Source organism: Pedobacter ginsengisoli (assembly GCF_002736205.1).
Taxonomy (GTDB): Bacteria; Bacteroidota; Bacteroidia; order Sphingobacteriales; family Sphingobacteriaceae; genus Pedobacter; species Pedobacter ginsengisoli_A.
Genome location: NZ_CP024091.1, coordinates 2,364,530 through 2,595,215, shown reverse-complemented (window position 1 = coordinate 2,595,215; position 230,686 = coordinate 2,364,530). Strand labels below are relative to the sequence as shown.

The 230,686-nt window shown below is 37.4% G+C and carries 182 protein-coding genes and 1 tRNA gene (1 of these 183 only partly in view); 106 read left to right on the top strand and 77 right to left on the bottom strand.

What is annotated here, in order from left to right; all coding sequences use genetic code 11:
* Window positions 1–31 precede the first annotated feature (31 nt).
* The 3 genes from CPT03_RS10685 to arsB are packed head-to-tail and all read left to right on the top strand — an operon-like array spanning window position 32 to window position 2,212.
* Window positions 32–499 (top strand): DUF6428 family protein, encoded by a 468-nt coding sequence (locus CPT03_RS10685; RefSeq protein WP_099438845.1) that lies wholly within the window; start codon window positions 32–34, stop codon window positions 497–499.
* Window positions 500–517: 18 nt separating this feature from the next.
* Entirely contained in the window at window positions 518–1,144 is a 627-nt protein-coding gene (locus CPT03_RS10680; protein ID WP_099438844.1) for a low molecular weight phosphatase family protein, read from the top strand.
* A gap of 6 nt (window positions 1,145–1,150) precedes the next feature.
* On the top strand, window positions 1,151–2,212 hold the full coding sequence (gene arsB / locus CPT03_RS10675) for an ACR3 family arsenite efflux transporter (protein WP_099438843.1): 1,062 nt from the start codon (window positions 1,151–1,153) through the stop codon (window positions 2,210–2,212).
* A gap of 322 nt (window positions 2,213–2,534) precedes the next feature.
* Here arsB and CPT03_RS10670 read toward each other — a convergent pair whose 3' ends face one another.
* The gene (locus CPT03_RS10670) at window positions 2,535–3,062 is read right to left on the bottom strand and encodes a hypothetical protein (protein ID WP_157766406.1); all 528 of its coding nucleotides are present in this window, start codon (window positions 3,060–3,062) and stop codon (window positions 2,535–2,537) included.
* A 105-nt stretch (window positions 3,063–3,167) separates the two neighbouring features.
* Between CPT03_RS10670 and CPT03_RS10665 the strand changes: the two genes are divergently transcribed.
* Together CPT03_RS10665 and CPT03_RS10660 are read left to right on the top strand one after the other, a co-directional pair.
* Complete coding sequence (locus CPT03_RS10665; RefSeq protein WP_099438841.1) at window positions 3,168–3,539, top strand: hypothetical protein; 372 nt, start codon at window positions 3,168–3,170, stop codon at window positions 3,537–3,539.
* Window positions 3,540–3,669: 130 nt separating this feature from the next.
* Window positions 3,670–4,350 carry a hypothetical protein gene (locus CPT03_RS10660; protein WP_099438840.1) on the top strand — a complete coding sequence of 227 codons (681 nt, stop codon included), beginning with the start codon at window positions 3,670–3,672 and terminating at the stop codon, window positions 4,348–4,350.
* Window positions 4,351–4,888: 538 nt separating this feature from the next.
* On the opposite strand, the gene CPT03_RS10655 is transcribed toward CPT03_RS10660, so the two are convergent.
* On the bottom strand, window positions 4,889–7,879 hold the full coding sequence (locus CPT03_RS10655) for a TOTE conflict system archaeo-eukaryotic primase domain-containing protein (protein ID WP_410522622.1): 2,991 nt from the start codon (window positions 7,877–7,879) through the stop codon (window positions 4,889–4,891).
* Between the two features lie 133 nt (window positions 7,880–8,012).
* Here CPT03_RS10655 and CPT03_RS10650 point away from each other — a divergent pair, with 133 nt between their 5' ends.
* Together CPT03_RS10650 and CPT03_RS10645 are read left to right on the top strand one after the other, a co-directional pair.
* Complete coding sequence (locus tag CPT03_RS10650; RefSeq protein WP_245870024.1) at window positions 8,013–8,240, top strand: UPF0175 family protein; 228 nt, start codon at window positions 8,013–8,015, stop codon at window positions 8,238–8,240.
* Complete coding sequence (locus CPT03_RS10645; protein ID WP_099438839.1) at window positions 8,224–8,688, top strand: DUF3368 domain-containing protein; 465 nt, start codon at window positions 8,224–8,226, stop codon at window positions 8,686–8,688. Before CPT03_RS10650 ends, CPT03_RS10645 begins: the two co-directional genes overlap by 17 nt.
* 452 nt (window positions 8,689–9,140) lie before the next feature.
* Here CPT03_RS10645 and CPT03_RS10635 read toward each other — a convergent pair whose 3' ends face one another.
* Both CPT03_RS10635 and CPT03_RS10630 read right to left on the bottom strand, forming a co-directional pair.
* On the bottom strand, window positions 9,141–9,695 hold the full coding sequence (locus CPT03_RS10635) for a TIR domain-containing protein (protein WP_099438837.1): 555 nt from the start codon (window positions 9,693–9,695) through the stop codon (window positions 9,141–9,143).
* Window positions 9,696–9,715: 20 nt separating this feature from the next.
* Complete coding sequence (locus CPT03_RS10630; protein WP_099438836.1) at window positions 9,716–10,591, bottom strand: macro domain-containing protein; 876 nt, start codon at window positions 10,589–10,591, stop codon at window positions 9,716–9,718.
* Window positions 10,592–10,986: 395 nt separating this feature from the next.
* Here CPT03_RS10630 and CPT03_RS10625 point away from each other — a divergent pair, with 395 nt between their 5' ends.
* The gene (locus CPT03_RS10625; RefSeq protein ID WP_099438835.1) at window positions 10,987–12,396 is read left to right on the top strand and encodes an AAA family ATPase; all 1,410 of its coding nucleotides are present in this window, start codon (window positions 10,987–10,989) and stop codon (window positions 12,394–12,396) included.
* 154 nt (window positions 12,397–12,550) lie between these two features.
* Here CPT03_RS10625 and CPT03_RS10620 read toward each other — a convergent pair whose 3' ends face one another.
* Window positions 12,551–15,793, bottom strand: coding sequence for a DEAD/DEAH box helicase (locus tag CPT03_RS10620; RefSeq protein WP_099438834.1), 3,243 nt, complete (start codon window positions 15,791–15,793; stop codon window positions 12,551–12,553).
* A 221-nt stretch (window positions 15,794–16,014) separates the two neighbouring features.
* On the opposite strand from CPT03_RS10620, the gene CPT03_RS10615 reads away from it, so the two are divergent.
* Window positions 16,015–17,481: a recombinase family protein gene (locus CPT03_RS10615; protein ID WP_099438833.1), complete on the top strand. Its 1,467-nt coding sequence runs from the start codon at window positions 16,015–16,017 to the stop codon at window positions 17,479–17,481.
* A 53-nt stretch (window positions 17,482–17,534) separates the two neighbouring features.
* Here the strand turns inward: CPT03_RS10615 and CPT03_RS10610 are convergent.
* Window positions 17,535–17,610, bottom strand: a tRNA-His gene (locus CPT03_RS10610).
* A gap of 176 nt (window positions 17,611–17,786) precedes the next feature.
* Between CPT03_RS10610 and rnhA the strand changes: the two genes are divergently transcribed.
* The 3 genes from rnhA to CPT03_RS10595 all read left to right on the top strand — a co-directional run bounded on the left by rnhA (window position 17,787) and on the right by CPT03_RS10595 (window position 21,994).
* On the top strand, window positions 17,787–18,251 hold the full coding sequence (gene rnhA / locus CPT03_RS10605) for a ribonuclease HI (RefSeq protein WP_099438832.1): 465 nt from the start codon (window positions 17,787–17,789) through the stop codon (window positions 18,249–18,251).
* A gap of 161 nt (window positions 18,252–18,412) precedes the next feature.
* Window positions 18,413–19,294 carry a sugar phosphate isomerase/epimerase family protein gene (locus CPT03_RS10600; RefSeq protein ID WP_099438831.1) on the top strand — a complete coding sequence of 294 codons (882 nt, stop codon included), beginning with the start codon at window positions 18,413–18,415 and terminating at the stop codon, window positions 19,292–19,294.
* 30 nt (window positions 19,295–19,324) lie between these two features.
* On the top strand, window positions 19,325–21,994 hold the full coding sequence (locus CPT03_RS10595; protein ID WP_172954163.1) for a PQQ-dependent sugar dehydrogenase: 2,670 nt from the start codon (window positions 19,325–19,327) through the stop codon (window positions 21,992–21,994).
* Between the two features lie 58 nt (window positions 21,995–22,052).
* On the opposite strand, the gene CPT03_RS10590 is transcribed toward CPT03_RS10595, so the two are convergent.
* From CPT03_RS10590 to sufB, 7 genes are read right to left on the bottom strand one after another with little or no spacing between them, the layout of a single operon-like run.
* The gene (locus CPT03_RS10590) at window positions 22,053–22,526 is read right to left on the bottom strand and encodes an RrF2 family transcriptional regulator (protein ID WP_099438829.1); all 474 of its coding nucleotides are present in this window, start codon (window positions 22,524–22,526) and stop codon (window positions 22,053–22,055) included.
* Window positions 22,527–22,538: 12 nt separating this feature from the next.
* Window positions 22,539–22,853 carry an iron-sulfur cluster assembly protein gene (locus CPT03_RS10585; protein WP_099438828.1) on the bottom strand — a complete coding sequence of 105 codons (315 nt, stop codon included), beginning with the start codon at window positions 22,851–22,853 and terminating at the stop codon, window positions 22,539–22,541.
* An 11-nt stretch (window positions 22,854–22,864) separates the two neighbouring features.
* Window positions 22,865–23,314 carry a SufE family protein gene (locus tag CPT03_RS10580; RefSeq protein ID WP_099438827.1) on the bottom strand — a complete coding sequence of 150 codons (450 nt, stop codon included), beginning with the start codon at window positions 23,312–23,314 and terminating at the stop codon, window positions 22,865–22,867.
* On the bottom strand, window positions 23,314–24,528 hold the full coding sequence (locus CPT03_RS10575) for a cysteine desulfurase (RefSeq protein WP_099438826.1): 1,215 nt from the start codon (window positions 24,526–24,528) through the stop codon (window positions 23,314–23,316). Before CPT03_RS10575 ends, CPT03_RS10580 begins: the two co-directional genes overlap by 1 nt.
* Before the next feature lies 1 nt (window position 24,529).
* Window positions 24,530–25,831 (bottom strand): Fe-S cluster assembly protein SufD, encoded by a 1,302-nt coding sequence (gene sufD, locus CPT03_RS10570; protein WP_099438825.1) that lies wholly within the window; start codon window positions 25,829–25,831, stop codon window positions 24,530–24,532.
* Between the two features lie 26 nt (window positions 25,832–25,857).
* Entirely contained in the window at window positions 25,858–26,619 is a 762-nt protein-coding gene (gene sufC, locus CPT03_RS10565) for a Fe-S cluster assembly ATPase SufC (RefSeq protein ID WP_099438824.1), read from the bottom strand.
* 18 nt (window positions 26,620–26,637) lie between these two features.
* Window positions 26,638–28,083 (bottom strand): Fe-S cluster assembly protein SufB, encoded by a 1,446-nt coding sequence (sufB, locus tag CPT03_RS10560; RefSeq protein WP_099438823.1) that lies wholly within the window; start codon window positions 28,081–28,083, stop codon window positions 26,638–26,640.
* A 171-nt stretch (window positions 28,084–28,254) separates the two neighbouring features.
* On the opposite strand from sufB, the gene CPT03_RS10555 reads away from it, so the two are divergent.
* The 3 genes from CPT03_RS10555 to CPT03_RS10545 all read left to right on the top strand — a co-directional run bounded on the left by CPT03_RS10555 (window position 28,255) and on the right by CPT03_RS10545 (window position 30,535).
* A complete protein-coding gene (locus CPT03_RS10555; RefSeq protein WP_099438822.1) occupies window positions 28,255–29,073 on the top strand; it encodes a helix-turn-helix domain-containing protein in 819 nt (272 codons plus the stop codon).
* 73 nt (window positions 29,074–29,146) lie between these two features.
* Window positions 29,147–29,998, top strand: coding sequence for an SDR family oxidoreductase (locus tag CPT03_RS10550; protein ID WP_099438821.1), 852 nt, complete (start codon window positions 29,147–29,149; stop codon window positions 29,996–29,998).
* 6 nt (window positions 29,999–30,004) lie between these two features.
* Window positions 30,005–30,535, top strand: a complete 531-nt coding sequence (locus CPT03_RS10545; protein WP_216641632.1) for a DUF1772 domain-containing protein — start codon at window positions 30,005–30,007, stop codon at window positions 30,533–30,535.
* Window positions 30,536–30,547: 12 nt separating this feature from the next.
* On the opposite strand, the gene CPT03_RS10540 is transcribed toward CPT03_RS10545, so the two are convergent.
* Window positions 30,548–32,077, bottom strand: coding sequence for a choice-of-anchor I family protein (locus CPT03_RS10540; protein WP_099438819.1), 1,530 nt, complete (start codon window positions 32,075–32,077; stop codon window positions 30,548–30,550).
* 153 nt (window positions 32,078–32,230) lie between these two features.
* On the opposite strand from CPT03_RS10540, the gene CPT03_RS10535 reads away from it, so the two are divergent.
* The gene (locus tag CPT03_RS10535) at window positions 32,231–37,810 is read left to right on the top strand and encodes a hypothetical protein (protein ID WP_099438818.1); all 5,580 of its coding nucleotides are present in this window, start codon (window positions 32,231–32,233) and stop codon (window positions 37,808–37,810) included.
* An 87-nt stretch (window positions 37,811–37,897) separates the two neighbouring features.
* A complete protein-coding gene (locus tag CPT03_RS10530) occupies window positions 37,898–40,627 on the top strand; it encodes a TonB-dependent receptor (protein ID WP_099438817.1) in 2,730 nt (909 codons plus the stop codon).
* On the opposite strand, the gene CPT03_RS10525 is transcribed toward CPT03_RS10530, so the two are convergent.
* On the bottom strand, window positions 40,620–41,369 hold the full coding sequence (locus CPT03_RS10525) for a DeoR/GlpR family DNA-binding transcription regulator (RefSeq protein WP_099438816.1): 750 nt from the start codon (window positions 41,367–41,369) through the stop codon (window positions 40,620–40,622). The two genes, CPT03_RS10530 and CPT03_RS10525, sit on opposite strands and share 8 nt — an antisense overlap.
* A gap of 94 nt (window positions 41,370–41,463) precedes the next feature.
* Here CPT03_RS10525 and CPT03_RS10520 point away from each other — a divergent pair, with 94 nt between their 5' ends.
* The 3 genes from CPT03_RS10520 (at window position 41,464) to uxaC (ending at window position 44,741) form a co-directional block, all read left to right on the top strand.
* Window positions 41,464–42,003 carry a 5' nucleotidase, NT5C type gene (locus tag CPT03_RS10520; RefSeq protein WP_099438815.1) on the top strand — a complete coding sequence of 180 codons (540 nt, stop codon included), beginning with the start codon at window positions 41,464–41,466 and terminating at the stop codon, window positions 42,001–42,003.
* 134 nt (window positions 42,004–42,137) lie between these two features.
* Window positions 42,138–43,322 (top strand): mannonate dehydratase, encoded by a 1,185-nt coding sequence (gene uxuA, locus CPT03_RS10515; RefSeq protein ID WP_245870023.1) that lies wholly within the window; start codon window positions 42,138–42,140, stop codon window positions 43,320–43,322.
* A 9-nt stretch (window positions 43,323–43,331) separates the two neighbouring features.
* Window positions 43,332–44,741 (top strand): glucuronate isomerase, encoded by a 1,410-nt coding sequence (uxaC, locus tag CPT03_RS10510; RefSeq protein WP_099438814.1) that lies wholly within the window; start codon window positions 43,332–43,334, stop codon window positions 44,739–44,741.
* 14 nt (window positions 44,742–44,755) lie between these two features.
* Here uxaC and CPT03_RS10505 read toward each other — a convergent pair whose 3' ends face one another.
* From CPT03_RS10505 to CPT03_RS10495, 3 genes are read right to left on the bottom strand one after another with little or no spacing between them, the layout of a single operon-like run.
* Window positions 44,756–45,340: a lactate utilization protein C gene (locus tag CPT03_RS10505; RefSeq protein WP_099438813.1), complete on the bottom strand. Its 585-nt coding sequence runs from the start codon at window positions 45,338–45,340 to the stop codon at window positions 44,756–44,758.
* Window positions 45,333–46,712: a lactate utilization protein B gene (locus CPT03_RS10500; RefSeq protein WP_099438812.1), complete on the bottom strand. Its 1,380-nt coding sequence runs from the start codon at window positions 46,710–46,712 to the stop codon at window positions 45,333–45,335. Before CPT03_RS10500 ends, CPT03_RS10505 begins: the two co-directional genes overlap by 8 nt.
* A 21-nt stretch (window positions 46,713–46,733) precedes the next feature.
* Window positions 46,734–47,474, bottom strand: a complete 741-nt coding sequence (locus CPT03_RS10495; RefSeq protein ID WP_099438811.1) for a (Fe-S)-binding protein — start codon at window positions 47,472–47,474, stop codon at window positions 46,734–46,736.
* Between the two features lie 345 nt (window positions 47,475–47,819).
* On the opposite strand from CPT03_RS10495, the gene CPT03_RS10490 reads away from it, so the two are divergent.
* The 7 genes from CPT03_RS10490 (at window position 47,820) to guaB (ending at window position 56,136) form a co-directional block, all read left to right on the top strand.
* Entirely contained in the window at window positions 47,820–48,854 is a 1,035-nt protein-coding gene (locus tag CPT03_RS10490) for a LacI family DNA-binding transcriptional regulator (protein WP_099438810.1), read from the top strand.
* Between the two features lie 24 nt (window positions 48,855–48,878).
* Entirely contained in the window at window positions 48,879–50,072 is a 1,194-nt protein-coding gene (locus CPT03_RS10485; RefSeq protein ID WP_099438809.1) for a glycoside hydrolase family 88 protein, read from the top strand.
* Window positions 50,073–50,094: 22 nt separating this feature from the next.
* Window positions 50,095–50,937: a 5-dehydro-4-deoxy-D-glucuronate isomerase gene (kduI, locus tag CPT03_RS10480; protein WP_099438808.1), complete on the top strand. Its 843-nt coding sequence runs from the start codon at window positions 50,095–50,097 to the stop codon at window positions 50,935–50,937.
* 10 nt (window positions 50,938–50,947) lie between these two features.
* Window positions 50,948–52,087, top strand: a complete 1,140-nt coding sequence (locus CPT03_RS10475) for a DUF4861 family protein (protein ID WP_099441076.1) — start codon at window positions 50,948–50,950, stop codon at window positions 52,085–52,087.
* A gap of 10 nt (window positions 52,088–52,097) precedes the next feature.
* Window positions 52,098–52,868: an SDR family oxidoreductase gene (locus CPT03_RS10470; RefSeq protein ID WP_099438807.1), complete on the top strand. Its 771-nt coding sequence runs from the start codon at window positions 52,098–52,100 to the stop codon at window positions 52,866–52,868.
* A 17-nt stretch (window positions 52,869–52,885) separates the two neighbouring features.
* Window positions 52,886–54,502 (top strand): beta-N-acetylhexosaminidase, encoded by a 1,617-nt coding sequence (locus CPT03_RS10465; protein WP_099438806.1) that lies wholly within the window; start codon window positions 52,886–52,888, stop codon window positions 54,500–54,502.
* 164 nt (window positions 54,503–54,666) lie between these two features.
* Entirely contained in the window at window positions 54,667–56,136 is a 1,470-nt protein-coding gene (gene guaB / locus CPT03_RS10460) for an IMP dehydrogenase (RefSeq protein ID WP_099438805.1), read from the top strand.
* Window positions 56,137–56,286: 150 nt separating this feature from the next.
* On the opposite strand, the gene CPT03_RS10455 is transcribed toward guaB, so the two are convergent.
* Both CPT03_RS10455 and CPT03_RS10450 read right to left on the bottom strand, forming a co-directional pair.
* The gene (locus CPT03_RS10455) at window positions 56,287–56,994 is read right to left on the bottom strand and encodes a hypothetical protein (protein ID WP_099438804.1); all 708 of its coding nucleotides are present in this window, start codon (window positions 56,992–56,994) and stop codon (window positions 56,287–56,289) included.
* Between the two features lie 112 nt (window positions 56,995–57,106).
* Window positions 57,107–57,418, bottom strand: coding sequence for a hypothetical protein (locus CPT03_RS10450; protein WP_099438803.1), 312 nt, complete (start codon window positions 57,416–57,418; stop codon window positions 57,107–57,109).
* A gap of 211 nt (window positions 57,419–57,629) precedes the next feature.
* Here CPT03_RS10450 and map point away from each other — a divergent pair, with 211 nt between their 5' ends.
* Window positions 57,630–58,394: a type I methionyl aminopeptidase gene (gene map / locus CPT03_RS10445; protein ID WP_099438802.1), complete on the top strand. Its 765-nt coding sequence runs from the start codon at window positions 57,630–57,632 to the stop codon at window positions 58,392–58,394.
* Window positions 58,395–58,449: 55 nt separating this feature from the next.
* On the opposite strand, the gene CPT03_RS10440 is transcribed toward map, so the two are convergent.
* Window positions 58,450–59,190, bottom strand: a complete 741-nt coding sequence (locus CPT03_RS10440; RefSeq protein ID WP_099438801.1) for an SDR family NAD(P)-dependent oxidoreductase — start codon at window positions 59,188–59,190, stop codon at window positions 58,450–58,452.
* Window positions 59,191–59,301: 111 nt separating this feature from the next.
* On the opposite strand from CPT03_RS10440, the gene CPT03_RS10435 reads away from it, so the two are divergent.
* On the top strand, window positions 59,302–59,658 hold the full coding sequence (locus tag CPT03_RS10435; RefSeq protein ID WP_099438800.1) for a winged helix-turn-helix transcriptional regulator: 357 nt from the start codon (window positions 59,302–59,304) through the stop codon (window positions 59,656–59,658).
* On the opposite strand, the gene CPT03_RS10430 is transcribed toward CPT03_RS10435, so the two are convergent.
* Window positions 59,645–60,622: a glycoside hydrolase family 43 protein gene (locus tag CPT03_RS10430; protein ID WP_099438799.1), complete on the bottom strand. Its 978-nt coding sequence runs from the start codon at window positions 60,620–60,622 to the stop codon at window positions 59,645–59,647. The two genes, CPT03_RS10435 and CPT03_RS10430, sit on opposite strands and share 14 nt — an antisense overlap.
* A gap of 401 nt (window positions 60,623–61,023) precedes the next feature.
* Between CPT03_RS10430 and CPT03_RS10425 the strand changes: the two genes are divergently transcribed.
* The 7 genes from CPT03_RS10425 to CPT03_RS10395 are packed head-to-tail and all read left to right on the top strand — an operon-like array spanning window position 61,024 to window position 72,129.
* Entirely contained in the window at window positions 61,024–64,179 is a 3,156-nt protein-coding gene (locus tag CPT03_RS10425) for a SusC/RagA family TonB-linked outer membrane protein (RefSeq protein ID WP_099438798.1), read from the top strand.
* A 10-nt stretch (window positions 64,180–64,189) separates the two neighbouring features.
* A complete protein-coding gene (locus CPT03_RS10420) occupies window positions 64,190–65,515 on the top strand; it encodes a RagB/SusD family nutrient uptake outer membrane protein (protein ID WP_099438797.1) in 1,326 nt (441 codons plus the stop codon).
* Window positions 65,516–65,543: 28 nt separating this feature from the next.
* Window positions 65,544–66,905 (top strand): hypothetical protein, encoded by a 1,362-nt coding sequence (locus CPT03_RS10415; RefSeq protein ID WP_099438796.1) that lies wholly within the window; start codon window positions 65,544–65,546, stop codon window positions 66,903–66,905.
* 22 nt (window positions 66,906–66,927) lie between these two features.
* Entirely contained in the window at window positions 66,928–68,448 is a 1,521-nt protein-coding gene (locus CPT03_RS10410) for a DoxX family protein (protein ID WP_099438795.1), read from the top strand.
* A 12-nt stretch (window positions 68,449–68,460) separates the two neighbouring features.
* Complete coding sequence (locus CPT03_RS10405; RefSeq protein WP_099438794.1) at window positions 68,461–69,393, top strand: TIGR01777 family oxidoreductase; 933 nt, start codon at window positions 68,461–68,463, stop codon at window positions 69,391–69,393.
* Window positions 69,394–69,399: 6 nt separating this feature from the next.
* Window positions 69,400–70,833 (top strand): phytoene desaturase family protein, encoded by a 1,434-nt coding sequence (locus tag CPT03_RS10400; RefSeq protein ID WP_099438793.1) that lies wholly within the window; start codon window positions 69,400–69,402, stop codon window positions 70,831–70,833.
* A 39-nt stretch (window positions 70,834–70,872) separates the two neighbouring features.
* Window positions 70,873–72,129 (top strand): YeiH family protein, encoded by a 1,257-nt coding sequence (locus CPT03_RS10395; RefSeq protein WP_099438792.1) that lies wholly within the window; start codon window positions 70,873–70,875, stop codon window positions 72,127–72,129.
* Window positions 72,130–72,195: 66 nt separating this feature from the next.
* Here CPT03_RS10395 and CPT03_RS10390 read toward each other — a convergent pair whose 3' ends face one another.
* On the bottom strand, window positions 72,196–76,185 hold the full coding sequence (locus tag CPT03_RS10390) for a hybrid sensor histidine kinase/response regulator transcription factor (RefSeq protein ID WP_099438791.1): 3,990 nt from the start codon (window positions 76,183–76,185) through the stop codon (window positions 72,196–72,198).
* Between the two features lie 206 nt (window positions 76,186–76,391).
* Here CPT03_RS10390 and CPT03_RS10385 point away from each other — a divergent pair, with 206 nt between their 5' ends.
* The 8 genes from CPT03_RS10385 (at window position 76,392) to CPT03_RS10345 (ending at window position 90,202) form a co-directional block, all read left to right on the top strand.
* Window positions 76,392–79,412, top strand: a complete 3,021-nt coding sequence (locus CPT03_RS10385; RefSeq protein WP_099438790.1) for a SusC/RagA family TonB-linked outer membrane protein — start codon at window positions 76,392–76,394, stop codon at window positions 79,410–79,412.
* Window positions 79,413–79,423: 11 nt separating this feature from the next.
* Window positions 79,424–80,953 (top strand): RagB/SusD family nutrient uptake outer membrane protein, encoded by a 1,530-nt coding sequence (locus tag CPT03_RS10380; RefSeq protein ID WP_099438789.1) that lies wholly within the window; start codon window positions 79,424–79,426, stop codon window positions 80,951–80,953.
* A 10-nt stretch (window positions 80,954–80,963) separates the two neighbouring features.
* Window positions 80,964–82,028, top strand: coding sequence for a family 43 glycosylhydrolase (locus CPT03_RS10375; protein WP_099438788.1), 1,065 nt, complete (start codon window positions 80,964–80,966; stop codon window positions 82,026–82,028).
* Complete coding sequence (locus CPT03_RS10370) at window positions 82,025–84,091, top strand: family 43 glycosylhydrolase (protein ID WP_099438787.1); 2,067 nt, start codon at window positions 82,025–82,027, stop codon at window positions 84,089–84,091. Before CPT03_RS10375 ends, CPT03_RS10370 begins: the two co-directional genes overlap by 4 nt.
* A 43-nt stretch (window positions 84,092–84,134) precedes the next feature.
* A complete protein-coding gene (locus CPT03_RS10365) occupies window positions 84,135–85,238 on the top strand; it encodes a glycoside hydrolase family 2 TIM barrel-domain containing protein (RefSeq protein WP_099438786.1) in 1,104 nt (367 codons plus the stop codon).
* A gap of 444 nt (window positions 85,239–85,682) precedes the next feature.
* Window positions 85,683–85,805 (top strand): hypothetical protein, encoded by a 123-nt coding sequence (locus CPT03_RS23370; protein ID WP_410522621.1) that lies wholly within the window; start codon window positions 85,683–85,685, stop codon window positions 85,803–85,805.
* 541 nt (window positions 85,806–86,346) lie between these two features.
* Window positions 86,347–88,719, top strand: a complete 2,373-nt coding sequence (locus CPT03_RS10350) for an ABC transporter permease (RefSeq protein WP_099438783.1) — start codon at window positions 86,347–86,349, stop codon at window positions 88,717–88,719.
* 130 nt (window positions 88,720–88,849) lie between these two features.
* Window positions 88,850–90,202 (top strand): alpha-L-fucosidase, encoded by a 1,353-nt coding sequence (locus CPT03_RS10345; RefSeq protein WP_099438782.1) that lies wholly within the window; start codon window positions 88,850–88,852, stop codon window positions 90,200–90,202.
* Window positions 90,203–90,431: 229 nt separating this feature from the next.
* Here the strand turns inward: CPT03_RS10345 and CPT03_RS10340 are convergent, their stop codons facing one another.
* Complete coding sequence (locus CPT03_RS10340; protein WP_157766405.1) at window positions 90,432–90,635, bottom strand: colicin immunity domain-containing protein; 204 nt, start codon at window positions 90,633–90,635, stop codon at window positions 90,432–90,434.
* Complete coding sequence (locus CPT03_RS10335) at window positions 90,628–91,086, bottom strand: hypothetical protein (RefSeq protein ID WP_099438780.1); 459 nt, start codon at window positions 91,084–91,086, stop codon at window positions 90,628–90,630. The genes CPT03_RS10340 and CPT03_RS10335 overlap by 8 nt, the downstream gene beginning before the upstream one ends.
* 854 nt (window positions 91,087–91,940) lie before the next feature.
* Between CPT03_RS10335 and CPT03_RS10330 the strand changes: the two genes are divergently transcribed.
* The 6 genes from CPT03_RS10330 to CPT03_RS10305 all read left to right on the top strand — a co-directional run bounded on the left by CPT03_RS10330 (window position 91,941) and on the right by CPT03_RS10305 (window position 100,238).
* The gene (locus CPT03_RS10330) at window positions 91,941–93,278 is read left to right on the top strand and encodes a MutS-related protein (RefSeq protein WP_099438779.1); all 1,338 of its coding nucleotides are present in this window, start codon (window positions 91,941–91,943) and stop codon (window positions 93,276–93,278) included.
* Window positions 93,279–93,376: 98 nt separating this feature from the next.
* Entirely contained in the window at window positions 93,377–94,633 is a 1,257-nt protein-coding gene (gene fabF / locus CPT03_RS10325) for a beta-ketoacyl-ACP synthase II (protein ID WP_099441075.1), read from the top strand.
* A 219-nt stretch (window positions 94,634–94,852) separates the two neighbouring features.
* Entirely contained in the window at window positions 94,853–96,481 is a 1,629-nt protein-coding gene (locus CPT03_RS10320; RefSeq protein ID WP_099438778.1) for an acyl-CoA carboxylase subunit beta, read from the top strand.
* Window positions 96,482–96,587: 106 nt separating this feature from the next.
* On the top strand, window positions 96,588–97,550 hold the full coding sequence (trxB, locus tag CPT03_RS10315; RefSeq protein WP_099438777.1) for a thioredoxin-disulfide reductase: 963 nt from the start codon (window positions 96,588–96,590) through the stop codon (window positions 97,548–97,550).
* Between the two features lie 116 nt (window positions 97,551–97,666).
* Window positions 97,667–99,574, top strand: coding sequence for a beta-N-acetylhexosaminidase (locus CPT03_RS10310; protein ID WP_099438776.1), 1,908 nt, complete (start codon window positions 97,667–97,669; stop codon window positions 99,572–99,574).
* 52 nt (window positions 99,575–99,626) lie between these two features.
* Window positions 99,627–100,238, top strand: a complete 612-nt coding sequence (locus CPT03_RS10305) for a hypothetical protein (protein WP_245870022.1) — start codon at window positions 99,627–99,629, stop codon at window positions 100,236–100,238.
* Window position 100,239: 1 nt separating this feature from the next.
* Here the strand turns inward: CPT03_RS10305 and CPT03_RS10300 are convergent, their stop codons facing one another.
* Both CPT03_RS10300 and CPT03_RS10295 read right to left on the bottom strand, forming a co-directional pair.
* Window positions 100,240–100,872 carry a response regulator gene (locus CPT03_RS10300; RefSeq protein WP_099438774.1) on the bottom strand — a complete coding sequence of 211 codons (633 nt, stop codon included), beginning with the start codon at window positions 100,870–100,872 and terminating at the stop codon, window positions 100,240–100,242.
* Entirely contained in the window at window positions 100,865–103,750 is a 2,886-nt protein-coding gene (locus CPT03_RS10295) for a two-component regulator propeller domain-containing protein (protein ID WP_245870021.1), read from the bottom strand. Before CPT03_RS10295 ends, CPT03_RS10300 begins: the two co-directional genes overlap by 8 nt.
* 167 nt (window positions 103,751–103,917) lie before the next feature.
* On the opposite strand from CPT03_RS10295, the gene CPT03_RS10290 reads away from it, so the two are divergent.
* Together CPT03_RS10290 and CPT03_RS10285 are read left to right on the top strand one after the other, a co-directional pair.
* A complete protein-coding gene (locus CPT03_RS10290; RefSeq protein ID WP_172954162.1) occupies window positions 103,918–104,772 on the top strand; it encodes a helix-turn-helix transcriptional regulator in 855 nt (284 codons plus the stop codon).
* A 63-nt stretch (window positions 104,773–104,835) separates the two neighbouring features.
* Window positions 104,836–105,270, top strand: coding sequence for a nuclear transport factor 2 family protein (locus CPT03_RS10285; RefSeq protein ID WP_099438772.1), 435 nt, complete (start codon window positions 104,836–104,838; stop codon window positions 105,268–105,270).
* A gap of 140 nt (window positions 105,271–105,410) precedes the next feature.
* On the opposite strand, the gene CPT03_RS10280 is transcribed toward CPT03_RS10285, so the two are convergent.
* Window positions 105,411–106,010 (bottom strand): hypothetical protein, encoded by a 600-nt coding sequence (locus tag CPT03_RS10280; protein WP_099438771.1) that lies wholly within the window; start codon window positions 106,008–106,010, stop codon window positions 105,411–105,413.
* Window positions 105,997–106,494, bottom strand: a complete 498-nt coding sequence (locus CPT03_RS10275; RefSeq protein ID WP_099438770.1) for an RNA polymerase sigma factor — start codon at window positions 106,492–106,494, stop codon at window positions 105,997–105,999. Before CPT03_RS10275 ends, CPT03_RS10280 begins: the two co-directional genes overlap by 14 nt.
* Window positions 106,495–106,623: 129 nt before the next feature.
* Here CPT03_RS10275 and CPT03_RS10270 point away from each other — a divergent pair, with 129 nt between their 5' ends.
* From CPT03_RS10270 to rpmA, 4 genes are all read left to right on the top strand, one after another.
* Window positions 106,624–108,051, top strand: a complete 1,428-nt coding sequence (locus CPT03_RS10270; protein WP_099438769.1) for a dicarboxylate/amino acid:cation symporter — start codon at window positions 106,624–106,626, stop codon at window positions 108,049–108,051.
* A gap of 87 nt (window positions 108,052–108,138) precedes the next feature.
* Window positions 108,139–108,567 (top strand): hypothetical protein, encoded by a 429-nt coding sequence (locus tag CPT03_RS10265; protein WP_245870020.1) that lies wholly within the window; start codon window positions 108,139–108,141, stop codon window positions 108,565–108,567.
* An 81-nt stretch (window positions 108,568–108,648) separates the two neighbouring features.
* Window positions 108,649–108,960: a 50S ribosomal protein L21 gene (gene rplU, locus CPT03_RS10260; RefSeq protein ID WP_008241463.1), complete on the top strand. Its 312-nt coding sequence runs from the start codon at window positions 108,649–108,651 to the stop codon at window positions 108,958–108,960.
* 57 nt (window positions 108,961–109,017) lie between these two features.
* Window positions 109,018–109,437, top strand: a complete 420-nt coding sequence (gene rpmA, locus CPT03_RS10255) for a 50S ribosomal protein L27 (protein WP_099438767.1) — start codon at window positions 109,018–109,020, stop codon at window positions 109,435–109,437.
* A gap of 84 nt (window positions 109,438–109,521) precedes the next feature.
* Here the strand turns inward: rpmA and CPT03_RS10250 are convergent, their stop codons facing one another.
* Window positions 109,522–109,884 carry a helix-turn-helix domain-containing protein gene (locus tag CPT03_RS10250; protein WP_099438766.1) on the bottom strand — a complete coding sequence of 121 codons (363 nt, stop codon included), beginning with the start codon at window positions 109,882–109,884 and terminating at the stop codon, window positions 109,522–109,524.
* Window positions 109,885–110,094: 210 nt separating this feature from the next.
* Here CPT03_RS10250 and CPT03_RS10245 point away from each other — a divergent pair, with 210 nt between their 5' ends.
* Window positions 110,095–111,057: a response regulator gene (locus tag CPT03_RS10245; protein ID WP_099438765.1), complete on the top strand. Its 963-nt coding sequence runs from the start codon at window positions 110,095–110,097 to the stop codon at window positions 111,055–111,057.
* Here the strand turns inward: CPT03_RS10245 and CPT03_RS10240 are convergent.
* From CPT03_RS10240 to CPT03_RS10230, 3 genes are read right to left on the bottom strand one after another with little or no spacing between them, the layout of a single operon-like run.
* The gene (locus CPT03_RS10240) at window positions 111,054–112,022 is read right to left on the bottom strand and encodes a polyprenyl synthetase family protein (RefSeq protein WP_099438764.1); all 969 of its coding nucleotides are present in this window, start codon (window positions 112,020–112,022) and stop codon (window positions 111,054–111,056) included. The two genes, CPT03_RS10245 and CPT03_RS10240, sit on opposite strands and share 4 nt — an antisense overlap.
* A gap of 17 nt (window positions 112,023–112,039) precedes the next feature.
* Window positions 112,040–114,172 (bottom strand): ribonuclease R, encoded by a 2,133-nt coding sequence (gene rnr, locus CPT03_RS10235; protein WP_099438763.1) that lies wholly within the window; start codon window positions 114,170–114,172, stop codon window positions 112,040–112,042.
* Window positions 114,173–114,227: 55 nt separating this feature from the next.
* Window positions 114,228–116,852 carry a hypothetical protein gene (locus tag CPT03_RS10230; RefSeq protein WP_099438762.1) on the bottom strand — a complete coding sequence of 875 codons (2,625 nt, stop codon included), beginning with the start codon at window positions 116,850–116,852 and terminating at the stop codon, window positions 114,228–114,230.
* Between the two features lie 187 nt (window positions 116,853–117,039).
* Between CPT03_RS10230 and CPT03_RS10225 the strand changes: the two genes are divergently transcribed.
* Window positions 117,040–117,960: a mechanosensitive ion channel family protein gene (locus CPT03_RS10225; RefSeq protein ID WP_099438761.1), complete on the top strand. Its 921-nt coding sequence runs from the start codon at window positions 117,040–117,042 to the stop codon at window positions 117,958–117,960.
* On the opposite strand, the gene CPT03_RS10220 is transcribed toward CPT03_RS10225, so the two are convergent.
* A complete protein-coding gene (locus CPT03_RS10220; RefSeq protein WP_099438760.1) occupies window positions 117,957–119,666 on the bottom strand; it encodes an ABC transporter ATP-binding protein in 1,710 nt (569 codons plus the stop codon). The genes CPT03_RS10225 and CPT03_RS10220 overlap by 4 nt on opposite strands.
* Before the next feature lie 127 nt (window positions 119,667–119,793).
* Between CPT03_RS10220 and CPT03_RS10215 the strand changes: the two genes are divergently transcribed.
* Window positions 119,794–121,104 (top strand): nicotinamide mononucleotide adenylyltransferase, encoded by a 1,311-nt coding sequence (locus CPT03_RS10215; protein ID WP_099438759.1) that lies wholly within the window; start codon window positions 119,794–119,796, stop codon window positions 121,102–121,104.
* Between the two features lie 9 nt (window positions 121,105–121,113).
* On the opposite strand, the gene CPT03_RS10210 is transcribed toward CPT03_RS10215, so the two are convergent.
* Both CPT03_RS10210 and CPT03_RS10205 read right to left on the bottom strand, forming a co-directional pair.
* A complete protein-coding gene (locus CPT03_RS10210) occupies window positions 121,114–121,554 on the bottom strand; it encodes a GNAT family N-acetyltransferase (RefSeq protein WP_099438758.1) in 441 nt (146 codons plus the stop codon).
* On the bottom strand, window positions 121,554–122,045 hold the full coding sequence (locus CPT03_RS10205; protein WP_099438757.1) for a YajQ family cyclic di-GMP-binding protein: 492 nt from the start codon (window positions 122,043–122,045) through the stop codon (window positions 121,554–121,556). Before CPT03_RS10205 ends, CPT03_RS10210 begins: the two co-directional genes overlap by 1 nt.
* 163 nt (window positions 122,046–122,208) lie before the next feature.
* Between CPT03_RS10205 and CPT03_RS10200 the strand changes: the two genes are divergently transcribed.
* The 3 genes from CPT03_RS10200 (at window position 122,209) to CPT03_RS10190 (ending at window position 125,840) form a co-directional block, all read left to right on the top strand.
* The gene (locus tag CPT03_RS10200) at window positions 122,209–122,790 is read left to right on the top strand and encodes a hypothetical protein (RefSeq protein WP_099438756.1); all 582 of its coding nucleotides are present in this window, start codon (window positions 122,209–122,211) and stop codon (window positions 122,788–122,790) included.
* A 112-nt stretch (window positions 122,791–122,902) separates the two neighbouring features.
* Window positions 122,903–124,957, top strand: a complete 2,055-nt coding sequence (gene ppk1, locus CPT03_RS10195) for a polyphosphate kinase 1 (protein WP_099438755.1) — start codon at window positions 122,903–122,905, stop codon at window positions 124,955–124,957.
* A gap of 4 nt (window positions 124,958–124,961) precedes the next feature.
* Entirely contained in the window at window positions 124,962–125,840 is an 879-nt protein-coding gene (locus tag CPT03_RS10190) for an exopolyphosphatase (RefSeq protein ID WP_099438754.1), read from the top strand.
* Here CPT03_RS10190 and CPT03_RS10185 read toward each other — a convergent pair.
* From CPT03_RS10185 to CPT03_RS10155, 7 genes are read right to left on the bottom strand one after another with little or no spacing between them, the layout of a single operon-like run.
* The gene (locus tag CPT03_RS10185) at window positions 125,835–126,299 is read right to left on the bottom strand and encodes a 4'-phosphopantetheinyl transferase superfamily protein (protein ID WP_099438753.1); all 465 of its coding nucleotides are present in this window, start codon (window positions 126,297–126,299) and stop codon (window positions 125,835–125,837) included. The genes CPT03_RS10190 and CPT03_RS10185 overlap by 6 nt on opposite strands.
* Window positions 126,296–126,550 carry a phosphopantetheine-binding protein gene (locus CPT03_RS10180; protein ID WP_099438752.1) on the bottom strand — a complete coding sequence of 85 codons (255 nt, stop codon included), beginning with the start codon at window positions 126,548–126,550 and terminating at the stop codon, window positions 126,296–126,298. Before CPT03_RS10180 ends, CPT03_RS10185 begins: the two co-directional genes overlap by 4 nt.
* 2 nt (window positions 126,551–126,552) lie before the next feature.
* Complete coding sequence (locus CPT03_RS10175; protein WP_099438751.1) at window positions 126,553–127,827, bottom strand: beta-ketoacyl-[acyl-carrier-protein] synthase family protein; 1,275 nt, start codon at window positions 127,825–127,827, stop codon at window positions 126,553–126,555.
* Complete coding sequence (locus CPT03_RS10170; RefSeq protein WP_099438750.1) at window positions 127,820–128,266, bottom strand: 3-hydroxyacyl-ACP dehydratase FabZ family protein; 447 nt, start codon at window positions 128,264–128,266, stop codon at window positions 127,820–127,822. Before CPT03_RS10170 ends, CPT03_RS10175 begins: the two co-directional genes overlap by 8 nt.
* Before the next feature lie 39 nt (window positions 128,267–128,305).
* A complete protein-coding gene (locus CPT03_RS10165; RefSeq protein WP_099438749.1) occupies window positions 128,306–129,358 on the bottom strand; it encodes a type III polyketide synthase in 1,053 nt (350 codons plus the stop codon).
* A gap of 15 nt (window positions 129,359–129,373) precedes the next feature.
* Window positions 129,374–130,102: a methyltransferase domain-containing protein gene (locus tag CPT03_RS10160; protein ID WP_099438748.1), complete on the bottom strand. Its 729-nt coding sequence runs from the start codon at window positions 130,100–130,102 to the stop codon at window positions 129,374–129,376.
* A complete protein-coding gene (locus CPT03_RS10155) occupies window positions 130,103–131,227 on the bottom strand; it encodes an NAD(P)/FAD-dependent oxidoreductase (RefSeq protein ID WP_099438747.1) in 1,125 nt (374 codons plus the stop codon). It lies immediately after the preceding gene.
* Window positions 131,228–131,325: 98 nt separating this feature from the next.
* Between CPT03_RS10155 and CPT03_RS10150 the strand changes: the two genes are divergently transcribed.
* Window positions 131,326–132,438: a Fic family protein gene (locus tag CPT03_RS10150; protein ID WP_099438746.1), complete on the top strand. Its 1,113-nt coding sequence runs from the start codon at window positions 131,326–131,328 to the stop codon at window positions 132,436–132,438.
* Here CPT03_RS10150 and CPT03_RS10145 read toward each other — a convergent pair.
* The 10 genes from CPT03_RS10145 to CPT03_RS10100 all read right to left on the bottom strand — a co-directional run bounded on the left by CPT03_RS10145 (window position 132,418) and on the right by CPT03_RS10100 (window position 142,476).
* Window positions 132,418–132,654, bottom strand: a complete 237-nt coding sequence (locus CPT03_RS10145) for a hypothetical protein (RefSeq protein WP_099438745.1) — start codon at window positions 132,652–132,654, stop codon at window positions 132,418–132,420. The two genes, CPT03_RS10150 and CPT03_RS10145, sit on opposite strands and share 21 nt — an antisense overlap.
* 110 nt (window positions 132,655–132,764) lie before the next feature.
* Entirely contained in the window at window positions 132,765–133,526 is a 762-nt protein-coding gene (locus CPT03_RS10140; protein ID WP_099438744.1) for a LytR/AlgR family response regulator transcription factor, read from the bottom strand.
* Entirely contained in the window at window positions 133,501–134,313 is an 813-nt protein-coding gene (locus CPT03_RS10135) for a sensor histidine kinase (RefSeq protein WP_157766404.1), read from the bottom strand. Before CPT03_RS10135 ends, CPT03_RS10140 begins: the two co-directional genes overlap by 26 nt.
* 413 nt (window positions 134,314–134,726) lie before the next feature.
* Window positions 134,727–135,716, bottom strand: coding sequence for a type IX secretion system membrane protein PorP/SprF (locus CPT03_RS10130; protein WP_099438742.1), 990 nt, complete (start codon window positions 135,714–135,716; stop codon window positions 134,727–134,729).
* Window positions 135,713–136,660: a gliding motility-associated C-terminal domain-containing protein gene (locus CPT03_RS10125; RefSeq protein WP_099438741.1), complete on the bottom strand. Its 948-nt coding sequence runs from the start codon at window positions 136,658–136,660 to the stop codon at window positions 135,713–135,715. Before CPT03_RS10125 ends, CPT03_RS10130 begins: the two co-directional genes overlap by 4 nt.
* Before the next feature lie 38 nt (window positions 136,661–136,698).
* Window positions 136,699–137,397: a hypothetical protein gene (locus tag CPT03_RS10120; protein WP_099438740.1), complete on the bottom strand. Its 699-nt coding sequence runs from the start codon at window positions 137,395–137,397 to the stop codon at window positions 136,699–136,701.
* A gap of 12 nt (window positions 137,398–137,409) precedes the next feature.
* Complete coding sequence (locus CPT03_RS10115; RefSeq protein WP_099438739.1) at window positions 137,410–139,473, bottom strand: Ig-like domain-containing protein; 2,064 nt, start codon at window positions 139,471–139,473, stop codon at window positions 137,410–137,412.
* 756 nt (window positions 139,474–140,229) lie between these two features.
* Complete coding sequence (locus CPT03_RS10110; RefSeq protein ID WP_245870019.1) at window positions 140,230–140,601, bottom strand: hypothetical protein; 372 nt, start codon at window positions 140,599–140,601, stop codon at window positions 140,230–140,232.
* Entirely contained in the window at window positions 140,591–141,232 is a 642-nt protein-coding gene (locus CPT03_RS10105) for a hypothetical protein (protein ID WP_099438738.1), read from the bottom strand. The genes CPT03_RS10110 and CPT03_RS10105 overlap by 11 nt, the downstream gene beginning before the upstream one ends.
* Window positions 141,233–141,351: 119 nt before the next feature.
* The gene (locus CPT03_RS10100; protein ID WP_099438737.1) at window positions 141,352–142,476 is read right to left on the bottom strand and encodes an ATP-binding protein; all 1,125 of its coding nucleotides are present in this window, start codon (window positions 142,474–142,476) and stop codon (window positions 141,352–141,354) included.
* Between the two features lie 163 nt (window positions 142,477–142,639).
* On the opposite strand from CPT03_RS10100, the gene CPT03_RS10095 reads away from it, so the two are divergent.
* Complete coding sequence (locus tag CPT03_RS10095) at window positions 142,640–143,209, top strand: DUF4833 domain-containing protein (protein WP_099438736.1); 570 nt, start codon at window positions 142,640–142,642, stop codon at window positions 143,207–143,209.
* 9 nt (window positions 143,210–143,218) lie between these two features.
* On the opposite strand, the gene CPT03_RS10090 is transcribed toward CPT03_RS10095, so the two are convergent.
* The 5 genes from CPT03_RS10090 to CPT03_RS10070 form a co-directional block, all read right to left on the bottom strand.
* Window positions 143,219–144,451, bottom strand: a complete 1,233-nt coding sequence (locus tag CPT03_RS10090; RefSeq protein WP_099438735.1) for a purple acid phosphatase family protein — start codon at window positions 144,449–144,451, stop codon at window positions 143,219–143,221.
* A gap of 152 nt (window positions 144,452–144,603) precedes the next feature.
* Entirely contained in the window at window positions 144,604–145,329 is a 726-nt protein-coding gene (pgl, locus tag CPT03_RS10085) for a 6-phosphogluconolactonase (protein ID WP_099438734.1), read from the bottom strand.
* Window positions 145,329–146,840 (bottom strand): glucose-6-phosphate dehydrogenase, encoded by a 1,512-nt coding sequence (gene zwf / locus CPT03_RS10080; RefSeq protein WP_099438733.1) that lies wholly within the window; start codon window positions 146,838–146,840, stop codon window positions 145,329–145,331. Before zwf ends, pgl begins: the two co-directional genes overlap by 1 nt.
* Before the next feature lie 35 nt (window positions 146,841–146,875).
* Window positions 146,876–148,288: an NADP-dependent phosphogluconate dehydrogenase gene (gene gndA, locus CPT03_RS10075; RefSeq protein ID WP_099438732.1), complete on the bottom strand. Its 1,413-nt coding sequence runs from the start codon at window positions 148,286–148,288 to the stop codon at window positions 146,876–146,878.
* Window positions 148,289–148,292: 4 nt separating this feature from the next.
* Window positions 148,293–149,057, bottom strand: coding sequence for an ROK family protein (locus CPT03_RS10070; protein ID WP_099438731.1), 765 nt, complete (start codon window positions 149,055–149,057; stop codon window positions 148,293–148,295).
* A 779-nt stretch (window positions 149,058–149,836) separates the two neighbouring features.
* Between CPT03_RS10070 and CPT03_RS10065 the strand changes: the two genes are divergently transcribed.
* The 11 genes from CPT03_RS10065 to CPT03_RS10015 all read left to right on the top strand — a co-directional run bounded on the left by CPT03_RS10065 (window position 149,837) and on the right by CPT03_RS10015 (window position 168,522).
* The gene (locus CPT03_RS10065) at window positions 149,837–152,734 is read left to right on the top strand and encodes a SusC/RagA family TonB-linked outer membrane protein (protein WP_245870018.1); all 2,898 of its coding nucleotides are present in this window, start codon (window positions 149,837–149,839) and stop codon (window positions 152,732–152,734) included.
* 52 nt (window positions 152,735–152,786) lie between these two features.
* On the top strand, window positions 152,787–154,328 hold the full coding sequence (locus tag CPT03_RS10060) for a RagB/SusD family nutrient uptake outer membrane protein (protein ID WP_099438729.1): 1,542 nt from the start codon (window positions 152,787–152,789) through the stop codon (window positions 154,326–154,328).
* 16 nt (window positions 154,329–154,344) lie between these two features.
* Window positions 154,345–155,544, top strand: coding sequence for a hypothetical protein (locus CPT03_RS10055; RefSeq protein WP_099438728.1), 1,200 nt, complete (start codon window positions 154,345–154,347; stop codon window positions 155,542–155,544).
* Between the two features lie 32 nt (window positions 155,545–155,576).
* Entirely contained in the window at window positions 155,577–156,680 is a 1,104-nt protein-coding gene (locus tag CPT03_RS10050; RefSeq protein WP_099441072.1) for a DUF5007 domain-containing protein, read from the top strand.
* A 26-nt stretch (window positions 156,681–156,706) separates the two neighbouring features.
* The gene (locus CPT03_RS10045) at window positions 156,707–159,880 is read left to right on the top strand and encodes a SusC/RagA family TonB-linked outer membrane protein (RefSeq protein WP_099441071.1); all 3,174 of its coding nucleotides are present in this window, start codon (window positions 156,707–156,709) and stop codon (window positions 159,878–159,880) included.
* Between the two features lie 24 nt (window positions 159,881–159,904).
* Entirely contained in the window at window positions 159,905–161,527 is a 1,623-nt protein-coding gene (locus CPT03_RS10040) for a RagB/SusD family nutrient uptake outer membrane protein (RefSeq protein WP_099438727.1), read from the top strand.
* 18 nt (window positions 161,528–161,545) lie between these two features.
* Complete coding sequence (locus CPT03_RS10035; RefSeq protein WP_099438726.1) at window positions 161,546–162,322, top strand: fasciclin domain-containing protein; 777 nt, start codon at window positions 161,546–161,548, stop codon at window positions 162,320–162,322.
* Window positions 162,323–162,368: 46 nt separating this feature from the next.
* Window positions 162,369–163,976, top strand: coding sequence for a DUF5008 domain-containing protein (locus CPT03_RS10030; protein WP_099438725.1), 1,608 nt, complete (start codon window positions 162,369–162,371; stop codon window positions 163,974–163,976).
* Window positions 163,977–164,030: 54 nt separating this feature from the next.
* A complete protein-coding gene (locus tag CPT03_RS10025) occupies window positions 164,031–165,821 on the top strand; it encodes a DUF4983 domain-containing protein (protein WP_157766403.1) in 1,791 nt (596 codons plus the stop codon).
* A 68-nt stretch (window positions 165,822–165,889) separates the two neighbouring features.
* Window positions 165,890–167,338 carry a DUF1735 domain-containing protein gene (locus CPT03_RS10020; protein WP_099438723.1) on the top strand — a complete coding sequence of 483 codons (1,449 nt, stop codon included), beginning with the start codon at window positions 165,890–165,892 and terminating at the stop codon, window positions 167,336–167,338.
* 74 nt (window positions 167,339–167,412) lie between these two features.
* Complete coding sequence (locus CPT03_RS10015; RefSeq protein WP_099438722.1) at window positions 167,413–168,522, top strand: DUF5013 domain-containing protein; 1,110 nt, start codon at window positions 167,413–167,415, stop codon at window positions 168,520–168,522.
* Window positions 168,523–168,575: 53 nt separating this feature from the next.
* Here the strand turns inward: CPT03_RS10015 and CPT03_RS10010 are convergent, their stop codons facing one another.
* Genes CPT03_RS10010 through CPT03_RS09995 form a run of 4 tightly spaced genes read right to left on the bottom strand, consistent with a single transcriptional unit; the run spans window position 168,576 to window position 171,186 of the window.
* Window positions 168,576–168,875, bottom strand: coding sequence for a hypothetical protein (locus CPT03_RS10010; RefSeq protein ID WP_157766402.1), 300 nt, complete (start codon window positions 168,873–168,875; stop codon window positions 168,576–168,578).
* Window positions 168,876–168,880: 5 nt separating this feature from the next.
* Window positions 168,881–169,597: a pirin family protein gene (locus CPT03_RS10005; protein WP_099438720.1), complete on the bottom strand. Its 717-nt coding sequence runs from the start codon at window positions 169,595–169,597 to the stop codon at window positions 168,881–168,883.
* 22 nt (window positions 169,598–169,619) lie between these two features.
* Window positions 169,620–170,249: an alpha/beta hydrolase gene (locus CPT03_RS10000; protein ID WP_099438719.1), complete on the bottom strand. Its 630-nt coding sequence runs from the start codon at window positions 170,247–170,249 to the stop codon at window positions 169,620–169,622.
* A gap of 1 nt (window position 170,250) precedes the next feature.
* Window positions 170,251–171,186, bottom strand: a complete 936-nt coding sequence (locus CPT03_RS09995; protein WP_099438718.1) for a ring-cleaving dioxygenase — start codon at window positions 171,184–171,186, stop codon at window positions 170,251–170,253.
* Window positions 171,187–171,310: 124 nt separating this feature from the next.
* Here CPT03_RS09995 and CPT03_RS09990 point away from each other — a divergent pair, with 124 nt between their 5' ends.
* The 9 genes from CPT03_RS09990 (at window position 171,311) to CPT03_RS09950 (ending at window position 184,665) form a co-directional block, all read left to right on the top strand.
* A complete protein-coding gene (locus tag CPT03_RS09990; protein ID WP_099438717.1) occupies window positions 171,311–173,845 on the top strand; it encodes a BamA/TamA family outer membrane protein in 2,535 nt (844 codons plus the stop codon).
* A gap of 102 nt (window positions 173,846–173,947) precedes the next feature.
* Window positions 173,948–174,550 (top strand): sterol desaturase family protein, encoded by a 603-nt coding sequence (locus tag CPT03_RS09985; RefSeq protein ID WP_099438716.1) that lies wholly within the window; start codon window positions 173,948–173,950, stop codon window positions 174,548–174,550.
* Window positions 174,551–174,699: 149 nt separating this feature from the next.
* Window positions 174,700–176,535, top strand: a complete 1,836-nt coding sequence (locus CPT03_RS09980; protein WP_099438715.1) for a beta-N-acetylhexosaminidase — start codon at window positions 174,700–174,702, stop codon at window positions 176,533–176,535.
* 1 nt (window position 176,536) lies between these two features.
* Entirely contained in the window at window positions 176,537–178,735 is a 2,199-nt protein-coding gene (locus CPT03_RS09975) for an alpha-galactosidase (RefSeq protein WP_216641630.1), read from the top strand.
* A gap of 142 nt (window positions 178,736–178,877) precedes the next feature.
* A complete protein-coding gene (locus CPT03_RS09970) occupies window positions 178,878–179,105 on the top strand; it encodes a hypothetical protein (protein ID WP_068891292.1) in 228 nt (75 codons plus the stop codon).
* Between the two features lie 22 nt (window positions 179,106–179,127).
* Complete coding sequence (locus tag CPT03_RS09965) at window positions 179,128–179,529, top strand: hypothetical protein (protein ID WP_157766401.1); 402 nt, start codon at window positions 179,128–179,130, stop codon at window positions 179,527–179,529.
* A gap of 113 nt (window positions 179,530–179,642) precedes the next feature.
* Entirely contained in the window at window positions 179,643–179,786 is a 144-nt protein-coding gene (locus tag CPT03_RS09960) for a hypothetical protein (RefSeq protein ID WP_157766400.1), read from the top strand.
* Window positions 179,787–179,820: 34 nt separating this feature from the next.
* Window positions 179,821–182,109 carry a glycosyl hydrolase family 95 catalytic domain-containing protein gene (locus CPT03_RS09955; protein ID WP_099438712.1) on the top strand — a complete coding sequence of 763 codons (2,289 nt, stop codon included), beginning with the start codon at window positions 179,821–179,823 and terminating at the stop codon, window positions 182,107–182,109.
* Window positions 182,110–182,211: 102 nt separating this feature from the next.
* Complete coding sequence (locus tag CPT03_RS09950; protein ID WP_099438711.1) at window positions 182,212–184,665, top strand: glycosyl hydrolase family 95 catalytic domain-containing protein; 2,454 nt, start codon at window positions 182,212–182,214, stop codon at window positions 184,663–184,665.
* Window positions 184,666–184,667: 2 nt separating this feature from the next.
* On the opposite strand, the gene CPT03_RS09945 is transcribed toward CPT03_RS09950, so the two are convergent.
* Window positions 184,668–184,976 carry a GNAT family N-acetyltransferase gene (locus CPT03_RS09945; RefSeq protein WP_099438710.1) on the bottom strand — a complete coding sequence of 103 codons (309 nt, stop codon included), beginning with the start codon at window positions 184,974–184,976 and terminating at the stop codon, window positions 184,668–184,670.
* A gap of 190 nt (window positions 184,977–185,166) precedes the next feature.
* Between CPT03_RS09945 and CPT03_RS09940 the strand changes: the two genes are divergently transcribed.
* Genes CPT03_RS09940 through CPT03_RS09925 form a run of 4 tightly spaced genes read left to right on the top strand, consistent with a single transcriptional unit; the run spans window position 185,167 to window position 192,115 of the window.
* Window positions 185,167–187,464 (top strand): PSD1 and planctomycete cytochrome C domain-containing protein, encoded by a 2,298-nt coding sequence (locus CPT03_RS09940; RefSeq protein WP_216641629.1) that lies wholly within the window; start codon window positions 185,167–185,169, stop codon window positions 187,462–187,464.
* A 2-nt stretch (window positions 187,465–187,466) separates the two neighbouring features.
* A complete protein-coding gene (locus CPT03_RS09935; RefSeq protein ID WP_099438708.1) occupies window positions 187,467–188,918 on the top strand; it encodes a DUF1501 domain-containing protein in 1,452 nt (483 codons plus the stop codon).
* A gap of 9 nt (window positions 188,919–188,927) precedes the next feature.
* A complete protein-coding gene (locus CPT03_RS09930) occupies window positions 188,928–189,953 on the top strand; it encodes a 6-bladed beta-propeller (RefSeq protein WP_099438707.1) in 1,026 nt (341 codons plus the stop codon).
* A gap of 5 nt (window positions 189,954–189,958) precedes the next feature.
* Window positions 189,959–192,115, top strand: a complete 2,157-nt coding sequence (locus CPT03_RS09925) for an FN3 associated domain-containing protein (protein ID WP_099438706.1) — start codon at window positions 189,959–189,961, stop codon at window positions 192,113–192,115.
* Here CPT03_RS09925 and CPT03_RS09920 read toward each other — a convergent pair.
* Together CPT03_RS09920 and CPT03_RS09915 are read right to left on the bottom strand one after the other, a co-directional pair.
* Window positions 192,090–192,887, bottom strand: coding sequence for a hypothetical protein (locus CPT03_RS09920; RefSeq protein WP_099438705.1), 798 nt, complete (start codon window positions 192,885–192,887; stop codon window positions 192,090–192,092). The two genes, CPT03_RS09925 and CPT03_RS09920, sit on opposite strands and share 26 nt — an antisense overlap.
* An 18-nt stretch (window positions 192,888–192,905) precedes the next feature.
* Window positions 192,906–194,279 carry a flavin monoamine oxidase family protein gene (locus CPT03_RS09915; RefSeq protein ID WP_099438704.1) on the bottom strand — a complete coding sequence of 458 codons (1,374 nt, stop codon included), beginning with the start codon at window positions 194,277–194,279 and terminating at the stop codon, window positions 192,906–192,908.
* A 168-nt stretch (window positions 194,280–194,447) separates the two neighbouring features.
* On the opposite strand from CPT03_RS09915, the gene CPT03_RS09910 reads away from it, so the two are divergent.
* Complete coding sequence (locus CPT03_RS09910; protein ID WP_099438703.1) at window positions 194,448–195,593, top strand: glycoside hydrolase family 105 protein; 1,146 nt, start codon at window positions 194,448–194,450, stop codon at window positions 195,591–195,593.
* Between the two features lie 28 nt (window positions 195,594–195,621).
* Here the strand turns inward: CPT03_RS09910 and CPT03_RS09905 are convergent, their stop codons facing one another.
* Window positions 195,622–196,194: a DUF4142 domain-containing protein gene (locus tag CPT03_RS09905; RefSeq protein WP_157766399.1), complete on the bottom strand. Its 573-nt coding sequence runs from the start codon at window positions 196,192–196,194 to the stop codon at window positions 195,622–195,624.
* A 179-nt stretch (window positions 196,195–196,373) separates the two neighbouring features.
* On the opposite strand from CPT03_RS09905, the gene CPT03_RS09900 reads away from it, so the two are divergent.
* Genes CPT03_RS09900 through CPT03_RS09890 form a run of 3 tightly spaced genes read left to right on the top strand, consistent with a single transcriptional unit; the run spans window position 196,374 to window position 198,534 of the window.
* A complete protein-coding gene (locus CPT03_RS09900; RefSeq protein WP_245870017.1) occupies window positions 196,374–197,006 on the top strand; it encodes a TetR/AcrR family transcriptional regulator in 633 nt (210 codons plus the stop codon).
* Window positions 197,007–197,013: 7 nt separating this feature from the next.
* Complete coding sequence (locus CPT03_RS09895; protein ID WP_099438700.1) at window positions 197,014–197,238, top strand: hypothetical protein; 225 nt, start codon at window positions 197,014–197,016, stop codon at window positions 197,236–197,238.
* Between the two features lie 12 nt (window positions 197,239–197,250).
* A complete protein-coding gene (locus CPT03_RS09890; protein WP_099438699.1) occupies window positions 197,251–198,534 on the top strand; it encodes an MFS transporter in 1,284 nt (427 codons plus the stop codon).
* Here the strand turns inward: CPT03_RS09890 and CPT03_RS09885 are convergent.
* Window positions 198,523–199,434 (bottom strand): S-adenosyl-l-methionine hydroxide adenosyltransferase family protein, encoded by a 912-nt coding sequence (locus tag CPT03_RS09885; RefSeq protein ID WP_099438698.1) that lies wholly within the window; start codon window positions 199,432–199,434, stop codon window positions 198,523–198,525. The two genes, CPT03_RS09890 and CPT03_RS09885, sit on opposite strands and share 12 nt — an antisense overlap.
* 154 nt (window positions 199,435–199,588) lie before the next feature.
* Here CPT03_RS09885 and CPT03_RS09880 point away from each other — a divergent pair, with 154 nt between their 5' ends.
* The 6 genes from CPT03_RS09880 to CPT03_RS09855 all read left to right on the top strand — a co-directional run bounded on the left by CPT03_RS09880 (window position 199,589) and on the right by CPT03_RS09855 (window position 206,820).
* Complete coding sequence (locus CPT03_RS09880; RefSeq protein WP_099438697.1) at window positions 199,589–200,608, top strand: hypothetical protein; 1,020 nt, start codon at window positions 199,589–199,591, stop codon at window positions 200,606–200,608.
* 122 nt (window positions 200,609–200,730) lie between these two features.
* Entirely contained in the window at window positions 200,731–201,639 is a 909-nt protein-coding gene (locus tag CPT03_RS09875; protein WP_099438696.1) for an NAD(P)/FAD-dependent oxidoreductase, read from the top strand.
* 112 nt (window positions 201,640–201,751) lie between these two features.
* Window positions 201,752–202,783, top strand: coding sequence for a methionine ABC transporter ATP-binding protein MetN (gene metN, locus CPT03_RS09870; protein WP_099438695.1), 1,032 nt, complete (start codon window positions 201,752–201,754; stop codon window positions 202,781–202,783).
* Window positions 202,776–203,432 carry a methionine ABC transporter permease MetI gene (locus CPT03_RS09865; protein WP_099438694.1) on the top strand — a complete coding sequence of 219 codons (657 nt, stop codon included), beginning with the start codon at window positions 202,776–202,778 and terminating at the stop codon, window positions 203,430–203,432. The genes metN and CPT03_RS09865 overlap by 8 nt, the downstream gene beginning before the upstream one ends.
* Window positions 203,433–203,441: 9 nt before the next feature.
* The gene (metQ, locus tag CPT03_RS09860; protein WP_099438693.1) at window positions 203,442–204,260 is read left to right on the top strand and encodes a methionine ABC transporter substrate-binding lipoprotein MetQ; all 819 of its coding nucleotides are present in this window, start codon (window positions 203,442–203,444) and stop codon (window positions 204,258–204,260) included.
* Between the two features lie 82 nt (window positions 204,261–204,342).
* The gene (locus tag CPT03_RS09855; RefSeq protein WP_099438692.1) at window positions 204,343–206,820 is read left to right on the top strand and encodes an alpha-L-rhamnosidase C-terminal domain-containing protein; all 2,478 of its coding nucleotides are present in this window, start codon (window positions 204,343–204,345) and stop codon (window positions 206,818–206,820) included.
* 27 nt (window positions 206,821–206,847) lie between these two features.
* Here CPT03_RS09855 and CPT03_RS09850 read toward each other — a convergent pair whose 3' ends face one another.
* The gene (locus tag CPT03_RS09850; protein WP_099441069.1) at window positions 206,848–207,729 is read right to left on the bottom strand and encodes an AraC family transcriptional regulator; all 882 of its coding nucleotides are present in this window, start codon (window positions 207,727–207,729) and stop codon (window positions 206,848–206,850) included.
* Between the two features lie 191 nt (window positions 207,730–207,920).
* On the opposite strand from CPT03_RS09850, the gene CPT03_RS09845 reads away from it, so the two are divergent.
* On the top strand, window positions 207,921–210,596 hold the full coding sequence (locus CPT03_RS09845) for a c-type cytochrome (RefSeq protein WP_099438691.1): 2,676 nt from the start codon (window positions 207,921–207,923) through the stop codon (window positions 210,594–210,596).
* A gap of 23 nt (window positions 210,597–210,619) precedes the next feature.
* Here the strand turns inward: CPT03_RS09845 and CPT03_RS09840 are convergent, their stop codons facing one another.
* The gene (locus CPT03_RS09840) at window positions 210,620–211,507 is read right to left on the bottom strand and encodes a DMT family transporter (protein ID WP_099438690.1); all 888 of its coding nucleotides are present in this window, start codon (window positions 211,505–211,507) and stop codon (window positions 210,620–210,622) included.
* Window positions 211,508–211,830: 323 nt separating this feature from the next.
* On the opposite strand from CPT03_RS09840, the gene CPT03_RS09835 reads away from it, so the two are divergent.
* From CPT03_RS09835 to CPT03_RS09815, 5 genes are all read left to right on the top strand, one after another.
* Window positions 211,831–212,280, top strand: a complete 450-nt coding sequence (locus CPT03_RS09835) for an META domain-containing protein (protein WP_099438689.1) — start codon at window positions 211,831–211,833, stop codon at window positions 212,278–212,280.
* Window positions 212,281–212,454: 174 nt separating this feature from the next.
* Complete coding sequence (locus tag CPT03_RS09830; protein ID WP_099438688.1) at window positions 212,455–213,003, top strand: RNA polymerase sigma-70 factor; 549 nt, start codon at window positions 212,455–212,457, stop codon at window positions 213,001–213,003.
* Window positions 213,004–213,066: 63 nt separating this feature from the next.
* The gene (locus CPT03_RS09825) at window positions 213,067–214,146 is read left to right on the top strand and encodes a FecR family protein (RefSeq protein WP_099438687.1); all 1,080 of its coding nucleotides are present in this window, start codon (window positions 213,067–213,069) and stop codon (window positions 214,144–214,146) included.
* 247 nt (window positions 214,147–214,393) lie between these two features.
* Window positions 214,394–217,687 (top strand): TonB-dependent receptor, encoded by a 3,294-nt coding sequence (locus CPT03_RS09820; RefSeq protein ID WP_099441068.1) that lies wholly within the window; start codon window positions 214,394–214,396, stop codon window positions 217,685–217,687.
* A 57-nt stretch (window positions 217,688–217,744) separates the two neighbouring features.
* The gene (locus CPT03_RS09815; protein ID WP_099441067.1) at window positions 217,745–219,271 is read left to right on the top strand and encodes a RagB/SusD family nutrient uptake outer membrane protein; all 1,527 of its coding nucleotides are present in this window, start codon (window positions 217,745–217,747) and stop codon (window positions 219,269–219,271) included.
* Between the two features lie 59 nt (window positions 219,272–219,330).
* On the opposite strand, the gene CPT03_RS09810 is transcribed toward CPT03_RS09815, so the two are convergent.
* On the bottom strand, window positions 219,331–219,720 hold the full coding sequence (locus CPT03_RS09810; protein WP_099438686.1) for a DUF1801 domain-containing protein: 390 nt from the start codon (window positions 219,718–219,720) through the stop codon (window positions 219,331–219,333).
* A 250-nt stretch (window positions 219,721–219,970) separates the two neighbouring features.
* Between CPT03_RS09810 and CPT03_RS09805 the strand changes: the two genes are divergently transcribed.
* Complete coding sequence (locus CPT03_RS09805; RefSeq protein ID WP_216641628.1) at window positions 219,971–223,276, top strand: patatin-like phospholipase family protein; 3,306 nt, start codon at window positions 219,971–219,973, stop codon at window positions 223,274–223,276.
* A gap of 9 nt (window positions 223,277–223,285) precedes the next feature.
* On the opposite strand, the gene CPT03_RS09800 is transcribed toward CPT03_RS09805, so the two are convergent.
* The 4 genes from CPT03_RS09800 to CPT03_RS09785 form a co-directional block, all read right to left on the bottom strand.
* Complete coding sequence (locus tag CPT03_RS09800; RefSeq protein WP_099438685.1) at window positions 223,286–225,130, bottom strand: cytochrome-c peroxidase; 1,845 nt, start codon at window positions 225,128–225,130, stop codon at window positions 223,286–223,288.
* Between the two features lie 32 nt (window positions 225,131–225,162).
* Window positions 225,163–226,509, bottom strand: a complete 1,347-nt coding sequence (locus CPT03_RS09795; RefSeq protein ID WP_099438684.1) for an alkaline phosphatase family protein — start codon at window positions 226,507–226,509, stop codon at window positions 225,163–225,165.
* 276 nt (window positions 226,510–226,785) lie between these two features.
* Window positions 226,786–227,127, bottom strand: a complete 342-nt coding sequence (locus tag CPT03_RS09790) for a hypothetical protein (RefSeq protein WP_099438683.1) — start codon at window positions 227,125–227,127, stop codon at window positions 226,786–226,788.
* 73 nt (window positions 227,128–227,200) lie between these two features.
* Entirely contained in the window at window positions 227,201–227,626 is a 426-nt protein-coding gene (locus CPT03_RS09785) for a DUF1801 domain-containing protein (protein WP_099438682.1), read from the bottom strand.
* A 116-nt stretch (window positions 227,627–227,742) separates the two neighbouring features.
* Between CPT03_RS09785 and CPT03_RS09780 the strand changes: the two genes are divergently transcribed.
* A complete protein-coding gene (locus CPT03_RS09780) occupies window positions 227,743–228,849 on the top strand; it encodes an acyltransferase family protein (RefSeq protein WP_099438681.1) in 1,107 nt (368 codons plus the stop codon).
* Window positions 228,850–228,866: 17 nt separating this feature from the next.
* Here CPT03_RS09780 and CPT03_RS09775 read toward each other — a convergent pair whose 3' ends face one another.
* From CPT03_RS09775 to CPT03_RS09765, 3 genes are all read right to left on the bottom strand, one after another.
* A complete protein-coding gene (locus CPT03_RS09775) occupies window positions 228,867–229,520 on the bottom strand; it encodes a response regulator transcription factor (protein ID WP_099438680.1) in 654 nt (217 codons plus the stop codon).
* Window positions 229,521–229,544: 24 nt separating this feature from the next.
* Entirely contained in the window at window positions 229,545–230,234 is a 690-nt protein-coding gene (locus CPT03_RS09770) for a sensor histidine kinase (RefSeq protein ID WP_172954161.1), read from the bottom strand.
* 83 nt (window positions 230,235–230,317) lie between these two features.
* Window positions 230,318–230,686, bottom strand: the 3' portion of a protein-coding gene (locus CPT03_RS09765; RefSeq protein WP_157766398.1) for a hypothetical protein. Its footprint extends 294 nt past the window's final position; the window shows 369 of its 663 coding nt (coding positions 295–663); its start codon lies beyond the right edge, outside the window; its stop codon occupies window positions 230,318–230,320.

Here is a 230,686-nt window from a genome sequence, read left to right as displayed (position 1 = left end):
TAAATTGCAATAATACATTAAATATAATATTATGAAACTATCAGAAATAAAAGAGATCCTGGCTACTTCCGACAGCGTAAATTTTAAACTGGAAAATGGCGCTTTGGTGCCAGAGCATTTCCACGTAACAGAAGTGGGTATCATCACCAAAGACTTCATTGACTGTGGTGGAACGGTACGTCATGAGAAAGTAGCAAACTTTCAGTTATGGGATGCCAATGATTTTGAGCACCGATTAAAAGCAGGAAAACTGCTGAGCATCATTGCACTTTCAGAAAAAGTACTGGGAATGGAAGATTCTGAAATCGAAGTGGAATACCAAGCCGAAACGATCGGTAAATATGACTTGGGTTATGATGGAGAAAACTTCCTTTTAATCGCTAAGAAGACCGCCTGTCTTGCACAGGACAAGTGTGGCACTTCGGTGGAAAAGCAAAAAATAGAATTGGTGAATCTGGCTTCAGGCACCTCTTGTACTCCAGGTGGAGGTTGCTGCTAATTTAATTACGCAGTAGATATGTCGACGAAAACAAAACTTTATCCTGAAATTGAAAGTAAAATCAGCAATTTCAAATTTGATTCCATCTCAGCAGATCGTAAATCAGTATTACAGCCTTTAATTGACTACGTCCAAGAAAAGCACAGCAATGGGAAGGAAATACGGCTCAATTTGATCTGTACGCACAATTCCCGTAGAAGTCACCTTTCACAGGTCTGGGCCCAGACAGCCGCTGCATATTACGGTATTAGAAATGTTTTTTGCTATTCGGGGGGAACGGAGGCCACCGCATTGTTCCCCGTAGTTACAGAAACATTGAGACAATCCGGATTTAAAGTCAAGGTTGTCAGTGAAGGGAATAATCCTATATATGCGATAAAATATAGTGATAACGAACATCCTGTCATTGGCTTTTCCAAAACCTATGATGATGAATTTAACCCTGCAAGCGAATTCGCCGCCATAATGACCTGCTCACAGGCAGATGGGGGCTGCCCATTCATAGTTGGTGCTGAAAAGCGTATTCCAATAACATTTGATGATCCGAAAACATTTGACAATACGCCTCAGCAGGCAGAAAAATACAAGGAAAGAAGTTTGCAAATCGCTACTGAAATGTTTTACATATTTTCACAAATCAAATAGCCATCCATGTCGGCAAATAATTGTGCACCAGCTGCAGAACGTAAGAAACTCAGCTTTTTAGACCAATACTTAACCTTGTGGATATTCCTGGCTATGGCTATTGGCGTAGGCGTGGGATATTTTATTCCTTTTTCAGTAGGTTTTATCAATTCATTTTCAAGAGGAACGACCAATGTTCCACTCGCTATTGGTCTGATCCTGATGATGTACCCACCACTTGCCAAGGTAAGATACGAGAAGATGGGAGAAGTCTTTCGCAAAACTAAAGTTCTCGGCATCTCGCTAGTCCTAAACTGGATTATTGGCCCTATTCTCATGTTTATACTAGCTATTGTTTTTTTACACGATTACCCTGAATACATGATTGGTCTGATCCTGATCGGCCTGGCCCGATGTATCGCAATGGTTGTGGTGTGGAATGAACTTGCAGAGGGAAATAGGGAATATGCAGCGGGTCTGATTGCCCTAAACAGCATCTTTCAGATATTACTGTATAGTGTGTATGCTTACCTGTTTATCACTGTGCTTCCACCACTGTTTGGTATTAGTGGCTTAGCAGTAAACATCACCATTGTAGAAATTGCAAAAAGCGTAGGCCTTTACCTGGGTGTACCCTTTGCTGCCGGGCTGATCAGTCGATATGTGCTGATCAAATTAAAAGGTGAACATTGGTTCCAACAGAAGTATATTTCATTTATTTCGCCCATAACCCTTATCGCACTATTGTTTACAATTGTAGTAATGTTCAGTTTGAAAGGCGAACTGATTGTGCAGATACCTTTTGATGTAATCCGTATCGCCGTTCCGCTGATCATCTATTTTGCCATCATGTTTATAATCAGCTTTTTTGCAGGAAAGAAAATGGGTGCAGATTATTCGCAAAGTTCCTCCATAGCTTTCACTGCTGCCGGAAATAACTTTGAGCTAGCGATAGCAGTAGCTATTGGAGTATTTGGTATCAATTCCGGTCAGGCATTTGTTGGAGTGGTTGGCCCATTAGTAGAAGTACCTGCGCTCATTGCACTGGTAAACCTCGCTTTCTGGTTCAGGAAAAAATATTACAGTTAAATAAAAGCACAAAATGACATCAACCTGGATATAAAACTCATCGCTGAAGAGACTGTAAACAATTTACGGTTATTGGACGAATTTTATGAAAAAGGGGATGTAGAGGCTAAAAGATACCTACTAGGGATGTTATAGGATCAAGGCACTCAGATAACAGAAGACAGAAAATGTCATAATTCCTGAACAAAGGTAAGTTAATCGAATACTGGATGTTTTTCCACTACCAAAAATCTCTACACCTACAGTTATAACTAAAGTAATAGCACTGACAATAAGAGCCGTGTCTATAATCTGATTCAATTTCATATTGATAAAGTAATTGTTATCCTGCTTTAGATTCAATATGCTCATTTGAAAGTAAGCCTTGGATTTCATCCCATTGTTCCCAAAAAGAGCTTAAAAAAAAGAAATGTTGTTTTGGGTTTTCGGTTGAAACTAAAGTGTAAGTGTCCTTAACATCATAGATGTTAAAGGATTTGTCTTTTTTGTTATGGATACCTTTTTCTAGTTTATATTCCTTTATGTTTAACAAATAAGAATATTCCTCTTTTCCGTATGTTCCGTATCCAGTAATGCTAATTATATCTCCATCAATTATAATTGATTTAGCGAGGTAAGGATGAAATTTTATTTTCCTTACAAATGCCAAAACTGGAGCTGCAAACATAAAGAGGTATGAGAGTATTAAAAACATTATATCCCTTTTTTCAATGGTGTCTATCCTTGAATAAAAAAGAACGCCACATATTATTGCTATAATACCAGTAACAATTAATGATCCAAGGCTCTTCTTAATTTGTTTTTTTATGAGGGTATCGCCCTCTAGTGAGATAGTATAAGAGTGATTCACGCTAATTTTAATTTGGTTAGAAACAATAATAATAAAATCTGCAAATAATAACAATTTTATGAAGTGCTTTATTTTGCTAAAAATATTAGTAATTTTGTTGGTGTTATGGGGCAACAAGATTTTGATTTCGAAGCAGCCATATTAATCCATCTTAAAAAATGGCTATATGGTAATAAGTATTTATTGGATGGTTTAAGGTATCCAGATGCTTTTTTTATTTGGGAGGGAGCCGAATTGAAGGTAAATCTGAATGTACTTAAAGAAGAGTATGTGAAGAAATTTATAGTGCAAGATTTGGATGCTTATTGCAATAGGATGGTAGATGTTATATCTAAACTGATATCACAATTTCTAGCTGAACATAAATTTCCTTCTATTAATCTTAATGTGTTATTCGTTTACTATGGCAAGCATAAAAGCAGTTTATTGAAAATAGAGCCTTTAAGACAGTTTCCAAAAATGAAGGTATACAGGTAAATAAATCGTGCATTTTTAATTATACCTATATTGTAGGGTGATTCAAGGTGATTGAGTAAGGTTTAAGGCTTGCTTCCTTCTTAATTAGTCTCACCAACAGATGGAGAAATGACGCTAAAAAGCTGTAATTATGGAAGAAGTAAATTTTGATTTGATATTTAGGTTTGGATGTGAAAAGTGGTTGAACAAATTACGTAATAAAGGTTCTATCCGATTAAACACTGTTAAGTTTTTTCAAGATTTGAAAATTAATAAGCAGGGAGATAGGAATGAAGGTATTTCTTCAATACAAACTATTTTATTCGACACTTTAAATTTGAAAAATGGTGATTTAGCAATCGAGTTGGAAAACGTATCTGGTAAGCTAAAGAAAAGAGATATAAAAGGCAATTTATATTGCGTGTATGGTGCAAGACAGGAAGACCTATGGAGTTTTTATGAAAAGAAAATAGAGAAGCTAGTTTCTGAAAGTGCTATTGAGTTCAGTACTCACTTTTTATGCATTCATAATGCTAAACAATTTAATCAAAGAATACAAAATGAATTAATTAGGCGTGGTTATGAATTCGATTTTAATATTGTTAGATATAATGACTATACAAAAGATCACAGAAAACTAGATATTTTTGATAAATCAGATGAATTTTCTGATCAGAAAGAACTTAGATATTGGTTGAAAACTGAGGGGACAAGCCACATTGATGTTGAAATAGGGTGTATAAAAGATATTTCATACAAAGTATTTACCCTTGATGAATTAAAGACGATACAATTAGGTTATACTGAATCAGATTTTAAAAAAATGTTATAAATCTTAAAGCGCACAATGCGCTTTTACTTATCGGATAGGAGGTGTGATAAATTGAAACTGGTCATTGCATTTGGTGTTGGCCAAGTAATCGACTTATATTCTGAGTAAATCATAGAGTAAATAGCCTAAAAATACCCTGAAAAATGAGTGTTTTCAATAGGTAAGATACTCAATCTATTCTGAAAAATAATAAAAAGCTACGTAGGAGTAGAATAAAAAAGGTTTTTATGTGATTTTACTCTGCCAAAAGTCTGCCAAATTCCCGAAAAATTCGCCCTTTTGGACATAAAAAAACCCCTTTAAAGCTATTTAAAGGGGTTTAAAACTATCTGGGTCATTTATGGTACAAATTTCAACTCGTTTTATTGCTGATTTGAAGCGGTTGGCAGATTTGAAAAGAAAAATGGATGAAATTGATGAGTTTGGAACGATGCTAAAAAGTTAAACTATTTTAGTCCACGAAAATGATTTTATATCGTCTGAAATTCATCACCACTGGGGATGTTGCAACATCCCTAGTAGTGATGAATTATTTTAATTAAGTCAGATATTGCTCTAAATCATCTTTCCAGATCACAAATCCATTTCGTTCATCCGAATAATCATGTAAAACGCGGCTGAAATTTATCGGTACTGATTGTAAAAATGCAAATCTCCCGTCATTTCGAATCTTATTAAGATCTTTATCAACATTATGAAGCGCATTTTTGAGCTCCGAAACTTCTTTTGAGGTATGCCATATATAAGTAGCCTCATCCGTATCCAGTGTCTCCATTACAATATGATATTGCTCCTTTCCAGCTAGAAGAAAAACAAAAGCAAACGGACTTAACACAAATCTTATTTTCAATACATTTCCAAGATGTAAGTCTGATAAATATCTTAGCTGTATTTTGTGCCGATAATTACCTCTAATCAATACATCCTTTAATAATTCTTCTCCGGACTCATATAATGTCTGGTTAGCATCACCGACGCTAAGCTGGAACATTTCAACATTCTTACCTAAAAGATTTCCTTTTTTAAATAGATTCTTTTCAGCAAAACGAAAACGCACGCTGTCTACAACTTCACGATTCAATTTTTTCATGTCCTCGCATGTTGCTGATTTTCCGACTATAATACCTTTCTCTATAACTATACAGATAGCTACCGTAATTGTTTTTGTATTCAAAAATTTCTCAAAGTACGACTTCAGCACATCGAATTCCGGGCGCATATGGAGATTCTCAATACCAAATGAAACCTCTTGTTCTATCTCCTTTATAAATTCACAAAAGACAACCCCGCCATATAAAAAGTCAAGTGATTCAATGGCAACTTTAATATTCCGTTCAATGATTTGATCTTTAAAAGAACTTGTTAAATCACCTACTGGTTCTACCTTTTCATCAACTTCGATAACATCGTCAAATAATGTTCTATGCCGTATCAGTTTTTTGTAGTAAACGTTTCTTTTAAGAAACATCGCATTTAAATAATCAATCTTAATATCCCTGTAGTCATAAATCACCGGAGTTAGTTCAGAACGCTGTACACGACCAATATATTGAATCAGTTTACCTTCGAAAGAAAATGGGTAGACTAAAAATAAACATTGGGCATTATGAAGATCGGATCCTTCTCCAAAAAATTGTCCAGTTGTAATAAGTGCCTGGTAATTACCCGTCTTCAAGATCTTCCATTTAGCATTACGACTGGATTCCGAATCGTCGCCACTTAATGCAACTGTTTCAAAAGATTGTTTTAGATATTGGTGTAAAGTTTCAATATGCTCTTTTCTCTCGGTGAGTATAACCACTCGTTTTCCCGTACTCAATTGAAAAGTTACGTCCTTTAAAATCAGCTTATTTCTTTCAGAATCATGAATAAGTACATTTGATAGTGTTTCAAAGCGATCTGTTTTGGCATTGTACGCTACATTCAATGTTGTATTTCTGATAATAATCTCAGGTTGTTCCGATGCTCCCTTGTCGCTAGATTTCATTTCTGAAATGACCTCTCCCAGATGTACAGAAATCAATCTGTCATCACTATTTTTCCGAAAAGGTGTTGCAGTAAGACCATATAAATAGTAAGAATGGAAAAGTGATACCGCATTTTTAAATGTTTCGGCAGCAATGTGGTGACACTCATCAACAATAATAATTCCAAAGGCACGAACCAGTTGGTCTGCTCCTGGCTTTTGTAATTCTTTGCCCAAGCTTTGTATCATCGCAATTGTGACCCGTTTCCCTATTTTTGTTTTACCTTGTCCTATCCTGCCAATATCCTGCTTTGGAATTCCCAGGAACGCTTCAATTCTTTCTGCCCATTGGTCTGCCAATTGATTACGATGTACGACAATTAGTGCAGGCTGCTGTTTATCCGCAATGATTTTAAGACCAACTACGGTCTTTCCAGAACCAGGTGGTGCGACTATTATACCTATGTCCTTTTTAGATGCAGCCTCTACCGCAGGCAACTGATATTCCCTTAAAGAAGCATGAAATGAAAAAACCGAAGGAGTAAGTAATTTCCGATTATCTTCCAGCTGATATTGAATATTATTTTTAATGCAATAAACCAATAACTTTCTAATAAAACCTTTTGGAATGATAGCGTATTCATTTACTTCCTCAATGAACTTAAAATATCTTTTTGTTCCAAACGTACTCCTGCCGCTATTCTTTTTAATGATAAAGTCTGCATTGAAAAAATTAAGTTCATCCTTCAGAAAAGACGCCAAGGCAGTACTTATTCCATTTCGATTGATTTCAATAGTATTTGACAACTTAATTACAAGCTTTCCAGGTTCAATAATGTTTAAACTTTTAGAACTGGTCAACGAAAGAAATATTTGGTCTAAGTCATTAATAGAAATTCGGCGAATGCTGCTTAAAAACTCCCATTGATTTCTATAAGGGAGGGCTGTTTCTGACTCAATGAAGCAACTGTTCCCAAGTTCCGATGCAGGTTTATACAAAGGTAAGGCAATCAGATTTCCAAATCCTTTGCCTGAATGTTTATCTTGATTGGGGAATAATCTGTCAAAACTAGAGTTTTTATCAAAAGTAGAGACTACTCCTGCGCGTTCTAATAAAGTAAGTACAATTATCCTGCTTTTGAAAGCAGGGTATGGTTGGTTGAAAAAGATCCAAACATGTCCACCTTTACCACTACGCGAACGTTCCAGATAAGCAGGGATATTGTAGTTTGCACATATAGCAATGAAACTTCTACAATCTTCCAACCAACTATTTTTATCAAAATCTGCCGCTATCAACCAAGACGTATTGTCTTGTAAAAGTGGATACAATCCTGTTAGCTGTCTACCTTCAAGATGCCTTTGAATCTGATCGTCAGTCAAAGGAAGATAATTTGCGGTCTCTGAACTATTGGGGTTTGTACTTTTTTTATAAACCTTGCTGATATAAGGATCATATAATTTAGCAGGCATGTAACCACTTTTAGTTCCTTTTGACCAATGAATAGCATAAACATCTTCGCGCCCTTTAAATAAAGACCTGTATAATAGTAGATTGTCCACTGTTGAAATTCTGAGATAGCAAATTAAACAAAAATAGAATGATTACCCTTTGTAATATATCAAAATCCATTCTATCATCAGCACCCATTTTGTTTTAAATTTTAATAATACGTATCTTTATATCATGACTACAATGACCATACAAGTTCCTGATGCTCTTGAGAGAGAGCATGATGAAACAACACGCCTTATTGCAGCCAAGCTATACGAAGCAGGTAAGCTTACTTTAAGACAAGCCGCTGAAATGTGCCAAATGAAAAAATGGGATTTTGCTGAAATCCTAATCAAATACGACGTGCACTACCTGGACGAAAGTGCAGCTGAAGATCTTGAAACATTTAGGCATGCTCATACAGGATAAAATTGTCATTACCGATGCCAGCTGTTTCATTACGCTGGACAAAATAGATGGTATGCATTTGCTCCAATCCTTGTACAAACAAGTAATAACAACTCCTGAGATAGCTGCTGAATTTGGTAAAAGACTACCTAATTGGGTTGATGTAAAAGCCGTGCAGAATCGTGATTTATTATATAATTATGCTGAAACTGTGGACATAGGTGAGGCCAGTGCGATGGCGCTTGCATCAGAAATCCATGCTGACCTACTCATTATAGATGATGCAGGAGCTAGGAGATTTGCTAAAAAGCTTGAACTTAACATCACCGGAACCGTTGGTGTTATACTTAACGCAAAACTTAACGGTATCATTCCTGCAGTTAAACCATACATTGTCAAAATACAACAAACTAATTTCCGGATTTCTGATTGGTTAACTACACAGATTATTAAAGACGCTGGAGAATGATCGCGATCTAAACCAAGGATCTCCTATTAAACTGATCCCTGATTTCATTTCCCCAACAATTCCGCTTAATCCCAACATTTGGGATTGATCCAACTTTTGGCATTTAAGGTTGCAGGACATTGTGTCCCTTTTTTGTGTCCCCGAAACGCCCGCAAACAAAAAAAGCAGCCTTTTCAGACTGCTTTTCAAAACTTGGGGTGGCCCCACTTACTTCTGTCGACGGATTTTATGTACGATTTAACGCGTCTAGCGAACCTAAAGGGGAAAATGATGGAGATTGATCCGCAACTTTCAGAGAGAAATTTGGCTCTTTAGTGTATTTTAGTCGCATGCGCATAACTTCAATCAATTTTATCTCTAGTAGAGAACTTTTAAAGTTCTCTACTAGAGACTTTTTCAATTAAAAAGTCTCTAGTAGTCTAGTAAGCTTTAATTTAAAATTATGATTTAGATTATTGAATTTTCCAAGAAGCGTATGCTTCATCATTATAACGCCCTAATCCACCACCATTAGGATAACTATTGTGCGAAAACTGGCTGCAAGCGGCATTAATCGGTTCTTTCTTAAAAGGAATATGTATTGCCTTAGCTGTGCCATTTTCAATTCTAGATTTGAGCGCCGATGGCCAAGTATTTGAAAAAGCATTCGGATTACGGATAGCCCCGTCATAATCAACATAAGCAATTATTAAAGGTATTTTACATACATCTACAGCATATTCTATTTCAAAGGGCACCCAATCAGTATCGTGTTTGGTTGTCTCACCAATAATTAAAAGCATATTTTTGCTATTATTAAGTCGCTCCTTTAAGCTTCGTCTTAATGTTTCTTTTGAGCTAGTGTCACGCACTGCTGCAGTTTTATCGTGACTGTTAACAATGCTGAAACAATCATCCCCTTTGCCGCACCAGGCTTTGATTAGATTATAATATTTGATATCGGAGTCGAAGGGTACATTTGTCCCATTTGCGTGAAATGCTATATACGTTCCGTTTCTGTAAGCCATTTTATTAAAGTCTAATTTGGTTAAGGTAAATAGTGATTTAATAGATCTTTAACTTCAAATAAATTGATATTAAAGTTTTCGGCATCGGTTGGATGTATAACGATGATCAATTTACTACTGAAAATATGCTGTTCCGATGCCTTAGTGAAAGATTGGGCAATTCTTGCTATTAATCGTTTTCGGTTTGTTGTTATCCGGCCTCTGCCAGTCCCGATCAAAGGCAAAACAATTGGCTCATTTTCACCCTTTGCGATAATAAATTCCCAAAGCTCCTCTGTTGATTTAAGCACATTTTCGAGGGTAGTTTGAGCAGTATTATTAACGTTTAGATCAGACATCGCCAGCAGATAGAAAATTTCCGAGGCAATATCAATTCTGACTGTTGTACCCATTGGATATTTTTTGTCTTTACCGCTAACCTTCTGATAATGGATTGAGGGTATATTTGCCAAATCTTGATCCAATTTCTGATCTAAAACCTGTATCTGCTGTGGATAGTATTTATTTGTAAACTGCCCTTGAAGGCTGTTTGCAGCAATGACACCATTAGCTATATCCGTGTCGAAAGTTGTATTTGTACTAATGACTTTCTGGCCTTTAATTGCGAACAAATCTCCAATGCGAACTTCTATTTGAAGATCCTGGCTTGAATGTTTATAGATGATCCTGGAAATTGGTGGCCTGGTAATTATGACAATTAGGATAGAGATAAAGATCAGTATTATAAAGCTGTAAGACGGAAGTGTTGTCGAATTAAAGACTTTGAAAAAATCCATCATCTCAAACAACAGCCATACAGCACCCAGCACAGCAAAAAAAGTTTTAACGCCATCGACAGATAGCAAAGCGTATTTCCAATAAGAACGTGTTCTGATAGACTGCCAAAAATATTTCAAATGTTTGTTGGTTATGGTTAACTAAGTAAGCTACCAGCAATTACTCAACTCACATGCCATTTATAAAAAATACGAAAATGAACTTTATATACTGATTACTTGTCAGTTAGTCAAAGTGTATTCTAGAAAGCTCTGACAAAATGCCATCAAATCGCAATAATGTATTATACCCACAATATTAATCGTTTCAGTTTATTAAAATAGTTTTTCCACCACCATTTGGCAGCAACTAATGTAATACTATTCATTATTTGAGATTTATTTAGTGATATTTTTGGGGATCAAGATAAATCTTAGTCCTGTATAAGCTAGGTTTAATTTTACTTTATAACTAAAATAAAGAAGGATTACGTTAAGAGTGTTTATATTAGCACCCTAAGTTTTAATCTCTCACAATGAATTTTTTCTTACGCATCTTCAAAACAATAAATTTAGCAGACATCTTTACACCAAATACTGTTGCTAAATTGACCTATGTAAATCGTGAAGTTATAGAAAGCGATCTTGCGAAATACATAGATATGCCTGGTAAACAAATTGTAGTTTATGGGCACTCTGGTAGCGGAAAAACAACCTTGTTAAATCATCAGCTTAGCTCATTAAAAAAAACAATAATTAAGGTTCATTGCGAAAAAAAGACAACATTCGAGGACATAATCCTACAAGCATTTGACAACTTAAATCAGTTCTATCTTACAGAAACTACATCTAGCGAAACTCACAAAATTAGCACAGAATATAAATCTGACTACAAAGCCATTTCTGCAAAGATTGGTAGTGAGCAATCGTTAACAGAAAGTTCCAAACTTGTAAGAATAGTACCACCCCAGTTGACCCCTCAAAAACTAGGGCAATTTTTAGGGTTAGCAAAATGTATCCTCGTCATTGAAGATTTCCATAAAGTTGCGGATAAGGAAAAACAACGAATAGCTGACGTGGTAAAAATATTTATTGATGTCGCAAACGATTACCCAACTGTGAAGATAGTTTGCATTGGGGCAGTTGGTACTGCCAGAGAGCTGATTGAACTTGATAATAATTTGAATAATCGTATTGCGGAGGTTTTTGTGCCTTTATTGTCAGATGAACAGATAACACGAGTAGTCGAAAAGGGATCGGAACTACTAAATATCAAAATTGGTAAGGAATTGACTGAAAAAATAATCTATTATTCTAACAACCTGGGATCCGTGGCACATCAAATTTGCTACGATATTTGTTTTTATAGTGGCATAAAAAAGATGCGCTTAACGAGAAAAGAACTTAAGATTAATGCTTTTAAGGATGCTGTAAATTCTTATGTTCGGAAGAATTCAGACACTTACAATAAAATATATGATCAGATTATCAACAAACATTGCGGTTGGAATGTATTGAAAAAATTCGACAACGCTGAAAAGGAATTTTTATCTTTTGATGAAATTTTCGAAAGTATACCAAAAGCTAAGAGTTTTTCGAAAGATGAATTGATCGACCTTCTTAGCCTATTTATTTCGCCAGAATTTGGAGAAGTATTGAGGCATGACAGAGTTTCAATGAAATATTCAATTTCCACCCCTTTCTTTAGAGCCTATCTAAAAATGAAGCTTGCGCTTGAAAAATCGGAAATGAACGAAAGAAACAAGAAAAAAAGCCAGAAAAGAAATAAAAAGTTTGCAATAGAAGATAGCGATGCTAGCGTACTTATTTATGATAAAGAATTTTTCGATACATACTATCAACATCTTGATACCTATTTAATTCGAAAAATCCATTTAAGGAATGAAATAATTTCCAATGTTAAAAGACAGAACGATCAAAACTAATGCAAAGAACGATCAAAACTAATGCAAATTGTTTGATTGTTCAAGGTTAATGCTCCTGCCTAGACGGCTTTCTAAGTAATAAAGGAGATAAAAGTCTCCAAGATTAAGTAATGCCTTGCGATCAGATATCTAATTCATTAGAAAGGGTATTGAGCTAGCTTGTATAAACCTGTAAATGAACATTGCCGACAGTATGTAAATAATGTGCTGTTGTTCCCAGTATCTGAAGTATATCCGCAGATGCCCCCGCTTTAGCCAACCCTGGTTGTACAATGTTTATATGAAAGCGAAGTTCTTTAGTCCATTTGGCTGCATTAAGCAAATATTCCATTTCATCCTCTGTGCCTTTTACCAACCTCGAGCACTGCTGTCCATTTCGCGTCTTTATCTTCCGCTTGAACAGATGCTCAAAAAATTCCCTACCTGGGCGATACTTCCAGTTCAGCGATTTCTGTGCCTGTCCACAGACTTGATAAAAATTCTCAATGTTGTTCCCAACCAGACCGTTTCTGGCATATTTCAAATGATATAAATGAATGTCGATATGGCTCGCAGAATCATTGATACCGATAATATCAGCAATCTCGCCGCTGCCATCGTCATCATAGATTATTTCATATTGATTTCTGATCTGTTCAATAAACCGATACTGAATCGAATTCTGCAAATATGGATGAATCCCCTGCGATTCACGCGAAAGATTTACGCCAACCCACTGTTGGCTAATGATCTGATCCAATGGAATATGATCTGCTTGCTTTCTCAATTTCACATATTGGTTTTGCATAAGTTGACTACCGTCTGCAAACCAGAAAAGTGGCGTCATATCCCTAAGATAGTCGACCAAATGTTCAGTTTTTGAACCACTAATGATCTCTGCCGAAATGTTGCCTACTTGTAGTATGTCGAAACTTGGCACCATCTCCCCATTTAATTGCGCCATTCCAAGTACTAACTCAAATTCAATGGTATGTAGCTCGCTCGAGATAGAAAAGCGGAGATGCTCTCCTTGATGATCAACTATATCGATATCCAACTCCCAAAGATATGATCTAATCCCATTTAAATAGATTTGATATCGGCTCTCCGAAAACTTGTACATCTCCGGATTCCAATCAACCGCAGTAGCTGTGACGGCTGGCCGTGAGTTGATTGTCTCAACTTGTAACGTATGCTCCAATACAGTATTGGGGTTGATATCAGCATTATTGATAATATCCCCGACAGTCCTACACCAAGCAGTAAGCTCCTGTAGATTACCTCTTAGATATGACCATACCTTTCCTTTGACAGAACATCCTAATGAAACTTTGTTTCCGTCTTTATAACCTACCCCAAAGATGTTGTTTTTGATTAATGTGCCTTGTTCAAGCATGTGCAAACCATCTTGTACACCTTTTCCATAAAAGGATTGGAAGCTAATATCACCCGGCACACCTTTTCTAGCACCAACATTAAAGAGTGATAACCTGTATACTTCATGAAAAATACGAAACACGTTCATTCCCGTAATTTTTACCTGATTACCTTCAAATATCTCGTCCACCAATGTTTCAGAAGAAAAATTCTTTATGGATGTATTGACAAAAACCCGGTTGATTTCAGGTCGCAAGTCCCAAAAAACCACAATCATATCCCAAGTAAGGTCTTGAACCGTATCAAATCCACCCCATTCAACTCTTGCTACTTTACCCAAAATAATAACCAAAGTATTTTGTTCTGCGTTATAATCCGAATATTGGTGATCATAGGTATTAAGATTATTAATACCCTCTCTCCAATTGTTCGGATTCCAGGTATCACCATCATTTTTATAGACAATAGTACTTAGTGCTGGGCTGATGTTCTGGAACGGTATTATTGAATCTTCTAAATGATTAAATCCGTCCAAAAAGTTCTTAAAGTCTATTTGTTGTTGTTCAGCCCCTTCACTCAGCATAGGTAATAAGAGATTCCAATCGGCATCCTTTGCATAGAGCTGATCAAGTTCATCTTTAATAGGAGGATAAGCCATATTAGTAATGAAACTTGCATTTCCTAACTCATTATAACTTGTTCTTGTAAAGCGTCCAATGAATTGCAAAGTAATAGGTATACTCTGACGTTCATCGTGAATAGCACCAATCTTAAGTTCCGGAAGGTCGAATCCCTCTCCTAACATATCAACGCAGATAATGATAGAATGTTCTTTGGCTTTAATATCCTTTATGGTGTTTTTTAGTCCAGGTTTGTTATTATATACTACAACCGGGTTAAGATCAGCATGCGGTGAATAGTACTGGAAGACCTCTTCCGCTCTATCCTTAGTCATACATCTGGCTAATATGATGTGTGGGTATCCATTTTCAATGTCTGATCTAAGTGTAGATACTGCTTTATCAGCAATCATCTTATCTGCTTTAGAACGGTCATATTCTCTTATTGGCAGAAATTTGATCTCTTTATAATAACGCTGTTCCTGAGCCTTTCGAAGTGGAAAATTAAAAATAAACTTTCCCTTAAGCCTTTTCCCATCGTTCCTATAAGGCGTGGCGGTAAAAAGAAATACTTTATGCTTAGCAAAACGCAAAATAAAATCCTGCCAAGTAGTCGCTTCAGAATGATGTGCCTCATCAACATAAAGATTCGAAAATTTCTCTGACATTAACGCTTTTTGTTCTTGGGTAGCACCAGAGGCTATAGCCATCGTAGTAATGACTACATTGGATCGAGATATAAATTCTTCCAGGTCTTCAAGAGTGCTCATTCCTGAAGTTAAAATTCCCACATGTGGGTTGATGGCTTCATTCCCTACAACACCAAAGCGTTTTAATAAACCATAAGTTAGAAATTTTTCAAAAAGCTGTGTACGCAATGAATCAGAGGGAACAGTAACTAATAATTTAATTGCTGGGGTTGCAACCATTGAACAGATCATGGTTTCTGTTTTTCCAGTTCCAGTAGGCATAACTACTATACCAATATCATCACCACTATACTGGTGCGCAAGAATAGAATGTATAGCCCCAAGCTGTGGGGTACGAAGTCCATCAGTGTTGTTTTCGGTATCTTCCTTAATAAAATTGAAACTCTCCGACCATGATGTAGTAACATCTTGTGGCGTCGACTGCACAATCGATGGGTGTTTAAGCCATTCTATCAAATTCAAATTCTCAGCTTCAAAATCCCTTCTTGTAGGGACTCTTGAAGATAATAGCACATAGGAATGGTCTTCAGAAACAAAATCTCTATTAGTAGTAATTACGAAATGCCTATCCTCACTGTTGATTATAAACGGATCTCTACTCTCTAAAATGCAGTTTTCAAGAACAGAGTTTTCACCGCAATATTGGATGATCTTATTGCCTCCAGTATTATACAGTATATTGAGGACTTTTGGAAGTTTTGTATTAATCATGGAGCTCAAATAGATAACTTACTAATATAAAGATATTCTGACACTTACAGACTGATTCAGTAAATGTAAAACCTTATTTGTGTAACACATTACGGATTCCCGTAGGATGCTTGTTAAATAAACTTATACCTACTAGAGTATTCCCCAATCTAATATATCTTAACCTTGCCAAGATTTGGCAAATGCCCATCGCTGTATAATCATTGCAAGAAAATTAAATTATGAAAACAGCAATTTTATACCTCCGTGTAAGTACCGATGAACAAGCAATGAGAGGTTATTCATTAAGAGCTCAGCAGGAGCTGCTAACTAACTACTGCAAACTGCATGGCATTAGCATTTTAAAGATTTTCACAGAAGACCATTCTGCAAAATCTTTCAAACGACCAGAATGGATGAAGCTCACTACCTATTTGCGTAAACACCGGTCGGATTTCCTCCTCTTTACCAAATGGGACAGATTTAGCCGCAATACCTGTGATGCTTATCAGGTGTTGGCAAATCTAAAAAGGATGGGAACTAATCCACAGGCGGTAGAACAGCCCTTGGACTTAAATGTCCCTGAGAACAAATTAATGCTTGCATTGTACTTGGCTATACCGGAAATCGAAAATGACCGACGAAGCCTGAATACCCAAATGGGCATGAGGCGTGCAAAAAAGGAAGGACATTGGTCTGGTAGAGCACCACTAGGTTATAAAAACAAGACCTACGAAGATGGGAAGAAATATATTGCGCCAGAAGAACCTTACGCTTATGCAATCAAGTGGGCATTTCAAGAACTTTCCTTAGGTATGTCCTCAATGGCAGAAGTCCATAGAAAAGCGTTTAAACTAGGGCTTACCTGTAGCATTAACAACTTTCATTCGCTTGTACGTAACCAGATTTATTGCGGCAAAATCAGGGTTCGTGAAATAGATGGAGAAGAAGAGCATATGATAAAGGGTTTACATGAGCCATTAATAACCGAAAGGTTATTTAACAAAGTTCAAAATGTATTGAAAGGAGAAGTCAAACCTAAAAGATCTGCAATTGCTACACCAGAAGATTTACCTCTTCGAGGTTATTTGAAATGCCCTAACTGCCATAGGATGCTTACAGGAAGTGCCTCTAAGGGCCGTAAAACCCATGTTGCTTACTACCATTGTAAATCGCCATGCAAAGCCAGGTTCAATGCAAAGCAGGTTAATCAGGATTTTATCGAAGAACTAAAACTCTTCAGAATTGCAAAAAGGGATCAGCCAAAATTCTTACAAGAAATTATAACCACTTATAACGAAGTGAGAAAAACGGCTTCCTCTTTGAGACAGGACTGTATAGATGAATTGCATATACTAGATGATCAGATTATTAATGCTAGAGAACTTTTGCTCGTTGGAAAGATCGAACCATCCGATTTTAAAATCTTGAAAATGGATTACGATAATAAATTAAGTGCAATAAATCTTCGACTAACAGCACTTAAAGAGCGATTTAAGGATAAAGTTAATATTCAGCCGATGGTTATTAATGCAATAAAAACGCTCTGTACTCTGCCTCGTCTTTATGAAACAGCTACAATTGAGGACAAAAGATACCTAGTAGAGACAATTTTTAATGGAATGCTGATTTACGACAAAGATGGGTATCGAACCACAAATCTCAACCCGATTGCAAAGATAACCTACCTGAAAAAAACAAGGAGTTAAAAGGTCATAAAAAAGGGGAAAAGTATCTTTAAAAGACTCTTTTCCCCAGCTACGGGTGGAATATGGGGCTCGAACCCACGACCCTCGGTACCACAAACCGATGCTCTAACCAACTGAGCTAAAACCACCATGTGTTTTTCAACGCTACAAAAGTACGATTTAAAATATTTTATTCAAATCTTTTTTCAGTTACGCTAAATCTTTTTTTTAATTGATTAAATTTCAGTCAATTAATTTTTAGGGGGAATATAAAAAGCAGCCCAAAAGTTGCTTTTATACCTTAAAAAGCTAGATTTGCTTAACATATGATTGAACTTTATACTGATGGGGCAGCTAGTGGAAACCCCGGACCAGGTGGATACGGAGTAATTTTACGCTCGGGTGCTCACTATAAGGAATTGAGCGAAGGATTCCGTTTAACTACAAATAATAGAATGGAGTTGCTGGCTGTTATAGTAGGCTTAAATGCGCTTAAAAACCCAGGACAGGAAATCACTGTATTCTCAGATTCAAAATATGTTATTGACTCTGTAGAAAAGAAATGGGTATTTGGTTGGGTTAAAATAGGGTTTAAAGGTAAAAAGAATAAAGACCTTTGGATGCGTTTCCTCAATGTATATAAATTGCACAATGTTAAATTCGTTTGGATAAAAGGGCATAATAACCATCCCGAAAATGAACGATGTGATGAGCTTGCTGTTGCTGCATCTAAAAACAGAAGTGCATTGGGCATTGATACTGAGTTTGAAATGGAGAAAGGGAAGTCCTGATGATTTTTAGTAACCAAAATATTTCGATCTAATAGTAAAAGGAAAAACTTCAATAATAACTATATTGTTGGCGTCTTTGTAAAAAGTACACTAAGTAGGCTTTTGAAAAGATAGAATAACAAATGTAACCTAGATAATTTTCAAACTTTAATTAACCAAACATGAATTTATTAAAAAATAGATTTGCTTTAAAACTACAATTTGCTGTTGTTTTATTGGCTTGTCTTGTTGCCTGTAAAAGTGTAAAAACAGGTACATCTAATGCTTCTGCTAAAAACCCAGAGGCTAAATTGGGCTGGGAGCTTGGTTCTCAGGCTTATACCTTCAGATTATTTACATTTGCTGAGGCAATTAAAAAGATCGACAGCTGTAACTTAAGATACGTAGAGGCATTTCCGGGCCAAAAGATAGGTGGTGGCATAGAAGGAACAATGGGTCCTGATATGGACGACGCTAAAAGAAAAGCTGTTTTAGCAAAACTTAAAGAAAATAATGTAAAAGTTGTAGCATTTGGTGTTACAGGTGCTAACAACGAAGCTGAATGGATTAAATTATTCGAATTCTGCAAAGCAATGGGTATTCATACCATTACTTCAGAACCTAATGAGAAAGATTTACAAATGATATCAGATCTTTGTGATAAGTATCAGATCAATGTTGCTATTCATAATCACCCGAATCCATCTCATTACTGGAATCCTGATATCGTGTTAAACGCAATCAAAGGAAAAAGCAAACGCTTAGGTGCTTGTGCTGATATAGGCCACTGGGTACGTTCAGGATTAGATCCTGTTGAGTGTTTGAAAAAACTTGATGGGCATGTATTGCACTCGCACATGAAAGATCTTCATGAAAAAGGTAAAGGTGGACATGATGTACATTGGGGAGAAGGTGTTTCTAACATCCCGGCAGTTATTGCTGAGTTAAAGAGACAAAACTTTAAAGGAGCAATCTCTGCAGAATATGAATACAACTGGGAGAGCAACAGTGCTGATGTTGCTGCTAGTGTAGTTAACTTCCGTAACCTTGTATCTAAATTGTAATTAATACCAAACATGATAAAATTATCATTAATGAAACCAATAACAGCATTATCGCTGCTATTGGTTTCTTCATATATAACAAAAGCGCAATCGCCGGAAAAACCTGATGAGAACAGGTTTACCAAAGTTGTGCTTCAACAAAAATTAGAAGAACCAATGCAATTCCAGATTCTTGATGGAGGAAAGGTTTTGTATGCAGAGCGCAAGGGAAAGTTAAAAATATATGATCCTGCCACCAGTAAAATGGATGTAATTGCCGATTTCGCTGTCAGCCGAGAATATGTTAGTAAAACAGGGGAGCGCTCTGAAGGTGAAGATGGATTGCAGGGAGTTATTCTTGATCCTGATTATGCTAAAAACAAATGGATTTATATTTACTATTCTCCAAAAGATGTATCTGTAAATAGACTTTCCAGATTTACATGGGCTGGTGGGAAACTAAATATGGCTACAGAAAAGAAAGTACTTGATGTAGTTGTTCAGCGCGAAGAATGCTGCCACGTTGGTGGAGGTATGTTGTTTGATAAAGATAAAAACTTGTACTTAAGTACCGGTGATAATACTTTTTCAAGATCTTCTGATGGTTTTACGCCAATTGATGAACGCCCGGGAGAGGGGCCACGTGATGCTCAGAAATCGTCTGGTAATACCAACGATTTAAGAGGTAAAATTTTACGTATCCATCCTGAACCAAATGGTTCATACACCATTCCAGAAGGTAACCTTTTCCCTAAAGGAACTCCAAATACACGCCCTGAAATTTACACAATGGGTAACAGAAACCCATGGAGGTTAACTATTGACAGCCATACTGGTTGGTTGTACTGGGGTGAGGTTGGTCCAGATGGTTCAAACTCTTCAGAATCAAGAGGTCCGAGGTCTTATGATGAATTTAATGTGGCCAAAAAGTCGGGCAACTACGGCTGGCCTTATTTTATAGGTAATAACCAGGCGTATCGTTACTATGATTTTGCCACTAAGAAATCAGGTGAGCTATACGATGTGCTTAAGCCGATAAATAATTCTCCAAATAATACAGGCTTAAAAGAATTACCTCCGGCAGTATCAGCTATGATCTGGTACCCATATGCTGCAAGCGAAGAGTTTCCGGTGATGGGTAGTGGTGGTAGGAGTGCTGTGGGTGGTCCGGTATTTCATAAATCTGATTTTGCAAATGCTAAGTATCTGTTTCCTGCATATTATGAGGGTAAATGGTTAATTACTGATTGGGTGCGTGGCTGGATATTGGCTGTAACTTTTGATGAAAACGGCATGTACAAATCTATGGAACGTTTCTTGCCGGAACTTACATTAAGGGGGCCTATTGATATGAAGTTTGGCCCTGACGGTAGTTTATATGTGCTTGAATACGGAAATGGGTACTTTAAGGATAATCCGGAAGCAGAGTTAATTAAAATTGAGTTTAATGGCGGTAACCGTAAACCTCAGGTACAGGTTGCAGCAAATAAAACAGCTGGAGCTTTACCATTAAAAGTTAAATTATCTTCGGCAGGTACAACTGATAGTGATGGCGATGTATTAAAATACGAATGGAAAATTACTAAAGGTGGTGTGTTAAAGCAAACATTTAAAACTGCTAATCCTGAGGTACAGCTTGCAGCAGCCGGTGTTTACAAAGCTACGCTTACGGTTACTGATCCGCATGGCGCAAAAAATAGCAAATCGCTGGAGCTTGTGGCCGGAAATGCAACGCCTGTAGTTAAGTTTAACTTTACAAAAGGAAATTCAAGCTTTTATTTCCCTGCCAGTATAATCAATTATGCTGTTAGTGTTACAGATAAAGAGGATGGAAGCCTGGCTGATAAAAGGATACCTGCTTCTCAGGTTTCTGTAGCCATCAATTACTTGTCTGAGGGATATGATTTAACTGTTGTTGCGCAAAATCAGAATCAGTTTGATGTTTCTGCTCAGTATGCTAAAGCAAAAGCTTTAATCAAGAAAAGTGACTGTAATGCTTGCCATGCTGTAGATACTAAATCTTTAGGCCCATCATTTACCGAAGTGGCTTTAAAGTATAAAGGAGATAAAACTGCAGAAGGAAGGCTTACCAAAAAAGTTATTGACGGTGGTTCAGGTGTATGGGGTGATGCAATGATGCCTGCACATTCATCAATGTCGACCGCTGAAGTAAATTCTATTGTTAAATATGTATTGAGTTTTAGCGAAAAGAAAACTGCACAGAAATCGTTGCCGGTTACTGGTTCTTACACTACAAATGTGCAACCAGACCAGCCAAACAAAGGAAGCTTTATTTTTAGAGCTGCTTATAAAGATCATGGTACCAAGTTAGCTCCTGCACAGTTTGGAGAGGATATTGTTGTATTGCGCCATCCTTATGTACTTGTTAACAATACGGATAACGCTAGTGAAGTTAGCTTTAACGACAATAAATCTGTAGCAACTGCTAAGGTTAAAGGTGCTTATCTGCAACTAAATAAAGTTGACTTAACGGATATTAAGAAGATTGAATTTGTTGGTGCTGATAAGACATCGACAGGTAAAATTGAGGTTCGTATTGATTCACCTGACGGAAAACTTATAGGTCAGTCATCTTCGAAAGAAAGCGGTAGTTTAAATACAGTTGCTGATATTGAATCGCTTAAAGGTAAATACAATGTTTATTTTGTGTTTACAGAGCCTTCTGCTCGCTTAAAAGCAATAAGTATGAAGAACCTTTAGTGTAAATTGATAAAATGTAAAAGGGCGGCAACTTTATAGTTTGCCGCCCTTTTACATTTTAGAGTTTAGCCATTTTTAAGGCGTTTATTTTGTTAATTATCTGAAGGTTAGATTCTTGTTCAGTGCTGATAAGTTCCTTTAATGAAATATTGTTCAATAACTGATCAACTGACATTTGAATCATTTGCCATAAAGAACGAACAGAACAATCTACAGAGTTGGTGCATAGTTTTAAGGCGCCTGAGTAATCTTCACAGAATTTATTGCTGTATAGAGAACCACCAAGAACCTTCATTACCTGATTAATATTTATGTCTTCGGCGGGTTTAGCCAATATGTATCCGCCTTTATTGCCTGGTGTGCTGTTTATGTAACCCGCAAGGCGAAGGGTACGCGTAAGTTTCGCCACGTAAGCCGCAGAAAGCCCCTCTGCATCACTAATCATAGGAATGCTTGCTCCTTCTTTTTCGCCATGTCGGGCGATGTGGAGTAGTATCCTTAAGCCATATTCTTCCTGAGCAGTAATTTTCATTGTTTATTATAATTACATCATTCCTAATTCGAACTTTGCTGTTTCCGACATCATGCCTCTGTTCCAGGCCGGTTCCCAGGTTACAATTACAGTAACCTCATTTACTCCATCAATTTCTTTTACCTTTTGCTCTACTTCTAAAGGGATAGATTGTGCAGCAGGGCATCCGGGAGCTGTAAGTGTCATTACAATCTGTACGTTGTTGAGCGGGGGCAATATCTCTGTTTCATAGATAAGTCCCAGTTCATAAATACTTACAGGAATTTCCGGATCGTAAATGGTTTGCAGGCAATCGATCACTTTCTGTTTTAATTCTTCTTTATCCATGATCTTTTAATTTATTTATGATCAGTTTTTTGAGTGCTAACCGTTTGGAAGGCGATAGCGTAATTTTTCATTTGCTTTATCATTGATAGTAAGCCGTTAGAACGGGTCTGTGCTAAATGAGTCATCATGCCAATATCTGTTATAAAATCTAGTCGCGCCTCAATAATTTCTGCAGGGCTGTGACCGGATAGTACTTTTATAAGCATACTGATCAGGCCTTTTACAATTACTGCATCGCTATCAGCTTTAAAAAATACACTGCCATCTTCATAAGAGGCTACAAGCCAAACGGTACTCTGGCATCCTTTTATTTTGTTTTCATCAAGCTTGTACGCATCGTCTAGGACTGGTAGTTTTTTGCCCATGTCAATAATATACTCATACTTGTCTTCCCAGGAATCAAACAGCGCAAAGTCCTCAATTATCTCTTTTTCTATTTCATGTATCGGCTTAATATTCATTATGAAAGCATTTTTATGGTTTTATGCAAACCTGTAATCAGCGCATCTACTTCTTCTTTTTGGTTGTAAAGGGCAAAGGATGCTCTTATGGTACCCGGAATGCCAAAACGCGCCATTAAAGGTTGTGTACAGTGATGGCCGGTTCTAACTGCAATTCCTTGATTGTCCAGTAAAACACCTACATCCTGAGGGTGTATGTTCTTAATGATAAAAGACACCAGACTTACTTTTTCTTTAGCATTACCAATAATGGTAAGGCCCGGAATTGCTTGCAGTTGAGCTGTGGCGTAAGTAAGTAATTCTTCTTCGTGAGCTCTTATGTTAGATTTTCCCGTTTCTTTAATAAAATCGAGTGCAGCCTTTAATGCAATGGTGTCGGCTATATTAGGTGTGCCTGCTTCGTATTTATAAGGCAGGTCATTATATGTAGTTTTTTGGAAGGTAACTTCCTTGATCATTTCACCGCCGCCCTGAAAAACAGGCATTGTTTGTAGTAAATCCTTCTTGCCGTAAAGCACACCAACACCTGTTGGGCCATATACTTTATGGCCAGAGAAAGCAAAAAAATCGCAATCCATTTCCTGTACATCTATATCAAGATGTACAGCTGATTGTGCTCCATCTATTAATACTTTAGCATTAACCTGATGTGCTGCTTCGATGACCTCTTTAATTGGATTAACTGTGCCTAATGAATTAGAAACATGAACAACAGACACTAATTTTGTTTTGTTGCTAAGTAAAGCTTTGTAGGCATCCATTAAAAGTTCCCCATTATCATTAACGGGGATAACCTTTAGAACAGCAGCTTTTTCTTCGCAAAGTATTTGCCATGGAACGATGTTGGAATGGTGCTCCATGCCCGAAATAATGATTTCATCGCCGGGCATAATATTTTGTCGGCCCCAGGTATTAGCAACCAGATTAATCCCTTCTGTTGTACCTCGGGTAAATATGATTTCTTCTTCAGATGCAGCGTTTATAAACTCTTGTGCAGTATGGCGGGTAGCTTCGTAAGCCATTGTAGCTTCTTCTGCAAGGGTATGGATGCCTCTGTGTATATTGGCGTTGTAATGCGTATAATAATGCGTAAGTGCATCAATAACAACTTGCGGTTTTTGTGAGGTAGCGGCATTATCGAAATACACCAAAGGTTTGCCCTTAACCGTGCGGCTAAGTATTGGGAACTGCTGTCTGAGATCTGAAATAGCCATATTATTGAATTGCTAAATGTTCATAGATAAGTTTAGAAACGTAACCGCGTAAAGGTTCGGGCTTAATCTGGTCAACAATGTCGGCAGCAAAAGCTTGTAATAGAAGCACTTCAGCACTTTCTTTTGGGATGCCTCTTGCCCTTAAATAAAACATTGCTTCTTCATCTAGCTGACCTATAGTGCATCCATGTGAGCATTTAACGTCGTCTGCAAAAATCTCAAGCTGCGGTTTCGTATTTATGGTGGCATTTTCTGACAAGAGAATGTTTTTATTGCTTTGATAAGCATTGGTTTTTTGTGCATCTGGCTGAACCATTATGCGACCATTAAATACGGCAGTAGCGTTATCATCAGCAATTCCCTTATACAATTGATTGCTAAAGCAGTTTGGTTTTAAATTGTCTATAAGGGTATGGTTGTCTGCATGGCTTTTGCCCTTTAGAAAATACAAACCATAAAGATGGGTCTCGCTACCTGTTGCATCAAGTATCAGGTTCATATTGTTGCGTACAATATTCCCGCTAAGCGTAATGGTTACTGTATGTACATAACTTCTACCAATTTGCCTGATATGAGTACTGCTTACCTGACTGGCATTTGCCGTGTCGTTTTGAATTTTATAATACTCTACGTAAGCATTTTCTTTAACCACAACTTCTACAACCTGGTTGTTAAAACTATCTGACAAGCCAAGGGTAGTATAGCTTTCTGTTAACTGTAGTCTGCTACTTTCATCAACCAAAATCAGACTTCTTGGTTGTGCAAGTGCCGGGTTTTGCCTGGCATCTAAAATATGATAGCAATAAACAGGATGCTCCGGTTCTTTACCTTTAAGGACATGAACGAAAACACCACCATTGATAAAAGATGTATTTAAAGCTTGGATACCATCGTTTAAGTACTTGCCACTTTGGTTTAGGTGCGCCGCAACAACATCCTTATATTCGCTTTTGGCAGCTTCTTCAAGGGGTAAAACAATAAGGTCTGTAGTGTCTGAACGGATGGTAGAGAGATCGGCTATAAAACGGCCGTTTACAAATACGAGTTCATTGGCTTGTTTATAGCCAGGTAATCTGATAGCATCAATATCCGCCAAAGTAATTGTAGAGTTTTCTGCTATTTGATATTCCTTATCGAACAGGCTGCTTACATTTGTATATTTCCAATCCTCATCACGATAAGTAGGAATTCCATCTTTATTAAATGCATCAAATCCGTTTTGCCTTAAACTGGCAATTGTATCTTTAGGATTTGCTTCCTGTAGCTGTTCAAACTGATCTTTAAAATAAGTTATATTGTTCATTGTAAAGTCTTTTAAATGGACTGCTGCTAATTGGCAGCTAAATCAATATCATCAGTAATAAAGTCGTATCCTTTTTCTTCCAGCTCAAGTGCCAGCTCTTTGGTGCCCGATTTAACGATACGGCCTTTGTAAAGCACATGTACAAAATCAGGCTGGATGTAATCAAGCAGACGTTGATAATGAGTGATCAGCAATATTGCACGATCAGGACTTCTGAGCTTGTTGATGCCATTTGCAACTATACGAAGTGCATCAATATCCAAACCGGAATCAGTCTCGTCCATGATGGCAAGTTTAGGTTCAAGCATGGCCATTTGGAAAACTTCGTTACGTTTTTTCTCTCCGCCAGAGAAGCCCTCGTTAATTGAACGGCTTAATAAACGCTGGTCTATCTCAACCAGGGCCATCTTTTCTTTCATCATCTTTAAAAAGGCAACGGCATCTAGAGGTTCCTGACCAAGATATTTACGCTTTTCGTTTACGGCAGCTTTTATAAAGTTGGTAGTACTTACACCTGGTATTTCTACAGGATATTGAAAGGCTAGAAATAAGCCTTCTCTGGCTCTATCTTCGGTTGATAGCTCAAGCAGGTCCTTACCTAAAAAAGAAACATCACCTTCTGTAACTTCATATTCTTCTCTGCCCGCGAGTACAGAGGCCAGGGTGCTTTTTCCTGAACCATTTGGCCCCATAATAGCATGTACCTCACCGGGTTTAATATCCAGGTTAATTCCTTTTAAAATTTCTCTTCCGTCTATATTTGCGTGTATATTCTTTACTGATAGCATAATTCTTATAAATTTTGTTTAACCTACACTGCCCTCCATGCTGATGGCCAGTAGTTTTTGTGCTTCAACGGCAAATTCCATTGGCAACTGATTCATTACTTCTTTGGCAAAGCCGTTTACAATAAGGGCTACTGCAGTTTCTGCATCAATGCCTCTTTGCTGGCAATAAAATAGCTGATCTTCTCCGATTTTTGAAGTAGTTGCCTCATGTTCTACAATTGCAGTTTTATTTTTAACTTCTATATAGGGAAAGGTATGCGCACCGCATTTATCACCTAACAATAAAGAATCGCATTGCGAATAATTACGTGCATTGGTGGCCTGTTTGCTGGCTCTGACTAATCCTCTGTAGCTGTTTTGGCTATGGCCAGCAGAGATTCCTTTGGATACGATTCTGCTCCTTGTATTTTTGCCAAGGTGAATCATTTTTGTTCCCGTATCTGCTTGTTGATGGTTATTTGTAAATGCTACTGAATAAAACTCGCCAATGGAATGATCGCCTTTTAGAATTACACTAGGATATTTCCATGTTATTGCTGAACCGGTTTCGACCTGGGTCCACGAGATCTTAGAATTATCTCCCTTACAAATACCACGTTTGGTTACAAAGTTGTATATACCGCCCATGCCGTTCTTATCGCCTGGATACCAATTTTGTACTGTTGAATATTTGATCTCAGCCTTTGTATGTGCTACCAGTTCTACCACTGCCGCATGTAACTGGTTTTCATCGCGCATTGGAGCGGTACATCCTTCAAGATAGCTTACATAGCTTTCATCTTCGGCTACAATTAAAGTACGTTCAAACTGCCCCGCATTTTCTGTATTGATGCGGAAGTAGGTTGAAAGCTCCATTGGGCAACGTACTCCCTTAGGAATATAACAGAATGATCCATCGGTAAACACTGCAGAGTTTAAGGCCGCAAAATAATTGTCGGTCATGGGAACTACTGATCCAAGATGTTTTTTTACCAACTCGGGATGCTGTTGTATTGCCTCGCTGATTGAGCAGAAGATTACACCTATTTCCGAAAGTTGTTCTTTAAATGAGGTAGCTATAGAAACGCTATCCATTACCACATCTACCGCTACTCCTGTAAGTCTTTTTTGTTCGTTCAGAGAGATTCCGAGTTTCTCAAATGTGGCGAGTAATTCCGGATCGGCTTCATCAAGGCTGTTCAGCTGCTTTTTAGGCTTTGGAGCCGCATAATATATTATATCCTGATAATTGATTTCAGGGTACTTAACGTTCGACCATTTTGGTTCTTCCAGCTTTAACCAATGGTTGTAAGCTTTAAGTCGCCAATCTAACATCCATTCCGGCTCGTTCTTTTTATTTGAAATAAGTCGGATGGTATTTTCATTAAGCCCCTTGGCAATTACGTCTGTATCTATGTCTGTTACAAATCCGTATTTGTATTCAGTTAATACGGCCTGTTCCAGAGTATCTGGTTTTTCTTTCATGATAGCCTATATTAATTTTTTGAAATATTAATATACATCAAAGATACGGGGTATTTACTATTTGTACAAAATAGTATAAACAGCTTAATGTAATAATTGATAAAGTGATTTGCCCTTAAACTTTACAGATATTTTGTAATTTTAAACTAACAGTTGAGTCAAACAAGCATAATGAATTGCAAATTGGTACAACCACCTGAGTATCTTAAAAGATATGTTCGTTATTTCTGGATTTTAGAAGGCGGAAGTGATGGTTGTGCACCTACAACATTTGTTGCCTTGCCAGACGGTTGTCCGGGAATGATTTTTGGACAGGCAGAGGAGGGGGCCTTTTCGGAATCTCATGATTACAAGTTGCCGGAAGTGTTTTTATACGGACAAACTACTAAACACACGGAAATTCGTACGAAAGGTAAATTCAACACTATAGGTGTTTACTTTTATCCGGATGCAATAAAATCTGTATTTGGGTTTAGTGCCGTTGAGATTACTAATACGTGCCTGGATGTGGATCTGACACCAAAAAGAACGGACTTCAACTTATCTGAAAGACTGTTGAACGCTTCATCTCAGGCTCATCAATTAGAGCTGATCTCGGGCTACCTGTTTAATTTAATCAATAAAAATGGTAGCGTGCCTGACGGCCTAACAGAATATGCTACCTCTAAAATGATCGGCTCAAATGGTAATATCACTTTAAAAGAATTACAACAGGATTTAAGATTATCTGAAAGAAGCTTTGAACGCAGGTTTAATCAGCATATTGGCATTAGTCCGAAATTGTTTTCCAGAGTTTGTCGTTTTCAGGCATCGTTGAGTCAGCTGAGAAACAATAAATATAATAATCTTACGGATGTGGCTTTTGAAAATGGCTATGCCGATCAATCTCATTTTATACGTTCTTTTAAAGAATTTACCGGATTTAGCCCGGAACAATATCAAAAACAATCAAAGGAACTGGTCGAGAATTTTCCTGAGCTCATTAAATAGCATTTTCTTTTAGTGTCGGTTTTGTTCTATTCATGGATTTGTTCAGCTCATAATTTTGATAAAAAAAGAAATTATGATAGCAATAACAGGAGCAAACGGAAACCTTGGAAAAGCAACTATAGGTTTTTTATTGAAAAAAATTAAACCAGAGCAGATTGTGGCGATAGTAAGAGATCCGAAGAAAATGGATGATCTGAAAGATTCAGGTATTCAAATCCGTATTGCGGATTACGATGATCTTGACTCGTTAAACGAGGCGTTAAATGGAGTGGAAAAGCTTCTGCAAATATCTGCAATAAGCATAGGAGAGCAAGGTGTTAAAGAGGAGGCCAATGTGGTTAAGGCGGCCAGGCAACAAGGTGTGCAGCATATTGTTTATACAGGTGCTGTAAAGCCAAAGGCTGATGCTCATTTTATGGCCACTCAACAGTGTTTGGCAACTGAAAGCGCAATTTTGGATTCGGGAATACCCCACACTTTTTTTGGTAATAGTTTATATATGGAAACCATTCCAATATTTATTGGCGAGGCTTTGGATCATGGCACTATTTATTATCCGGCAGGTAATGGTGCAGTAAGTTTTGTATCGCGCGTGGACATAGCTGAAGCCCTAAGTAATGTTATTTCAAGCCAGGGACATGAAAATAAAAGGTATGAAATAACCGGTTCAAAGGCTTACACATTTAAGGAGGTAGCGTTAATTTTAACCACTGAAAGGAAAATAACTGTGTCGTATGTTAATATTCCTAATGTGGTTTTAGCAGAAGAACTGGATAAGTTTCAAATACCTGATGATCAAATAGGATGGCAGTTGAGTTTGGCTGATAGTATTAAAGCTAACGAGTTTTCTTATGTAGATGGAACATTAGAGGATTTATTGAAACGCAAACCAGTTGAACTTAAGGACTATCTAAGAAATCTTTAGTAATTTATGGAAAAGTTAAATCGTATGATGTCGTTAACAAATATAGTATTGGTGCTTGCAGGCACAGCAACTGCATTGATGGCAGGGTTGTTTTATGCCTGGTCCTGTTCGGTAAACCTGGGTTTGGCAAAGTTGTCGGATGAAGGTTATTTGACCGCTATGCAGGAAATTAACAGAGCCATATTAAATCCGGTATTTTTTGTCGGATTTTTTGGAGCGTTGGTGTTATTGCCCTTAAGCGCATACCTGCATTATGGGCAACCAGTTCAGGTTAAGTTCTGGTTATTGGTGGTAGCAGCATTGTGTTATATTGTGGGCACTTTTGGGGTTACTGTTTTTGGTAATGTACCTCTTAATAATGCTTTGGATGTTTTTGAGCTGAAATCTGCAACTGAGGAAGCCATGAGGTTGCAAAGGAGTGGCTTCGAGGCCACATGGAACTCTTTAAACACCATCAGGGCAGTTGCCGCTACTATGGCCATTGTGTTGGTAATAATTGCTTGTTTGTACCCCGATGGGGCGCAAACAAGCAACTAATAATGAGAATTGTTATATCGTTTTTGGTGTATATACTTTGATTACACCATCGTTTTCGCTGCTTACTACCAATAAGCTTTTTTTGGTAGGACTATTTTTTGCAGAAATAAATAGTACTCCTTCCGGAGCATCACCACATTTTAAAAGCTGCAAGAAAACTGGCTTAACCGGATTAGTTACATCATATACTGCTACCGCATCGGCTCTTTCCATACCTACAAACGCAACTTTTTTGGTGCCTACTGTTCCAATTGTTATTCCTTCGGGCTCAACACTTTTATCGTCACTTCTGCCATCATCATAGGTATTATTAGCAGCACATTTAGCATCCAGCTCGTTTTTACTGTCGAAAATCTGACTTCCATTATTGCCATTCCACACACTAAATGAGCGGGCTCCTAATGAATATAGTGCATCAAAAACCCCATCACCATTGGCATCACCCAAAGTTGTTGTAACGTTAAGACGGTCAAGTTTGCCATCTTTTTTTAGTTCAGCCGCATTAGGGAAAGCTGTAGGATCAAGGGTAATGTCTTTTACTCTTTTTATTTCTGAGAAAGCATCGTATTCTCTTGCATCACCTTCGTTGGCAGTAAATAAATAAGGGGTTCCGTTTTGCTCAAGTACAGCAATAGCATCAGGCATATAAATACCTTTTACCGGCCATTTTGCAGGTGCAAAGCCACCATCTTTATCGCTGAGGTCTATTTCGTTACCATCAGTATTATAATCTTTAAAGCCAAGCGGGAATATATTGGTTATGGTTTTTGAAGTGATATCAATTTTAGCTATTGCATTGTTCTCTTGTAAAGTAACCCATGCAGTTTTCGAATCGTCAGAAACTGTAATGTATTCAGGTTCTATATCGTTTACGAAGTTTTTGCCCGGGCCAAAGATTCTGAATCCTTTGGCTGTTAATGAAGCTTGTTGACCTATCATAGACGAGAAATCGATTGTAGTTACTGCGTAATTGTCATTAACAGATATTATTGAAATTGTGCCTGCCGGATCATTTGTATAATCGGTATTAGGTTCACCTTCATTAGCGGTTAAAATGTATTTTCCATCTGGAGAAAAGGTAACCATATCTGGCAACGCACCTACATTAATTTCACTGATTTTACTGTGGTCGGTCGTTTTAAAAACAACAACCTTACCGTTTGCTTGTTTATTAGTGGCCTGAATGGCTGCGGCAAGTTTACCATCGTGCACTGCTACACTGTTAACTGCACCACCATAGGGAGTAACACTTATAAAGCCAGTGGCTTTCATATTTGAAGGATTTACAAAATCAACAACCTCAATACGGTTAACCTGATTTGCCTCACCCTCATTTTCATTTTTTACAACAAATAGTTTTTTTGTTGATGGGTCAAATGCAGAGATTTCCGCTGCACCCAATTCTCCAATATCAAGAGATCCAATCTCGGCATAAGTTGCCGGATCCTCATTTAAAACAACCTCCTGGTCTATTGATGGCTTATCTTTTTTACAACTGAATAAACCAATTAAAAGGAAACTAAATAGTAACGTTCTTTTCATGTATTGTCTATGTTTAAGCAGCGAATGTATTGTAGCGAGATTACTATTGTCTGTGTATAAGATTATGATATTGTTAAAATAATTTGAGGTGTTGTCCCTAATTGGTTGATCTGAAATGTCTTTGTTTTTAATTACGCAATCATATTTAAAACAATGGAAAATCAAAGACTTATAAGGCCCCTTAGAATTGTGCTTTTGTTATCAGTTCTAACTTTCCTGGCTTTTGCACCAAAGGGACAGGATCCTATAGAGAGGTTAGTGACCACATTAGAAAAATGGATAGAAACTAATCCACAAGAAAAGGTGTATCTAAATACCGACAAACCTTATTATGCTTTAGGTGATACCATTTGGTTTAAAGCCTATGTAACCGTTGGGAGCAGGCATCAGCTATCTGCTTTAAGTGGGGCGGTATATGTGGAACTGATAAATGAAAGAGATTCAATAGAAAAATCTTTAAAGCTACCTCTTACCGCAGGTATGGCCATGGGGAATTTTGATTTAAATGAGGAGCTTAAGGAGGGAAACTATCGGGTAAGGGCTTATACGCAGTGGATGAGAAATGCAGGAGAAGATTATTTCTATGACCGTACTTTTATTGTGGGTAGTCCTTATAGCAATGAAATTACTTCGAAGGTAAATTATCTTTATAAGGTTATTGAGGGCAAACCGGTAATAAATGCTCAATTGAATTATAGCAATGATGAGGGGAACGTGATTTCGGGGAGACCTGTTAGTTATAAGGTTATTGCTCATGGCGAAACTATAACATCAAAAACGGTTAAAACTGATGCCAATGGAACTATTTATATTGATTTAAAGAATGATAAGCCTGAAAATTTGCTAGGCGCATATATACAGACTATTATAGAAGCGGATAGCAAATTAAAGATTACCAAAAACTTTGCCATAAAGACGGGGTTTTTACAAAGTGATGTTCAGTTTTTTCCGGAGGGAGGAATGCTGGTAAATGGAGTTGCTTCGAGAATAGGATTTAAAGCATTAGGGATGGATGGGAAAGGTATTCTTATTAAAGGAAGTGTATTGGATGAGCAAGGGAATCATGTTGCTGATTTTGAAAGTGAACATGCAGGGATGGGAGTTTTTAAATTAAAACCGGAACAAGGAAAAACCTATACTGCAAAAATAAATTATCCTGATGGGTCGGAAACCTCAGTTGCTTTGCCAAAAGCTGAAAATACCGGGTATGTACTAGCGGTTTATCAACCGAATAAAGACAGTATACTGGTTAGAATTAATGTGCCGCCTGCAATGTCAACACCAATAAATGCTAGTCTCATAGCTCAGACAGGAGGGGAGACAATTTATGCTACCCCGCTTAACATCACCAAACCCATGACTTCTATCTGGTTGTTGAAGAAAGATTTTCCGACCGGAATAGCCCAATTTACTTTATTTAATGAAAGTGAGGAGCCGCTAAATGAGAGAATTGCTTTTGTAAAGAACAAGGACCAGATGCGATTGGAGATAAACACAGCAAGACTTACTTATAAGTCTAGAGAAAATGTAAGTGTCGGGCTTCAGTCTTTTAATTCAAAAGGTAAGCCGGTAGCCGGGAATTTCTCTGTTACTGTAATTAACGAAGATAAGGTTCCATTGGAAGAAAATAATGAGCATACCATACTCACTTCAACATTGCTTACTTCAGATATTAAAGGGTATGTAGAGCAACCTAATTATTATTTTACTGAGGAAACTGAATCGGTTAACAGGGCATTAGATAACCTGATGTTAACCCAGGGCTATAGACGATTTACCTGGAAAGATGTTTCGAGTGGGTTGTTGGTTAAACCTAAATTTATTGCAGAAAAATTGGGGACTGTAATTTCTGGAACGGTGCTTTCTCTTTCAGGTAAACCTGTAAATAAAGGGAAAGTGACCTTGATGTCTATGAGAGCCGGCATATTAGAAGGCACAACAACCGATACAGCGGGAAGATTCAAATTTGATCAGTTAGTGTTGACTGATAGTGTAAAATTTAGCGTACAGGCACGGACAGCAAAGAATAGAAATAAAGTGGAGGTTATTCTTGACAGTATGCCTGTGCAGAAGTTAGGGAGGAACAAAAATTTGCCTGATGTAAGTACAGATATTACGGGTACCACTAAAACCTACTTAGAAAATGGCAGAAAGCAGGAGGAACAATTGGTTAAAATGGGTAAGTTGGATCGAGTTCAGAGATTGCAGGAAGTAAAAATCAATGCAAAAAAAATGCAGATTGAAAGTTACGCGCCACAAGGCGCAATGGTAGTTCCTGAAGGACATGCTGATCAAACCTATATGATAGAAAACCCGGAAACATGCTCAAGTCTGGCGATTTGCTTGCAGGGAAGATTGCAGGGCGTACAATTTAGAGAGTATATCAATGAATACGAAAAAATCCCGTTTTACCCTTATTATCTTGAAACTGATATGGTCCCACCAAAATGGGTTCCTATGCAGGTTATATTGAACGGCAGAAGACAGTCTGTGAGCGAGGTTGCTGATATTTTTGCTTCAAATGCAATAGATGCTGTTGATGTAGCTAAAATAGAGGTTGTTAGAAGTAACGCGGCCTTAAAATCTTATTTTGGCGGAAGTGCTTTGTTAATAACTACTAAAAGATCAAGAAAAGCTAAGTATGACCCCAGTGTAGTTAATTTTTTACCAAGAGGTTTTAATAAAGCGCGTGAATTTTATTCGCCAAGGTATGATAGGCCAGGTATAAATAATCAGATGCCTGATTATCGTTCAACTATTTATTGGAATCCAAGTGTGAGGACTTTCGATGCAGGGAAAACAACATTTGATTTTTTTAATGCCGATGGCCCGGGGAATTATAAAGTGATAGTTGAAGGTATTAATGCTGCAGGCGAGTTGGGTAGGCAAGTTTACAGGTATAAGGTTGAAGGTGGTAATATTCTAACTCAGCAGCCACCAACGCAAAATACTAAAGAAATTGTTTCTGCTTTGCAGCGTTTTCATAATAAATTACCAGAAGAAAAAGCCTACCTGCATACTGATAAACCTTACTATAATCTTGGTGATACAATTTGGTTTAAGGCTTACGTGTTTGATCCTTCTTATTTGTCGGGATCACAAAAAAGTGGGTTATTATATGTTGAACTTAATGATGATAGTGCTGAGGTGGTTAGGAGGATAAGTATTCCTATAAAGGAGGGTTTGGGATGGGGACAAATTCCGTTGCCTGCAAAGATTTTTCATGAAGGAGGTTATACATTAAGGGCTTATACAAATTGGATGCAGAATTTTGGAGATGAGTATTTGTTCAATAAGCGTTTTTATTTAGGTAAACCTAGTAAGAATACCTGGCTCGTGAAATCAGATGCAACTGTTAACAGGGTTGCAGAAAAGGACCAGGTTAAAGTAAATATTAATTTGATGCGTACCGATAAAATTGCTGTTGGATTACGTGATGTAGGAATTAGAGTGATGGAAGCAGACAAGTTGCTTTTTAAAGATCAATTAAGAACAACTAATGAAGGTGATTTGGCTTTGATGTTTAATCTTAAGGAAAAGGCTGATGGCAATAATATAAGGATAGAAATCAATAACCTTTCAAAAAATGAACTGAATCAGGTTTTAAGTGTTCCATTGAATATAAAACGACAGCAGAATATTGACCTTCAATTTCTGCCGGAGGGAGGAGAATTGGTGGCAGGATTGAAATCGCTTATTGGTTTTAAGGCAATAGCTGAAGACGGAAAAGGAGTAAGTTTTGAGGGAGATGTTTATGATAGTAAAGGGAATGTAATTGCTCAAATTGCCAGTTTAGTTAATGGAATGGGGTCATTTGAGTTTTTGCCAAAAGAAGGCGAAACGTATACAGCGCGATTAAACAGACCGCTAGAAGTTGATAAAAGTTATTCATTGCCATTAGTGAAAGCTAAAGGGACTGGTTTACATGTAATTAATAATATGGAAAGTGATTTGCTGGAAGTTAACTTAATGGCTACTCCAGGTTCCATCAACGCTGATGATACTTATTATTTGGTGGGAACTTCGAGAGGGATAGTTTGTTATGCAGAACAGGTAGACTTTAATAGCTCAAAAGTTATGATTGCCAAAAGTAAGTTTGCTTCTGGTATTGCAAGGTTTACACTGCTAAAAGAAGAACAGCCTTTAAATGAACGTGTTGTGTTTATTGATCACGAAGATCAGGCCCGTATCAATATTTCTCCTAATAAAGCATCCTTTTTGAAGAGAGATAGTGTTGGGTTATCCATTGAGATGAAAGATGTAAATGGGAATCCGGTAGTAGGAAGTTTTTCGGTATCGGTAACCGATGATTCGCAGGTTTTGGCTGATAGCTTAGGTAATCATGATATTGCGACCAGTCTGTTATTAAATGCCGGATTAAAAGGAACAGTAGAAACTCCAGGATATTACTTAAATAAAAGAGATAAGCAGACCTGGAAAGCTCTGGATAATCTTATGCTTACACAGGGTTGGACCGGTTATAAATGGAAGGATGTGTTTGATGAGGCAATATCGCCGAAATTTGCAGCCGAGAAGGATTTTAGAATAACGGGTAAAGTCACCAATATATTGAAAAAACCGGTGTCGGGAGCCCAAATGTTAATTTCTTCGCAAAAACCATTCTTTTTAACAACAGCAATAACTGATCAGCAAGGAGGGTTTATGTTTACCGCTTTACCTCAAATAGATTCCGGTTCATTCTTTATTCAGGCCAGAACGCCAAAAGGAAAAACTATGAATTTTGGAGAAGTAGAAGTAGATCGTCAAAAATTCCCTCCGGCACATGAAATGTTCAGGAATAAGATCATGCCCTGGTATGTGAATACTGATACCACACAATTGAATTATGTTAAAAATAAAGCAGTTCTATTAAAAGAGGAAAGAACTGATGTAAGTGGTATTGCATTGAAAGAGGTGAAGATTATGGATAAAAAGATAATTAAGGGGTCCTTTAATCAGAATGGTCTTGGTAAAGCTGATTTGATTTTTGATGAAAAGGACATTAAAGAATCTGGAGTTATGAGTCTTTATCAACTACTCAAACAAAAAGTTCCCGGCTTTCGTGTAGCTTATGAAGATGGTTTTGCAAAGATTAAGATGAATCATTACGACGTAACCATTTCAGTCGATGGAAGAAGAATACCATTGTTTTATGGCGATATTCCTGATCCGAGGGTTGATGATATTAAACAAGATTTGGAAGACCTTAAAGTGGCCACTTTAAGGGGCTTGGAAGTAATGTATAGCAGGAGATATACAGCTGCTTATGATAGAGCAGGTTTTTCTGTGGGGAGAACAATTCCGGGTGCCGGAAAGACTGATATGGCTACTTTTGCAAGTAGTTTTGGGACTAATGGTGGTGTGATGCCATACACCTCAAGAAGAGATATTGATGTTGCTTTTATAGAGTTGACAACTTACAGTGGGGCAGGATGGCATAGGATTAACAAACCTGATGTCGCTTTTTACAGACCTCTACCTATATTATATCCTCAGGAATTTTACCGCCCAAAATATGTTAATGCCAGCGTGTCAGAGCTGAATCCCGATCTTCGTGCTACAATACATTGGGAGCCAAATATGATAACAGATGCTCAGGGAAAAGCAAAGATATCATTTTATACAACTGATATCCCGGGATCTTATACGGTAACCATTGAAGGTAGTAATATGAACGGAATTATTGGAAGTAGCAGGTATAAGCTGTTAGTGCCTAAGCCAGTTAGCAAATAATTATCTCCGAATTTTTACAGCTAATTAATTTTCTCTTCATGTTATTTTTTTATATTTATAAAATTCCAACCAAACGAAACAAACCGTATGAAATTTAAAAACGCTCCAAAAATTGCTATTCCTATTTTTTTTGTGCTGCTAATTGCAGGTGCTTTTTCATTTACACAAAAGGACAATGATCCGGTAGAAAAACTAGTTGCAGCCCTACAGAAATGGACTGAAACCCAGCCACAGGAAAAAATATATCTTCACACAGATAAACCATATTATATGGTAGGCGATACGATTTGGTTTAAAGCCTATGTAACTATTGGCAGCAAACATCAGCTTTCTGCTCTTAGTGGTGCAGTATATGTTGATCTTTATAATGAAGCAGATTCACTTGCCCAATCGTTAAAGCTTCCGCTTGTTGCCGGAATGACCAAAGGGAGTTTCGTGTTGCCAGATAGTAGCTCACACGATGGGAATTACAGAATACGAGCTTATACGCAATGGATGCGGAATTCTGATCCGGCATTTTTTTATGACAAAATATTAGGTGTTGGTAATTCGGTTGCAAACATGTCTTTCTGTAAAATTAGTTATGAGTACAGTAAAGATGGGGCAAAGGATGTAGTAACAGCTGTTTTGACTTATTCGAACGATAAAGGTGAGGCATTAAGTAACAGGAAAGTAGATTATGCTCTTTTTGAAAACGGCTATGAAAAGGTATTTAGCGGTAATAAAGAAACTGATAATTATGGGCAGCTAAAGATAAAATTACAAGGCGGTAAATCTGGTAAATTGCAAGATAAACATCTTACTGCCAAGCTTCAAACAAGAGAAAAAGATATTGTGGTTAAGGATTTTGCTATTAAAAGCATATCAACGCAAACTGATGTCCAGTTTTTCCCTGAAAGTGGTCCTTTGGTAAGCGGTGTTCGTACTAGGGTTGCATTTAAAGCAACAGGTACGGATGGGTTAGGTGTTCCGGTAAAGGGAGTTATAATTGATAATGATGGTAAAGAAGTGGAAACTTTTGAGGCTACACATTTTGGAATGGGGCAGTTTAGGTTAATGCCTGAAAAGGGTAAGCTTTATCAGGCAAAAGTAACTTATCCGGATGGCTCTGAAAAATCAATCAAATTACCCCCGGTTTTAGAGAGCGGATACGTTTTGTCTGTTTATAATAATACTGAAACAGATACTGTACTTGTACGTATTAGTTCCAACCCTGCTATACTTGAAAAAGGAGGACAAACAGTTAGTTTGATTGCCCAATCTAATGGAAGCGTAAGTTATGCAAGCAGTATGCCTATAAGTAAACCATTAACGTCTCTGTATATTCCAGCTAAAGATTTGCCATCCGGAATTACTCAGTTTACGTTGTTTTCTTCGACCGGGGATCCGATGAATGAAAGGATTATCTTCGTTCAGAACAAAGATCAGATGGATGTTAAATTGTCAACACCAAAAAAAGTTTATGCTGGAAAAGAAAAGGTTGAAATAGATTTAAGTGTTGCTGGTGCTAATGGAACTCCTATTTCCGGCAATTTTTCGGTATCTGTAGTTAGTGAAGACGCGGTTCCTGTTGATGAAGCAAAAGAAACTACTATATTTTCTCAAATATTATTAAGTTCCGACATTAAGGGATACATTGAAAAACCAGGTTATTATTTTAGTAATCCTACTGAAGAAACTAAAGGTAATCTGGATCTTTTAATGCTTACACAAGGATATAGAAGGTTTGTGTGGAAAGACTTAACATCTGGGAAACCATTTAAACCTGCTTTTAAGGCAGAGAAGTTAACCACTGATGTTACAGGTAGGTTGTTGACTTTGGGAGAGAAACCTATTGCGGGTGGAAAAATATCGTTGATAAATAACAAATTAGGGGTGATAATTGATACTGTGACTAATGCGGAAGGATATTATAAGTTTAGTAATCTGTTGATTACTAATGAAATTGGTTTCACGGTTCAGGGAAGAAATGCAAAAGGTGGTAAAAATGTTGAAATAAAAGTTGATAAGATTCGTGATCAGGATAGAACTCCGAATATTAATATTGGTGACCTTGATACGGACATGGGCAAGTCAATGAAAGCTTCGCTTGAAAATAATAAAAAACAAGATGAAGAAATGGTTAAAAGTGGCCAGATGAGTCGTTCACAGCAGTTAAAAGAAGTAATAATTAGCGCAAGAAAACGTAAAAGGCTATTTGGCTACGATCTTATAATGGATGGACATGCAGATAATACTTACAGACCCAATAATGTACAGGCATTTGGAACACTTTTGGAATGGTTGAGGGCAACGGTTATTAATGTACAGTTTATACAAGCCGAGGCTGATTGTGGGCCTGTAACAATGCCATTTACAAGGAATGAAAGGATGAGAGTTTTTGTTGACGGCAGACAAATTAATGATTGCGAGGTTCAGGATTTATTCTATTTGGACCCTCTTGATATTGACAGGGTTGATGTTGTTCGTACAAATGCAGCTATAATAAGTATGACAGGAGGGCCATCCTTGTTTTTGTCTACAAAAAGAGGGGTTGGGATATTGCGTGCAGGTTACAATCCTTCTGTAGTAAACTATTCGCCTAGAGGCTTTAATCCCGTGAAAGAATTTTATGCTCCGGTATATGATAGCAATAGCCGTATAACTGATTTAAGAAGCACTGTTTATTGGAATCCAGGCATTTTAGTAGGAGAGAGCGGAAAAGGAAAAATCAGCTTTTTTAATGCAGATACGAAAGGTGTTTACAGGGTTACAATTGAGGGTATAAATGGCGATGGTTTATTAGGCAGACAAGTATATCGCTACGAGGTTAAATAATTTCGATGCCCGCATCCTGATACCGCTGTAAATTTCCTTCTTTTGGATCTATATCTGTTATTATGGTATTTAACTCATTTGCTGCGCAGATGTAGTAGTTTTCAGCGGTATCCAATTTCTCAAATGTCGAAAGTGCAATGATGTGTTTTGATGTTTCCACCATTGCTTTCTTTATCTGGCTATCTTCATAATTTAATCCGGTAACACCAATGTTAAGGTCGATGCTGCAGATACCCAAAAAACAAATATCTGCCCGAATATTTTTAATGGCTTGTATAGCCTCATGGCCCATTGTAGAAAAAGATAATTTATTTAGCCTTCCACCAACAAAAATAACCTCTGCATTTGGATGATCCTCGAGAATGTTGGCTACCGGGAAATTATTAGTTATCACAGTAATATTAATTTCTTTAGGTAAGCTAGTTGCTACAGCTAATGCCGAGGTACCGGCATCAAAAATAATTACCTGACCATCTTTTATAAATTTTAGGGCTTTAGCCGCAATAATTTCCTTATGGCTAACATCGTAATTCTCTCTTTCCCTATAGTGTCTTGGAATTGGTGAATGTAATACTGCTCCTCCTCGAACTGCTTTAAGCAGTCCTTCATCAGATAACTCCTTAATATCTCTTCTTACGGTATCCTCGGAAACATTTAATAGTTTACTTAAGTCGCCTAGAAGAACCTTTCCTTCTTTAGTAATGTGATCTATTATCTGCTGTAATCTTTCTGCCTTAATCATAATATGTTTGCAATATTATGCAATATTAATAAAATTAATTGCAAAATATTGCAATTTGTTGTATTTTTGTTGCAACTTATTACAGAATAAAAGTATGAAAAAAACAATAGCAATTGATATGGATGGTGTACTTGCTGATATAGAGACCCATTTCATAAACTGGTATGAAAGAGATTATGGAGTTAAAGTTAATCGGGAGGATATGTTAGGTGTTCTTGAATCTGAAGGATTTCCTGATAAAACAGCAGTAAAAAGGTTTGTTTACACTCCTGGATTTTTCAGAACAATACCAGTGATGCCCGGAGCAATTGAAGCTGTAAAAGAACTGATGGAAAACTATGAAGTATATATTGTTTCAGCAGCAATGGAATTCCCTCAATGTTTGTCTGAAAAGCAGGAATGGCTACAGGAATATTTTCCATCTATTAGCTGGAAGAATATAGTTTTTTGTGGTGATAAAAGTATTATTAACACCGATTATATGATAGATGATCATTGCAAGAATCTTGATTTCTTTAAAGGCAAGCCTATTATGTTTACTGCTGCACATAATGTTTATAAAACACATCACCAAAGAGTTGATAACTGGAATGATGTAATGGATTTATTCCGTAAGGAAGAAGTTGCAGCATAATAAGCCTGTCGCAAACGTTTTCGATAATAAATGCAGTTTAACATGCATTTAATCTTGGAAACAACATATATATTTAGTTTTTATACCATTCTTTATTCCAAAATAAATATTGGTGTAAAGCAACTAAATATAATATGAGTAAAGGCAGTAAAATACATAGAATGACCCAAACCATGCGCTGGTTTGGTACTAAAGATCCGGTAAGCTTATCAGACATCAGACAAGCTGGCTGCACGGGAGTTGTTAGTGCACTTCATCATATTCCAAATGGTGAAATCTGGACAATTGAAGAGATCTTAAAACATAAAAATATAATTGAACAAGCAGGTCTTGAATGGGACGTGGTAGAAAGCGTGCCAGTTCATGAAGCTATAAAAACTCAGGCAGCAGGCTTTGAAAATTATATATCAAATTATAAAGTTTCCTTACAGAATCTGGCAGCATGTGGCATATCTGTTGTTACCTACAATTTTATGCCAGTGTTGGATTGGACAAGAACCAATCTTGCCTTTGAACTTGAAAACGGGGCTAAGGCATTAAAATTTGAAAGGGCTGCTCTTGTTGCATTTGATGTGTACATGTTGAACAGGCCAAATGCCTCTGATGACTATACTTATCAGGAACTTGAAAATGGCAGAATTCGTTTTGAGCAAATGTCTGATGATGAACGGTTGGTGCTACAAAGAAATATTATTGCAGGTTTGCCTGGAAGTGAAGAGAGTTTTACTTTGAGTCAGTTTCAGGATGCCTTAGATAAGTATAAAGGAATTGACGAAGACGGACTTTCTCAAAACCTTATTCATTTCCTTTCAGAAATTGTTCCGGTTGCCGATGCTGCCGGGATAAAATTGGCTATACATCCTGATGATCCACCTTATCCTATTTTTGGCTTACCAAGGGTGGTAAGTACAGCTATGCAGGTTCAAAAACTGTTTACAGCTGTTCCATCTTTAAATAACGGACTTTGTTTTTGTACAGGTTCATTTGGGGTGAGGGATGATAATAATCTACCTGAAATGGTGAATACATTTGGTGAAAGAATTCATTTTATCCATTTAAGAAGTACAAAAAGGAATGAAGCAGGTGACTTTTATGAGGATAATCATTTAGAAGGCGATGTAGATATGTATAATGTTGTAAAACAAATCCTTTTAATACAACAGAAAAGACAGATTAGTATACCTATGCGACCTGATCATGGCCATCAGATGCTTGATGACCTTAATAAAAAAACTAATCCAGGTTATTCAGCTATCGGCAGATTAAAAGGTCTTGCAGAATTGAGAGGATTAGAGTATGGAATAATAAACCAGTTTTAGATAAATAACATGATAGAAGGAGCAGTAATACCCGAAGATTTTTTGTTGAACAGTAAAAAAGCGAAAATACTTTTTAATGATTATGCCAAAAACCTTCCTATAATTGATTATCATAATCACCTGCCACCGCAGGAAATAGCAGAGAATAAGAAATTCGCTAATCTGACTGAGATTTGGCTGAAAGGTGACCATTATAAATGGAGAGGGATGCGTGCATTGGGTGTTAGTGAAGAACTCATTACAGGAAATGCTGAAGATCAGGATAAATTTATGGCCTGGGCAAGGGTAGTTCCTGCAACTGTTAGAAATCCACTATTTCATTGGACGCATATGGAACTTAAAAATCCATTTGGTATAAATTCTTTTCTAAATGCTGATTCTGGTAAAAGAATTTATGAGGATTGTAATGCATTGCTTAAAAAGGATGAATTTTCTACACAAGGCTTGTTAAATCATTTTAAAGTTAAGATGGTTGGTACTACTGATGATCCTTGTGATGACCTTAAATATCATAAACAATTAAGTGAGAGTAACTTTTCTGTAAAAGTTAAACCTTCATTCCGGCCAGATAAAGCTTTGCTAATTGATAAGGCAACTCAATTTAAGGATTATGTGAAACAGCTTTCTGTTGTTTCAGGAGTAGTTATAGCTGATATTGATGGGTTGCTGGCAGCATTAAGGCAACGAGTTGATTATTTTGCTGAACACAATTGCAGTGTTTCGGATCATGGGTTAGCCATGTTACCTGCTGCATATACCCTAACTGATGTTGAGAAAAAGGAGTTTGTTGTTTTTTTAAAAACAGATGGTGCGATGTTTTCTAATCCTGATGCTTTTGCTGGTTATGTTTTAACGGAATTGAGTAAATTATATCATGAAAGAGACTGGGTGCAGCAGTTTCATCTGGGCGCAATTAGAAATAACAATCTCGGTATGTTTAATAAAATAGGTGCTGATACTGGATATGACTCTATCGGCGACTTTAGACATGCAGAAAGATTATCTGGGTTTTTGGGTAATCTGAGTGTAACTGATCAGCTTGCTAAAACCATTATTTATAACCTTAACCCTGCGGATAATGAGGTTTTTGCTGCTATGACCGGTAATTTTGCCGATGGCAGAATGAAAGGTAAAATGCAATTCGGTTCGGGGTGGTGGTTCCTGGATCAGAAAGATGGAATGGAAAAACAACTGAATGCGTTATCTAATATGGGCATGGTAAGCAATTTTGTGGGTATGCTTACTGACTCACGTAGCTTTCTTTCTTATTCGCGACACGAATATTTCAGAAGGATATTATGTAACCTTTTTGGAGCGGAAATGGAGAATGGAATGTTACCTGATGACGAGAAATGGATTGGTAAGATTATTAGCGATATTTGCTACAATAATGCCGAAGAATACTTTAAATTAGGCTAGGGGATATGATATCCTTAGCCTAATAAAAATACAGTCATACTTTTAGGCCCATGCGCTCCAAGTACTAAAGATTGTTCAATATCTGCAGTTTTTGACGGGCCTGCAATAAAAGATCCGAATCCATAATCAGCATCACCTATTTTGCTATAAGCGTCGTGCATAGTAGCAACAATGTCGGCTTTGTTTACTACAACTGCTAGCTGCTGACAAATAAAGGGAACAACCCTTTGTTGCATCAAATCTTCAGTAATCCACAATGCTGCATTTTCTGCAACTCCAAAATGAGCTTTAATCACGGCTAAATCAACATTTTCATAGCTGTGTGGATCTTTGTTTTCCCATCCTGATTCTGTTACTGAACCAAGTTCGGGTAAAGTAGATATGAGTCTTTTTTTATCTTTAAATTCCTGTTTAATGTATTGTGCAATTTCTTCAAAATTTGCAACTTCAACAATTGCCCCACCTATGGTAGTCAATACCGTTTTAAATTGCATTACACTTTCCATTCCGCCAGGCACAGTAGTAAGGTCCGCCGGTAAAGGCCTGGCATCAGGCTGATTGGTTTTTACTTTGGCCAGTATTTCTTCTCTGCTAGTCATTTTTATTGTTTTGTTTATACCATTCCCCAAATGATTGCTTAGGAGGTTCAGGCATTTCTCTGTGTTTATACCAAAGATTTAATTTGTTATTTACTGTAAAAGGAGCGTGCTTTAACACAAAGCGGCCAGCCTTTCCGGCAATTTTATAAATGGAAGGATTTGAGAGTGTAAAATCCATTGCTTTCATGGCTATTGTCTTCTTAGGATCGGCATAGCCCTCTTTTACAATTACTTGGCGCCATTTATAAAGCTGTTCATGAATGTTAATTTTAACCGGACATACATTGCTACATGATCCACAAAGGGTTGAAGCAAATGGAAGGTCGGCATAGTTCTTCATGTCAATATTCGGTGCTAGTATGGAGCCTATAGGCCCTGCAATAGCCGTGTGATAGCTGTGGCCGCCGCTTCTTCGGTAAACGGGACAAGTATTCATACACGCCGCACATCTTATGCATTTAAGTGAATTGCGGAAATCTTCTCGTCCAAGTTGGGTCGTTCTGCCATTGTCAACCAAAACAATGTGCATGGTTTGTCCAGGTCTTGGCTTTTTAAAATGACTCGAATAGGTGGTAATAGGTTGGCCTGTAGCACTTCTGGTGAGTAACCTAAGGAATACAGACAGATGCTTACGCAAGGGTACTATTTTCTCAATTCCCATGCAGGCAATATGTACATCTGCCAGGTGTGCACCCATGTCAGCATTTCCTTCATTTGTACATACCACAAACTCTCCGGTTTCAGCTACTGCAAAATTAACTCCTGTAATAGCAGCCTTCCTGGTGATAAACTTTTCACGTAAATGATCTCTCGCTGCTGCGGTTAAGAATACCGGATCAGAGGCTCCTTCAGGTGTACCCAGATGTTTATGGAACAAGTCTCCTATTTCTTCCTTTTTTTTATGGATACAGGGAAGCACAATATGGCTTGGTGGTTCTTCTGCCAGCTGCACAATACGTTCTCCAAGGTCAGTATCTATAACTTCAATGCCATTATTATGAAGATAATCGTTTAGATGGCATTCTTCAGTAAGCATTGATTTGCTTTTAACAATGCGGTTTACATCGTTTTCCTTTAAAATGGAATGAACTATTTTATTGTGTTCTTCACCATTAGCTGCCCAATGAACTTTTACACCGTTCTTTTCAGCATTAGCTTCAAACTGCAAAAGATAATCATGCAAGTTTGATAAAACATTGTTTTTTATTTGTGATGCAGTTTCGCGCAAGGTTTCCCATTCCGGAAGGTTGTGGGCCGCTTTATCACGTTTAGCCCTTACAAACCAAAGCGTTTCATCATGCCAGTCTACACGCGCTTCGTCTTTATTAAAGATGTCAGATAATTGGGCGTGATCTTTTGCTCCTGTACTCATTTTATATGCTTGTTTGTAGGGTTAAAATTCCTGTGCGTTTAATATCTCTGCAATGTGTATTACTTTAACATTACTGTTCTCTCTGCGTAATATGCCTTCCATATGCATCAGGCAGGACATGTCTGCCGCGGTAATGTATTCGGCACCGCCATTAATATGATCTGCCACCCTGTCTTTACCCATTTTTGCAGATACAGCTTCTTCTGCAACACAAAAAGTACCTCCAAAACCACAACATTCATCGGGACGTTTCAAATTTATTAACTCCAAACCTTTAACCATATTTAATAGATGCAGTGGTTTAGAGAAAGGAGCTTCTACAAGTTCTGTCATTTGAGCGAGCATTAGTCCACGCTGCCCATGACAGCTTTGGTGCACTCCAACTTTATGAGGAAAGCTAGCAGACAATTTCTCAACCTTAAGTACATCTGTAAGGAATTCAGTTAATTCATAAATTTTCTTTCTGATTCCAAGCGCTTTATCTTCCGCCTTGTCTGCATGAAGATGATCTTTGATATGGAGTACGCAACTTCCGGAAGGTGAAACAACATAGTCAAATTCGGAAAAGTTTTCTATAAATAAATCATTACATCCTTGTGTAAGGTGTTCAAATCCGGAGTTTGCCATAGGTTGCCCGCAACAGGTTTGCTTAGTAGGGTAAACTACGTTAACTCCAAGTTTTTTTAATAAAGTTAAGGTTGCAATGGCAGCGTTAGGGTAGAACTGGTCTATGTAACAGGGAATAAAAAGTCCAACAGTCATGGCTATAAATATCTGATCTTATTTGGTTCTTAAGTTGTGTGTTTAGGCAAATATACGGTGCTGGGCGGTAAATATAATGTTATTAAAAATATAATACGGATTAGTTTGTTATTTAGAACGGAAACGATTTCATATAGTAAAGGTATGCTGATATTTTTTTGTAACAAAAAAGTTTGAATACATTGGTTTAACCTAAATTACATGAATTACTTATGTGTTTTAACAATGATTAAACCGTGCTAAAATAATTTGTTGTAAATTATGAAAACGTTTTCATATAATTGCATTATTGATTAGTTTGGTGTTCGGATTAACTTGATTTAGCAGCCTCATATAATATTAAAAATGGCCAACCAAAAAAAAGTACAGCAAAATACAATTCTCGATATAGCGGAAGCGCTAAAGCTTTCGCCCGCAACAATTTCCCGTGCACTTAACGATCATCCGCACGTAAAGGAGAAAACAAAAAGCGATGTGCTAAAAATGGCTGCTCAGTTGGGGTATAGGCGTAATAACATGGCATCAGGTTTAAGAAGCAACAAAACCCATACAGTGGGGCTTATTGTACCAAGGATTTCGATGTTTTTTCATGCAGAGGTTATTACCACTATTCAAAACGGTTTACAGAAATATGGATACAACCTGATTATATGTCAGTCTAACGACTCTCTGGACATGGAAAAGGAGCTTACAGAAATACTTTTATCGTCAAGAGTGGATGCCTTAATTGCAGCATGCACGCTGGGGACTACAGATTTTAGCCATTTTGATAAGCTTTTGCAAAATGGTATTCCTGTGGTTTTTTATGATCGCGTGCCTTTAACTGAACAGCAGGCAACGATAATTAAGGGAGATGATTTTAGAGGAGGATATATTGCAACTTCGCACCTTATTGAAACTGGCTGCAAACGAATTGCTCATATTTCGGGCCCTTTAACTTCAAATTTATATCAGGATCGATCGGCTGGTTTTTTAAAAGCAATGGAGCAGCATAAACTTCCTGTGCATCAAAACTGGATATTTCATCAGGAATTAACGCATGCCAACGCCAGAGAAGCCATGCGGAAACTATTTGATGCAGATGTTATGCCCGATGGTTTATTTACAGATAATGACACCAGCGCAATAGCAGCCCTTGAATTTGCAAGAGAAAAGGGGATTGTGGTTCCTGCTGAGTTAAAAATTATAGGTTATTCAAATGATCCCCGAACATCAATAATTACTCCTGCAATAACCACAATAGAACAGTTTCCTGATGAAGTAGGTAAAAAGATAGTTGAAACGCTAATGAATTTATTAAAAAATGCTACAAACGTAACTAATGAAACAATAGTGCCAATTACTATACCTGTTCAGCTAATTAGAAGAATGACAACCTAAAAAAAACTATTAAAATAACATTTGATGATGAGAAAACTATTTGTTGCAGTCTGTTTTTTACTGATAAACAATGGAATGCTAAACGCCCAAAATAGGGATGGAAAAATGGGACAGTTGATTGATGAGCAATTTAAATTTGCTGATCAGCAATATAAGGTGCTTGCCAAAAATGTACCTGCAGATGTGATGCCTAAAACCTATTACGAAAAAACAGATAAAGTAGAAACAAGTGATACCAAGTGGTGGTGTAGTGGTTTTTTTCCGGGTACATTGCTTTATATCTATGAGTATACAAAAGATTCAGATATTTTGAAGGAGGCTAAGGCGCGTCTTTCTATTCTGGAAAAAGAAAAGCATTATACAGGTAATCACGATTTAGGTTTTATGATGTATTGCAGTTTTGGTAATGCTTACCGAATCTTGAAAGATCCTTCCTACAAGAAAACAATTGATACAGCAGCCCAATCTTTATCAACACGTTTTCATCCGGAGGCCGGGGTAATCCAGTCGTGGAATTCGAGTAAAAAAATGGCTGGGCCGGTTATTATAGATAATATGATGAATCTGGAGCTGTTGAGCTGGGTAAGTGACCATGGAGGTGATAAAAAATACAAACAGATTGCAATTACTCATGCTAATTCAACTATCAAAAATCATTTCAGACCAGATTTTAGCTCATATCATGTTATTGATTATGATATGAAAACAGGCAAAGTTTTGCAAAAGATAACAGCACAGGGAGCAGCAGACTCATCTGCATGGAGCAGAGGACAAGCCTGGGGCTTGTATGGATATACTATGATGTATCGCTTTACTAAGAACAAGAAGTATTTAAGTCAGGCTAAAAATATAGCTAAATTCATGTTAAACGATCCCAATATGCCTGCAGATATGATTCCTTATTGGGATTATAATGCACCTGGTATACCTAATGCCCTTCGTGATGCTTCTGCGGGTGCCGTTATGGCTTCTGCCTTATTGGAACTTGCGCAGTATTCGGATAAAAAGGAACGTAAACAATATTTAAGTGTTGCAGAAACAGCATTAAGAACGCTTGCTTCTGATACCTACCGTGCAAAACTAGGTGAAAATGGTGGGTTTCTATTGAAGCATAGTGTAGGTTCAATTCCTCATAAATCGGAAGTTGATGTTCCGTTAACCTATGCTGATTACTATTTTTTAGAAGCTTTACACCGTTATAAAACCTGGTACTTATAAAAAACAAGAAAATTTAAAAGACATGCAAACAAATTTCGAAAGCAGATACGCTCTAAGTCCCACTGAAACCAAACAGATGAATACGGTAGATTTGCGCAAAAATTTTCTGATTCCCCATATCTTCGAGGCTGATCATATTAATCTTACCCTATCTCATTACGATCGATATATTTCGGGAGGAGTAATGCCTGTAAATGAAGTTGTACAGCTTTCAAACCCTGACAGTTTAAAAGCTGAGTACTTTTTAGAAAGAAGGGAATTGGGTATTATTAATGTAGGCGGCAAGGGTACTATTATTGCCGATGGAGTTAATTATGATATTGATTTCAAGGAAGCACTTTACCTTGGTAAGGGCACTAAAAATGTAACATTTGCATCGGCTGATAAGGAGAAACCAGCAAAGTTTTATATTAATTCTGCACCGGCTCATCATAAATATCCAAGTAAAAAAGTTTCAAAGGCCGAGGCAGAGATTGTGGAGCTTGGAACTGCTGAAACTGCAAATCATAGGATAATAAATAAGCTATTAGTGAATAGTGTTTTGCCTACATGTCAGCTGCAAATGGGAATGACGGAACTAAAGAGTGGAAGCGTTTGGAATACAATGCCAGCACATACTCATGATCGTCGCATGGAGGTTTATTTCTATTTCGAAGTTCCGCAAGGTCAAAGTGTTTGTCATTTTATGGGTGAACCACAGGAAACGCGACATATTTGGATGCAGAATGAACAGGCTGTAATTTCGCCTAATTGGTCTATACATTCGGGTGCAGGTACAAGTAATTATACATTTATCTGGGGCATGGCAGGAGAAAATCTTGACTACGGAGACATGGATCACTGTGCAATTAATGAGCTTAAATAGTAATAGAATTATGAAAAAAGTATTTGCTTTATTACTGTTGTTACCTGGTGCATCTTTTTTTGCACAGGCACAAACAAATGTGGTAAAATCTACCATTGTTGTAAATAATTCATCTAATGTAGAAAGGGTGGGTGAGGTATTGTCTGTTAACTGGACTTCTATTATTACAAAATATCCAGGTATTGATACATTGAACTTCAAAGTATTGGATGCCGCCACCAAAAAAGAAATTCCTTTTCAGTTGGAGCACAAAGGAGAAGTAGCAATACAGAATTTGCTAATACAGGTTAATGTTAAAGCTAAAGGAAATGTTAGGCTTCTGATTGTGCCGGGTAAGCCTGCTGCCATAGCAAAGAAAACCTATGGACGATATGTGCCTGAACGTTACGATGACTTTGCGTGGGAAAATGATAAAGTGGCTAATCGTATGTACGGAAAAGCTTTGGAGACCAGAAAAGATAATGCTTTTGGGATAGATATTTGGGTTAAAAGAACAAGCAAACTTGTAATTAATGATTGGTACAAAACAGGCGACTACCATAAAGATCATGGTAGTGGAATGGATTATTATAGCGTAGGTTTAACTTTAGGAGCAGGTGATATTGCTCCTTACGTCAACGATTCTGTTTACTATTCAAAGAATTATCATCACTGGAAAGTATTAGACAATGGTCCCCTTCGTACCTCTTTTCAATTAGGATATGACGAGTGGGATGTTGCAGGTAAGCCAGTTAAAGTTTTGAAAACAATATCTTTAGATGCGGGCTCTCACTTTAACCGTATACAAGCTGATTATTCTTATCCGGAAAGTGGAGATCTTCCAGTAGTGATAGGTATCGTGAAACGAGCAGAACCAGGAGTGGTAATGATGGATGAGCAGCAAGGCATAATGGGATATTGGGAACCAGAACATGGAGCAGATGGGACTACCGGGGTAGCGACAATAATTCCTGGTGGGAAGGTAAAGATGGATACTGATAAAGTTCATCTATTGACCCATACCGTAATAAAAAGCAAAGAGCCAATAGTTTATTATAATGGCTCGGCATGGAGCAAGGGCAATGAAATTACTACAGCAAAAGAATGGTTTAAACATCTTGAAAGTTTTAATCAGAAATTAAACTACCCACTAACGGTAAAAGTGCAATAAGATTTATATAATGGCGATACTTGATTTATTTAATTTAAAAGGAAAAACTGCTTTAGTAACAGGATGTAAAAGAGGTATAGGAAAAGCTATGGCAGAAGCACTTGCGGAAGCGGGAGCGGATATTATTGGTGTGTCTGCCAATTTAGAATTATCAGGCAGCGATGTAGAAAATTCTGTAACATTACTTGGTAGAAAATTTTATGCATACCAATGTGATTTTAGTAATCGCAGCTCGCTTAAGCAATTTATTGAACAGGTTAAGAAAGATCATCCGGTAATTGATATCCTTATAAATAATGCCGGAACAATTTTAAGAAAGCCCGTATCAGAACACCCGGATGAGTATTGGGATGAAGTGATAGCTGTAAATCAATCCGCTCCTTTTATTCTTACCAGAGAAATTGGAAAAGAAATGGTTTTGCGGGGATATGGTAAGGTAATTTTTACCGCTTCTCTGCTAACTTTTCAAGGTGGAATTACAGTGCCGGGCTATGCCGCCAGTAAAGGGGCGATTGGGCAGTTAACCAAAGCCTTTGCTAACGAATGGGCAGCTAAAGGAGTAAATGTTAATGCAATTGCACCCGGATACATTTCAACTGATAATACAACTGCATTAAGAGCTGATGAGAATCGCAGTCGCTCTATTATGGAACGTATTCCTGCAGGACGATGGGGCGAACCGGAAGATTTCAAAGGACCGGTTGTTTTTCTGGCTACAGAGGCTTCTTCCTATATGCATGGTACAGTAATGACTGTAGATGGTGGATGGATGGGTAGATAATTTAAATCATTGATTAAATGAAATTAAAACGATTATTACTTGCTTGGAGTTTGCTGTTTGGATATCAGGCCACAAATGCCCAGGAAACTTGCCCAATAATCCCTCAGCCTGTAAAGTTTGCTAAAACAAACGGAGTTTTTGTGCTAAACACTCATACCCCCGTAGTTATAGAGACAGAACTTTTAAGGCCAGTTGCTAATTATCTTCAGCAAGAACTGCTGAAGGAGCAGGGGGTACCATTAAGTGTTTACAAAGTAGCTAAAGCTACGGGCATAAAACTGATACTTACTTCGAAAAAAGGAGCAGATGCCTACACGCTTGAAATAAATCCGAAAGGTGTTTTGATAACAGCCAATGATGCAGAGGGTGCCTTTTATGGGGTAGTGTCCTTACTGCAAATTGCGCGGCAATCAAAAAATGTAAAAGGATCACTTTCATTACAAGGATGGAAAATACAGGATAGCCCTTTGTATGAATGGCGGGGTTTAATGCTTGATGAATCAAGACACTTCTTTGGTATCGCAAAAGTTAAATCGATCCTGGACTGGATGGCATTTTATAAATTGAATCGTTTTCACTGGCATCTTACCGATGAGCCTGCATGGCGTATTGAAATTAAAAAATATCCGGGGCTCGCATTAATTGGTGGTATTGGTGATTTTTTGGATGGAACTTTACCTTCACAATATTATACACAAGAACAGGTGAAGGAAGTAGTAGCTTATGCGGCTCAGAGATTTATTACTGTTATCCCGGAAATAGATATGCCAGGACATGCTTCTGCAGCGAACCGTGCATATCCTGAATTTAGCGGAGGTGGATCTGAAGGACATCCTGAGTTCACTTTTAATCCAGGTAAAGAAAGTACTTATCAATATCTTACAAATATCCTTAGGGAAACAAATGCATTGTTCCCCTCTGGAATGATCCATCTTGGTGGCGATGAGGTAAGTTATGGAAATCAGCAATGGTCTTCAAATGCTGATATTAAAGCATTAATGCAAAACAAGGGGCTGGCAAATGTTAAAGAAGTAGAAAAATATTTCATGAAACGTATGGCAGATTCGGTATATAATATGAATGCCAAGCTCTTAGTTTGGGACGAGATGGCCGAAGTAGACCTGCCTAAAGACAAAACGATTATCTTCTGGTGGAGACACGATAAACCAGATATGTTAAATCTTTCGTTAAAAAAGGGATATGAGACAGTACTGTGCCCTCGATTACCGTTTTATTTTGATTTTGTTCAGGATAGCACCCATAATTACGGTCGCAAATGGAGCAATAAATTATACAATGCATTAGAAAGCGTTTATTCTTTTTCTCAGGATAATTACATAGGCGGTTCTGTGAATAAAAACCAAATTCTGGGCGTACAGGCAGATTTATGGGCAGAAACAATTCAAAGCGATCAAAGGCTGGATTATCTGTTGTTTCCGCGAATAACTGCTTTGGCAGAAGCTGCATGGAGTAAAAATGGAAAGGATTTTCAAGGATTTATGCAACGTTTAAAAATGCATATTCCACTATTTCAGCAGGCGTCACTTTATTATTATGACCCATTTAATCCAACAAAGAATCCTGAGCCTGTGAGAATAGGAGCAGGAGTAAAACGGTTTGATACTGGATTTTAGGAATTTGTTATTAAACTAAAACAACTGTTCAATATTATTCCTTTTCACTATTTAATTTAATTGTAAACTTTTAATGCCAATGGCCAATATTTGCTAAACTCTTGCGTAATATCAATAATAATCGTACTTTTGCCCGGCAAATAGTAACTCATAAATTATTTGCTATGCAACTCGATCCCAATAAATTTATCGCCGAAGGACTAACATACGATGACGTATTATTAGTGCCTGCTTATTCTGAAGTTCTGCCCCGTGACGTGGATACAGGCAGTTTCCTTACAAAAAAAATACGCATTAATGTTCCCGTAGTTTCTGCAGCAATGGATACTGTAACTGAATCTGGTTTGGCTATTGCCATTGCCCAGGCAGGAGGTATCGGAATGCTACATAAAAACATGAGCATTGAGCGTCAGGCAGAAGAAGTAAGAAAAGTAAAACGCTCAGAAAGTGGAATGATCCAGGATCCTGTTACTCTAAGCAAAGATGCTAAAGTTGCTGATGCTTTTCAGATCATGAAGGAATTTAAAATAGGCGGAATTCCTGTTATAGATTCAGATCGAAAATTGGTTGGTATAATTACCAATAGAGATTTACGCTTCCAAAAAGATATGCAACGTAAAGTTTCTGAAGTGATGACCAGTGAAAATCTAATCACTGCTGCTGAGGGTACAACACTTTTACAGGCGGAAGAAATTTTACAAGATTATAAAATTGAAAAACTTCCTGTAATTGATAGTGAAGGTAAATTGGCTGGGTTAATTACATTCAAGGATATCCAGAAATATAAAAATTATCCTAAAGCCTGTAAAGACGAACATGGCAGATTACGCGTAGGTGCTGCAGTAGGTGTAGCAGCTGATAACATTGATCGTGTAGCTGCATTGGTACAAGCTGGAGTTGATGTAGTTACAGTTGATACTGCACACGGCCACTCTAAAGGAGTTATCGATATGGTTAAAGCCATTAAAGCTAAGTTTCCTGACTTACAGGTTATTGCTGGTAATATTGCTACAGCAGATGCTGCAAGGGCATTGGCAGCTGCCGGAGCTGATGCTGTAAAAGTTGGTATTGGTCCGGGTTCTATCTGTACTACCAGAATTATAGCTGGTGTAGGTGTGCCTCAGCTATATGCAGTATTTGAATGTGCTCAGGCATTAATTGGTACAGGAATTCCTGTAATTGCTGACGGTGGTATCAAACAAACAGGAGATATTGTTAAAGCTATAGCAGCCGGAGCTAGTTCAATTATGGCAGGATCTTTATTCGCAGGAGTAGAGGAGTCACCAGGAGAAACCATTATTTACGAAGGACGTAAGTTCAAATCATACAGAGGAATGGGATCTGTTGAAGCAATGCAACAAGGATCAAAAGACCGTTATTTCCAGGATGAGGAAGATGTAGTTACCAAATTGGTACCAGAAGGCATTGTAGGTCGTGTACCTTATAAAGGAACATTGGCCGAAGTGATTTATCAATATGTAGGAGGCTTAAGAGCAGGTATGCACTATTGTGGTGCTGCAACTATTGAAGATTTACAGAAAGCTAAATTTGTACGCATTACAGCTGCCGGAATGAGAGAGAGTCATCCCCATGATATTTCAATCACTAAAGAAGCTCCAAATTATTCACGTTAATAATTTGGATTAAATAATTCAAAAAAGGGCCTGAATCACCACTGATTCAGGCCCTTTTTTGCGTTAAAACAGACTTAACTTTACTAGAGTCTAACAGAGTCTGAGCTGAGTCTGATTTGAGTCTAAGTTCAGTCTGATATGTGGTAGGAGTTATAGAAACTCATCTGGGCCCAATTCCCAGGTCCAGGGTTTTTTAAAGCTCGAAAAAGTACGCAGCGTTTTAAATGTTAAATTCTGTTCAATAATCTCATTTCCTGAATCCTTATTATTGATTTTACCAATAGTAATAATGCGTTTCTTGTTTACAAAATCATACCTTTTACTATTCATATCGCCAGATCCGCTATGATAAGAGTAATTACTTGCCTTGGTTAGCTGCCAGTCTTTATCCTGGTATTTAAAACTGTAATTAAGTTTCCATCTCCAATTTGCTCCTCCTTCAAAGGCCAGGTTAAGCACATTGTCTGTTATAGCCAGTGGACGCAACGGGTCGCCCATTGAGCCGCCCTCTTCTGATCTTAAAATAAAATTGTTGTTTTGCGTAACCAGTTTGTAGCTTCTGCCAGATTTAAAATAGACTGCCAGTATTCTTGGCCTCTGTATCTCAGTAATAAGTTCAGTTGTGTTATCACCATATGCTCTGTTTTCTTTAACGGCGGCATAAAACTCATATATTAAAGCCAGATCTTCAACTTTATCATTGTTCAGATCTCCGTAAACAGAATCTATTACTTTCCATTGCGCCGGGATAAGCGATTTTATGGTTTTTCCTTGTGGGTTAAGTATAGGATACTTGAAAGACTGGGCAAATGTAGCGGTGCCACAAAATAATAAAAGCGTAATTAGTCCTATTTTCATATGCTATACAACGATAAAATATCGTAATTTATTCTAATCATTAACTTAATTAAAAGCACAAAAGCCGGAATCCTCCGGCTTTTGTGGGTATTAGCTATATGTGTATCGTGATTTATTGAACCACTTTACCGTCTTTATCGATCTTAAGAGATCCTGTTTCTTCTCCTTTTTTAACATTAATCAAGTAGTACTCAGACTTGTCTGCATTAGTTACAAGAAATGCTGCAGTTGGAGTCCATTCTTTTGCAGGTTCTGCCTGTAAAGTTTTTTGAACCGGCTCTGGCAGGTCTTTTAACTCAACTGGAGTTTTTGTAGTACTATCTTGTCTTACAGCAACTTCTACTGGGTTTTTAATGTCGTTTGCTTTTACTGTTGTTAATCCTGCTACTGCTAAAAATGCTGCTGATAAAATGATCTTTTTCATAATACTTATTTTAAATTGTCAATTAATATTCTTGTTAATTATGTTTAGACTATGCTACATAATAGTGCCTAAGTAGTTGTTTTTTGGCACCGATCTGATTTTCAGTTGTTTATTTATTTGTAGCCAATGTAAAGCTGTGGAGTTCCTCTACAGTTTGTTGAACAAGGAAGCAGGTAAACCGTAAAATTTTTATCTTTGCATAAAAAAAGCCATGTCAATTACATCGAGTGAAGAACTTTTAGGAATGCAGGAGATCAGCAAAGCTGTAGCAGAAACTCTTAAACAAATGAGAGCACACGCTACTCCAGGTATGACAGCTAAAGAATTGGACGATTTTGGAGGAGCAATGTTAAGTTCCCTCGGAGCAAAGTCAGCACCAAGACTAACCTATAACTTTCCTGGGTGGACATGTATAAGTGTGAACAATGAGATTGCTCATGGTCTTCCTACCGAAGATAAAATTTTTAAAGAGGGCGATCTCATTAATATTGATGTGTCTGCAGAATTAAATGGTTTTTGGGCAGATAATGGTGGTTCTTTTATACTAGGAAAAGATATCAACGAACTTCAACCACTTGTAGATGCCTCAAAACAAATATTACGTAAAGCCATAAATCAGATAAAAGGAGGAGTAAAGATTGCAGATATTGGTAAATTGATTGAAACAGAAGCCCGTAAATCAGGATATAAAGTAATTAAAAACCTTGCCGGACATGGTGTAGGCAGAAGTTTACATGAAGAGCCACATGAAATCCTGAACTGCTACGATAGATTTAATACCACCCGCTTCAGAAAGAATTCTATAGTGGCTATTGAAACCTTTATCGCCACTGCTTCAACTTATGCTGATCAGGAGAAGGATGGGTGGACATTAGTGGGCAACAAAGGTGGTTACGTAGCTCAACACGAACATACTATAATGGTTACTGATGGCAAACCGGTCATCCTTACTGCAGTAAACAACATTTGGGAATAGAATACAGCATACAGCGCAATTTAAATTGCGCTGTATGCTGTATTAAATATTACAATTAACTGGTAGTTCCTGCATCAATTGTAATTATTGAACCTGTGGTATACCCACTATTTGGATTTGCCAAATAAGCCACAACATCAGCTATATGTTCCGGCTTGCCATATTTTTTAATTGCCATTAAGCTTCGTTGAAAGTCTGCATGTTCGGAAGTCTCTGGGTTCATATCAGTATTAATAGGGCCAGGTTGTACCAGATTAACAGTAATTTCTCTCGGTCCCAAATCACGCGATAAACCTTTAGTGAGTCCACTTAGAGCAGATTTGCTCATTGCATACAATGTTCCCTGAGCCGCAGGCACCTTATCAGCCATATTGCTACCTATAGTTATGATCCTGCCAGAGTTTTCCATCTTCTTTGCGGCCATTAGGCAAGCCTCCACTACCGCTTTAACATTTACAGACATTGTTATATCATAATCAGCCAATGTATGCTCCTCAAATGGTTTTCCAATATAAACTCCGGCACTGTTAACCAGTATATCTAATTTTCCAAAAGTTGTAATCGCCTTTTGTATTGCAGCTGTAATTTCTCCTTCAATAGCGTTATCGGCTTTAATTGCCAAAACTTTTGAGCCCCTTTCTGTTAGTTCACTTACTAAGGTGTTCGCTTTTTCTTGCCCATTTACGTAAGTGAAAGCCACTGTTGCGCCTTCATGCGCAAGTCTTTTAACAATTGCTGCTCCTATACCGCGACTCCCGCCGGTTACTACCGCTACTTTGTTTTTCAAATGTTCCATATCTGTTTTCTGTAATAAATATTAGTTTAAATACTTATTACAAAGGTATATTTGTACTTTTATAATTGTATGTACTGATAAAATTGTATAGTACTAACATAAATGTAAGTAATGAGAAAAGAAAACTCTACAAATCTTGAAAACGAGGTGCAAATAAATGCCAGTTGTGGTATGGCTTATACTTTAGATTTAATTGGTGGCCGGTGGAAGCCTACAATATTATGGCGTTTGTTAAATAATGGAAGCTTGAGGTATAGCAAACTTCGTAAATCAATGCCTAATATTTCTGAGCGAATTTTGATTTTACAGCTTAGGGAACTGGAAAATGATGGTTTGGTAAATAGAATAATCTACCCTGAGGTTCCTCCCAGGGTAGAATATAAGCTTACGGAATTAGGGTTGAAACTAGAACCAGTTCTCCGGTTATTATCAGATTGGGGTGAAACTAACCGACCTACAGGCGGTTAGCACCTACGCCCTCGAAAGTAATTTTTACGGGTTTAATTAACCCATTTTCATCAAATTCCAATTTGTCTATGCAAGTAACCCTATGATTACCATTGGTTTCTCCTAATGGACGACGATGGTATATGATGTAATAATCGCCAGTTTTTGGATTCTTGATTACCGAGTGATGACCAGCACCAGTAGCGATTGATGCGTCTTGCTTTAATATTTTATCTATACGCTTAAATGGACCTAAGGGTGAATCTGCAATTGCATAGGCTACTGAATAATCAGGTCCAGTCCACCCACCCTCAGACCACATGAAATAGTATTTGCCATCTTTGATAAACATAAAAGGTCCTTCAACATATCCCTTAGGCGTTACTTCTTTATAAGTTGTTCCATCCGGGAACGGAACAATACTCTTAAAGTCATCGCTTAATTTCACAACATTACAATGAGACCAGCCACCATAAAATAAATAGTGTTGCCCGTCTTTATCCTTAAAAACATATTGATCAATTGGTTGTGCACCATTATGAAATTTATCGATCAGCGGTTTTCCAATAAGGTCTTTAAAAGGTCCGTTTGGTTTATTAGAAACAGCAACGCCTATACCACCTGTTTCATTATTATTTTGGATGTCGTTAGCACCAAAAAATAGATAGTATTTATTCTCTTTTTTAATTATTGATGGTGCCCATACAGCTTTTTTTGCCCATTTAACATTGCTTGTGTCAAGAATGTGCGAATGTTTTTTCCAGGTAATAAGATCTTTGGAACTATAAGCATCCATAAATGTCTGCTCTTCATATTTAGCAGAGTAGGTAGGGTACACCCAGTATTCTTTACCGAATATTGCTCCTTCAGGATCTGCGTACCATCCCGGAAATATCGGATTACCGGAAGTTTCTTTTGTCTTTTTTTGAGCGGATAAGGAAAGAGCTAAGAATGAAAGGCATAGCAAAAGTTGGTACTTCTTCATTTTAATGTGTTTGGTAGTGTAATTGGTTTAAACTTAATTAAAGCCTAAGGTATCATTTTATATCCTTTTTTGCTAATACACTACTAAATCTATAGATTTTATTTGTTTTTAAGAAAAATGCGATTACATTTGTCTTGAATTGATAAGAAACACAAACCAAACAATGGAAAAATCTTTACTAATTAAAAAAGAAAATGCGCTCTGCAGTCTAAACCAATCGAGAATTTCTTCTCACTGTTGTTGCTGTTTCATGCAATAGCATTTCACGCCATAAATCAATAATAAAGACAGGATTGGAATCCTGCCTTTATCAAGGCACTCAGTACGCAACGCCAATCACTTACTGAAATGCCAACTCGTTTCAACCAATAGAATTTTATTAATTAAAACTTTTTAAAGTTATGCAAAATTTTAAAAAGGGTAGGCATTTGTACAATGCTTATTCCTTGTTAAAAAAATCACTGCTATTGAACAGCGGTATTGTGGTAATGTTCTTATTACCACTCATTTCCTTCTCACAAACTCAACCCCTAATTAATTCCACACTTAAAGGCCAGGTTGTAGATGCTGTATCAAAACTTGGAATTCCAGGTGTAAGCATTCATATTACAGGAACAACCCATGTTGTGCAAACAGATAAAAACGGAAAGTTCGATTTTGTTACCGGTCAAAAATTTCCTTATACTTTGGAAATTACTTATGTAGGTTACGAAAAAAAAGAGGTAATAGCTAATGGAAGTCCCATTCTCGTTGAGTTAAAGGAGAGTGCAAGTCAGCTAAACGATGTAGTTGTTGTTGGCTATGGAGCCCAAACACGTAAAAGTGTTGTAGGCTCAATTGTTAAGGTAAACGCAGCCGAAACTAAACAAATTCCTGTTGCCAGTTTCGATGCACAATTACAAGGTAGGGCGGCAGGTGTTCAGGTTGGAACTTATTCAGGTTCCCCGGGCGAGGGGGTAAAAGTACAAGTGAGGGGTACTGCTTCTATTAATGCAAGTAATGAACCATTATATGTTATTGACGGAGTATTTGTAAACAACAACTCCTTATCAACACTTGACCTGGGAGGAAAAAAAACTTCGCCACTTGCAGATATAAATCCTGCGGATATAGAGAGTATCGAAGTTTTGAAAGATGCAAGTGCTATCGCCATTTATGGTTCTCGGGGGGCTAATGGTGTTATTCTCGTAACCACTAAAAGAGGGGAGTACTTTTTAGGTAAAACAAAATATCATTTAGAGATATCACACGGCTGGCAAAAGGCTGATCCTGATAGACTGTGGGAATTAACAACTGGTCCAGAGCATGCCTTACTGGTTAATGAACAATGGATAAACTCTGGAAAAGACAAACCTAGTTTAAATCAAACTTACGAGAATCGCCCGTTCAGGCCAGTAACTGATATTATTAACGGTGTACCAGGAAGAGGGAATCCGGAAGACCAGCAAACTTATGATCGGCTAAGCAGAGTTTTTAGAACGGCCCAGGTTAAAAACTATGATCTGAGTATTCAAGGTGGAAGTGATAAGATTCGTTACAATATTGGAGCTGGTTATACTGATCAGGAAGGAATATTAAAGCCATCTGATTTCCAGCGGGGAAGTTTTAAGCTAAATCTTGATAGTAAGTTAAATGAAAAAGTAACCCTCAGTTCAAGTAACGGTGTTTATAGAACATTCAGACAGCAAGTTAGAGGCGGGGCAGGGCAGCAGGCCGGACATTTACTTGCTGCATTGCATCATCCAACTTATTTGCCCTTATATAATGCAGACGGAACCCCGGCCCGAGGTTCAATTTATGAGAATATTGATAATCTGGTTAATACAGATGTCACAAATATCTCAACCACTAGTATCAGGTACATAGGTAATCAATTTATTGAAGTAAATATTTTACCTGGTCTTAAGTTTAAATCTTCTATTGGATTGGATTATGATAATTATAATGAACGTGAGTTCTTTAACGATCAAACTATCATTGGTGGTAGTCCCAATCCACTAGGTTATAGAAAAGAGGTATTTACAACAAGTACAATTATTCAGAATGAACAAACACTGTCTTATGTAAAAACTATTAATTCAAGACAAAATATTACTGCTTTAATTGGAAATAGTATTCAAAGTACTGATGTAAAGGTAGCTCAGGAAGTTGGACAGGGTTTTCCAAACAATTTTTTTCAGCAAATCTCCGCCGCATCTGTAAGAACGGCTGATCAAAGAAGATCAAAGTCTACACTTGCTTCATTTTTTGGCAGATTGAACTATAGTCTTGATAACAAGTACTTTCTAGAGGGTGTTATCAGGGCTGATGGTTCCTCTAAATTTGGAGCAAATAATCGATGGGGCTTTTTCCCTGGAATAGGTGCTTCGTGGCGAATCAAACAAGAAGCCTTTCTTCAAAATTCAGAAACAATATCCGAATTCAAACTTAGATTAAGTGCCGGTTCTGCCGGAAATCAAAATGGTATTAATGACTATGCCGCATTGGGTTTATGGTCTGGCTCGGCGGCGTATCCTGATAACCTGACAAGCGGACCTAAACCTGGTGTAGCACCAGCCCAATTAAAAAACCCTGATTTGAAATGGGAAAAGACAACCACCTATAATGCAGGAATTGATTTGGGGTTATTTAAAGATAGGTTATTCCTGAATCTTGATGCATACTACAAATACACTACTGATGCATTACTTTATTTGCCTGTACCGCAATCAACAGGGTATTCAAGTACATTAGCTAATGCCGGCGAAGTAAGTAATAAAGGAATTGAGTTGGCAATAACCGGGACAATTATAAAATCTAAGGATTTTGAATGGTCAGCAAATTTTAACATTTCAAGAAATGTAAACCGCGCAGAGAAACTGGTTAGCCCCATTACATTTGAAGCAAGAGAATATAGAAGAACACAAGAGGGAGCTGCTTTAGGTAGTTTCTGGTTATACAAACAGCTATATGTTGACCCTACAACCGGAGACGCTATATTTCAACATGCCGATGGAACCACGGGAACTACTGTAACTACAGCAGATCGTCAACTGATGGGTAACCTCATTCCTGATTTCTTTGGGGGGCTTTCTAATAATATCAGCTACAAAGGATTTGATCTGAATATATTGTTTACCTATCAATATGGTAATAAAGTATTCAATTTTAACAAGTACATTTTAGAAGGGGGAGGAACAAGAGATGCTTCCAGATCAATTTTAAAGAGCCAACTGAACAGATGGCAAAAAGAAGGAGATATTACCAATACACCCCGTGTTACTAGTGTAGGTAATAACTATAATATTGAACAGAATAGCAGGTACCTTGAAGATGGATCTTTCATCAGACTTAAAGCAGCCTCTTTGGGTTATACTTTGCCAGCATCGGTAACCTCTAAGGTAAGATTGGGCAAAGTAAGACTATATGTTTTAGGAACTAATCTTTGGCTTAAAACAAAATACACAGGTGCCGATCCGGAAAGTTCAGGCAGCGCAGGTCAGAATCTTGACGGTCTTGATACAGCCACGCCACCACAGCCAAGAGGAATTCAATTTGGCGCCAACATTTCATTTTAATACTAGCATCATGAATACTAAAAATAAAACACTCCTATTTTTATTGCTGATCAGTTCATCTCTGTTTTCTTGCAAAAAATATTTAGAAGTTTCACCATACGACACCATACCTGATGAAACCACAATTTATGACAGATCATCAGCCGAAGCTGCTGTAAGAGGAGCCTATCGTGGATTGGCAAGCCTTAATTATGGAAGTGGTTTCCAGAATACAATACTTCAATCGGGCGGAGACATTAAATCACTAAACAATGCACAAACAGACTTGAATGTAATCAATTATGACCTTCGGTCCGACATTGCTTTTTTATCTACCTATTGGGGTAATTTTTACAATACCATCAATCGCGCAAACCACATCATTGAAAAGGTACCTCTGGTAACTGATAATAAGCTTAGTAATGATCTTAAAAATCAACTATTAGGAGAAGCTTACACCATCAGGGCTTTATCTTACTTTGATCTTGCCCGGGTATTTGGAAATGTGCAGATTTTTTTAAAACCCACTACAATAGTGGCTGATAAACTAGGGGTAAAGCAAAGTACCCAAGCAGAAGTATTTAATCAGGTACTAGATGATTTGAACAAGGCTGAGACTTTATTGCCATCTACCATTGTAAGGAATAGAGCAACTAAATTCACCGCTATTGCATTACGGGCCAGGCTTTATCTATACCAGAAAAAATATGCAGAAGCAGAGGGTGATATCAATACTGTATTGGCAAATCCCGGTTATAAATTGATTAAGCCTTTTAATCTTGCTGCCGGAACCTCAGAATCTGTATTAGAACTCTCTTACAGTGTTAATGATGTTAATGCTGCTTATTCTCAGTGGAACACCAGTAACAGAGCACTTGAACCAAAAGCTGTAATCCACAATCTTTTGAATGATCCTGCTGTTGGAGGCGATCGTAAAATACTTTCAGTAAAAAATGCTGCCGGACAATTTATAGGTGGTATTTATCCAACAAACACTTCTGCAGGGTACATTATAAGAACGGCCGAGTTATTTCTTAACAGGGCCGAAGCACGTGTACTTAAAACAGTACCTGATTTAAGCGGTGCAATTGCAGATATAAATGCGGTAAGGGTTAGGTCGAGCGTACCTGAAATAAGCACAAGTCTGAATAAGGATGAAGTATTGTTAGCTATCGAAAATGAGAGGCGCGTAGAGTTTTCCCTGGAACCTTTCAGGTGGTTCGATTTGGTAAGGACCGGCAGAGCCCCTGCAGTCCTGAACCTGAACGATCCTAATAAATACATTTTTCCAATACCTGCAGGGGAGATCATTGCTGATCCATCACTAGTTCAGAACCCTGGTTACGGCAGAAATTAAATTTTAACATCATTAAAATATATTTGTTATGAGCAAAATAACAACCAACACAAACAATGAATCACGGGAGTGGAAACCCTGGGAAAAGAATTTGTTCCGGTTCTTCTTTATCTTCCTTGTAATACAAATTATCCCAATTGACTGGAAATTCTATAAACAGTTGTTTTCTATCAATTGGCTTCACCTCCATTTTCACGATCTGTTTAAGTTAACTAAGTACCAACCTCAGTTTTTTTCTGATAATCAAATTGCCGAATGGGGTATTGGAGGTTTTGCAAACTGGGTAGTATTTATCGTTATTGCAGCCATAGGTGCTGTCATTTGGGGTAAAGCAGATGCCCAAAGAAAGGAATATACAAAGTTATATTACTGGTTAAGGGTATTGGTGAGATATCGCCTTGCGTTCGTACTGGTTACTTATGGCTTTATTAAATTTTTTCCGTTGCAGATGCCATATCCTTCGTTAAGTAATCTGCTGACTAATTATGGAGATTATTTTGCCTGGAAAATCTATTTCCAAACAGTAGGCATAGCACCTAAGTACGAATCTTTTTTAGGTTTTGTTGAAATACTTGCAGCTTTCCTGCTTTTTAACCGGAAAACCGTCACGTTTGGAGTAGGACTAATATTCGGTTTTTTAGGGAATGTAGCGGTAGCAAATGGATTTTATGATATAGGTGAGCAGGCGCTAAGTACTTTTATTGTGCTCTTAGCAACTTTCTTATTTGCATACGACATCCCCAGATTATATGATCTGCTTATTAAAGAAACACCGGCTTATGCCAATAAATTTATTCCAAAATTTACGGATAGTCGTTTAAGAAATGCGCGGAAAGGATTAAAAATAGCATTTCTGGCCTTTGTTGTACTCTTTGCATATAAGGCTTATGATAATTACACAAATGATCCATATAAAATACCTCATACACCAGGTTTAAGTAAAGCATTTGGGTATTATAATGTAAAGGAGTTTGTATTAAATAAAGATACTATACCATACTCCAAAACTGATCCGAACAGATGGCAGGATGTGGTTTTCGAAAAATGGTCGACACTAACCATTAAAGTGAATCGCCCCGTTAAGATAGACTTGTCGAGTGGCGAAGAAGTTCATGAAAAAGATATTGATAGAAACTATGAACTGGCAGGATATGCCGGTCGCCACTATTTCTACTATGATGCCGATACTGTAAACCATACGCTTTCATTGCAGAATAAGAATAAAAATCAACGGAATGAAAAGCTTCATCTCAAGTATGAGCGGCCAAATGATTCCACAATAGTACTGTCGGGTATTAACGAAAACAGAGATTCGATACATGTGGTTCTTGCCAAAATAAATAAGAAGTATATGATGTTCGAGGGTCGCCGTAAACCTGTAAAAATCTAGTTGTCACTTAAAAGAAATTAAAATGTCCACATTAGAGATAAACCTGGATGCTCCTGCAGAAACAGCAGCAGCAGACAAACAAGAGCAGGAAGTAGTTAAAGAATCGCCTAAAACCGGCAAATGGAAGAACTATCAGAAAATAGCATTTCGGATAGGCTTTTTGTATATGCTTTTTTTGTGTATTCCCACTTATCCAAAGTTTTATGAAGAGCTTTTCGCTTTAAAGTTTTCGAAGATCACTTATCATGATTTTCAAGCCATAGTAGCGTTCTGGCCCCCACAGATTGTAACCATAGAATCAGAAGAAGGGGTGTTTGGGTTATTAAATTATATTAATTTGATTCTGCTATTTGCAGGATCTATTGTTGGAGGATTGATCTGGACAGCTTTTGATAAGAAATCCACAGAATATAGTAAGCTTTATTATTGGATCAGAGTACTTGCCCGTTATCGCCTGGCATATGGAATGATTGGATGGGGATTAAAGAAAGCTTTTCCGATGCAAATGGTTTTCCCTACAGTTGGGATGCTAAATACGTCATTTATAGATATGGCGGAGAAGAAGTTATATTGGTCGCACGTTGGCGTTTCTTTCTGGTATACTGTATTTCTTGGATTCGCCGAAATCCTTCCTGGACTGTTGTTGTTAAATAGAAAAACTTCTCCTTTGGGAGCGGCACTAGCGGCTGTGGTAACTTTTAACATCTGTATTGCCAACCATGCTTATGATGCTGGTGTAGCAGTTCCTGCGGCTTATTTTGCCATTATTGGTATATTTATAGTTTGGTACGATTTGCCTAAAATCTGGAATCTGCTGGTAAATGAAAAAGACATCTTACCTTACCGTTATCAGCCGGTTATCTCCGAAAAATGGCAGCGCAATCTCGCTGCAGGTGTAAAATGGACTTTTAATTTCTTGTTTGTTCCGGTTGCGGCTGGTTTGTGGGCATATGGTTTTTTTAACGGAAACAATTATAACATCCCGAGTACTCCCGGATTAGCGGGAGCAAAAGGCTATTATAACGTAACAGAATACAGGTTAAATAACAAGGTAGTTCCTTATACCCCTCAAGACTCCATACGATGGCAAGATGCAACATTCGAAGGTTGGTCGTCATTAAGCTATAAAACCAATCGTGGGGCCATTGCCGACCGCATGATTGGTTATTCTCCGCTCCGTGTAAAGAATGATAAAAAGAATAATAGACTTAATCAGGTAAATACTCAAGATTCTGATCAGTTAGACAAGCTAAAGAAAAACCGTGACCTGGGGGTGACCAGATGGGAGGTTGGTGGTATGGCCGGTGAACGCAGGTACTTTTTCTATAAAGCAGATACAGTAAACCATATCCTTTATTTGCAGAACAAAAACAAGAATCATAAAGAAGAAACGCAAGTGTTGCACTACAGCAGGCCCACGGCAAATAGAATTATTCTTAACGGAATTAATGAATTTAGAGATTCTATTTATGTAGTCTTAGACAGATCTGATAAAAAGTATCCTTTGGTTGAAGGCCGATATAGTTCAGTAAAGGAATATTAAACCTTAAATTTAATGAGTAATAAAATAATTATAGCCGGAGGAACAGGTTTTTTAGGATCTGCAATAATAAAAGCTTTTCCTGATTATGAAATTGTGGTACTGACCAGAACGATAAGGAAGAATGAACAGAATATCAGATATGTACTTTGGGATGCCAAAAACATAGGGAATTGGACTAAGGAACTGGAAGGTAGCAAGGCTATAATTAATCTGGTAGGGAGATCTGTAAACTGCCGTTACACAAATGCTAATAAACAGGAAATCATTAACTCACGAGTAGATGCTGCATTGGTTATTGGAAAGGCAATAGGAGAATTGAATAAACCGCCTGAAGTATGGGTTAATGCAGGATCTGCAGCTATTTTTGGGAATTCTGGTGATGAAGTGAAAGTTGAAGATTCACCTACAGGAAGTGGTTTTTCTCCGGAAGTTTGTAAGGCCTGGGAGAAAGCTTTTGCTAGATATGATACTCCGAAAACGCGAAAAGTGTTTTTAAGAATAGGGATGGTTTTGCAACAAAATGGTGGTATTTTGAAACCCTTCCTTAATATGGCTAAGTTTGGCCTGGGAGGTAAAATAGGTACGGGTACTCAATATATGACCTGGATACATGAACAAGATTTTACAGATCTGATAAGATATGCCATCTTAGATGCTGAGATTAAAGGGATTGTTCATGCAGCCAGCCCTTTTCCGGTAACTAATAAGGAATTTATGAAAACAATAAGGCAATCTATTTACATTCCCTTTGGGTTGCCAAATCCTGCCATATTTATAAAAATAGGTGCAGTTTTCATAGGTACAGAGGCAGAACTTGTCCTTTCCGGAAGAAGAGTGATCTCGTCAGTTTTACAAAAGAATGGATTTAAATTCAAATATCCCTACCTTCACGATGCAGTAGGAACATTGTTAAACGAAAATAAATTATCATTAAGTAAGAAATAAATTATAGTGGGAAAACCAGATTTTGATGCGGTTGTGGTTGGTTCAGGACCAAATGGTTTAGCAGCTGCCATAGCATTGCAACAGGAAGGCCTATCAGTATTGATTATAGAAGGAAAGAACGAGATTGGTGGCGGATTAAGATCTGCGGAGCTAACCTTACCCGGCTTTGTACATGATGTTTGTTCGGCTATTCATCCTCTAGCTATTGGCTCGCCATTTTTTAATACACTTCCGCTTCAGGATTATGGATTGTTTTATACATTTCCAGATCTTGCTGCTGCTCATCCATTTGATGACGGTACGGCGGCTGTCCTGGGAAGTTCTATAGAAGAAACTGCAAGATTGCTTGGCGACGATGAACAAGCCTATCTTAAATTATTAAAGCCGCTTGTTAAAGACTGGCCAGATATAGCAGCCGATGTTCTTGGTCCTTTGCATTTTCCTAAACACCCCATTGCTATGGCTAAATTTGGATTAAATGCACTTACATCGGCAACTTTCTTAGCTAAAAGATTTAAAACCAAGGCCGCAAGAGGATTATGGGCCGGAATGGCTGCACACTCTATTCAACCGCTGTCTAACTTAACCACATCGGCAATAGGATTGGTATTAATGGCTGCGGCACATCTAAAAGGATGGCCTATTCCTGTGGGTGGATCTAAAGAAATTGCAAATGCATTGTCATCTTATTTTATTGCGTTAGGAGGTAAAATTGAAACGGGACGTTATATAAAATCTTTAGATGAATTGCCTTCTTCCCGAACGGTATTATTTGATGTAACACCAAAGCAATTGTTGCAAATAGCTGGTCATAAGTTTTCTTCCATTTATAAATGGCAATTGGAAAGATATCGCTACGGAATGGGCGTTTTTAAAGTTGATTGGGCTTTGGATGAAGCGATTCCCTTTACTGCAAAAGAAGCACGTCGCGCTGGAACGGTACATATTGGCAATACGCTGGAAGAAATTACCTTATCTGAAAAGCTTAGCTGGCAGGGTAAACATGCCGACAAACCTTTTGTATTACTTGCGCAGCAAAGTTTATTTGATACATCGAGGGCTCCGGAAGGAAAGCATACGGCATGGGCTTATTGTCACGTGCCAAATGGATCGGTAACAGATATGACTGAAACTATTGAAAAACAAATAGAGCGCTTTGCTCCCGGTTTCAGAGATAGGATATTGGCAAAGCACACCATGAATACCGCACAGGTGGAGGCTTACAATCCAAATTATATAGGAGGAGATATTAACGGTGGTGTAATTGACCTTGGACAGATTTTTACGCGACCTGCCTTACGGAGTTCTCCTTATCGAACTTCTGCAAAGGGATTATATCTGTGTTCTTCATCAACTCCTCCAGGAGGAGGTGTGCATGGAATGTGTGGTTATCACGCCGCAAAATGCGCCTTAAAAGACGTTTTCTCTATCACAATTTAAAACAAAACAAACACAATACACAAATCAAACTAAATTCAAATGTCAGAAACTAAAAAACTAAACATTCATGAAGATTGGGTAGTAGTTATCCTTGGAGCATTAACAATCATTTTAACTCTTTCAGGACTGCTATTGCCCGTTCCTGTGTTTAATTGGAACAGCATTACTGATCTTACAACATCAGTATTAACAGCTTCTAATCTAGAGTATATTGGGTTACAATTTATTTTTGTAATTATTGTAGCCGCATTTGGTGCATTCTTAACCGGTAAATCAGTTAAAAGTGCAGTGCTAACCTTTCCATCTGTTTACGTTTTAACCATGATAGCGCTTGTGCTTGCAGGCAATAGCCAGGTTAAAGCATTGAACCTCGAAGCAGTAATTTTTAGCCTGGCCATAGGTTTGGCAATCAGTAACTTTTTTAAACTGCCAGAATGGTTTAAAACATCATTGTCTACTGAGCTTTTTGTTAAAATAGGACTGGTATTATTAGGAACCAGCGTAATTTTTTCGGATGTATTAAAAGCAGGTTCTCTGGGCTTAATTCAAGCTTTGGTAGTAGTGCTGTCAGTATGGTATTTTGCATTTTGGTTATGTAAAAAATTAAAGATAGACGATGAATTAACTATGATGATTTCCAGTGCAGTTTCTATTTGTGGCGTATCAGCAGCAATTGCAACTTCAGGAGCCATTAAAGGCGATTCAAAAAAACTATCCTACGTGATATCAATGGTACTCATAACGGCAATCCCCATGATGATCTTTATGCCTTATATTGCTGCATACTTTCATTTTCCTCAGGCAGTTACAGGTGCGTGGTTAGGAGGTAGTATTGATACAACAGGCGCAGTAGTAGCATCAGGTTCATTAGTGGGAGAGGAAGCCTTAAAAATCAGTACCATCGTTAAGTTTTCTCAAAATGTATTATTAGGAATTGCAGCATTTGCTATTTCAATATACTGGACTTATACCCAGCATCCTGCTGGAAAAGACAAAGAAACTAGACCCACTTTAAAGGTGATATGGGAGCGTTTTCCAAAATTTGTAATAGGCTTTATTGGAGCCTCGCTGTTATTTTCTTTCTTCATCACACCAGAGGTAAATACTCAGGTTAAGGGCAGCCTAAAAAACTTGCAAGGACTTTGGTTTGTACTTGCATTCACAAGTATTGGTTTAGAAACCAATTTTGCTGATCTGTTTGGTAAAAATAGTAAAAAGCCGTTCTATGCTTTTTTAATAGCACAAGGCTTCAATATCATCATCACTTTGATCATTGCATTTATACTTTTTAAATAAGAAAAAGCAATCATTTTCTTTTAAGTGGTTTATTCAAAAGCCTGCGGTTAATATCCGCGGGCTTTTTTATTCCATCTCGGTGCTAACCAAATGCTTTGAACCGGCATATTCCGAAGGGGTCATTCCAAACTGTTTAACAAAACATCTTCCAAATTGTGCCTGCGAGCTAAACCCTGTCATCGAGGCAATTTTTAATATCTTATAGTTTCCTTCAACCAACAATTCAGCAGCCTTTTTGAGCCTGGTTATATTAATCAGCTCATGAGGCGAGAGATTAGAAATCGCCTTTATCTTTCTGTAAAGTGTTGGCCTGCTCATATTCATCGCATCTGCCAGCAAGTCTACATCCAACGACTTATTATCAATGTTTTTATTGATAATTTCATTTAACTTTTCAAGAAAAGCCTCGTCAGCCTTATTATAAGCCATGCTCTTAATATGTACCAAAGGCGAACTTGCAAAGTAATTCTTTATCTTATCCCTGCTGGCAAGCAGATTTGAGATCTGGGTAAGCAGGTGGTCAGGAGAAAACGGTTTTTCCAGGTACGCATCGGCACCAACTTCCAGACCTTCAATTTTCGATTGCAGTGTGTTTTTTGCTGTCAATAAAATAATCGGGATATGAGTATATTCCAGGTTATCTTTAACTGCCTTGCATAATTCATAACCATCCATCACCGGCATCATAATGTCACTGATAATTAAATGAATACTTTTTTCATTTAAAACATTTAAAGCTTCTTGTCCATTGGCAGTTTCAATTACCTGAAAATCCTTAATCAGCTTGTCCGCTATAAACTCCCTAATCTCTATATTGTCTTCAACCAGTAAAATAACTGGCGATTCCATGTTCCTGTTCTCAGTGCTAGCCTCTCTAACACCCTGTCCCTCATCTAATGGATCATCATTTATTTTAAACTCCCTTTCATGATGTTTTGGTAAAGTAAGCGAGAATACATTTCTAATACCGTCATCAGTACTAAGCATTAATGTTCCTTCGTGCAGTTCAGCCAACGAACGGGCTAATGGCAGGCCTATTCCGGTACCTCTCTGATCTTTGTTACTTTCCATTCTGTAAAATGGTTCAAATATCTTTTTATGCATATTAGATGGAATCAGATCCCCATCACTTTTTACTTCGATGTCAAAAGTATCCGTATCTGAAGTTAAAACAATCTCGATTTGTCCTGCGGCATATTTTACAGCATTATCAATTAAATTACTTAGTATTTTGTTCAAAGCTTCAGGATCAGCATAAGCATAAAGAGGCTCCTCGGGCAAGTTAACATTTAATACAAGCCCCTTTTTTTCCATTGCAGATTTATACCTCAGGCAGTTTTCTTCAAGCAACTTGCTTACATTAATGTTTACAAAGTTCAGGTTAAACCCTTTAATCTCGGTTTTACGGAAATCCAGCAGTTGATCCGTTAGCTCAATTAACCTGTTGGTATTCTTCTTCATAATTACCAGGTTATCCGTAATAGCAGGTACTTCCTCAGCTTTTTTCATTACGTCCTCCAATGGCCCTTTAATTAAGGTAAGTGGCGTCCTTATCTCGTGGGTAACATAAGTAAAAAACTCAATTTTGGCGTGGTATAGCTCTTTCTCTTTTTTCGATTCCCACAATTCAATTTTGCGTTTATTTTTGTTGCTGATGCGCTGGTGGTAGTAGCGTATAGCATAGTATATAGCTACAGCAATGAGCAAAGCGTAAAACAAAAATGCCAGTGGGCTGGCCCATAGCGGCGGTTTTATAACAATATTTAGCTCCGTAATTTTATTGCTCCATATCCCGCTGCTGTTAGCAGCTTTTAACTTAAATGTATAAGTGCCCGGTAACAAGTTAGTAAAATACACCTTCCTGTTAGCTTTTAAGTACGTCCAGTTTTTGTCCAGGCCTTCCATTTTAAAAGTATACTCAGTCATTTCAGGCGCGGTGTAGCCCAATGCAGCAAAGTCAATGCTAAAAGTCGATTGATCATGGGCCAGCTCAATTTCATCAGTAAAATTAATAGACTTTGTTAAAGGAGAGTTTTTCTTATTAATTTCAATCTCTTTGTTATAAATCTGAAAACCTGTAATGTAAACAGGCGATACAAATTTATTTTGCCTGAACTGATCGGGAAAAAAGCTGATCAACCCTTTTACACTTCCAAAATACATTCTCCCGTTAAGGTCTTTAAATGCCGAACTGTAATTAAACTGGTCGCTTAGCAGCCCATTAGCCTTAGTGTACGATTTTATTCTATTCGTGCTCGTATCAAAACATACAAGCCCTCTCGATGTGCTTATCCAAAGGTTACCCTTCCTGTCTTCCAGTATTTTATAGAAAACATTGCTTAAAAAACCGCTTTTACTGTTATACCTTCTAAAGTTTCCTTCCTTTTCATTAAACCTGTTTAATCCATTTTCAGTAGCTACCCACAGCCCTCCCTTTGCATCTACAAACGTGCTGTTTACGGCATTAGAACTTAAACTTTTCCTGTTGTTTTCTTCATGTCTGTAATAACCCGATGTTTTGTTGCCAGGGTTATAAAAGTATAAACCATCCCGTAATGAACTTGCCCAAATTGTTCCATGATCATCCTCAATCAGGTTTGAGTAATGAAGATTCCCCGGTACCTCATTTAACAAAGTGAAATCATTGCCAGTCCGGTTATATCGGTACAAACCAAACGATGTACCAACCAAAATCTCACCAGATCTGGTCTTAAGCATACTTTCAATAAAATTGCTTTTCAATTCATTAGGCGCTTGTCCGGCACTGTAATGTCTTAAAACTTTCGAAGTATTAATATCCATCACATCCAGCCCCCGCTCAAAAGTTCCAATCCACAGCTCATTATCTACAGCAAGCAGTGCGTGTATATTTGTATGCGATATACTTGTTTTAGCTCCGGTAGGCTTAAAGTGCTCAAAAACACCTGTTTTATGGTTTAATTTGTTTAAACCCCCATCTTCAGTACCAATCCATATATTACCATCTTTATCATTGCAAATCTCCCGCACAGCATACCCACTTAAACTGTTAGTGCCACCCTGAGGAAAAAACTTTTCGAAAGAAGTATATTGGTTAGGATAATAATTTACGCCCCCAAAATAAGTCCCGGCCCATATTCCTCCTTCTTTATCTCTGGCCAATGTGTATACCGCATTATCCGAAATCGAGTACGGATCATCAAATTTATTACGCAGATTGTTGTATTTGCCTGTTTTCAGGTTGTATATAAACAGGCCCGATTCTGTAGCTATCCAATATTCATCATCACTTTTAGCAATAAAATCTCTGGCGTAAATGGGTGTTTGATCTGGGTTGGTAGCTAAAATATCCTTATAGGTTAGCGTACTGGTATCAAATGTTTTAATACCCTGGTTTGATGTTCCGATAAAAAAGAAACCTTTTCCAGTGTCGTATAGTTTTTCAATCCACGAAGAAATAGTTGGCTTCGAATTAATAAATACGTTATAGTTTTCAAACGTATTTTTTGTCTCCTTGTACTTTTGGATAAAGCCATCAGTTGTAGAAACCCAAACCTCATCATTGGCAGTAATACTTAATGATGTAGCTCCAGAATGTATTCTTCCACCAAATGTTTTCAGCTTTTTTGATTTCTCGTTATACTTACAAAGGGTTAAACCTGCTATGTACCAGATATTTCCTTTACTATCCAGCTTAATATCCCGTACATCCCTGTTTTTAGTTACCTCTATCAGATTAAAACTTTCATTTAAAGGGTTGTACCTGTAAAGGCCAATTAATGTGCCTACCCAAATGTTCTGGTCCTTATCTTCATAAAGGCTGTGTATAAAATTGTTTCCTATACTTTTTGGATTGTCAGGATCATTTCTAAAAATTTTAAAGGTATAGCCATCAAACCTGTTTAAACCATCTTTAGTTCCAAACCATAAAAAGCCTTTTTTATCCTGTAAACTGCAGATCACAGAATTATAAGATAAGCCGTTTTCAACCTGATAATGTCTGAAAGTGTATGATTGACCTAATGTTGAAACGACCGTACCAATGAGTATGGATAATATGAATAGAAACTTGTTCAATGCTATTTAATATTGGTTATCATAAAGATAGGTCGAAAACCCCCAAAAAGGAACTTGAATTCCTTATTTCTGCCATTTTAGACTCAATTGAGACAAATTGAACAACGTTTGATCAGTAAGATCAAATGTTAATTCATCAATTAGCATATCAATTCAGCCCCATTACGGAATGAATTGAACCAACCAAATATAAATTGTAAATGAGCATGAAAAAAAAATTACACTTTAGCAAAGAGTTAAAGCTCTGCTTTATTCTTAGTTCATTATTTATTCTCTGTTGCCAGGCCGTATTTGCCCAGAGCAACATAACCGGAACCGTATCAGACAAGTCGGGGCCATTAATAGGAGTAGGTGTACTTGTCAAGGGAACATCTGTATCAGCAACCACAAACCAAAATGGGGTTTATACCATTTCGGTACCTAATGCGGGCAATGCAGTTCTTGTGTTTTCTTATATCGGTTACACCACTCAGGAGGTAGTAGTTAACGGGCGATCTACTGTTAATGTGACCCTAGTTGAATCAGCTTCTGATTTAAATGAAGTTGTTGTTGTTGGTTATGGAACGCAAAGAAAAAAGGATTTGACAGGTGCCATTTCTGTTGTCAAAGCGGCAGATGTTAGTAAGAAACAAGGTACCACTGTTGCTGAATCTTTACAAGGGTTGGCAACAGGTATCAGGGTTAGAGGAGGAGGACAACCGGGTTCAGAGGCACAAATACAGATTAGAGGTCTGAAGAACATGTCAGACATAGCTGGAGCAACTCCCTTATATGTAATCGATGGATTGATTACTACAGCTAATCGTGACTTTAATCCTGCAGATATAGAATCCATTCAAATCCTAAAAGATGCTTCTGCAGCTGCTATTTATGGCTCCAGGGCAGGAAATGGGGTGATCATTATTACGACCAAAAAGGGTGCGGAAGGACCTATGAAGATTGAGTTTACAGGTAAAGCCGGTGTGCAGACGATGCCTCGTTATGATCTTACTGGGACTGAAGAATTCTCAAGGATTAATTTTATGGCCTATGATAATGCCGGTATTACAAGGCAAAAACTGGACCTTACTAACAATACAGACTGGCAGGATGTTGCTTTCAGAACAGGTAATATTCAGGATTATAACCTAAGTTTTAATGGTGGCTCTAAGGACGCCAGTTACTATGTGTCTGGGGGATATTTTGGTAATAAAGGTACAGTAATCAGTACTGATTTTGACAGGATAAATTTTAGAGTTAACACAAAAGGGACTAAGGGGATTTTTACTATCGGTGAAAATCTTGCTATAAGTAATGCCAAAGTTAATGAGATGTCAGGTAACCCTATCGTTGATATATTCCGAATGTTGCCTACTATTCCTGTTTATGATCCAAGTCATCCTGGTGGATATGGTTATGGTGATGAGGCAAAAGCACGTACTTTTGGTACAAACCCTCTTGCTATTGCCAATCTGGAGGACCGTACCAATGAAAATTTAAGAATCAGAGGTAATCTCTATACTGAACTTCAGTTACTAAAGTCATTAAAATACAGGGGAAGTATTGGTTATGAAACCAGCCGGGACCACTATACTTATTTGAAAAAAGACGGATTCTGGACACTCAATCAGGCCTATGATCCTGCAATACTAAATGAGAACAGGGGTCAATTATCAACAATTCTTGCAGAAAACACACTGACATTCAATCAGAATTTTGATAAACACAGCCTAACGGTAATAGGAGGACAGTCTTATCAAAAAGACAATTATGCTATGATGTGGGGTACAAAACGTAATATTTTACAGAACTCAACAACCGGCCATTATTATGACGTCTTAGATCAAGGAAATGAACCTCAAACTGGTGGCTATAGATGGCGTACAGATTTGATATCCTATTTCGGCAGGTTAGAGTATAATTATGCTGATAAGTACTTGCTTAACGCTATCATCAGGTCTGATGGCTCTTCAAGGTTGGGTAAAGGTTATAAGTTTGATAGTTTTCCTTCTGTTTCAGCAGCGTGGCGTATTAGTAAGGAAGACTTTTTTAAATCTCCATGGATAAACGACTTAAAGGTGAGAGCAAATTATGGTACGCTTGGTACGGGAAATATAGGGGCTTATGAATCTATTGCACTGATAAATACTTTTTCTACAGTTCCCTTTGGGCCAAATCAAGCCATTCAATCGGGGGGTACCCAAGTACAGTTGGCAAATGCCGATTTGAAATGGGAAAAGCTAAGCCAGCAAAATTATGGGTTCGATGCAGCTTTTCTAAACAATAAGCTTTCCGTTACCGCTGAGTATTTTATCTCTAAAACAAAAGATGTCCTGCTTCGGTATCCGATTCTTTTTTCAACAGGAAACGATGGTGGAAGTCCTTTTGTAAATGGTGCTACACTTGGAAACAGAGGGCTTGAGTTTACTGCCACTTATGCCGAGAATTCAGCAGAATTCAAATATAATATCACCGCAAATCTAACTACGCTTAATAACAAGGTAATCGATCTTGGATATGGGAAGAACAAAACGATTGTTGGTAACACGGTTACTGAAGTTGGGCAGCCAATTGGAATGTGGTACGTATTGCAAACTGATGGCCTGTTTCAGAATATGGACGATGTAAACAATTACAAAAATTCTAAAGGACAAGTGATCCAACCTGGTGCTAAACCAGGTGATATCCGCTTTAAGGATAACAATGATGATGGTCAGATTAGCAATGACGATAAAGTTGTGGTAGGAAGTCCATGGGCTGATTATGAATTGGGGTTAAATTTCGGAGCTTCTTATAAAGGTTTTGAATTTAGCATGGACTGGTTCGGGTCTTTTGGAGCCAAAGTATTTAACGGTCCAAGAAGTGTAATGGATAATTTTTCTGACAATTCTAATTATCGCAAAGGCGTGCAGCCGTGGACACCGGAAAATCCGAATACAAGCATTCCACGTGCTTTTTACGGAAGCACAATTAATGCCAGAGGTGACACTGATCGCTGGTTAGAGAACGGAAGTTTTGCCCGCATGAAGTATATAGGTATTTCTTATAACATTCCGGCCAATGCACTTAAGAAAATTGGGTTTAGCACGGCAAGGGTAACACTTTCAGGACAAAATCTGATCACAATTACCAAATATACAGGACTTGACCCTGAATTTAGTAATGCCAGCATCTTTGAAAAAGGATTTGATTATGGTGCGTTCCCTAATTTGAGAACAGTATCTCTTGGTTTAAACTTCGGATTTTAATTAAAAACAAGATGAAAAATATAATTTCAAAAATATTAATAGTAGGTGCAATAATCCTGATATCTTCCTGTAAAAAGTCGCTGTTAGATCAGGATAGCCCCAATACACTTACAGTTGACCAATTCTGGAAAACCGAAAGTGATGCCCAAAAGGGTATAAATGCAGCATATGCAATGTTTTATCAAAACGGAGGTTGGAACAGATGGATCTATTTCAGACTCGATTTAACTTCTGATGAAGGATGGAGCAATAGCCCCTGGACTGAGCTTGGCGATTGGACCAGATTCCAATACATCAATTACAATTTCTGGGAAGGGAATGTAAATACTTACAGAGATACTTATAAGGCAATCTTCAGATGCAATCAGGTGCTTACTTATGTTCCGGAAATTCCTTTTGCAGATGCCAAAAAGAAAACGGAAATACTTGCCCAGGCAAAATTCCTTAGAGGATTTTACTATTACTATGCCGCTATACTATGGGAGAACTTTCCTATTGTAACTACACTTCAAAAACCAACTGATTTACCTGAGCAAAGCTCTTTAACTCAGGTTTGGGCACAGGTTGAAAAAGATCTAACTGAAGCAAGTGCCGATTTGCCGGAACAATGGACTGGAGCTGAAATTGGTCGTGCTACAAAGGGAGCAGCCCAAGCTATGCTGGGTCGGGCTTTATTGCAGCAGCATAAATGGGGTGATGCCAAAACTGCTTTAGATTATCTGGTTACCGGTGCCGGTAAAAATTATTATGATCTTGTTGATTATAAAGATAACTTCAGGGCAGAAAACGAGAACAACAAAGAATCTGTTTTTGAAATTCAGTTTTCTGATGCCAATAAATCTGGAGAGGGTGATGGTCCCAGCTCTAATATGGGAAGTAACCGATCCCAGTTTTTTGCACCAAGGAGCATAGGATGGTCAGATGGACAAGCCAGATTTTGGTTGGTTAATGAGTTTAAAAAAGAGAAAACCATTGATAATAAAATTGACCCAAGGTTAAGATATACATTATTCTATCCGGGTCTTGAAGCTGATTTTGGCGATAAGACTTATGGCAGAAGTTGGGAGTGGGGGACTGATGAAGCCTGGTTCAAAAAATACTCGCGTGACTATATGAGAAATAATGAAGATTATTTTAATCAGGTAAACAACAGGGTGATTCGCTTTGCCGATGTTTTACTGATGTACGCAGAAGCATTAAACGAGCTTGGGCAAACAGCCGATGCTTACCAATATGTAAACCGTGTGCGCACAAGGGCAAATATGGCTGCTTTGGCTACCGCTTATCCTGCAATTGGTACCAATAAAGATTTGTTCAGAGAAAGGCTTAAAGTTGAAAGAAGCCTGGAGCTTTGTGGCGAAAGCGTTAGATGGGCAGATTTAAAACGATGGGGCGATCTTGATAATAAAGCTAATGTAGATAAAGTTGCCTTACGCGACCCTGATTTTAAAAACTTTGTTGTAGGAAAACATATCCGCTTGCCATTACCGCAGGTTGAGGTAGACAATAATACTAATCTTTCTCAAAACCCTAATTATTAATTCAGAAGCTATGTTTTTAAGAAGTGTAACCATTATTCTGCTACTGCAAACCATAGTTGGTTGTAGCAAAAGCCAGAAAAAGTCTGAACCAGATAAAGACAAGCCTGCGCCTGCTATAACCACATTTACAAATCCCTTGTTAAATAGCGGGCCAGATCCATGGGTTATCCGAAAAGATGGGTATTACTATTACATGAACACGCAGGGCAGCCAGGTTTCTATCCTTAAAACAAAAGCGCTTTCTCAGTTAAGCAGGGCAGAGGTTACTGTGGCTTACAAGGCACCCGCATCGGGTGCCGATTCCAGAAACATCTGGGCACCGGAGCTGCATTTTCTGAACAATAAATGGTATATTTATTATACCGCCGGATCATCTGGCGATTTATCTACCCAGCGCATGTTTGTACTCGAAAACAGCAATGCTGACCCTACAAAAGGCAGCTGGGTTGTAAAGGGACAGATTAAAGATAACAATGCAGATTTCTTTGCTATTGATGCTACTGTTTTCACCAGAGATGATAAAAATTACATCATTTGGAGCGGACATATTTCAGCTACTGATAACACCCAGCGTTTATATATCGCGCAGTTAGCAGATGAACCATGGAAAATGGCTACCCCGCGGGTAGAGATATCTACTCCTACATACGATTGGGAAAAGATAGGCTCGCCCCATGTAAATGAAGGCCCCGAAATTTTAACAAACAAGAACGGGAAAACCTTTCTGATCTTTTCGGCCAGCGGTTGTTGGACGGATGATTACTCTTTGGGTATGATCAGTTTAAAAGATAACGGAGATCCGCTGAAACCGGCAGATTGGACTAAAACAGATAAACCAGTGTTTACTAAAAAACCAGAAAACGGAGCTTTTGGCCCTGGCCATAATAGCTTTTTTAAGTCGCCAGATGGAACGGAAGACTGGATTCTTTATCATGCTAATCCCAGAGCAGGATTAGCATGCTCTAACGACCGTAGTCCGAGGATGCAAAAGTTTACCTGGAATGCCGATGGAACACCAAACTTTGGTGAACCTGTAAAAATCAATACACCAATCCTTAAACCATCAGGCGAATGAGATTAGCTATTCAAATCTGTGCTGCAGTGCAGTTCTGTGCATTACTGGCATTAGGCTGTAGTAAAAAAAATGAAACGGTTATTGTGCCTCAAAAACCACCTGTAAATAGCCATGTGGTATGGGATTACAGCACCCTTAAAAAGGTTTCCTCATCTGCCGCAGGCGAAAAATATTGTGGATACGCAAGGATGATTCAATTGCAAGATCAAACGCTCATAGCCATATACGAAGCCGATGGAAATATTGTGAGTGTTAAAAGTTCCGATCTGGGAGCCACCTGGTCGGCACCGGTTTCAGTTGCCCGGCGTGCCGATGGAACAAATATGTCCGTTCCCGATATATTAGAATTAAAAGATCATTCCCTGCTGGCTTGTTATAATCCGAGGCCATATGATATTTCGCCTTCAAGAAAATTCGGCATCCGTACCAAGAAAAGTTATGATGGCGGACTAACATGGAAAGACGAGAAATTACTTTATGAAGCAGGATACGAATTTAAAAATGGATGTTGGGAGCCATCAGCCGTACAATTGCCTAGTGGAGAAATCCAATTGTTTTTTGCTAACGAAGGTGATTATCTCAATTCCGATGAGCAGAATATCTCTATGCTGCGGTCAAGCGATAACGGTTTAACATGGACAAAAAATCGTGAAATTGTAAGTTACAGAGCAGGAAAACGCGATGGTATGCCAGTACCCTTATTGCTTAGTAACGGAAAAGAGGTAGTATTTGCTATAGAAGACAACGGTTTTGATGCTTTTAAACCTTACATCATCAGAAATTCTTTAACAGAAAACTGGGCAAACACAGTAGATGCAGGCAGTGCCAACAGAAGCTATGCCATGGCCGATAAAATTGCCGATAATATTTATGCAGGCGCACCTTATTTAAGGCAATTAAAAACCGGCCAAACCATACTTTCTTATCAAGGTACAGAAGGCCGAACCAATAAAATGGAGTTTGCAGATATGAAGGTAGTTGTTGGCGATGAGCAGGCCCGTAATTTTAGCAAAAAATCTACACCCTTCATTATCCCTGCCGATAAATCATGCCTGTGGAGTAGTGTAACTGTACTAAACGACAATACCATAGTTGCAGTAACAAGCACAAATGCATATTCTAATCACTCAGAAATCTGGATGATAAAAGGACGTTTGGTGCAAGAACCTATAGCACTTGCCGATCCAACAATATTTCCAGACAATGGTAAATACTACCTGTATGGCACCAGCAGCGACAAAGGGTTTGAAGTATACGAATCATCAGATTTAAAGAATTGGAAAGGCCCTGTAGGCAAAAACAATGGTTTGGCGCTTGTAAAAGGCGAAGCTTTTGGTACTAAAGGCTTTTGGGCACCGCAGGTTTTTAAGCGCAATAACGCCTACTATATGGCCTACACGGCTGATGAACAGATTGCTATAGCAAAAAGCGATAGCCCGTTAGGCCCCTTTAAGCAAGAGCAGATAAAGCCATTATCGGGTATTGGTAAACAAATAGATCCTTTTATCTTTTTTGATACTGATGGTAAAACGTATTTGTACCATGTAAAGCTTCAGGAGGGTAACAGAATTTTTGTTTCTGAAATGAAAGCTGACCTTTCTGATGTAATGCAGGAAACCGCCAAAGAATGTATAAGTGGTTTACTGCCCTGGGAAAATACCGAGAAAACAGGTTGGCCGGTTACCGAAGGGCCAACAGTAATAAAACATAAAAACCTTTATTACCTGATCTATTCTGCAAACGACTTTCGCAATAAAGATTACGCAGTGGGTTACGCCACTTCAACATCGCCAACAGGCCCGTGGAAAAAATATGAAGGCAGCCCAATCATAAGTCGCCAAAAGCTAAAATACAACGGAACAGGGCATGGCGATTTATTTACAGACAAAGCAGGGAATTACAAGTACGTAATGCACACCCATAATTCTGATACCAAAGTAGCACCACGCTTAACCGGAATAATTGATGTAAAGTTTGCCAGTAAAAACGGCAGCGAAGCTGACATACTGGAAGCTGATGATTCGACTTTTAAACTTATTTTTACTGGTACTGATGCCAAATAATACAAATGAATAAATCACTAAATTATAACTAGAACTATTTAAAATGAGAAACCTAAGAACCTATTATTTGGCGTTATGCTTGTTTGGACTCACGTTTCAGTCCTGCGTGCAAAAACCAGCCGATCAAACATCACAAACAGACCAAAAGCCAAGAGAAATATGGCCAGTAGAAAAGGCCAACAAATGGTATGAGCAATGGGGCTGGTTAAGAGGTAGTGATTTTATACCAAGCACTGCAATTAATCAATTAGAAATGTGGCAAAAGGAAACTTTTGACCCAACAACTATCGACAAAGAACTTGGTTATGCCGAAGGAATTGGAATGAATTCAATGCGTGTTTACCTGCACCATGCCGCCTGGCAACAAGATAAAGAAGGCTTTAAAGGAAGAGTAAAGGAGTATCTTGATATCGCTGATAAACATCATATTTCGACCTTATTTGTGTTATTTGATGATTGCTGGAACCCAACTTATAAAACAGGAAAACAACCTGAACCAAAGCTTGGTATTCATAATTCTGGTTGGGTAAGGGACCCGGGAGATCTATATTATCAGGATTCGACCCTTGTAGATACGCTTGAAGTTTATGTTAAAGACATTTTAACCACCTTTAAAGACGATAAACGCATTGTACTTTGGGATCTTTATAACGAACCAGGAAATTCAGACTATGGCAACAAGAGTATGGATTTGCTAAAAAAAGTATTTGAATGGGGCCGTACAGTTAATCCTAGTCAGCCGCTTTCTGTAGGTGTTTGGAAACTTAGCCTTAAAGAACTTTCAGATTACCAGATTCAAAATTCAGATGTAACCACTTACCATAATTATGGCGATGTTAAAGACCATGAAAAATGGATTGATACACTTAGAAGTGTTTCTAAACGCCCGCTTATCTGTACTGAATATATGGCCAGATCAAGAAACAGTTTATTCAGTAACATAATGCCTATTCTTAAAAAGGAAAATATTGGCGCTTATAACTGGGGCTTAGTTGCAGGAAAAACCAACACCATGTATGCCTGGGATACCCCAATGCCTGATGGTAAAGAACCTAAACTATGGTTTCATGATATCTTTAGAAAAGACGGAAGCCCTTATAAAAAAGCAGAAATTGATTCTATAAAAATGCTTACCGGAAAGCAGTAAGATTAAAAACCGCATCAAAAAGGGTGAAGGGACAACCCCTTCACCCTTTTTGATTTTACTAAGCAATTAATTTAGAATTGTTGATAGATGATTAGTTCACTTACTTGTTGTTTTATATAGCGATAAGTTTTTTTAGAATTAATCATGTAAATTTGTTTTATGACCACATTAGCGATAGAAATTACTAATGAAAAGGCTTTAAGACTCTTGCAAGATCTAGAAGACCTTAATATCATTCGTGTAATAAAAAATCAAACCAAACTATCATCATTGCGTGGAAAGATCAAGACGAAGATGTCCAATGAGGCAATCGATAAACAAATAAACGACTTGCGCAACGAATGGCAAAGAGATATTTAATAGATATCTAGTTCTTTTGTTTATGGGATTGATAATCAAATTATTTCAGAAACAATTAGAATTCGAAAAGAAAGCAATGTTAAATTGCCAGATGCATTCATTGCAGCGACAGCAATTATAAATGATCTGGTCCTAATTGGTGATAATGATAAAGATTTCCTAAAAATCTCTGCATTGAAATATATCAATCCAAGTCACTTCAAGTAATACATGACTTTGGTTAGTGATAGGTATAGTTAATAACCTGCTAATCTTATCATTTTAAATTCATAAAAAGAGCATAAAGTGTCTTATTGCGCATAATCTGTTAATAGCTGCTGTAAACCGCATAGAAGGCAAAACCACATTTAAATTTCTTATATATTTAATTATTAAAAAAATTAAATTGGATCTGGTTTGTTATCAGATTTGGAAAGAAAATGCTTTTCGGCCTATAATATAGTCGTCTCTTGCAGCGATCTTGATAGGGCCTTGTACGGCCCTCGTTCGACCAGAGTCGAATATGCAGCGAACCAAATTGGAACCAGGTACGAAGGAGCTGAACCTTCCAAAACGGATTCAAAAAAAAGTAGCAGAATCACATGTCAGGTGTACGGCAGCGTACGGCCGATGTTCAATAATGGACGGTTTCCTCATCAGTTTCCACAGAAAGCAAGTTGTAGCAGCAATTTAAAGCATTTACCGATCTTGGCACTAACTTAGCGAATTGCAGTTCAATCTTACCTTTAACCGATCAACCACTGCCACGATGTTCAGACTCAATTTAAAAATCGCTTTGCGAAACCTCTGGAGAAATAGTACTTCTTCTGTGATTAATATTACTGGTTTGGCAATAGGATTGGCATCCTGCCTTTTATTGCTATTGTATGTGAACTATGAATGGAATTTTGACAGGCAATTCAAAGACGCCGACAAGGTTTATCAGGTAATGATCAATTTTCAGGATGCATCAGGAAAAATCACCAGTACGGGTACTGAGCCTGGGAATGGCATCCACAGCGCCATTAAAAGTCGCATTCCAGAAGTGGATGTGGTAGCACGCATCGTGAAAGGTGGCAATACGCTCATTGCCAATGGCAGAACAAGCTTCAAAAAGGCTGCAATGTGTGCAGATCCTGAAATACTTAAAATATTTAATTATGAATTTATAGCTGGTAATCCCGCTACAGCGCTTGATGTACCCAATTCTGTTGTCATCACGGAACAGACCGCAAAGCTTTTGTTTGGTGGGGTTAACGTGCTGAACAAAAGCATAAAATGGGACAACAGTAGAGACCTGACGATCACAGGTGTGATCAAAGACTTTCCGGCTAATACTTCCATTAAGTTCGATTATATCTTGCCCTGGTCTTTCCTGGAACAGATATACGATGGTGCAAGAAATTGGAATTGGGGCGACTTTAGCTGGCCTGTGATGGTAAAAGTAAACGACCCCTCAAAAGTTGATTTGATTAACAGCAAGATCAAAGGCCTGTTTAATGAGAGAAGCCAGAACACCAAAGCAGAGAATTTCATATTTCCATTCGCTAAAACGCACCTATATAGCAAATTCGTTAACGGAAAAAGTGCTGGGGGTGACATAGAGAAAATCTACCTGTTCATTGGCCTGGCCTTTGGTATCTTGTTTATTGCCTGCATCAATTTTATGAATATGGCAACTGCCAAATCCGAACGCAGGGCAAAGGAAGTGGGTATCAAAAAGACCATTGGTGCCACAAGGGCTTCGGTAATAATACAGTTCCTTACCGAAGCGATGGTGCTAACATTAGGAAGTGTATTACTGGCCATAGCCACTGTAGAACTTACTTTGCCTATGTTCAATAATTTGTTGGGTATAGAACTCACTATAGACTATGGTAATATCTTGTGTTGGCTGGTCATTTCTGGCGTGATAATACTAACTGGTTTGTTGTCAGGTCTATACCCCTCGCTGTTCCTCTCTGCTTTTAACCCTGTCCAAACTTTAAAAAGAAAGGCCGCAAGGGCAAAGGCAGTCCCCGTGAATTTGAGGCAGGTATTGGTTGTGGGGCAGTTTTGCTTCGCCATTATGCTGATCATCGCTACCCTGGTGATCTACAAACAGATCGACTTCATTAAAAACAGGCCGATTGGCTTCGATGCAAATCTGTTGGCAGAATTGCCGCAGGAAGGCGAACTCTCGGGCAAATTTGAAGTCTTCAAAACAGAAGTTTTAAAAGCAGGAGCCGTTACCGCCGTAAGCCAGGCAGCCGGTAGTCTTTCAAGCGTAAGTAACTGGTTTTCGGGTTTTGAATGGCCCAACAGGCCTCAGGGAGGACAGGATATTGTTTTTAACCGTTTAGAAACCACTTATGGTTTTGTGAAGACCAGTGGCGTGAAGCTAATTGCAGGGCGTGATTTTTCTAAAGACTTTGCCTCTGATACTGAAGGGGTTCTGCTCAGTAGCTCAGCGGTAAAAGTAATGAACCTGCAAAACCCGGTGGGCACAAAGGTGAAACTTAATGGCAATGATTTGCATGTAATAGGGGTGTTCAAAGATTTCATCTGGGATTCGCCTTATCAGGCTCAAAAACCACTTGTCATCAACTTCAACAGAAACGCGGGTTATAGGATCCACTTGCGTTTAAATCCGGCCAACAGTTTGAGCCGGAATGTGGAACTGATCTCAGCTGTTGCAAAAAGACTGAATCCGGCTTATCCGGTCGACATTAAGTTTATGGATCAGCTGTACGCCCAAAAACTGCAGTCTGAAAAGATACTGGGCATACTGGCCAACCTGTTTGGCGGCATCGCTATATTTATTTCCTGCATGGGGCTTTATGGCCTGGTGGCTTACAGTGCAGAACAGCGTACAAAGGAATTTGGTGTGCGCCGTGTATTGGGTGCGTCAGTAGGCAATATCATGAGCTTGCTGTCTGTTTCGTTCCTGAAAATGGTATTTGCAGCTGCTTGTATTGGCGTGCCTTTGGCTTATTACCTGATGACCAAATGGCTCACTAATTTTGAACTCCGGACAAGTATATCAATTGCGGTGATATTGATAGCAATAGCAGGTACTACAGTCATTGCATTTCTGACGGTCAGTTTTCAGGCGTACAAGGCTGCAAAGGCCAATCCTGCTCATGCGCTGAAATATGAATAATAGGGGATTTACTTTTGATCATTAAAGCATTACTTCCAGAAAAGCTTAATTGATTGCCAATATGATTTATTTTTGCTACTGTTTATCTTCTAAATTTGTTATTTATATAACTGAATAAACCAGGTAAAACATGAATAGAAAACTATTGTGGGGCTTGATGCTAATCTTGCTGTCCACCTCGGCCGTACAGGCTCAAAAGAAGATTGGAAATGAAACCGATGAGCAAAAAGCCAAAAGAATGGAATGGTGGAAAGATGCCAGGTTTGGTATGTTTATCCATTGGGGCTTGTACGCTTTGCCTGCTCGCCACGAGTGGGTAAAAAGTAATGAACACATCACTAACGAAGGTTACCAGAAATATTTCGATCAATTTAATCCTACTCAGTTTAATCCTAAACTATGGGCAAAAAAAGCGAAAGCTGCGGGAATGAAATATGTTGTATTAACCACTAAACACCACGAAGGATTTACATTGTTTGATAGTAAATTTACCGATTACAAGGCAACCAATACTTTGGCAAAAAGGGATTTAGTAAAAGAATTTGTTGATGCTTTTAGAGCAGAAGGCTTAAAAATAGGGTTCTATTACTCACTAATAGATTGGCACCACCCAGATTTTACAGTGGACGCATACCATCCTTTAAAACCTGCCAACAACGACGAAAATCAGTATCTGGCATTAAATAAAGGTAGAAATATGGCTAATTACCGTAAATATTTAAGCAATCAGGTTAACGAGATTTTAACTAAGTATGGAAAAATTGATATACTGTGGCTTGATTTTTCATATCCGGGCAAGCATGGCAAAGGCAAAGACGACTGGGCATCTGTTGACTTGTTAAAGCAAATTAGAAAACTACAGCCTGGTATAATTGTAGATAACAGACTGGATTTAGATGATTATGCAGACGGTGCAGATTTTGAAACACCAGAACAGGTTAGTACTGATGCTTTAGCCAAATTTAAAGGCAAAACCTGGGAAACATGTCAGACTTTTTCAGGCTCATGGGGTTATTACAGAGATGAAAATACCTGGAAAACCAATAAGCAATTGTTGAATTTATTAATTACATCAGTAGCCAATGGCGGTAATTTATTGTTGAACGTTGGGCCAACAGCCAAAGGCGAATTTGACAACAGGGCAAATACTGCGCTCGATAGTCTTGGGATTTGGATGCATGCCAATTCTAGTTCAATTTACGGATGCACTTTCGCGCCTGATAAATATAAACCTACACCGGGAACCCAGCTTACCTACAACAAAACCGGCAAAAAACTGTACGTTCATCTTTTTGAGTATCCTAAAGATGGTAAAATAGTGCTGGATGGATATGGCGACGATGTAATTTATGCCCAGTTTTTACATGATAATTCAGAACTCTTAGTTGATAAAGACAAATCGACTTCTGGTAGTCTAGTCTTGAAATTACCAATCCAAAAACCCAATTTTCAAATTCCGGTTATTGAGCTGAGTTTGAAATAATATGATTTATTGTCTCACAGAAATAGCTGTGAGACAATAAATTTTTATGTTTTTTAGTATCAAGATTAAATGGTTAAGATCTTGCCTAATAATGGCGCACACCTTAGTAAGTGTTAAAACTTTCCTTTAATTTGCTTAAAGCCTGTTCTGCTTTGTTTTTCACTTCCCCTTCATTAGAACTGATCAGGTTAACATTTACAAAATCGTTGCGGTCATACAAATAATCCAATTAGTAATCTCTGATGTCAAGAAATAATGCATCTAAAACTTCTGCAATTTTCTGATCAAACATTCCTGATCGCCAATATTCATCATCGGCTTTAATTTGCATAAATAGCTCTTCAAACTCTGCAACTTCAATTTTTGCTGAACATAATAATGAGAGTAGGTGCAGGTATTTCTGCAAATGGATTTTGTCTAATACCTTAATCATCTGCATCTTTTATGATCATATAGTTCTCGTTTCCTTTCTGCTCAATAGTTATGTTATAATCAGGAAATTCCATATGCAGGTTTTGCTGCATAATGGTGTAAAAGTTATCTATTTGCTGTTGGGGTACAAATAGTTTATAGCACCTGATCTGCTGTAGTTTTTTAGGCTCTGCCACATCAATAATAACCTGCTCATGGTTTATGGGAGTCCCGGTGCCATATGCTATGGCAAAGAGCTGCTGAACAGTGTAATTACGAACGGTGATGGTTTTGCCTCTATTGGCTACTTCTTTTTTAATCCTGAAGCCCGGCTTGTAGCCGGAGTTAAAACCAGAGAAACCATATTGAAATAGCTGTAATTGGTTTTCTGCAGGCGATTTTTCTTTGAGTTGAGCATAACTAAAGTTTAAACATATGGTAGCCATTACAAATGTTGGTTTGGTTGTTTTCATGTGTGGTTATAATTTGGCGATTACTTTATATAGATGATTTTTGGGCAAAGCGTGGCCATTGCGATGATTTTGTTCGTTATTAAATGGGTGCTGATTAGGACCTTGTGTTCGGCAGAATCTAGGCAGATTAAGGACTGAGAGGAGATTGCTTCGGAAAACAGGTGCTTTTTTCCGAAGCAGCCTCGAAGTTGTCTGCTCGCTGTGTCGACGCAGGTCATACCAAGCTATAAGAAAGCCGTAAGCTTGCTCAGTCTGGCGGGCAAAGGATTAGTGCGTAAAGAATTGTTATGAGTACCTCCATATTTTAATAATCATGGCTGATATTATATGGAACTTTGATGGAGGTAGTTGGGTTTTTTATATTTTATTTACGCGAAAAGCGCGGTACTCACTACATCCGTCCAACAAGGTACTGGTATACCCACACCGACGAAATAAGCGAGCCCACGCTCTTACACGTGAGCACCTTTCACTTATTCCTTTGTCGGTTTAAAATTACCAGTTTTTGTTGGACAAAGTTCTTAAGTGCTAAATGCTTCAAATATTTTGAAGATTTGGCAAAAATATAATATTTAGCTTTTACATATCTTTTTTGTTTTGACTAATCTATATAGATAAAGTTAAAGAACCAAATATTTCTTAATAATTTATTTTTGTAATCAAATGTAGTATTTTGAGTTAATTTTCAGAATTTTGAAGAGACAAGGAGTCTATTTACAGAATTTCTCTATTAATGTGTAGTGTAGCCTGTGTCTGCTTCTGGTTTGGTTGTGCTTCGTCTAGTTGCCGGAAGGATAAATGATCAACAGATAAATTATTGTAAGTTTATTGATGAAAAATCAATATATTTTTAGATGATTCCATTTGATATAGACAGTCAGACTTTAAGTGATTTGGAGATATTTGAAAGTGCGGCAAGTGGAAGGTGCATTTTCTCTTTTTTTGATTTTACCTCAACAATAGGAGGGAAAGAGCAGTTAAGGAGCTTTTTTAATTACCCTCAATCTGATATTCAGATTATTGAAGAAAGAAAAGATCTCATTCAATATCTGCTAAAGTTTAACAAGGCGATAGCATTTAATAAAGAATCTCTTGATTTCGTTGAGTTTTATTTGAGGCAAAATGATAAGCCAGATCAACCGGTAGGTTTAGATATTATAGGGGCTACTTCAAAGTTCTTCTTTAAGAATAATCAACAGCAATATTTAAAGCAACGCGGGGCACAGGAAGTATTAAAACTGATTCATTTACTATTTGATTTTTGCTTTGAACTTGATCTGGATAATGCGCCGGAATTTTTAAAGAAACTAAATATTAAGGTTAATGGAATAATAGAGCGACAACCTGCTGTTAAACATCATAATCAATTAAGACCTGCTACTTTCAAACTTTTTGATTTAGAGAAATATGATTTTATAATCAGAAATTCAGAAGCCACAGAATTTAAGGAGCTACTGGAATTTTGTTATTCTTTGGATGCCTTTTTATCTGTTGCAAAATCTGCAAGGACTTACAATTTGTCGTTTCCTGTGTTTAATGCTTCAGCAAACAAATCAATTGTAATTAAGGGTGTCTTTCATCTTTTTGTTAAAGAGCCTATAGCAAACGACATTGATTTCAACACTGATAAAAATGTCTGTTTCATTACCGGGGTAAATATGGCGGGGAAATCGACCTTGCTTAAATCTATCGCAATAGCAATATATCTGGCACATTTAGGGTTTCCTGTGCCCGCTAAAAGTATGGAAACCAGTGTTTTTGATGGCCTTATTACAACTATAAATCTGTCAGATAATTTAAATCAGGGCTATAGTCACTTTTACAATGAGGTATTAAGGGTAAAAGAGGTTGCGCAAAAAGTAACCGCATCTAAAAATATGGTGGTTATATTTGATGAGCTGTTTAGGGGAACGAATGTAAAGGATGCTTATGATGCTTCGCTTTCAATTATAACGGCATTTAGTAAGATCAGAAAGAGCTTTTTTATTATTTCAACACATATTGTTGAGGTGGCAAAAGAGCTTAATGAAAATAATAATATCAATTTCCGGTTTTTGGAAACCAAAATAATAGAAGGAAAACCGGTGTTTACCCATCAGTTAAAAGCCGGCATTACTGATGAACGTATGGGCATGTGGATAATTGAAAATGAGGGGATAATGGAAATATTGAACGGCAACAATGTATTGTGATAAATAAATGCTTATCAGATTTAAGTATTTATGGTAATTTTGCAGATAAGTGTGAAGTGGCTATTGCCTCTGCACCGCTAAAAATAAAAAAGAATAATATGAAAAGAGTAGTAGTAACGGGTTTGGGTGCTGTAACCCCAGTGGGAAATACAGTAAAAGAATTTTGGGACAATATAGTAGCCGGAAAAAGTGGCGCTGCTAAAATTACAAAATTCGATACTTCAAAATTCAAAACCAATTTTGCTGCTGAAGTGAAAAACTTTGATGCTGAAGCATATATTGAAAAAAAGGAAATTAAGAAATATGATTTGTATACTCAGTATGCAATTGCAGCCAGCGATCAGGCTATTAAAGATTCTGGATTAGATTTTACAGCAATGCCTGAGAATGAACGCTATGAAGTAGGGGTGATCTGGGCATCTGGAAATGGTGGTATCGGTACTTTTGAGGAACAATTGAAAGAATATCACCTTGGTGATGGTACGCCAAGATTTAGCCCTTATTTTATTCCGAAAATGATTGTAGATATCGCCGCAGGGGTAATTTCTATTCGTCATAAACTTCATGGGCCTAATTATGCTACTGTTTCGGCCTGCGCATCTTCTAACACAGCAATTATCAGCGCTTTTGATACGATCCGTTTGGGTAAGGCAATGGTTATGGTAGCTGGTGGCTCTGAAGCCGGTATTACCGAATCTTCTGTTGGAGGGTTTAACTCTGCACACGCTTTATCAAAAAGAAACGATGATCCTGCAACTGCTTCCCGTCCGTTTGATGTGGATAGGGATGGCTTTGTTATAGGAGAGGGTGCCGGTGCTTTGATTTTAGAAGAACTGGAGCATGCTCAAAAAAGAGGTGCACATATTTATGCTGAAATTGTTGGTGGCGGTATGGCTGCCGATGCTTATCACCTTACAGGTACTCCGCCAGATGGTTTGGGCGCATCGTTAGGTATTTCTAAAGCGCTTGCTGATGCAGGAATTACTCCTGATAAAATTGATTATATCAATGCTCACGCAACTTCAACCGGCTTAGGAGATTCTGGTGAATTGGCCGGAATTAAAAAGATATTTGGTGATTTGCCTGTTAAAATTAGTGCAACCAAATCTATGACGGGTCATTTGCTTGGCGGTGCCGGTGCTATAGAAAGTGTAATTAGTATACTTGCTATCCGTGATGGAATTATTCCGGGAACTATCAATACTCAAAATCTGGATCCTGAAATTCCACAAGGCTTAAATATTGTATTGGGCAAGTCTATTCATCAGCCGGTAAATTATGTGCTGAATAACACATTTGGTTTCGGTGGCCATACTGCAACTTCTGTGTTTAAAAAGTATGAGGCTGGTAAATAATTAATTGTTTTTTACGTAAGGTCTGCTGAGGTAGCTAATAATATTGTTTTTGTCGGATTTCTATGTTGATGCGTCTTCACCAACTGGTAATAGGGGGTGGAATGATCTATAAATAAAAACGGAAATAATTTAACCATAGCAAAACATTTTAATACCGCATTATACCAAAGCCCGAATTGGACTTTTGTTCTCCTAAAAATAAAGATTTAACTTGCCTGTATGAACATAGAATTCAATAAGAATGAAGACGTTAATAAGCAGTCGGTTTATGATTTAAAAACACGTCTTAAAAAGATATATAAAGGTGGGGGAGACAAGAATGCAGCTAAACAAAAAGACAAGGGTAAGCTATTGGCAAGAGAGCGGATCTCTTACCTGATAGATAAAGAAAGCCAGCTTTTGGAGATTGGTGCCTTTGCTGCCGATGAAATGTATACAGAGCATGGCGGCTGCCCGTCGGCAGGTGTAATTTGTGGTATAGGTTACGTATCAGGCAGGCAATGCATGATTGTAGCGAATGATGCAACTGTAAAAGCGGGTGCCTGGTTTCCTATGACTGCCAAGAAAAATTTAAGGGCACAGGAAATTGCAATGGAAAATCGCTTGCCTGTGATATATTTGGTTGATAGTGCAGGGGTATATCTACCTATGCAGGATGAGATTTTTCCGGATAAGGAGCATTTTGGCCGGATATTCAGAAACAACGCGATGATGTCGGCCGAGGGAATTGTACAAATTGCTGCAATTATGGGTTCCTGCGTAGCAGGGGGTGCCTATTTGCCAATTATGAGCGATGAAGCAATGATTGTTGATGGTACAGGTTCTGTGTTTTTAGCAGGGTCTTATCTTGTTAAATCGGCAATTGGCGAAGATGTAAATAATGAAACACTGGGTGGAGCTACTACTCACTGCGAAATATCGGGTGTTACCGATTATAAACATCCTAATGATCAGGCTTGTCTGGATAGTATCCGTAACATTATGAGCATGTTGGGCGCGCCTCAGGTTGCTGGTTTTGACAGGGTTAAGCCTGCTCTGCCTAAGCTAAATGCCGAAGAAATTTACGGGATATTGCCAGAAAACCGAGAAAAGCCTTACGATATGCTCGAAATAATTCACCGTTTGGTGGATAATTCTGAATTTGAAGAATATAAACAACTATATGGGCAGAGTGTTATTTGTGGTTTGGGTCGCATTGATGGCTGGGCAGTTGGTATAGTGGCCAATCAGCGTAAAGTTGTGAAATCCAAAAAAGGAGAGATGCAGTTTGGCGGGGTAATTTATTCTGATAGTGCTGATAAGGCAACACGTTTTATCATGAACTGTAATCAGAAGAAAATCCCTCTGGTGTTTTTGCAGGATGTTACCGGTTTTATGGTAGGCAGCAGATCTGAACAAGGCGGCATCATTAAAGATGGTGCAAAAATGGTAAATGCTGTGGCAAACTCTGTTGTACCTAAGTTTACTATAGTGGTGGGCAACTCTTATGGTGCAGGTAATTATGCGATGTGTGGCAAGGCATACGACCCGCGTTTAATTTATGCCTGGCCAAGTGCCAAGATAGCGGTAATGGGTGGCGCACAGGCTGCAAAAGTATTGCTGCAGATTCAGGAAGCATCACTAAAGGCTAAGGGAGAAACAATTACAGAGGAAAACGAAGGGGAATTATTAAAAGAAATTACCGATAGATATGATAGTCAGACTACTCCTTATTATGCTGCGGCAAGATTATGGGTTGATGGGGTTATAGACCCGGCCGACACAAGGAAAGTAATTTCTATGGGGATAGAGGCCGCGAACCAATCGCCTGTTAAAAAGCAGTTTAACGTAGGTGTAATACAGACCTGAGGTGAATTATAATTTAGAAATCACAATGTTGGCATTGTGAGGTACTAACGTTTGACGGATAGCGGGATAAAGCGTAATTTTGTACTTTAATAAGAAAGAAACATATATGTCAGAAGAAATAGAACACGTTCAATGTTTAATTATAGGTTCAGGTCCGGCAGGATATACTGCTGCAATTTATGCAGCCCGTGCTGATCTTAAGCCGGTTATGTATACCGGTATGGAACCTGGTGGTCAGTTAACACAAACTACCGATGTTGATAATTTCCCGGGTTATCCGAGTGGTATAATGGGACCTGAGATGATGGAAGATTTCCGTAAGCAGGCTGAACGTTTTGGAACTGATATCCGTTTTGGATATGTGAGTTCTGTAGACTTTTCATCGCTGCCGCATAAAGTAGTTGTTGATGAGATTAAAACCATCACAGCTGATACTGTAATTATTTCGACTGGTGCTACAGCTAAATGGCTTGGTTTACCTAGTGAACAACAATATAATGGTTTTGGTGTATCGGCATGTGCGGTATGCGATGGCTTTTTCTTTAAAGGACAGGACGTAGCTATTGTTGGTGCCGGCGATACTGCTGCTGAGGAAGCGACTTACCTGGCTAAACTTTGTAAAAAAGTTTATATGATTGTACGCAGAGATGAGTTCAGGGCTTCGAAAGCTATGGTGCACAGGGTTTTAAATACTCCGAATATTGAAGTGATCTATAACTCTGAAACTAAAGAAATTCTGGGTAATGGTAAAAACGTTACGGCTGTAAGAATAACAAACAACCAAACAGGTGCAGAAACTGATTTACCTGTTGAAGGTTTCTTTGTGGCTATTGGCCATAAACCAAATACCGATATTTTTAAAGGATGGTTGGATATGGATGAAACCGGTTATTTAAAAACTATCCCTGGAACTTCAAAAACTAATATTGAAGGTGTTTTTGCCAGTGGAGATGTTCAGGATCATTACTATCGCCAGGCAATTACTGCTGCCGGTTCAGGTTGTATGGCTGCTTTAGATGCAGAGCGTTATCTTGCTGCTAAAGAACATGAGGTAAAAGAAGTAATATAATTGATATATTGATAAGAAAATGGGCAGAATCATGTGATTCTGCCTTTTTTTTGCCTGTCTTTTTTAATAATTTTTTATCTTGGGACTTGATTTAAATAAATTATTTAACCTAACACATGAAAAAATTATTATCAGTTGCTCTTGTGGCATTTATGTCTGTGAGTGCTTTTGCACAAACGGATGCCAATATGGGCATTATTCCTGCACCTGTTTCAGTAAAAAAGAAAAGTGGGGCCTTTAAACTGGATAAAACAGTTGTATTGATGTCTGCCGATGCAGCCAATGCGAAGATGGCAGATTTGCTAAATGCATCTATTACTACTAAAGCAGGATTTGCACTAAGGGAAACAAAAGCTTTAAAAGCTAACGAAAGAGCAATTGTATTGACATCGGCAGGGGCTGATAAATTACCTGCAGAAGGTTATACTATTGATATTACTGATAAAAAAATCACCGTAACGGGTAAGGATGCAGGATTGTTCTATGCTGTTCAATCTATGATTCAGTTGATGCCTGAAAAGAAAAACAATGAGGTAACTATAAGCGCAGCTGAAATTAACGATTATCCGCGTTTTAAATACAGAGGTATGCACCTTGATGTTGGCCGTCATATGTTCCCGGTAGCTTTTATTAAAAAGTATATCGACTTGATGTCTCAATATAAATTGAACAATTTTCACTGGCACTTAACTGAAGATCAGGGATGGAGAATTGAGATTAAAAAATACCCTAAATTAACTACTGTTGGTGCAACCAGAAGCGGTACCATTATTGGCCACCACCCTGGTGTAGGGACTGATAACAAAGAGTACAAAGGCTTTTATACTCAGCAAGAGGCTAAAGAAGTTGTTGCCTATGCTGCAGCCAGGTATATTAATGTAATTCCGGAAATTGAAATGCCGGGTCATGCTTCGGCAGCTATTGCAGCTTACCCTGAGCTGAGCTGTTTCCCTGACAGAGATACTTTTGTTGATGCAAAAACACCTTGGTCTGGTTCTAGAAAAGGTAAACAAGTACAGCAACAATGGGGTGTATTTGATGATGTTTTTGTACCTAGCGACAATACGTTTAAATTTTTAGAAAACGTAATTGATGAGGTAATTGCAATTTTCCCGTCTAAGTATATCCATATTGGTGGCGATGAGAGCCCTAAAGAATACTGGAAAGAAAGTGAGTTTTGCCAGAGCCTGATTAAAAAGCTTGGGTTAAAGGATGAGCACGAGCTGCAAAGCTATTTTATCCAGAGAATGGAAAAGTATATTAATGCAAAAGGCCGTTCTATTATTGGATGGGACGAGATTTTGGAAGGTGGTTTAGCTCCTAATGCTACTGTTATGTCGTGGAGAGGTACCGAAGGTGGTATTGCTGCTGCAAAACAAAACCATGATGTGATTATGACTCCTGGTGGTCCAATTGGGCTTTATTTTGACCATAAACAATCTAATTCGGTTGATGAGCCTACCAATATTGGTGGTTTGGCACCATATTCTTTAGCTTATGCTTACGACCCAATGCCAAAAGAATTGACCCCAGATCAGCAAAAACATATTGCAGGTGTGCAGGCAAACTTGTGGACTGAATATATAGAAACTCCTGAAAAAGTTGAGTATATGATTTTACCAAGGATATTCTCGTTAGCGGAAATTGCCTGGACTAAACTTGATCGTAAGGATTTTAAAAATTTCTCTGAAGAGCGTCTTCCTGTACATTTGGCCCGTATAGATAAAACAAATACTAACTATTGGGTACCAACACCGCTTGGATTATCTAATGAGAAAGTATTAAATGGCGAAGATTTTAGCCTTGACTTAAAAGCGCCAATTCCTGGTTCAAAAGTGTTTTATACTTTAGATCTTACACGTCCGTCTGAAACTGCTAACCAGGTTACGAGCCCTCTTAAGGTGCTTGTTCCTAAAGGCGAAAAACGTGTTTTAAAAACTATTGTAATTGCTCCTAGTGGTAAACGCAGCGTTGTTACTGAGACAATTTTAAACAATGGTGCTCCAGATGTAAAAACTAAATAGTAGTTTGCATTGTATAAACTGTATTTACGTTAAAAGGTAAACGATGAAATTAATGAAATACTTAATAAAGCAGCCCCTTCTATTAGCAGGGGGGCTGCTTTTATTAGCGTCATGCGCAGATTCTTCTAAAAAAGATACGGCTGTAAAACAGAGTGAACCTGTTGCGGGTAAGCAGAAAGGGCAGTTTGTTTTTTATAAGGATATTAATATTAGACCGGGTATTAATTTTGAGGTAGTTAGCTGGGGTAAAGGGGTTGATAGTGTTGGGGGTTATCTGATACTGATGTCTGATTCGCTTAAAAGCAACTATAAGTCTTTTTCTAATGAACGTAATGGCATTATAACCGATGCCTGGAACATGGATTTGGATAACGATGGTAACCCTGAGATTTACATTGAGTTACTGAGCAAAAAGAATGTTCATGATCTGAATGTTTTTGAATATTCGGATGGTAATTTTAATAAGATCACTTTCCCGGCTTTAAGCGACAGGGCAAAAAAGACTTATGGGGGTAACGATAAGTTTGTGATTAAGAATGGCGACCTGCTCCGCACATATCCTATAGTAAATTCAGAGGACAGCACCGAAAAAGACGGCAGTTTAAAAACATTACAATACAGACTTAGCGGTAATAGCTTTTCTATATCAGAAGTAAAGGAATAAGTTATATCAGCTTATTGGTTCTTGCCACATTTATGGCGTCAGCTTTCGAGTTGACGTCTAATTTAATGTAAATGTTCTTTACATGGGTTTTAACCGTTTCTACATCTATAAATAATTGAGTGGCTATCTGGCCGCGATCTTTTCCCTCAGCAATTAATTCCAGGATCTGTGTTTCTCTTTTAGTAAGTGGCGAATGCTGGTTCTTTTGAAGCGACATAATTACCTTTTTTGAAACATCAGGGCTCATTGGGCCTCCGCCGTGCATTACTTCTTTAATTGCTTCAATTATTTTTGCTGATGGAGTGTTTTTGGTAAAGTATCCTGAAGCTCCATTTGCCAATGCATCGAGTATTATTTTCTCGGTTTCGTATACGGTAAGCATAATGATGTAAACATTTGGCAGCATCTTTTTTAGTAAAGGCAAAGCATCAATACCGCTTGTTCCTGGCAACTGTATATCTAATATGATTACATCAGGATTGTCTTTTGTTATTTTTAGTTTTGCTGCATCAAATGATGGATAGGCATTTACCACGGTATAGGGCGAGGTGTTATCTATCAGGTAGTGATAGCCCTCTCTAATGGTTTTATCATCTTCAATAATTACTATTCTTGCAGCTTCCTGATTATGCATTTTTAAAATGTTTTAAAGTCGAAAAATTAACAAGTAACAATACACTTGTGCCATTTTCATTAGATATGATATTTAGATCGGCATTTATCCTTTTGGCCCTAACATACATGTTGTGCATGCCATGGCCTTCGTTAGGGTTTTCAGTATCAAAACCTATTCCATCGTCTTGCAGGGTAATCAATAACATGCCATTGTTTAGTTTGGCCTCAAAATTAATCACATTTGCTTTGGCATGTTTCAGGGAGTTGTGTATTGATTCTTTAAAGATCATTAAAATATTCCTGCTCATATCTAATGATAATTTGGTGTATTTGTTATTCAGGTCAATGTCAAATTTAAAGAGGATAGGGGTTTCATTAACCATTTCCTGACCAAAATCTTTAATGTGGTTTAACACCTGGTCTAGTGAGTCGTTTTTGGGATTTAGCGACCATAGTATATCTCTTGTTCCGCTGTATAGTTCATTAACATTGCAGTGGATTTTTTTAAGAATATTCCTTTTTTCGATATCATCTTTATCGATCATACTGCCCAATACTTCTGAAAGGACTGTTATTCGGGTTAACTTGTTACCAAGATCATCATGAAAATCCTCGGCAGTTTGTTTTCTGATTTTAAATTGTTCTTCGAGCTTTATTTTTAGTCTTAGTTTGCGTTTGCGCTCATTAAACATCAGGATGGTGTATACTGTAAACAGGATTAGTGCCAATATTAGCATCACTATGCAAAACTTAAACAGAGGAGTTTGATAGTATGGAGGAAGTATTTCGAACGAGACAGATGCGGTATTAATTGATGAAAGCCCATCTTTTGTAACTGCTTTTACCTCGAATTTATATTTCCCGGCAGGAATGGCAGTGAAATTCATTGATGAATTGCTGCCAGGCTGGCTAAATTTACTGTCTAACCCAATTAGCCTGTAGCGGTACATTAATGCACCTGGGTTTTTGAGGTAAATTCCTGTATAATTAATGTTTATACGATTGTGGTTGTAGGGTAGTGTAAGTACGCCTTCAACATATTCAGGTTTGTAATTTGGTGTTGTACTTACTGAGTTGATGTAAATATAAGGTTTTATTTTTTTTTCGGGATTAGGGTTAATTCCATAAACAAGAACTCCTTTGGTTGTTCCAATCCATATGTTGTTATCGTATTGGAGTATAGCGTTCTGGTTACACTCAACCAATAACTCATCTTCATTGTTCGGAGATATTATTGTAAAGGTTTTAGGGTTAATTCTGTTGATGCCCCTTCCGGTTCCTACCCATATTATTCCGGTTTTATCTTCCAGCAGGCTGTAGATATGATCTGATGCAAGTCCTGATTTGGTGTTTAAGAATCGTGTAATGCCGGTTTTAATGTTCCAGATCAGTAAGCCATAGTCGGCTGTTCCAAAAAGAACGTAATCCTTATGTCGGAGCATAGAAAGGATGCTTGAGCCCGACAAGCCTTTGATTTTTAAAGGGGTAATTGTTTTTTTGTTTACAATTAACCAGGCTCCGTCTTGTGTGCCGGCAATTACTGAATCGGGACCTAGCTTTAATATTCCGCCACCAAATTGTTTGGTGATGCGTGTGAATTTTCTGGTGTTTGGATCAAATGTTAAGCTTCCGTAATTGGTTGATAGCCAAATTGTACCATCGTTATCCTCAATCATTGCATTGTAGGCTATATGCTCCTTTTCTGAATCCATACGTTCCATACGCTGACCGCTCTGCCTCCATAATCCACCTCCGGGAGTTCCTATCCAAACGTTATTTTTATGGTCGGTATGTAAGAAATTAATGCGGTAAGAATTTGGATTTTGCGAAGGGATCTTAATTTTTTTGATCCTTTGATTTTGCTTGTATTCGTACAACCCTCCGTATGATCCCAGCCATATTGTTCCGGGAGTTGGGCCATTGGCAATAGCCATTACAATTCTGCTTTCTATACCTTGTGTTTCATCAAATGTTACGTAGCTGTTATTGTTGAATCTGAACAATCCTGAGCCGTCTGTGCCGAGCCAGATATTGTTCTCTACATCTTTAAATATCTTATTAACTACATTGTCAGTAAACCCGTTGCCGGCATTGAAATGTATAACGGTGGCAGGCGTAATGTAATATGCACCACTGTTTGTGCCTATCCATACAGCTCCTTTGTTATCTTGTATTATGGTATTACACTCAGTTGTAATTTCAGTATATGCTTTGTTGATAGTATTATTTTGCGAGATGTAAATTCCATTGGGTGTTAAAAGCCATATTTTACCTTTATTAAGTTCATCAACCAGTATGTTGGTAATAACAAGATCTTTTATCTTTTCTTCTAAAGCGAATGGCAACCATTTCCCGTTTTCAAGCCTATACAAGCCTTTGCCATGAACTGCTGCCCATATATTACGGAAATAATCTGTTGTGAGGGCAGTAACCATTTCGGTGGTATCGTTTGATATGGTTACTAGTGCATCTTTGCTGGCATTGTAAAGACGTTTAGCTTTTAACCCATAAGTAGTTCCTGTTTTATCGGTAGTTAAATCGCTTATCCATTTTCTTGTGTCGGCCGAGTTACTAAAGCTATGTCCATTGTATTTTGATAAACCCCTTGCAGATCCTATCCATATTTCATCGTTTTTACCGGCTGATAGGGAGAGGATAAAGTTGCTGCTTAAACCGTTAGTTCTGGAGTAATTGGTGAACTGTTTTCCATTAAAACGGCTAAGCCCGCCAAGTGTTGAAATCCATAAGCGACGCTTGCTATCCTGCGTAATTGCGGTTATTTGCGATTGCGTAAGCCCGTCCTCAATGTCGTATTGTTCAAAATTGTAGCGCTGAGAAAAACCATCGAAACAATAACTAAAAAGGAAGAGAAAAAGTATTAATATCTTTCTGCCCACAGGATATAGAAAATACAGGATTAATCCGATTGTAAATATATTTATCAATATACAATTAAAAAATCACCCTTTAGGGGGTATTTTTTTCATTTAGCTCAATATACCCCTTAAGGGGTGAAAAGAAACCCCTTGTCTGGTTTTAATTTTGAATAGATAATTCAATTGTGATGAGCACTAAAAGAATACTTGTTGGTAGTAATGAAATTGTTAGCCAAACTTCTTATAAAGCCAACTGTACCTGCTTAGCAGGAAAGTATTCTATTAATGTGGTATTTAGTGGTGCTGCCGACTATGAATTAGGAAACAGGGCATTACGGCTGCATCCTGAAAATTTCATTTTCTTAAATAGCGACACCAATTATTCAAGTAAAATTGACTCGGCAACTCAGGTTAAATCGCTGTCTGTTTTCTTTGATCCTTGTTTTGTGCAGGATTTTGAATATTCAAGAAGAAGTGAATCTGTTTTGCTGGATAATCCATTTGATTATAAGTATGAAAATCCGGTTTTTGTTGAATCTATTTATCCTTTGCAGGCTTCGCTAAAAGAGAATCTCCTGAATATTGGAACTCTTTTGAATAGCAATACAACTAACCAAATGCTGCTACAAGATTGTTTGAACGATTGTTTGTTGAATTATTACAGTATTTACAATACTGAGGTGGTAAGCCGGACGGCATCATTAAAGTTCCTGAGCCACGTTACCAAATCTGAGATATTAAGACGTTTGTGTATCGCTAAGGATTACATTATCAGTAATTACAATAAAAATATCCGTCTGGATGATATTGCACGAACAGCTTGCTTATCCATTAATCATTTACTGAGAACTTTTAAACAGGCTTATCAGCAGTCGCCACATCAATTTTTAACAACATTCAGGCTTCAGCAAGCAAAGTATTATTTAAGAAATACTGATTATCCTGTTAGTGAGATTGTAGATATAGTGGGCTTTGAGTGCCCAAGTTCGTTTATCAGATTGTTTAGAAGTTCATTTAACATTACTCCCGGCCAGTACAGATAGTCTGCACTGTATTAAGATGCTATAAAGTATATCCATGTATTTAGTTTAAATTTTTTAAAGTTCATGAAAAGAAAAATCCTATTGTGTATGGCGATACTAAGTATCTCCTTCACATATGCATTTGCTGATAAGGATAAACCTGCAGCTAGTGTAAATCTAAAATCAAGCTCTGTAATAGAGGCTTACATTGATGCCAACCTGCATTACGATGCGGCTTTGCTTAATCAGGTAATGGATAATGATGCAATATTAAAAATAACCAGACAAGGCAGGGTAATAGAGCAAACCAAAAAAGAACTGGTAGATTTTTATAAAAAAAGAGGCGACATTACTTTAAACTTTACTTCGGACTATGAAGTTTTATCTACCTGCGATTGTGTAGTTATGGTAAGGGTAGATTTTAAATATCCATTATTTACCCAGCAGAACTATGTAACTGTTGTAAAAGACGCGAATGGAATTTGGAAAATAAGCCAGGTACACAGGTTTAATGGATAAAGCAGAATTGGTGAGTTTCGCTTATTAGCAGTTAAGCGCTACACCTATATTTGAAACAGGAAACCCAGTAATAAATTTGGATAGATTTAAATTTGGGTTAGTTAATAATAGAAGTCATCCCTTAGGTAGGATGACTTTTTTTATACTTGTTCTTTAAACTGACTGCTTATTCTTTCGAACTTCTCTATGAGTAGATCTAAACGTTCTTTCTCTCTTTTTAAATATGCTTTGCGTAAAAAGGTAGCACATAATGCCATCCAGAATACAGTAAATGTGGTTATCCCGATCTGAAACCATAGATCTAGGTTGTTTAGCATTTCGTAGAAGTAAAGTATAAAACCAAGGCATATTGCCGCGGCATAGAACCAGTAGAGTTTGTTGTATATAGAGAATTTATTTAACTGATAGATTTTTAGCTGCAACAAAAATTCATTTGGATGCTGCGTAAAGTCATTTCTTGATATTATTTTATAATCCTTGTACAGAATAATGGTTGATACGGCTATGGCAATGATAATGATGGTTAAACCTGCCTGCGTTGTCCATGAGGTAAATGGGTAAAGTATTAAAAGTGCCACAAGAGCAGCAAAAGAAATAATCATTCCAAAGATGTTCAATAGAGACCTGGTTTTGATACCTGATACTTCTTTTTTTGCCTGCGCAAGCATTTCTTCAGAGGATATTTTTACCTCAACCGAATGTGATTGCCAAAGCGATTGTATATGATCAAATTCTTGCATGTTGATTGTATAGTTCTGTAAGTTTTTGTTTAATGCGATGAATTTTTACTCTAAGATTTCCTTCGCTGATACCAGATATATCTGCTATTTCATTGTAAGGGAGCTCATCGAGTACCATTGTAATTATGAGGCGATCATTTTCTTCTAATTTTGATATTGATTTATATAGTAGTGCAATCTGTTCGTTTTTTTCTGAGAATTCCTCTGGACGGTTTTCTATGATATTGTCGGTAAGTTCATCTTTTGCCTGTCTCTTTTCTGACCTTAAGTAGGTTAAGCAAGTATTTACAGCGATACGATAAATCCAGGTTGAAATCAAAGATTTATTACGGAACTTATCTAAATTTTGCCAAACTTTTAAAAATGTTTCCTGTAGCAAGTCGTTGGCCGAATCCTCATCGCCAGTATAACCATAACATAAATGGAATATCTTTTTGGAGTTTGTGTCGAAAATTTGTTTAAATAGCTGGTCCTTTTGTTCCATTAATTAACGGCTGATGATTGTTTGATCGCTGTAATCATTAATTGTTACAAGCGGTTGCGCAATCAAAAATAATAAATGTTTGCGGGCTTACCACAATTAATTACTTTTGTTGCCACTAAAAACTAATTTATGAAACAAAACCGCCTCGGGCTAATAACATTGATATTTATTACAATTGCTACTGTGCTCGGAGTTTTGAAAGATTTTGACATTCTTGCTGTCCCTGATAATGTGATGATGGCGGTTCGTTGGATTCTTGCGGTTGAATTGTTTATTTATGCTGTTGTTAAAAAGAACCTTACCACCTGGATATTGGTGTGTATGATTTTTGGGGTTTTTATTGGAATTGATTATCCGCATGTAGCTATAGCACTGCAGCCATTAAGCAAAGGTTTTATTAAACTGGTAAAAACCATTGTTGGCCCAATATTATTTGCAACCCTGGTTTATGGTATTGCCGGCCATTCTGATTTGAAACAGGTAGGTAGAATGGCATGGAAATCTATGCTGTATTTTTATTGTGCTACTACACTTGCTCTGTTTATTGGATTGGCAGCTATCAATATTTCGCATGCCGGAGTGGGGGTTAATATCCAAAATATGCCTCATAATGAATTGCCAAAACCGGTAAAGGATTTGACTGATGAGAGCATTTTGCAGAGTTTGCCTGATAGCATACACTGGTTGTATAAGACACTGGCTTTTTTTAGGAATGTTTTTCCTGAGAATATAGCAAAATCTATCTATGATGCTCAGATTTTACAGATTGTGATTTTTTCTGTGATTTTTGGTGTTGGCCTTGCCATGGTTGATGAGAAGAAAAGAAAACCTATGGTTGATTTTTGCGAGAGCTTGTCTGAAACCATGTTTAAGTTTACCAATGTGATCATGTACTTTGCTCCGATTGGGGTAGGGGCTGCTATGGCTTATACAGTTGGCCATATGGGGGTTGATATTTTAAAGCATTTGTTTATGCTGGTGGCAACTCTTTATGTAGCGCTACTTGCTTTTATCCTTATTGTATTACTACCTGTGGCTTTATATATTAAGCTGCCTATACTAAAGTTTATTAATGCAATAAAAGAACCGGTATCTATTGCTTTTGCCACAACCAGTTCTGATGCTGCGTTGCCTAAAGCAATGAGCGCGATGGAGAAGTTTGGGGTTCCGCGTAAAATTGTATCATTTGTAATTCCGACCGGTTACAGTTTTAATCTGGACGGAACAACATTATATCTTTCATTAGCAGCGATTTTTGTAGCACAGGCCGCAGGAATGCATTTGTCGTTTGGCGATCAGTTATTGATTGTTTTTACACTTATGATTACCAGTAAAGGGGTAGCTGCAATACCAAGGGCATCTTTAATTATTTTGATCGCTACGGCTGATCAGTTTGGTCTGCCAACCTTTATTATTGCCGCAATTTTAGGGGTAGATGAGTTGATGGATATGGGTAGAACATCGTTAAATGTAATAGGAAACTGTTTAGCAACAGTAGTAATAGCAAAATGGGAAGGGGAATATAACCCTGACTATGAGGCACCAACAGAAGCTTAATTTATGACTAGCAAAGGGAAAAAGATTTTTTTAGCACTAAGTATTGTAGTGCCGTTTTTAATTTATTGCATTGTGTATTACACCCCAATGATAAAAAATGCGCCTTTCAGATCAGCAGATTTTGTTTCATTTGAATATAAATGGGGAGTAGGGAAGACCTTGGCCAATACTTATAATTCGGCTACAGGAGATTATGAATACCTTAACGATAAGGATTCGTTGGTTAAGACTAATGTGAAGCTCAGGAAAAATGATATGATCTATCTGCACAGTAAAGCTAATGAGCTGGGCTTATGGAATTTTCCGGAGGTAATTGCGAATAGCAATGCTGATTTGAATTCGCCAAGGATATTGCGTTATGAAATTCAGTTTAACTACAAAACAAAATCAAAGAAGGTAATTTATATGACGGATTACAATGAAATACCTAAACTTAGAGATGTGGCTGCTCAAATGCAAAAGCTTATTGCACAAAGTATAAATGATGCCGAAGAGCGTTATGGGAATAAAAAGTAATTCTGTTGTGGATTTAGAAAAAATAATTCTATATTTGCACCTCGATAAAAATAAACAATTTAAAATAATAAATATTTAACAATGTACGCAATAGTAAATATAGCAGGACAGCAATTCAAAGTTGCAAAAGACCAGCACCTTTTTGTACACCGTTTGCAAGGAGATGAAGGCGCTAGTATTGAATTTGACAATGTATTGTTGGTTGAAGATGGTGGTAAAATCTCTGTAGGAGCTCCTGCATTGAAAGGTGCTACTGTTTCAGCTAAAATCGTGTCTCATTTAAAAGGTGATAAGGTAATCGTTTTCAAAAAGAAACGTAGAAAAGGTTACAAAAAGAAAAACGGTCACCGTCAGTATTTCACCAAAATCCAGATTTCTGGTATCAGTTTATAATTAGTGTTAAACAAAGATTACCAGCTTAATCAGGTAATTGATAAAATATAAAACAAGATGGCACATAAAAAAGGAGCCGGTAGTTCGAGAAACGGACGCGAATCGCATAGCAAACGTTTAGGTATCAAAATATTTGGTGGTCAGGAAGCTATCGCTGGAAACATTTTAGTACGTCAGCGTGGTACAAAACATCATCCAGATAAAGGAGTAGGTATTGGTAAAGACCATACTTTATTCGCTTTGGTTGATGGTACTGTAATCTTCAAAAAGAAACAAGATAACAAATCTTATGTTTCTGTATTACCTACAGTAGCTAAAGAAGTTGTTGAGGCAGCGCCAGCTAAAAAAGCACCTGCTAAGAAAGCTGCTGCACCTGCAAAAGAAGAAGTTGCTGCTGAAAAAGCACCAGCTAAAAAAGCACCTGCTAAAAAAGCTGTTAAAGCTGAAACAGAAGCAAAAGCAGAATCTGCAGAATAATAAGATCTTAACTTTATTAAAAAGGGTTTCAATATACACTGAAACCCTTTTTTTGTAGGTGTTGTTTTTCGCTTCTTTAACTGGCTATTCTTTCAGTTTTCCTGTTCTGATTTCAACAAGCTGCTGTTCCAAATTTTCTATTGCTTTTTTAAAGCCTATAAGGGTTTCCTCCAGATTGATTATCAGTGATTCAAATTTATTAACAGCTTTATAATTTTCTGAATCATTAAGTTCGCCATGTAAAATCCATTCATAACTTTTGCTATAATATCTGGCGATTAAATGCAGGGTATCAAAAGTGGGGAACTGATTTCCTAATTCTATTTGAGAATAATTGCTTCTGGATATATTCAGTATATTAGCTATAGCTGCTTGAGATAGATTGTGTCCTAATCGCAAATTTTTGATTCTTTCTCCAACGTGTACTTTTGATAGTATTTCTTGCATAACTGGTTTATATTGTGTTGATTTGTATATGGTCGAATGAGAAACCGATTACCCGGTTGCAAATTCTAAACCATAAATAAATTGGGATAATTATTGGACTGAAATTGTACCATAAACTCGAGGAGTAATAAGCCAGGGCTTATTAAAAAACTAAGAAATCTGTATAAAAAATGAATTGTGGGCAATATAATAGTTTAGATAAGATTAACAATGCTGATTAGTACTGTGTGGGAGCATTCATCTTGTTCATTTTTTCTTATTAATAGAAAATTTGAATTGGTATTTTTCAAAATTGTTCCTGATAATAATATGCGGGAATTTATTACTGATTTCCCGAAAGTTGGGGACAATGTTGAGGAAATAATTACGCAAATCTATAAATATAAATTCCTAAAACTACTCGAAAAGTGTTTTGATGACAATTGTTTTAGTATTGAGGTTAGAATTCCTGGCCAAAATGGGGAACTAGACAAATCTTTTCAGATTGTGTTTACCCCATTAATGACGGGTAATATTGAGACGGTGGTTTGTACGGTTATAAAGAATCATGAAAGTCTTGATCATTTGACGAAGCTTAATGATTATTCTCACCTTACTTCGCATCAATTACGATCTCTTACTACAAACGTATCGAGTTTGTTTAATGTTACCAGCTATAGCCGTTTGGGTGGTTATAATGTTTCGAAAATAAATCAATTGCTGAGCGATGTTAACTACCAGGCAAAAAAGCTGGATAATGTAATTAGAGAGCTCTGTATTTCGCTTGGGAAGCCTATAAGTGGTAATGTGCTGGGAAAGGGGGGGAGTGAACAGGGAAAAAAGCATATAGTGCTTATTGATGATGACTTAATGACCATTAAGGTGCATCAGGCATTGATAAGAAGTCAGCATAAGGAAAAGCAGGTTGTTTTGTTTAATAATCCTGAAAATGCGCTTGATTACATTAGGCACAATAAACCCGATCTTATTCTTCTGGATTTAAATATGCCTAATGTAGATGGGCTTCAGTTTTTAAAGATGCTGGAAGATAACAAGATTGCTATTGATGTGTTTATTGTTTCATCATCGGTTGATCCATCTGATAAAAGAATTGCAACATCATTTCCTTTTGTTAAAGATTTTATAGGCAAGCCTTTAACTGATGAAAAGGTGAAGTTAATATTTGATAATTAATATTCTCTGTTCATTAGTTCTTCTGCCAGTTTAATGATTTCAGATTTTCTTGCTTCAGGAATGGCAATCTTCCTTAAAGCACTATATGCTTTGTCAAGATAGTTTTTCATTTCTTGTGTGGCAAGTTCTCTGATCTTATAGTTGTGATATAAGTCGGTAATGTGTTTGATCTTATCTTCGTTGTTCTTATTTACAAATTGACCAATAAGTTTAGCATGATCTTCTTTACTAGCCAATTCTTGTAATTTTAGGAGCAGGAATGTTTTTTTATTGGCTATAATATCTCCGGCTATTTGCTTTCCAAATTTCTCCGGGTCACCAAATACATCCAGGATATCATCCTGCAGTTGAAAAGCAATGCCCAGGTTTTCTCCGAAAGCATAAATCAGATCAGCTTCTTCGGGTTTTGCATTTGCAACAATTGCCCCCAGCTTCATAGAACCACCTAATAAAACTGCTGTTTTAAGGCGTATCATATCTATATATTCCGGGATACTTACATCACTACGGTTTTCAAACTCCATATCCAATTGCTGACCTTCGCATACACCTTGTGCAGTTGCATTAAAAGTATCAAGGGCGGGTTTTAAAATGCTTACATCAACGTTTGTTATGTGCTTGTTGGCTTCAACCATCATTACATCTCCACTTAGTATAGCGGTATTGGTACCCCATTTTTCATGTACTGTTTGCTTGCCTCTTCTAAGCGGGGCATTGTCCATTATATCATCGTGGATAAGAGTAAAGTTGTGGAACGTTTCAATTGCCATAGCTGCCGGCAAAGCTTTACGGATATCGCCGCTAAACAGATCTACTGCCATTAACAGCATTGTAGGACGCACTCTTTTGCCTCCTAAGCTCATAATGTAGCTTATGGGCTGATATAAGTTGCCAGGATATGTTGGGTATTGGATTTCGCTTATTGCTTGTTCTACGTGCTTTAATAATTCTGAAGGAGAATGCATTCTTTTATTGTTGTTATCTAATCCTGTACTAAAATAAAATCTATTTGACGTTTAGCCAGATCTACTTTCTTAACTTTTACCTTAACCTCGTCGCCCAATTGGTATTTCTTCTTTTTGCGCTGACCTACTATGCAGTAGTTTTTTTCATCGAGCACATAGAAATCATCAGATATATCACGAAGTCTTATCATGCCCTCGCATTTGTTTTCAATGATCTCTACATACATTCCCCATTCTGTAACTCCGGAGATAATACCAAGAAAAGTATTCCCAATGTTTTCTTCCAGGTACTCGGCCTGTTTATATTTAATTGAAGCACGTTCTGCATCTGCCGCACGTTTTTCCATTGTTGATGAATGGGAGGCTGCGATTTCATATTCCTCTTCGTTGGCAGATTTTTCATTGTTTAAATAAGCTGCCAGAAGACGGTGTACCATAACGTCAGGATACCTCCTGATTGGAGAGGTGAAATGTGTGTAATGGTCAAAAGCCAGTCCGTAATGGCTTGTCTTTTTTGTGGTATAAACAGCTTTTGCCATAGAACGAATGGCAAGTTGGGTTAACACATTTTGTTCCTTTTTTCCTTCAACATCTTCCATCAGGTAGTTTAGGGATTTTGCAATCTCTTTATCTGATTTCATATTGATCTTGTAACCAAAACGGGCCGCGAAAAGCGCAAAATTACCGAGGTTTTCGAGATTAGGGGAGTCGTGAGAACGATATACAAAAGTATATTTCTGTTTCCCTTTTCCTTTTTTGGCGATGAACTCTGCTACTTTTTTGTTGGCCAGCAGCATAAAATCTTCTATCAGTTTATGTGCATCTTTCCGTTCCTTAACATATACACCGATAGGTTTGCCGGTTTCATCAAGCTTAAATTTAACTTCGGTGCTTTCAAAGCTGATGGCTCCATTTTTAAACTTCCTGTCGCGCAATATATAAGCAAGCTCATTAAGTTTTAAGATCTCATCAGCGTAATCACCTTCTTTGGTTTCAATTACTTCCTGAGCTTCTTCATAACTAAAGCGCCTGTTCGAATGGATAACTGTACGGCCAAACCATTCTGTTATAATGTTTGCTTTTTCATCAATTTCAAACACAGCGGCAAAGCATAGTTTGTCTTCATTAGGGCGTAGTGAGCATACACCATTACTTAAGCGCTCCGGAAGCATGGGTATTACCCTATCAACCAGGTAAACTGAGGTGGCTCTTGAATAAGCCTCTTTATCGAGGTGGCTATTAGGTTTAACATAGTGGGAAACATCAGCTATGTGCACGCCCACCTCATAATTACCATTGGGCAGTGCTTTAAAAGATATGGCATCGTCAAAGTCTTTAGCATCAGCAGGGTCAATGGTAAATGTAATGGTTTCTCTAAAGTCTTTACGTCCTTTTAGATCGGCTGCCGTAATTTCTTCAGGTATGGCATTAGCTTCTTTTTCAACCTCTGGAGGGAATACGAGCGGAAACCCAAACTGAGCCAGGATGGCATTCATTTCAGTGTTGTTCTCGCCCTGTTCGCCAAGAATTGTGGTTATTTTTCCAATTGGATTCTTGGCGCCTTCTGGCCAGTCGGTAATGCTTACCTGTACTTTTTGTCCGTTTTTAGCACCATTTAGGTCACTTAAAGGAACAAATATGTCGTGCAGCATTTTGCGGTCGTCTATATTTACAAAAGCAAAGCGATCTGATATTCTTATTACTCCGATGAAATCAGTTTTTGCACGTGTAATGATTTCAACAACTTCACCTTCGTTTTTACGGCCACTCTTTTTAGCGTAAATGTAAACCTTTACCGTATCACCGTTTAGTGCGTTATGAAGCTTGCGTGCTGAAACAAATATGTCTTTTTCAAACTCGTCTTCAGGAACTACAAATGCAGAACCATCGGCTGTCATATCTACTTTTCCAATAACAAAAGTTTTGAGATCCTTTAATCGGAATTTTCCCTTTTCAGGTTCTAGAAAAACACCTTTTCTGGACTGTTCTTTAAGCACCTCAAGAATTGTTTCCCGTGCTTCCGGATCTGTTATGTTTAACTTAGCTGAAACCTGTTTATAGTTCAGAGCTTCTTTATTGTTTTTTTCCAGCACATCACTAATCAATTGGATTAAAACAAGTTCTAAGTGCGATGATTTCTTTTTTGCCATAATAAAAATATGAATCACCCGAAGGTAACAATTTGAAGCTGGAAATTACAATTGTCTACTTTTCCATGACCTTTAATTTTGATCGGTTGCTTCCTATATTTCCATCTAAATTACTTCCTTCAATACTTATCGTATAACTGCCCGGAATATCTGCTGAGTAGAATGAAATTGTTGCTCTTCCGTTTTTATCTGTGATGATGTCTGGTTCCCAATGTATAACTGATCGGGTATCAGAAGTGGTTGTACTATTTTGATTTTTATATTTAGGTCTATAAAACTGTTGAGCTGGCATAATTGAAAGGGGATTGGGATTCTTACTCTTTTTCTCAGAAGTTGTAAGTTGAATAATTGCAAACAATTTAATCTCGGCTGTTGGAGGGGGGGTGGGAAGAGGATTTTTTGCGTAAGCCGCCATGTTTTTTGCCTGGCGTCCGGGTACAAATGTTTCTGCAGGTTGAGGAGGGTCGTATTTCCATAAATATTTTTGTGTATACATAATCTCAATAGCGCTTATGCCTTCCGTTTTAAACTCATTTAACCTGTCTTTTAGACCTTGTGGGGTTTTACCTAAAAAGAGCGAATTATAAGGAGAACTATTAAAACGTAGTCTAACCCATCTATCTCCAATTTTTAATGAATATCCTTGTTTCTGTTCTAAAGCTAGGTATTCCCATTCAATTTCAAGTCCTGGAATCTTTTGCTTTAAAATTTGGTAAAGTCCTGTTGTTTCTGATCTGCTTATAGCAGCTGAATCTAAAAAAATATCTGCCTGTCCAAATCCGTTTAAATTATAGGCAGTGTAATCTATCTTTTTCGATGTTATTTTAACTTCTTTAAGCATGTTTCCGCTTAGTGTTTTTTCGTAATCTATTTGTTTGTTGAGGTTTTGGGCATATTTAAACATAGTTTTATCTGCATTTACGAACCATGGCTTAAGTTGTAATGTTTTAATTTCAGGAAATGTCATTGGCATAACCTTTCTCATAGTTTCTTCTAAAATTATCCCATCATATTTAGGCGGTTCAATGGGATTGAATACAGTTTTCCAGTCAAAGCCTGTCCATCCTTGTGTAAGCATCAAATGATCCAGTGCTAACCATGCTATTTTATTTTTTCTGTTCATATAGAACCCGGGATCTTCAATAAAACCTCTTAATTCATTGCAAAGCAACAGATTTGTATTGATGCCGAAATTGCCTGTGTCATCGGGTTTTATCTGACTATCATCAGTTACTGCCAACGACAGACTACTCATAATTGGCTTGCCACTTTTATCTTTTACTTCTATTTCTAAAGAAACACTATCTCTTTTATTATAAGAGGCCTTGTGCGGTAATACTTTTATTTGGAGATTGTTCTGATGATCAATAAATGTGATTCTTTCGTTTATAGGCTTGCTGCCATTTAGCAATGTAAATCTGGCTATGCCTGAGGGAAACAAACTTTTAGCAATGCTTATTTTTGAATTTTTTAAGTCAATCGATTTGGCATAACAAACTATATCCCTTGACGAACCAATTAGGTAAAAAGGGCTGGCAGAAGTTGCTATGTCATTACTGGCATTTATGCTAAGTTTTAATGAATCTGATGACTCCTGATTTTCAATGTGCAATACAGTTCCCGAAGGAGTAATTTCCGGCAAATTATAAGTCGTTTGGGAATCTTTAGGTAAGTTTAGCTTAGCTACATATTTTTCTCCGGATACAGGGGTGAACTCAAATGAACCCATTCCCTTATGTAAACTTGCAAACGAACAGATCATATTATTCTTGCTATCATATATATTGCCAGTAACGTCTGTTCCGTACCCATTTTCCGCGATAGCCTTAAACCCTACAGTTGATTTTAGTCCTGATACGAGATTACCTCCTTCGGGTAAGAATTGAAGATCAATTTTATCAGACCGATTAATGGTTAATGGAATTCTTAAAAGGATTTTACTATCATCCTTCTTTAAATTCCAGATTTCTAACCTCATATTTCCGGCATCTCTCTTTTCTTTCAGACTATATTGGATATTAAATTTGCCATTTAGTGGAGTTTCTATAGTTTTATCGTAAAGGGATTTGTTAGCTTCCATTATCCTTACTTCTAGCTTACGCAGTCCGACAGGTATTTTGTTGATGTCCATTAAACTGACATCTATCAGGAGTTCATCTTTGCTTCCTGACCTGTTTATTTTAGTGTTTGAATTTACGAGCCATGTATCTTTACTGGCCGACCCCAGATAAAAACGTTTAGCAAAGGCATAATCGATACCAAAGTTTTGTGTCCAGTTGGTATATGCCCTTAAAATGTAGCCCCCGTCATGGAATATTTCTTTTGCTAATGGAATTTGAGCGTAGCCTATACCATTTTTAAGTGGTATGCTTATTCTTCTTACCACTTCCGTACTATCATCATGGAGTTCCACAAAAAGTAAATTGCTCTTTTCGGAACTGGCGTGATGAGCTCGATCTAAAACATAAGCTTTAAACCATAGGGTATCGCCAATGTTATAATTGTGCTTATCAGTATGCAGGTATATTTTTTCTGCCGGCAATTTGGTTTGCAGTTTATCAGTGGCTTCTACAATATCTTTGATGCTACCCGTAGTAGCATTCTGGGAATAAGCATTTAAGCTAAATAAAATAATGAGAAGCAAGAGATACTTCCTGCCTCTTTGCGATGTGCTTTTCATGAATATAGCCTCCGTTTTAAGGTGAGTGGCTAGCTTCTGGTGTTGAGAGCGCCATTATAAAGCTATTAAATTATATTGATACAGCTGTATAAGCTTATTGTTACAAAGAATAGAATCATAGCTTCTACGCATTGTAGTATTTGCTAACTTTGTTTTAGATATTGACAGGCAATAACCCTTAGTAAAAATGATAGAAGACAGAGAAAGAAAAACCGGTAAAGAGTTACTGATGATCTTGATAAAAGCAGTAATTTATTTACTGCTGGTTTATTGTTATATCAATAAGCCACAAATCTATCATGATTACCCTCGTTTGGTGAGATTAACAGGAGGTTTGATGATTTTTCTGGGGCCAAGTCTGGCTATTTCTATTGTAAGATGGGTGGTGATTTACTGGTATATCAAAAAACATAAGTTCAAGAGCAATATTAAGGATAATTTTATTCTGGGGATTAACAGAATAGAGTCGATATTAAACACAGTGTTTTTTATGCTTGCCTTAACCTCGTTCTGGAATGTGAAATTGGAGGAGTTGGTATTTAGTATTTCTATTGTTGCTGCAGCGTTGGCGGTTACATTTAAAGATTATGTAGCCAATATGATAAATGGGTTGATTATTATGTTTTCTGACAGGCTTTCATTGGGAGATCATATTAAGATAGGCGATCATGAGGGTAAAATATTAGACATTACACTTATTAATATGATCTTACAGAATGAAGATAGCGATATGGTAATTATTCCGAATTCGCTGGCTTTTAGCTCTGTTATTGTGAACCAGTCTAAACAGAATACTAAGAAGCTGAGCATTGAGTTTGATATGTCGCTTGACAATGGCTATACTCCAGAATTTATTGAAAACCAATTGAATAAGGTTATTGAAAATTATGCTGATAATGTAGTGCCTGGTGGGCTTACTGTTAAAACCATAGCAATCAATAAAGACGTGGTTATATTTAAAGCAATGATTTTATTGAAGAGATATGATAAGGTTAAAGAAAGAGAAATAAGAAGAGCAATAAATACCTCACTTATCAGGCTATCGGCAGTTCTTAAAACTGACACAAAAACAGCGCCCGAAGCTCCTTTAGGAACACATTCAAATTAAGCGCTGGTGCCTGGAATTGCTGCAATTAACTTGCGTGTATATTCGGCTTGTGGGTTGTTGTAAATATCTTCAGGGTATCCCTGTTCTTCAATTTTTCCTTTGTTCATCACAATCATTCTATCAGAAATATGCTTTACAACGGCAAGATCATGGGAAATAAAAATATAGGTTAATCCAAATTCCTGTTGTAACTGGCGAAGCAGATTTAATACCTGGGCCTGCACAGAAACATCGAGTGCTGAGACTGATTCATCGCAAATAATAAATCGTGGCTGTAGGGCAAGGGCCCTGGCAATTACAATGCGTTGGCGCTGGCCACCAGAGAATTCATGTGGGTATCTGTTAAAGTGCTCGGTCTTTAAATCTACACGTTCAAGCAAGTTTAGTACATAAGCTTTTCGTTTGCTATCGTTGTCAAATAGCTGATGTACCTGCAAAGGTTCCATTATGGCATTGCCAATTGTAAGCCTTGGGTTTAAGGACGAATATGGGTCTTGAAATATTATTTGCAAGTCTTTTCTTAATCCCCGTAAATCTTTTTTGTGAAAAGAGGTGATGTTGTTGTTATCAAAAAAGATCTGACCTGATGTTGGTTCAACTAGTCTTAAAATGCTACGCCCCAGAGTGGTTTTTCCACATCCCGATTCGCCAACGAGGCCGAGTGTTTCACCAGGAAAAACATCAAAGCTAATATGGTCAACAGCCTTAACATAACTGGTGGTTTTACCAAATAAACTGTTTTGGATAGGGTACCAGGTACATAAGTCTTTAACCTGCAACAACGGTTTTTGACTGTAAAGCTGATTTCTTCTTTGTACAATTTCGAACTCAGTGTAATTATTTTGTTCCAACAGATGTGCCGTGGCCTGATCTGAATCCTCATTTAAAAAGTCGGCCACAACGGGTAGCCTTTTTAGCGATTTATTAGGCACAGGCCTACAGGCAAGCAAACCTTTGGTATATGGGTTTTGTGGGTGATGAAAAATCTGATCGGCAGGTCCTTGTTCAACAATTTCACCTTTATACATAACAGCCACTTCATCTGCAATTTCACCAATTACAGCCAGATCATGAGAAATGAAAATCATGGCCATGTTACGTTCTTTTTTAAGCAGTAGTAAAAGCTCCAGAATTGTTTTTTGAACGGTTACATCAAGCGCTGTTGTGGGCTCGTCTGCTATTAAAAGTTCAGGATTGCAGCTAAGCGCCATGGCTATCATTACCCTTTGCTTTTGTCCTCCGGAAAGCTGATGGGGATAGCTGTTGAATATTTGTTCAGGCCGCGGCAGCTGAACTTCTTTAAAGAGGGCGATAGTTTTAGACTTTGCCGTGCTTTTATCGAGCTTTTGATGCAGCATAATAGCCTCTTTAACCTGAGCACCACATGTAAATACCGGATTTAAAGAAGTCATGGGTTCCTGAAAAATCATAGCAATTTTATTGCCTCTGTATCTTCTGATTTCCTCTGCAGTTAAATTAAGTAAATCGATGTTGTCGAAACTCACTTCGCCATCAATCATGGTGCTTTGCGGATCATGGAGTCTCATGATTGAAAAAGAGGTTACAGACTTGCCCGACCCTGACTCACCAACAATACCAAGGACTTTACCTTTATCAATGGAAAAGCTTACATTATTAACTGCCTTTAACCAGGATTTATCCTCTTTGTTTAAAAATTGAATATTGAGGTTTTTAACGTTCAGCATCTATTTAATGGAACAGATTTTCAATATGAAGAGACCATGATTGAAAAAATATTTACGGGTGAAAATAATTGGCATCAATATAGGGATTTTATCGTCTAAATCCATCTGATTGTGCTATTTTTGCAAAATGGAAAGAGAAATTCTTGATACCAAGCGTAAAGCTTTAAAGATTAACTTAAACCCTAAAATTTACGGGACATTTGCAGAGATTGGAGCCGGACAGGAAGTAGCCCGTAATTTCTTTACCGCAGGTGCCGCATCGGGTACAGTTGCAAAAACTATGTCGGCATATGACATGACATTTAGTGATGCGATTTATGGGGTAGAGGAGTCTGGCAGATATGTAAGTAAATCCAGACTATTAAAAATGTTAAACCATGAATTTGGTTTATTGACAGAAAGATTGAGTGGCGAAAAGTATGATGACAGAACTTTTTTTGCCTTTGCAGATACAGTAACTACACTTAACTATAACAAATCTAATGATCCACATGGTTGGATAGGGCTTTGCTTTCAGTCGGAACCAGGCGGAGAACCTAATGAGATATTTTTCCATGTTCGTTTGCTTGATACTGATGCCGCATTGCAGCAAAATGTATTGGGGATAATTGGTGTTAATCTGGTTTACGCAGCATTTTATTATAATCAAGACCGCAAGGCAATGATTGAGTCGCTGGCAGATAACCTGACGGTTGGGTCAGTTGAAATTGACCTTATTTCTGTAAACGGACCTGTGTTTAAAGATGCTGACAACATTTTGTTAAATCTTTATCTGATTGTTAAGGACTTCTCTGATGCGGCTATTTTTGATGCTCAGGGCCAACCTTGTTTACCTAAAGATTTATTGTATAAAAAGGATATCATGATTTTGCGTACAAAGTATGCGCAAAAATCTCATCCTAATTTTAGTATGCTTAACAAAGCTGTTGATCAGTTTGTGAAAACAGAGAATGTAAAGGATGATAATCTGAGTGTACTGATAGAGGTACTGATGTCTAATCTTTTATCTACTGCAGATGATCTGCATGAGATAGATTTAAGGGCAGTTGCAAAAAGGGCAGAAGAGATGTGTAAAACAGGAAATAAGGTAATTGTATCAAACTTTTCCAGACACAATAAACTGGCCAAATACCTGGACCGCTGCAGGCCAAAAAGCGTAGGTATATCTACCAATATCAACAACTTAAAATTCGTATTTAATTCCAATAATTTTGGTGAAAATTACAGTAGTTTATTGCTTAGCTATGTAAGTGATATGTTTAGCAAAAACGTAAAGCTTTTTGCTTATCCGTTTCTTGATAAGAAAACAAATGAGGTAGTTACTTCGGTAAATATGCCTGTAACGCCTGATGCTAAACCTCTGTTCGATTTCCTGATTTTAAATGGATATATTACAGATATTCAGGATTATAGTGATGATGATGTAAAAACAGTTTAATAACTGTTTTTACAAATCTTTATAAGGGTTTTTGATTGCTATTCCCATTAACCTATCCGGATGTTCAATTGGTTTAAAACCGAACTGAGCATATAAGCCGTGAGCATCCTGAGTGGCCAGCATGTATCTTCTTAAACCCTGCAAATCTTTATGGAAAAGCATTAGCGACATGAGCTTTTTTGATAAGCCCTGGCCTCTGTATATTTCTTCAACATAAACGTCGGCCAGGTAGGCAAAAGTAGCCTTGTCGGTTATCCATCTGGCAAAGCCAATTTGTTTTGTGTCTTTGTAAATTCCAAAGCACAATGAGTTTTCTATAGACCTTTTAACAATCTCTAAAGGTATGTTTTCGGCCCAGTACGACTGAGTGCTCAGATAATGATGAATAGCAATAGGATCTATTTTATTCTTATCATCTGAAAAGATAAAACCATGATCTTCAATTTCCATTAGTTCCTCATGTTAATGAATTGCAAAGGCTGTCCAAAATCTTCGTTACGGCAAAGTGAAATCACGGCCTGAAGTTCATCGATACTTTTACTTTGTACACGAACCTGATCATCCATCATCGAAGCCTGCACTTTTAAGCCGCTTGCCTTTATTTTTGCCACTATTTTCTTGGCAGTTTCCTTATCAATTCCTTCTTTAACCGTAACTTCTTTACGGATCATATTGCCAGATGCATATTGTTCTTTACCAAAATCCAGACTTTTAGCATCAAGGTTCTGCTTTATCATTCTTGAAATAATAGCACCTTCAATAGCTTTTAAACGCATATCATCCTCTGTAATTATAGTTATTACATTGGTTTTTTTATCGTGATCAATGGTACTTTTTGAATTACTGAAATCATAACGGTTAAGGATTTCCTTTTTTGCGTTATTCATTGCGTTGTCAAATGTTTGAGCATCTACTTTGCTTACAATATCGAAAGTGGGCATGATTATAGCTTTATAGTGAAAAATATATTAGATTTAAGTGAAAATTGAATTCTCTGTACAAAAAAACAAAATTATTACGAACCATTACGCTTTTTACCTACATAAAATGTAATAATTGAGAGTTCTGATAATTTAAAAGCTGTTAAATTAAAACTTATAACATATGAAAACCAATAACTCAAAGGTGCAAAAAAAAGACGCAAAAAAGGCCGTTAAAAAAGAATTGGAGAAAAGTTTAAGAGAGAAGTTTCTGGAGGTTGTAAAACATTTGGGGCATGATGCAGAAAGGATAGGGAAGGACATTGAGATAGCCAGTAAGTTTGTTGCTAAAAAACTATCGAAAAAATTTAAGGATGTAAAGTCTGTTGTAGAGAATAAGATTGATGAAGCAACCTCAGCTAAAGCGCCTGTTGCTAAAAAAGTTGAAGAGGTAAAGAAAAGTGCCGTAAAAGGGACTAAGAGCGCAGGTAAAGTAGTGCAGAAAGCGGTTGCAAAAGCAAAACCGGTTGCACAAAGTGTTAAAATGGCTGCAATTGCAACAGAAGAGAAGGCTAAAGCAATATCGAAACCAATTCAGGCAGCTGCTAAAGCAGTAGAAAAAGCTGTAGCAAAGCCGGTAGTTAAAGCAACAACTAAAGCTACACCTGCAAAGCCAACTCCAGCAAAACCAGCTGCTACTAAAGCACCTGTAAAGAAAGTAGTTAAACCTGCGGCAACAAAAACACCCCCAGAGAAAGCTAAATAAATGCTATTAGCACGGGTGTTAGATTAAGAGTTAAGTTTGAAACTATTATTTGAGTAATAATTAACAATTACTTAACAATAGAATTTGCAGTTTTGAGGACCAATAATATTTAATGAAAAAAAAGGCACCGTTTCTAAACAGAGAGATCAGTTGGTTATATTTTAACGAACGGGTTTTACAAGAAGCTGCCGATGAAACAGTACCGCTCATAGAACGGATAAAGTTTTTATCTATCTTCTCGTCGAACCTTGAAGAGTTTTATCGGGTAAGGGTAGCTACGTTAAGCAGACTATCTAACCTAAATGATAAGGCCAAGGCGTTGCTGGGTTTTAATCCCAAAAAAATACTAAACGAGATAAAAAATATTGTTGTAAAGCAGGAACGCAAGTTTGAACAGCTTTTTCAAGCCACGTTGATAAATGAACTGGCCCAAAACAAGATCTTTATTTTAAACGAAACACAGCTTAACGTTTCTCGCGGTGAATTTGTTCGTAATCATTTCAGAGACAGGATTCTTTCAACTCTTGTTCCTATTATGATTGATCTGGAAAAACCCTTTCCGGAACTTAAAGACAGGTATTTATATTTCTTTGTAAGGCTTTCAAAAAAAACATCTAAAAAGAGCGAGAAATATGCTTTAATAGAGCTGCCTCCTGATTTATCAAGATTCCTGGTTTTACCCGAAACTAATGGACTCAAGTTTATTATCCTGGTTGAGGATATTATTAAATATTGTTTAGACGATATTTTCTATGTTTTTAACTATGATATTATAGATGCATATTCCATTCAGCTTACCAGAGATGCAGAGTTGGATATTGATAATAACATTAGTGATAAGTTTGTTGAAGACTTAAAAAGCAGCCTGGATAAGCGTAAAAAAGGAAAGCCTATGCGCCTTCTTTACGATACAGAAATGCCTTTTAATATGCTTACGGTTCTGGTATCGAAACTTAAGGTTGAAGCAGAAAGTTTAATCCCAGGAAACAGGTACCATAAATTCGGAGATTTTATTGCCTTTCCAAACGTAGGTTCTAAAGACCTGGAGTATGCACAAAATGTTCCATTGAAAGTAGCTGGCCTGCACAGAACAGAAAGTATTTTTAATAAATTAAGTGAACGCGATTATCTGATCAATTTGCCATATCAATCTTACGATTATATTATTTTGTTTTTACGAGAGGCAGCAATTGATCCGAAAGTAACGGAAATAAACATTACGTTGTACCGACTTGCCGAAAACTCGAAGGTTATAAACGCATTGATAAATGCCGCTAAAAACGGTAAAAAGGTTCACTGTCTGGTAGAATTAAAAGCCAGGTTTGATGAGCAGGCCAACATATTTTGGACCAGCAGGTTAGAAGAAGAAGGTGTACATGTTAATTACGGATTAACGGACTATAAAGTGCACTCAAAAATTTGCCTGATAAAAAGAATAGAGAAGGGCAGGGCAGTTTACTATGCTAATCTTGCTACAGGTAATTTTAACGAGAAAACAGCCAAGTTGTATTGCGATCACAGCATTTTCACATCAAAAAAAGAAATTACACTTGATTTGCTTAAACTCTTTAATGCTTTAAATAAAAGGACAGTAATAAAGGGTTTTAAGCATCTGATTGTTTCTCCGCTTGAATCAAGAACCAGAATATATGCTTTAATAGACAGGGAGATTAAGTTTGCAAAGCAGGGTAAAACTGCTTACATGATTTTAAAGGTAAACAGCCTGGCAGACGAAGGGGTAGTAGAGAAGCTGTATGAAGCAAGTAATGCCGGTGTAATAGTTAAACTTATTGTTCGCGGCATTTGTACACTGGTTCCCGGTATAGAAGGTTTTAGTGAAAACATCACGGTAATAAGCATTATTGATAAGTTTCTGGAACATGCCAGGGTATTCATATTTGGCAATAATAACAAAGAAGAAATGTTTCTTTCGTCTGCAGATTTGATGAGCAGGAACTTTGAGCATAGGGTAGAAGTAGGCTTTCCGGTTCTGGATGAAGAAGTAAGACAGGAAATTAGAGACATTATTGAGTTTCAATTACAAGACAATGTAAAGGCAAGAGATATTACCCGCCTGAACAACAATAAATACCATAAAAACAGACTCACAACAAAAATTAGGGCGCAGGTGCAAACCTACAATTACTTAAAAAATAAACACCAGTAAAGCAATGTTAAGATACGCTGCAATAGATATAGGGTCAAATGCTGTAAGGTTACTGATAGCTGATATCTCAAAAACAGAAAAGGGTTATAGTTATAAAAAGAACACACTGGTAAGGGTGCCGTTAAGACTTGGGGATGATGCTTTTCTGGACCACAGGTTATCAGAACGTAAGGTAGAAGATCTTGTTAAAACAATGAGCGCTTTTAAAAATCTGATGGATGTTTATCACGTTTCGAAATACCTTGCCTGTGCTACCTCGGCTATGCGCGAAGCAGAAAATGGGGCTGAGGTTATAAAAAGGATTAAAAAAGTAGCTGATCTTGATCTGGAAATTATTGAAGGACAGCGCGAAGCAAATATCATTTACGCTAACCATATAGAAGAAAATCTGGATGCTAAAAAGAGCTACTTATATATTGATGTAGGAGGTGGTAGTACTGAGCTTTCTGTTTTTGTAAACAAGGAACCTATTGCCTCTAAATCTTTTGATATAGGTACCATCAGAATCCTGGACAATCAGGATAAGGATGAAACCTGGGAAGATATGCGCCTTTGGGTTAAAGAAAACACCAAAAACCTTAAAAATGTAGCAGGTATTGGAACCGGTGGTAACATCAATAAACTGTTCCGGATGTCGGATGAAAAAGAGGGATTACCGCTGTCGTTTTTAAAATTAAAGGGATTGTATAATCAGTTGAACGGACATTCTTTAAAGGAAAGAATCAATGTATTTGGTTTAAACCCGGATAGGGCCGACGTAATTATTCCGGCTTGCGAAATTTACATCACCTTAATGAAGTGGACTGGTATTAAACAAATCTATGTACCTAAAGTTGGTTTGGCCGACGGTATCATTAACCTGCTGATTGAAGAGAATTTATAGGTAAACTAAGGCAAGGTAAGCGCCATGGTGACTTACCGATGCCGGTTTGGTTTTTTTGTAATCAAAAAGAGCATGGCCGATAATTTTAATTTCAACTTTTTCAAGCTCTTCCGGTTTTGCTGATGCTACGGTGTGAATGTAATTTTCATCAAAAAAGCTTTTGGTATAATATAGTTCATTGTCGTAAGCAACATTTCCTGTAGCGGTGTTGTCATGAATTATCAGGTTGCTGCATTGAAGCTTAAGCGGGGCAAATTCGCGGAGTTTAGCCTCTCTTGAATATATTTTATAGGCAGACTCTTTCATGCTCCAAAGCAACCATACAATTACAGAATGATGAATGCCCGAGCTAATCATAAATTGCTCTTCCAGATTAAATATTTTGTCCAGAAAACCCTTTCTTTTCCAATCGCTGTCAACCGAGGCCTGGGCAAGATCAACTATGTCGTTGCCGATCATTTTGTTTCCAGTTTATCTTCAATAATTTCAAGTGCAGCGCTAACATTCAGCATGCGTTCCATTGAAAGGTTGTCAATTTCGATATCAAATTCCTCTTCAACATCTAAAATTACATCAACAAGGTTGGCAGAATTGATCTTCAGATCTTTAATGAAATCAGTTGTTTCATTTATGGATGCCACTGCATCTTTATCCTGTGCATAAGTGGCAATAATAGGCGTAAGCCTTGCTATTAATTCTGCTCTGTCCATATTTATACAGTATATTTTTTTAGTATAATGCAAGCATTTACATCACCAAACCCGAAGCTTGCTTTAGCCACAATATTAACATTTGAATTTAATAATCGTTGTGGAATTTTGTTGGAATCTACTATGTCGCTAATCTCCGGATTCAGATCTTCACAATTGACATTTGGAAATATAAAATCCTGATGTAATTGTAAGATTGAAGCCACACACTCAATGCTTCCGGCGGCACTTAGGCAATGGCCTGTTGTAGATTTTAAAGAGTTTATATAAGGAAAACCCGACCCTTTTCTGTTCAAGGCTACACTCCAGTTCTGAATTTCGGTAGCATCTTTAGAAGTTGCTGTAAGGTGCCCGTTTATCGCATCTACCTGACTGGCATTTATGCCTGCGTTTTGCAAAGCTCCTTTTATACAGCGCTGAACTGCAATACTGTTTGGAGCAGTCATTGTTCCGGTGCCTCTTTGTCCACCTGAATTAATGTGCCCTCCTAATATTTCAGCGTAAATTGTTGCACCCCGTTTAAGGGCACTGTTTAATAATTCCAGGACCACAGCTCCTGCGCCACTTCCGGGTACAAAACCACTGGCACTTGCACTCATTGGTCTGGAACCTTGGTCTGGAGATTGGTTGTGCTTGTAGGTGCAAACTTTCAATGCATCAAAACCGGCCCAAATATAAGGTCCACTGTCGCTTGTGCTGCCAGCCAGCATCTTTGTCGCTTGTCCGCTTTTAATTCGCTCATAAGCCATTAAAATGCTTTCTGTGCCGGTAATGCAAGCGGATGAGTTGGTGGTTGTCTGATTTCCGAAGCCAAGCTTACCACCCAGATAAGCGCTAATGCCACTTGCCATGGTTTGCGCAACCACAGTACTGCCAAGTTTTCTTAGCTGCAGATCATCAACCTTGTAAATAGATTCTCTGAATTTTTCAATTCCCGAAGTGCCGGTTCCGAATATTGCACCGCTGTCCCAATCAGGTTCTTCACTTTCCAGAATTGTTAAGCCCGCATTTTTCCAGGCATCCATACCGGCAATAACGCCGTATAAGATGCCTGTACTATTAAAATTCCTTAGTTCTAAGCCTGTAAAATATTGTGCAATTAAATCATCAGACAGTTCAGGTTTACCTGCTATCTGACAAGAAAACTGTAATTGTTCTAACTGAGGATAGTATTTAATGCCCGAAATGCCTTTTTTTATGGCATCCGTAAATGCAGTTAAACCAACTCCATTTGGGGCAACAACACCTAATCCGGTTACAACAACTCTGTTATCCATTCATTTTATTGGTTACCATTCCGGCAATTGTGCCTTTGCAAACTACTTCATGCTGTTCATTTAGCATTTGCACAGTACAGTTTAGTTTTTTAAAGCGGAAGTATACTTTTTCTGCAACAACTTTTACTTTTTCTCCCGGAAATACGGGTTTCATAAAATCAATGGCAGTAGAAGTTAGCATTACATGTCCTGGTACGCCACCCTCGGTACTTCCTGTTAGGTATATACCCAAGCAAACCAATCCAATTTGAGCCATTGTTTCGGTTAAAATTACGCCAGGTGTAACCGGATGATCTTTAAAATGACCTTTATAAAAGTCGAGATCTTTATCAAATGTGAAAGTTCCGCTTGATCCGTTTTCATCGATATGCAGTAATTCATCAACAAATAAAAATGGTTTGGAGTAAGGTAAGTGTGCTAAAATTTCTTCTTTATTCATGTTAAACTAATTATTAAGATAAAAGTATTCTTTTTTTAGTTACCATTTTAACAATATTCTTTGTGCAGAAAAACCGGGGCCAAAGCTTAGCACCAACCCCAGATCTCCTGCCTTTGGCTCAGCTTCCATAAAGCGTTCTAAAACATATAAAACTGTAGCGCTCGACATATTCCCGAACAATTTTAAAACCGCCTTAGTATCTTCTATATTCTTACCTAATTTACCAAATAAGTCCTCTACAAGCTGTACAATTTTTTTACCTCCCGGATGAAAAATCAGGTGGTCAACATCATTTATAGTTAGATTGTGTTTTGCCAGAAATGGATGGATAATATCGGGGAAATGACTTTCAATAGTATCAGGAACTGCAACATCCAAAACCATCTGTAAGCCACTGTTTGCCAGTTTAAAACCCATCATCTGCTCCGCATTGTAAAAATGATACATTTCATCAGCTACAATTTTAGGCCCCTTGTCATTAGGGTGGGATGAAAGCAGTGCACATGCCATGCCATCACCAAAAATTGCGGCACTAACTATATTGGCCATCGAAAAATCATTAACCTGAAAAGTAGCCGTCGGAGATTCGTATGCAACTACGGCCGCGCGTTTTCCGGGGTTGGCTTTTAAAAAATTATTGGCATATATCATGCCCGAAACACCAGCTGCACAGCCCATTTCAGTAACAGGTAAACGTATTATATCCTGTTTCAGATTTAACGCATTAATGAGGTAAGCATCAATAGAAGGGATCATAATCCCAGTGCAGCTTACCGTAATTAAGTAGTCGAGATCGGTTGGCAGCCATGCAGCTTTTTCTAACGCTTTTTTGAGGCATTCGGTAGCCAGGTTAATGCCTTCGCTTACATAAATGTTATTCCTTTCCTGAAAAGTCAGATTGCTAAATACCTGTTCCGGCGACATGATGGAGTAGCGCTGATCAACTCCTGCATTTTCAAAAATCTTTTTTACTTTTCTAATAAAACGATCCTCCTGCCCGTTTAGCCACAAATCTAAATAAGGAATAATTTCTTTAGTTTTTCTTGAATACCTGGGTAGCAGCTTGGCAATAGTTTGGATCTTAACGCTCATAAATGGTTTACGTTTTTAATTGAAAGTTGGAATTATCCACTGATAGCGAAATGCCCATTTCCATTTTAAGGTATATTTTTTAAAGTTCAGCTTTCTGGAATAGTATAGGAGATCGTCTTTTTTAAACCCCCTAAGTATCGACACCAAGCCATCATCTTTAGACATTTTATTTAGCCTGAAAACAAAGCATATTGCTAAAAAAAGGTAATAAGCAATAGCGCTTCTGTGTAAATCATTAACAATAATTCCCATCTCTGCCCGGTTCCTAAAGCCATTCATTAGCTTCAGTATTTCCGGATCTTTGAAATGATGAAGTGTTAATGTACAAAGGATAACATCATAACTGCCTGGTTGTTCTATTTCATTAAAAATATCGGCGCATAGGTAGCTTATGTTTGGATAGTTTTTTGATAATTGCCTGGCATGGCCAATGGTATAAGTATTGGCATCAATTCCAACAAGGTTGAATTGCAGGTTGTTTTTTAAAGCATAGTCTGCCAGAACCCTAAGCATATCGCCATTGCCGCAACCCACATCCAAAATACGAATCTCTTTTGGGGCATTATTGCTATAAGCCCTTTCGTTTAATAAAGTTTCTACACCTTGTAAGGTTACTTTGTTGCCGCCCAATAGCCTGTTTATGCTTGCAATCTTATCTAAAGCGTCTTTTAGTATTTCTCCTTTCATAAAGAAATTATCCATTATTTCAGGCTCGTCGCTTCTTTTATCAGTGTTTACAAACATTTAAATTATTGGTTTACCGTGAGTTTTTTTAATGATTTTGGGTAATACAGAAGGAAATTTAATCAATAGATTTAACAATAGGGTAAATAGTATTTCATTTCTTGTAATTGCAGACAGGAGTTTTCCTATGGCTAGTCTGCTTTTGAAATTACGGCTCCATTCTTTTTCATATTTTTCTTCCAATCCGGTTCTGGATAAGATATTGCCATTTAAAAATTGGATGGTTAGCTCTGCACAAATTTTTGCCCCATGAATGGCCATTGCCATGCCATTTCCACATAAAGGATGGATTAAACCAGCTGTGTCGCCAATCATTAAAATATGATTATAAACTGGTTCCTTTTTTTCAAAAGAGATCTGGCTTATTGTTAAGGGCTGATCGAACATAGGAATACAGTTTTCAAATATCTCCTTTAGCCAGGGGTTTTTATAAAGTACTTTATTCTGAAAATCTGGAATGCTCTTGTATGCTTTAAAACTTTCGTAATCGGTTAGGTAACATATGTTTATAAGGTTGTTTTCAACTTTGGAAACCCCGCAATATCCGCCCTTAAAATTGTGAAGCGCAACCAGATCGCTCGGAATATTACCCTTATAATGTGCTTTTACGGCAAGCCATGGCGACTTTTTTTGAATGAATTTACGCTCCAGCTTTTGATCTAATGACGATCTTTTTCCGAAAGCGCCAATTACTATTTTAGCATTATGCAACCCGTTTTTGGCTGTGCTAATGCTAAATGTATCATCTTTAAATTCAATAGAATTTACAGTGTCATTTATAAAGGCTAGGCCGTTTTGCAGGGCCTTTTCTAAAAGGAAATGATCCAGGGTAAACCGGCTGATTCCGAAACCTCCGAGGGGTAATGCTGTGTTTATTATTTTGCCGCTGGCGGATGAAACAAATAACCTGGTAATTTCTGTTGGATTCAACTGAGCCGGATCGGCATCCAGCCATTTCAAATAGGGGAGAACCTCATTGGAAATGTATTCGCCGCAAACCTTATGCTGCGGGTAAAGGTTTTTTTCTATTAACGTAACGCCAAAACCTGCCTTTAGTAAATGTATAGCGCAGGTTAATCCGGCCAGGCCACCACCAATAATAATTATGTTGTTTTCTGAATTCATACCAATTAATGAATATAGTGAATTTATGAGCCGATTACTTTTATTAATCGGCTCATAAATTCACTATATTTGAGCCGATTAACAAAAGTAATCGGCTCATGAAATATAATTGGGAATTACCAGATTGGCCAAATTTTAAGGTGCAGCTTAATAAAACTGAGGCGCTATTGTACGAGTTTGCTTTAAAAACAGGAGAAGTGAATGGCATATTACAAACTTTACCTCAGAACATCCAACAGGAAGCGTTATTGCAGATCATGATTTCTGAAGCAGTAAAAACTTCCGAAATAGAAGGAGAGTTTTTAAGCAGACAAGAAGTTATGTCCTCAATTCGAAATAATCTAGGGCTTAATATTCCATCCGATATTGTGCATGATCGAAGGGCAGCTGGTATAGGTAAACTTATGATTGATGTTCGAAATTCATTTAATAACCCCCTTACTAAAGAAACAATATGGGAATGGCATATTGCATTACTAGGTTCATCGAATAGAATAACGATTGGGGCCTGGCGAAAAGGTGATGAACCGATGCAGGTTATATCTGGTAGGATTGGAAATGAAATAGCGCATTTTGAGGCACCACCTTCTAATCGGGTACCTAATGAAATGGAATACTTTATAGATTGGTTTAATGAAACAGCTCCCGGAGGCTCCCGTGAAATTAACAGTGCGCCTGTTAGATCTGCTATTGCACATTTGTATTTTGAATCAATACATCCACTTGAAGATGGGAATGGAAGGATAGGAAGAGCAATTGCTGAAAAGGCACTTTCTCAAACACTTGGAAGGCCAGTTTTGCTTAGTCTCTCTGAAACTATTGAAATGGATAGACCAGCATACTATGCGGCTTTAAAAAAAGCTCAACAAAATAATGATATTTCAGAATGGGTAAATTATTTTGTTTCCGTAACGCTAACAGCCCAGCTTAAAGCAAAAGCACTAGTGAATTTTACACTACAGAAAACCAGGTTTTTTGATAAATACAAAGAACGATTAAACAGTCGCCAGCATAAAGCTATCATGAAAATGTTAGAAATGGGTATTGAAGGATTTAAAGGCGGGATGACAGCAAAAAAATATATGTCAATTACTAAAACATCAAAAGCCACGGCTACAAGAGATTTACAGGTGCTAAGTGATTTAGAAATTTTAATAGCAAAGGGTAGTGGGCGCAGCGTGCATTATGATTTAAACCTTAAACTCATCTAAAGAGTAAGGCAATTCTTCGCAAATGAAACCATATTTCATTAATATTTTTCGGATAGCAGGTATATAAGAACTGGCACTAACAACCCTCAGAATTTTATCCTCATCCTCTAACGCAAAAGTCCAGTTTTTGGTGCCAAGCAAATTGTCCATTTTACGTCTGATGGTACTTAGATCATTCTTATCCCGTACCGAAGTTTTAAAAATAATTATGTTCATCGCTCTTAGTTGATTGTATTTACAATTATAAAGATGGATGATTTGTGAGTTTAAGAAAAGAGAATTTACAGTGAAACGGACAAAATTGAAGCTGAATTGCAACGGTAAAATTATTTTCTGGAAAGCCAGTCTAAAAACTGAGGTGTTTTTTCTTTGCTTATTGTAATTGTTTCTTTAAATGGAACTAACAGGTTTATAATCAGCTTGCGAGAAAAAAAGTGAGCAGCATCTTTAACTGCTGCCCTGTTTAATAAGCATTGGCGATTTACCCTAAAAAAATCATCACCACAAATACGTTCCAGCTCTTCCATTTTTTTATTTACAGCATACATTTTGTCGTCAAATGTAAACAGGCAGGTTTCCTCATTTTTAATGTAAAACAAAGCAATATGTTCCATCTTTATGGGAATAATCTTGTCTTTATGAGTAACTAAAATAGAAAATGTTTTTTGTGCGGATTTGTTTGCAAACAGATCTAAAATAGCATCGTATGATACGGTTGATGTAGTAAATTCCTTCCGTAAAGTCTGATACTTTTTTAAAGCCTGTTCAACTGTAGATGAGACTATTGGTTTTAAAATATAATCAATACCGGTTGTGCGGAAAGCGTTAAAAGCATATTCATTATATGCAGTGCAAAAAATAATAGGAGCAGTAACTTCAACGGATTTAAAAATATCAAAACTTAATCCATCACCAAGTTGAATATCACTAAAAATAAGATCAGGCATTGCATGAGTTGTAAAATAGAGCTGGGCTTCTTTTACAGATCTTAAACTTGCAACAATCTGAGCATTAGGTTGTAATTTAATAATAAGATCAGCGAGGTCCTCAGCTGTTATTTGTTCATCTTCTATAATTACAATCTTCATGTTTTAATATTTTTAAGGTTACAGAAAAGGTAAAACCATCATCTCTGATGTCAATTTCATCCCCAGACAGGAGGTTATATCTTTCTGCAAGATTAGCCAAACCACTGCCTGTAGAATGTTCGAGGTTTGACTTAAGCTGAATATTGTTTGTTACACTGATCCAGTTACCATTTTGTTTGATATTAATATTGAGCGGAGCTGCATCTGTAAGCTCATTGTGCTTAATTACATTCTCTAAAAGCGGCTGAAGAGAAAAAACAGGAAGTACCATTCCGGGACTTTCTTTCTCCTGTATGTCCAGGTTAAAGCTCAATGCCTCTCCAAATCTTACTTTTTGCATCTCCAGGTAATCAGCACATAATTTCAATTCATCATTAAGCGAAGCTATTCCACTTTTATTACCAGATATGGAGACGCGCAAGAAATCGGACAGGCGCAGTAAATAATCTTCTGCTTTATCAGGGCTCCGTTTAATTAAAGATTTTAATATGTTAAGCGCATTGAACAAAAAATGCGGATGAATCTGTTGAAGAAGTAACTCGTTAGCGGCCTGAGATCTTGCTGCTATTAAACGTGAGTTTTCCAGCTGAACCTGGTTATTAAAATCCTGTACAATAATGAAGTTTAGTAGCAGTAATACGATTCCGTTAATAAAGAATCCTTGTAAACTGAGATATAAGTAAACCACATTACCTCTAACCTTAAAAGCTTCTTGTTTTTCTATAAATCCCTGATAGGTAAAGTATTGTCCAATCCAGTAAATAAGTATTATTACTACTGCACTCATAACAAAACTTGCAAAATAAAACCATTTGGTGCACTTACTTATCGTGGGCGATTTTTCGTCGCTGCAAACAACTAATAAGCCGATATTTAACAAGCATATTAACCCCAGCAGAGCCAGAAAAAACATACATTTAATGAGGGATGTATACAGATCTCCCTCTTGTATAAAAACAGAAAGCAGCAAAAATAAACTAACCGCCACAGAAAAACAGCAGCTTATTTTTATTAAACTTTTAAGAGGAAGTTTCGTTTTCATTTTGTGCAAATATATTCATGATTGTCGAAGAACTTTTATTTTATCAAAAAGGACCTCAGGTTCTCATAGAATTGAGTTTCCACAAAAATGGATAGTAGAAAGCTTGAATTAAAGATGTTTAGTGCCCAAACGGACAAAACCATGCCTGAAGCATACGGTTAGAAATCGTAACACCTGGATGATCTGATTTTTCTCATATCTTTTCGGCCTAAATAAATACCCACAGAAAACTCATGGCTTCCGTAATTGTAGTACTGTAATTTGTTTAAGGAATAATCGTATGAATAGCCTATCCTAAGGTTGTCTGTAGCAAAAAGCTCGAACATCATACCCAGTGCATTCTTTTTAGTAAGGTCTTTTTGCAGGTACTTTTTGTTGTATAAGGGAACTGTAGTTCTGTAAAAACCGCCTATCCATACCTTTTCGTTAAGCAGGAGGAAGGCATTTACATCAAGAGATGTTGGCCCTTTTATATCATCTTTTAATAGCATAACAGGTTTTAAAGCCCATCCATAAGTAATGGGAATTAAAACTCCTGCAGTTAAAAATATGTGCGGTTGCGGAACCGGAACAAGCAGATTGTTGCTATAATTTTTTGCCGCCCAGCTTGCAATAAGATTACTTGCAGAAAGCCCTGCAAAATATTTTTCATTTGAGTAGTAAATACCAGCCCTGGCATCAGGGAAAAACCTTGTTTGCATTCCGGTAGGGATCACCTCATCATCGGGATCTATGCTTGTTAATTTATCTCCATCAAGACCCAGTTGCATAACACCTGCGGCCAAACCAAAAGAAAGTTTTGAATTTTCATCATATCCCAGTTGGATTTTATAAGCATAGTTGGCGTAAGCAGAAAGGTTCTTTTGAGCCCCGATCTTATCATTTGAGGCAATAAATCCGAGACCAACATTTCCATCGTCAATTGTGCCATCTACAGCTACCGAAACCGTTGTAGGAGCTCCTCTTACGCCTACCCATTGTGCGCGGTAAAAAGCTTGCACGTAAACTTCTTTTTTGTAGCCTGTATATGCAGGATTAATGTGAATAGTATTGAAAATGTACTGCGTAAATTGGCTGTCTTGCTGTGCACTTGAGCTACATACAATTCCAATAGATGCCAGAAATAAAAGTATGATTCTTTTCATCATTGTTTGCCCCTTAATAAAGTGATATAGCCTTTATAGATTTCCCATTTACTGCCAATTTTTAGCCTTAATACATAGAAGTAAGTGCCTTCATTAAGCCCTCGGCCGGTCCATTCATTGTTATAGCCTTTTTTGAAGTATACAGTTCCTCCCCATCTGTTCAGGATAGTGATTTCATTCTCAAATGATTGTACGCCAGGTATTTCGAATGTTTCGTTTTTGTTGTCTCCATTAGGGGTAAACACATTTGGGATAATAATACCAGCTACCGAAGTGCTGGCTGTTGATACATTGTTGGCAAGATTTGGATCTTTCTGATCAGCCGAAACTTTTGCTGTATTGTAAATAACACCAGCCTTAAGTGCCTTGGTCTTTATCCTTAAATCGGCAGATTCACCATTTTCAAGCTTGTCTATTTCCCATAAAACAGTTCTGTCTGCAAAGCGATATCTTGCATTGCTGCCGGCACTAGGAGTTAGTTCTTGATATTCAACCTCTGGCGGTAATTCATCAGTAACCTTAATGTTGGTTGCCTTATCTGCTCCATTATTTTTTACTTGAATAGTATAATCGAATGAGTCGTTAAGGGATAAAGCCCTGTTTTCTGATGTTTTGGTAACCATCATGTCGGCGCTTAGAATAATAGGAGGGCCGCCTCCAACTACAATAACTGCTTCTGAAATATCAGAAGCACAACCTTCGGTGTTATATGATATTACAGTGTAAGTGCCAGCCACAAATACCGTAAATTCCTGACCAATGGCACCACTTATAATTTGATTGTCTTTGAGCCATTGATAGGTTGATGCATTAAAAGAATTTGCCCGCAACTTTAAAGAAGCCCCCTGAGGAAGATTCACCGTTTGCGAACCAGAAGATTGCGCAAAGGATGCCGTTGCACTAAGCAACAGCATACTTGACACAAAACTTATTTTTCTGTTAAACATGAAATAGATTATTTAAATAACCTTTAACTTTAAATCAATTAAAAGTTGGCCTGTCCCACATTACCTACAGTAATTGTTGGTGTGGTTGGTCTTGGTAGAACATTTACAGTATGCTCTATGCTTTGAGGACAATATTTCAAGCTGTTGATCTCATAAGCAGTCTTTAATCTGTATGTTGCAGTTATGCTTGTAGTTCCAGTATTTAAAATAGTTGGATTAAATGTTGCACTTGTTGCCCCACTTATTATTGTCTCAGTTGTTCCTGAAACAGTATACCATTGATATACAAGTGTTGAACCTGTAGGTGCAGCAGGTGTCACGGAGGCTGTAAAAATTGTTGAAGCTGCATTTTCTGTACAGTAATCCGCTGAAGTGAATGTAGGAACTAATGTAGGTAATACATAAACTGCGATAGTTTGAATATCAGATTCACAAGCTCCTGCAGCAGTACTCTTATTAGTGATTAGGTAGTAACCCGTTTTTACATCAGCAGCGGCTATCTGATTAGTCGCGGGATCTATCGTTAATGTAGTAGGAGAAGAGGGGGTAGCGGATGTAGCATCATATTTAACAATCCATTGATTTGAGCTTCCTGGTGAGCCTAAAGTTAGAGGAGCACCCTCGCAAACTATTTGGACATCTGTAGTGGCTAATGTTACTTGGCCAACTGATTTAAATGAATTGCCGAATAGTACCACTATGGTAGCTATTGCAAGTTTTGTAATGATTCTTTTCATGTTTTTTTAAAATTAATATTGAGAATTTGTTGTGAAATTTAAATGTGGTGTCGGTGGTCTTTCGAGAATGGTAACAGTTGCACTTCCTGTTTGGGTATTGCTACATTGCGTTGAACTTGCATCCATTACGCTTAGAAGATTATATGTAAATGTTCCTTGAGAAATAGTTGAAATAGGAATTGAAACTGTATCGTCCCCTATAGCAGTAGTAATAGTTTTGCTATTTCCTCCGTTAATATTATAGGTGAAAGTATATGGGCTGGTGCCATTTGAGCCTGTAAAAGTTATTGCTTGGGCTGCAGTTCCCTGACAAACTGTTGCCGTTCCTGATATGGTTGCGTTTGGTAATGGATTGACGGTTATTACCAATACAGCTGCTGAAGAACATCCAGCATTTGTTACTGTGTAAGTAATAGTAGTTTCACCTTTGGCAATTCCCATCACAACACCGCTTGAATTGATTGAGGCTTTAGTATTGTCACTACTTGCCCATGTCCCACCACTTATTAAATTAGATAATGTGATTGTTTGATTCACACATAATGACGTATTTCCGTTAATCATTCCAGGATCTGGTAATGCATTAACAGTTATGTTTTTACTATCTGAATTAGTACACCCTGTTATTGGGTCTGTAACAGTGTATGTTATGATTGCTGATCCTATAGCAATTCCTGTTACAAAGCCACTGGAATTTACTGATGCTTTTGTAATATCGCTGCTTGTCCATATTCCACCTGATGCTGAATTTGAAAGTAAAGTTGTTCGGGATACGCAAACACTTGAATTTCCCAAAATAGTTCCAACCGTAGGCAATGGATTAACTGTAATAGTTACTGGAATTCTTTCAGAACTAGTTGTTGTACAGCCTTGCCTGACTGATTGGACATAATAAGTGTAAGTTCCTTGTGGCAATGAATTCCTTACAAAGGATCCACCTGTATATAATAGGTTTCCCCCGGAAATTGCATCATACCATTTATAATCGGTGCAGGATTGGGGAATATTGATAGATAAGGTAGTATTTTGACCAACACAAATTGATTTGGAAGTTATGGATATGCCATCAATTAATATAGATGGTTTTGGAACAATTCTTTTAATATCATAGACATAAGCTGATGTTAAGGCCCCGACTAAACCGCCCGCTTGAACAGAAATTCTATCAAAGGAAGAATTAACTGCATAAGTGAATTGATAAATATGGTTTGTTGCATCCAATAAACGAATTCCTAAAAGGCTTGAGCTAGCTGGCATGGTTGCTACAGCTGTATTCCCATTGTATGCAACAACAGAGAGCTTTGAAAAGACATTTGCATCCAGGAGTGGAACACCTGGAACACTTAATAATACACTTATTGAATCTCCTGGGACAGAAGGCGAGGAGAATAAGGTTGTTAAATGTACATAGCCAGCAACTCCAACATTTTGTCGAATTTCGGCGTAACTAGTTAAATCGCCATCAATTGCGTTGTTTGGCGTTATTACACCGTTTAACGCACCTAGTACTCCACTAGTCGTACCTGTTATTAAATCTTCAATAGTGTTACAATTGATGCCGGCAGTTTGGGGCTTATTAACGTAGGCAGCATAAATATTCATAGAACCAGATGATAGTAATGCTCCAATAATTGTAACTTGTACTGCGTCATATGTCGCACCAGGGTCAGGAATTACTATATCGGCTATATTTGATCCTGATAAAAGATTTAGAAGTGCTCCAGATGATAAGGTAACCTTTGTTCCGCTTGGAGATGCTCCATTATATGCTTGAATTTCAACCGTTACAGCTAATAAACTTAAGCTTACACTACTTGCTAATTTTACATGTATAGCTTCTGAATTTGTGAAAGTTTGACCAAATGAAAGTTTTTGGTAACGAGTAATTCCTAAAGAAGGAATTGCTATAGTACTAAAATCATTAAGATTATTTCCAACAGCAAATGAAGGATTAGTTACATCATTATTGTCTCCTAAGCCTAGAAAAGTGCCTGTTACATTGCTATTATTCTCGCTGTTTGCATATTTCCTTTCGTATCCAAAACATTGCCCCTTCACATTACTTCCAAAAACCATTAACATCACTGTAACCAGTAGTGTTAAAAGTGGAATATATGAGCGACAGATCTTCAAGGTATGAGCGGTAAATCAGTTTAACCTATACTATCTGTGAATAATTTTTAGGACAAAAAATTATCTGCATGTATAGTATAGCAAACTTATTACTGTTCTTTCAATGATTTTTGTTCATTATGTTCAGTTTAACGAAAGACATGATCGCTAAATGACTGATTGAAATTAAAGACTTTATGGAGTTTTTACTTTTAAATTATTGTATTTCAGTTTGTTTGAAATCTTTATTGATTTTGTTCATTTTGTTCAATACTATGCCTTAAACAAAATAGTTTCTGCCAGCATATTCTGTTAATCAATTTTCTTCCTAAACAATACTAGGGGGAGGGAATTTTCGTTCAAAAATCTAAATCTGCGAATCAATGCAAACAGTGAACTTTACAACAATTTTCGGGTTACAATCAAGCGATAACTTTTTCTTAATCGAAAGTTAATATCTATAACAGGTTGTTTAGTTTATTGGACAGGATTTATTGTTTTTTGCAGCAATTTGCATTAATCTTCTCTGCCTAAAACAGAGAAGGTTAGTTAAGATTTTAAACCACCTCAATAACTCCTAAATATTCGTTAGTTGAAGCTATTTTTCTAATTTTAAAATTGTTGCTTTGGATAGCATAAGCTCAGGTATGAACTATAAGCTAATAAGGTCTGGTCCTCACATGTAGAAACACTAATCTTGTGAACAATTATTGCTAGTTCTTACTTTAATGATGCTAAGGTAGCTTTGATGGTCTTCTCTAAAGCAATTTGGATTGATTCTTTGAATGCTAAGAAATTAGTTTGGCGTGTTTCTTCGGATTCACTCTCTTTAAGGGATCTTTTTCCAGTTTTTACTTCCTGCAATTCGTTGTTGTATAGATCGGCAAATGTTTCTGGTTCTTTGTTTTTTAGAATCCTTACAGTGTGCGAGTATTGCTCATAAATATCAATTAAAATAGCTAAATTCTTTTGGTCATAAATGTTTATGCCAACTATTTTTGTTGATAGCTTTTCAAGCTTACTTCTTTCTTTTGCGTAACCCATAATGGCTGCAATATACCAGTTCTGGTTCGGAACTATGCTATAGGTCAAAATGTTTATCAAACAGATGTTCGATTTTTAAGATTGAGATTCGCCCTTTTCTACCCGGACAAACCTTTTCAAAAAACTGAGGAGCATAATAGTCCAGTTTTTTTATCTCGTTTTTTGTAATCAGATACAAATTAATTCCTCCTCCATCATAAATATAATTTCCGGTTCTGTTGCCTTGACTATCAATACATGCATGACCATCAGCAGAATCGTCGGCTAATTGCCAGGGGGGGTCTTTGCCAATGTTTTTCCAAAGATTAAGCAGTTTTTTAGGACTAAAATAAATAGGTTGGAAATACATATTTACGTCAATTGGCACTAAATTTACCATGACAGAATTCCTGTGCCGAATTTTTAACCCTATAGAACGTGGAAGTTTAATTCTCTTATCCAATTTGGGTAAGGCTTTATATGTATATGCTGTTATGGTGTCCGCTTTTTTACTTAAAATATAATAGGGTGACTGTGGAAACCAATTCGATGATTGCTGAAAAATAATTGTGCTATCGGCATTTGCCTGAAGAAATAATTGTAGCGCATTTGGTTTATCTTCTTTTTGTGCGAATGTTACAAAACAAGTTGAGCATAGAAGGACTACGAATAATAGGGATCTGAGATTCATTGCGTGCATCAATAAAGTTAAAGAAACACATTTTTATGGTAAAAGGGAACTTTTGCGTAACCCATAATGGTTGCAATATACCAGTTCTGCTTTAGAATTATGCTATGGCTGATACTGAGTGGTTGAACTTATAACAAAAACTCGTGGATATTCTCTGGAGTAATTATTTTAGTTTCTGTATCCTTATAAGCGTCTAAGAATGTTTTAGGGAATTTATTTTTAGTTTTTACATTCCACTTTATTTCATAAGCTTTCATTAAACCATTGCGCTCCTCGATGTAATCGATTTCTTGTTGTGCGTGTGTGCGCCAAAAGTACTGATTGTAACTAATTTGCTCGTAAGCAAGAAGCTTAACACGTTCACTAACTATGAAGTTTTCCCAAAGAGCACCTATATCCTGACGTAATAGAGCGGGGCTAAATTGATTAATGACAGCATTTCTAAGGCCATTGTCATAAAAATAAAATTTACGGCTCTTCTTTAGTTCATTGCGCAAATTACGACTTAATGAGCTTAGTCTAAATACAATAAAAGATTTCTCTAAAAGGTCTATGTATTTTTCTGTAGTTTGGTTATCCAACCCTACTATTTGGCCTAATTCATTATAGGAAACTTCGCTACCAATCTGAAAAGCAAGTGCCTGCACTAGTTTTTCCATTTTATCAGGCTTTTGGATTCTTTCCCATGTAAGAATGTCTTTATAAAGGTAGCTGCTTGAGAGTTGTTTTAAGCGCAATTCCTCTTCCCCTGGATTGTTAACAATTTCTGGATAATATCCATAGATTAGTCTATGGTTTAGTAAGCGTTTTTCTTCAAGAAGACCATGATCGTTAACCATTTCAGAGAAAGAAAATGGATATAAATTGTATTCCCATTTACGACCGGTTAAAGGCTCATTAATGCTATTTGCAAGCTCAAATGCAGAAGAACCGGTAGCAATTACTTTTACCTCTTTAATTTGATCAATAATTAGTTTTATACAGAGGCCAATGTTTTCTATTCGCTGAGCTTCATCAATAACCAGTGTCTTTGCTTTTCCAATTAAAGATCTCAAGATACTCGATGTCGGATTAGCTAATAATGTACGAATATCTGCATCATCGCCATTCCACCACAATACATCCGATTTAAAATCAGAAGATAGTTGCTGCAATAAAGTACTCTTACCTACCTGGCGGGGACCAAGTAATATGATGGCCTTTTCATCACTTAAGCGATGTTTGATTGATGCTGTTATTGCTCTTAAAATCATTATATTTGCGATTGTATTCGCAAATATAATATAAATTTTGCGATTGTATTCGCAATTTTAATTTTTAGAAAAGAATCTAGATAGAGATAATGTCGGCAATTTGACAATTGAATCTCAAGAGTTTAAAATTCTCTGTTTATCTTTGAGCCCTAATATTTTACCTATGAAAAGTGCTAAATTATTAACCCTCAATATACTGTTACTCTTTAGTTTGTTAACTGCAACAGTAGTAGCGCAAACTGGTGATAAAAGTGATCCTTCACCTTTAAAATTTCCAATTCCAAAAGGAATTTCCAATCAGCTTTTTTATCTGCAGAGAGATCCGAATACTAACACGATTATTTGCGAATTAAACGCAGATAAGAATGGGGAAGTGGATAGAAAGGAGCCTATTCTTATATACTGGATCCGCTATGGCGATGATGGGGAGAAAAAAGACTTAAATTATATTCAAAGGAAATTTGCTTATGGAATTGTGTCTAAAGAGATAGGCAAAGATCATTATGAACTTAGGTTTGTTTCGCATAAAAAACTGCCAATGTATTTGCTTAGGTCTGAGCAGGACAAGAAGTTCCATGTTTATGTAACGGTTAACAATAAAAAGATTCAGCTTGACAGGATTTTTGTGAGAATTGAAGGTGGTTCTTTTTGGTTGCCTAATGTTAAATATGTGGAACTAAAAGGTGTAAATACTGAAAATAATACGGCTGTTTTAGAAAGAATTAAAGTTTAAAGAGCATTGTTAGCTGCTCTTTAAACTGTATTTTCCTACTTCCGATCCGTCATCTTTAAGCATAACCAGATCCAGCGTTTTATTGTTGGCTTTTACTTTAATAAGTGTACGTTTGCCTTCCTGTGGTCCGCCCCCTATAATAACAGGGTAAGGGTGCTCTGCAGATGGCGGCCAAACTCCATATGTATGTGTATGGCCTGAAATTACGATATCAACTTTATGTTTTTTAAACAATGGATCAAAGAGTTCCCTGCAATGCATCGGACCATGCCAGTCGCCTGAATGGTATAGCGGAATATGCATCATAACCACGCGGAACTTTGCCTTCTTATAAGCACTTGATTTCATGACTTCTTCTAACCATTTTGCCTGTTCTCTGCGGTAGCCATCAAAGTCTACAATCCCGGCATAAACAGGATGATCGTCCGGCTTATCCTCTCCAGTATCTAAAACTATATTGAAAACAGGCCCCCATTGGTAGGCAAAATATCCTTTGTCGTCTTTTGTAGAGAAGTAGTCTTTGAGTTCGCGAGAAAACTTGCCTCTGGTTTCGTGGTTCCCGCGAACAAACATGAACGGTTTTGTACTTGCAAATACATCCGTAGATGGATTGAGCATATGATCAATGATCTGTTGCTCATCTTTCTGGAAATCGAAAATATCACCATTAAAAAACACGTAATCGTAATCGTCACGGTTTAATTTTAGTAAATGTGGTATCGATGTCGGGCGATCATGAATATCGTTCAGTATGAGCCACGAAACTGCTTCAGGATTAACTTTTGGTGTTTTAAAGGAATAGGTTTCACTAGAAATTGTTTCGCCATATTTTAAAGAATAGGGCTGGAAATCGGTAATTTCTTTAGATAATACGCGGTAACTGTACTGAGTGTCGGGTTTTAAATCCTTTAACCTAACAAAGTTTACCCTGTTGTGGGCGTCCACCAAACCATCGGTTACATGGTGCGCCTTTGAGTTCAGATCTTTTCCTTCGCCATATTCAATCCAGCTGTAGCAGAGCTTATTGGTAACCCATCTTATGGTCATGCCGTCTGCTGAGGGTAATTGCAGATAGGGCTTTGTTAAAAAAATATGCCCGTCTTCTGGTACCGCGGTGAAGGATTTAAGCACTTCGGCAGAACTGCTGCCGGGCAAAAAGGCTGCTAATGAGCCTAATATTCCTACTTTTGATACATTGCCCAGAAACTGACGGCGTGGTAATGCATTAATTTCTTTTTTCATAATAATAGGGGGGTATTTTGAAGCCAAGTTACTAAATTGGAATATTTCTGCTTTGTAACATAATTGTATTTTTTAGAGAAAAGTTGGTCCAAAAAACAGGGTGTATCATGATTATATGATACACCCCATAATATTATTGTTTTATGCCTTTATTAGTTGTCTAAAAGGGCAGCTGCAGCATCATCTAAAAACCATGTTACGCTACCATCGACAGGGTTGATTAGTTGTGAAGGATACAATTTTGTATTCTTTTTTGGCGCTTCGATAACGTGTTTTACAGCTTGTGCTTTCGACTCGCCAAAAACAAGGAATGCAATGTTTTTAGCCTTGTTTATTAACGGTGCAGTGAAGCTGATTCTGTAGGTTGATAATTTTTCTACAAATACTGAATCTATTTCTACTTCCTTATTATCAAGGATAGATGTTCCGGGGAATAATGATGCAGTATGTGCGTCATCGCCCATTCCTAGCAGAATAAGATCAAATATGATATCTGCACCATTAAAGTGTGCAGTTATCGCTTTATTATACTCAATTGCGGCCTTTTCAGGAGCAAGTGTAGTATCTACATAAAATATATGATCTTCAGCAATATTTAAAGGATCAAGTATTGCTCTTTTAGCCATTAAGCCGTTATAGCTTTCGTGATTAGGCAAAACGTTGCGCTCATCGCCAAAGAAGAAATATACTTTAGACCAATCAATTTTATCGCGATAAGTGGTAGCTAGTAATTCATATAAAGCTTTAGGTGAGTTTCCTCCAGTTAGTACAAAATTAAAGCAGCCATTTTCTGCAATTGACTGATTGGCTATAGTTACTATGTATTCTATCAGATCCTCAAATAATTCGCTTTGAGTTTTATAAATTAATAAATTCATTATTCTTTATTTAATGGTAAAGCAAACCAGTGGAAACCATCTCTTGCAATCAGCGCTTCGGCGTCTTCTGGTCCCCATGAATCTGCAGTATAGTTAGGGAAGCTTAAAGATTTTTTGCTTTCCCATGCATTAATAACCGGCATTAATAATTCCCATGCAGCCTCTACCTGATCGGCACGCATAAACTGGGTTTGGTCGCCCGTCATAACGTCTAATAAGAGCGTTTCGTAAGCCTCTGGTGTATCTGAACTATAGGTTCCTTTGTAATCAAATACCATATCAACAGGGTTCAATACCATGTCTAATCCCGGTCTTTTGCCTTGTACCTGTAAACGGATACTCATTTCGGGCTGGATACTGATGATCAGTCTGTTTTGTTGCCAGTGCTCAGTTACTCCCGAAGGGAAAATATGATGTGGTACATCTTTAAACTGTATGGTAATTAATGAAGATGTTTGGAATAAGCGTTTTCCTGTACGTACGTAAAAAGGAATTCCCTGCCATCTCCAGTTATCTACAAAGAACTTAATTGCAGCAAAAGTTTCGGTATTTGAATTAGGATCTACACCTGTTTCATGTCTGTATCCCGGCACTTCTTTACCTTCTACCCAGCCTTTGGTATACTGACCTCTAACTGTGCTGAAACGAATATCTTCAGGACTAAACGGACGCATTGCTTTTAATACATCAACCTTTTTATTCCTGATCTCATCTGCATCAAAATTTATCGGTGTTTCCATACCAATTAAACATAGCAATTGAAGCAAATGGTTCTGGATCATGTCTCTTAATGCACCAGCACTTTCATAATAACCACCTCTATCGCCAACGCCAAGCTGCTCGGTTACAGAAATCTGGATATGATCAATATAAGTACGGTTCCATAGTGGCTCAAGGAATGAGTTGGCAAAACGGAAGGCCATTATGTTCTGCACCGTTTCTTTACCCAGATAATGGTCTATACGATAGATCTGTTTCTCGGTAAATATGCCGGTTAAAATGCAGTTTAATTCTTTAGCAGTTTCAAGATCTCTTCCAAATGGTTTTTCTATTACAATGCGGCAGTTGTCTTCATTTCCTGCCAATCCATAATCTGATAAGCATTTAGCAATAAGCGGGAACAAGTTTGGCGCCACGGCCAGGTAGTAAATTACCTGTGTTTTAGGTCCAAATTCTTTTTGAAGTTTTTCTATGCTTTTTTTAAGCAGGCCAAAGCTTTCTGGTGTTTCAACATCAACAGAATTATAAATAACATTTTCTGCAAATTTGTTCCACTTTTCCTGCTTTACTTTTCCTGATCTTGAGAATTGGTTTACACCATCCATTAGGTTCTCTCTGAATTTTTCATCAGTAAGTGGTCTGCGGGCAGTTCCAATGATGGCATATTTTTCAGGCATATAGCCGTCAGCGTATAAGTTATAAAGAGCGGGCGCAAGTTTGCGCAGATTTAAGTCACCGGTACCTCCAAATATTACTACTATGGTTGGGTTAACGTTGAGGCTAGTTTTCATTAGAATGTTATTATATCAATGTTGGGTTTGATTTATTAATTGTTTTCGTTCCAATCAGCATGGAAAATACCTTCTTCATCAATGCGCTCAAAAGTATGTGCGCCAAAGAAGTCTCTCTGTGCCTGGGTTAAGTTTAATGGAGATTTATCTGTTCTAAGAGAATCGTAATAAGTAAGTGCCGAAGCGAAGCAAGGAATTGCCAGACCATTAGCTAAGGCTGTAATTACAATGTTTCTTGTACCTGGGATAATTTCTTTTAACTGATTCTGGATGCTCTCGTCTGAATACAGGTGTGGCAACTCTGGCTGTTTTTTGTAAGCCTGATAAATATCTTCAAGTAATACCGCACGGATAATACATCCACCACGCCAGATTTGAGAGATCTCTTTAAGGTTTAGTTCATATTTAAACTCAGCAGAAGCTTGCTCTAGCAAATGAAGTCCTTGTGCGTATGAAGTAATCATGGCAAAGTAAAGCGCTTGCTCTAATTGTACTTCAAATGCTGCTGCGTCTTCAACTTTAATTTGCTCTTGAGGTAATGCCTTTGACAATGCAATACGCAATGCTTTGAATTTTGAAAGATCACGGGCACTTACAGATTCGTTTATTGTTGGGATAGGCAATTGCAAGTCCATAGATACCTGCGAAGTCCATTTTCCGGTACCTTTTGATTTTGCTTCATCTTTAATCACATCTATCAGAAAGGCTCCTGTCTTTTTGTCTTTAACTTTAAAAATGTCGCGGGTTACTTCAAGTAAGAAGGATTTTAACCTGCCATTGTTCCATTTCTCGAATGTGCTGTAGATCTGCTCGTTGCTGTAACCAAGTACATTTTTTAACAGCTCATAAGTTTCGGCAAGAATCTGCATCATTGAGTATTCAATACCATTGTGAACCATTTTTACAAAGTGGCCTGATGCACCGGGGCCTATGTATGCTACGCAAGGATCGCCGTTAACCTTTGCTGAAACAGCTTCTAGGATTGGTTTTACCGCATTATAAGCAGTTTTATCGCCACCTGGCATCATGCTAGGTCCGAAACGGGCACCTTCCTCTCCTCCTGATATTCCCATTCCGAAGAAGTGAATTCCTTGGTCTGAAAGTTCAATTGCTCTTCTGCTGGTGTCTGTAAAGTGAGAGTTCCCGCTATCAATAATCATATCTCCTTTATCAAGCAGGGGAACAAGTTCCTGAATTACGCTGTCAACAATTTTACCAGCAGGTACTAAAAGCATAATTCTTCTTGGAAGCTCAAGACTTTGTATAAAATCCTCTAATGATTCAAATCCTTTTAAGTTATGGGCTTTGCCATCTTCCTCAAGTTTTTTAAGCATGCGGGCATCCTTATCATAACCTGTAACCTGAAAGCCATTATCGGCCATGTTAAGCAATAAATTACGGCCCATGGTTCCGAGGCCGATCATTCCTAAAGTGTATTTATTCTTCATTATTCTATTTGTCGTTAGGACGGGTTGTGTATACGTGATATTTTTCGGCAACTTCCCAAAGTTTAGCACCTCCTTTGATGCCATCTTTATTGGTTACCAGGTGAATGTTGTGGTCAAGTTCAAAAGTAATGTGTTTTGAGTTTCCACCACCTATATATAAGGTATCGTAATTGAATACTGTTTTATAGATTTGAATTATTCGTTGCAAGCGCTCATTCCAGTCTTTCTTGCCAATTTTTTCAAAAGCTTTGGTTCCTATATAATCATCATAGTCTTTTGTTTTTGTTACAGGCAAATGAGCCAGTTCAAAATGGGGGAGAAGCTCGCCATCAAATACAAGTGCGGTACCAAAGCCGGTACCTACAGTAAATACGATTTCGAAGCCAATTCCGCTTACAATTCCAAGAGCTTGCTGATCTGCATCGTTAATTAACCTAACAGGCCTGTTAAATAGGTTGCTTACCTGCTGAGCAAGGTTAACATTGGTCCATTTGTTTTTAGCCAGGTTTGGAGCGGTTTCTACTTTGCCGCATTTAACATATCCGGGAAAGCCGATTGATATCCTGTCAAAACTGTCCTCAAGTGAGGATACCAGTTCTTTAATGGTTTTAATCACTTCCTCAGGAGTCGAGTTTTTTGGAGTAGGGAGTTTTTCGAATTCAGATAGTAGGTCTCCTTTTGAACTTAGTATACAAGCTTTAATACTGGTGCCACCTATATCTATCGATAATATGTTATTTCCACTTTCTTTTTTTTGCTTAACTGGCATATCTGTTTTGTGTAAAGGGCCTGTCTTTTTTAATATAGTTCAAAATAACAAATTTTCATCCATTAAAAAGGCCTTGTTAACGTATTTATATTTTAATAATTACTACAACGTGATAATTGCTGTGTAAGGGTATACATATAAAGTATAGGATACGGGTTTAAGTGCGAAAACAAACGTTTGCGACTATAACGTTGTAGTATTGCTTTATCGATTAAACAGGCCTTAATAGGCAATCGAATGCGGTTATGTAAATTTGTGTAAAAAAAATGATGTAAAAGATTTGGAATTTAAATTTTCTTTCGTATTATTGTTAGAGATAATCGATTTAGCACCATAAGTCATTGTCGGGAAACCAAATACTAACCTAATAAGCCAAACTATGAATCAAACTTTTACAAGAAATCTATGTGGTGAGTTCTCACAGCATAATGACAATTTTTTTTCTGGGCAGTATGTGCCGCTGTTAAATCCGGAGGCTAGGCTTGTGATCTTATGATCGCGGATATAGCTAGCTAAAACGTTTTAAACATATTTTATTTTTTTTACTTGTTGCTGTTCGGTCTACCTGGTCGGCAGACGAGCTGGCATCGTAGTATCTAAGATTTGATCTGTGAATTTCTATAAAATCAAATAAAAAAGGTTTTCAATCAGTTAATACTTAATTGTCTGTTATGCGCTTTATTGCAAATATAACTTTCCTGGGTTTGTTGTGTTCATCAACATGTTCTTTTGGTAATGCCGCTAGGTCTGCCTGTATGTCGGATGTTTCATCTTTTAAGATGAACTTTCAACAACAGACTGATTCTGCAGAAGAGGATTCTACCAAACTTAAAGTAGACACAACACGCTTTCAGCCTAAGTCCAAGAGGACCGTTTTCTCGGCGTTAGAATCTAAAGGGAATGATGTCGATCCTAAAAAGCTCGCTATTTTTCCTGCGTTTACATTGCAGCAGTATTTAAAAGGCGAAGCTGCAGGTCTTTATGTTCAGGAGCCATCTGGTGAGCCAGGTACGGTTCAGAACATGTTTATACGCGGAACATCACAACCGCTTGTATCGCCACGCGAACAATTTGCTACACAACCGCTTGTTGTTTTAGATGGGATACCTCTAGTTGGAGAGCATCCTTTTGCTTATGACATCCAACAATTCAAATTTGATAGAATTGGTCCGGCAACAAATACGCTTGCCAATATCAATATGGATAATATTGAGTCCGTTCAGATCCTTAAAGATCTTGGATCAACTTCTGTTTATGGGCCAAAAGGAGTGAATGGAGTGATTTTGCTTACCAGCAAAAAAAACTCAACTGTTAGAAAAATTAATTTCGAATCGCATATAGGGGTAGCCCAGCCAAGCGGTGTAACTACTGTAAATGGTAGATTCGAAAATGACTTTAGAAGGCAGTTTTATGATAAATACACTGCAAACGGAAGTTATTCGGAAAATGATTCTTATCCTCTTTATCTGAGTGACTCTTTAAATAATGACTTTTTCGGGCCAGCCAACTGGAACGATAAATATTATGGTAGTGCATTGTCGTATTCTGTAAATGCCGGAATCTCTGGTGGTAGTGAAAGGGCTAACTTCCGTTTTGGTGTTGGTACTACCACAAGTGGTGGAGTAGCTGATAACACTGGTGCTGATCGCTACAATACTCGTTTCCAGATTAACATGAGGCCAACCGACTGGATGGCATTTACTGCTATTATTAATGCAAATCGTGTTGATCGTCAACGAAATAGGAATGTTAGAGACAGATTGTCTCAAGTAAACTATATACCGGATTTAAGTTCGCCGGTTGCACCTAACAAAACGAAATATTCTGAGTATCTGGCTCAATTCGATAAGGGATTTGATGATAACAGATCTAATATTGTTGAAGGGTTGGTTAGATTAGGGATAGATCTAGGTAAGTTTAAGTTCAACACAACTTTCGGATTAGATCATAATGAAGGCTACAGGGATATATTCTATCCTAGAACATTGCTTCAAACAACAAACTATGCGTCAAACTATTATGGTTATAGCAGAAGGGTATTTTTCGATAATACCGCTACTTATGATCTGAAAATAAATGATGTTCATACTTTTAATTTTGTTGTTGGTTCTTCATTTCAATATGATACTTATAAATATAACTATGCTTACGCTTATAAGGGATCTAATGACTTCGTGAAATTGAACTTACTACAAAGTGATCCAAATAGAAGTGATTATTTGGAGCCTTTTGTATTTAGAAGAGAGCTTGTTTGGAAATTTTTAGATAAAACCAGAAACAATCAAATTTCATTTACTGGAAAAGCAAGTTACAACTACAAAGAGATTTATACTTTCTCTGCAATGTTGCGTGCTGATGCATCATCAAACCAGCAGCCAACCAATCGTTGGTTCTATTCTCCAATACTTTCGGGAAGCTGGAACATGAAAAAAGATTTTCTTGAAACAAACGATTTTGTTTCAGATTTGAATTTACGCGCGAGTGTTGGACGTATGGGCAGAGCAGAATTGTTCGATAATTATGCTCAGGGTCCTCAGTATACGGCCTTTATTGGTTTTACAGGTAACTTAATTGCACCTGGTTATAACGGATTTGGAACATTAACAAGACCTTATAATGCTGGGGCTATTCCTTATGGTTTAGAGTGGGCATATCAGGATCAGCTAAATGTTGGTGTTGACGCTGCTTTCCTAAAGAATAGAATAAGAGCTTCTGTTGATGTATATGCTAAAGAAGATAAAAATCAACTATTAGGAGTTCCGGGAGCTGCTGAGTACGGTTATACTACAATTATCAGAAATGGTATGTCTATATCAAACACTGGTGTAGATGTTGCTTTAGCTGCCGATATCTTGCCTTCAACTCAAAAGGTTTCATGGACATCATCTCTTAATTTAAACTTCAATAAAAATAAATTAAAAGCATTGCCAGGTGGTTTATCTGAACTTATTATTGGCGACAGACTTTTAAAAGTTGGAGAATCTGTAGATAGCTATTGGTTATTAAAGAACGAAGGTATTTTTAATACAGATGCTGAAGTTCCGGTAGGAGCAAATGGCCAAAAAATGAGCTACAATGCAATTACTTTAAAAGCAGGAGATCCTATCTGGAAAGACCTTAACAATGATAACATCATTAACAATAGTGACAGAACCTTGATGGGACATGCACTTCCGCTTGTTTCTGGTGGTTTTAACAACGAGTTTGGTTATGGAAACTGGTCGCTTGCTGTAAATATGTATTTCAACCTGGGAAGAGATTTAATAAATCAGGAAATGGCTAACCGTTTTGATTTTGTTAATCGTGAAGGTTTAAATAACATCAACTCTGTTAGAGAGGTTACTTTCTGGGAGAAACGTGGCGATTATTCAAAATATCCATTGTATAACCCATGGAGTTCAGCAGCCCCTTATCAGGCCAATCAGGATATATTTCTTGAAGATGCATCATTCTTAAAATTGAGAACTGTGTCGTTAGGTTATGATTTAACCAAGCTGATGAAAAAGAAAATGCCAAGGCTTGAAAGATTTTATGTTTATGGTAGTGTGTATAATGTTTTCACCCTTACTAAATATACAGGGCAAGATCCTGAGCTTGTAAATTATACAGGTTACGATTCGGGATATGGAATTCAAATTCCTAGAACGTATATGCTGGGTGTTAAAATGGATTTTTAATTCGATATCACACATAAACAAATAATATTAAGTACCATTTAAAATAGACGAAATGAAAAAAATAGTTTTGCTGAGTCTTATCTTTTTTGCCCTGGTAACGGGTGGCTGTAAAAAAGCGCTAGATATAAACTCAACCCGTGTGGTAAATGAACAGAACTCCTGGAATAATATGGAAGATTCCAGAGCTAAACTGCTTGGGGTATATGGGTTAACCAGAGCAGCATTAGCGGATAACAATGGCCATTGGATATATGGCGATGTACGGATGGGGAATTTCGATAGCCCCCTGCGTCAAGATCTAAAAGCAATTATAAGAAACGATCTGAAAGCGGCATATCCGGTTGTCCAGGAACTTTCGAACTGGAGAAGGTTTTATGCAATTATTAATGCGGCAAACATTTTTCTTGAAAGAATCCACGAGGTTAAAGAGAAAGATGCCAGATATACCGATAACAATATGACAGTAGATGTTGCACAAGTGAGATTTTTGCGTGCATTTGCTTACTTCTATATGGTTAGAATTTGGGGCGATGTACCTTTTATTACTTCATCGCGAGATGGTCAATTTGAAAATATGAAAAGATCTGATCGTAATGCGATTATGGAGTTTGTTCAGGCTGAAATGATAGCAGCCGCTGATCTGTTACCTTACAGATATAGTGCTGATGATATTCAACAGCCTGGCCAATATTATAATGAGGGACAAGGAAGATGGAATGGAACATTGGTGAGGAAATTAAGTGCTTATGCAGTTGCGGCTCAGGTAGCGGCCTGGCAAGGGAAATATGCTGATGTAACAGTATATACCAAAATTGTGCTTGATAACTTCCCTAAAGCAGCAATGTCTTATAATTCAACTGATTATATCTCAAACCGCAGAGGACTTTTCTTTGATAAGAATAATAATCAATTATTAGGTTTTGGATTTATTTTCGGTCATCAGGATGCTACATTTTCAGGTAACATTGAATCTTTAACACTTGCGGAGCCAATTGTAAATAAGAATCTGCCAGATATTTATGTACCAAAGGATTCTATATTATCAATATTTAAAGAAGCTAATGATGGCAGGTTTAATATTGATAGTAATGGAGTTACTCACTCTCAGCTTTATTTCACAAATTTCCTAGGAAAATATCCAATCTTTAGTAAGATCAAATGTATGCAGGATGGATCATCCGACCCGACTTTCAGAATCTTTTCAAGTGCTATACTTTTTACCAGGTTGGAAGATGTTACTTTATTAAGAGCTGAGGCTCTAGCTGTTCTGGGAGAAAGACAAGGAGCAATTGATGCACTCAATATAGTAAGGGCATTTAGATATAATGTGGATAACGTAGGTGCTACAAATAGTTCTTATATCCCTTACTCACCTGAGCGTAGTGGAAATCTTATTGATGCGATTTTTAATGAGCGTAACAAGGAATTTATGGGAGAAGGTTACCGATGGTTTGATTTGGTGAGGTATCATAAAATTGTTCAGAAAGATCCGAAGTTTATGAATTTGATTAATTCAGGTGGTATTTACTGGCCTATTGATCAAGCACTTATTGACCAGAATCCTCAGTTGGTACAAAACTCCTATTGGAAATAACTAAACATTAATAGATATGAAAAAATCAAATTTATATAGTAGATATTTAATAGCATTCTTGTTTAGTGCCATAATATTTCAAGCTGGCTGTAAGAAAGAAAAAGGCTATTACTCTACCCAGGATATCAATTCAGGTACCTCCTTAAACATTTATGATTACCTGAAAAGTAAACCAGGAGTTTATGATTCATTACTACTGGTGATTGATAAACTTAAAATGAAAAGCATTCTTACTGATAGCAGTGTATCTGTGTTTGCGGTTTCCAATCCTAGTTTTCAGCTGGCAATTAGAAACTTAAATGACACAAGAAGGGCAAATGGTAAGAGAGCCATCTATTTAACTGAATTGGCATCCGGGTTTGCACCGGCTTTAGCTGATCTTGAAAAAGCAAAAAATGATAGCGCTCACTTGGATACCATGGTGTCCAGGTATATCGTGAAAGGACTCTTTAAATCTACAGACTTTTCTTTAGGCGATGGCCGGGAGCTGCTTAGTGTACGTGGTGATTATCCGATGCATGGTAAACGTCAGTATGCTGATGCTCAGGGTATGCAGAATGGTGGCCCAGAGGTAATTGAGTTTGCCAATACAAAAAGAAGTGTGTTTACCCCGAACTGGGCATTTGCTTATACAAGTTCAGTAAACATCCAGGCAAAGAATGGGATTGTGCATTTAATACAGCCAGATCATGTGTTTGGATATGATGAGTTTGCAAGACGACTTACATTTATACCGCCACCAACAAACCTGTTTAAAAAGGTTTTAGGTAAAATGGAGGTTAAATTTAATAACCCTGATTATAAAGATGGGACCGTTAATCCGGGAGAGAAATTTATCAAACTGTTTGATGATAACGTGTTGACCAAGTTTATCTGTCATTTCAATGTTCAGAATGTTAAACCGGTTACTTTCTTATGGCATCCAGTTACTCCTGTAGTATCAAATGTTTACACATTAACTTCAGCAAACGACTCAAAAGAATACTCTCGTAATCCTAAGTCATGGAGAGTTGAAGGATCTCAGGATGAAGTAAACTGGACCTTATTAGACACCAGACAGGATATGGTATTTGAATCTAACTTCCAGAATAAGGTTTATGACTTTAATAATGAGGTTGCTTATTTGCACTACCGTATTGTCTTCTTAAGTAATACTGGTGACGATTTATTCCAATTGTCTGAATGGACTATGAACTTTAGGACAATTTACAAATGATAAAGAGCGATAAAATTAAATTGACAAATGTTATGCACAACATATTAAAATATAGAGTAGTTCTATTTTTGGCCGTGATAATTACATTTTCGGGTTGTAGGAAGATTTTTGACTTGCCTGACGAAAAGGATTACTTAAGTACTAAAATGACTTATTTTACTTCGGAATTTTCTCCGACTTTAGGTCGGTTAAATCTATACCAAGGTATTTTTAATGCTGATAACTCGTCATTTCCTATGACCTTTGAAATTGTAAACGCAAGGTTTGGAGATGGTAGATCAGCAGATGATATGCTGGCCAAAAAACCAGTTTTGGTATGGACTCAGGAATATACCGGAAATGAAAAAAGTCTGGCTGAAATTGAAGCAAAAAGAAAGATTGAAGAACGCCCAATGCTAGAAGTAAGACCTTCTGGTGATATTATTGTTTGGCCTTCTGCTACAAGTGAGGTATTTAAGCCAAGAGATTCTGTTACTTACCCTCAGGATATCAGGTATTTTGATATAAAGGTTAAGAATTCAGGAGGTACCAGGATTATTAAAAATCTTTCTGTGATTCCGTACAGAGAGATTCCATATTTCCCTGCGGATGACATTAACAGATATAGTGGTAAGCCAAATACCACAACACCAAATGGAACTGCGTTGCAACATATCTTTCCTGTAATATTCGGAATGATAGGGGAAGGTACAAATGCAGAATTGAAAGCCAATGGTGGTGGACAAAGTGGACTTGTATATACTTATATCAGGAAAGTACCTGATGGCACAGGTAATTCATTAAGATTTAAATTTTTGAACAAGGATTCAGTGGCTATTAACCCGGCTAAGTTTAATGAAACTAAATGGGATCAATTAGTTCACGGTTTTAACATGGAAAAAACAAGCGAGTATGTAAAGTACGACGTTGCATATCCAATTCCAGTGGCAAGAATTCCTACACGATTTACATCTGGAGGTGTAACAAATACTGGTGGTGGATTTACCGCACATGTTGAATTTGTTTATTCTAGAATAGGGTTTGGAGGCCGAAGAGAACAAGGGGTGATTTCGCAAGAGTTTGCCATTTATGAAAAGGGCGATTGGGAAATTGTATTTCACTTTAAAACTGTGAATCCAAAATTTGAAGACGAATAGAAATGTTAATGATAAAAATTAATACAATGAGAAAACAAGTAATTCTGCTATCGATTTTTTTCAGCTGCATTTTTCTATGCAAGGATTTGGTGGCGCAAACAAAGAAAGTAACTGTTAGTGGTACAGTAGTAGACGGAGGATCTAAAGAGACAATGGTTGGTGTTAGTGTTGCCACCGGTAAACCACTTAAAGTACTTACCCAAACTGATGGCAAAGGCCATTATTCGGTAAGTGTTGATGAAGGTGCAACTTTAGTGTTTACATATGTTAGTTATGGAACAAGAACTATTACTTTAAAAGCGGGTCAAACTACATTGAATGTAACGCTTAAAGAGGATAATAAAACAATGGAAGAGGTTGTAATTCGTGGTTACCAAAAAAGAACCAGAGAGGTAACAACCGGTTCATCATTTATAGTTTCTGGTAAAGAAGTACAAGATGTTCCTGTATCAAACGTTGAACAACTATTGCAAGGTAAAGTTGCGGGTTTAAATATCCAGTTAAATACCGGTGCTCCTGGTTTACGTGGTACAATAAATATTCGTGGTTTATCAACCATTAGTACAACGGGATCTGGAAATGAGACTTTCCTTCAACCAACTTCACCATTATATGTTATCGATGGAGTACCTATGGATGCAGATAAAGCATCTGAGTATGGATTCCAACAGCAAGGACCTGGTGTAAGTCCGATTTCATTGATTCCTCAGGAAGATATTGCCAGTATTGAGGTATTGAAAGATGCGACAGCAACAGCGTTGTATGGTTCAAGAGGTGCCTATGGTGTAATTTTAATACAAACTGTGCGTGGAAATTCTGAAATTCCTCGTATCCGTTACACCGGCAACTTTTACATGAATGCAATTCCGAAGTTGCGTAATATTCTGGGCGGTAATAATGAACGTGAATTGAAATTATATCAGATCAATACCTATGGTAGGTTTAGAGATCAGTTTATGATATCAAATACGCCTTTCCTGGCTGATAGTTTGAACCCTTATTATAACAATTCAACTGACTGGCAAGGAGTTTTTTATCAAAATACTTATAACCAGACTCATAACATTCAGTTAGACGGTGGTGATAGCAAGTTTAGCTATAAAACCAACTTAAGTTACTTTTCTGACAAGGGTATTATCAAAAATACTGGTTTTGACAGATACAGTTTAAACATGAATATGGATTACAAACCAACTAGCAGAATTAGTTTCTTTGGATCTATAAGAGGTAATGTTGGTAAAATTAAAAAGGCAAATGGGGTAGGGCTTTTGCAAACGGGAGTTGCGTCTGACGGGCAAAAATCTTCTTTACTGCCCGGCCCTTCATTCTTTCAGGCAACCAGTAGTGTATTGTCTGCCTTACAGACAAATACAGATGCGGGTCCTAAGAACTTAAATACATACATTGAAGGACGCTATGAGTTAATCCCAGGATTGAATTTAACCTCGGCAGCTAGTTATGATTATAACGTAGATACAGAGGATACTTTTACACCGGCAGCGGCTAACAATCAGTTTGCTAAGATTTACTCTCTTTATGGATATACTTCGCAGTTGTACAATAGGAATAATGCGTCGTACACCAGATCTTTTAATGATAAACACAACTTCTTCCTTAACCTTTTTAGTGAGATGTATGTTAAAAAGGGACAATCTAGTATTACAAGATTAGAAAGATCGCCAAATGATCAATTCCAGGGACCATTAGGTTATGATGGTTATTACTCTAGAGGTGGTGGTATTTTAACTACTTTTTATGATCAGAACCAAATCTCATTTGCAGCGGCTTTTACCTATGATTTTGAGAAAAAATACATTTTTGACTTAACTTACCGTATTGATGGTACATCGAATAGTGGAAATAAAGATCCATATTCAAAAAACCCTTCCGTTGGTTTAAAATGGAACTTTAATAAAGAAAATTGGCTTAAAGATATTAAATGGCTAAATTATGGTGATATCAGGATAACTGGTGGTAAAAATATCTTTCCAGTTGGTAGCCTTGTTGATATCTATGGAAAATATACTCCTAGAGGTTTCTACAATAATAATCCACGTGTAGGAATTGAGTATGGATCCGTACCTAATCCATTACTTAAACCAAAAAATGTAACGCAATTTAACATTGGTATGGACTTAGGTTTATTCAATGGAAAACTAGATGTGATTTTTGATACATACTATAAAAAAGTTGACAATGAGTTGTTTACCAGTATGTTGTCTAATACGCTTGCTTTTAATAATTTTACCAGTAATGATGCTGCTTTGTCAAATTATGGATATGAGTTGTCTTTCACTAGCAGACCTTTATCTAAAGAAAGTAAATTTAACTGGACAGTATCAGTAAACGGAGCATGGAACAATGACGTTTTAACAAAGCTTCCTGCAGAATATAATGGACAGTTTATTCAATTTGATGGTGGTAAATATGCACAACATCTGGCTAAAAGAGTTGGAAGAAATTCATTAGCCAACTTTTTATTTGTAAATCAAGGGGTGTATGATAACACAAGCGATGTGCCAATTGATCCTGTGACTGGATTTAGACTTCGAAATAATGGTTCCGGTGATTTCCTAAATTCTTTCCAGGGGGGTGATACGCGTTTTTTTGATGCCAACGGCGATTATGTTATAGATACAAGAGATTTGCAAGTTGTAGGTAATACGCAACCGGTATTAACAGGCGGTATGTCTAACACATTAAGCTATACTATGCCATCTGGTTCTACACTTTCTCTTAATATCTATGCAACCTATACTGCAAAACGATCTATTTTAAATAATGCACTTGCAGATAGATTGAGATTGCTTAGCAATCCATTTGGTCTTGATGCAGTTGTTCCTGTAAATGACTTAAATATGTGGACAGGGCTAGGCTCTACCAATGCAAGATTTGCGAATGCTTATGATTATGCTCATAATGCTTTTGTGAATAATTATAGATATGAACAAACACTTTGGATGGAGACTGGAAGTTACTTCAAAATTAACCAGATTACACTTTCGTATGCATTTGCTAAAAAAATGGCCAGACGTATCGGTTTAAACAACATTCGTACTTTCCTTTCGGCAAGTAACATTATCACATTTTCACCTTATTCAGGTCCAAACCCAGAGGGGGTTACTGCTATCGGTAGAGATGGTTCTAATGGTTATCCTGTTCCTCGTGTATATAATCTTGGTTTTAACGTAGAATTTTAATTGAAGTCACAAAACTAATAAGACATGAAAAAATATATTATTTGCTTATTTATTATTGTAAGCGCTTCACAATATGGCTGTAAGAAATTCTTGGATATTACACCCATAGATAAACTTACTGGAAATAACTTTTACAAGACTAAGGAGGATATGGAAGCAAATATCACCGATATGTACGGTGAGTTATTTGATAAATATACCAGAACATCTTTTGCCGGAGCAACCGGAGAATTTCGCTCAGGAGAAGTAATTCCTGCTGCAGAAGGTGGTGCTGGCCGCTCAGCTTCAGCATTAATTGGTGGGCATACTCGTCAAACTCCAAACCCTCAAGGGAGTACGGATAAACAGAATGTTCCCTTGACAACTGTTAATGATAGGTACCTGTTGGCAGCTTTAGCTACAGGAACGGCGTGGGATGGTTATAATTTTAGAGATTTAATGAGATGGGATGAATACTATAGGGTGATACAATCTGCCAATCTAATGATTAGTAAGATTGACGATGGTATTGCGGCCCTTACAGCTGAAGAGTCTAAACGCTACAAAGCTGAAGCCAAATTTATACGCTGCTTTTGTTACTTTCAATTGGTTCGTTTATATGGAGATGTTGTTTATTATACAAACGCGTTTCAAAAAGATCCTTTGCCAAGGGAAAATATGGTAGCTGTTATAAAAAATTGTATTGCTGATCTTAAGGATTTTAGAAATGATTTGCCTACAACTTTTACAGATCCATCTATGAGAGGTGTTAGGGCAAGCAAAGGTGCTGCAATTGGCTTGTTGATGAATATGAATATGTGGAATGCAGGATTTGACATTGCAAACAGGACTTCATATTACCAGGAAACTGCGGCTTTGGGTAAAGAAATTATGGATAGTAAAGCTTTCCGCTTACTTCCTATCAATGAATGGGCTAAAGTTGTAAAAGGCCGTTCAGAGGAGAGTCTTTTTGAGCTGTTTAGAACACTGAACTATAACCAGGATTTAAATGACCCATTTGCACAAGCGAATGCTTATTCTCCATTTGGAGATGCATTTATCCATTTTCCTTACAAGCAGCCTGAGTATACTCACAGATATAGTTATTCTGTATTTTCAACTGAATACATGAGAAAGCTTTATCCTGATGAATCTGATTTGAGATTAACGGTATGGTTTGTTGCTCCATTTGATCAAAATGCATCCACTTTTCAGTTAAGGAAATTTGCGTTAAATACTTTTGCCGACGCCAATAATCCAAATCTGGATTTAAACCCAGATAATACTTACCTGATTATGCGTTATTCGGATGCTGTTTTATTACGTGCCGAAGCATTGGCTAATCTGACTCCAGATGATCCGACAGCTATAGAGTGCTTAAATTTAATAAGAGGTAGAGCTGTGGCACCGCCTTACCCTACCGGAAGTGGAGATGGAAATTTGAAGGATGCTATCTTTTTGGAAAGATCTAAAGAATTAATGGGAGAGGGAAGTCGTTATTTTGACCTGGTTAGAACTAAAAGAGTGTTAAGCAAAGAGTGGACAGATAATCCATTAACCTCTGATAAGTTTAACAGGGGTGGTTGGACATGGCCAATTCATCCTGATGCATTGTTTAATAATCCTAAAATGAGTTTGAATACCTATTGGATCGGGACAGGGCTTTAATTTAAATTATAGATATACATGAAAAATATTATTAAACGATACTTTAAACCTGCCGCAATATTATCAATCTTGCTGGCCATGGTAATTACCTCTTGTAAAAAAGATGAGTATTATAATGATGGTGGTAAAGCTAATCCGGTTTTTAACGGAAATATAATGCAGTATTTAGAGTCGAACCCTAAATTTGACACTATAGCTCAGATTGTAAAACTGGCTGGTATGGAAGATGTTTTTAAAAATGAGAACATTACTTTCTTTGCGCCTACGGATGAAGTGATCAGACGCACCATTGGTTTGGTAAATACACCTATACCGGAATTAAGAGGTGGATTAAATCAAATATTATTTAATTCGGGAAGGGATACTTTGAAAACCCTTTCTGATGTTCAGCCAGCAATATGGCGGAAATTTTTGGGTAGGTATATTTATAAGGGATCCTATAGATTGAAAGACTATCCTCAAATTGATTTCGGATTGAGGGAATTGTTTCCAGGATCATATTATTATACCTATGATAATGACATTGCAAACATCGGTGTTGTTTATAATTCCGTAAATGGTGTTAAGTATGTAGGTTATCGCCAGTTAACTATTTCTTATCTGTGGGATCCTTCAAACCCAAATAATTTTAGCACTGTAGCAGTTGCGTCTTCAGATATACAACCAAGTAATGGTGTTGTACATGTGTTAGCAATTGGTATGGGAGACCCAATAGGGGAAGCGCCGAATGAATTTAGTGCGAATATATTCGGTTTTAACGTTGATTTTTTTAATGATGTATTATTCAGCAGGTAGGTTTATAATAGTTAAAATGTTAATAGAAATAATTTAAGATAAGCATATGAAATTTTTTAAATATATAAGTCTGTCAATGATCCTTGTAACAGCACTATTCAGTGGCTGTAAAGAAAAGGAGGCCTCATTTGAAGATCCTTATCAAGGTGGTATAGCCCCCTTGGGAATTAAGATAGACCGTCAGCAAATACCAGTTCCGGCTGTAGGTATGGCCGGAACCGTAATTACTTTTAAAGCAACTGGTTTGGTTCCGCATAAGGATAAAATTCAATTTTTGTTCAATGGTGAAAAGGCAGAGATTGTTGAAATCTCAGAAACTGGCATCAAAGCAAAAGTACCAGGAAGAGCAAGTTCAGGGGTTACATCATTTGTAATTGACGGGCAATTAGTATTCGGACCAAATTTTACCGTAACCGGTCTTGTTAAAAAAGATCCTACTTTTAAAGTAGTTGCAGGTACAGACGGAGGTATAGCTAAGATTTATCCGTTGACCGGAGGTAATTTATTGTTGTTAGGTGGTTTTACCAACTATGACAATAAGGGGATAGTAAAGCGAATTAACCGTATTGTAAGAATTTTTCCTGATGGAACCTGGGATCGTTCATTGCTGAGTGGAAGTGCTTCTACCGGAGATCTTTATGATATGGCAATCGTGAATAATCAGTGGTTTCTTGGAGGTGCCTTTAGTGGCTATGCTCAACGAGGAGGGATTAATAACCTAACTAGAGTAAGTAGCCAGGGAACTATTGATACCATGCTAGTAGAGACATATACAAAAAAACTGATTTATGTTCCAACATTTAATGGCGGAACTGATGCAGCAATTACCAATGTATATGCTTTTAATAATAAGATTATAGCATCGGGGAATTTTAGATATTATGTGTCTCGTCGTTATGACCAACCAAACAGACAATTAAAGGATAGTACAGTTATTGACACCACAGAGGTACGCCAGCTGGCACGTTTTAATCCAAATGGAACTTTAGATAAAACATGGAGATTCGATCCGAATGCTATAGGTTATGGTGGCGCTAAAGGTAAAAGCTTACCTGGATCTAATGGTTTTATCAAAACAATCATGCATACTGATGGAAAGATTTTGGTTTATGGTAACTTCACCAAGTTTGATGATGCTTCTGCTGGGTACATCACCCGTTTAAATGCTGATGGAACTATTGATGCGACTTTCAATCCTGGTGGAGCCGGAGCTGATTTTATTATAAGCCATGCCAGCTATAATGAAACTACCAAGAAATATCTGTTGTGCGGAACATTTAAGAAATTTAACGGAGTAACTTCAGAAAGCCTTGTTATGCTAAATTATGATGGTTCCGTTGATCAATCGTTTGTTCCTAAAAAGTTTGTTGGTGGGTATCCGAATTTTACTAAACAGCTGAGCGATGGTTTGTGCTTAATAGGTGGATATTTTAAAACTTATGATGGTGTGAACAGACAAGGTTTTCTTATTACAACAGATAAGGGCGAGATTGCTGAGGGATATAATAATGTGGGTAACTTGTTAGGCAGTATATTAGATGTATATGAGACCAAATCTGCTGATAACAAAAGAGCGCTATTGATTACAGGTTCATTCTTTGTTTTTGATAACGTTGAAACCAATAATATTATAAAGGTAACATTAGAAAATTGATTATATTAATACTATAATCCAGACATGAACCAAATGAATTATAAATTAAAGAATATGAAAAAGCATCAATTCAAATATCTTGTTAGTCTAACACTATGCTTGCTGGTGTTTGCAACATCCTGTAATAAGGATTTTAATAAAGTGATACCTGATGCGCCAGACAATGATGGAAATGTTACGTATAAGGTCCCTAAGGTTCTTTACCTTATTGTGGACGGAGCACGTGGCTCATCGGTTAGAGATGCAGGAACCACGACATTAAGAACACTTATTGATAGTGCGGTTTATACCTGGACCGGCTTAAGTGATAATACCAATTACACTGATGCAACAAATTGGACAGATATGTTAACTGGTGTAAAAAAGGAAAAGCATAATGTGCTAACGGAGGACTTTGCAGGTAATAAACTTGAAAACTATCCGGTTATATTTGAACGTATCAAATCTTTGAAACCAAGTTTTCGTATAGCATCTTTTGCTTCATCGGATGTCTTTAAAGGCAAATTAACTGATGGAACAGACGTAACGGAATCATTTGGAGGAAATGACGATGCGGTTACAGCAAGATTAGTTGATTTTGTGAAAACCGATACTGCTTCTCTTATAGTTGGACAGTTTAGTGGTGTTGAAAAGGCAGGAAAAGCTTCGGGATTTGACAATTCTTTCCCTGCCTATAAAGCAGCGATTAATAAGTTTGACGGTCAGGTAGGACAGATTTTAGCGTCTTTAAAATCAAGACCAACTTATAATAAAGAGAATTGGTTAGTTATTGTGACTTCAAACAAAGGTGGACAATTTACACTCCCTGTAGAGCAAGATGATAAAACGTTATTCAGTAACACTAATATCAACACCTTTACTATAATTTATAACAATAAATATAACCCTACTTTTATTGCAAGACCATTTTTAGGAAATACTTATTCAGGCTCTGCAATTAGATTTAAAGGAGATCCTGATAGAATTAAAGGAGTTGTTCAAGGACCTATAAACAGTGAATTTAATTTTGGACCTGATAATGATTTTACAGTTTCCGTAAAAATCAAAAAGGGAAAAACCAAAAATACTTCAAAAGGAGATTACTGGTATGAGTGGCCGTCTGTTTTAGGTAAAAGAAATAATAGCAGCTGGGGTCAGGCTGGATGGAATATTTGTTTGTTTTATAATGGCTGGCGCTTCTTTGGAGCAGGAGGTCAGGATAACTCAAATGGAGATGAAGTTGGTGGACTTGACTTTAGCGGTGATACATGGCATGATTTAACATTTGTTGTAGAGAAAAAAGCAGATGGCAGAAGGTATATTAGATTATATACTGATGGTGTAAAAGGTATTACAAACAATGGAGGTGGATTCAATGCAAGTCCTGCTACCCCTCACACAAATGACAGACAATTATCCGGATTTCCAAATTACAACAATAATGATCCTCTAACTGTAGGTTACGTTGGAGGTGATGTTAATGGCGATAGAGGGGTTATTAATGTTCAGTTGGCGGAGTTGAAAATTTGGAAAACAGCACTTTCTGAAACTATTATTAAGCAGTATTCTTGTGATCCTACTATGGAGGAAAGTCACCCGGCCTACGACTTTTTAGCTGGCTACTGGCCTATGGTTGACGGAACAGGAGGAACACTTAAAGATAACGGACCTTTTGCTGCAGATTTTAAATTAGAAGGAGCTTATAGTTGGGAAAAATTCACAGACTTGATGTGTTCTCCAAGCAACACGAATTTAGGTGTATTGGTTCCGAAAAACTCTGATATCCCTACGCAAATATTGAGCTGGTTTAATATTCCTAGACAAGAAAGTTGGGCATTGGACGGTAGAGTTTGGATAGCAAATTAATTTAAAACTTCCGGGAAATGATACTTTATTTCCCGGAAGTCTATTTAAAGATCATAAAATATTAAGATATGAAAAGAATATTTACCAGTGCTCATATATGCCTTGTGGCTGCTATAGCGATACTGATGGCATCGTGCGAAAAGGAAAAGCTGTCAGGGGTAATTGCTAATGAAAAGGTTGCTAATGTTAATCTTAGCTTGGAGAATAGAATTGAAGTTGGGAGTGGTGATAATTTTACATTGAACAACGATGAAATAACCATTCCAATAACTGTTAATTTATCAGACGCATCGGGTACGGCATTTAATGTACAAGTAACGCCAAATATAGATACCATTGCTACACTTGTTGGTAGTGGTGCATTGGCGCCTGGTACCATAGCACTTGCCGACCAAACTTTTAACTTTCCTCCGGTTATTGACTTTGCTTACGGAGTAAAAAGCACCACTTTTGATTTAAAAGTAAGCAGAAGTTTTGTAGAAAGAAATCACGACAAATTATTGGCCTTGGCAGTAAAGATTTCTGGTGCATCCAAAGGGAACAAAGTAGAAGCCGGTAAGAATTCTACAGTTGTAGTTATTGATGCAGCTGCTGCTATTGCGGCAGAAGATGTACACTATATTTTATTTAAAGCTGCAGGAGCTCCTTATATGGTACCTAATGGAGTGAATTATACAATAGGTACTCAGGATGTGTCAATACCTCTGGAACTTACGCTGGCAGGACTTGCAGGCTCTGATTTTACAGTAGATGTTGCACCGAATGATGCTTTGGTAACTACTCTTATAAATAACGGTACATTAAAAAATACCATTGTTTTAAATTCAAACAGTTATGCACTTACCAATACTAAAATTAAGTTTCTTTCTAATGAAAATACTGCAAAATTGGAGCTTACTGCCAGAATTTCAGAATTTTTGAAGAACACTAAGAAAAAAGTCGCAATAGGACTATTACTTAAAAACCCATCTAAATTCCAATTGGATGAAACGAAAAAAAGCATAGTAGTAGTTATTGATCCGGATCATTTCAGACCTTATAATGGAGCTCCTTTCGTTATTAAAGGTGCCATTGGTGCTGTTTCTGATATGATTCCTGCTGCTCAATACGATTTTGGTGGTGAAGGAATTGCATTCCATGATACAGGTGGTAAAGATGGTGTTGGCGATTACCGACCAAATGATAATGTTGACGTGGGTGACTATACACCTCGTAGTGTTGTAGGCTGGACTTCTGATGGCGAGTGGTTGACCTATACTGTTGATGTTGAGGAAAGCGGAGAATACGAATTGAACTCTTTAATTGGTGCACCAGGAACTAATGGAAGGTATAGTGTATTCTTTGATGATGTAAATATCACCGGGATATTAGCATCTGCCCAAACACCTGGTAGCTACGGAGATCAACAACCAAACAGAACAACGGTTCAACTTACAAAAGGAAGACACATCATGAAGTTCTTTATGAATGTAGGTGCTTACGATGTGAGAGGATGGATTTTCACAAGAAAGAAATAAAAAACAATTTACAACAGTGATGGTTATACTAAAATCATCACTGTTGGTTAAAAAATATACAAAACCTGAATAGTATGAACAAACTTTTTATTTTGCTATTAAGCATAGTTATTTTCGCTTCCTGTTCTAAAAGCAAGGACATTGAAGCTGAACCAGCTGAACAGAAAAGGCCATTTGTGGACTTTGAAGCTGTTCCGGGAGATGATGCATTTACGTTTGATTTTAAGAATAACTCAAAGGAATTTAAGAAACTGGAGTGGCGTTTTGGAGATGATAGCGTTTCTTATGAAACTGCCCCAAGCCATGTCTTTGCTACTTCTGGTACCTTTGAAGTTAATTTAACAGCTATAGCTGAAGATGGGTCAACTGCCAAAAAAGTAGTGCTTATTAAAATTATTCCTGATAGTGCTGTAAACTTTATTGCTGAAAGTCAGGGTAATAATAAGGTGAAATTTAGTTTAAAGTCTGCAAAAGTGACTGTTAAAGATTTCTCTTGGGATTTCGGCGATGGATCAGCAGGTTCAACTGAAGGTGCCCCAATTAAAGAATATGGAGCGGGTAATTTGTATACCGCTAAGCTAAAGGTAACTACAGAAAAGGGTTCTGTATTTACGGTATCTAAATTGGTAACAAGTAACGGAACCGTAAAAGATGTTACTTTAGATTATTTGCTGAATGTTGGTCCTAAATTTATTCCATCTGCAAGATTTGGAAGTAGATGGGGTATCGTAGCAGATTGGCGTGTAAATGATGCTGTAAAACAACGTGATGGCAACATGGGGGGCTGGGATGAATGGGATGGAAACAGTATGTCAATGGAATCGTGGGGTGGTGAGCCTGACATCATTAATGGAAAAATTCAACAAACCACATTAAATCCACTTCCTGCCGGCCAGTATTTTTATACACTGGATTTTGTTGGATACCAATGGAAAAACTTGTTTTATACCGTAATTGCAAAAGGAGGAGATTTACCAGATGTGGATAAAATTGAAAATAATCCTATTGTTCTTGGGTATACTAAATCAAGTGGAAATCCAGATTCTGGAGCACCAAGAAAGTTCACTACATCGTTTATTGTACCTGAACAATCTCCGGTTACTGTAGGTTTCGTAGCAACATTTATAGATTCTGATCAGTATTTCAGACTTAGATCTATAAAACTTTATCAATTAGATAAATAATAGTTGTTTGCCAATAATAAAATAAAGAATCCGCTGCAAACGCAGCGGATTCTTTATTTTAAGGCCTCATATATTTCTGTAAACAATAAACCACTTCCACCACCATAGTGATGAACTATCGGAATTTTTCGATTTACTTTTCTTATCACATTCTCTAACTCAGTTTCCTCAGTTTTTTCCAGTCCTGCGCCTACTAAAATCAGGTCAAAGTTTACCGATCTGAATGTTGTAATTGCCTGTGCCAGTGTATTTGCACCTATAGCACTCATTTGGGTATTGGAATTTACCAGTCTTACTACAGTATTTAGAATTTCCTGATGTGTACAAATCACTAAAACCCCGGTCTTTTTCATGATCATTAATAATTCATTGGAACCTCCATTAAAAGGATTTCCGTTTCGTTAATTGCTTCAATTTTTATGTATTCGGTTTCCCAGATGCCAAATCCATCACGTTCGTTTAAGATCTGCTCATTAATTTTTACATCTCCCTTAATTACAAATACATATAAGCCATTGCCTTTGTTTTTAAATTGATAATCTGTTTTCGTGCCTTTATCAAATTTTCCAATATTAAACCAGGCATCCTGATATATCCAAACGCCCTCATCGTCCTTGTTAGGTGATAAGATTTGAGTGAACTGATTTGGTTTAAGTAAATTATCGTACCTTTCCTGATGATATCTAGGCTCAACGTTGCGCTGATTTGGGAACAACCAGATTTGCAGAAACTTTACCGGTTCATTGTGATTTTTATTAAACTCCTTATGGTAAATTCCGGTACCGGCGCTCATAACCTGAATTTCTCCGGCCTCAATAACCGCTACATTTTCAAGGCTGTCTTCGTGTTGTAAAGCCCCTTCAAGAGGGATAGAGATAATCTCCATGTTGTCATGAGGATGCTCCCCAAAACCTTTGCCGCCATTAACCCAGTCATCATTAAGTACCCTTAAAGCACCAAATTGAATTCTTTCAGGATTGTACTGCATACCAAAGCTAAAGATCTGATAGCTTTTAAGCCAACCATGATCTGCCAGTGTCCGTGTTGCAGCTTTATGTAATATTGTTTGTGCCATTTTTATTTTATTAAATTCTTAATCAGGCTTCATTAAAGATAAGCTGTTTAGCTAATTCAATTTCTTTCTGACTAATGGTATGAACTCTTCCTGCATAAATTTTCATTGTAATTTTTGCATTCATTTTTTTAATGATGCCCTCGCTCACCTCAACTCTCCTTACAGGAACATGAGCATCAGGATCACCGGTAGTAATCAGTATTGGAGTTTGCTGAAAGTCTCCTTTATAGTTTCTCATGTTTATCTCTTTACCAATTAAACCACCGGTAAAGGCAACCGCTCCACCATATCTGGCTGCGTTTCTGGTAATATATTCTAGTGTTAAACATGCACCTTGCGAAAACCCGACAAAGTAAATCTTATCCTTAGGGATTCCTGACGAAACAATTTCATCTACAAGCTCATTAATTATGGCAAGTGCCGAGTCCAAAGCCGGTTGGTTTTGTTCAACCGGGGTAATAAAACTATACGGATACCAACTGTTATTGGTAGCTTGCGGAGCAAATAATGCTGCATCATCTACATTTAAATGGCTGCTTAACGAAATAATATCTTCGGCAGTAGCTCCCCGGCCGTGTAAAAAAACAACGGCTCTTTTAGCTTCAGCAACAGGGATGCCTGCGGTTACAATATTTTTACTGTGTGTGTACATACTAATTTATTTTAGGTAAAATGCCTTCAATTTCTGCTCTGTTACTTTCATATTGAGCAGGGAGTTTAAGGTTTGCACCCAATTCTTCTAACGATTCATCAACTGTAAAACCAGGATTATCAGTAGCAATTTCAAAGAGAACACCGCCTGGTTCGCGGAAGTATAAAGAATAGAAATAGTTACGGTCAATTTTTTCAGTGATGTTTAATCCCATTGCAACAACCTTGTCTCTAAAGTACATTAAAGTAGCTTCATCTTTAACCCTAAAGGCTACATGGTGTACAGATCCTCCGGCAACATGACCAACTGCTTCTCCCGGAGCCTCAACTAAATCAACAATGGCAGCATACTCTACAGCATCTGTAACAAAGCGTGAGCGGTTTACTTCAGTTTTTTCTAATTTATAACCAAAAATATCTGTCAAAACCTTTGCAGTGCCATCTGTTTTATTAGCCGTAATGGTTACATGATGAAAGCCATGCACAGCATTTTCTTTACCAATTTCTGCTGTAGTCCATTGTGCCCTGGCATCAGGAGTTTTAGCCTCAGTCAATTCAAATTTTAATCCATCAGGATCAAGAAAAGTCAGGTAACGTTCGCCAAATTTTTCTGCTGGCTTATTGTAAATTACATTGTTTTCTTCAAACCTTTTTTGCCAGAACTCCAAACTGCCGGTCGGCACACTGTAACCAATTTCAGTAGCTTGTCTGGAGCCTCTTCTGCCGTTCATAATTCCTTCCCACGGAAAGAATGTTAAAATGCTTCCTGGTGTGCCCTGTTCATCACCATAGTAAAAGTGATAAGTATGAGGATCATCAAAGTTTACTGTTTTTTTTATTAATCGTAAACCTAATATGCGGGTATAAAAATCGTAGTTTCTTTTTGCGTTTCCTGCAATAGCAGTAATGTGGTGCAGGCCTAAAATTCTGTTGTTCATGGCTACCTATTTTAATGGTTTAATTATTTAATTCTTAAATAACAGTACAAATTTAGACCGAAGTTTTATTTTAAATCTTACCATAGATTAAGAAATGCGTAGCTTTATATGCAGATATTTAAGTATGATTAAATTCTTTCTCTCCCTTACTTTAATAATGGCATGCCTGGTATCAAGAGGGCAAGACTCCATAAGTGTTAAAATTTATCCTAAGTATGATAGTGTAAGTAAATTCCACCGCTTTTTGTTTGGAGAAAATTACAGAAAAGAATATGCGCTAAGCACCAGAGTGCCCATTATTAAAATATCGGAAATAAAGGGAGGTTTAACCCCGGTAAAAAGAGGCGGTGGCAATCAATCTCATTCATTAAGATTGCTTGATAAGCAAGGTAAGGAGTGGGTACTTAGAAGTGTAGAGAAGTTTCCTGAAGTATTAATTCCGGCAGTATTCAGAAAAACCTTTGCAGGTACGGTGGTAAAAGACAATATGTCGGCCCAGAATCCTTTTTCGGCCCTGGTCGTACCTGATATAGCCGATGCCGTAAATGTACCACATAGTGATCCGATGATTGGCTGGGTTTTGCCCGATGCAGAGTTAGGCGAATTTGCCAGCGTATTCCAGAATACCCTTTGCTTACTGGAGGAGCGGGAGCCTGTTGGCGATACCGATAATTCGGAGAAAATGATGCGTAAGCTAAACGATGATAATGATAATACTTACGATGGTAAATTATTGTTAAGGGCAAAAGCACTGGATGCTTTATTGGGCGATTGGGACAGGCACGAAGATCAGTGGAGGTGGAAGCCTGAAAAGAATGCTGATGGAACAATGAAATATGCACCAATTCCACGAGATAGGGATCAGGTTTTTTACTTATCAGAAGGCCTTATACCAAGATATGCCCAATCATCATGGTTGCTGCCAATGATACAGGGATATGAAAGAAACCTGCCCGACATTAATTGGTTTTTTTGGGAAGGAAGGGCCATTTATGGCAAATGGTTTTCGGGCATAGATGAAAAGGAATGGGATGAAGTAGTAAAAGATTTTTGCGCCTCTTTAACTGATGATCTATTTGAAAAGGCGCTTAAAAAACTGCCTGAACCGGGTTACTCATTACGCCACGACAGCATACTTGCCCAACTTAAGGAAAGAAGAAAAAACCTTCCTGAATTGATGAGTAAGTACTACCGCTTCATAAATAGTATTGTAGATATCCAGGTTAGTAATAAAAACGAATTAATTGATATAACAGACGCTCCAGATAGGGCTTTAAACGTAACTATTCATAAAATATCAAAAGAGGGGCACATTAAGGATGTTATTTTTAACCGAACCTTTAACCCAAAGGTAACAAAGGAAATAAGGCTATATGTAAAAGATGGCAATGATAGTTTGATATTGAACAATAAAACTTCGGCCATTAAACTAAAAATAGTTAGTGTTGAAGGTAAAAAAGCTTTTCATGTAGAAAATTCGCTTCGTAAAGTTCGGGTTTATGGCAAAGACGATAACATTACTTTTAGCGGAAATACCGACAGGTTGTTAAAAAGGTTAGATAATGATACTTCTAATACTCACTTTGTTTACACCGATCTTTATAAAAGAAATATGCTGCTTTTAAATGCCAGCTATAATATTGATGACAGGGTGCTACTTGGTTTGTCGTATAAAATTACCCAGCCGGGTTTTAGAAAACTACCGCATGGAAGCACGCATTCCTTCTCATTTTTGCATTCTTTTGCAACCTCTGGCTTCAGGTTTAATTATCGGGGCGAATTACTTAAAGTTCTGGGTAAGGCCGATATTATTTTACAAGCAGATGCCCTGGCCCCAGAGAATTCACAAAATTTTTACGGTTTGGGTAACGAAACTTCTTTTAACAAAACAGGAGATTTTATAAGGTATTATCGTGCAAGATTCAGCTTGTTCCAAATAGATCCATCTATACGATGGATTGGTTCAAAATCTACTTTTAGTATAGGTCCATCTTTGCAGTATTATAGATATAGTAGCGACGATAACGAAGGCCGTTTTATAACGAACACTTCAGAATTGCATTCTCCAGATAGTGCAACCATAACAAAAGACAAACTGTATGCAGGTGCTGTAGCAAACTTTACAAATAACAACCGCAACAGTGATATTTTGCCAACATCAGGAACGTACTTTGAAAGTAAATTGGTGGCTTATAAGGGTATAAATGGTGTGTCTAATTCTATGGCTCAGTTAAGTGCTTCATTTTCAGTATATAAAAATATAGATAAAGCAAGCAGGTTTGTTTTAACAGATAGAGTTGGTGGTGGCGTTACAGTGGGTAAGCAGGCATTTTACCAGTCTAGTTTTCTGGGCGGCCAGGGCAATTTATTGGGCTATAGAGAATTTAGATTTGGGGGCCAGCATAGCTTATACAACAACCTGGAGTTAAGGATAAAGGTGGCAAACTTTATGAATTACATTTTACCGGGTCAGTTCGGGTTGCTTGGGTTTCATGACGTTGGCAGGGTATGGAAAAAAGGAGAAAAATCTGATGTGTGGCATCAGGGATATGGAGGGGGTATATATTTTGCTCCGGCATCATTAACCGTGCTTCGTTTTGTGATGGGACATTCCACCGAAGGCTGGTATCCTTACGTTGCCATGAAATTCCGATACTAAGAAGTATCAAAATTCGGTAAATTACTCAATTTAGGTAATGCTAAATGTAAGAAAAGACGTAATTTAGAACTCTCGTTTTAAAACCATCAAAAATTAGTAGTGATGAAGAAGAATTTTATATCTAATTCTAGGGAATCAATTAGAATGTTCAAAAACCCGCTTTTTGAGGGTTTATCTAAAGTGCCGTATTTTGTTCCGCTTATTGTATATGTGCCTGTGGTAGGATATTTTTGTTGGGAATCATTCAATGCTAATGGAATTTTAGGATTTTTGGGTCATTTTCTTTTAGGCTTGTTTATCTGGACATTAACTGAATACGTACTTCATCGCTTTGTTTTTCATTTTTATCCTAAATCTGAATGGGGTAAAAGAATTCACTTCATTTTTCATGGTGTTCATCACGATTATCCAAATGATGCACAACGGTTGGTAATGCCACCATCGGCAAGTATACCACTTGCACTTGCATTTTTCTTCCTGTTTAAATGGTTACTTGCACCAGCTATGCTGGAGGGCTTTTTTGCCGGATTTATTTTTGGTTACCTGTGCTACGATATGACCCATTATATGTTGCACCATGCTCAATTCAAAAATGCTTTCTGGAAAAAACTTAAGCAGCAGCATATGCTTCACCATTATGATGATTCGACCAAAAAATATGGGGTAACATCCGACATTTGGGATAAAGTTTTTGGTACCAGATAACTAACTAAATTGCCACATACAGTTTCAATAAAATTACGCAACGGTTTGCGTTATGTGTTTGATTGATTTTTTAAAATAAAACTGTTAACTAGCATTTGTTTACAAAACTAAACAACAACTGTTTTATTTTAAATAACCAAAAAACACACATGAACCGACTGTTAGCAATCGCTTTGCTGATGATTTGCACACTCAAATTGTCTGCACAATCCAAGATTTCAATAATTCCTTTACCAGCCAAGCTGGAAGAACGCAAAGGGAGTCTTGTGCTTGATAAAAATGTATACGTCAGCTATCCATCCGCTAATTTAAAGGAGCTTGCAGAATTTGCCCAATCTTCTATTAAAGAAACTGCAGGAATTAAACCTGAGCTGCGTACAGGTATGTGGATGCAGAAAAATGCAAAAACCATAAGCCTTAATATAGACCCTAAGGTAACTTCAAAAGAGGGATATGTGTTAGAAGTTAAAGCAAACGGAGTTTCTATAAAAGCGGGAACAGAAAATGGGTTATTTTACGGAATTCAAACATTATTGCAGTTGGTGCCCGTTAACGGAGCTAAAAAGCTGCCTTGTGTTTATATAGAAGATGAACCTCGGTTTAGCTGGAGAGGGATGCTTATGGACAACTGCCGCCATATGTTCTCGGTACAGTATATAAAGAAATTTATAGATCAGCTAGCTAAGCATAAATTAAACAAATTTCACTGGCATTTAACAGAAGATCAGGGTTGGAGAATAGAGATAAAAAAATATCCAAAACTACAGGAAATTGCTGCCTACAGAAATGGAACACAAATTGGCCCCAATAGAAAAAAGGATGTGGATAGTGTTAGATATGGTGGTTATTACACCCAGGATCAGATTAAAGAGGTAGTAGCCTACGCAACATCCAGATTCGTAGAGGTAATTCCTGAAATAGAAATGCCGGGCCACTCTGTAGCGGCCATTACTGCCTATCCATACCTTGCCTGCGGAGATGTTAGTTTCGAAAACGGAAAACCATTTGAAGTAAGAAAGGTTTGGGGAGTTTCTAAAGATCTTTATTGCGCAGGTAACGATACAGTATTTACATTTTTAGAAGATGTTTTGAATGAGGTAATGCCTTTATTCCCATCGCAGTATATTCACATTGGTGGAGACGAGGCTCCCCACGATGCATGGCATACCTGCCCTAAATGTCAGGCTCGGATAAAAAAAGAAGGCTTAAAAGACGAGGCTGCACTTCAAAGCTGGTTTATCCAGAGAATGGAGAAATTCATCAACAGCAAAGGAAAAAAGATAATAGGATGGGAAGAAATTATGCAGGGAGGCCTTGCTGACAATGCCACAGTACACTCATGGTTAGGAGTTGAAAGTGGATTAAAAGCTGCCAAAAGTGGCCATGATGTAATCATGTCGCCTTATTCACATTTGTATATAGATGGTTATCAGGCCGATCCTAAAATTGAGCCAATGGCAATTGGTTATTGGGTGCCTATTGATAGTGTATACGCTTTTGAACCAGTACACCCGGCATTAAACGAAACAGAGGCAAAACATATTTTAGGCGCACAAGGTAACTTATGGACCGAGTTTATTGGAACCGAAGATTATTTTGAATATATGGTTTATCCGCGTATTGCTGCTTTAGCTGAGATTGACTGGACGCCAAAAGCACTTAAAAATTTCGATGATTTTAAAGGCAGGTTAAGCACACAATATCAGCGATATGATAAGCAGGGTATTCAGTTCAGAATTCCGGTAGCAGTAAGGGAAACAGTAGTAAATGCTGATAGCACAGTTAAAGTAACACTTACCGATCCTACAAAGGCAAGTATTATTAGGTACACAACTGATGGATCTGATGTAACTGAGCAATCGTTAGTTTACAAGCAACCTGTAGTATTAAAAAAGGGCGAGTTAATCCGTTATGCATTGTTTTTTAACAATAAGCGCAAAAGTTCTACCGATTATTTCCCTAAACCAGTAAAAAAAGCAAAATAACATGAAAGGGTTACAAAATCTTAAATTCAGGCATGTTGTTGCCTGCGCATCTCTAATCTTATTGGGGCAATTAAATAATGCCAGTGCCCAGGGTACTTCGGCAAAAACTAAACCTGCCGCTGCAGATTGGTTGTTGAATTCGCAATCTTATAAAGCGGCTATTTATAAGTCGGGGAACGATGTGGTACTTGAAAACGGTTTAACCAAAAGGGTATTCAGAATATCGCCTAATGTGGCATGTGTTGATTATGTGAATTTAATAAACGGCAGACAGTTGCTAAGGTCTATAAAACCAGAAGCTCGCATAACCATTAATGGTAAGGATTACGAGGTTGGAGGCCTAAAAGGGCAAAAAGAAAATGCTTACCTTTTACCTGAATGGCTTGATAGATTTACGTCAGATAAAAATGCCTTTCAATTTGTTTCTTTCGATATTAAACCAATTTCGCCATACATCAATTGGAAAAGTAAGTTCTGGGCCAGCAATAATCAGCAGCCTACAGGCAAAATGGTATCGTTTCTATACAAGGCAGGGGCCGATGAATTGAAGGGTTTAACGGTAAGTGTAAATTACGAATTGTACGATGGTTTACCTTTAATTGTAAAGTCGTTAGCTATTCAAAATCAGGCAGATAAATCATTTAAAATTGATCGTGTAGTTAATGAAATATTAGGAATGGTTGAGGAGCAGAGCGCTGTAGTTGGATCGCCGGAAAAAATGGCTAAACCACAAGGCATTTACTTAGAAACTAACTATGCTTTTAATAACGCAATGCGATACGATTTAAGCGATCAGACAACGCATTGGAAGGTTGATTCTACTTATACCTCGCAAGTTAATTACGATTATCAAACGCCATGTTTATTAGAAGTATACCCTGATAAAGCACCGGGCATTGATCTTGAAAAAGGTGGTATTTTTAAATCAGTACGCACGCTAGAACTGTTAATGGATAGTTATGATAGGGAAAGAAGAGGCTTGGCCATACGCAAAATGTACAATGCCATAGCGCCCTGGACTACTGCCAACCCAATTTTTATGCACCTGGTTAGTAAAAATGACGATCAGGTACGAACCGCAATAGATCAATGTGCGGCTACAGGCTATGAAGCATTAATATTAAGTTTTGGCAGCCATTGTAATATGGAAGATACCACGGCGGCGAATATTAAAAAGTGGAAAGAACTGGCAGATTATGCACATAGCAAGAAAGTATTTATTGGCAGCTATTCATTATTTAGCTCCAGAAAAATTAGCGAGGAAGATGACGTAATTAACCCAAAAACAGGAAAAACAGGCGGTGCATTTTTTGGTAATGCACCATGTTTTGGCAGTAAATGGGGCTTAGCTTATCGCGATAAAATAAAGAATTTTTATGCAAAAACAGGTTTCGATATATGGGAAAATGATGGTCCGTATCCTGGAGATGTTTGTGCTTCGACCTCGCATCCGGGCCATAAAGGTTTAGAAGATTCGCAGTGGAAACAAATGGAGATTCAGAAAGATTTGTACCGTACATTGAACGAAAGAGGGGTGTATATTAACGCACCAGACTGGTATTTTCTGGATGGTACTCATAAAATTGCAATAGGCTACAGAGAGGTCAATTTTTCATTGCCAAGAACCAATCAGATGATCCTGAACCGTCAGAATATATTTGATGGCACGTGGGAAAAAACTTCGTCTATGAGCTGGGGTTTTGTTCCCCTAACCGTTTATCAGGGCGGTGGAGCCGAGGCAGTTTTAGAACCGCTAAAAGACCATTTAAAAGATTACGAACAGTTAATGATGCAGTATTACGGTGCAGGTGTACAGGCTTGTTATCGTGGCCCGCGTTTATATGATACCGAAACCACCAAGCAAACTGTAATTAAGGTAATAGATTGGTATAAGAAATACAGAGATATACTGAACTCAGAAATTATACACTTAAGAAGAGCCGATGGCAGGGATTGGGATGGTATATTACACGTAAACCCTAAGCTAAAAACCAAAGGTTTAATGATGTTGTATAACCCATCTAAAAAAGAAATTACCCGCACAATAAAAGTTCCTTTGTATTATACTGGTTTAACTACCACAGCTACGGTAAAAGAGAAAGAAGGAGTGGCTAAAAAGTATACTTTAAACAGAGATTACGAGATTTCGTATACCTGTACACTTAAGCCAGAAAGTTATACCTGGGTGCAAATTGAATAATTCAATTGCACCCTGATTTTTTCACCGACGTTTTCTTACCATTCGTCGGTTTTTTTGTCTGTTTTAGCCGGGTAGAACTGGTATGATTTAGTAATAACCCTCATCTTTATGGTAAGTTATTCATTAGATAGATCATAAAGCGATGAACACAATTAGTTTTAAAACTTCGGTAAAAGATAAATACGAGTTGATTTCTATCAGACCTATTATGGATATCATATTCGGAGAAAACAACTGGTCATTCAGGACCGATGGAATTGATAGAATACTAAGTGTGGTAAGCTCTGTTCCTTGTGCACCTATGGTTAATTATATTTTAAAAGACAAAGGCTTTCATTGCGAGGAATTAACGCCATCGTTAAGTTTTTAAAATTGATTATCATTGATGTAATATGATGAAAATTAAGTCTGTGAATTATAAAGGGCTATTTCTCCATTGGACTATGGGGCTTTTTATATTCGTTAACTTATTTGCATTATCTGCTCAATATAATGTTAGCTATTCTGTTAATTCAATATATACTACAGAAAAAAGAATTCTTAATCAGGATGAAATAAAAGTCCACAAAATATTCTACAAGAGTTTTATTGAAAAAAATAGACCGGCTTATTTTAACCCATCTTTATTAAGAGATGCTTTTGAAAATATCCTGATATTTAAAAACCGGATGGTTCATATAGCGTTTAACGCCAATTCTCTTCTGGTTTTATTAATTAATTTTCTAATTGGTACTTCAGCTGCCAGGATATTTCTTTTTCATATGGAATCTCAAAAAACAAGCCTCCCGGCTTAGTTTAGTTTTCTAATACTATCTGTTTTTTACAAGAGATTTAATGGCCGAAGGGCTTTTTCCACACTTTTTTTATGAAATGCTTTAAGAAAACTGTACGTCTTTTAGGAGTCGTTATGCTGATAATGTTGGCTTGTTTTGGTATTGGATTGGGTGGTATACTGCCTGCATTACCAATTATGCGTGCTAAGCACGCTACTGAATTTATAGATACTAGGGATGAAGATGAAGTTGAAGAAGATATGCAAAACTTATCATAAAATAACCTACTTTTAAAGTAGGTTAGGAAATCTTATGAATAAAACAATTGCATTACTGCTTTTTACATTTGCATCAATTACAGCAACCGGACAATCTGCACAACATGATTTGCGCTTCAATAAGCTGGCATCCCAATGGGACGAAGCTGTTCCCTTAGGCAATGCAACTTTAGGTGCTTTAATTTGGCAAAAGGGAGAACGATTAAGGTTTTCTTTAGATAGGGTAGATATTTGGGACATGCGCCCAATGAAAGGTTTGCATCGTAAAGAGTTTAGCTATAAATGGGTTATAGATCAGGTAAATAAAAAGGATTACAAGCCTGTACAAGACTATTTTGATGCACCTTATGATAATGAGCCTGCACCTTCCAAAATACCCGCAGGGGCCCTCGAATTTGAAACAAAAGATTGGGGCAAGGCCGTAGATGTTCATTTGTCTGTAAACAATGCACTTTGCGAAGTTAAATGGGCTAATGGAGTTACCCTTAAAACCTTTGTTGATGCTGTAAAGCCAATTGGCTGGTTCAGATTTGAAAATGTAAGTGGCGATTTTATACCACATTTGATAGCTCCAAGATATCAGGGCGAGGTTAAAGTTTCTGGCGATCCGGTTGGTGGCGATGACTTGTCGAGATTGGGATATAAACAGGGAACAATTAAGCAGGATGGAAAAAATAGTATTACCTATCATCAGGAAGGCTGGGGCGGGTTTACTTATGATATTAACGTTAGGTGGAAAAGAATTGACAGTAAAACTGTAGAGGGCGTTTGGAGCATCTCTTCGCAGTATACGGGTAAACCTATCAATAAAAAGGCTTCGGTAGTTACTCAAAGTGCCATTTTATCTGATTTTAATAAAGATTTTACAGCCCACACCAAGTGGTGGAATGTTTTTTGGAGCAAGTCTGCAATTCATGTGCCCGATACTTTAATAGAAAAGCAGTGGTATTTGGAACAATATAAATTTGGTTCGGTAGCCAGGGCAGATGCGCCCCCAATTTCGTTGCAGGCGGTGTGGACTGCTGATAACGGCAGGATACCACCCTGGAAAGGCGATTACCATCATGATTTAAATACGCAGCTTAGTTACTGGCCTGCTTACAGCGGGAACCATCTTACCGAAGCCATGGGATACATTAATCATATGGAGCAAAATAAGGCAAACTATAAAAGGTATACCAAACTTTACTTTGGTGCAGAGGGGATTGCGGTTCCGGGAGTAACTACATTAGACGGAACAGAAATGGGTGGATGGATACAATATTCATTGTCGCCAACAGTTTCTTCGTGGCTGGCCCAGCATTATTACCTTCAATGGCGTTATAGCATGGACAGGGCTTTTCTTAAAAATAAGGCTTACCCATGGATTAAAGGAACGGCTTTATTTCTTGAAAATATAACAGTTAATGATGCAAGCGGACATAGAAAACTGAAAATTAGCTCTAGTCCGGAGATTAATGACAATGACCTTAGTGCCTGGTTTTTGGAAAATACTAATTACGATCTGGCTCTAATGAAATTTACTTTTAAGGCTGCTGCAGAACTGGCTACAGAGCTTGGATTAAAAACCGAGGCTGCTAAGTGGAGCAAACTGCTAAACGAATTTGATGATTTTTCGATAACAAATAATGATGAACTCAAATTTGCACCAACTTTAGATTATAAAGAATCGCACAGGCATTTCTCTCATATGATGGCAATTCATCCTTTAGGGCTAATAAAATGGGAGGATGGGGCAAAAGCACAATCTATTATTAAAAATACCATACAGTTATTAGACAAGGTTGGGCCAGATTACTGGTGTGGGTATTCTTATTCGTGGCTGGCAAACATGAAAGCTCGGGCTAAGGATGGAGAGGGCGCCGCAAAGGACCTGGAGATATTTGCAAAGGCCTTTTGCTCTGTAAACAGCTTCCATTTAAATGGTGACCAAACAAAATCAGGATTATCAAAATTTCAATACAGACCTTTTACACTTGAAGGAAATTTTGCCTTCGCATCGGGATTGCAAGAGATGCTATTACAAAGTTATGCCGGTTTTATTGAAATTATGCCTGCCATACCGGCCGAATGGAAAGATGCTTCGTTTAAAAATCTGCGTACTGAGGGGGCTTTTCTTGTAAGTGCAAAAAAAGCAGACGGACAGGTAGATGAGGTTAAGATAGTTTCAGAAAAAGGTGGGGCAACCAAATTGAAACTTCCATTTAAAACACACTTTGTTTCCTCAAATACAGGGTTTAAAATTAAATCTGATGGAAATGGGTTTTTAGAATTGACCGCAAAGCCGGGTTCAGTAATGGTAATAAAAAATGGTTATGAATAGCTTTTTTCCGGAGTATGCTAATTTCGCTTAATGATTTGACAATAATCGATAATTTATAAGCCCTGTAATATCTTTTCTTTGAGTACCAAATAAATACCAAAGATGAATTTATTACAAAAAACCTGTTTATCGTTTTTTTGCTTTGCCTCAAGTGGTTTGTTTTTGTTCGCTCAAACAGATCAGGAAGTGAAATTTAATTCGCCGGCAACTCATTTTACCCAATCCAGTCCTGTTGGTAATGGTAGATTAGGTGCAATGGTATTTGGTAATCCAAACAAGGAGCGGATCGTATTAAACGAAATTTCGATGTGGTCTGGCGGTGTAGAAAACCCTAACAGGGATGATGCAGCTGCCCATTTGCCGGTAATTCAGCAATTATTAAAAGAAGGTAAAAACAAAGAAGCACAAGAGCTGCTGCAAAAATATTTTACAAGTGCCGGAGCAGGTTCTGGTTTTGGTAATGGTGCAAATGTGAAATTTGGATGTTACCAGATACTTTCAGATATGTTTATTAACTGGAAAGATACAACCGCAAAGGTAACGGGTTATAAAAGAACTTTGAGTATAGATAAAGCCATTTCAGTTACGGAATGGAATAGGGCAGGTATAAGTTTTAAAGAAGAGGTAATTGTTAGTGCCCCTCAGCAAGCTATTGTTATTCGTTTAACCTCGAGCAAAGCAAAAGCGCTAAATTTTGATCTGTCGTTAAGCAGAAAAGAGAATGCAACGTTTTCTGCTCAGGGAAATGGGCTTACCATGACGGGGCAATTGCCAGGTGGTAATGGCGATAAGGGGATTCTTTTTGCAGCCTATGCAAAAGCCATTTCATCAACAGGTAAAATAACTGCAAAAAGCAATGCGCTTACAGTTAATGGAGCTACAGAATGCCTTATTGTAATCAGCGCTGCAACAGATATGAACTGGCCAAATGTAATGCAGCGCGGCGCAGCACCTTTACCAGTTGCTAAAAAATATGTTGATGCGGCAAGCAAGCTTTCGTGGCTGGCATTAAAAACGGAGCAACGTAAAGATTTTCAGGCCTATTATAATCGTTGTAAAATTCAACTTGGCGAAACGGAAGATCCCGACATTGCGGCTTTATCGACAGAAGAACGGTTAGTGCGTTTTGCTAAAGGAGAACGTGATGTAACCTTGCCTGCACTTTATTTCAACTTTGGAAGATATCTATTGATATCGAGCTCTCGTCCGGGTGGCCTGCCTGCTAACCTGCAAGGAATTTGGGCCGAAGAATACCAAACGCCATGGAATGGCGATTATCACCTGGACATAAATGTGCAGATGAATTACTGGCTTGCAGAGAATACCAATTTAGGAGATATACATAAGCCGTTAATTGAATTTACCAAGTTTTTGGTGGCACCAGGCCAGAAAACAGCAAAGGCTTATTATAACAGTACAGGATGGGTTGCCCATGTAATTGCAAACCCATGGGGTTTTACTGCTCCTGGTGAGCATGCATCCTGGGGTTCGGTGCTTTCTGGCGGTGCATGGCTATGCGGGCACTTGTGGCAACATTATTTATATAACCCAAACAAAAAGACATTGGCCGAGATTTATCCGGTATTAAAGGGGGCAACAAAGTTTTATACTGATATTTTAATTGAAGATCCGAAAACGAAATGGCTGGTAACTGCACCTTCTAATTCTCCTGAAAACTCTTATAAAACTGAGGATGGCTTTGTGGGGCAAACCACAATGGGGCCAACAATGGACATGCAGATTGGACGGGAAATGCTAAGTAATACCATTGCTGCGGCTAATTTATTAGGGGTAGATAAAAGTTGGGCCGATAGTTTGCAACAGCTAAAGTCGCGTTTAGCCCCAAATCAGATTAGTAAAAAAACAGGCGGTATACAGGAGTGGATAAGAGATTATGAAGATCCTGAAGTAACCCACCGTCATGTTTCTCATTTATATGGCTTGTATCCGTACGATGAAATTACTCAGTTAGAAACGCCTTTGTTGATGGACGCTGCCAGAAAAACCCTGGAAAGAAGAGGTGATGGTGGAACTGGTTGGTCTAGAGCATGGAAAGTGAATTTCTGGGCCAGATTGGGCGATGGAGATCATGCCTGGAAGGTGTTTAAAGCACTGCTTACACCTGCTGTTGCCGGAAGTGAAATTTCGATGACCAGTGGTGCCGGTACTTATGCCAACCTGTTTTGTGCACATCCGCCATTTCAAATTGATGGGAATTTTGGTGGTACAGCAGCTATAGCCGAAATGCTATTGCAAAGTAACGGTAAGCATTCCGTAATACGTTTATTGCCTGCTTTGCCTACCAGTGCCGATTGGAGTAAGGGTAGCATAAAAGGAATGCGCACAAGAAATGGCTTTGAAGTTAGTTTTAGCTGGAATAATAGTAAACTAACTAAAGCAGAAATCTTGTCGGTAAGCGGTGCTGAATGCTATGTTCAGTTGCCTGCAGGTACTTCGGTTTATAATAATGCAGGTAAGAAGATGGCATTAAATGCCGAAAAAAGCACCGTGGTTAGCTTTAATACTGTTAAAGGGGGGCGGTACTTTATAAAATAGAATTAGAAAGGAGTTACGCTTTCATCTAAAATTCTGTTCCATTCGGTATGTCTTTTTAAATATGTTACTACAAATGGACATAGAGGGATGAGCTTGTAATTGTTGTCCTCCAGGTAGGCTAATGTTTTCTCAACTATAGCAGTTGCCGTCCCTCTGCCTTTAAGTTCTTCGGGTGCTTCCGTATGGATTAACCATATCTTATTGTTACGTTCCTTGTAATCTATAAGAGTCACATAATCATCTGTTTTAAGTTCGAATCTGTTTTTTTCTGAATTTTTTATCAGAGGTACATCGTTAAATTCTGGATTCATAATTAGAAAATATTAGTTGAGAAATGTTCTATACAATTTAAGAATTATAAATATGATTCTTTTGTTTTAAAAAATAAAAAATTGATATTTTAAAGTATTTGTTTTACATTTATAAAAGCATACAATCTATAGATTGTCTGTACAAGTGAAACCAAATATTTATCGCATGTGTCGTAGGCTTTTTTATTTAATGCTGATTTTTTTTGCTATTGTATATGTTATACAGGCATGTAATGGTCCGTCTTCTAATCAGGTTGGTGAAGAACAGATGCCAGATAGCATCAGCTATAATTTTAATGTAAGGCCAATTCTTTCTGATAAATGTTTCGCCTGCCACGGCCCCGATGCAAATAAACGGGAAGCCGATTTGCGATTGGATATTGCATCAGAAGCTTATAAAGCTTTAAAAGAAAACCCATCAGCACATGCGCTAGTGCCATTTAAGCCTAATGCTTCTGAAGTATTTTTAAGGATATCTACGCAGGATACTGCATACATAATGCCTCCAAAGTCATCTAATCTTAAATTAACTGCCCACGAGATATCTATAATAGAGAAATGGATTAAGCAGGGTGCGAAATATGAGAAACATTGGGCTTTTACACCTCCTAAATTACCTCAAACACCAAAAGTAAAAGATGCGAAGTGGGCTAAAAATGAGATTGATTATTTTGTGCTTGATAAACTCGAGCATAAAGGGATTGCACCAAATCCGGAAGCGGATAAGGAAAGGTTGTTAAAACGCGCAAGCCTGGATATTACCGGTTTGCCACCATCTGTAGAGATGATGGATAAATTTTTAGCCGACTCCAGCAGCAATGCTTACGAGAAAGTTGTGGAATCTTTGATAGCAAGTCCGGCTTATGGCGAAAGAATGGCGTTACACTGGCTGGATGTTGCCAGATATGCAGATTCTCATGGTTATCAGGATGATAATTACCGTAGTCAGTGGCCATGGAGAGATTGGGTAATTCATGCATTTAATGAAAATATGCCCTATAATAAATTCATTAGCTGGCAACTTGCTGGCGATTTGATGCCAAATGCTTCAAAAGAGCAGCTTTTGGCAACAGGATTTAACAGAAACCATAAGATAACGGAAGAGGGCGGGGTAATTGATGAAGAATATAGGGTTGAGTATGTTACCGATAGGACAAATACTTTTGGAAAAGCCATCATTGGTGTTACGTTAGAGTGTGCACATTGCCATGATCATAAATACGATCCATTTTCACAAAAAGAATATTATCAGGTATTTGCCTTTTTCAATAATGTAAAAGAAGTAGGGCTTGAGTCGGTTGTAGGTGGTCCGGAAACTTATGCCAAAAAACCACTAATGGAAATCAGCAATGCTGACGTTAAGGAAATACTGAAATTTGTAAATAAGCAGGATACGAATAAGCTAATCGTTTCTGTTATGGGCGATCAGGATACGGTTCGTAAAACTTATTTGCTAAAAAGAGGGGTGTATGATGCTCATGGCGAAGTGGTTGAAGCTGGAACTCCTAAATCATTACTTTCATTTAGCGACAAATATCCTAAAAATAGACTGGGGCTAACACAATGGCTGTTTGATAAGAAAAATCCGCTTACATCAAGGGTATTTGTAAATCAGGTTTGGCAAGAGTTTTTTGGACGGGGCATTGTTAAAACTTCCGGAGATTTTGGTATGCAGGGCGAATTACCTTCGCATCCTGAATTGCTAGACTGGCTTGCGGTTGATTTTATTAACCATGGATGGGACATTAAGCGCCTGGTTAAACAAATAGTAACATCGGCAACGTACAGACAATCAGCTGTTGTATCAGCAGAAAAATTGAAGACAGATCCTGAGAACATACTTCTGGCCAGGGCTCCACGCTATCGTATCCCTGCCGAACTTGTTAGAGATGTAGTGCTTTCAAGCAGTGGTTTGTTGGTTAAAACAATAGGCGGGCCAAGTGTTAAGCCTTATCAGCCACCTGGCCTTTGGGAAGCCGCAACATCAGGTAGGGGATTATTGGCTAACTATAAGCAGGATCATAACGAAAGCCTGTATCGCAGAGGCATGTATACTTTTATTAAAAGAACTGTTCCGCCTCCGGTAATGGGAATTTTTGATGCCAGTAACAGAGACCAATGTGAGGTTAAAAGATTAAAAACAAATACTCCGCTTCAGGCTTTGGCAATGATGAATGATCCAACCGTGTTGGAAGCCTCGCGCGTTTTGGCCGATAAGTTATTACAAGGTAAAGGAACTGCAGAAGCTAAGATAGGTACAGCATTTAGAAGAATTGTATGCAGAAAGCCTAAGAAAGAGGAAGTACAGGTGCTTACCGCTTACTATGCAGATCAGTTGAAAGTGTTTAAACAAAAGGCAAATGCAGATAAAGTTTTGGCCGTTGGAGAATATCCGCTTTCACAAAAAAACAATAAAACTGAACTTGCAGCAATGATGGAGGTAATTGCAGCAATATATAATTTAGAAGAAACCATTACAAAATCCTAATTATGGAAAAGAATATTTTGGAGCATGGGCTTAACTTTAACAGACGCCGTTTCCTTTCAAAATTAAGTTTGGGGCTGGGGAGTGTTGCATTGGGATCTTTATTAATTCCTGATCTGTTTGCCGGTAGTTTTGAAGAAGCAGGGCTTCCGCCTGGGATTCCGGATTTTGCCCCTAAAGCAAAAAGGGTGATTTATCTTTTTCAGAACGGTGCACCCTCACAACTGGAATCGTTTGATTATAAGCCAAAGCTTAGAGAAATGATGGGGCAGGAGCTTCCTGCATCTATCAGGGCTGGGCAGCGCCTTACAGGTATGACAGCCAATCAATCGTCTTTTCCGTTGGTAGGTTCTTATTATGATTTTAAGCAATACGGCCAGTCTAGGGCGTGGATTAGTGATTTATTCCCGCATACGGCTAAAGTTGTTGATGATATTTGCATTATCAGGTCGATGTTTACGGAAGCAATAAATCATGATCCGGCATTAACCTTTTTTCAGACAGGAGCGCAGCAGGGAAATAGGCCAAGTATGGGAGCATGGCTTAGTTACGGTTTAGGCAGTGAAAATAAAAACCTGCCTGCGTTCACTGTACTTCTTTCAAGAGGTAAAGGTAATGGGCAAGGTGTATACTCAAAACTGTGGACTAATGGATTTCTTGACTCCACACATCAGGGTGTGCAGTTTAGCAGCGGAGAGGATCCGGTGCTTTATTTAAAAGATCCGGAAGGCCTGAACAGGTTTGAGAGAAGAAAAATGCTTGATAAACTGGCTGAGCTGAATGAAATGTCGTACAAGGAATTTGGCGATCCGGAGATAAATGCCAAAGTTCAGCAGTACGAAATGGCATACAGGATGCAAACTGCGGTTCCCGAAATAACAGACCTATCTAAAGAACCTGACGATATTATAAAACTTTACGGCCCAGATTGTCTGGTTCCAGGAACTTTTGCTGCCAATTGTTTACTGGCGCGCAAACTAAGTGAAAATGGGGTGCGTTTTGTACAATTGTATCATCAGGGATGGGATCAGCATGGTAATTTACCTAATGAAATGGCCGGACAGGCTAAAGATGTGGATCAGGCATCGGCAGCTTTAATAACTGATTTGAAGCAAAGAGGATTGCTTGATGAAACGCTGGTGATATGGGGAGGTGAGTTTGGCCGTACCAATTACAGCCAGGGGGCTATGACCAAAGATAATTATGGTCGTGACCATCATCCGCGCTGCTTTAGTATTTGGATGGCGGGGGGCGGAATTAAGCCCGGTATTGTATACGGAGAATCGGATGAGTTTGGATATAATATTGTAAAAGATCCTGTGCATGTAAACGATTTTCATGCAACAGTTCTTAATCAATTGGGGTTAAATCATGAGAAGCTTACATTTAAGCATCTGGGCCGTAGGTATAGATTAACTGATGTAGCGGGTAAAGTAATTAAAGACATTATAGCATAACAATATTTTATGAAAAGAAGAGAATTTTTAAAACATACAACCGCAGTTTCTGCAGGATTTTTTATTATGAAAGATACATTGGCAAATTCAAAAGGACCTGTGTATGGCCACGACAATATGCGCTATACCATGGATGCTAAATGGGGACAATTAAACCCCTTAAAGAACCCTGTAAACGATTGCCACGAAATGGTGCAGGATAAAAAAGGACGAATTATTTTGTTAACTAACGAGACCAAAAATAATGTTCTTATCTATAATAAATCAGGAAAGCTGTTGGATTCATGGGGGCATGAGTTTCCTGGTGCGCATGGATTAACGCTTTCGAAAGAAGGTGGCAAAGAGTTTCTTTTTATTACAGATACCAACAGGCATCAGGTATATAAAACTACTTTGGAAGGGAAGATCCTGATGACACTAGATTGTCCGATGGAAACGGGTTTGTATAAAAAGAATGAAGAATATGTGCCTACAGAGGTAGCAGTTGCAGATAATGGTGATTTCTTTATTGCCGATGGTTACGGTTTGCAGTATGTTTTGCATTATAATGCTGAAGGTAAATTGTTAAGCTATTTTGGTGGAAGAGGCCCGGAAACAAAGAACCTGGATAATGCACATGGCGTTTGCATTGATAAAAGGCATGGAGAAGCATCGTTGATTGTTACAGATCGTACACGTAATTGTTTTAAACGTTTTGATATGGCAGGTAATTTAAAAGAGGTAATTGCTCTTCCGGGAGCCTGTGTATGCAGACCGGTTATTAAAAATGATTACTTATATGCAGCGGTACTTAGATCGCCGGACCTGAATAAAGAAAACAGTGGTTTTGTTACCATTTTAGATAAGAATAATAAGGTAGTATCTAATATTGGTGGTTCTGCACCGGTTTATACTGATGGCTTATTACAGCCAATGTCTCAGGCTGAAAAGATTTTCCTGAACCCACATGATGTATGTGTAGATGATGATGAAAACCTTTATGTAGCTCAATGGGCATCTGGAAAAGTTTATCCATATAAATTTACGCGCGCATAATTTTTATGAGAATTACGCTTAAGGGTTTTACAGAAAATGCATTATTTGCGTTAAATATCTTTATTGTCTTTTTATTAATATTTGGAGAGAAGATTGCCGTTCCATATTGGCTACAGCCACTAGGAAGGTTGCACCCAATGATTCTGCATTTTCCGATTGTGCTTTTGTTGTTGGCAATGCTTCTGGAATTCTTTCGCTTTAAGGAATCATATACCGGAGAGAAATTGTATCAAAATTTCACTACCGGGTTATTGCTAACAGGGGTATTACTGGCTGCAGTAACTGTTATTATGGGGCTGTTCCTGTCTAAAGAGGAGGGGTATAGTGGCAGCACTTTGCAATGGCATAAATGGACAGGGGTAAGTATTGTATTTTTTTCTTCAATTATCTATTGGTCCAGAAATTCTTCGTGGTATAAGGCTTCTGTAGCAAAAGCAGGTGCCGTTATTACTGTTTTGTGTTTAATTGTTACAGGCCATTATGGTGCTACATTAACGCACGGAGATAATTTTGTACTGGCAGCTTTAATACCGGCTAAAGAAAAGGTTCCGGTTGACAAAGCTGTAATATTTGATGATGTGGTAATGCCCATATTTAATGAGAAGTGTTTAAGCTGTCATAACTTAGAAAAAGCGAAGGGTAGTTTAATTCTTACTGATGCCAAATCTATGCTTAAAGGTGGCAAGAATGGTAAATTGTTTGTGCCAGGGAAACCTGAAATAAGCTTATTGCTAGAACGGATACATCTTCCGGTTGATGATAAAAAGCACATGCCTCCTAAGAGTAAATCTCAGTTAACACCTGAAGAAATTACCATTTTAGCATTATGGGTAAAAGATAATGCCGATTTAAAGAAAAAGGTTATTGAATTACCAAAAAGTGATTCTTTAAGGGTGCTATCGGCCTCGTTACTTGGACCTGTAGGTGCTGTTGAGGAAAATTATGACTTCGCAGCTGCTGATGAGTCCACGGTTAAGAAGCTAAACAATAATTACCGCGTAATTTATCCGTTGGATAAAGTCTCGCCAGCTTTGGAGGTAAATATATATAACAGAAGTATTTATAAGCCTGAGGCGGTTAAAGAACTGGAACCGCTTAAAAAGCAGATTGTATCATTAAATCTGAATAATTTACCGGTGAAAGACGAAGAGTTAAAGATAATTGGAGGGTTTGGAAACCTGCGTAAATTAAATCTGAATTTTACTGATGTTAAAGGTGATGGGCTCAAGTATCTAAAATCTTTAAATCATTTAAATGCCTTATCGTTGTCGGGAACTAAGGTTAATTTTGGTTCAGTAAAGCAGCTTATTGGTATGAAAAGCCTTAAAGAACTGACCTTATGGAATACCGGTTTAAAAGAGACTGAGATAGCCCAGCTACAGAAAATGAATAAGGAGCTAACGGTGATAGGTGGGTTTAAAGATGATGGAAAGAATCCGGTTAAATTAAATCAGCCTCGTTTGACTACCGATGTTTCTATTTTTAAAAGTTCTTTGTCCCTTCAGGTTAAGCATCCTATAAATGGGGTACAAATCAGGTATACTACTGATGGCTCAGAACCAGATAGTCTTAAATCTCTTTTGTATGATAAGGAAATTGTGATTAAGGAAACTGCTACCCTTAAAGTAAAAGCTTATAAAGCGGGATGGTATAGCAGCGATGTGGTAAGTTTTAACTTTTATCAGAGCAATTATAAACCCGATAGTATGGCATTTCTATTACCGGCAAATGAAAAGTACAAATCTGAGGGGCCAAAGGTGCTGCTTGATAATCAGCTAGGTGATTTTGATGTTAATAATGGTAAATGGATTGGTTTTAGAGAGAATAATATGGAGGCTATAATGTTCTTTAAGCAACCAATATCTTTAAAATCTGTAACGCTTAATGTAATGCGACAGGTACAGGCTTATATTTTGCTTCCGCAAGAGGTAGAGATTTGGGGTGGGGCTGATAAAAAAAGTCTTAAATTATTGAAGGTTATAAAGAACCAAATGCCGGTTAAAGATGAAGGGAATGCACTATTAAAATTGGATGCGAAATTTGAACCTAGAAATGTTTCGTGCGTAAAGATAGTGGGCAAAAACTTTAAAAAATTACCCGAATGGCATCCGGGTAAAGGACAGCCGGCCTGGTTATTTATTGATGAGATATTTTTGAACTAAGCCATTTTACCAGTTCAACTGCACCATTATAGTTTTCGTATGTTGATGGAATTCGGGTTCCATCAACATATTCATTATAAATCCATGGGTCGCCAAGGGCAAAAACAAAGCCTTTTCCATATTTTGCCGTAGCCATAATGATGTCATTCTGTTCTGTAATTAAAGCTTGGGCTGGTGCATTTAACTGAAGAATTGAAAGTTCCTTTATATAGAATTTTTTAGAGGCAGTAAATACATCATTTCCTTGTGGAACGTTTACTGTTCCTGTTTCATAATTTTTCCCTTTTACCATGTTTCTGTTTTTATTGGAAAAATTAATACCAAAGTTTTTTGCCAGAACATTTAACTGAGTTAAGTTAGTATTAGCACTATCATTGGCAAGTAATGCCAAGATGCCTCCGGCTTTTACCCATTTGGTAATAGTATGGATATGTTGTTTGTTAATGTAATTTGGATTTGGTGCTTCCCTGGTATTGTCCGGATCAACAATAATGTATATGTCGGTGCTTTTTAGGGAAGTAAGCGTTGGCCCGCTATCAAGGTTTTTAATTTGAAATCCATTCGCTTTAAAAATGTTACCAAGTATGGAATATCCATTTAGTGTTTGATCTTCCCATGTATAATGAAACCTGATATCATTTCCATCCTTGTCTTTTTTTGTTTCATGATTAAAGAAATTGTCAAGGGTAACTACTTTACTCTGTTGTGCATTTGCAATAGATATAGAGCCGCAAAGTAGCATCAAGCTAAAACCAATATTATTTAACCTCATTTCTTGTTGTCTGTTCTTTTATATTTTATGAGCTGCTTGTTTGCCTGTTTCCAATGCACCTTCCATAAACCCTTGCCAGTTTTCAGACAAGTGTTCGCCAGCGAAATGAGTATGGATATGAGGTGCATTTAATTTGGGAAATAAATCAAACCATTGCCCTTTTCCATACATTGCATAGGCGCCCATCGATAGCTCATTATTGCCCCAATAATAGTTTACCTGGTTTTCTAACATTGAATTTACATTAGGAAAAGCGGCTTGTAAAGACTGTTGTACCATCTCAGCTCTCCATTTTTCAGTTTGGTTGGCAACAACAGCCGCTTTGTCTCCGATAGTATATGAAATTAGAACACCCTTTTCTGACTTTTGATTTTTTGTGGCATGATAGAAATAATGACCCGATGTGTCTGTAATCATATCGAAACTTTCATCTTTCCAGAAACGGCTGTTAAATTCGAATGCATTTTTGTTGATACGTGCATATTGTAACGCATCTATTGCATAAGCCATGGATGATGGAAGAGCTGGCTGCCAGTCAATCTTTTTTACAGCAAAAGTAGGAGCAGTGCAGATTAGTTTATCGCCTTGGGCAATGTAGCCACCTTCACAATGTACATGTACCTTGTTGCCTTGTACTACCTTTTTTACCCTGGTGTTTAGTTTTATCTTGTCAGAAAATAATGATTTAAATTTAAATGCCAGTTGTTGATTTCCTCCTCTTATTTTGTAATCCATTTCGTTCATGGAATTTTTACTGCTTTTTGCATATTCATCAAGAGCTGAATATGCAGATACATTGCGTATACTTTCACCAAAATCTGTGCTGTCTATTAACTCTCTTAAATCCAAATCAACCCCTTTGCAACCATTGTTTACAAGGTAACGCCACCAATCAATTTTGTCAAGCTTTTTTCCAAGGGTATCCTTTTGAGCTTCATTTAATTTCTGATAGCCTGAAATCAATTTGTCATACGTTTCACTCCATTGTGGTGTTATAATTTCATCAAGTGATTGGTAGTAGTTGTTTTTGTAGATAACCTGGGTTTTAAACTGATTATTATCCAGCGGAAGATTAAACTGATTGCAAAGACTGCGAAGCAGTGTATGATCTTCTCCAACCCATTCTGCTCCCAGTTCAATGATGAGCTTTTCCTTTTCATCTATTGTATGGGAAAATACCCTGCCCCCAACTTCTTTTCGGCATTCAATAATTTCAAAATCAATGTTTCTCTTATAGAGTTCATAGCCGGCAGACAAACCAGCAAATCCTGCACCTATAATAATGACTTTTTTCTTTTTAGGGATGAAAAAATTTCCTACAGAAGATGACGCTATAAATGTACCTCCAGCTAGCAATGCTGCCTCTTTAAGAAACCGTCTGCGAGAACTCATAATTAAAGATAAACATTTTCAGGATCAAAAAAATTTGATGAACTAAATATGCCAATACAGTTGAGTACTTAGCTAATCGTGGCCATAGATTAGCCCTAAGTATTACTCAAATTGCACTTGCAATTCAGAATGAATAAATTACCATTGAACTAAAGAGAATAAAGAGCCATGAGTAAAAACCAAATTCTTAGTGTAATAGCATTTATTTCCGGCTTTATGATTGTTGGGCAGGGAAGTGTAAAGGCGCAATCAAAAGAAGCTGATTTGAAGAATTGGCCAATTGGAACATCTCCAAAAGAAATTGGAATTAGAATAGCAAATCGTTTTATCATAACACCGCATACAAATTTTAATAAGCAAGGACCGCCTAAGGTGATCACTTATCCAGAAACGTGTACGTGGTATGGAGCATTAACATTTGCAAAGCAAAGTAATAATAAAGAGCTGGTTAGGAAATTAGCCAATAGGTTTGAGCCTTTGTTTGGTGAAGAAGCAAAAATGATTCCCATACCTGATCATGTTGATTATAGTGTTTTTGGAGCCGTGCCCTTAGAACTTTACATGCAAACAAAGGGTAAAAAATATCTTGATCTCGGATTGTCAATTGCAGATAAACAGTGGGGGCCGCCTGAAGGACCAAGGGTTAAAGCTGAATCGCATGGGTTTTACAATCAAGGCTATACCTGGCAAACGCGTTTATGGATAGACGATATGTTTATGATAACAGCTGTTCAAGCTCAAGCATACAGGGCAACCGGAGAGGTAAAGTATATAGATCGGGCAGCTAAAGAGATGGTTTTTTATTTAGCTAAGCTTCAGGAACCAAATGGTTTGTTTTATCATGCACCGGATGTTCCTTTTTTTTGGGGTAGGGGCGATGGTTGGATGGCAGCGGGTATGGCTGAACTGCTTAGGTCATTACCCAAAAGTAATCCAAATTATGAACGAATTATGAAGGGGTACAAAGACATGATGGCTTCGCTTCTTAAGTATCAGGCTCCTAATGGTATGTGGCGGCAGTTGATTGATGATCCTGAGGCTTGGGAAGAAACATCATCAACCGCAATGTTTACTTTTGCAATGATTACCGGGGTAAAAAACAGTTGGTTAGATAAGGAAGTTTATGGCAAAGCGGCACGGAAAGGCTGGCTCGCCCTAATTACGTACATCAATGAAAATGATGAGGTAAGAGAGGTTTGCGAGGGTACAAATAAGAAGAATGATCGCCAGTATTATTTGGATCGCAAGCGGAACATAGGAGACCTACATGGACAGGCTCCATTGTTATGGTGTGCAACTGCATTATTACGCTAGTAGACAGATACCTGGTACTTCTTCTTTCTTATTTTAAGTCAAAGCTTAAATCAGTAGCAAGTTTATAATGCCCTTCTATCATACGAAGTGTTCTGGCTGCAAATCTCCTTACATCTATATCTCCAGAAGTTGTAGCTGATTTGAACAGATCAAGTGTTTTTACATGATCTTTTACCATCATATCCATGTAGTGCTTATCAAATTGAGCTCCAGATAATTTTGCCATCTCATTTATATGATTTTGATCTGCCTCAGGAATAGATGTGGGGATTGTTATTTTTTTATTGTCGGCCAGTTTTTTTAAATTATTGTTTGTTTTGGTGTGGTCCTTAACCATTTTTTCGGCAAATTCTTTAACTCTGGGGTTGCTGGCTTTTGATTCAGCCATTTTACCAATTTCTACTTCCATATTACCAGCAATAGCGGCTTTCTCTAAAAAGAACTGCATTCCTTCGCCCCGGTTTACTGCCGAAGTATCGGTCATTGTTTGTTCAAGTGAAGAATCTGCCAAAGTATTGGTTGTGCTGTTGTCTGTATTTCGGCAGGCATTTAAACTAAGCATACACCATAACACAGCTGGTAATAGAATTCTAGTTTTCATGATTTCAAAGTTTAAGTGTTTAGTTAACATATCTACAGTTTAAACTTGAAAATGTTTCTGAATTGGTAAACTATTTTAGTTCTGAGTGCATTTTCCGATATCGGAATTGAAAGTTTTAATCTGTAGCCTTAGGTAAAATTTAGGGAGTTAAATTATTTTTTAAATATATTTATAAATGAATGAATATTCATTTATATTTGTTGTGTTATTTACAAAGAACTATGCGGGCGAGAGATCTGAATAAAGTAGAGCTGGTAAAACAGAAGGCAATGGAGTTGCTGGTGAAGATAGGATTTGAAGGTTTTACCATGAATAAGTTAGCTAAAGAATGCAAAATATCAGTAGCTACGTTATACATCTATTATAAGGATAAGGACGACTTGATTTTGCAGGTTGCAATGGAAGAAGCAGAACGAATGAGCAATATAATGCTCGAGAATTTCGATCCGGAGGCTTCTTTTGCCGCCGGGCTGAAACAGCAATGGAAAAACAGGGCAAAGTGTATGCTCGAAAATCCAATATCAGCTCAGTTTCTTGAGCAATTGAGAACCTCTACGTATCAGGAACAGGTTTATGGAACAATTGTGAATAATTTTAAAGTAACACTTGGTAAATTTATGACCAATGCAATCAATAGGGGCGAAATTAATCCAATGCAACTAGAGGTTTACTGGTCTGTTGCTTTTGCTCCTTTATATAACCTTGTAAGATTTCATTTTGAAGGTCGTAGTATTGGAGGTAAGCCATTTATTTTAACAGAAAAAGCGCTTTGGGAAACCTTTGAATTGGTACTAAAAGCGCTAAAAAAGTAAAGCACCTATGGAACCCGATTTTAAACACATTTTGCTTTTTAAAACTAACATCCAAACCACCGACGATAAAATTCTTATCGCCAAGGTAATGGAAAAGCATAAAATAGAACAGTGGACAGTTGATCAACAAGATGTTGATTGCGTATTGCGTATTGTTTCTCCGGAATTGAAGCTCGACGAGGTAATCAGTCTGGTTTCAAAAAATGGATATCAATGCGAAGAACTAACTTAATTAAAAGAACTTATGGAACAATCATCTAATACAATATTGCCCTTTAACAATTATCAGAAATTAGTAATAGCCTTATTGGCGCTGCTTCAATTCACTGTGGTGCTTGATTTTATGGTACTAGCACCTCTGGGCGATTATTTAATGAAATCACTTTCAATTACTCCAAAGGGCTTTGGAGTAGTTGTATCTTCTTATGCATTTAGCGCAGGAGTATCAGGAATACTTGCAGCTGGTTTTGCAGATAAATTCGATCGTAAAAAAATATTACTGTTTTTCTATGCAGGTTTTATTGTTGGAACCCTGTGCTGTGCCCTGGCAACTACATATTGGATGTTGTTGGGTGCCAGAATCATTACCGGATTATTTGGAGGTGTTATTGGCGCAATTTCAATGACAATTATGACCGATCTGTTTGAGGTTAATCAGCGAGGTAGAGTAATGGGCTTTGTACAAATGGCGTTTGCTGCCAGTCAGGTATTGGGTATTCCAATTGGACTTTATTTTGCAAATTTATGGGGCTGGCATTCATCTTTTTTAATGATCGTTACTTTGGCCATAGTGATAGCTATAGTTATTGTAATTAAGGTTAAGCCGATAGATAAGCACCTTGCTCTTCAATCAGATAAAAGCGCTTTTTTACACTTATGGCATGCGGTATCAAATAAATCTTATCAAACGGGTTTTATAGCTACAGCTTTTTTAAGTGTTGGTGGTTTTATGCTTATGCCATTTAGCAGCGCATACCTCATCAACAATATAAAAATAACTCCTGATCAGTTGCCAATGGTGTTTATGTTTACCGGTATTGCATCAATTATAATTATGCCGCTAATAGGAAAGCTAAGCGATAAGGTCGATAAATTTATGTTGTTTACTGCCGGTTCTGCTTTAGCAATAGTAATGATATTGATTTATACCAATCTTGTACCCATACCGCTTTGGCAAGTTGTATTAATTAATATGGTACTATTTATGGGTATTATGAGTAGAATGATACCGGCAACTACACTAACAATGAGTATACCTGATATGAAAGACAGGGGGGCTTTTATGAGTGTTAATTCTTCTCTTCAACAGATGGCTGGCGGTATAGCCGCCTTATGTGCAGGGCTTATAGTTACGCAAAAAAACAGTACAAGTCCGCTTCAAAATTATGGTATGTTGGGGCTTGTGGTTTCAATTATTATTGCCGTGTGCTGCATTTTTGTTTATCGGGTTAGTGTTATGGTCAAAAAGAAACAGGCTAATGCATTTCAGGAAACATCAAAAGAAGAGCTTCAATTGTCAGAAGTCTAGTTTGGTTACTTCAACATTCCACTCACTTCCACTCTGTATTTTGTAAGTAGTGGCAAAGTTGTCCTGGTTTAGTGCAAATGAAAGTTGTAATAAGCTATTGAGGTAACATAAGGGCTTGCCTTTTGGTACATTGCCAAAGGTTTCGCTGTATGGTGCCTCAGTTTCATACACCTTTTTGTCATTATGAAAAATTGATACCTTTAAACGATCTCCATATTTTAGATTGAACTTTTTTACAAGTTCTGCATCTATATTGGTCCATACATTACCGTATTGTATATCTAATATTGGAATATTGCCCTTAAGTGTTTTGCCATTAATTATCGCCTTTTGATAAGGGATGCTAACCACTTCATTGGGCAATACTTTTCCTACCTGGCTAAAAGAAATTGTGCCAGATGCAAGGCGTGCTGCGGTATATGCATATACATCCCTTCCATGAAAGGTATAAGATTTTCCAGAATCCTTTCGCCTGTTAACAGCTTCGTTTATTTCCCTTATCTCCTCAATGCCTGATAGCTCGGCTATTAATGTTAAAGTTCCATTGTCAGGGGTAACTATAAACTGCCCTGTTTTAGTTTTTAATACTACCGATTTCCTTTCTGTGCCAACTCCTGGATCTACAACGGAAACGAAAACCGTTCCTTTAGGATAGTATGGTACAGTTTGCATCAGTCTATATGAAGCTTCCCATATATTATAAGCAGGAATTTCATGTGTAAGATCGTAAAGTTTAAGATCTGACGATACCCCCATTGCCACCCCTTTCATGGCAGAAACAGCGCCATCCTTTAAGCCGAAATCTGATTGGAATACAATAATTTTGTTTTGTGCCAGGCCTACACCTGAGATCATAAACAATAGGAAGGGAACGATTAAGCGCAATTGATTTATTGTCATGAGTCTAAAAATTAAATTTTAAAAACTAACATTTATTAAGTTTTAAAATAAGACTATTTTATCTAATATTTGCCAGTGTTTTTGAAATGGAAATATTGAACCATGCTATTTACAATAACACAAGAAATCAGACCTTAAAACACATCTTAAATATATGAGAATTAAAATTCTGTTAACTATCATTCTGTTGTCCTCTGCTATAACGAAAATTTATGCTCAGGAAATCGAAGGGAACCTCAATATTCACACTTTTGCAGACAACAGGGAGTATGCCAGATCAAATAGATTTTCTCAAACTATATTTGGATTAAGGTTTTCTCCTGAGCTGGGATTATTACTTGATAGCACCCACCGGATAAGAGTAGGTTTTAATGCACTCCATGAATTTGGTTCGCCTAAGTTTACCAATAAAATAGACCCCGTAGTGTATTATCAGTTTACCAAACAAAACTGGAATTTTTATATGGGGATGTTTCCGCGACGCGATTTGCTTTCAGATTTTCCGAGGGCCGTTTTAAATGATACCCTAAGTTATTACCGTCCTAATGTAGAAGGTATGTTGCTGAAATATGAAAATGAAAACTGGAAACAGTTATTGTTTATAGATTGGACAAGCCGCCAAACTGCCACAGATAGAGAGAATTTTATATTTGGCTTATCAGGTCAATATAAAAAGGACATGTTCTTTATTTCCCATTATGCCATGATGCTGCATAATGCTGGTCCGGCAATAGATATTCCTGGTGATCATATTGAAGATAATGGAGCGCTTGCCGTAAAGGTAGGTTTGGATTTTAGTGGGAAAACATTTTTAGATTCGCTAACTTTTAATACAGGCGGCTTAATGTCGTTTGAGCGTGAACGAAGTGTAGGGGGGTGGAAAACACCAAAAGGATTATTGTTGGAAATGGCTGCAGAATACCACAGATTTGGTATTACTAATTCATTTTATAAAGGTGAAGCGCACCATATAAAAGATGGAGATCAATTTTATACAGCTAAATCATATAACAGGTTAGATTTGAGCTGGAGACCAAAAATATATAAAGGAATTGAAGGAAAGTTTACGTTGTCATTTCATTTTCTTGATGGTGTTATTGATAGTCAGCAGGCTTTTGCTATTCGATATAACATATTTGGGAATAAGACTTTGAGGAAACATTCTTCAAATTAAAATCCAAAAAAAATGAGATTCTTTTAACATACTTTACTTGCAACTATGTTGCATTGTTGGTTATTGTATTTAATTTTGTAGCTGTAAAAGGCGATGAAATTTTTATACTTAAATGAACAACAATGGAAGACAATAAAAAATTTGATGTAATTATAATAGGAGGTAGCTATGCTGGCCTATCGGCCGCTATGACACTTGGACGTTCGCTAAGGAAAGTCTTGATTATAGATAGCGGAAAGCCTTGCAACAGGCAAACCCCTCACTCACATAATTTTATAACTCAGGATGGGCAAACTCCTAAACAAATAGCTGATGCTGCAAAAGCCCAGGTATTAAAGTACAGTACAGTAACTTTTTTTGAAGGCCTTGCAGTTCAAGGAACAAAAACGGATGATGGTTTTACAATAAAGACTGAAAACGGAGAATTATTTGGCGCAGGTAAGTTATTGTTTGCAACGGGTATAAGTGACCAGATGCCTGATATTGCTGGTTTCGCAGAATGCTGGGGTATTTCTGTTTTACACTGCCCATATTGTCATGGTTATGAAGTAAAACATACCTCGATGGGAGTAATTGCGAATGGCGATTTAGCTTTCGAATTTTCCAGGCTGATTAGTAATTGGACTAGAGATCTGGTTTTGCTTACCAATGGGCCATCTGCTTTAACACAGGAGCAAACTGAAAAAATTAAACAGCATAACATTGAAATTATAGAAAAGGAGATTGTAGAGATTGAACACTATGAGGGGTATATGACAAATGTTGTTTTTAAAGATGGAAGTAAGCAAAAGCTTACTGCCGTTTTTGCTAAAATAGGGTTTAAGCAACACTCAGTATTGCCAGAAGAATTTGGATGTAACATCAATGAACATGGCTTTATTAGTATTGATGATTTTCAGAGAACAACAATCCCCGGAATTTATGCCGCAGGAGATAACACTACTATGTTTCGTGCAGTATCTGTAGTAACCGCCGCAGGCACAAAAGCAGGAGCTATGATCAATAAAGAACTTGTTGACGAGACATTTTAATGAATTACAGGTAAAAGTCTATTGATATACTAGACTATTAATGATTATTCTTACTTTTGCAGCAAACTTAGTTTTATCTATGTAAATTAAGTTCAATACTGCAATAAGTTTAATGATTGAATTAAAAAACATAACTAAAAAGTTTCACCAGAAAAACAAAGAAATCACAGCTTTGTCAGAGGTGTCACTAACGGTTCCTAAGGGAAAGATATTTGGTGTAATTGGGGCTTCAGGGGCTGGTAAAAGTACGTTAATCCGTTGCGTTAATTTATTAGAACGTCCAACTTCGGGCGAGGTGATTGTTGATGGACGAAATTTGATGGCGCTATCTGCAGCAGATCTGGCTAAAGAAAGAAGACAGATTGGAATGATCTTTCAACATTTTAATCTTTTATCTTCCAGAACAGTTTCAGAGAATATAGCTTTTCCATTAGAGCTGGATAAATTACCTAAGCAAGAAATCAATACAAGGGTTGCTGAGTTGCTGGCATTAGTTGGATTGGAAGAAAAACATAACGACTACCCTGCAAATTTATCCGGCGGACAAAAACAACGTGTAGCTATTGCCCGTACTCTGGCCAGTAACCCTAAGGTACTTTTGTGCGATGAGGCTACCAGTGCCCTTGATCCGGCAACAACAAAGTCTATTCTTGATCTATTAAAAGATATTAATAAACGATTAGATATCACCATTTTACTAATAACGCATGAGATGGATGTGGTAAAAAACATTTGTGATCAGGTTGCAGTAATAAGTGGGGGAGAACTTATTGAGCAGGGATCTGTTAGTGAGATTTTTGCACACCCTAAAATGGAAATTACAAAGGAGTTTATTGCTTCCTCATTAAAAATTAATATCCCGGTTGAATATCTGGAAAGATTAAGTGCAAAGAAAGAAGGCAACAAAAAACCACTATTAAAATTGGAGTTTACTGGGCAATCCGCAGACGATCCCGTATTATCTGAAGTGAGCCGCTTATTCGAGCTGGACAACAACATAATTTTTGCTCAAATTGAATATGCCGGTGGTGTTAAATTTGGTGCAATGGTAATTGAGGTTTCAGGCACCGAAGGAAATCATGAAAAGGCAATTGAATTTTATAACAGCAAACAAATAAGAGTGGAGGTATTGGGGTATGTCTGATTCAATGATTTTACTGCTTTTTAAAGGAGCCTTGGAAACAATAATAATGACCTTTGTATCAGGTTTCTTTGGATTTGTTATTGGCCTACCAACAGGTGTAATGTTATTTTTGACCCGTAAGGGCCAGGTTTTAGAAAACAGGGGGCTAAATAATACTGTGTCTGTTATTGTTAATGTATTCAGATCTATTCCCTTTATTATATTAATTGTTTGGATGATACCTTTTACAAGGATGCTGGTGGGTACCTCTATAGGTGTAGAAGCAGCATTGGTTCCTTTAAGTATTGGTGCGGCGCCATTTATTGCCCGTATGGTAGAAAATAGCCTTATCGAGGTTCCTCATGGTTTAGTAGAGGCAGCAAGGGCAATGGGTGCAACTCCTTTTCAAATCGTTTACAAAGTATTGCTTCCTGAAGCACTTCCTTCTTTAATCAATACTGCTTCCATTACTTTAATAACTCTTGTAGGCTATTCTGCAATGGGTGGTGCTGTTGGAGCTGGTGGATTGGGGCAAATAGGCTATCAGTATGGATATGTTGGTTATGATGTAACGGTAATGAATACTGTTTTAGTCTCACTTGTAGCTTTGGTGTTCTTTATCCAGTTTACGGGCGATTTTATAGCAAAAAAAGTAGATCACAGAAAATAAAAAGTACTTATGAAAATAGAAATTAAAGCACTGGCAATATTTACAATTGTAGCTTCTGTTGGCTTATTTGGCTGCGGTGGCGCTTCAAAAAAGAATACTCCTAACCATATAAAAGTTGGAGTTGAGTCAGGGCCGGAATACACAATAGCTCAGGTAGCCCAAAAGGTTGCTAAAGAGAAATATGGCTTAGAGGTAGAATTGGTGCAATTTAATGATTATGTAATGCCCAACGAAGCACTTCATCAGGGAGATATTGATGCTAACGCATTTCAAAACAAACCTTATTTAGATGTGCAAGCCAAGCAGCGTGGTTATAATTTTGCAATTGTAGGCAATACATTTGTTTATCCTCTTGCTGGTTATTCTAAAAAGATTAAAAAGATTGAAGAGCTTAAAGATGGCAACACGATCATTATACCTAATGATCCTACAAACGGTGGAAGAGCATTGCTGTTGATGCAAAAAGCCAATCTGTTGAAACTAAAAGATGGTGTTGGATTATTGCCTACTGTAAATGATATTATAGCAAACCCAAAACAACTTAAAATTGTTGAGCTTGAAGCTCCTCAACTGCCAAGAGCATTAGATGATCAGAATGTAACTGTAGCCATCATTAATAATACTTTTGCTACACCTGTTGGCCTGGTTGCAGAACGTGACGGTATCTTTGTTGAGGATAAAAAATCTCCTTATGTGAATATTATAGTTACAAGGGCAGATGATAAAGATAGAACTGAAATAAAAAACTTTGTAAAGGCATATCAATCTGATGAAGTAGCCCGGGCCGCCGAAACAGAATTTAAGGGAGGTGCCATTAAAGGCTGGTAATCTTATAGATTAGTGCCAAAAAGTGCAAATAAAAGCTGCTTAATGGCAACGATGTTTTAAAGGTAGCATGTAACTTTACGCTATGATCTATATAGCGCGTGTACGTTTTGTTATTACTTTTTTGGTATTCTCTGTAATTTGCATCCAAGCTGTATATGCGCAAAGTGGAATCTATCCACCAATTTCCGCTAAGAAGAACTTAACTGAAAACCCATTTTCACCTGACCCGCTTATCAGTTATAGCTGGGCTGTTCCTAAAGCATCAGATGGTTTAGAAAGTTATAATCTCCGGCCAATTAGCTGGAAAACTTCTACTCCTGAAGCCTTTAAGATGGGGGAGTTTAAGAAAAATAATGTTATTGTTGTACAGGGAAAGGGCTCCGTTTGTTTCGATTTTGGGCAGACTAATGCTGGTTGGCTTGAATTTGAATCGGACGATTTAATGGATAGTATAACAATGAGTATCAGTGAATATAATGAACCTGCAATTGTAAATAGCGGTGCATTACGTCCACTTAAAACTATGGTTCCTGTAAAACATGGTCAGACTTACCGATTAGAATTAAATCCTGAGCTTTATGAAGGAGTTAGGTTTGGTTGGATAAATGTGCACTCGCATAAACAAACCTGGCACATTAAGAACTTTCGTTTGATTTGCCAGGTTAAACCGGTAAACTATCAAGGGAGCTTTTCCTGTAGCGATTCGGAATTGACCAGAATATGGTATACCGGGGCATATACCGTTAAGCTAAATCTTCAGAAAGATTATTTTGGAGCAATATTAATGGAAAGAAGTGACCGTCACTCATGGACTGGTGATGCTTATCCATCACAGGCCGCATCAATGGTTGCCTTTGGGAATTATGATTTTGTTAAAGCCAATACTATCAATACAGCAGATTTAAATAATGGTATTTTAAGCTATTCTCTGTATTGGGTTTTAAGTCTTATCGATTATGCAAATTATACAGGCGATCTTGAATTCGTCCAAAAATACATTGATAACGCTTGCAATAAACTTAATATAGCTTATCAGCATTTTGGTAAATCTCCTAAGTTAGGTTTTTATGGTTGGGATGAGCGTTTGGGAGCAGGCTTCGAAAATCCTAATATCCGGGAATCTCAATATGCTTATTCTATGCTTACTATACGATCATGGGTAGAATTTGCTCATCTAATGAAACAAATTGGAAGGTCTGATCTGGCACAGAAATATACCACTTATGCCAGCGAAAAATTTGCTGAAGAAAGAAAGAAAAAGAATTGGCAAAATGATTTTGGCCTTCATGCCTCTGCAGATGCCATTAATACAGGCCTCACAACACCTAAAGAAAATGCACTGTTTTATCAGCGTAATTATACGGATCGGGTAAACCGCTTATCATATTCTCCATTTAATGAATACTTCATCCTAGGGGCCATGGCAAAAATGCAGAAGTATGAAGAAGCGATAAGTGCGGTTAAGGATTGCTGGGGCGGGCAAATAAAATACGGTGGAACGACATTTTTTGAAGTATACAGGCCAAGCTGGAATGCAATTTTGGATAAAAATGATGCTCCACCTAATAACCAGTGTGGATATACAAGTTTAACACACCCATGGAGTGCAGGAGTTGTTAAATGGTTGTCCGAAGAGGTGCTGGGTATAAAACCAATGGAACCGGGCTTTAAGGTTTTTGAAATTGTACCTCACCTTGGAGATACAATCTCGTATGTTAACGGAAGCACACCAACATTAAAAGGATTAATCTACGCCAGTTTTAATGTAAAATCAGGGCTAACTACATTGCAAATACCTAAAGGAACTCTTGCTAAACGGGTTGCTATTCCGATAGGAGGAAATACTGTTAAGGCTCTTTTTTTAAACGGAAAGCCAATTTTGAATGAAAATGGATTTAAAATTAAAGATGGTTACATCAATATAGATAATCTGAAGCCAGGGAAATATGAATATAAAGTAGTCTACAAGTCTGTTAACAAGGTTGTGCAAGTTAAAAGTTTGCCGTGGAGCTATCCTGTTAATACATTTTTACAGGATAGCTTAACTTCAGGAAACTGGAAAGGTTGTTACGGAAAGGAAGGATTTATTTTGTTTAATTCCTTCGAGAATAAAAAGCACTTAGAGAAACTACCTCTATATGTATCCTCTGTAAAGTTAAAAAATGAAAACAATGTTTACTTGAAGCTCCCTGCAGATAAGAGGGTATTAAGTGATACATTAGGGCGCAGTGGCAGCTTTGGGGCAATTACAACCAAAGATCCTAACCCTACTTTACAAACCATAACAATGGATGTGGAGGTTAGGGGAGCTGAACACCACCAAATAGCATTGTATTTTTTAGATTGGGACAATAAAGAAAGAAGATCGGCTGTGGAGTTGTTCGATGCAAAAACGCTCAAACTTATATCCCCGGTTCAATTAATCAAGAACTATCAAAAGGGAAAATACCTGATCTTTAATTATTCAGGAAGCATAAGAATTCGGATTAACCATGTAAGGGGCGAAAATGCTGCAGTGAGCGGGATATTTTTTGATGAATCTGTTAGATTGTCAAAATAGCAATATATTCATTACTTAAAGACTCGGTTAGGGGTGTTTGCCAAGCCTGTATTCTTTAGGGGGCAGTCCATTCTTTTTCTTAAACAGACGAGAGAAGTAAAATATAGAATCAAAGCCGGTTTGGTAAGCTACTTCATTAATTGTTAAATTGGTTGAGGTAAGTAAATCCTTTGCTTTATCTAATCTAAGATTAAGGTGGTACTGATTTGGTGATAAACCGGTTGTTTCTTTAAAGAGCTTTCTGAATCTCGAATAGCCCATGGGCAAATCCTTTACCATTTCTTCTAAATTTACTGGGTTCTCAATGGATTCCTGTAAAAGAAATTTTGCCTTTGAGATGAGTTTAGACTGGTTTCCAATTTCAGGTGTTTTATATTTTGATATTGCATTTACCAGGCCTAAAATTTGAAGAGTAAGTCCAGATACAATTTGTCGATAACCTATTTCTGCTGCGGCAACAGTTTTAATAAGTGTATGAAAAAGCTGAAGCAGATCTTCATTAAGGCCAACATCAATAAATGGATTCTCGGGGGTAAATATTCTTTTTTTCATCAATTCATCGGGGTAAGTTCCGTTAAAACCTACCCAATACTCTTCCCATCCATATTTAGGGTGGGGTTTGTATCGGTGCCATACACCCGGAAATAAAAAGAAACAGGTGCCCTCTTTAATATTGTGTGCTTTGGTTTTTGCAGATTCCAGCAAACCTTCACCTTTTGTAATAAAAACAAGGTAATAACCATCAAGTATTCTTCCTTTATCCCAGGTAAATGAATGGTCTATTGGATGTTCGCGGTTGTTAGGGTAGTTTTTATTAGGCTCTACTTTTGCTGAGCCAACTGTATTTACATAAAATCCCCAGTTTTTTTCAAATTCACTAACAGTAAGATACTTCTGGTAATTCTTCATTTTAAATTTGGCTTCATTTATAAAGCTAATTATTTTATCAAAAAGTGCAAATTGTAAGAACGGTATGGTATTTCTTATTGATTTAGAATGATAGCTATTTTTAATTGGTTGATACAGGACAGCACAGGATGCGAATTTCACGTATTTATGGTATTCTTGTTATACCAAACACACAAATAAACCAAATACGTATGAAATCGAACAGAACCAGGTCTGTTAAATTGTCTGTTGCCCTTTTGCTACTAATACTTATCGGGGTTTCCTTTACCACTTTTCAGAAGTATAATCCAGGCCCAAAAGTTGAAAAACTAAAGCTTTTGCCAAATTTCAAAGCTGAGCATTTGTACAGCCCATCTGGAAGCAAGACGGGGTCATGGGTATCAATGACTTTTGATGATAAGGGTAGGATAATTACGTCAGACCAATATGGTTTTTTATATAGACTTGTAATACCGCCAATAGGCTCTGACACAACTAAAGTTAAAGTCAAAGTAGAAAAGTTGATTGTTGGCGACTCAACAAACAATAAAGTGGGTATGGGATATGCACATGGCCTGCTCTATGCTTTTAACAGTTTGTACGTAATGGTTAATCACAATAGTGATGACAAATTTAAAAGTGGCAGTGGCCTTTACCGGTTGCAGGATACCGATGGTGATGATCAGTTTGATAAGGTGACGTTGCTGAAGGCGCTAACCGGAGAGGGCGAACATGGACCACACAGTATTGTCCTTTCTCCCGATAAAAAATCAATTTACATGATTGCTGGTAATTATACAGATATGCCGGATATGGACAATTACCGCTTGCCAAGAACCTGGAAAGAGGATAATGCTCTTGCAACTATAAAAGACCCAAATGGCCATGCTACAGATCGGTTTGCACCCGGGGCTTTTGTAATGAAGACTGACCCGGATGGAGCAAAATGGGAGCTGGTAAGTGCAGGATATAGAAATCCATATGATTTTACTTTTAATGAAGATGGAGAAATGTTTGTTTATGACGGCGATATGGAGTGGGATTTGGGGATGCCCTGGTATAAACCAACCCGGATTTCTCATGCTACCAGTGGAAGCGAATTTGGCTGGCGTTCGGGAAATACCAACTGGTCGCCAAGTTATATAGATAATCTTCCGGCAATATTAAATATAGGGCAGGGCTCACCTACAAACCTTGTAAGTAGCTACAATGCCCGTTTTCCTGAAAAGTATCGCCGTGGCTTATTGGCTTTCGACTGGACTTTCGGTATAATTTACTCAGTACAGCTTATTCCTGATGGATCTTCTTATAAAACAACAGCAGAGGAATTCTTGTCGGGTCAGCCTTTACCGCTTACAGATGGTGTAATAGGGCCTGATGGAGCATTATATTTTCTAACTGGGGGCCGTGAACTTGAGTCAGATTTGTACAGGGTTTATTATGGAGATAATTCTTTGCCAAATAACGACTTGCCTTCTAATGCTACTGCAAGTATACTTGAAGCACGCAATTTAAGAAAACAATTGGAAGAATTTCATGGTAAGCCTGATCCTGAAGCTATTAAACTTGCATGGCCAAACCTTAAAAATAAAGATCGCTTTATTCGCTATGCGGCAAGGATTGCTGTTGAACATCAGCCAGTAGCTGAATGGCAAGACAAGGCTTTAAATGAAAAGGATCCTGTTGCATTAATGCAATCAATGACGGCATTAGCCAGGAATGGCAGCAAAGATTTGAACAGTAAAATGTTAAATGCTTTGATGAAAATCAATTATTCGTTATTGTCAGAATCACAAAAAATGGATCTGTTAAGAACAATTGAGTTAACATTGCTGCGTACAGGTAAACCACAATCTTCAGACAGATTGAAGTTAAGTAATTATCTGAATGCTCATTTTCCGGCAAAGAGTAATGAAATTAATCGATTCATGACTAAAATTCTGGTTTATATAGGTGATGAGCGGGTGGTACCAAAAACCTTGGCCATAATTGATCTGGCCAAAGATGATGAATCTGATCAAAAAGGTATTACCAGTTCAACAGATCTGATTTTAAAAAACCCTCAGTATGGGCTGGATATTGCAAAAACACTTTCTAAAACCCCACCCTCACAGCAAATTTATTATGCAGTAGCTTTAAGCGAAGCTAAAAAAGGATGGACACCTGCACTACGCAGCAAATATTTTAAATGGTTCTTTAAAGCATTTGGCTATAAGGGTGGCAACAGTTATATCGGCTTTATTGATGAGGCGCGTAAAATAGCACTAAGGAATGTGCCTAAAGAGCAATATGCTCATTATAACAAAATGTCTGGAGATGGTTTGGTTGACAATAAGCAGCTTAAACTTGCTGATGTAACACAGCCAAAAGGCCCTGGAAAGGATTGGAAACTGGAAGATGCATTGGCAGTAGTGAAGGACAGTTTGGTAGGCAGGGACTTTAAAAATGGCAAAATGATGTTTGCCGCCACATTGTGTATTTCATGTCACACTTCAGGTGGCGAAGGGGGTTCTGCAGGGCCTGATCTTACGCATTTGGGCACCAGGTTTTCTGAAAAAGACATACTCGAATCAATCATAACACCTAGCAAGGTTATTTCAGATCAATACGCAGCTAAAGTTTATTATTTAAAAGATGGAAGCTCTATTTATGGAAGATATAAAAAGGAGACAAAAGACAATATATATATATCCCAAAACCCTTTTTCTCCTCAAACGCTTCGTGCAATTAAGAAAAAAGATATTGTAATCACTTCTGTATCTAAATTATCTATTATGATGCCTGGTATGATCAATAGCCTAAATAAAGAAGAATTGAAAGATTTGATGGCTTATTTGATTTCTGGTGGAAATAAAGATAGTAAAGAATTTCAGCCGGTAAGTAAATAGCTTACCGGAAGTTTCTTAGATACTTATAGAGAAACAAGATCCCTGTTAGGCCGTTTAATTGAAAGTATTGTCTGCAGAATAACCGAAGCCATTACAAAGAGTAAACCAACATAAAAGGAGATGTTAAGATCTTTACTTTCGTTAAAGAACAGAAAAGCAAGTATTATGGCATATACCGGTTCGAGGTTAAAGCTTAAGTTAACCGTAAATGCGGATATCCGTTTTAATGATTCTGCAAAAAGTACATAAAGACCTACCGTGCAAATAGAAGCCAATAAGATAAGATATATAGTATCTTTAAGTCCGGGAATGATTGATGGTGCAGGAAAATAGTGCAGATATAACGGAAGGGAGATACCCAAAGCAACAGTTCCCCCAATCATTTGGTAATAATTGATAATCCTGCTGTCGTATTTTTTAACAAGTTTCTCGTTGTAAATTGTATAGAGCGCAGCAAAAGAAGAGGATATTACACCCAGAATTATTCCCGACTGGTATGAGGAATCAAAATGGAATATCAATCCAATACCAACTAGTGTTAGCAGACTTAATAGCAGCTCGGTTAGGTTGAATCTCTGACGGTTAATTAAAGGGCTAAAAATTGCTGTAAAAAAACTGGTAAGGCAATAACACACCACACCCACTGAGATATTTGAGTATTTGATACTGGCGTAAAAGAATACCCAGTGTATGGTAATAAAAAGACCAACTTTTGCAATACCAAATTTCTCTTTCGTGGTTGTATTGTTGCGGACTTTGAAAAGTTTTAAAATAAATAAAAGGATAATTGAAGAGAAAAACACTCTATACCAAACCAGAAGCCCTTCGTTAAGAGAAATGAGTTTGCCAAATACTCCGGTAAAGCCTGCAAGTAATACTGCAAAATGTAAAATTAAATATGATTTTTTCATAAAAGAATTGTCTGTTTACTTGTTTTAAGCACAAGTATTAAATATTAATAAATAAACTAAGGATGTAGCTAAAGCAAAAACTATAGGTACAGCACAGATTAATTATTAAGCTCTTGGAGGAGGAAGACAACTCTTTCTGTTCATCACGATTTTTTTATCAAAACTAATCAAAAAAATGGATTTTAGTCTATCCCTTAAATAAGCTATTTGGGATAAAACAAAAGATTTTAAGAAAAGTATTTTAATATTTAATAACTATTTTTGCCGGAGTTTTTAGTAACTTGTATAAGTACATTTGGTTATTATTTACAATTTAATTTGATATGAAACAGCCCTATTATTTAATCCTAACGGTATGCGTGCTATCTTTTACAGCATGTAGTATTTTTAAAAAATCTTCGCCAAAAGCAATTAAGGAAGACAATACACAAACTATTACTGATCGAAAATGGAAGCTGGTTGAACTTGCAGGTAAACCTGTGGCAGACAAGGTGAATGGTAAAGAACCATTTTTATTGCTTCAGAAAAGTGATAGCCGGTATTCTGCTTCAGGTGGATGTAATGGAATAGGGGGTGCGTATACCTTGCAAGCCAATGGAAGGATCAAATTCGAACAAGGCATGTCTACTATGATGGCTTGTGAAAATATGGAGATTGAACATGGCCTGAACAAAGCTTTAATTACTGCTGATAACTATAGCATTAATGGAGATGATTTATCCTTAAATAAAGCAAGGATGGCACCATTAGCACGCTTTAAAGCAATAAAATAATTTAATACTTTTGGCAAATCAGAATAAGTAATTTTTATTAAAATCTGCTAAAAGGTTTTAATAAAAATTTACTGCCGTAAGATGAAATTTATGCATGTAAAATATTTGTTATACTAATTCTAATTTGATACGTTTACAAATAGAAAGGTGTTTCAAACACATTTTACAGACTAAATGGACATCACCACACTACAGGAAAAAATTGCATTAAAGAAAGATGAGATCGCCTATAAGCAGCTGTTTCTCAACTTTTATTCTGGCTTGCTACGATTTAGTATGGTGTATGTAAAACAGCGCGAAATTGCTGAGGAAATTGTATCAGATACACTTTTGAAAGTTTGGACAATGGATGTTGCACTTATTGAAATCTCCAATCTTAAAGGATATTTATATTCAGCAGTAAAGAATGATTCCATTAATTTTTTGGTAAAGAATAAAAAGTATACAATTTGGGACATTGATCAGGTAGCACCATCTAACATGGTTGAACTTTCAACACCCATAGATAGGATGCTCGATACGGAGCTCAAAGAAAAAATAGAAAAATCTATTAAAGCATTACCCCCAAAATGCCGCATGGCTTTTATGCTAAACAGGCAAGATGGACTTTCATACAAAGAGGTAGCCGATATAATGGATATCTCGGTAAATACAGTTGACCGTCATTTGCAAATCGCACTACAGAAAATCGGTATGGCAATGAAATCATACCTTTTAAAATAATTTTTTTTTAATTGGGGACTTTCCATCTTTTTATTGTCTTATCAGATAATAACCTATATTTTGATGGAGGACGAACGCTTTTACTGGCTCATTGGCAGAGTTAACGCTGGTGATATTACAGATGATCAATTTAATGAATTGCTTGGGTTAATTGAGCAAGATCCAGGATTACGATCTGTTTATGAGGTTCTTACCTTAAATCCGGAAAGGGAGAATGCTGTTGAAGCGGTTGAAGCAATGAAAGCTTATACTGTGCATTATGCCAAAATGCAGTTGGCTGGTCATTTAGATTATGCGCCCTCAAATCAATCAACAGACCAGCTTGAAACTCCAAAAAGAAACGCGCGCCTTAAAATGTGGTTTTTGACAGCCATTGCAGCATCATTGGTGCTGGGTGTGTTGGTCTTTTTCTTCACTCCAAAACAAGATAAGCATAATGCAATTGTTTATAGCTCAAAAAAAGGGGTTAAGAATAAACTTGTATTACCCGACGGAACAAAAGTATGGCTTAACGCCGATAGTAAACTTACGCTTGCTAAACAGTTCGGTAACAGTGCAACAAGAGAAGTTAATTTAAGCGGCGAGGCTTATTTTGAAGTGGCTCATGATAAGAAACACCCATTTATTATCTCGGCAAATGCAATAAAGGTAAAGGTATTGGGTACAGTATTCAACCTGAAAGCTTACCCTGAGGATAAGGATACTGAAACAACCTTAATCCAGGGTTCGGTAGAAGTAAGTATAGACGGGCAATCATCGAGCAGAATAACACTTAAACCGGGTGAAAAACTAAAAGTACATAATGACAAAAAGATCTCGACTGCTACTTCAGAAAGGATAGCCAAACCAACAACTTTGTTGACAAAAACCAGTGTGCCCATTGAAAATAACAAGGCCACAGAAAGTTTGTGGACCGAGAATAAACTTGTTTTTGATGGTGAGCCTTTTGACAACGTAGCTGCTGAACTTGGAAGATGGTACAATAAGAATATTATAATAGAAGATGAGGTGCTAAAATATGCCAGTTTCACTGCCACCTTTGAAAACAAATCCCTAACACAAGTGCTCACAGCCCTTCAATTTACAACTAAATTTAGATACCGCATTGTAGAAGATGTAGTCTACATAGAGGCAGCAAGGTAAATGAGAATAAAAAACCAAATAGAAAACTAAACCAAGCCAGTATGAAAAAAACCTAAACTATAGCTAAAACAAAAAAGGAGAATGCTGAAACATTCCCCTTTATCTCAATGTGAATTGTCAAAACGACCTCCGTCTGAACACGTATAGGGTCATTTTATTAACAAAACCAAGAACCAAATATATGAAAAAAATTGGACCAGGGGTTATATCCCTATGGCAGCATCGTTCTACGCTCAAGCTTTTAATTATGATAAAAACCGTCCTGCTTTTTATTTTGCTCGGGACCCTTCAAACTTTTGCGGTTAAGAGCTCCGCCCAGGAAAAGGTGTCGATTTCTGTGAAAAAGGCAACCTTGAAACAGATATGCAAGTCAATCGAAAATCAAACAAAAATTCATTTTGTTTACAATGATGAAATTCTTTCAAAAGTCAAACTAACAGATATTAATTTTTATAACAGCGCCTGGACCGAGGTACTAAAAGAGGTACTTGAAGATACAGGTATCTCGTTTCGCTTCCTTGATGACAATCTTGTTGTTCTTACTACAGTAGATGTAACTTTAATAGTAATAAAGGGAAAGGTGACAGATGTTAATGGGCAGGGAATTCCTGGAGTTAGTGTTACAGAAAAGGGAACAAGAAATGGGGCTGTGACGAATGAAAGAGGGGAGTTTGCCCTCAATGTTTCTAAGCCAACAGCAATGTTAACTTTTAATTTTATAGGCTTTGAGACTAAAGAAGTAGCTGCAAGTGATAACTTTATGACTATTGTGATGCAGGAGCAAGACAAGAGTTTAGAAGAAGTTGTTGTTGTAGGTTATGGTACTCAGAAAAAAGTAAATCTATCTGGTTCTGTAGCAACGGTGACAGGGAAAACCATAACGGAACGTCCTGCACCCAATATTCAGAACTTACTACAGGGCCGTATAGCAGGGTTGGATGTAGTACAATCTACCGGAGAACCAGGCAGAGACAGTGGTAGCCTTAGAATACGTGGATTTGGTTCAAGCGGAGCTTCTCCAAGCCCGCTGATATTAGTGGATGGTGTGATGACCACGTCTATTACAAATCTTTCGCCTCAGGATGTCGAAAGTGTAACCGTACTTAAGGACGCTGCTTCTGCTTCAATATATGGATCAAGGGCGGCAAACGGCGTAATTTTAGTTACTACAAAAAAAGGTAAAGCAGGTACCAATGATATAGAATATAGTGGTAACTGGGGCACCAGTGAAGCTACAAAGTATCCGGATTTAATTACCAATTCGGTTACGTATATGGAAATGTACAATCAGGCTAAAGCAAGAAGCGGACAAGCCCCACAGTACACTCAAGCCCAGATTGACGCCTACAAAAACAATCCGAATAGTGCTCAGTATCCAAATTTTAATTGGTTAAACTATGTTTTAGGTAAAGGACCAATGCAAAATCATAATCTAAGCTTTTTAGGTGGCAATGATAAAAGTACTTATAATGTTTCCTTGAATTATCTGGATCAAAATAGTATTACCAAAGGATACCTTTACAAAAGATATAATGGACTTATTGATTTTACTACACAGGCTCATAAGAGAATAAAAGTAGGTACAAACATTAATCTGTCTTATCAGGATTTTAAAGCACCATGGCTAACTAACGACGATTTGTTGTTATTAGCTTATGCATCAGCACCTACGTTTACTCCGTATTTGCCAGATGGCAGTGGGCGGGTAGCCAGCAGAGATTATGTGTCAAGTGGTGGTACAAACAGAACTGTTGAAGAAGTTTATAATACAGGTGCTCAGCTAACTAAAAATTATAATGTAAATGCTCAGGCTTTTGTAGATGTTGATTTAGCTAAAGGTTTAAAATGGTATTCAAAAGGCGCGATTACTTTTTTCAATCAGGATTACAGGCAGCGTCAATTCGCAAGTCCTTCATTTGCTTATCAACCTAATGCAACGGGCGATTATCAACAAGTAAGTAATGGTAATCCTTCCTTTTTTGGACTTCGACAAAGCTCCGCAAGAAATATCACCAAGACATTCTACAGTACCTTAAACTATAACAAAACTATAGACAATGTTCATAACCTAAGTGCTTTGGCAGGGTATGAGCAACAAGAAAATAGAAGTACAAATATAAGTGCTAATAGATTTGATTTCCCAAATAATACCATTATGGAATTAGATGGAAGTTCGCCAAAAGACCAATCATTAGGCGGGAATTCTTTTGAATGGGCTTTACAATCGCTATTTGGTAGGGTAACTTATAATTATAAAGAAAAGTATATTTTAGAAGGTAATATTCGTTACGATGGTACATCTCGGGTAGATCCACGATACAGATGGGGAACATTTGGTGGGGGATCAGCCGCATGGAAATTATCAGAAGAAGATTTCATAAAAAACAAGATTTCCTGGCTTGATAATTTAAAGCTAAGAGCGTCTTATGGTGTACTGGGTAATCAGGAAATACAAACTGGCGGCGTTGCTAATTATTATCCATATCAGGATATTCTTTCGAATACTACTTATCCATTTTCTAGTTTAAGCTCTGGTGTATTATTAACCAGATTAACGCAAAAAGATTTGAAATGGGAAAAAACAGCTATTACTGATTTTGGTTTAGATGTAGATTTATTTAAAGGATTATTTGGTGCAACGGTTGATTGGTACAATAAAAACACAACCGATATATTGGCAGCACGTGCAGATCAACCGGCAAGTGTTGGTTTGGCTGCACCTACAGTTAATGCCGGTGCCATGGTTAACAAAGGGATAGAAATTGAACTAAGGCATCAAAACCAAATAGGAGAGTTTACTTATGGCGCCAATTTTATATTTAACAGGTACAGAAACAAGGTAACCAAAGTTTTAGCTGAAACTGTAGGAACAATTGAAGTTGGTAGGCCCTATGATAGTTTCTTTTTGTATGATTGGATAGGTGTTTTCCAAAGTCAGGAAGAGATAGACAAATCACCAAAACAGCCTAACTCTGGTACATTAAAACCAGGTGATTTAAAAATCAGAGATGTAAGTGGAAATGGTACAATAGGACCAGAGGATAGGATTCGCATTAGCCGTTTTCCTGACTATACTTATTCCTTTGGTTTAAATGCAGGTTGGAAAGGATTTAACTTGAGTGCATTTTTTCAAGGAGTTCAGGGACAAAAAGTGCAGGTGAGCCAATGGGGTTATGAACCATTTATGCAAGGTTCTGCTCCACCAACAAAGTTTTTAAATGCATGGTCGCCAACCAACCCGAGTAATACTATCCCTGCTGTTTACCTTACTGGTTATTCAGGCGTTGCGGGGTACACTTCTACTTATTTCCTTCAGGATGCATCTTATCTCAGGTTAAAGAACCTTTACCTGTCTTATACATTCCCTGAAGCAATCATAAAAAAGATTGCTGCTAAAGGAATAACAGTTTATGTATCAGGTGATAATTTAATTACATGGACTAAATATGAAGGTAACGATCCTGAGAGATCCGGATCTGGCAGATTTGCCCAGTTCCCTCAGCTAAGGATCTACACCGCAGGTTTAAAAATTAAATATTAATTAGCCTGATAGAAAATTATGAGAACATGTATGGTATTTAATAAAAAAATTCATAAAATGAAAGCAAAACAAACCAGCATATCCTTAATTATTGTAATGATAATTGGAATGTTAACTTCTTGTCAAAAGGACTTTCTGGATAAGAATCCTACCGCAGCAGTTGCCGGTGAGGAATTTTGGAAAAGTGACGCAGATGCACAAATGGGTTTAGCAGGCGTATACAGGCGATTACAAAATGGCTTTTATGGCCACAGAAAATTATGGCTTGATACTTATTCTGACAATGCATTAGACAGACACACCTTTTATGGCTTTAACAGCAACTTAACACTGGGTGTAGTAAACCCAACTAATATTCCCGGTGCCTTTTATAACACTCCTTACGAAGGTATTGGAGGCTGCAATTTCTTTTTAGACAATATAGATAAAGCTCCTAGTAGTGAGGCAGCAAAAACAGTTTATAAAGCTGAAGTGAGATTTATAAGGGCAATGATTTATTTTGATCTTGTACAAGCCTATGGCGGGGTAATATTATACAAAAAGGCTCCTGTTTCAGTAGATGATGCTAAAATAGCAAAAAGTACAAAAGAGGAAGTGTTAGCATTTGTACATGAAGAGCTTGATTTTGCCATTGCCAACTTACCTGACGCAGCTTACAGCGGGCATGCAGTAAAGGGGAGTGCACAAGCATTGAAAGCAAGGGTTTATTTGTTTCAACAGAACTGGCCTTTAGCCGCAAGTACAGCAAATGCAGTAATGACAGGTGGTAAATTTCAAATCTATCAGGGTGGTTATGCTAATTTATTTCTTACTACAACCCAACAAAATAATCCTGAGATTATATTCTCTACTAAATATTTGGCACCTAATAATCCACAGGGAGATGAAGGCGTTTTAGTAGAAATAGGCTGGTATGGCTCTATTGCTCCTTATCAGAATTTAGTAGATGATTATGAAATGAGTAACGGAAAAATGATTACTGAGCCAGGATCTGGCTATGATGCAGCTAATCCATACACCAACAGAGATCCGCGATTAAAGTTTACCATCAAAGTCCCTACAGAAAAGTATATCAACCCAGATGGCTCTGTATTTAATGAGTCTGATCCGCTGTTAACCACTTATTCGCAGAAGAAGTATATAGACTTATCTAAACTTCCATTTGATAGGAGCAAAACGCCACTAACCGATCAGAATATTATTCATATCCGTTATGCTGATGTTTTATTAATGTATGCAGAAGCCAAAAATGAAGTAAGCGGCCCGGATGCAAGTATTTACTCGGCTTTAAATGAAATCAGACAAAGAGCAAGTGTTAATTTACCTCCGGTAAATGAGGCAGTTTACAATACCAAAGATAAACTAAGAGAGTTTATACTTCACGAAAGAAGAATAGAGCTGGCATTAGAAGGTCATCGCTATTATGATCTGAAAAGAAGAAACTTAATGGGAATTAAACTTGCTCCACTAAAAAATCCGGGAGGTGCGCAATTGGTATTTGGCGAAAAAAATAATGTATTGCCATTTTCTCAGACTGAACTGGACAGAAACAAACAATTAAAGCAAAACGAGGGGTATAATTAATATCCTGAACTATTAATTTATAAATCAACACTGGCCCAATTTATTGGGCCAGTGTTGATTTATAACCGTAATAAGAGCCCTTTTCTCTTCACAATATTTTTATAGTCCCACTGTATTGTTCTCGATTTTTCAATCCAACGAGACAGATCATCCGGATTAATCTGTTCAATTGCAGTATAAGTAATTGATGCATCTTTAAACTTGCCGGTATTTATCTTTAGGTCCGATTCATTAAAATCAGCACCACTCCAAAACATTAAACGGATGCCAGCTTTAAGTTTGCTATAGCCAACAATTGGATTTCCCTCTAAAAACCAAACAGGGTGCGCATGCCAAATCCTATTTTCGGCCTCTGTTAGGTTACGGCTAATTTCGTAAAACAACAAGTTGCAAATCTCCTGATCCGTTGCTGACTGCGACTCATTATATTCTTGTATTTCCTTATTCATAATGATTTAGGATGTTATCTCTACTAAAGTAAGAATAATAATTGAGCGTAAATAGCCCTTTTCCAAGGTGAAATATTGGTGGTATGGGCATGTGCAAGGTTTATTTGGCAATGAGCAGGTAGAGGATCAATTTCTTATTAGGTAAATTTATTATAGATTAATTTCCCTATTATGAAAAATATTGCTCTTACAATGTCTGGTGGGTGAATCACAGTAAAATGACTATTCAGAAATTTAATTTATTAATATTATGGATGTAGTTACTGATTTGACAGCCGAGGCTGTTTCCTATCTTATAGTTATTCAGGATATTTGTCGGAAAAACCCATCTCCAAAAACTCCGATCTGGGCTAATATTCCCATTTTAAGAACAACAGAACTTAGTGTTGAGGAGTGGCACCGAATCAGGGAGCTGATATGGTATAACAATAGCGGGACTGATAATGATACAATTTTAACTCGTTTTTATGATATATCAGACGAGTTATTGTCCTGGATTTCCTATAACATACCCTCCAATATAGCTCAAGAGAATTGGCCTGATTTATATTCAAGTCCTTCGTTTTTAAGACAATACATAAAGGATGCCTTGTATGCTGAAACTAAAGAACGCATTAAACTTGCAAAAGCCCTAAGGTATATGCCTTTGCAGATTATTCTTGCACTTAAAACGACTAATCTTGACGCTTACGAGCAACGACTTTATCAGGTATACCTGCCTGAACTATCAGATAAAAACAAATTGGTTGATTATGAGTTAAAGCAGGATTTAATAAGTTTAAAAGGCGCAATAGCCATTGAAAAGTGGTATTCCGAATCAGACGGGATAATTAATAGGTGGAGTTCAGCAAAAAGATTGATCAAGAATGATAAAGAACTTTTAAATCGTTTAATTCAAAAGGAAATCCCACTGCCTTTTGAAACCATATTTAGCGGGGAGCTAGAGGAAATAAAAGATTCAAGAAGAATGCGTGCAAAACTCGACGCACAAACGGATCCTACAATCAATTTATACGAAATTGAACAATTTGGAAAAAAAGTGATCAAAGAGCCCCTAAAAAGAGCGGAAGAAATGAAGTTAAAGGGCCTGGCTTTATCAGGAGGTGGAATCAGGTCAGCAACTTTTAATTTGGGTATACTACAGAAATTGGCTCAGTTGGATAAACTTAAGGACTTCGATTACCTCTCTACCGTTTCCGGAGGTGGTTATATTGGCTCATGGCTAAGCTCGTGGATACAAAGGGCAGGTTCAGTTGAAAAGGTAACAGAACATTTAGATCCCAAAAAATCAACCGCTCCGCTTGCGGATGAAATTCGTCCGCTTCGGTGGTTACGCATGTATAGTAATTATCTCAGTCCGAATTCCAGTATAATGTCTTCAGATTCCTGGACAATGGGAATGACCTGGCTTAGGAATACCTTGATCAATCAAACCATATTATTATTGTTGTTGCTAACTGCATTAAGTTTTGTGAACGTTTTTTTCTATGGCTGGAAAATGATTGCAGAAGTGCGGACAGGAGCTAATATTGGTTATGAAATAAATGAACTTCATCTGTTTCTATGGAGTCTGGCTATTGTAGTACCGGGCGCTATTCTGTCGGGAATAGGCATGAGTACCTATCATGTCAGCCAAAATCCAAGGGTAAAATGGAGCCTTGGTAGTATAGGCAGGAGTCCTTATTTATCTACGGGATTGATTATATGGGCAGGTATATCAGCCTACATGATAACGGCTTGGTTTTATAAAGTTTCTGATAAATTAAATTGTTTTGAATGTAAAGTTGAAACGTTGTGGCCACTAGTCATTTCCGGCCTTTTGGCAATGGCTATTATTGCCTTCATTGGCCGATACTATAATATGATCCCGGCAAGAATACACTGGTTTAAATTAACGCTTTATTTGGGCGTTTCTTCTTTGGTAGCCACCTGTGCTGGTATTCTTGTACTTTCGGGCGCATGGCAGCTCATAGGATATTTGAAATTTAAACAACCTTTAAGTAATGACGATACTATATTTATTGTTGGACTTCCCTTAATATTAGAGGCAATATGTGTCTCAGTAGTAGTAAGGATGGCAGTTATGGGAAGTTTTTTTCCTGATGAGCGAAGGGAATGGTGGGCCAAAATGGGAGCAGAGGTTCATCGGATCATATTGATCTGGCTATTAATCACATCAGCAACACTATTGCTTCATGATGCCTTTAGGAAAATTTTTGACTATTTAATAGAAACTTATCCCGGCATTTTTGCAGGTTGGATGGCATTTATTGGTTATGCGGTAAGGCTTGCTTACCTTTCTGGCACATCGGGTAATAAGAGTAAAGCTGGGAAATGGGATATTAAAGAATACTTTATTCGTTTTGCACCTTACCTGTTTCTTATAGGCTTTCTGCTTCTGGGAGTAATCATTCTTAACGAAATAACATCAGTGTTTAATTATATGCCTGGTACATTAGAGTATTATTTAATACTTGGGGTTGCTATTGGCGCAGTTACCGCTTTTTTAAGCTGGCGGGTAGGTGTTAATGAGTTTTCATTACACTATTTTTATCGAAATCGTTTAGTGCGGGCATATTTGGGAGCCACCAGATCCGTTAGAGATCGCGAAGCAACCTACAATACATTTACTGGTTTCGATAAAGCAGATGATATACCAATTTCTTCACTGTTGACACAGAGGAAATATATTGGCCCTTACCCTTTAATTAATACTGCGCTTAGTGCTACAGATGTTTCCTCGCTTGACCGGCAGGATCGTAAAGCTGAGTCTTTTATCTTCTCGCCATTGTTTTGTGGTTTCGATTTTAGTCCTACCAGCTCTGCATCATCCTCAGGGAGCAGAACTTTTCAGTATGGTTACCGCCCTTCAGACGATTTTTCAGCACCAGGCGGTCCCTCACTTGGTACAGCCATGGCTATTTCAGGTGCTGCTGTTAATCCCAATATGGGTTATCATACCTCGGCGGCTATTGCATTTTTATTAACCATTTTTAATGTCAGATTAGGCTGGTGGATTGGGAACCCCAGGTTTAACTGCTGGAAACGTTCCAGTCCAAGAACCGGCTTGGCTTATCTTATTAAGGATTTGGTAGGAAGATCAGACATAAGTTCCGATTATGTGTGCTTATCAGACGGGGCGCATTTCGATAATATGGGTTTATACGAATTGATTAGAAGACGTTGCAATTATATAGTATTGGGCGATGCGGAAGAGGATAGCACTTCAACTTGCGATGGATTGGCTAATGCCATACGAAGATGTAGAATAGATTTCGGAGTTGAGATAGAAATAGACGTATCTCCTATAACAAATAAAGATAAGGAAACACGTTTTTGCAAAGCCCACGTGGTTGAGGGAAAAATTAACTATCCCGGAAATCCAGATCCTGGCAAGTTAATATATGTTAAAGCAGCCCTTACCGGTGATGAGCCTATTGACCTCAGAGAATATTTTATGGATAACCCGGAGTTTCCTCAGCAATCAACTGGAGACCAGTTTTTTGACGAATCTCAATTTGAAAGCTATCGGAAACTAGGATATAACTCTATTTAAAAACAAAACTTACAACCTGCTTTCTAAACTCTTCATAAAAGAAATGATATCCTCTTTTTCTTTTTCAGTGAGGCGAAGATTTTCAGCAGAAAGCGTTTGATTGGCGAGATTTATACCTAAGCCTGCAGCTCCTCCGTTATTATAAAATTCCATTACCTGGTCTAAAGTCTTATATATCCCGTTATGCATATAAGGACCAGTTTTATTAATATTCCGAACAGTAGGAATCTTAAAAGCATGCTTATAGGAATCAACACCAATCACATTGTAATAACCCAAATCAGCATCTAAAGTAGAATCAGCTAAGGACACAGGAACACCCAGAACTTCCGCTTCGCTCTCAACATATTTTGGAGGAGTAACTCCATTAAACAGTGGCGCAAAATGACATGTGGCACATTTTGCTTTTCCCATAAATAGATTAAAGCCTTTCAGTTCCTGGTTTGATAAGGCAGTTTCATTACCGCGCATATATTCATCAAATCGGCTATTGAGGTTTGTCAGGCTACGGATGTAGGATGCAAGCGCATTTGTTACCTGATCTGAACTTATCCCTTTTCCTGCTTTTGCAGGAAAAGCCATTTTAAATAGCGATTGATATGATTTATCAGCAGAAAGGTATTTTATTACCGCATCCATAGAGCCATCCATCTCTTGTTTGCTACTAATTACATCACGTACCTGATCTTCCAATGTTAACACCCTCATATCATAAAAATAATTTGACTGTAAAGCAGCGTTGAGCAACGTAGGTACATTTCTTGTCAGTAATTTTGAAGGAACATGAATATCCGGGTGCTTAGCCAATCCGTCGGTAAATGCCAATTCAGGATTGTGACAAGAAACACAGCTTCTTGTGCCGGTACCAGAAAGCGATTGATCGTAAAAAAGCCTTTTACCTAGGCCCACTTTAGCATCTGTTATATGAAATTCGGGGCCTGGGGAAAATGCATCTGCATTAAATGCGCCTGAATCAAATAAAGTTCTTGCCTCCTGCTTAAGCATTCGATTATATTTAATCTTGCGGCCTGGTAAATCACCCTCCAATTGCGCTATTCCGGAGCTGATTTCATTTCCGAAACTTTTAATAAACTTAGCCCTATCAAATGAGTTAAAATCAGAATTACGGTTAAGATATTCTATAGAAGCATCCAGATCTTTTAATAAAGCTGTATTATTTTTTTTATTGACGTATAAACGAAGTACACCTTTCAAGCTTTTTAAAGACTCGGATGATTCTTCCATACTGTTCAAAGAAAGAGGATTGTCAAATCCTGTAATGCCTAAAGAGATTATCCTGAAAACCTCTAGCTTGGCAGCATCCAATATGCGCCAATCAGCAAGCTGTTGGTCAGCAAAAAATGAAATCAAATACGCTGTATTAGTAATGAGGTGTCTGGTCTCATTAACCAGATTTTTCTTTTCGGCCACATTATACTTAGGAAATATAAATTGTTCTATTACCTGCAAACCCATTGGGTCAACTGCACGCACTAAAGAAGAGTCTAATAAATCAGCATTTTCAATCTCTTGTACCGGGGGACCATTTAATCTCTTAGTCAGGTCGGCAGAAAAATACTCAGCTATCCATTCAAATTTTTTGAATAGTAATCTTGATTTTAAAAAGACTTGCTGAACTCTTTGTTCATCAATCTTGTCTTTACTAACCTCAAAAAGTAAGCTGTCCCTTACGTAATCCTGAAAGGACGCTAGCTGATTTAGAGCTTCTTTTTGGATTTTTTGCTCACGCAGACTGGATTGTGTTTGTTCTGTATAATTCGAATTAACGGAGGTAAAGCCTACAATAAATAGTCCTGTAAATAGAAATGCTACTATTCCAACTTTCTTGTACATAACATATTCCTCATCCTCCTTATTAATGCTGATTACTTAAATGTAAGCGCATTCCTGAATGGGTTTGCATTTTTATCACGTTCAGCCAATGGTGCTATTCCCCATCTATGTTCTATAAAGGAAAGAATGCTTACAGTTTCATATTGGGTATGATCTACAATGCCCTTTTTGGCAAATGGCCCAATAATAATTGCAGGAATACGGCTTCCTGGACCCCATCTGTCTATAACCGGTGGATTTACATGATCAAAAAAGCCACCAAATTCATCGTAAGTTAATATAACCAAAGCATCTTTAGCATTGGGCCCATCTAATACTGCATTGATTAGATTTACGGCAAGTTGCTCTGATGAATATACAGCAGAACCTCCGGGATGCTCGTCATTTCCTCCACCTGGTTTTACAAATGAAACGCTCGGAAGGTTACCTTCTTTTGCAGCTTTAATGAAATCATTTTGATCCTTCATGTGCTTTCTGCCCTCTGTTCCGGCTTCATATTTTGCAAAATACAAGAAAGGCTCATGATTGTAAGCAAAGTTATTTTTCCTTCCTGCAACGGCATCATCCCATCCCTCTGAATACCATGCCCAGGATATATTTTTTTCACTTAGCTTATCCCCAATTGTTGGCATAGTTTGCGATGGTAATAATTTCGAAGTATCTGATTTGGCTGGGTAAGGTGTATTGCGCGAAAGAATATGATTAACAACATAGCCGTCAGAAGTAACCACACCGTCCTCAGTCATTTTGCCATTAGCATCTACTTTAGCTACCAATGATTGCGGAGCATTAGGCCAAACCGGTACGGCAGCAGAAATCAGATAAACATGGTTAAAATAGGAGCCTCCATAAACACTCTGAAAAAAGTTGTCGCACAACGTATATTTTTGAGCTATCGGATATAGAGGTAATTTCTTAGTATTATAGTAACCCATTGCTAATCCTTTAGAATCATTATATGCCGCAAACTTATCCATCTTTCCTCCGTTAATCTGTAACTGGTTATGAAAAAATCGGTGGGTAACATCAGGTGTTGCCTTATCCGATGGAACATATTGATCTATATTAAAAAGCTCATTTGGCAGGTTGGTTGGGAAGGAGTTGTTTCTCGGAATCTCCGGAAGGTACTTATAAGGTGCTCCATCTTTGTCAACTTGTACAAAGTTTCCTTTTTTAGCATTTTCAATTCCATTTGCTCCTTTAAACTCTCCATAAAGATTATCGAAGCTGTGGTTTTCCATATAAATAACAACTACATGGTTAATCTGCTTTATATCCTGATCAAATGAAGCGTTCTGATTTTGCACTTTTTTGTTGATTCCACAACCACTAATTGCAACAATAATAAGAAACAGATAAAAAAATCTATGTAAATACATTTCGTTTTCTTTTAAGATTCGATTAAAATGAATGTAAGTCTGGTTCACTTAGTTTCCATTTATAGTACAAACATATGATATTATATTTTGTTACAAAGTCATCAGGTTCCAACTGATTGCAATTGCCTGTAACTTATTGTTGACAATGTCTCGCAGGTCTGTGTTCCTATACAACCTGAGTTAAACTCCTGTATAGTTCGAGTGTTAGTGTTGCATTTAATAAACTTCAACCGGAGCAGGAGTAAAGCCTTACTAGAGAAATATTCTCTAATCTTACTAAAGTAAGTAGGTTGTAATTGTATCTTTTATTTCTGCGGGTAAGGTTATTCCGGTATGGTTATTCAATTGGTGTTGTCCAGAATTGAATTTCTCAATGTAAGTAGCTGTTTCAGCATTAAATTTTAGATAACCCTGCTCAAAGAAGCGTTCCTGCACTTCACCAGAAGAATCCATCGAACGAAAAGTTAAGGAATGAACCTGTTTTGTTGTTTTGTCCAGAAACAACCAGCGGAATTTTTCTGCTATATCTGCATTATCAGGCAAATCAGATCTTTTGATCTCCAATATGCAATGCGCAGCATTTTCCAGGTAATAAAGACAAGTAAAAGCAGGTTTCATGTGTATAGAAAATAGATGTTCGGCGAAAATAGAAAAAATGATTGAATTTGACCTACATTTTTTATTAGCTAATTTACTGTTTACCCCATTTTTCCTGAAGGAAATCAATAGTTCCGCTAATCATTTCCTTAAGTATTTCTGTATTGATATCTGCCAGTTTTTTTACATAAATGCAGCCCTTTCCCATCGTAAATTTCCCAAGCTGTTCTAATAATTCTTTCTGCCCTGGGGCAGCACTGTAAACATATAAAGAGATGGCTGCTTTTCTTGGTGAGAACCCAACTAAAGGCCAGTCACCTTCCTGTTTGCTTCTTTCAGATTTATAATGATATAAGCCAAAACCGATGATTGTTGGCCCCCACATTTTTGGCTCGTAACCGGTATGTGCTTTCATAAGTTCCAGCAGTTCAAATCCGTCCTTTTTTTTTTGTGGTGTAGCCGCAAAGGCATTGATGAAATCTTCAACGCTTTCCGTTGTTTGGGTGGTTTTAATGGTCATGTTGAACTTGTTTTTGCTCCTGGTTATATTTAAATATGCAAAAAAAATGTAGGGTTTGGTACATGTTTTATATTTTGCACCAGTTTTAAGTATAATCTGTATATCCCATTCTGTTAATGACTAATAATGCTCTGGCCACCAAACCACACTACCCTATATTAGACGGCCTTCGCGGTATCGCAGCTATAATTGTTGTAACATTTCATCTGGCCGAACCGTTTTCAACAAGTAACTTAGATAAATTCGTTAATCATGGTTACCTCGCTGTCGATTTTTTCTTTTTGTTGTCGGGTTTCGTGATTGGCTATGCTTACGATGACCGCTGGCCTAAAACTACTGCTAGCAGTTTTTTTAAACGCCGTATTATACGTCTGCAACCAATGGTGATTTTAGGGATGACCCTTGGCGCTATAGGATTCTATTTTACAGATTCTACGCTTTGGCCACTCATTCACACTGTTCCTGTCTGGAAGATGCTTCTTGTAATGCTGATCGGTTATACAATCTTACCTATACCATTGTCGCTTGATATACGTGGCTGGCAAGAAATGCATCCCATGAATAGTGTAGGGTGGTCACTGTTCTTTGAATATATTGCTAACATTCTTTATGCTGTCTGGATTAGGAAGTTTTCCAAAACTGCATTAGGCATTTTAGTAGGGATGTCTGCTATTGCATTAGCACACCTCGCTATCTCAAACGGCGATGTTAGTGGTGGCTGGACATTGAATGTAGAACAGGTCCGTATAGGGCTAACACGTGTTATGTATCCTTTTTTTGCGGGGCTGTTGCTTTCAAGAATAGCCAAGCCTACCAGAATTAAAAATGCCTTTTTATGGTGTAGCCTTTTAGTAGCTATTGTACTTTATATGCCCCGTATTGGCGGTGCTGAGCAGGTTTGGATGAATGGTATTTACGACTCTGTTTGCATTATCATCATCTTTCCGCTCATTGTATACATTGGTGCCAGTGGTGTGATGCAAAGTCAAAGAGAGAACAAGGTTTGCAAATTCTTAGGTGAAATATCCTATCCGCTTTATCTGGTACATTACCCAATTGTCTATTTTTACGTCGCCTGGATTAGTAATAACAAAGGCCTAACTATTACACAAGCCTTGCCTTATGCTTTACTTATCTTAATTGGCAGCATTATTTTGGCTTATACAGCACTGAAATGGTATGATGAACCGGTTCGTAAATGGTTGCAGAAGAGGTTTAAGTAAGTAGTGTTGGTTACTATTTATATCGTTATTATCCCATTTTTTACAGCATAAATAACCAGGCCTGCAACGTTTTTAGAACCTATTTTTTCGAATAATCTGGTGCGATAACCTTCAACCGTGCGGACGCTTAGGAATAACTTATCAGCTATTTCCGTATTGCTGCATTCTTCACAAATAAGTTTAAGCACTTCGATCTCACGCTCGTTGAGTTTCGCATCTTTTTGATGCAATCTATGCATAAAATTTACACCCAAAAGCTCTTTTGCCATGGTTATGGATAGGTTGTCGTTAAAATAAAAGCCTTTGGCCTGCACAGTTATAATAGCATCCAGTATTTCTTCAGGTTCTGCATTTTTTAAAAGATATCCGGAAGCTCCCAAACGCATCGCATCTAGAATATACTTATCCTCGTTGTGCATAGAGAGCATCAGTATTTTAATGTCCGGAAAATGCTGATGAATATATGCTGTAGCCTGCATTCCATCCATTTCTGGCATTTTAATATCCATTAAAATAACATCAGGTTGATTATTGGCAATTTGATCAATTAAATCTTTACCGTTTGTTGCCTCTATAATTAAATTTAATTGGGTACAATCCTCTAAAGTGAATTTTAGACCTTCACGGAAAATTTTATGATCGTCAGCGATAGCTAAATTTATTGAGGACATAAGTTAAAGATAGGAGGGAATAAGTTAATTATCAAGGTTATTAATGTTTAAAGTAATGGTAGTTTGTGTGCCTTTTCCAGCTACGGAATTTGTCTTAATGTCGGCTTTTATTAATTGCGATCGGCTTTGCAAATTCTTTAAACCAAAACCATGTATAATAGCATCTTTATTAAAGCCAATGCCATTGTCTTTAAAGTTTAGGCAAATTAATTCTGCCTCTTTGGTTAATGAAATATGAATTTCGGTTGCCTTTGCATGTTTTATAGCATTGCCAAATAACTCCTGCACCATACGGTAAAGTGTAATTTCTATTTCAGGCTTAAAGCGTTCGCCGTTTAAATTTTGACTGTAATTTACCTGCATGCCTGTATTTTGCTGCACATAATTGCATAAGTCTTTAAGGCCATCTGTAAGCCCAAAATCGATTAAAACGGTGGGCAAAACATTGTGGATAATGTTGCGTATTTCCTGTATACATTCATCTGTTAATTTGCGGGTACTTGCCAACAGGGTTGATGCATTTTCGACATTGCCGGATAGTTTATCAATGCGGTGCAGGTTTAATTTAATGGCTGATAATACCTGGCCTACACTATCGTGTAAATCAACCGATAAGCGTTTACGCTCGCTTTCCTGTGTTTCAAAAACGGCCTGCAGGAAACTGTTTTGAGCTTCGGCCTGCATTTTACGCTTTTCTTCCTGGTATTTTAGCATTTTTCGTTGGTAAAGAATTACAAACAAAAACAAAAATACCAGCAGTAAAACTACTACAAGCGTACCAATAATGAGTACATCGGTTATATCGTTTTCTGTGGTTTGCAAAATAGGGCAATCGCAAATAAAAGGTTAGCTATTATATTAATTATAGAGTGAATGGTCCAAAAATTTGAAGATAGCGACCCAAGTGACCTCATAAGCATGAATAGAAAAATATTGATGCTGCAGTACGATAAAACCCCAGCACTTATCCAAAACATGGGCTGCTTTTCTAAACGAACAATCTCTGCCTGATCAAGCAGCTGCCAGAAGTATAACAAGGATAATAAGATTAAGGTTACGCTTAGAATTGTGTTTCCGATAGAAGGAAATTTTAATAAACCTTCTATAAAAAATGCATTAACAAAAATTAGTACTCCCGTTATTACCGAAACAGCGATTGATACTCT

Coding starts and splice junctions, on each gene's coding strand:
- guaB (WP_099438805.1), top strand. CDS start 54,667: ATGCAACTCGATCCCAATAAATTTATCGCCGAAGGACTAACATACGAT.
- CPT03_RS10130 (WP_099438742.1), bottom strand. CDS start 135,716: ATGATGAAAAGAATCATACTTTTATTTCTGGCATCTATTGGAATTGTA.
- CPT03_RS10440 (WP_099438801.1), bottom strand. CDS start 59,190: ATGGAACATTTGAAAAACAAAGTAGCGGTAGTAACCGGCGGGAGTCGC.
- CPT03_RS09875 (WP_099438696.1), top strand. CDS start 200,731: ATGGAAGACAATAAAAAATTTGATGTAATTATAATAGGAGGTAGCTAT.
- CPT03_RS10010 (WP_157766402.1), bottom strand. CDS start 168,875: ATGAAAAAGACCGGGGTTTTAGTGATTTGTACACATCAGGAAATTCTA.
- CPT03_RS10530 (WP_099438817.1), top strand. CDS start 37,898: ATGAAATTTAAAAACGCTCCAAAAATTGCTATTCCTATTTTTTTTGTG.
- CPT03_RS09770 (WP_172954161.1), bottom strand. CDS start 230,234: ATGCTAAAATACCAGGAAGAAAAGCGTAAAATGCAGGCCGAAGCTCAA.
- CPT03_RS10335 (WP_099438780.1), bottom strand. CDS start 91,086: ATGAAAACAACCAAACCAACATTTGTAATGGCTACCATATGTTTAAAC.
- CPT03_RS10395 (WP_099438792.1), top strand. CDS start 70,873: ATGTCAGAAACTAAAAAACTAAACATTCATGAAGATTGGGTAGTAGTT.
- CPT03_RS09985 (WP_099438716.1), top strand. CDS start 173,948: ATGAAGAAGAATTTTATATCTAATTCTAGGGAATCAATTAGAATGTTC.
- CPT03_RS09830 (WP_099438688.1), top strand. CDS start 212,455: ATGGACATCACCACACTACAGGAAAAAATTGCATTAAAGAAAGATGAG.
- CPT03_RS10620 (WP_099438834.1), bottom strand. CDS start 15,793: ATGATTAATACAAAACTTCCAAAAGTCCTCAATATACTGTATAATACT.
- CPT03_RS09800 (WP_099438685.1), bottom strand. CDS start 225,130: ATGTACAAGAAAGTTGGAATAGTAGCATTTCTATTTACAGGACTATTT.
- metQ (WP_099438693.1), top strand. CDS start 203,442: ATGAAAATAGAAATTAAAGCACTGGCAATATTTACAATTGTAGCTTCT.
- CPT03_RS10645 (WP_099438839.1), top strand. CDS start 8,224: ATGCTCATACAGGATAAAATTGTCATTACCGATGCCAGCTGTTTCATT.
- CPT03_RS10095 (WP_099438736.1), top strand. CDS start 142,640: ATGAAAAGTGCTAAATTATTAACCCTCAATATACTGTTACTCTTTAGT.
- CPT03_RS10385 (WP_099438790.1), top strand. CDS start 76,392: ATGAAAAAAAAATTACACTTTAGCAAAGAGTTAAAGCTCTGCTTTATT.
- CPT03_RS10600 (WP_099438831.1), top strand. CDS start 18,413: ATGAATTTATTAAAAAATAGATTTGCTTTAAAACTACAATTTGCTGTT.
- CPT03_RS10150 (WP_099438746.1), top strand. CDS start 131,326: ATGAAATATAATTGGGAATTACCAGATTGGCCAAATTTTAAGGTGCAG.
- CPT03_RS10245 (WP_099438765.1), top strand. CDS start 110,095: ATGCTGATTAGTACTGTGTGGGAGCATTCATCTTGTTCATTTTTTCTT.
- CPT03_RS10125 (WP_099438741.1), bottom strand. CDS start 136,660: ATGTTTAACAGAAAAATAAGTTTTGTGTCAAGTATGCTGTTGCTTAGT.
- CPT03_RS10090 (WP_099438735.1), bottom strand. CDS start 144,451: ATGAAAAAAGAAATTAATGCATTACCACGCCGTCAGTTTCTGGGCAAT.
- CPT03_RS10190 (WP_099438754.1), top strand. CDS start 124,962: ATGTTAAGATACGCTGCAATAGATATAGGGTCAAATGCTGTAAGGTTA.
- CPT03_RS09775 (WP_099438680.1), bottom strand. CDS start 229,520: ATGTCCTCAATAAATTTAGCTATCGCTGACGATCATAAAATTTTCCGT.
- CPT03_RS09855 (WP_099438692.1), top strand. CDS start 204,343: ATGATCTATATAGCGCGTGTACGTTTTGTTATTACTTTTTTGGTATTC.
- CPT03_RS10550 (WP_099438821.1), top strand. CDS start 29,147: ATGATAGCAATAACAGGAGCAAACGGAAACCTTGGAAAAGCAACTATA.
- CPT03_RS10575 (WP_099438826.1), bottom strand. CDS start 24,528: ATGGCTATTTCAGATCTCAGACAGCAGTTCCCAATACTTAGCCGCACG.
- CPT03_RS10155 (WP_099438747.1), bottom strand. CDS start 131,227: ATGAATTCAGAAAACAACATAATTATTATTGGTGGTGGCCTGGCCGGA.
- CPT03_RS10040 (WP_099438727.1), top strand. CDS start 159,905: ATGAAAAAATATATTATTTGCTTATTTATTATTGTAAGCGCTTCACAA.
- CPT03_RS09835 (WP_099438689.1), top strand. CDS start 211,831: ATGAAACAGCCCTATTATTTAATCCTAACGGTATGCGTGCTATCTTTT.
- CPT03_RS10665 (WP_099438841.1), top strand. CDS start 3,168: ATGGGGCAACAAGATTTTGATTTCGAAGCAGCCATATTAATCCATCTT.
- CPT03_RS10165 (WP_099438749.1), bottom strand. CDS start 129,358: ATGAGCGTTAAGATCCAAACTATTGCCAAGCTGCTACCCAGGTATTCA.
- CPT03_RS10345 (WP_099438782.1), top strand. CDS start 88,850: ATGAATAGAAAACTATTGTGGGGCTTGATGCTAATCTTGCTGTCCACC.
- CPT03_RS10455 (WP_099438804.1), bottom strand. CDS start 56,994: ATGAAAATAGGACTAATTACGCTTTTATTATTTTGTGGCACCGCTACA.
- metN (WP_099438695.1), top strand. CDS start 201,752: ATGATTGAATTAAAAAACATAACTAAAAAGTTTCACCAGAAAAACAAA.
- CPT03_RS10330 (WP_099438779.1), top strand. CDS start 91,941: ATGATTCCATTTGATATAGACAGTCAGACTTTAAGTGATTTGGAGATA.
- CPT03_RS09960 (WP_157766400.1), top strand. CDS start 179,643: ATGCTGATAATGTTGGCTTGTTTTGGTATTGGATTGGGTGGTATACTG.
- CPT03_RS10140 (WP_099438744.1), bottom strand. CDS start 133,526: ATGAAGATTGTAATTATAGAAGATGAACAAATAACAGCTGAGGACCTC.
- arsB (WP_099438843.1), top strand. CDS start 1,151: ATGTCGGCAAATAATTGTGCACCAGCTGCAGAACGTAAGAAACTCAGC.
- CPT03_RS10225 (WP_099438761.1), top strand. CDS start 117,040: ATGATAGAAGACAGAGAAAGAAAAACCGGTAAAGAGTTACTGATGATC.
- CPT03_RS09925 (WP_099438706.1), top strand. CDS start 189,959: ATGAGAATTACGCTTAAGGGTTTTACAGAAAATGCATTATTTGCGTTA.
- CPT03_RS10540 (WP_099438819.1), bottom strand. CDS start 32,077: ATGAAAAGAACGTTACTATTTAGTTTCCTTTTAATTGGTTTATTCAGT.
- CPT03_RS10545 (WP_216641632.1), top strand. CDS start 30,005: ATGGAAAAGTTAAATCGTATGATGTCGTTAACAAATATAGTATTGGTG.
- CPT03_RS09930 (WP_099438707.1), top strand. CDS start 188,928: ATGAAAAGAAGAGAATTTTTAAAACATACAACCGCAGTTTCTGCAGGA.
- CPT03_RS10050 (WP_099441072.1), top strand. CDS start 155,577: ATGCACAACATATTAAAATATAGAGTAGTTCTATTTTTGGCCGTGATA.
- CPT03_RS10435 (WP_099438800.1), top strand. CDS start 59,302: ATGAGAAAAGAAAACTCTACAAATCTTGAAAACGAGGTGCAAATAAAT.
- rnhA (WP_099438832.1), top strand. CDS start 17,787: ATGATTGAACTTTATACTGATGGGGCAGCTAGTGGAAACCCCGGACCA.
- CPT03_RS10350 (WP_099438783.1), top strand. CDS start 86,347: ATGTTCAGACTCAATTTAAAAATCGCTTTGCGAAACCTCTGGAGAAAT.
- CPT03_RS10615 (WP_099438833.1), top strand. CDS start 16,015: ATGAAAACAGCAATTTTATACCTCCGTGTAAGTACCGATGAACAAGCA.
- CPT03_RS10305 (WP_245870022.1), top strand. CDS start 99,627: ATGAAATACTTAATAAAGCAGCCCCTTCTATTAGCAGGGGGGCTGCTT.
- CPT03_RS10270 (WP_099438769.1), top strand. CDS start 106,624: ATGAAACAAAACCGCCTCGGGCTAATAACATTGATATTTATTACAATT.
- CPT03_RS10205 (WP_099438757.1), bottom strand. CDS start 122,045: ATGCCCACTTTCGATATTGTAAGCAAAGTAGATGCTCAAACATTTGAC.
- CPT03_RS10450 (WP_099438803.1), bottom strand. CDS start 57,418: ATGAAAAAGATCATTTTATCAGCAGCATTTTTAGCAGTAGCAGGATTA.
- CPT03_RS10470 (WP_099438807.1), top strand. CDS start 52,098: ATGGCGATACTTGATTTATTTAATTTAAAAGGAAAAACTGCTTTAGTA.
- CPT03_RS10275 (WP_099438770.1), bottom strand. CDS start 106,494: ATGGAACAAAAGGACCAGCTATTTAAACAAATTTTCGACACAAACTCC.
- CPT03_RS10585 (WP_099438828.1), bottom strand. CDS start 22,853: ATGGATAAAGAAGAATTAAAACAGAAAGTGATCGATTGCCTGCAAACC.
- CPT03_RS09810 (WP_099438686.1), bottom strand. CDS start 219,720: ATGAATAAGGAAATACAAGAATATAATGAGTCGCAGTCAGCAACGGAT.
- CPT03_RS09885 (WP_099438698.1), bottom strand. CDS start 199,434: ATGACAATAAATCAATTGCGCTTAATCGTTCCCTTCCTATTGTTTATG.
- CPT03_RS10145 (WP_099438745.1), bottom strand. CDS start 132,654: ATGAACATAATTATTTTTAAAACTTCGGTACGGGATAAGAATGATCTA.
- CPT03_RS10660 (WP_099438840.1), top strand. CDS start 3,670: ATGGAAGAAGTAAATTTTGATTTGATATTTAGGTTTGGATGTGAAAAG.
- CPT03_RS09795 (WP_099438684.1), bottom strand. CDS start 226,509: ATGTATTTACATAGATTTTTTTATCTGTTTCTTATTATTGTTGCAATT.
- CPT03_RS09915 (WP_099438704.1), bottom strand. CDS start 194,279: ATGAGTTCTCGCAGACGGTTTCTTAAAGAGGCAGCATTGCTAGCTGGA.
- CPT03_RS10215 (WP_099438759.1), top strand. CDS start 119,794: ATGGAAAGAGAAATTCTTGATACCAAGCGTAAAGCTTTAAAGATTAAC.
- CPT03_RS10020 (WP_099438723.1), top strand. CDS start 165,890: ATGAAAAGAATATTTACCAGTGCTCATATATGCCTTGTGGCTGCTATA.
- CPT03_RS10520 (WP_099438815.1), top strand. CDS start 41,464: ATGAAAAAAACAATAGCAATTGATATGGATGGTGTACTTGCTGATATA.
- CPT03_RS09845 (WP_099438691.1), top strand. CDS start 207,921: ATGAAATCGAACAGAACCAGGTCTGTTAAATTGTCTGTTGCCCTTTTG.
- CPT03_RS10000 (WP_099438719.1), bottom strand. CDS start 170,249: ATGTACACACACAGTAAAAATATTGTAACCGCAGGCATCCCTGTTGCT.
- CPT03_RS09920 (WP_099438705.1), bottom strand. CDS start 192,887: ATGAGGTTAAATAATATTGGTTTTAGCTTGATGCTACTTTGCGGCTCT.
- CPT03_RS09935 (WP_099438708.1), top strand. CDS start 187,467: ATGGAAAAGAATATTTTGGAGCATGGGCTTAACTTTAACAGACGCCGT.
- CPT03_RS09850 (WP_099441069.1), bottom strand. CDS start 207,729: ATGAAGAATTACCAGAAGTATCTTACTGTTAGTGAATTTGAAAAAAAC.
- pgl (WP_099438734.1), bottom strand. CDS start 145,329: ATGAATTTATTAATTTATAAAACTCAAAGCGAATTATTTGAGGATCTG.
- gndA (WP_099438732.1), bottom strand. CDS start 148,288: ATGAAGAATAAATACACTTTAGGAATGATCGGCCTCGGAACCATGGGC.
- CPT03_RS09910 (WP_099438703.1), top strand. CDS start 194,448: ATGAGTAAAAACCAAATTCTTAGTGTAATAGCATTTATTTCCGGCTTT.
- CPT03_RS09780 (WP_099438681.1), top strand. CDS start 227,743: ATGACTAATAATGCTCTGGCCACCAAACCACACTACCCTATATTAGAC.
- CPT03_RS10580 (WP_099438827.1), bottom strand. CDS start 23,314: ATGAATATTAAGCCGATACATGAAATAGAAAAAGAGATAATTGAGGAC.
- CPT03_RS09815 (WP_099441067.1), top strand. CDS start 217,745: ATGAAAGCAAAACAAACCAGCATATCCTTAATTATTGTAATGATAATT.
- CPT03_RS10375 (WP_099438788.1), top strand. CDS start 80,964: ATGTTTTTAAGAAGTGTAACCATTATTCTGCTACTGCAAACCATAGTT.
- CPT03_RS10055 (WP_099438728.1), top strand. CDS start 154,345: ATGAAAAAATCAAATTTATATAGTAGATATTTAATAGCATTCTTGTTT.
- CPT03_RS10535 (WP_099438818.1), top strand. CDS start 32,231: ATGGAAAATCAAAGACTTATAAGGCCCCTTAGAATTGTGCTTTTGTTA.
- CPT03_RS10035 (WP_099438726.1), top strand. CDS start 161,546: ATGAAAAATATTATTAAACGATACTTTAAACCTGCCGCAATATTATCA.
- sufC (WP_099438824.1), bottom strand. CDS start 26,619: ATGCTATCAGTAAAGAATATACACGCAAATATAGACGGAAGAGAAATT.
- CPT03_RS09940 (WP_216641629.1), top strand. CDS start 185,167: ATGCTGATTTTTTTTGCTATTGTATATGTTATACAGGCATGTAATGGT.
- kduI (WP_099438808.1), top strand. CDS start 50,095: ATGCAAACAAATTTCGAAAGCAGATACGCTCTAAGTCCCACTGAAACC.
- fabF (WP_099441075.1), top strand. CDS start 93,377: ATGAAAAGAGTAGTAGTAACGGGTTTGGGTGCTGTAACCCCAGTGGGA.
- CPT03_RS09900 (WP_245870017.1), top strand. CDS start 196,374: ATGAATATTCATTTATATTTGTTGTGTTATTTACAAAGAACTATGCGG.
- CPT03_RS10160 (WP_099438748.1), bottom strand. CDS start 130,102: ATGTTTGTAAACACTGATAAAAGAAGCGACGAGCCTGAAATAATGGAT.
- CPT03_RS10300 (WP_099438774.1), bottom strand. CDS start 100,872: ATGCATAATCAGGAAGCTGCAAGAATAGTAATTATTGAAGATGATAAA.
- CPT03_RS10045 (WP_099441071.1), top strand. CDS start 156,707: ATGAGAAAACAAGTAATTCTGCTATCGATTTTTTTCAGCTGCATTTTT.
- sufD (WP_099438825.1), bottom strand. CDS start 25,831: ATGAACAATATAACTTATTTTAAAGATCAGTTTGAACAGCTACAGGAA.
- CPT03_RS10650 (WP_245870024.1), top strand. CDS start 8,013: ATGACCATACAAGTTCCTGATGCTCTTGAGAGAGAGCATGATGAAACA.
- rplU (WP_008241463.1), top strand. CDS start 108,649: ATGTACGCAATAGTAAATATAGCAGGACAGCAATTCAAAGTTGCAAAA.
- CPT03_RS10230 (WP_099438762.1), bottom strand. CDS start 116,852: ATGAAAAGCACATCGCAAAGAGGCAGGAAGTATCTCTTGCTTCTCATT.
- CPT03_RS10200 (WP_099438756.1), top strand. CDS start 122,209: ATGAAAACCAATAACTCAAAGGTGCAAAAAAAAGACGCAAAAAAGGCC.
- CPT03_RS10065 (WP_245870018.1), top strand. CDS start 149,837: ATGAACTTTCAACAACAGACTGATTCTGCAGAAGAGGATTCTACCAAA.
- CPT03_RS10170 (WP_099438750.1), bottom strand. CDS start 128,266: ATGAATAAAGAAGAAATTTTAGCACACTTACCTTACTCCAAACCATTT.
- CPT03_RS10115 (WP_099438739.1), bottom strand. CDS start 139,473: ATGGTTTTTGGAAGTAATGTGAAGGGGCAATGTTTTGGATACGAAAGG.
- CPT03_RS10290 (WP_172954162.1), top strand. CDS start 103,918: ATGAGCACTAAAAGAATACTTGTTGGTAGTAATGAAATTGTTAGCCAA.
- CPT03_RS09865 (WP_099438694.1), top strand. CDS start 202,776: ATGTCTGATTCAATGATTTTACTGCTTTTTAAAGGAGCCTTGGAAACA.
- CPT03_RS09840 (WP_099438690.1), bottom strand. CDS start 211,507: ATGAAAAAATCATATTTAATTTTACATTTTGCAGTATTACTTGCAGGC.
- trxB (WP_099438777.1), top strand. CDS start 96,588: ATGTCAGAAGAAATAGAACACGTTCAATGTTTAATTATAGGTTCAGGT.
- CPT03_RS10420 (WP_099438797.1), top strand. CDS start 64,190: ATGAATACTAAAAATAAAACACTCCTATTTTTATTGCTGATCAGTTCA.
- CPT03_RS09955 (WP_099438712.1), top strand. CDS start 179,821: ATGAATAAAACAATTGCATTACTGCTTTTTACATTTGCATCAATTACA.
- CPT03_RS09980 (WP_099438715.1), top strand. CDS start 174,700: ATGAACCGACTGTTAGCAATCGCTTTGCTGATGATTTGCACACTCAAA.
- CPT03_RS10475 (WP_099441076.1), top strand. CDS start 50,948: ATGAAAAAAGTATTTGCTTTATTACTGTTGTTACCTGGTGCATCTTTT.
- CPT03_RS10365 (WP_099438786.1), top strand. CDS start 84,135: ATGAGAAACCTAAGAACCTATTATTTGGCGTTATGCTTGTTTGGACTC.
- CPT03_RS10595 (WP_172954163.1), top strand. CDS start 19,325: ATGAAACCAATAACAGCATTATCGCTGCTATTGGTTTCTTCATATATA.
- CPT03_RS09995 (WP_099438718.1), bottom strand. CDS start 171,186: ATGAACAACAGAATTTTAGGCCTGCACCACATTACTGCTATTGCAGGA.
- CPT03_RS10425 (WP_099438798.1), top strand. CDS start 61,024: ATGCAAAATTTTAAAAAGGGTAGGCATTTGTACAATGCTTATTCCTTG.
- CPT03_RS10060 (WP_099438729.1), top strand. CDS start 152,787: ATGAAAAAAATAGTTTTGCTGAGTCTTATCTTTTTTGCCCTGGTAACG.
- CPT03_RS10175 (WP_099438751.1), bottom strand. CDS start 127,827: ATGGATAACAGAGTTGTTGTAACCGGATTAGGTGTTGTTGCCCCAAAT.
- CPT03_RS10250 (WP_099438766.1), bottom strand. CDS start 109,884: ATGCAAGAAATACTATCAAAAGTACACGTTGGAGAAAGAATCAAAAAT.
- CPT03_RS09950 (WP_099438711.1), top strand. CDS start 182,212: ATGAATTTATTACAAAAAACCTGTTTATCGTTTTTTTGCTTTGCCTCA.
- uxaC (WP_099438814.1), top strand. CDS start 43,332: ATGATAGAAGGAGCAGTAATACCCGAAGATTTTTTGTTGAACAGTAAA.
- CPT03_RS10465 (WP_099438806.1), top strand. CDS start 52,886: ATGAAATTAAAACGATTATTACTTGCTTGGAGTTTGCTGTTTGGATAT.
- CPT03_RS09970 (WP_068891292.1), top strand. CDS start 178,878: ATGAACACAATTAGTTTTAAAACTTCGGTAAAAGATAAATACGAGTTG.
- CPT03_RS09785 (WP_099438682.1), bottom strand. CDS start 227,626: ATGACCATTAAAACCACCCAAACAACGGAAAGCGTTGAAGATTTCATC.
- CPT03_RS10070 (WP_099438731.1), bottom strand. CDS start 149,057: ATGCCAGTTAAGCAAAAAAAAGAAAGTGGAAATAACATATTATCGATA.
- CPT03_RS10495 (WP_099438811.1), bottom strand. CDS start 47,474: ATGACTGTTGGACTTTTTATTCCCTGTTACATAGACCAGTTCTACCCT.
- CPT03_RS09820 (WP_099441068.1), top strand. CDS start 214,394: ATGATAAAAACCGTCCTGCTTTTTATTTTGCTCGGGACCCTTCAAACT.
- CPT03_RS10555 (WP_099438822.1), top strand. CDS start 28,255: ATGAATTGCAAATTGGTACAACCACCTGAGTATCTTAAAAGATATGTT.
- CPT03_RS10340 (WP_157766405.1), bottom strand. CDS start 90,635: ATGATTAAGGTATTAGACAAAATCCATTTGCAGAAATACCTGCACCTA.
- CPT03_RS10025 (WP_157766403.1), top strand. CDS start 164,031: ATGAAAAAGCATCAATTCAAATATCTTGTTAGTCTAACACTATGCTTG.
- CPT03_RS10370 (WP_099438787.1), top strand. CDS start 82,025: ATGAGATTAGCTATTCAAATCTGTGCTGCAGTGCAGTTCTGTGCATTA.
- CPT03_RS10135 (WP_157766404.1), bottom strand. CDS start 134,313: ATGAGTGCAGTAGTAATAATACTTATTTACTGGATTGGACAATACTTT.
- ppk1 (WP_099438755.1), top strand. CDS start 122,903: ATGAAAAAAAAGGCACCGTTTCTAAACAGAGAGATCAGTTGGTTATAT.
- CPT03_RS10280 (WP_099438771.1), bottom strand. CDS start 106,010: ATGCAAGAATTTGATCATATACAATCGCTTTGGCAATCACATTCGGTT.
- CPT03_RS10210 (WP_099438758.1), bottom strand. CDS start 121,554: ATGGAAATTGAAGATCATGGTTTTATCTTTTCAGATGATAAGAATAAA.
- CPT03_RS10680 (WP_099438844.1), top strand. CDS start 518: ATGTCGACGAAAACAAAACTTTATCCTGAAATTGAAAGTAAAATCAGC.
- CPT03_RS10500 (WP_099438812.1), bottom strand. CDS start 46,712: ATGAGTACAGGAGCAAAAGATCACGCCCAATTATCTGACATCTTTAAT.
- CPT03_RS10380 (WP_099438789.1), top strand. CDS start 79,424: ATGAAAAATATAATTTCAAAAATATTAATAGTAGGTGCAATAATCCTG.
- CPT03_RS10525 (WP_099438816.1), bottom strand. CDS start 41,369: ATGATTAAGGCAGAAAGATTACAGCAGATAATAGATCACATTACTAAA.
- CPT03_RS10030 (WP_099438725.1), top strand. CDS start 162,369: ATGAAATTTTTTAAATATATAAGTCTGTCAATGATCCTTGTAACAGCA.
- CPT03_RS10590 (WP_099438829.1), bottom strand. CDS start 22,526: ATGAAAATTACTGCTCAGGAAGAATATGGCTTAAGGATACTACTCCAC.
- CPT03_RS10685 (WP_099438845.1), top strand. CDS start 32: ATGAAACTATCAGAAATAAAAGAGATCCTGGCTACTTCCGACAGCGTA.
- sufB (WP_099438823.1), bottom strand. CDS start 28,083: ATGAAAGAAAAACCAGATACTCTGGAACAGGCCGTATTAACTGAATAC.
- CPT03_RS09790 (WP_099438683.1), bottom strand. CDS start 227,127: ATGAAACCTGCTTTTACTTGTCTTTATTACCTGGAAAATGCTGCGCAT.
- CPT03_RS10015 (WP_099438722.1), top strand. CDS start 167,413: ATGAACAAACTTTTTATTTTGCTATTAAGCATAGTTATTTTCGCTTCC.
- CPT03_RS10240 (WP_099438764.1), bottom strand. CDS start 112,022: ATGCATTCTCCTTCAGAATTATTAAAGCACGTAGAACAAGCAATAAGC.
- CPT03_RS10490 (WP_099438810.1), top strand. CDS start 47,820: ATGGCCAACCAAAAAAAAGTACAGCAAAATACAATTCTCGATATAGCG.
- rnr (WP_099438763.1), bottom strand. CDS start 114,172: ATGGCAAAAAAGAAATCATCGCACTTAGAACTTGTTTTAATCCAATTG.
- CPT03_RS10185 (WP_099438753.1), bottom strand. CDS start 126,299: ATGATCGGCAACGACATAGTTGATCTTGCCCAGGCCTCGGTTGACAGC.
- CPT03_RS10285 (WP_099438772.1), top strand. CDS start 104,836: ATGAAAAGAAAAATCCTATTGTGTATGGCGATACTAAGTATCTCCTTC.
- CPT03_RS09895 (WP_099438700.1), top strand. CDS start 197,014: ATGGAACCCGATTTTAAACACATTTTGCTTTTTAAAACTAACATCCAA.
- CPT03_RS10120 (WP_099438740.1), bottom strand. CDS start 137,397: ATGAAAAGAATCATTACAAAACTTGCAATAGCTACCATAGTGGTACTA.
- CPT03_RS10625 (WP_099438835.1), top strand. CDS start 10,987: ATGAATTTTTTCTTACGCATCTTCAAAACAATAAATTTAGCAGACATC.
- CPT03_RS10100 (WP_099438737.1), bottom strand. CDS start 142,476: ATGATTTTAAGAGCAATAACAGCATCAATCAAACATCGCTTAAGTGAT.
- CPT03_RS10430 (WP_099438799.1), bottom strand. CDS start 60,622: ATGAAGAAGTACCAACTTTTGCTATGCCTTTCATTCTTAGCTCTTTCC.
- CPT03_RS10410 (WP_099438795.1), top strand. CDS start 66,928: ATGTCCACATTAGAGATAAACCTGGATGCTCCTGCAGAAACAGCAGCA.
- CPT03_RS10265 (WP_245870020.1), top strand. CDS start 108,139: ATGATAAAAAATGCGCCTTTCAGATCAGCAGATTTTGTTTCATTTGAA.
- CPT03_RS10405 (WP_099438794.1), top strand. CDS start 68,461: ATGAGTAATAAAATAATTATAGCCGGAGGAACAGGTTTTTTAGGATCT.
- CPT03_RS09945 (WP_099438710.1), bottom strand. CDS start 184,976: ATGAATCCAGAATTTAACGATGTACCTCTGATAAAAAATTCAGAAAAA.
- CPT03_RS09880 (WP_099438697.1), top strand. CDS start 199,589: ATGAGAATTAAAATTCTGTTAACTATCATTCTGTTGTCCTCTGCTATA.
- CPT03_RS10180 (WP_099438752.1), bottom strand. CDS start 126,550: ATGGACAGAGCAGAATTAATAGCAAGGCTTACGCCTATTATTGCCACT.
- rpmA (WP_099438767.1), top strand. CDS start 109,018: ATGGCACATAAAAAAGGAGCCGGTAGTTCGAGAAACGGACGCGAATCG.
- zwf (WP_099438733.1), bottom strand. CDS start 146,840: ATGAAAACTAGCCTCAACGTTAACCCAACCATAGTAGTAATATTTGGA.
- CPT03_RS09965 (WP_157766401.1), top strand. CDS start 179,128: ATGATGAAAATTAAGTCTGTGAATTATAAAGGGCTATTTCTCCATTGG.
- CPT03_RS10005 (WP_099438720.1), bottom strand. CDS start 169,597: ATGGCACAAACAATATTACATAAAGCTGCAACACGGACACTGGCAGAT.
- CPT03_RS10310 (WP_099438776.1), top strand. CDS start 97,667: ATGAAAAAATTATTATCAGTTGCTCTTGTGGCATTTATGTCTGTGAGT.
- uxuA (WP_245870023.1), top strand. CDS start 42,138: ATGAGTAAAGGCAGTAAAATACATAGAATGACCCAAACCATGCGCTGG.
- CPT03_RS10635 (WP_099438837.1), bottom strand. CDS start 9,695: ATGGCTTACAGAAACGGAACGTATATAGCATTTCACGCAAATGGGACA.
- CPT03_RS09975 (WP_216641630.1), top strand. CDS start 176,537: ATGAAAGGGTTACAAAATCTTAAATTCAGGCATGTTGTTGCCTGCGCA.
- CPT03_RS10505 (WP_099438813.1), bottom strand. CDS start 45,340: ATGACTAGCAGAGAAGAAATACTGGCCAAAGTAAAAACCAATCAGCCT.
- map (WP_099438802.1), top strand. CDS start 57,630: ATGTCAATTACATCGAGTGAAGAACTTTTAGGAATGCAGGAGATCAGC.
- CPT03_RS09990 (WP_099438717.1), top strand. CDS start 171,311: ATGATTAAATTCTTTCTCTCCCTTACTTTAATAATGGCATGCCTGGTA.
- CPT03_RS10320 (WP_099438778.1), top strand. CDS start 94,853: ATGAACATAGAATTCAATAAGAATGAAGACGTTAATAAGCAGTCGGTT.
- CPT03_RS09890 (WP_099438699.1), top strand. CDS start 197,251: ATGGAACAATCATCTAATACAATATTGCCCTTTAACAATTATCAGAAA.
- CPT03_RS09825 (WP_099438687.1), top strand. CDS start 213,067: ATGGAGGACGAACGCTTTTACTGGCTCATTGGCAGAGTTAACGCTGGT.
- CPT03_RS09905 (WP_157766399.1), bottom strand. CDS start 196,194: ATGAAAACTAGAATTCTATTACCAGCTGTGTTATGGTGTATGCTTAGT.
- CPT03_RS10415 (WP_099438796.1), top strand. CDS start 65,544: ATGAGCAAAATAACAACCAACACAAACAATGAATCACGGGAGTGGAAA.
- CPT03_RS10220 (WP_099438760.1), bottom strand. CDS start 119,666: ATGCTGAACGTTAAAAACCTCAATATTCAATTTTTAAACAAAGAGGAT.
- CPT03_RS10105 (WP_099438738.1), bottom strand. CDS start 141,232: ATGCACGCAATGAATCTCAGATCCCTATTATTCGTAGTCCTTCTATGC.
- CPT03_RS09805 (WP_216641628.1), top strand. CDS start 219,971: ATGGATGTAGTTACTGATTTGACAGCCGAGGCTGTTTCCTATCTTATA.
- CPT03_RS10485 (WP_099438809.1), top strand. CDS start 48,879: ATGATGAGAAAACTATTTGTTGCAGTCTGTTTTTTACTGATAAACAAT.